At 47.6% G+C, this 230,686-nt stretch carries 169 protein-coding genes, 3 rRNA genes, 13 pseudogenes and 2 riboswitches (1 of these 187 cut by a window edge); of the genes and pseudogenes, 142 read left to right on the top strand and 43 right to left on the bottom strand.

The features are described 5' to 3' along the window. Positions 1 to 184: 184 nt before the first annotated feature. Positions 185 to 1,100 (bottom strand): annotated as a pseudogene (gene hprK / locus L0M14_RS24580) (HPr(Ser) kinase/phosphatase). Between the two features lie 243 nt (positions 1,101 to 1,343). Then, positions 1,344 to 1,514, bottom strand: a complete 171-nt coding sequence (locus tag L0M14_RS24575; protein ID WP_235119094.1) for a hypothetical protein — start codon at positions 1,512 to 1,514, stop codon at positions 1,344 to 1,346. Positions 1,515 to 1,775: 261 nt separating this feature from the next. On the opposite strand from L0M14_RS24575, the gene chvE reads away from it, so the two are divergent. The 7 genes from chvE to L0M14_RS31685 all read left to right on the top strand — a co-directional run bounded on the left by chvE (position 1,776) and on the right by L0M14_RS31685 (position 10,076). Then, a complete protein-coding gene (chvE, locus tag L0M14_RS24570; RefSeq protein WP_311198781.1) occupies positions 1,776 to 2,942 on the top strand; it encodes a multiple monosaccharide ABC transporter substrate-binding protein in 1,167 nt (388 codons plus the stop codon). Positions 2,943 to 3,049: 107 nt separating this feature from the next. Further along, complete coding sequence (gene mmsA, locus L0M14_RS24565) at positions 3,050 to 4,615, top strand: multiple monosaccharide ABC transporter ATP-binding protein (protein ID WP_235119093.1); 1,566 nt, start codon at positions 3,050 to 3,052, stop codon at positions 4,613 to 4,615. Next, positions 4,590 to 5,753 carry a multiple monosaccharide ABC transporter permease gene (gene mmsB, locus L0M14_RS24560; RefSeq protein ID WP_235119092.1) on the top strand — a complete coding sequence of 388 codons (1,164 nt, stop codon included), beginning with the start codon at positions 4,590 to 4,592 and terminating at the stop codon, positions 5,751 to 5,753. Before mmsA ends, mmsB begins: the two co-directional genes overlap by 26 nt. A gap of 214 nt (positions 5,754 to 5,967) precedes the next feature. Further along, positions 5,968 to 6,984 carry a substrate-binding domain-containing protein gene (locus tag L0M14_RS24555; protein WP_235119091.1) on the top strand — a complete coding sequence of 339 codons (1,017 nt, stop codon included), beginning with the start codon at positions 5,968 to 5,970 and terminating at the stop codon, positions 6,982 to 6,984. Beyond that, positions 6,974 to 8,872, top strand: coding sequence for a cache domain-containing sensor histidine kinase (locus L0M14_RS24550; protein ID WP_235119090.1), 1,899 nt, complete (start codon positions 6,974 to 6,976; stop codon positions 8,870 to 8,872). The genes L0M14_RS24555 and L0M14_RS24550 overlap by 11 nt, the downstream gene beginning before the upstream one ends. Beyond that, positions 8,869 to 9,423 (top strand): response regulator, encoded by a 555-nt coding sequence (locus L0M14_RS31690; RefSeq protein WP_311198780.1) that lies wholly within the window; start codon positions 8,869 to 8,871, stop codon positions 9,421 to 9,423. The genes L0M14_RS24550 and L0M14_RS31690 overlap by 4 nt, the downstream gene beginning before the upstream one ends. Positions 9,424 to 9,425: 2 nt before the next feature. After that, entirely contained in the window at positions 9,426 to 10,076 is a 651-nt protein-coding gene (locus L0M14_RS31685) for a helix-turn-helix transcriptional regulator (RefSeq protein ID WP_311198779.1), read from the top strand. A 145-nt stretch (positions 10,077 to 10,221) separates the two neighbouring features. Here L0M14_RS31685 and L0M14_RS24540 read toward each other — a convergent pair whose 3' ends face one another. Genes L0M14_RS24540 through L0M14_RS24530 form a run of 3 tightly spaced genes read right to left on the bottom strand, consistent with a single transcriptional unit; the run spans position 10,222 to position 13,652 of the window. After that, positions 10,222 to 11,574 carry a DUF4129 domain-containing protein gene (locus tag L0M14_RS24540; RefSeq protein ID WP_235119089.1) on the bottom strand — a complete coding sequence of 451 codons (1,353 nt, stop codon included), beginning with the start codon at positions 11,572 to 11,574 and terminating at the stop codon, positions 10,222 to 10,224. Next, positions 11,549 to 12,691, bottom strand: coding sequence for a DUF58 domain-containing protein (locus L0M14_RS24535; RefSeq protein WP_235119088.1), 1,143 nt, complete (start codon positions 12,689 to 12,691; stop codon positions 11,549 to 11,551). Before L0M14_RS24535 ends, L0M14_RS24540 begins: the two co-directional genes overlap by 26 nt. A gap of 4 nt (positions 12,692 to 12,695) precedes the next feature. Then, a complete protein-coding gene (locus L0M14_RS24530; protein WP_235119087.1) occupies positions 12,696 to 13,652 on the bottom strand; it encodes an AAA family ATPase in 957 nt (318 codons plus the stop codon). Positions 13,653 to 13,838: 186 nt separating this feature from the next. Between L0M14_RS24530 and L0M14_RS24525 the strand changes: the two genes are divergently transcribed. The 8 genes and pseudogenes from L0M14_RS24525 (at position 13,839) to L0M14_RS24490 (ending at position 24,041) form a co-directional block, all read left to right on the top strand. Then, the gene (locus L0M14_RS24525; RefSeq protein WP_235119086.1) at positions 13,839 to 14,471 is read left to right on the top strand and encodes a response regulator; all 633 of its coding nucleotides are present in this window, start codon (positions 13,839 to 13,841) and stop codon (positions 14,469 to 14,471) included. 88 nt (positions 14,472 to 14,559) lie between these two features. Then, positions 14,560 to 15,495, top strand: a complete 936-nt coding sequence (locus L0M14_RS24520; RefSeq protein WP_235119085.1) for a helix-turn-helix domain-containing protein — start codon at positions 14,560 to 14,562, stop codon at positions 15,493 to 15,495. Between the two features lie 13 nt (positions 15,496 to 15,508). Further along, on the top strand, positions 15,509 to 17,281 hold the full coding sequence (locus L0M14_RS24515; RefSeq protein ID WP_235123022.1) for a histidine kinase: 1,773 nt from the start codon (positions 15,509 to 15,511) through the stop codon (positions 17,279 to 17,281). A gap of 11 nt (positions 17,282 to 17,292) precedes the next feature. Next, complete coding sequence (locus L0M14_RS24510; protein ID WP_235119084.1) at positions 17,293 to 18,273, top strand: substrate-binding domain-containing protein; 981 nt, start codon at positions 17,293 to 17,295, stop codon at positions 18,271 to 18,273. A 109-nt stretch (positions 18,274 to 18,382) separates the two neighbouring features. Next, entirely contained in the window at positions 18,383 to 19,471 is a 1,089-nt protein-coding gene (locus tag L0M14_RS24505) for a galactose ABC transporter substrate-binding protein (RefSeq protein WP_405030804.1), read from the top strand. Positions 19,472 to 19,621: 150 nt separating this feature from the next. Continuing rightward, positions 19,622 to 21,129: pseudogene (locus tag L0M14_RS24500) on the top strand (sugar ABC transporter ATP-binding protein). Positions 21,130 to 21,157: 28 nt separating this feature from the next. Beyond that, positions 21,158 to 22,189, top strand: a complete 1,032-nt coding sequence (gene mglC / locus L0M14_RS24495) for a galactose/methyl galactoside ABC transporter permease MglC (RefSeq protein WP_235119083.1) — start codon at positions 21,158 to 21,160, stop codon at positions 22,187 to 22,189. Positions 22,190 to 22,310: 121 nt separating this feature from the next. Continuing rightward, the gene (locus L0M14_RS24490) at positions 22,311 to 24,041 is read left to right on the top strand and encodes a methyl-accepting chemotaxis protein (RefSeq protein ID WP_235119082.1); all 1,731 of its coding nucleotides are present in this window, start codon (positions 22,311 to 22,313) and stop codon (positions 24,039 to 24,041) included. Positions 24,042 to 24,181: 140 nt separating this feature from the next. Here L0M14_RS24490 and L0M14_RS24485 read toward each other — a convergent pair whose 3' ends face one another. Beyond that, complete coding sequence (locus L0M14_RS24485) at positions 24,182 to 24,976, bottom strand: Cof-type HAD-IIB family hydrolase (protein ID WP_235119081.1); 795 nt, start codon at positions 24,974 to 24,976, stop codon at positions 24,182 to 24,184. 136 nt (positions 24,977 to 25,112) lie between these two features. Between L0M14_RS24485 and L0M14_RS24480 the strand changes: the two genes are divergently transcribed. The 7 genes and pseudogenes from L0M14_RS24480 (at position 25,113) to L0M14_RS24445 (ending at position 32,480) form a co-directional block, all read left to right on the top strand. After that, positions 25,113 to 25,793 (top strand): DNA alkylation repair protein, encoded by a 681-nt coding sequence (locus L0M14_RS24480; protein WP_235119080.1) that lies wholly within the window; start codon positions 25,113 to 25,115, stop codon positions 25,791 to 25,793. A gap of 216 nt (positions 25,794 to 26,009) precedes the next feature. After that, positions 26,010 to 27,061, top strand: a pseudogene (gene add / locus L0M14_RS32070) (adenosine deaminase). A 213-nt stretch (positions 27,062 to 27,274) separates the two neighbouring features. Beyond that, positions 27,275 to 28,540 carry an MFS transporter gene (locus L0M14_RS24465; RefSeq protein WP_235119078.1) on the top strand — a complete coding sequence of 422 codons (1,266 nt, stop codon included), beginning with the start codon at positions 27,275 to 27,277 and terminating at the stop codon, positions 28,538 to 28,540. 171 nt (positions 28,541 to 28,711) lie between these two features. Then, a complete protein-coding gene (locus L0M14_RS24460; RefSeq protein WP_235119077.1) occupies positions 28,712 to 30,928 on the top strand; it encodes a heavy metal translocating P-type ATPase in 2,217 nt (738 codons plus the stop codon). A gap of 97 nt (positions 30,929 to 31,025) precedes the next feature. Beyond that, positions 31,026 to 31,364, top strand: a complete 339-nt coding sequence (locus tag L0M14_RS24455) for a metal-sensitive transcriptional regulator (RefSeq protein WP_235119076.1) — start codon at positions 31,026 to 31,028, stop codon at positions 31,362 to 31,364. Between the two features lie 79 nt (positions 31,365 to 31,443). Next, entirely contained in the window at positions 31,444 to 31,647 is a 204-nt protein-coding gene (locus L0M14_RS24450; RefSeq protein WP_235119075.1) for a copper ion binding protein, read from the top strand. Positions 31,648 to 31,697: 50 nt separating this feature from the next. Then, on the top strand, positions 31,698 to 32,480 hold the full coding sequence (locus L0M14_RS24445) for a (S)-benzoin forming benzil reductase (protein WP_235119074.1): 783 nt from the start codon (positions 31,698 to 31,700) through the stop codon (positions 32,478 to 32,480). A 132-nt stretch (positions 32,481 to 32,612) separates the two neighbouring features. Here L0M14_RS24445 and mscL read toward each other — a convergent pair whose 3' ends face one another. Beyond that, entirely contained in the window at positions 32,613 to 33,080 is a 468-nt protein-coding gene (gene mscL, locus L0M14_RS24440; protein WP_235119073.1) for a large-conductance mechanosensitive channel protein MscL, read from the bottom strand. A gap of 288 nt (positions 33,081 to 33,368) precedes the next feature. On the opposite strand from mscL, the gene L0M14_RS24435 reads away from it, so the two are divergent. The 7 genes from L0M14_RS24435 (at position 33,369) to L0M14_RS24410 (ending at position 40,965) form a co-directional block, all read left to right on the top strand. Then, complete coding sequence (locus L0M14_RS24435; protein WP_235119072.1) at positions 33,369 to 35,192, top strand: sensor histidine kinase; 1,824 nt, start codon at positions 33,369 to 33,371, stop codon at positions 35,190 to 35,192. Further along, positions 35,189 to 36,694: a response regulator transcription factor gene (locus tag L0M14_RS24430; protein ID WP_235119071.1), complete on the top strand. Its 1,506-nt coding sequence runs from the start codon at positions 35,189 to 35,191 to the stop codon at positions 36,692 to 36,694. The genes L0M14_RS24435 and L0M14_RS24430 overlap by 4 nt, the downstream gene beginning before the upstream one ends. A 147-nt stretch (positions 36,695 to 36,841) precedes the next feature. Then, entirely contained in the window at positions 36,842 to 38,146 is a 1,305-nt protein-coding gene (locus tag L0M14_RS24425; protein WP_235119070.1) for an ABC transporter substrate-binding protein, read from the top strand. A gap of 129 nt (positions 38,147 to 38,275) precedes the next feature. After that, entirely contained in the window at positions 38,276 to 38,851 is a 576-nt protein-coding gene (locus L0M14_RS24420) for a carbohydrate ABC transporter permease (RefSeq protein ID WP_311198778.1), read from the top strand. Then, complete coding sequence (locus L0M14_RS31680; protein ID WP_311198777.1) at positions 38,844 to 39,155, top strand: carbohydrate ABC transporter permease; 312 nt, start codon at positions 38,844 to 38,846, stop codon at positions 39,153 to 39,155. The genes L0M14_RS24420 and L0M14_RS31680 overlap by 8 nt, the downstream gene beginning before the upstream one ends. 6 nt (positions 39,156 to 39,161) lie before the next feature. Further along, positions 39,162 to 40,001: a carbohydrate ABC transporter permease gene (locus L0M14_RS24415; RefSeq protein WP_235119069.1), complete on the top strand. Its 840-nt coding sequence runs from the start codon at positions 39,162 to 39,164 to the stop codon at positions 39,999 to 40,001. Between the two features lie 31 nt (positions 40,002 to 40,032). Beyond that, complete coding sequence (locus L0M14_RS24410) at positions 40,033 to 40,965, top strand: glycoside hydrolase family 113 (protein WP_235119068.1); 933 nt, start codon at positions 40,033 to 40,035, stop codon at positions 40,963 to 40,965. 110 nt (positions 40,966 to 41,075) lie between these two features. Here L0M14_RS24410 and L0M14_RS24405 read toward each other — a convergent pair whose 3' ends face one another. Further along, complete coding sequence (locus L0M14_RS24405; RefSeq protein ID WP_235119067.1) at positions 41,076 to 42,299, bottom strand: AGE family epimerase/isomerase; 1,224 nt, start codon at positions 42,297 to 42,299, stop codon at positions 41,076 to 41,078. A 122-nt stretch (positions 42,300 to 42,421) separates the two neighbouring features. On the opposite strand from L0M14_RS24405, the gene L0M14_RS24400 reads away from it, so the two are divergent. Next, positions 42,422 to 42,610: a LacI family DNA-binding transcriptional regulator gene (locus L0M14_RS24400; protein WP_235119066.1), complete on the top strand. Its 189-nt coding sequence runs from the start codon at positions 42,422 to 42,424 to the stop codon at positions 42,608 to 42,610. Next, positions 42,600 to 43,535, top strand: a complete 936-nt coding sequence (locus L0M14_RS24395; RefSeq protein WP_235119065.1) for a substrate-binding domain-containing protein — start codon at positions 42,600 to 42,602, stop codon at positions 43,533 to 43,535. Before L0M14_RS24400 ends, L0M14_RS24395 begins: the two co-directional genes overlap by 11 nt. A 61-nt stretch (positions 43,536 to 43,596) precedes the next feature. Here L0M14_RS24395 and L0M14_RS24390 read toward each other — a convergent pair whose 3' ends face one another. The 3 genes from L0M14_RS24390 to hisC form a co-directional block, all read right to left on the bottom strand. Then, entirely contained in the window at positions 43,597 to 44,490 is an 894-nt protein-coding gene (locus tag L0M14_RS24390; RefSeq protein WP_235119064.1) for an IS3 family transposase, read from the bottom strand. After that, positions 44,439 to 44,759, bottom strand: coding sequence for a helix-turn-helix domain-containing protein (locus tag L0M14_RS24385; RefSeq protein ID WP_235119063.1), 321 nt, complete (start codon positions 44,757 to 44,759; stop codon positions 44,439 to 44,441). Before L0M14_RS24385 ends, L0M14_RS24390 begins: the two co-directional genes overlap by 52 nt. 226 nt (positions 44,760 to 44,985) lie before the next feature. Next, entirely contained in the window at positions 44,986 to 46,095 is a 1,110-nt protein-coding gene (hisC, locus tag L0M14_RS24380; protein WP_235119062.1) for a histidinol-phosphate transaminase, read from the bottom strand. A gap of 130 nt (positions 46,096 to 46,225) precedes the next feature. Here hisC and L0M14_RS24375 point away from each other — a divergent pair, with 130 nt between their 5' ends. Both L0M14_RS24375 and L0M14_RS24370 read left to right on the top strand, forming a co-directional pair. Further along, positions 46,226 to 48,970 carry a response regulator gene (locus L0M14_RS24375; protein WP_235119061.1) on the top strand — a complete coding sequence of 915 codons (2,745 nt, stop codon included), beginning with the start codon at positions 46,226 to 46,228 and terminating at the stop codon, positions 48,968 to 48,970. A gap of 18 nt (positions 48,971 to 48,988) precedes the next feature. Next, positions 48,989 to 49,852 (top strand): CheR family methyltransferase, encoded by an 864-nt coding sequence (locus tag L0M14_RS24370; protein ID WP_235119060.1) that lies wholly within the window; start codon positions 48,989 to 48,991, stop codon positions 49,850 to 49,852. A 192-nt stretch (positions 49,853 to 50,044) separates the two neighbouring features. Here the strand turns inward: L0M14_RS24370 and L0M14_RS24365 are convergent, their stop codons facing one another. After that, positions 50,045 to 50,380 carry a hypothetical protein gene (locus tag L0M14_RS24365; protein WP_235119059.1) on the bottom strand — a complete coding sequence of 112 codons (336 nt, stop codon included), beginning with the start codon at positions 50,378 to 50,380 and terminating at the stop codon, positions 50,045 to 50,047. A gap of 247 nt (positions 50,381 to 50,627) precedes the next feature. On the opposite strand from L0M14_RS24365, the gene L0M14_RS24360 reads away from it, so the two are divergent. From L0M14_RS24360 to purD, 43 genes and pseudogenes are all read left to right on the top strand, one after another. After that, the gene (locus L0M14_RS24360; protein ID WP_235119058.1) at positions 50,628 to 51,017 is read left to right on the top strand and encodes a VOC family protein; all 390 of its coding nucleotides are present in this window, start codon (positions 50,628 to 50,630) and stop codon (positions 51,015 to 51,017) included. A gap of 73 nt (positions 51,018 to 51,090) precedes the next feature. After that, entirely contained in the window at positions 51,091 to 51,843 is a 753-nt protein-coding gene (locus tag L0M14_RS24355) for a YwmB family TATA-box binding protein (RefSeq protein ID WP_235119057.1), read from the top strand. 375 nt (positions 51,844 to 52,218) lie between these two features. Then, positions 52,219 to 53,760 (top strand): 16S ribosomal RNA (locus L0M14_RS24350). 288 nt (positions 53,761 to 54,048) lie between these two features. After that, positions 54,049 to 56,967 (top strand): 23S ribosomal RNA (locus L0M14_RS24345). Positions 56,968 to 57,108: 141 nt separating this feature from the next. Beyond that, positions 57,109 to 57,224 (top strand): 5S ribosomal RNA (gene rrf / locus L0M14_RS24340). The 16S, 23S and 5S rRNA genes sit together here, the layout of an rRNA operon. 164 nt (positions 57,225 to 57,388) lie before the next feature. Then, positions 57,389 to 57,727, top strand: a complete 339-nt coding sequence (locus L0M14_RS24335) for a protein YmzB (protein ID WP_235119056.1) — start codon at positions 57,389 to 57,391, stop codon at positions 57,725 to 57,727. Positions 57,728 to 58,024: 297 nt separating this feature from the next. Then, positions 58,025 to 59,446, top strand: a complete 1,422-nt coding sequence (locus tag L0M14_RS24330; RefSeq protein ID WP_235119055.1) for a flavin-containing monooxygenase — start codon at positions 58,025 to 58,027, stop codon at positions 59,444 to 59,446. Between the two features lie 452 nt (positions 59,447 to 59,898). Further along, positions 59,899 to 60,213, top strand: a complete 315-nt coding sequence (uraD, locus tag L0M14_RS31245) for a 2-oxo-4-hydroxy-4-carboxy-5-ureidoimidazoline decarboxylase (RefSeq protein WP_260115392.1) — start codon at positions 59,899 to 59,901, stop codon at positions 60,211 to 60,213. Between the two features lie 38 nt (positions 60,214 to 60,251). Next, positions 60,252 to 60,422, top strand: a complete 171-nt coding sequence (locus tag L0M14_RS31240; RefSeq protein ID WP_260115391.1) for a 2-oxo-4-hydroxy-4-carboxy-5-ureidoimidazoline decarboxylase — start codon at positions 60,252 to 60,254, stop codon at positions 60,420 to 60,422. Next, the gene (locus L0M14_RS24320; protein WP_311198776.1) at positions 60,419 to 60,736 is read left to right on the top strand and encodes a hydroxyisourate hydrolase; all 318 of its coding nucleotides are present in this window, start codon (positions 60,419 to 60,421) and stop codon (positions 60,734 to 60,736) included. Before L0M14_RS31240 ends, L0M14_RS24320 begins: the two co-directional genes overlap by 4 nt. Next, complete coding sequence (locus tag L0M14_RS31675; protein ID WP_311198924.1) at positions 60,706 to 60,774, top strand: hydroxyisourate hydrolase; 69 nt, start codon at positions 60,706 to 60,708, stop codon at positions 60,772 to 60,774. Before L0M14_RS24320 ends, L0M14_RS31675 begins: the two co-directional genes overlap by 31 nt. A gap of 27 nt (positions 60,775 to 60,801) precedes the next feature. Next, entirely contained in the window at positions 60,802 to 62,229 is a 1,428-nt protein-coding gene (locus L0M14_RS24315) for an allantoinase (protein ID WP_235119054.1), read from the top strand. Then, complete coding sequence (gene allC, locus L0M14_RS24310) at positions 62,222 to 63,505, top strand: allantoate deiminase (RefSeq protein WP_235119053.1); 1,284 nt, start codon at positions 62,222 to 62,224, stop codon at positions 63,503 to 63,505. The genes L0M14_RS24315 and allC overlap by 8 nt, the downstream gene beginning before the upstream one ends. After that, positions 63,492 to 64,736: a pyridoxal-phosphate-dependent aminotransferase family protein gene (locus tag L0M14_RS24305; RefSeq protein ID WP_235119052.1), complete on the top strand. Its 1,245-nt coding sequence runs from the start codon at positions 63,492 to 63,494 to the stop codon at positions 64,734 to 64,736. The genes allC and L0M14_RS24305 overlap by 14 nt, the downstream gene beginning before the upstream one ends. Beyond that, a pseudogene (ggt, locus tag L0M14_RS24300) lies at positions 64,730 to 66,360 on the top strand (gamma-glutamyltransferase). Before L0M14_RS24305 ends, ggt begins: the two are co-directional and overlap by 7 nt. Positions 66,361 to 66,437: 77 nt before the next feature. Next, positions 66,438 to 66,722, top strand: coding sequence for an XdhC family protein (locus L0M14_RS24295; RefSeq protein WP_235119051.1), 285 nt, complete (start codon positions 66,438 to 66,440; stop codon positions 66,720 to 66,722). A gap of 20 nt (positions 66,723 to 66,742) precedes the next feature. Beyond that, complete coding sequence (locus L0M14_RS24290) at positions 66,743 to 67,426, top strand: XdhC family protein (protein WP_235119050.1); 684 nt, start codon at positions 66,743 to 66,745, stop codon at positions 67,424 to 67,426. Positions 67,427 to 67,432: 6 nt separating this feature from the next. Next, complete coding sequence (locus tag L0M14_RS24285) at positions 67,433 to 68,146, top strand: nucleotidyltransferase family protein (protein ID WP_235119049.1); 714 nt, start codon at positions 67,433 to 67,435, stop codon at positions 68,144 to 68,146. 152 nt (positions 68,147 to 68,298) lie between these two features. Next, positions 68,299 to 69,834, top strand: a complete 1,536-nt coding sequence (locus L0M14_RS24280; RefSeq protein ID WP_235119048.1) for an ABC transporter ATP-binding protein — start codon at positions 68,299 to 68,301, stop codon at positions 69,832 to 69,834. Further along, entirely contained in the window at positions 69,831 to 70,949 is a 1,119-nt protein-coding gene (locus tag L0M14_RS24275) for an ABC transporter permease (protein ID WP_235119047.1), read from the top strand. Before L0M14_RS24280 ends, L0M14_RS24275 begins: the two co-directional genes overlap by 4 nt. A gap of 22 nt (positions 70,950 to 70,971) precedes the next feature. Next, positions 70,972 to 71,220 carry a hypothetical protein gene (locus tag L0M14_RS24270; protein WP_235119046.1) on the top strand — a complete coding sequence of 83 codons (249 nt, stop codon included), beginning with the start codon at positions 70,972 to 70,974 and terminating at the stop codon, positions 71,218 to 71,220. Beyond that, the gene (locus tag L0M14_RS24265) at positions 71,178 to 71,948 is read left to right on the top strand and encodes an ABC transporter permease (protein ID WP_235119045.1); all 771 of its coding nucleotides are present in this window, start codon (positions 71,178 to 71,180) and stop codon (positions 71,946 to 71,948) included. The genes L0M14_RS24270 and L0M14_RS24265 overlap by 43 nt, the downstream gene beginning before the upstream one ends. Positions 71,949 to 72,026: 78 nt before the next feature. Continuing rightward, positions 72,027 to 72,860, top strand: coding sequence for an FAD binding domain-containing protein (locus tag L0M14_RS24260; RefSeq protein ID WP_235119044.1), 834 nt, complete (start codon positions 72,027 to 72,029; stop codon positions 72,858 to 72,860). Then, a complete protein-coding gene (locus tag L0M14_RS24255) occupies positions 72,857 to 73,159 on the top strand; it encodes an FAD binding domain-containing protein (RefSeq protein ID WP_235119043.1) in 303 nt (100 codons plus the stop codon). The genes L0M14_RS24260 and L0M14_RS24255 overlap by 4 nt, the downstream gene beginning before the upstream one ends. After that, positions 73,143 to 75,523, top strand: a pseudogene (gene pucD / locus L0M14_RS24250) (xanthine dehydrogenase subunit D). Before L0M14_RS24255 ends, pucD begins: the two are co-directional and overlap by 17 nt. After that, positions 75,520 to 75,858 carry a (2Fe-2S)-binding protein gene (locus L0M14_RS24245; RefSeq protein ID WP_311198773.1) on the top strand — a complete coding sequence of 113 codons (339 nt, stop codon included), beginning with the start codon at positions 75,520 to 75,522 and terminating at the stop codon, positions 75,856 to 75,858. Before pucD ends, L0M14_RS24245 begins: the two are co-directional and overlap by 4 nt. Further along, on the top strand, positions 75,852 to 76,022 hold the full coding sequence (locus L0M14_RS31665) for a 2Fe-2S iron-sulfur cluster-binding protein (RefSeq protein WP_311198772.1): 171 nt from the start codon (positions 75,852 to 75,854) through the stop codon (positions 76,020 to 76,022). The genes L0M14_RS24245 and L0M14_RS31665 overlap by 7 nt, the downstream gene beginning before the upstream one ends. Further along, positions 76,019 to 77,161, top strand: coding sequence for a BMP family ABC transporter substrate-binding protein (locus L0M14_RS24240; RefSeq protein WP_235119042.1), 1,143 nt, complete (start codon positions 76,019 to 76,021; stop codon positions 77,159 to 77,161). The genes L0M14_RS31665 and L0M14_RS24240 overlap by 4 nt, the downstream gene beginning before the upstream one ends. A gap of 22 nt (positions 77,162 to 77,183) precedes the next feature. Continuing rightward, complete coding sequence (locus L0M14_RS24235; protein WP_235119041.1) at positions 77,184 to 78,170, top strand: aromatic ring-hydroxylating oxygenase subunit alpha; 987 nt, start codon at positions 77,184 to 77,186, stop codon at positions 78,168 to 78,170. Positions 78,171 to 78,259: 89 nt separating this feature from the next. Continuing rightward, entirely contained in the window at positions 78,260 to 78,448 is a 189-nt protein-coding gene (locus L0M14_RS24230; RefSeq protein ID WP_235119040.1) for a hypothetical protein, read from the top strand. 220 nt (positions 78,449 to 78,668) lie between these two features. Next, positions 78,669 to 78,771: riboswitch (purine riboswitch) on the top strand. Positions 78,772 to 78,989: 218 nt separating this feature from the next. Continuing rightward, on the top strand, positions 78,990 to 80,480 hold the full coding sequence (locus tag L0M14_RS24225) for an IS5 family transposase (protein WP_235117997.1): 1,491 nt from the start codon (positions 78,990 to 78,992) through the stop codon (positions 80,478 to 80,480). 87 nt (positions 80,481 to 80,567) lie between these two features. Then, a complete protein-coding gene (gene purE / locus L0M14_RS24220; RefSeq protein WP_235119039.1) occupies positions 80,568 to 81,053 on the top strand; it encodes a 5-(carboxyamino)imidazole ribonucleotide mutase in 486 nt (161 codons plus the stop codon). Further along, positions 81,050 to 82,222, top strand: coding sequence for a 5-(carboxyamino)imidazole ribonucleotide synthase (purK, locus tag L0M14_RS24215; protein ID WP_235119038.1), 1,173 nt, complete (start codon positions 81,050 to 81,052; stop codon positions 82,220 to 82,222). The genes purE and purK overlap by 4 nt, the downstream gene beginning before the upstream one ends. A gap of 22 nt (positions 82,223 to 82,244) precedes the next feature. Then, positions 82,245 to 83,537: an adenylosuccinate lyase gene (gene purB / locus L0M14_RS24210; RefSeq protein ID WP_235119037.1), complete on the top strand. Its 1,293-nt coding sequence runs from the start codon at positions 82,245 to 82,247 to the stop codon at positions 83,535 to 83,537. A 179-nt stretch (positions 83,538 to 83,716) separates the two neighbouring features. Continuing rightward, the gene (locus L0M14_RS24205; protein ID WP_235119036.1) at positions 83,717 to 84,607 is read left to right on the top strand and encodes a phosphoribosylaminoimidazolesuccinocarboxamide synthase; all 891 of its coding nucleotides are present in this window, start codon (positions 83,717 to 83,719) and stop codon (positions 84,605 to 84,607) included. Positions 84,608 to 84,639: 32 nt separating this feature from the next. After that, positions 84,640 to 84,879: a phosphoribosylformylglycinamidine synthase subunit PurS gene (purS, locus tag L0M14_RS24200; RefSeq protein ID WP_079414612.1), complete on the top strand. Its 240-nt coding sequence runs from the start codon at positions 84,640 to 84,642 to the stop codon at positions 84,877 to 84,879. Between the two features lie 22 nt (positions 84,880 to 84,901). After that, positions 84,902 to 85,597, top strand: coding sequence for a phosphoribosylformylglycinamidine synthase subunit PurQ (gene purQ, locus L0M14_RS24195; protein WP_235119035.1), 696 nt, complete (start codon positions 84,902 to 84,904; stop codon positions 85,595 to 85,597). After that, the gene (gene purL, locus L0M14_RS24190) at positions 85,575 to 87,818 is read left to right on the top strand and encodes a phosphoribosylformylglycinamidine synthase subunit PurL (protein WP_235119034.1); all 2,244 of its coding nucleotides are present in this window, start codon (positions 85,575 to 85,577) and stop codon (positions 87,816 to 87,818) included. Before purQ ends, purL begins: the two co-directional genes overlap by 23 nt. Beyond that, positions 87,803 to 89,335: an amidophosphoribosyltransferase gene (purF, locus tag L0M14_RS24185; protein WP_235119033.1), complete on the top strand. Its 1,533-nt coding sequence runs from the start codon at positions 87,803 to 87,805 to the stop codon at positions 89,333 to 89,335. The genes purL and purF overlap by 16 nt, the downstream gene beginning before the upstream one ends. A gap of 315 nt (positions 89,336 to 89,650) precedes the next feature. Continuing rightward, entirely contained in the window at positions 89,651 to 90,685 is a 1,035-nt protein-coding gene (purM, locus tag L0M14_RS24180; protein WP_235119032.1) for a phosphoribosylformylglycinamidine cyclo-ligase, read from the top strand. After that, on the top strand, positions 90,685 to 91,296 hold the full coding sequence (purN, locus tag L0M14_RS24175; protein WP_235119031.1) for a phosphoribosylglycinamide formyltransferase: 612 nt from the start codon (positions 90,685 to 90,687) through the stop codon (positions 91,294 to 91,296). The genes purM and purN overlap by 1 nt, the downstream gene beginning before the upstream one ends. A gap of 42 nt (positions 91,297 to 91,338) precedes the next feature. After that, complete coding sequence (purH, locus tag L0M14_RS24170) at positions 91,339 to 92,886, top strand: bifunctional phosphoribosylaminoimidazolecarboxamide formyltransferase/IMP cyclohydrolase (RefSeq protein ID WP_235119030.1); 1,548 nt, start codon at positions 91,339 to 91,341, stop codon at positions 92,884 to 92,886. Between the two features lie 72 nt (positions 92,887 to 92,958). Continuing rightward, positions 92,959 to 94,227, top strand: a complete 1,269-nt coding sequence (purD, locus tag L0M14_RS24165; protein WP_235119029.1) for a phosphoribosylamine--glycine ligase — start codon at positions 92,959 to 92,961, stop codon at positions 94,225 to 94,227. A 118-nt stretch (positions 94,228 to 94,345) separates the two neighbouring features. On the opposite strand, the gene L0M14_RS31235 is transcribed toward purD, so the two are convergent. Continuing rightward, positions 94,346 to 94,471, bottom strand: coding sequence for a hypothetical protein (locus L0M14_RS31235; protein ID WP_260115390.1), 126 nt, complete (start codon positions 94,469 to 94,471; stop codon positions 94,346 to 94,348). 209 nt (positions 94,472 to 94,680) lie between these two features. Between L0M14_RS31235 and L0M14_RS24160 the strand changes: the two genes are divergently transcribed. Next, the gene (locus tag L0M14_RS24160; RefSeq protein WP_235119028.1) at positions 94,681 to 95,469 is read left to right on the top strand and encodes a dioxygenase family protein; all 789 of its coding nucleotides are present in this window, start codon (positions 94,681 to 94,683) and stop codon (positions 95,467 to 95,469) included. Positions 95,470 to 95,771: 302 nt separating this feature from the next. Here L0M14_RS24160 and L0M14_RS24155 read toward each other — a convergent pair whose 3' ends face one another. Further along, positions 95,772 to 96,182, bottom strand: coding sequence for a thiol-disulfide oxidoreductase DCC family protein (locus L0M14_RS24155; protein WP_235119027.1), 411 nt, complete (start codon positions 96,180 to 96,182; stop codon positions 95,772 to 95,774). Positions 96,183 to 96,377: 195 nt separating this feature from the next. On the opposite strand from L0M14_RS24155, the gene L0M14_RS24150 reads away from it, so the two are divergent. The 3 genes from L0M14_RS24150 to L0M14_RS24140 all read left to right on the top strand — a co-directional run bounded on the left by L0M14_RS24150 (position 96,378) and on the right by L0M14_RS24140 (position 98,752). Beyond that, entirely contained in the window at positions 96,378 to 97,445 is a 1,068-nt protein-coding gene (locus tag L0M14_RS24150) for a DUF3048 domain-containing protein (protein ID WP_235119026.1), read from the top strand. 194 nt (positions 97,446 to 97,639) lie between these two features. After that, positions 97,640 to 98,188, top strand: a complete 549-nt coding sequence (locus tag L0M14_RS24145; RefSeq protein WP_235119025.1) for a GNAT family N-acetyltransferase — start codon at positions 97,640 to 97,642, stop codon at positions 98,186 to 98,188. A gap of 75 nt (positions 98,189 to 98,263) precedes the next feature. Next, the gene (locus L0M14_RS24140) at positions 98,264 to 98,752 is read left to right on the top strand and encodes an SRPBCC family protein (protein ID WP_235119024.1); all 489 of its coding nucleotides are present in this window, start codon (positions 98,264 to 98,266) and stop codon (positions 98,750 to 98,752) included. Between the two features lie 54 nt (positions 98,753 to 98,806). Here L0M14_RS24140 and L0M14_RS24135 read toward each other — a convergent pair whose 3' ends face one another. Continuing rightward, positions 98,807 to 99,385 (bottom strand): aminotransferase, encoded by a 579-nt coding sequence (locus tag L0M14_RS24135; protein ID WP_235119023.1) that lies wholly within the window; start codon positions 99,383 to 99,385, stop codon positions 98,807 to 98,809. Between the two features lie 242 nt (positions 99,386 to 99,627). On the opposite strand from L0M14_RS24135, the gene L0M14_RS24130 reads away from it, so the two are divergent. The 4 genes and pseudogenes from L0M14_RS24130 to rlmD all read left to right on the top strand — a co-directional run bounded on the left by L0M14_RS24130 (position 99,628) and on the right by rlmD (position 103,727). Next, on the top strand, positions 99,628 to 99,918 hold the full coding sequence (locus tag L0M14_RS24130) for a YerC/YecD family TrpR-related protein (protein ID WP_235119022.1): 291 nt from the start codon (positions 99,628 to 99,630) through the stop codon (positions 99,916 to 99,918). A gap of 224 nt (positions 99,919 to 100,142) precedes the next feature. Continuing rightward, positions 100,143 to 100,919, top strand: coding sequence for a sirohydrochlorin chelatase (locus tag L0M14_RS24125; protein ID WP_235119021.1), 777 nt, complete (start codon positions 100,143 to 100,145; stop codon positions 100,917 to 100,919). Positions 100,920 to 100,929: 10 nt separating this feature from the next. Next, positions 100,930 to 101,925, top strand: coding sequence for a diacylglycerol kinase (locus tag L0M14_RS24120; protein WP_235119020.1), 996 nt, complete (start codon positions 100,930 to 100,932; stop codon positions 101,923 to 101,925). Between the two features lie 382 nt (positions 101,926 to 102,307). Next, positions 102,308 to 103,727, top strand: a pseudogene (gene rlmD / locus L0M14_RS24115) (23S rRNA (uracil(1939)-C(5))-methyltransferase RlmD). 155 nt (positions 103,728 to 103,882) lie between these two features. On the opposite strand, the gene tnpC reads toward rlmD, so the two are convergent. The 4 genes from tnpC to L0M14_RS24095 all read right to left on the bottom strand — a co-directional run bounded on the left by tnpC (position 103,883) and on the right by L0M14_RS24095 (position 107,090). Then, positions 103,883 to 105,418, bottom strand: a complete 1,536-nt coding sequence (gene tnpC / locus L0M14_RS24110) for an IS66 family transposase (RefSeq protein WP_235118520.1) — start codon at positions 105,416 to 105,418, stop codon at positions 103,883 to 103,885. A gap of 96 nt (positions 105,419 to 105,514) precedes the next feature. Next, on the bottom strand, positions 105,515 to 105,814 hold the full coding sequence (gene tnpB, locus L0M14_RS24105; protein WP_235118521.1) for an IS66 family insertion sequence element accessory protein TnpB: 300 nt from the start codon (positions 105,812 to 105,814) through the stop codon (positions 105,515 to 105,517). Between the two features lie 46 nt (positions 105,815 to 105,860). Beyond that, complete coding sequence (gene tnpA / locus L0M14_RS24100; protein ID WP_235118522.1) at positions 105,861 to 106,232, bottom strand: IS66 family insertion sequence element accessory protein TnpA; 372 nt, start codon at positions 106,230 to 106,232, stop codon at positions 105,861 to 105,863. 297 nt (positions 106,233 to 106,529) lie between these two features. Then, positions 106,530 to 107,090: a hypothetical protein gene (locus L0M14_RS24095; RefSeq protein WP_235119019.1), complete on the bottom strand. Its 561-nt coding sequence runs from the start codon at positions 107,088 to 107,090 to the stop codon at positions 106,530 to 106,532. 370 nt (positions 107,091 to 107,460) lie between these two features. On the opposite strand from L0M14_RS24095, the gene L0M14_RS24090 reads away from it, so the two are divergent. The 5 genes and pseudogenes from L0M14_RS24090 to L0M14_RS24070 all read left to right on the top strand — a co-directional run bounded on the left by L0M14_RS24090 (position 107,461) and on the right by L0M14_RS24070 (position 113,929). Continuing rightward, the gene (locus L0M14_RS24090) at positions 107,461 to 108,381 is read left to right on the top strand and encodes a DUF7638 domain-containing protein (RefSeq protein WP_235119018.1); all 921 of its coding nucleotides are present in this window, start codon (positions 107,461 to 107,463) and stop codon (positions 108,379 to 108,381) included. Positions 108,382 to 108,541: 160 nt separating this feature from the next. Continuing rightward, positions 108,542 to 109,806, top strand: a pseudogene (locus tag L0M14_RS24085) (class I SAM-dependent methyltransferase). A gap of 3 nt (positions 109,807 to 109,809) precedes the next feature. Continuing rightward, on the top strand, positions 109,810 to 112,395 hold the full coding sequence (locus L0M14_RS24080) for a metallophosphoesterase (RefSeq protein WP_235119017.1): 2,586 nt from the start codon (positions 109,810 to 109,812) through the stop codon (positions 112,393 to 112,395). Between the two features lie 174 nt (positions 112,396 to 112,569). After that, positions 112,570 to 113,163, top strand: a pseudogene (locus tag L0M14_RS24075) (RNA 2'-phosphotransferase). Next, positions 113,144 to 113,929: a TatD family hydrolase gene (locus L0M14_RS24070; protein ID WP_235119016.1), complete on the top strand. Its 786-nt coding sequence runs from the start codon at positions 113,144 to 113,146 to the stop codon at positions 113,927 to 113,929. The pseudogene L0M14_RS24075 and the gene L0M14_RS24070 overlap by 20 nt, the downstream one beginning before the upstream one ends. Positions 113,930 to 114,011: 82 nt before the next feature. Here the strand turns inward: L0M14_RS24070 and L0M14_RS24065 are convergent, their stop codons facing one another. Continuing rightward, positions 114,012 to 114,299, bottom strand: a complete 288-nt coding sequence (locus tag L0M14_RS24065; RefSeq protein ID WP_235119015.1) for a hypothetical protein — start codon at positions 114,297 to 114,299, stop codon at positions 114,012 to 114,014. Between the two features lie 1,184 nt (positions 114,300 to 115,483). Between L0M14_RS24065 and L0M14_RS24060 the strand changes: the two genes are divergently transcribed. From L0M14_RS24060 to dptH, 7 genes are all read left to right on the top strand, one after another. Next, positions 115,484 to 116,542, top strand: coding sequence for an AAA family ATPase (locus tag L0M14_RS24060; RefSeq protein ID WP_235119014.1), 1,059 nt, complete (start codon positions 115,484 to 115,486; stop codon positions 116,540 to 116,542). Positions 116,543 to 116,547: 5 nt separating this feature from the next. After that, the gene (locus L0M14_RS24055) at positions 116,548 to 116,892 is read left to right on the top strand and encodes a hypothetical protein (protein WP_235119013.1); all 345 of its coding nucleotides are present in this window, start codon (positions 116,548 to 116,550) and stop codon (positions 116,890 to 116,892) included. After that, the gene (locus tag L0M14_RS24050; RefSeq protein ID WP_235119012.1) at positions 116,889 to 118,403 is read left to right on the top strand and encodes a vWA domain-containing protein; all 1,515 of its coding nucleotides are present in this window, start codon (positions 116,889 to 116,891) and stop codon (positions 118,401 to 118,403) included. Before L0M14_RS24055 ends, L0M14_RS24050 begins: the two co-directional genes overlap by 4 nt. Positions 118,404 to 119,700: 1,297 nt before the next feature. After that, entirely contained in the window at positions 119,701 to 121,635 is a 1,935-nt protein-coding gene (gene dptF, locus L0M14_RS24045; RefSeq protein ID WP_260115389.1) for a DNA phosphorothioation-dependent restriction protein DptF, read from the top strand. Beyond that, positions 121,545 to 121,982, top strand: coding sequence for a DNA phosphorothioation-dependent restriction protein DptF (gene dptF, locus L0M14_RS31230; RefSeq protein WP_260115388.1), 438 nt, complete (start codon positions 121,545 to 121,547; stop codon positions 121,980 to 121,982). Before dptF (L0M14_RS24045) ends, dptF (L0M14_RS31230) begins: the two co-directional genes overlap by 91 nt. Then, positions 121,979 to 123,355 (top strand): DNA phosphorothioation-dependent restriction protein DptG, encoded by a 1,377-nt coding sequence (gene dptG, locus L0M14_RS24040; RefSeq protein WP_235119011.1) that lies wholly within the window; start codon positions 121,979 to 121,981, stop codon positions 123,353 to 123,355. The genes dptF (L0M14_RS31230) and dptG overlap by 4 nt, the downstream gene beginning before the upstream one ends. After that, positions 123,336 to 128,723, top strand: a complete 5,388-nt coding sequence (gene dptH, locus L0M14_RS24035; protein WP_235119010.1) for a DNA phosphorothioation-dependent restriction protein DptH — start codon at positions 123,336 to 123,338, stop codon at positions 128,721 to 128,723. Before dptG ends, dptH begins: the two co-directional genes overlap by 20 nt. 41 nt (positions 128,724 to 128,764) lie before the next feature. Here the strand turns inward: dptH and L0M14_RS24030 are convergent, their stop codons facing one another. The 10 genes from L0M14_RS24030 to dndB form a co-directional block, all read right to left on the bottom strand. Beyond that, positions 128,765 to 129,130, bottom strand: coding sequence for a hypothetical protein (locus tag L0M14_RS24030; protein ID WP_235119009.1), 366 nt, complete (start codon positions 129,128 to 129,130; stop codon positions 128,765 to 128,767). A 9-nt stretch (positions 129,131 to 129,139) separates the two neighbouring features. Then, positions 129,140 to 131,146 carry a DNA sulfur modification protein DndD gene (gene dndD / locus L0M14_RS24025; protein WP_235119008.1) on the bottom strand — a complete coding sequence of 669 codons (2,007 nt, stop codon included), beginning with the start codon at positions 131,144 to 131,146 and terminating at the stop codon, positions 129,140 to 129,142. A gap of 10 nt (positions 131,147 to 131,156) precedes the next feature. Then, positions 131,157 to 131,354, bottom strand: coding sequence for a DNA modification system-associated small protein (locus L0M14_RS24020; protein WP_235119007.1), 198 nt, complete (start codon positions 131,352 to 131,354; stop codon positions 131,157 to 131,159). Positions 131,355 to 131,489: 135 nt separating this feature from the next. Continuing rightward, positions 131,490 to 132,608 (bottom strand): cysteine desulfurase family protein, encoded by a 1,119-nt coding sequence (locus L0M14_RS24015; RefSeq protein WP_235119006.1) that lies wholly within the window; start codon positions 132,606 to 132,608, stop codon positions 131,490 to 131,492. A gap of 11 nt (positions 132,609 to 132,619) precedes the next feature. Next, positions 132,620 to 132,991, bottom strand: a complete 372-nt coding sequence (dndE, locus tag L0M14_RS24010; protein ID WP_235119005.1) for a DNA sulfur modification protein DndE — start codon at positions 132,989 to 132,991, stop codon at positions 132,620 to 132,622. After that, on the bottom strand, positions 132,992 to 134,050 hold the full coding sequence (locus L0M14_RS24005) for a hypothetical protein (RefSeq protein ID WP_235119004.1): 1,059 nt from the start codon (positions 134,048 to 134,050) through the stop codon (positions 132,992 to 132,994). Positions 134,051 to 134,460: 410 nt separating this feature from the next. Beyond that, positions 134,461 to 134,985: an ATP-binding protein gene (locus tag L0M14_RS24000; protein WP_235119003.1), complete on the bottom strand. Its 525-nt coding sequence runs from the start codon at positions 134,983 to 134,985 to the stop codon at positions 134,461 to 134,463. Positions 134,986 to 135,000: 15 nt separating this feature from the next. Then, positions 135,001 to 136,158: a DNA phosphorothioation system sulfurtransferase DndC gene (gene dndC / locus L0M14_RS23995; RefSeq protein ID WP_235119002.1), complete on the bottom strand. Its 1,158-nt coding sequence runs from the start codon at positions 136,156 to 136,158 to the stop codon at positions 135,001 to 135,003. Beyond that, a complete protein-coding gene (locus tag L0M14_RS23990) occupies positions 136,089 to 136,493 on the bottom strand; it encodes an adenine nucleotide alpha hydrolase family protein (protein WP_235119001.1) in 405 nt (134 codons plus the stop codon). The genes dndC and L0M14_RS23990 overlap by 70 nt, the downstream gene beginning before the upstream one ends. After that, a complete protein-coding gene (gene dndB, locus L0M14_RS23985) occupies positions 136,483 to 137,583 on the bottom strand; it encodes a DNA sulfur modification protein DndB (protein WP_235123019.1) in 1,101 nt (366 codons plus the stop codon). The genes L0M14_RS23990 and dndB overlap by 11 nt, the downstream gene beginning before the upstream one ends. A gap of 336 nt (positions 137,584 to 137,919) precedes the next feature. Between dndB and L0M14_RS23980 the strand changes: the two genes are divergently transcribed. Further along, positions 137,920 to 141,066, top strand: coding sequence for a DEAD/DEAH box helicase (locus L0M14_RS23980; RefSeq protein ID WP_235119000.1), 3,147 nt, complete (start codon positions 137,920 to 137,922; stop codon positions 141,064 to 141,066). Positions 141,067 to 141,079: 13 nt separating this feature from the next. After that, a complete protein-coding gene (locus tag L0M14_RS23975; RefSeq protein ID WP_235118999.1) occupies positions 141,080 to 141,466 on the top strand; it encodes a (deoxy)nucleoside triphosphate pyrophosphohydrolase in 387 nt (128 codons plus the stop codon). 229 nt (positions 141,467 to 141,695) lie between these two features. Here the strand turns inward: L0M14_RS23975 and L0M14_RS23970 are convergent, their stop codons facing one another. Next, on the bottom strand, positions 141,696 to 142,838 hold the full coding sequence (locus tag L0M14_RS23970; protein ID WP_235118998.1) for a Fic family protein: 1,143 nt from the start codon (positions 142,836 to 142,838) through the stop codon (positions 141,696 to 141,698). 569 nt (positions 142,839 to 143,407) lie between these two features. Here L0M14_RS23970 and L0M14_RS23965 point away from each other — a divergent pair. The 23 genes from L0M14_RS23965 to L0M14_RS23850 all read left to right on the top strand — a co-directional run bounded on the left by L0M14_RS23965 (position 143,408) and on the right by L0M14_RS23850 (position 189,344). Further along, entirely contained in the window at positions 143,408 to 143,884 is a 477-nt protein-coding gene (locus L0M14_RS23965) for a hypothetical protein (RefSeq protein WP_235118997.1), read from the top strand. Then, a complete protein-coding gene (locus L0M14_RS23960) occupies positions 143,848 to 149,325 on the top strand; it encodes a pectinesterase family protein (RefSeq protein WP_235118996.1) in 5,478 nt (1,825 codons plus the stop codon). Before L0M14_RS23965 ends, L0M14_RS23960 begins: the two co-directional genes overlap by 37 nt. An 82-nt stretch (positions 149,326 to 149,407) precedes the next feature. Then, positions 149,408 to 151,261, top strand: coding sequence for an S-layer homology domain-containing protein (locus tag L0M14_RS23955; RefSeq protein ID WP_235118995.1), 1,854 nt, complete (start codon positions 149,408 to 149,410; stop codon positions 151,259 to 151,261). A gap of 268 nt (positions 151,262 to 151,529) precedes the next feature. Further along, on the top strand, positions 151,530 to 152,093 hold the full coding sequence (locus tag L0M14_RS23950; RefSeq protein WP_235118994.1) for a DUF6155 family protein: 564 nt from the start codon (positions 151,530 to 151,532) through the stop codon (positions 152,091 to 152,093). Positions 152,094 to 152,556: 463 nt separating this feature from the next. Continuing rightward, positions 152,557 to 153,480, top strand: coding sequence for a sulfate adenylyltransferase subunit CysD (gene cysD, locus L0M14_RS23945; RefSeq protein ID WP_260115387.1), 924 nt, complete (start codon positions 152,557 to 152,559; stop codon positions 153,478 to 153,480). A gap of 1 nt (position 153,481) precedes the next feature. Beyond that, positions 153,482 to 155,131 (top strand): GTP-binding protein, encoded by a 1,650-nt coding sequence (locus L0M14_RS23940; protein WP_235118993.1) that lies wholly within the window; start codon positions 153,482 to 153,484, stop codon positions 155,129 to 155,131. A 444-nt stretch (positions 155,132 to 155,575) separates the two neighbouring features. Beyond that, complete coding sequence (locus L0M14_RS23935) at positions 155,576 to 159,970, top strand: AAA family ATPase (RefSeq protein ID WP_311198771.1); 4,395 nt, start codon at positions 155,576 to 155,578, stop codon at positions 159,968 to 159,970. Between the two features lie 257 nt (positions 159,971 to 160,227). Then, positions 160,228 to 161,487 carry an invasin domain 3-containing protein gene (locus tag L0M14_RS23925; protein WP_235118992.1) on the top strand — a complete coding sequence of 420 codons (1,260 nt, stop codon included), beginning with the start codon at positions 160,228 to 160,230 and terminating at the stop codon, positions 161,485 to 161,487. After that, positions 161,436 to 162,626 carry an S-layer homology domain-containing protein gene (locus tag L0M14_RS23920; protein ID WP_235118991.1) on the top strand — a complete coding sequence of 397 codons (1,191 nt, stop codon included), beginning with the start codon at positions 161,436 to 161,438 and terminating at the stop codon, positions 162,624 to 162,626. The genes L0M14_RS23925 and L0M14_RS23920 overlap by 52 nt, the downstream gene beginning before the upstream one ends. 24 nt (positions 162,627 to 162,650) lie before the next feature. Next, entirely contained in the window at positions 162,651 to 163,730 is a 1,080-nt protein-coding gene (locus L0M14_RS23915; protein WP_235118990.1) for a collagen-like protein, read from the top strand. Beyond that, positions 163,727 to 164,224: a hypothetical protein gene (locus tag L0M14_RS31225; protein ID WP_260115385.1), complete on the top strand. Its 498-nt coding sequence runs from the start codon at positions 163,727 to 163,729 to the stop codon at positions 164,222 to 164,224. Before L0M14_RS23915 ends, L0M14_RS31225 begins: the two co-directional genes overlap by 4 nt. A gap of 256 nt (positions 164,225 to 164,480) precedes the next feature. Continuing rightward, positions 164,481 to 165,206: a cache domain-containing protein gene (locus L0M14_RS23905; protein ID WP_235118989.1), complete on the top strand. Its 726-nt coding sequence runs from the start codon at positions 164,481 to 164,483 to the stop codon at positions 165,204 to 165,206. Further along, a complete protein-coding gene (locus L0M14_RS23900; protein WP_235118988.1) occupies positions 165,203 to 166,294 on the top strand; it encodes a sensor histidine kinase in 1,092 nt (363 codons plus the stop codon). The genes L0M14_RS23905 and L0M14_RS23900 overlap by 4 nt, the downstream gene beginning before the upstream one ends. A gap of 18 nt (positions 166,295 to 166,312) precedes the next feature. Further along, positions 166,313 to 167,899 (top strand): response regulator, encoded by a 1,587-nt coding sequence (locus tag L0M14_RS23895; RefSeq protein WP_235118987.1) that lies wholly within the window; start codon positions 166,313 to 166,315, stop codon positions 167,897 to 167,899. 194 nt (positions 167,900 to 168,093) lie between these two features. Next, positions 168,094 to 169,002 (top strand): carbohydrate ABC transporter permease, encoded by a 909-nt coding sequence (locus L0M14_RS23890; RefSeq protein WP_235118986.1) that lies wholly within the window; start codon positions 168,094 to 168,096, stop codon positions 169,000 to 169,002. Next, positions 168,999 to 169,838 carry a carbohydrate ABC transporter permease gene (locus tag L0M14_RS23885; protein ID WP_235118985.1) on the top strand — a complete coding sequence of 280 codons (840 nt, stop codon included), beginning with the start codon at positions 168,999 to 169,001 and terminating at the stop codon, positions 169,836 to 169,838. The genes L0M14_RS23890 and L0M14_RS23885 overlap by 4 nt, the downstream gene beginning before the upstream one ends. A 70-nt stretch (positions 169,839 to 169,908) precedes the next feature. Beyond that, positions 169,909 to 171,267, top strand: a complete 1,359-nt coding sequence (locus tag L0M14_RS23880; protein ID WP_235118984.1) for an ABC transporter substrate-binding protein — start codon at positions 169,909 to 169,911, stop codon at positions 171,265 to 171,267. 276 nt (positions 171,268 to 171,543) lie between these two features. Further along, positions 171,544 to 173,892, top strand: a complete 2,349-nt coding sequence (locus tag L0M14_RS23875; RefSeq protein WP_235118983.1) for a glycoside hydrolase family 36 protein — start codon at positions 171,544 to 171,546, stop codon at positions 173,890 to 173,892. 47 nt (positions 173,893 to 173,939) lie between these two features. Beyond that, the gene (locus L0M14_RS23870) at positions 173,940 to 174,920 is read left to right on the top strand and encodes an aldo/keto reductase (protein ID WP_235118982.1); all 981 of its coding nucleotides are present in this window, start codon (positions 173,940 to 173,942) and stop codon (positions 174,918 to 174,920) included. 401 nt (positions 174,921 to 175,321) lie between these two features. After that, positions 175,322 to 180,349: an S-layer homology domain-containing protein gene (locus tag L0M14_RS23865; RefSeq protein ID WP_235118981.1), complete on the top strand. Its 5,028-nt coding sequence runs from the start codon at positions 175,322 to 175,324 to the stop codon at positions 180,347 to 180,349. A 184-nt stretch (positions 180,350 to 180,533) separates the two neighbouring features. Next, complete coding sequence (locus tag L0M14_RS23860; protein WP_235118980.1) at positions 180,534 to 183,746, top strand: S8 family peptidase; 3,213 nt, start codon at positions 180,534 to 180,536, stop codon at positions 183,744 to 183,746. A 276-nt stretch (positions 183,747 to 184,022) separates the two neighbouring features. After that, on the top strand, positions 184,023 to 184,442 hold the full coding sequence (locus L0M14_RS23855) for a hypothetical protein (RefSeq protein WP_235118979.1): 420 nt from the start codon (positions 184,023 to 184,025) through the stop codon (positions 184,440 to 184,442). 15 nt (positions 184,443 to 184,457) lie between these two features. Beyond that, positions 184,458 to 189,344 carry a DUF4132 domain-containing protein gene (locus tag L0M14_RS23850; RefSeq protein WP_235118978.1) on the top strand — a complete coding sequence of 1,629 codons (4,887 nt, stop codon included), beginning with the start codon at positions 184,458 to 184,460 and terminating at the stop codon, positions 189,342 to 189,344. A gap of 270 nt (positions 189,345 to 189,614) precedes the next feature. Here L0M14_RS23850 and L0M14_RS23845 read toward each other — a convergent pair whose 3' ends face one another. After that, entirely contained in the window at positions 189,615 to 190,421 is an 807-nt protein-coding gene (locus L0M14_RS23845; protein ID WP_235118977.1) for a WYL domain-containing protein, read from the bottom strand. Next, a pseudogene (locus L0M14_RS23840) lies at positions 190,408 to 191,725 on the bottom strand (helix-turn-helix transcriptional regulator). The gene L0M14_RS23845 and the pseudogene L0M14_RS23840 overlap by 14 nt, the downstream one beginning before the upstream one ends. Before the next feature lie 272 nt (positions 191,726 to 191,997). Here L0M14_RS23840 and L0M14_RS23835 point away from each other — a divergent pair. Beyond that, positions 191,998 to 192,845 (top strand): annotated as a pseudogene (locus tag L0M14_RS23835) (RtcB family protein). A 286-nt stretch (positions 192,846 to 193,131) separates the two neighbouring features. Here the strand turns inward: L0M14_RS23835 and L0M14_RS23830 are convergent. Beyond that, a complete protein-coding gene (locus tag L0M14_RS23830) occupies positions 193,132 to 193,323 on the bottom strand; it encodes a hypothetical protein (protein ID WP_235118976.1) in 192 nt (63 codons plus the stop codon). A gap of 60 nt (positions 193,324 to 193,383) precedes the next feature. On the opposite strand from L0M14_RS23830, the gene L0M14_RS23825 reads away from it, so the two are divergent. The 4 genes from L0M14_RS23825 to L0M14_RS23810 all read left to right on the top strand — a co-directional run bounded on the left by L0M14_RS23825 (position 193,384) and on the right by L0M14_RS23810 (position 199,175). Then, the gene (locus L0M14_RS23825; protein ID WP_235118975.1) at positions 193,384 to 194,496 is read left to right on the top strand and encodes a slipin family protein; all 1,113 of its coding nucleotides are present in this window, start codon (positions 193,384 to 193,386) and stop codon (positions 194,494 to 194,496) included. Between the two features lie 83 nt (positions 194,497 to 194,579). Beyond that, a complete protein-coding gene (locus L0M14_RS23820; protein ID WP_235118974.1) occupies positions 194,580 to 194,813 on the top strand; it encodes a hypothetical protein in 234 nt (77 codons plus the stop codon). Next, entirely contained in the window at positions 194,810 to 195,205 is a 396-nt protein-coding gene (locus L0M14_RS23815) for a PIN domain-containing protein (RefSeq protein ID WP_235118973.1), read from the top strand. Before L0M14_RS23820 ends, L0M14_RS23815 begins: the two co-directional genes overlap by 4 nt. Positions 195,206 to 195,371: 166 nt before the next feature. After that, a complete protein-coding gene (locus L0M14_RS23810) occupies positions 195,372 to 199,175 on the top strand; it encodes a hypothetical protein (protein WP_235118972.1) in 3,804 nt (1,267 codons plus the stop codon). Between the two features lie 115 nt (positions 199,176 to 199,290). Here the strand turns inward: L0M14_RS23810 and L0M14_RS23805 are convergent. After that, positions 199,291 to 200,113, bottom strand: a pseudogene (locus L0M14_RS23805) (methyltransferase domain-containing protein). Positions 200,114 to 200,493: 380 nt separating this feature from the next. On the opposite strand from L0M14_RS23805, the pseudogene L0M14_RS23800 reads away from it, so the two are divergent. The 4 genes and pseudogenes from L0M14_RS23800 to L0M14_RS23785 all read left to right on the top strand — a co-directional run bounded on the left by L0M14_RS23800 (position 200,494) and on the right by L0M14_RS23785 (position 202,742). After that, positions 200,494 to 201,451 (top strand): annotated as a pseudogene (locus tag L0M14_RS23800) (RluA family pseudouridine synthase). Between the two features lie 124 nt (positions 201,452 to 201,575). After that, complete coding sequence (locus tag L0M14_RS23795; RefSeq protein WP_235118971.1) at positions 201,576 to 201,848, top strand: type II toxin-antitoxin system Phd/YefM family antitoxin; 273 nt, start codon at positions 201,576 to 201,578, stop codon at positions 201,846 to 201,848. A 228-nt stretch (positions 201,849 to 202,076) separates the two neighbouring features. Then, entirely contained in the window at positions 202,077 to 202,388 is a 312-nt protein-coding gene (locus tag L0M14_RS23790; RefSeq protein ID WP_235118970.1) for a type II toxin-antitoxin system RelE/ParE family toxin, read from the top strand. A 54-nt stretch (positions 202,389 to 202,442) separates the two neighbouring features. After that, on the top strand, positions 202,443 to 202,742 hold the full coding sequence (locus tag L0M14_RS23785) for a hypothetical protein (RefSeq protein WP_235118969.1): 300 nt from the start codon (positions 202,443 to 202,445) through the stop codon (positions 202,740 to 202,742). Between the two features lie 165 nt (positions 202,743 to 202,907). On the opposite strand, the gene L0M14_RS23780 is transcribed toward L0M14_RS23785, so the two are convergent. From L0M14_RS23780 to L0M14_RS23765, 4 genes are all read right to left on the bottom strand, one after another. Next, positions 202,908 to 204,284 (bottom strand): sulfatase family protein, encoded by a 1,377-nt coding sequence (locus L0M14_RS23780; RefSeq protein ID WP_235118968.1) that lies wholly within the window; start codon positions 204,282 to 204,284, stop codon positions 202,908 to 202,910. Between the two features lie 19 nt (positions 204,285 to 204,303). After that, the gene (locus L0M14_RS23775) at positions 204,304 to 205,206 is read right to left on the bottom strand and encodes a carbohydrate ABC transporter permease (protein WP_235118967.1); all 903 of its coding nucleotides are present in this window, start codon (positions 205,204 to 205,206) and stop codon (positions 204,304 to 204,306) included. Further along, positions 205,207 to 206,088 (bottom strand): carbohydrate ABC transporter permease, encoded by an 882-nt coding sequence (locus L0M14_RS23770; protein WP_311198923.1) that lies wholly within the window; start codon positions 206,086 to 206,088, stop codon positions 205,207 to 205,209. It abuts the gene before it with no gap. Between the two features lie 88 nt (positions 206,089 to 206,176). After that, entirely contained in the window at positions 206,177 to 207,547 is a 1,371-nt protein-coding gene (locus L0M14_RS23765) for an ABC transporter substrate-binding protein (protein WP_235118966.1), read from the bottom strand. Positions 207,548 to 207,771: 224 nt separating this feature from the next. Between L0M14_RS23765 and L0M14_RS23760 the strand changes: the two genes are divergently transcribed. The 10 genes and pseudogenes from L0M14_RS23760 to L0M14_RS23715 all read left to right on the top strand — a co-directional run bounded on the left by L0M14_RS23760 (position 207,772) and on the right by L0M14_RS23715 (position 222,484). Then, the gene (locus tag L0M14_RS23760) at positions 207,772 to 208,527 is read left to right on the top strand and encodes a response regulator transcription factor (protein ID WP_235118965.1); all 756 of its coding nucleotides are present in this window, start codon (positions 207,772 to 207,774) and stop codon (positions 208,525 to 208,527) included. Beyond that, on the top strand, positions 208,454 to 210,310 hold the full coding sequence (locus L0M14_RS23755) for a cache domain-containing sensor histidine kinase (RefSeq protein WP_235118964.1): 1,857 nt from the start codon (positions 208,454 to 208,456) through the stop codon (positions 210,308 to 210,310). Before L0M14_RS23760 ends, L0M14_RS23755 begins: the two co-directional genes overlap by 74 nt. 265 nt (positions 210,311 to 210,575) lie before the next feature. Then, positions 210,576 to 210,765, top strand: a riboswitch (cobalamin riboswitch). Between the two features lie 154 nt (positions 210,766 to 210,919). Next, the gene (locus L0M14_RS23750; RefSeq protein ID WP_235118963.1) at positions 210,920 to 215,449 is read left to right on the top strand and encodes an S-layer homology domain-containing protein; all 4,530 of its coding nucleotides are present in this window, start codon (positions 210,920 to 210,922) and stop codon (positions 215,447 to 215,449) included. An 83-nt stretch (positions 215,450 to 215,532) separates the two neighbouring features. Continuing rightward, positions 215,533 to 216,531, top strand: a complete 999-nt coding sequence (locus L0M14_RS23745; protein ID WP_235118962.1) for a DUF4430 domain-containing protein — start codon at positions 215,533 to 215,535, stop codon at positions 216,529 to 216,531. Beyond that, positions 216,528 to 217,367, top strand: coding sequence for an energy-coupling factor transporter transmembrane component T (locus L0M14_RS23740; RefSeq protein ID WP_235118961.1), 840 nt, complete (start codon positions 216,528 to 216,530; stop codon positions 217,365 to 217,367). Before L0M14_RS23745 ends, L0M14_RS23740 begins: the two co-directional genes overlap by 4 nt. Before the next feature lie 19 nt (positions 217,368 to 217,386). Then, a complete protein-coding gene (locus tag L0M14_RS23735) occupies positions 217,387 to 219,117 on the top strand; it encodes an ABC transporter ATP-binding protein (RefSeq protein ID WP_235118960.1) in 1,731 nt (576 codons plus the stop codon). A gap of 1 nt (position 219,118) precedes the next feature. Then, positions 219,119 to 219,813: pseudogene (locus L0M14_RS23730) on the top strand (ECF transporter S component). 213 nt (positions 219,814 to 220,026) lie between these two features. Further along, positions 220,027 to 220,863: a subclass B1 metallo-beta-lactamase gene (gene bla / locus L0M14_RS23725; RefSeq protein ID WP_235118959.1), complete on the top strand. Its 837-nt coding sequence runs from the start codon at positions 220,027 to 220,029 to the stop codon at positions 220,861 to 220,863. A gap of 329 nt (positions 220,864 to 221,192) precedes the next feature. Further along, positions 221,193 to 221,642 (top strand): CYTH domain-containing protein, encoded by a 450-nt coding sequence (locus L0M14_RS23720; RefSeq protein ID WP_235118958.1) that lies wholly within the window; start codon positions 221,193 to 221,195, stop codon positions 221,640 to 221,642. Positions 221,643 to 221,677: 35 nt separating this feature from the next. Then, positions 221,678 to 222,484 carry a PIG-L deacetylase family protein gene (locus L0M14_RS23715; RefSeq protein WP_235118957.1) on the top strand — a complete coding sequence of 269 codons (807 nt, stop codon included), beginning with the start codon at positions 221,678 to 221,680 and terminating at the stop codon, positions 222,482 to 222,484. 342 nt (positions 222,485 to 222,826) lie between these two features. Here the strand turns inward: L0M14_RS23715 and L0M14_RS23710 are convergent, their stop codons facing one another. Continuing rightward, positions 222,827 to 225,916: a DEAD/DEAH box helicase gene (locus L0M14_RS23710; protein WP_235118956.1), complete on the bottom strand. Its 3,090-nt coding sequence runs from the start codon at positions 225,914 to 225,916 to the stop codon at positions 222,827 to 222,829. Then, the gene (locus L0M14_RS23705; protein ID WP_235118955.1) at positions 225,913 to 227,472 is read right to left on the bottom strand and encodes an SWIM zinc finger family protein; all 1,560 of its coding nucleotides are present in this window, start codon (positions 227,470 to 227,472) and stop codon (positions 225,913 to 225,915) included. The genes L0M14_RS23710 and L0M14_RS23705 overlap by 4 nt, the downstream gene beginning before the upstream one ends. Positions 227,473 to 227,638: 166 nt before the next feature. Between L0M14_RS23705 and L0M14_RS23700 the strand changes: the two genes are divergently transcribed. Continuing rightward, complete coding sequence (locus L0M14_RS23700; RefSeq protein ID WP_235118954.1) at positions 227,639 to 228,280, top strand: spore coat protein; 642 nt, start codon at positions 227,639 to 227,641, stop codon at positions 228,278 to 228,280. Between the two features lie 59 nt (positions 228,281 to 228,339). Here L0M14_RS23700 and L0M14_RS23695 read toward each other — a convergent pair whose 3' ends face one another. Then, the gene (locus L0M14_RS23695) at positions 228,340 to 229,113 is read right to left on the bottom strand and encodes a YqcI/YcgG family protein (protein ID WP_235118953.1); all 774 of its coding nucleotides are present in this window, start codon (positions 229,111 to 229,113) and stop codon (positions 228,340 to 228,342) included. A 90-nt stretch (positions 229,114 to 229,203) separates the two neighbouring features. Next, a complete protein-coding gene (locus L0M14_RS23690) occupies positions 229,204 to 229,794 on the bottom strand; it encodes a DUF1989 domain-containing protein (RefSeq protein ID WP_235118952.1) in 591 nt (196 codons plus the stop codon). Between the two features lie 183 nt (positions 229,795 to 229,977). Here L0M14_RS23690 and L0M14_RS23685 point away from each other — a divergent pair, with 183 nt between their 5' ends. Further along, positions 229,978 to 230,686, top strand: partial view of a 3'-5' exoribonuclease YhaM family protein gene (locus tag L0M14_RS23685; protein ID WP_235118951.1) — the 5' portion only. It continues 248 nt past the right edge of the window; only the first 709 of its 957 coding nucleotides appear in the window; it begins with the start codon at positions 229,978 to 229,980; its stop codon lies off the right edge, out of view.

Genomic DNA, 230,686 nt, shown 5'->3' with positions numbered 1-230,686 from the left:
GAGACAGCTTTATTTTTTGAACAAAATTCGGTTGCTTTATTAGCCTGCGGTGGGCTTATCTAATTACTCCATGTCCATGTCTAAGAGATACAAGAATAAGTATGAGTAAACGAGATCGTCAACCCTCTTTTCCGAATTGCTGTGTGGGAGAGCGTTGAGCTTTTGAGCTGTGTTTCCCCCTGATTCAGTCTTCCTCGCTCTGCAGCCGCTTCATGAAGTCTTCGGCAGCGCTGTAACCCTGCTGGCGAAGATACCAGTTATTAGCGGCGGCTTCAACCAGTCCGGCTACATCGCGTCCGGGCTGCAGCTGAATTTCGATATGCGGGATTTTGATATCCATATATTCCGTAAACTTGGGATCCAGCTCGAGCTCATTGTTCAAAGCGTGATCCTGCCATTTCGTCAGCTCGATGTCCAGCACAATGCGGGTCTCGTCTTGAAACGCTTTGCGTCCGTACAAGCGGAGACGTTAATGAGACCGATGCTTCGCAGGGCGAGGAATTCTTTTGTTTTTCCGTTGTGTGTGCCTAGAATGGTCTCGGGGCTGATTTTTTCAGTACGACGACATCATCGGCAACGAGCCTGTGGCCGCGGCGGATCAAGGTATGAGCGGTTTCACTCTTACCTACGCCGGATTTGCCCCGAAGCAGGATGCCGATGCCCGATACATTGACGCAGACCCCATGTATGGCAATCTCCTGTGCAAGCGATTTGCTTAAGTAGATATCGACGAGCTCTTGAAATTTGGTAGTCGGTGCAGTGGTACGAAGCAGAGGAATCTGCTCCTCCTCGCAGTATTTGGTCAGGTATTTAAGACCTTCCTGATTCCTAGTCACGACAAAGCAGGGTGGGTGATATTTGACAATATTGCCGATATGCAAGTTTCGCTCTTGTTCGCTGAGCTTATGCAGATAGGTAATCTCCTTGCGTCCTAGAATCTGTACATGCTCTTGAGGAAAAAACTCAAAGTAGCCTACGAATTCAAGTCCAGGCCGATGAGCCCTCGTCCGGGTAATCGTCCGATGCAGCTCGTTGTGCCCTGCAAGCACTTCCAGGGAAAAGCGATCAACCAAATCCTTCACTGTGACGGGTTTTACCATGTGTTCCTCCTATAAGGTGTGCTGCTACCTATATTCGATAGTTGGCTGGTGCACTCCTTCTCATAGAAGCGTATGTCATGGAAGAATAGTGTTGGAAAGAAGAGTCTCATCGGCTTGGCTGGTGGTAGTCTAAAGAGACGGATTAAATGAGGAGGAAACTCTGACACTATGAAAAAACAAATACGCTCTGGGTCGTGTGACGCAGAGCGCAGGTATGGCTTTCTCCAGCATATGTAGAGAAGGCTATCTGTGAACGCCGCACTTTTTTGCCAGTGTCGGCCATGTGGAAACAAACATAGTTTCCCATTTGTCTTCAGGCAGAACTTTGATCCATCTTGCGATTTGATCAAGTCCCATGTCGCACAGTGTGTTCACGACTTCTTGCTTCTCACAAATCTCCCGTGTTGCCAACATCACGAAACCACCTCGGTCGTAGAGTATCAAACAAATTATGTATATGCGTAAGTGTGCTAAAGTGTGACAGTTTTTCAGAGGATTTTCAAAAATGAAAGGCTTCTGAACCCGCATGGGGCTCGGGAGCCTTTTCTCACATGCTCGCGATCTCCGCAATTTTTTATAAAAACAGGTTAATTCTTTGAAAAGACCCTCGTACCGGTTTCGTTCTATACTCAATTTGTAAGTGATTTCATTGCCAGTAAGAGAGGGGACAGGAAAGTGAAAAGAATCGTAACCGTATTCATGATGTTAGCGATGGTATTTGCCATTGCGGCCTGTGGTAACAGCGGAGGAGCAGCAAACGAGGGAGCCGGAGGGAAGTCTGGCGGAGAGAGCGCGACAGCAGCGCCTGAAGCTTCTAAAGCGGCAGCAGGTGATAAGACGGAAGCCAAAGCCCAAGGGATGGTTGGGATCTCTATGCCAACTAAATCCTCGGAACGATGGGTCAGCGACGGCGCCAACATGGTGAAGGAATTTGAGAAACTGGGATACAAAACGGATCTTCAATACGCAGAGGATGTTGTAGAAAATCAGGTTTCACAGATTGAAAACATGATTACAAAAGGTGTAAACGTGCTAGTTATTGCTCCGATCGACGGAGAATCACTAATCGATGTGCTGAAAAAAGCAAACGATGCCAAGGTCAAGGTCATCGCTTACGACCGTTTGATCAAGAAAAGTGATTATGTCAGCTACTACGCGACCTTCGATAACTTTAAGGTTGGGGTATTGCAGGCTTCCTACATCGAGCAAAAGCTGGGACTCAAGGATGGCAAAGGCCCGTTCAATATTGAGCTGTTCGGCGGTTCCCCCGATGATAACAACGCCTACTTCTTCTTCGATGGTGCTATGTCCGTACTGAAGCCTTACATCGATAGCGGCAAGCTTGTCGTACGCAGCAAGCAAACGACGATGGATCAGATTGCTACACTGCGCTGGGACGGCGCACTCGCGCAAACGCGTATGGATAACCTGCTGAGCAAAAACTATTCCACAGAGAAGGTCGATGCGGTGCTTTCCCCGTATGACGGCATCAGTATTGGTATCATTTCTTCCTTAAAAGGTGTAGGATACGGCAGTGCCGACAAACCAATGCCTGTGATCTCCGGGCAGGATGCCGAGCTTGCTTCCGTAAAATCGATCATCGCCGGCGAACAGACTCAGACAGTTTTCAAAGATACTCGTGAATTGGCGAAAAAAGCGGTTGCTATGGCGGATGCCCTGCTGAAAGGGAAAGAAGCCGAGGTTAACGATACGAAAACCTACAATAACGGCGTGAAAGTCGTTCCTGCTTATCTGCTCGAGCCAGTCTCCGTTGATAAGTCCAACTACGAATCCGTACTGGTCGGCAGCGGTTATTACAAGAAAGAACAGCTGGAAAAGTAAGCTCATAAACGATACCTGCACGGGGGCGGCAGTACATGGGAGACTGCCGCTTCCGCATAGGCTTTGGCTCGGATTCATCACGTTCTTAGGGAAAGTTTGGTGAGATCATGCACACATCGGATTTGATTCTAGAAATGCGAAATATCACAAAGACATTTCCCGGTGTTAAGGCGCTGGAAGATGTCAATCTGAAGGTTAAGCAGGGAGAGATTCATGCGCTGCTCGGCGAGAACGGTGCGGGGAAGTCCACCTTGATGAAGGTGCTCAGCGGCGTATACCCTCATGGCACTTATACAGGAGACATTTTGTTTGAAGGCAAGATCGTGGAATGTAAGGACATTAAGATGAGCGAACAATTAGGGATTGTCATCATTCATCAGGAATTGGCGCTAATTCCCTATTTATCTATAGCGGAGAATATTTTTCTGGGCAATGAACAGGCCCGGCGCGGAATCATCAACTGGAATGAGACGATCATCAAGACGAGAGAGTTGCTGCGTAAAGTAGGCCTCTCTGAAACACCCAGTACGCTGATTTCGAATATCGGTGTCGGCAAGCAGCAGCTAGTTGAAATTGCTAAAGCGTTGTCGAAAAAGGTGAAGCTGCTCATTCTCGATGAACCGACAGCTGCGTTAAATGAGGAAGACAGCGACAACTTGCTGAATTTGCTGCTGGAGTTCAAGCGGCAGGGAATTTCCTCCATTCTTATATCGCACAAACTGAATGAGATCTCACGAGTTGCCGATTCCATCACGATTCTAAGAGACGGGCAGACGATCGAAACGCTGGATGCGACGAGCAGCGAGGTGACGGAGGACCGCATTATCAAGGGTATGGTAGGGCGAGACTTGACACACCGCTATCCGCAGCGCGATCCGAAGATCGGAGCGCCGTTCTTTGAGGTGAAGCAGTGGAATGTGTATCACCCATCGCAGGAAGGGCGCAAGGTCATCGATGAGGTTGATTTTCATGTGAAGCGCGGTGAGATTGTTGGAATTGCCGGCATGATGGGAGCCGGTAGAACCGAGCTGGCCATGAGCTTGTTCGGCAAATCCTACGGTAAGAAGATTAGCGGTCGTATTTATAAAGAAGGTAAAGAAATAACGGTAAACACGATTAACCATGCAATAGATCATGGAATTGCCTATGTGACAGAAGACCGTAAGCACTACGGTTTAGTTTTGATTGACGATATTAAGCGGAACATTTCCCTGGCGAGTTTGAAGAAGCTGTCCAAGGGGCTGGTCGTGGATGAGAATCAGGAAATCGTCGAGGCGGAGAGATTTCGGCAGAAAATGAACATCAAGACGCCGAGCATTTTGCAAAAAACGGTAAATTTGAGCGGGGGCAATCAGCAGAAGGTTGTGCTCAGCAAGTGGATCTTAGCGGGACCGGATTTGCTTATCTTGGATGAGCCGACAAGAGGAATTGACGTCGGAGCCAAGTACGAAATCTATACAATTATTAATCAGCTTGCTTCTGAAGGGAAAGGGATTCTGCTCATATCCTCCGAGCTTCCGGAGATTCTTGGTATGTGTGACCGGATCTACGTCATGAGTGAGGGACGGTTCACGGGTGAAGTGCTGAAAGAGGAAGCGACGCAGGAAAAGCTGATGAGGTATATGACCAGATCAGGGGGAGACAGCCATGCAAACGTTAGTGGGACTGTTTAGAAATAACATCAGGCAGTACGGCATGATACTTGCCTTACTATTAATCACCATACTGTTTCAGATTTTGACTGACGGGATCTTGTTAAAGTCATTAAATATTACGAACTTGATCCTGCAAAATAGCTACATTCTGGTGCTGGCGATCGGCATGCTGCTCGTCATCATCACGGGAAATATTGATCTCTCGGTTGGTTCCGTAGCCGCTTTCGTCGGTGCCGTTTCGGCTATCATGATGGTGGATATGAAAATGGCATTTTTCCCAGCTTTGCTCATCTCCATTCTCATCGGCGCTTTCGTCGGCGCGTGGCAGGGCTTCTGGGTTGCTTATGTCAAAATCCCGTCCTTTATCGTTACGTTAGCTGGGATGCTGTTATTTCGCGGGTTAACGATGATCGTACTCAAAGGACAATCGATTGCGCCATTTCCCGCAACCTTTCAGAAGATCAGCTCCGGCTTCTTGCCTGATTTCCCCGGCGCGTCCAAGCTGCACATTCTTACACTGGTGCTCGGCATCGTGCTCTCTGCCGTATTTATTTGGAAGGAATGGAAGACGCGCAGTACGCAGAAAAGCTATAACTTCGACGTGCTACCTGGCGGACTGTTTGCGGCTAAGCTTGCTGCTATCGTAATTATCATCAATGTATTTACCTACGTCCTAGCTACTTATGAGGGAATTCCGAATATCCTTATATTGCTGTTCGTGTTAGTCGTCATTTACACATTCGTTATGAATCGTACCGTTATGGGCCGGCATATTTATGCGCTCGGCGGCAGCGAGAAGGCGGCCAAGCTCTCCGGTGTGAAAACGAAGCATGTCACGTTCTGGGTATTCGTGAATATGGGAGTGCTGGCAGCGCTCTCCGGATTAGTGTTTGCAGCTAGGCTTAATGCAGCAACACCGAAGGCCGGCGTTAACTTCGAGCTGGATGCGATCGCAGCCTGCTTTATTGGTGGCGCATCGGCAACAGGCGGTATCGGGACGGTGATCGGGGCGATCATCGGGGGCCTCGTCATGGGCGTCATGAATAACGGGATGTCCTTGGTGGGACTAGGCATTGATTGGCAGCAGGGTATTAAAGGGCTTGTGCTGCTCCTGGCGGTTGGCTTTGATATTTATAACAAGTCCAAGACAGCGTAGCTGGCGGCAAAATGCGAAATCACCTTGACAGGTGACTTTGAGACTGTTGATAAACTGGAATGAAGAGATCAGTAGTTTTCGGAGAAGCGCAGCGATCGGAGAAAAGCTACTGAAGTTCGGAATGGACCCTACTTTATCGGCATAACTCAAAAATCACCCTGACGGGTGATTTTCTGCTTGCTATAATGGAGAAAACGCTTACGAAGGTGACGACATGAAAAAACTCTTGATGGTTTATGCGGTGCTCATCGCAACCTTTATGCTCTTTCTCTATGTGTATGCATTCCGCGAGGATACAAATCGAACCGAGGATGCGATGTATGGGGGGTTGCATGGAGATATTGGGGAGAAGTACGTGATGGTTAATTTCCAGTCGGGCATTGACTACTGGAAGAGCTGCCTCAAAGGCTTTGAGGATGCGTCCGCAAGCCTGAATGTTTCGGTCGAATACCGAGGCGCTACGCAGTATGATGCCAATGAAGAACGGACGGTCCTGGAGCAGGTGATCGCCAAGAAGCCTGCGGGAATCGCCGTCTCTGCCATCAATCCGGACGCGCTCGTAGTCTCCATTAATAAGGCGGTAGAGGCGGGAATACCTGTGGTGCTGTTCGACTCGGGAGCACCGAAGAGTAAGGCTTACTCCTTCCTTGGAACAGATAATTATAACGCGGGTGTCAAAGCAGCTAACCAAATGGCTGAGCTGATGGGGGGAAGCGGGAAGGCAGCCGTCATTACACTGCCGGGACAGCTCAATCATCAGGAGCGGACCAGAGGCTTTCAGGATACGATTCGTACCCTATACCCCGACATACAGGTCATCGCAGTTGAAGACGGGAAGGGAGACCAGCTGGTGTCAGGAAGTGTAGCGAAGCGACTGCTCGGTGAGTACCCGGACTTGACCGGAATTTTTGCAACGGAGGCTAACGGAGGCGTCGGGGTTGGCAATGCCGTGAAAGAAGCAGGGCGTTTGCCGAAAGTGAAAATTATCGGCTTCGATACGGACAAAGGGACGCTGGATATGGTGAAAAGCGGCATTATTTCAGCCACGTTAGCCCAAGGAACGTGGAACATGGGATATTGGTCGCTCATGCAATTGTTTCATCTGAAGCATGGAATCGTGCAGCAAGTGGCCGATTGGCAGGGTTCTGGCATGCCTCTGGTTCCGACGTATGTGGATACGGGTATCACCGTAGTAACACGCCAGAATGTGGATAGCTATTATGCGAAATAACAAGAGCGGGGTTTATGGTATCTTGGACAAATTCCAACGGGCGGCCTGGTTCCAATTAAATAACTGGCCCATACGTTATAAGCTCATAATGCATTTCCTACTAATTAGCATTCTGCCGGCTATTTGTCTCGGAGTGTTGATTGCTTGGGCGACGGATAACATTATCGAAAAGCAGGTAAACGATCATACCTCGCAGCTGATCGGCAATGTGAATAAGTCTTTGGAGTTTTATGCCGGTAATTTACAGAACATGACGTATTTCATCTCCTTTAATCCGCAGATCAAGCGGTTCCTATCCAGTGACGTGAAGCAGCCTGAATCGGAAGTTTACGATATGAAGAAGTTCTTGCAGGGCTTCACGACTTTATATACGGAGGTAGCCGGCATTCTTGTTGTGAATGCCAAGGGCGAGTATCTCAGTAATGAAATGTATGCAAGATCAAGCCGAAGCCTGACGGAGGAGAATTGGTATAAGGAGGCTGTCGAGGAGAAGGGGATTTTCAAGCTCATCGGGCATCCGTCCAACCGGAATGTAACGACGCATGTTAATTACAAAGATGAGGATGTGGTTTCCGTAGTCCGAGCCATTCTTGATCCCGAGACGCAGAAGGTGGAGGGGGTGGTGCTGATCGACTTGAAGCTTCGGGTAATCGCTGAAACCGTTAAGGATGTACGGCTGGGCAAATCAGGCTATCTCACAGTCATTGACGATCAAGGAGACAGTATCTATACACCAGTGCATCCTATTGTAAGCAAGCTGGAGCGGGCTTGGATCGATGAGCATCCGAGCGGGGAATTCTCCAAGGACATCGGCGGCAAGCAGGTACAATTTATTTTCCGGAAGTCTCCCTTTACCAATTGGACGACAGTGGGCGTGTTCTCTACGAAAGAGACGGTTATGGAAGTAAGGGAAATTAGACTGTACATTATTTGCTTCATATTCGTCGTCTGTTTGCTGGGAATTGCAGCATCCACGTATCTGTCCTATACGATATCCAAGCCGATCTGGCAGCTGATGTCTTTCATGAGAAGAGCGGAGGATGGGAACCTGTCGATCCGGTTCAAGGATGTGCGGCAGGATGAAGTTGGCATGCTGGGCCGCAGCTTCAACGCGATGCTCCTGCAAATCACGAAGCTGATCGGGCTGGTCGAGGAAGAGCAGAGGAAGAAACGGGAGGCTGAACTGCGTAGTCTGCAAGCGCATATCAAGCCACACTTCTTGTATAATACGCTGGATACCATTCAATGGCTCTCTCGTAAGAGCGGCGCCCATGAGGTGACGGAGGTCGTTGAGTCGTTATCCAGGCTGTTCCGGATTGGTCTCAGCAAAGGGAATGAAATCATTCCTTTGGAAGAGGAAATCGCCCATATTGAAAGCTACTTGAAAATTCAAAAGACCCGTTACCGGGATAAGCTGCATTATAGTCTGGATATCGATCCCATGCTGGAAGGGCTCTATGTCTTGAAGGTTATTCTTCAACCTATCGTTGAGAATGCCATTTATCATGGGATTAAGGAACGCCGGGGACCTGGACATATTGCGATTCAAGCCTATCTGGCGGACGAGAGGATTCAACTTGAAATATCAGACAACGGAGTCGGAATGTCCACAGAGGTTTTGCATCAATTGAGAAAGTCTTTGGGTACGTATCCCCAGAAGTCGGGAATGCCATCATCGCAACAGCCTGCTCCATCACTTATTCTTCCAGGGGATAGCCAAGAAGAGCTTGATACCGCCAAAGGATATGGAATCAAGAATGTTCAGGAGCGAATTCAGCTCACATATGGGGCTTCCTATGGTGTACACATCGACAGCGAACCTGGAAAAGGAACAAAAGTGACCATCTATCATCCGGTTATAAAACGCAGAGAGGCGGGGCGAGCATGAACAAATCGTGGAACGTATTGATAGCCGACGATGAACCGAATATTCGTGAGGGAATTCGGGACGCGATTGACTGGCAGCGGCTTGGATTGGAAGTCGTGGCGGAGGCAGAGGATGGTGAAGAGGCGCTTGAGCTTGCATTGCTCCACCAAGTCCAGCTGCTGCTGGTAGATTTGAATATGCCCATCATGAACGGCATGACCTTGATCGGACGGATTCGAGAGCAGCTGCCTGCCTGCAAAATTATTATTATTACCGGGCATGATGAATTCACTTATGCGCAAGAGGCGATCAGACTGAACGTGGATGACTACATTTTAAAGCCCGTTAATCCCAAGCAGCTGTATCAGGTCCTCGAAGCTTTGACGAAACAAATGGACATTGCAGAGAAGAACCAGCAGCATCTTCTGCAAGCATCCAAACAGATAGAGAAGAATTTCTCGCTCCTTCGCGAGCGTTTCTGTATCGAATGGATTGAGGGGGAGCTAAGTGAGGTGAAATTGCAGAACAGCTCGGCTTCCTCAAGCTTCCCGATGCTGTACCTGCAACTGTAGGTGTGATTAGGTGGCCCGGAGCCTCTAGAGGCAAGGAGCTGCTCTCGGAGAAGGACCGTCAGTTATACCAGTTTGCAATGGAGAATATCGTGGAGGAGCTGCTTGTTCCTTACAGGAACGTCGTATTCCGCGATCCCATGGGGCTGCTTGTCATCCTCATATGGGAACCTGTGCCGGATTCTTTGTGGGAGCAGATGAACCAAGCTATTCTCATGTATCTGAAAATAGCTACGGTATTCTCTTATACGCCCGTCATCGGCAATCACTCTTCGATATCCTTGACGTATCATCAAGCGAAGTTCGAAGTCTACAAGGAGTCGAAGCTCTCGCCATTTATTCGCACGGCTAAAGAAATCATCGGCAGACGATTTCATGAATCCGCTCTTAGTCTGGAAGGGGTTGCGAGTGAGCTTAACGTATCCCCGGTCTATTTGAGCCGAACGTTCAAGCAGGAGACTGGTATTTCATTTGTCAGCCAACTGACGCAGACAAGAATTAAGCAGGCAATTCGTTTGATCACAACGACGGATCTGCCCATGGTGCTGATCGCCGAGCAGGTAGGTTATGATTCTCAGCACTACTTCAGCACAGCTTTTAAGAAAGTGGTAGGATTACCTCCCAACCAATACCGTAAGGAGGGGACAGGGGTTTAAGCCATCCTGTCGATAAACGATCGCTTTTGACATTATGTTACTGAGCCCTCCGCGTCCCTAGATCGACAGTCTGATAGATAGCCCAAGGGCTATCTATCTCTCTTTTCATCCTGTCCATAGATTAAGAAATTCTTCATGCCACACGTCACTTCGACGATCCGTGCTTCTTCCCTGAAAGAGCTTCCGCAACCTGCTGCACCCGCTGAACAGTTTCGTCGTTAACCTCCAAATCCCCATAACGCACTTGGTTATAGGCTTCAGTCATCGCAGCAGCGGCATCTTGTGGGACGATCCCCTTTTCGCTAAGCTGCTGACCTATTTCCTTCGGAGTCTGTGCAGTTTGAAACGAATACCCCCTGCTAACCGAATCGCGAATCCACCTTACGTACAAGTACTTCACCCGTTCCCGGTTGCTGGATAAGTCGGCCCAACTTGGCCCCGCATCTGTTCGTTTCCGAAATCGGTTGGTGAGCTGTGACAACCAAGTTCCAGGTATATTTTTCCATACCAATAGACTTTCCTGTTCATCCGTATAATGTTCACTTGTTATCTGTTGCTTCCCGTAACGAGTACGGCTTAGCAGCCGCTTGAACCAAGCCTGAAGGGAGGGCGCGAGTTTGCTGACAGCAAGATACAGGATGAATAGAACGAGCCCGGTGACGATCAGATAGCCGATGACGACCTGTACATATCCCCACAGTATATCCCACCAGGTGGGTCCGCTCGTCGGCTCTGAAGGAGGCGGCATAGGCATTTGCTGCTCTGGAGCGGGAGAAGGAGTCGCGGCAGGTGCACCCGAATGCATCATGCCCGCAAGCCATCTCATGATACCTCTTAGGGTATCGGACAATACCTGCCTGATTTGCTGAAAAAATGCAATAGCAGCGATGATGACAATCAGGATACTCAGCCAAATGCGATTGGAACGCTGCACAGCATTCGCCATAGACGCCTGCGCTTCAGCCGTGCCGGAAAGTGTAGCCCGTAAGAGCTGCAGTCGGTTCAGATGAAAGAGAAAAATCAAAAGCGAGATCATGCCAGTTCCGTTCATGTAGGGGACATAGGGGGCTGTGAGAGAAACCTGCCCCATGATCGGCACTCCGATCAAATACACGACAAACCCGAATAAATACGCTGAAGGAGGGAAAACGGAGCTCCAGGCGTATTTCACAAACTGAATTCCTCGATAGACCGCGAAGAATCCAATCACCGAGCTAGCCCACCCATGCCAGTCATTGCCTTGTACGGCAATGGCAATACCCGCACCTGCCAAGAGCGCGAAAAGGTATTCCAGACCACGCCGCATAAGGATTCTCGTCAACCCGCCCAGACAGCCCAACGCATAGCAGGCAAGCAGCATAAGAAGGGTTAACCCTAGCTTTGTTCCAGACACATATAAATGAGCGAGCAGGATCAGGGGAAAATAAACGATCAATTCTATGACCCCATGAATAACGGAGAAAACCAGTTCTTTACACCACAGCCTCACGGACTTCATGCTGAGTATCCACCTCCTCTGCAGCAGCATCGACAAGATGATGTTCTAAAGGAATGATGTACACAGAATGTCCTATCCACTCCAGCCTTTCGATTTGTTCCTCTATATGTGCGGACTGAAAAGCAGTGATGAGCACAATATCCAAAGCGGTGGAGCTGCCCAGGTTCATTCCATTTTCCAAATAATCATGAAACGTCCGGCTGCAGGCCATCGCCAGCTTGGCCATCGATTCCAGCAAATCATGAAGCTGCGGCAGCCCGCCTTGGGGAGCTAGAAAGACAGGAGTCCCCTGCTGATCCAGCAGATAGCTGTTACAGCCGAAGCCGACAGGCACACCCTGGCGAATGGCGTAGTCAGCCATAGTCGCTGCGTAGGCAAGAGCTTTTTCAACCAGTTCCGGATCGCTCACCGCATCCCACATCGTTTCGGTGATTTGCGTATTAACGAGGATTAGCAGCTTCGGATCAGCCGTATGCTCTTGGTTATACACCTGAAGCTTGCCGCTGCGAGCGGTTGCTTTCCAATGAATGCTGCTCATGGCGTCGCCGTAGCGGTACTCCCGAACACCAGAGGACAGGAACGGGTCCGGCAGCATCCAACGCTTGACTACGATATCGCCCTGCCAACTTGATGAAGGGAGAGGAATATCGGCAACCTCCAGCAGCTTCGGATAGACGAGCAGCTCCAGGCTGGTCTTCTGGGTCCGAACTGCAGCTTCCAATCCCACGATATCACCAATAGATACGGCTGCTGAATCTAGCTTGAACCAGCCCCGCTGCGCGCAAAGGATAGGATGGCTCCGCACGATCTTCGTATAGGGCATAAGACTGAACAAGCTTCGATGATTCTGAAGGAGTGCCCCTCTGTTGATCTCAAGATTCGTCTGTCTACCGAAGCGAAGTCCCGCAGGGATCATCGATTCCAAGCGGAGCCAGGGAAGCGGCAGGAGCTTGCTGTTGATGATCGTTTCCTTCATGAGGATCTCGTCCCCGACGTGGCAGTGTGTTTGGTTAAATTGCCGCTTAATACGCAGCCCATGAAAGCCGAATCGGCGAAACAACCGATGCTGCACGAAAATGACGACAACCGCTATAACAAGAAGCCAGCTGATTCCCATGTGCTTATACCAGCTTCGGTTCCGTCGGAACAGGGGTTTGCGCCAGGATGCTTCCAAGGATGGAGTGAGCCGGATGCTCCTGGCTTCGGGTGCGCGCCTTCAGCATAATGCGGTGCGCCCATACGGGTGCGGCAAGCGCCTTGATATCATCCGGCAGCACGTAATCCCTTCCGCGCAGCGCGGCATACACCTGGGCGGAGGTAAGCATGGCGCGCGCTCCCCTAGGGCTGACGCCAAGCGCGACATCCGGGTGCAGCCGGGTTTGCTCGATCAGCTTCACGATGTACTGAAGCAAATCATTACTGATGCGCACCTGCTGGTAGAGCTTCTGCGCTTCCAGCAGTTCCGCGCGCGTGACCACGGGCAGCAGCTGCTCAAACGGGTCGCTCTGCTGATACAGCTTCAGGATTCGCAGCTGCTCCTCTGCGGAAGGATAACCGATAGAAAGCTTCATCAGGAACCGGTCCAGCTGCGCTTCTGGAAGCGGGAAGGTCCCTTGATTCTCGACCGGGTTCTGGGTAGCGATCACAAGGAACGGCGCTTCCAGGACGCGGGTCTCGCCGTCGATACTGACCTGGCGCTCCTCCATGCTTTCCAGCAGGCTGGATTGTGTCCTTGGAGTCGCTCGGTTAATTTCATCAGCGAGTACGATGTGGGCAAAGAGCGGGCCCGGGCGGAATTCGAACTCGCTCAGCTTCTGATTGTAATAATTAATCCCGCTAATATCCGAGGGAAGCAGGTCGGGCGTAAACTGGATACGTTTGAACGAGCAATCGAGCGAGCGGGCCAGCGCCTTTGCCAATTGCGTTTTCCCCGTGCCCGGGACATCCTCCAGCAGAATATGTCCGGAGCCAATTAGGGCGATCAGCATAAGCTCAATCGTTTCGTCCTTGCCGATAATCACTTTTCCTACGTTTTCTTTCAGACGGGCGGCAGTCTGTGTGATGGCAGCCAAATTCATTGTAATCAATCACCTCTATTGAAAATAATTCCATTTTTCTAGTTTCTCATATTTGGGAATGAAAGAGTACGGAGCATGTTCCAGAAATCATTGTGAATCCAGAAGGTGTATATTGTGTAATTACTGGTCAATTAGTACAATGGGGGTGAATGTAGCGATGTTTCGACAAAGAAAGTGGGACCTTTTATGTATAGATTAATTTTGGTGGATGACGAAGAGGACGTAAGAGAAGGGGTCGTTCGCGAGGTAGATTGGACCTCTATCGGTTTCGAGGTCGTAGACAAGGCAGAGAACGGCCGTGAAGCACTGGAGCTGGTAGAACGATTGCAGCCTGATGTGGTTGTGACGGACATCCAGATGCCTTTCATGAACGGGCTTCAGTTTGCTGAAATCGTTAGAGAGCGCTTTCCTACGATAAAAATTATCATTTTAACGGGGCATGATGAATTTGAATATGCGCAGAGGGCAATCAAGCTGCATATCGACGAATATGTGCTGAAGCCGTTCTCCGCCCAGGAGATCGTGAACGCGCTGCTCAAGGTCAAAACGCAGATCGATGAAGAGGTAGCCCATCGCGAGGACGTGCAGTTGCTCAAAGAGCATTACCGAAAGAGCATGCCGGTGCTTCGCGAAAATTTTTTGAATGCTTTGATGAGCCGCAAGCTGCCGTTGGAGGAGATTCGGGAGAGGGCGACCAATTACGGTATAGATCTGGAGGGCGGATGCTTTGTTGCAGCCATCATCAGCATAGACGGTGTACGGATTACAGAAGACGAGGTCGTAGACCGGAGCGGCTTGGCCAGATCGGCTTCACTTTAAGTATTCCGAGGATCAGGCACTCAAATATTTCGCCCTGCTGAATATATCGGAGGAGATCGCGACAAAGCGCGGGCTTGGCCTTGTTTTTATGCATAACGATCAAGTTACGGTGCTTGCTATTCATGCAACGGAAGACCGTGCAGAGGCGATGCAGACAACACTTAAGGTGCTGGAAGAGATTCGCCAGAGCGTGGACAAATATTTGAAGTTCTCTGTGACGGTTGGTGTAGGAACGGTCATCAAGGACGTCGCGAAGCTGAGCTATTCCTATGATGACGCTGTACAAGCGCTGGATTACAGGCTCATCTTGGGCAGCAATCGGATGATCTGCATCGAGGATGTTGAGCAGCGAAACATGGAGAAGGTTCGATTTGATGACCTGAAGGAGCAGGCGCTGAACCGCTGCATCAAAGTGGGGACCGGTCAGGAAATCAAGGAGACCATCGATGAGCTGTTTCATGGCGTGGAAGCCGCGGTTTCGGTCAAGGATTATCAGATTTATTTGTTGGAAACCTTAACCTGCATTCTCAAAGCGGCCAAGGATTCCAGCTTGGACATCGATGAAGTTTTCGGGGAAAATTTTGCGCCGTTTACAGAGATCAGTAAATTCACTTCGCTCGATGAAGCCAAGCATTGGCTTGCTGAAATGTGCGTACGCATCATGGAGCATATCGCCAACGATCGGCAGTTTTCCTACAAGAATCTGGTCGAGATGGCGAAGGAATATACCAAGAATCACTATCACGAGGGTGACATTTCGATTAATAAAGTGTGCAGTCATCTGCACATCAGCGCGGGTTACTTCAGCAGTATTTTTAAGAAGGAAGCCAAGATGACGTTCGTCAATTATCTGAACAACATCCGGATGGAAGCCGCGAAAGAGCTACTGCGAACAACGGACATGAAGGCGTTGGAAATCGCCGAGAAGGTCGGCTATGCCGATGCGAATTATTTTAGCTTCAGCTTCCGCAAGATCGTCGGTGTATCTCCTAAAGAATACCGAAACAGCTCCAAAGGAGGCTAGAGCTTTGAATCGAATCAAATTGATCCTAAGGGCCTTGTATACCGTACTGCTTGACACCGTCAGGGTCAGGAGCATTCAGTTTACGATTACATTGTCCTTTATTTTTATTACGGTGCTCGTCATGCTGACGGTATCCTTGGTGCTGTATAACAAATTCTCAAGAACCGCCGAGGATAGCGCCTTTTTAAACACCCAGCAAATCGTCGACCAGGTTCAGATTAATCTGGAGAATTATATTAAGGGCATGGCCGATACGTTCCAAGCGGTCGATCAAAAAATTGCCCTCAGCAGCGGCATCCCGTCGGACAAGCTTCTGGAGCAGCTGGAGACGATCGCCAGCACTAGAGAAGATATTGTCTCTATCGACTTGTTCACCGCGGACGGAGAGCTTGTCACGGGAATTAATGCAACGGAGATGCGCAAGAACACGCGACTGACCGATCAAAGCTGGTTTAAATCGGCTGTAGAAAATCCCAACCATCTCACGTTCTCGCTTCCGCACATTCAGAACCTGTTCAAGGGTCCGTACAAATGGGTGGTGTCGATGAGTAAAGGGGTTACGATTCTCAAAAACGGGAGGATCACGGATGCGGTGATTCTGGTGGATGTTAACTTTAAAACGCTGGATGACGTCTTCCGTACGGTCAGTCTGGGAAAAAAAGGATACGTTTACATTATCGATGACTCTGCCGGCAACATCGTGTACCATCCCCAGCAGCAGCTGATTTATATTGGGCTGAAATACGAGAACGTGGAGCAGGCGCTTAAATTTTCCTACGGTAAGTACATGGATGAAGCGGACGGGGAGAAGCGTTTGAATGTCGTGCGCACCGTCAATAACATCGGTTGGAAAATTGTCGGGGTTTCTTACCTGGACGAAATGATCACGACGACCAAAGAGGTCAGCGCTTTTATGATATGGCTGCTCATTATTGTGCTCATCTTCGTACTGCTGATTTCCGCATTCATGTCAGCAAGGATTACGGAGCCGATTAAGCGGCTCAGACGTTCGATGGAAATGGTCGAGAAGGGAGACTTCGACACCTATATCCATGTCCGGGGAGCAGCAGAGGTGGAGCAGCTGTCACGGCGGTTCAATCTGATGGTCAGCCGGGTGCGCGAGCTGATGGAGCAGAACAACCTGGAGCAGGAGACCAAACGCAAGAACGAGCTGGAAGTGCTGCAATCTCAGATTAACCCGCACTTTTTATACAATACACTGAATTCGGTCGTACGTATGGTAGGGAGCGGCAAGAATGAGGAGGTTGTTAAGACGATCACATCCCTCTCCAAATTTTTCCGCATCAGCTTAAGCAAGGGGAAGCCTATCATTACGATTCAGGATGAAATTGAGCACATCCGCAACTATTTAATCATTCAGAAGATGCGGTATAAGGATAAATTTGAATATGAGATCGATGTAGAAGAAGAAGCGCTCCCGTATAAAACCTTAAAGCTGATTCTGCAGCCTATCGTGGAGAATGCACTGTATCACGGCATTGAATATATGGCGGATGAAGGATCGATACAAATTATTGTTAAAGTCGTTGATGAACGCATTCTGCTGCAAGTGAAGGATAACGGAGTCGGTATGTCGGAAGCGACGATGAAGGGCATTCTGAGCGGAGCTGCGAAGAGCGAGAAGGGTTCGGGTGTCGGTGTGCGCAATGTGCATGAGCGGATACAGCTCTATTTTGGCAGGGAATACGGGATTACGATGGAGAGCGAGCTGGAAGAAGGAACAACCGTGAGCGTATGGATCCCAAAGACGCTTAGCGATGAATAAAGGGGGGCAGCATGGAAAAAACAATAAAAATTGGTCGATTTGTGTTCTTGTTCCTGCTGGCCGTGGCCTCCCTTTCTTCCTGCAGCCGGGAGATCCAGATGGCACAAGCTCCGAAAAAAATGCATTTCGAAGTCGTTCTCCGCAGTCAGGATGGGGACTATTGGAAGACCGTCAAGATGGGAGCGGAGGTAGCGGCGAAGGAGTTTGAAGTCAGCCTTGATTTTCGCGGGCCGGCAGATGAGGCTGATGTACTGGGGCAGATCGCACTCATGGAGCAGTCGATTCAGTCCAAGCCGGATGCCATTGTACTTGCGGCTAACGATTACAACGCACTGGCGGATACAGCGGAAAAGGCTGTGAGCCTAGGTATTCCAGTCATCACTATCGATTCGGCTGTTCATTCTGATAGAGTTACAAGCTTTATTGGCGTTAATAATTACGACGCCGGTCAACTGGCTGGTGAACAGCTCGTCAAGCAGGTTGGGACTCATGGGAATGTTGCGATTGTCAGTTTTAAGCAAGGCGAGCATAACGCGGAGGAGCGAGAGAAGGGGCTCATGGATGAGATCTCCAAGTATCCGGCTCTCAAGGTTGTAAGCAAAGTATATGGTCTATCCAATCGAGATTTGGCAGGACAATTAACCCGGCAAATACTTAGCACCAATAATCATGTGGACGGTATAGTAGCCTTAAGTGAAAGTTCTTCCGTAGGCGCTGCTTCCGAGATTCAGCTGCAAGGTCTGCAGGGCACGGTGAAAACCATCACCTTCGGAAGTACGTCCGAGGAGCTGGAGCTGCTGCAGGAAGGTGTCATTCAATCGACGATCATCCAGAACCCTTTCAGCATCGGCTATCTGGGAGTGAAATATGCCGTAGAGGCGGCGGAGGGCAGGAAGGTTCCGACTCTCGTTTCTGCTGGCGTCAAAGCCATTGATCTGGACAACATGTTCTGGTCGGATAATCAAAAACTATTGTTTCCCTTTGTAAAGTGATGAGGATTTCGATAGAAAATATGAGGATTTTGCATTTGTTTTGGCTCTTTGATCCATTATAGTAAGGAATGTAAATAAATAAAACATACCTTTAAGGGAGGATCTTATCTTGAAAAAACTACTTACACTTGCCGTAGCCGGCGCGTTAGTTGCAACTGTAACAGGTTGCGGAAGCAAAGAAGCAGCTCCATCTCCAGCAGCAACTAGCGGTGCAGCAGCTACTAGTGGTGCAGCAGCAACTGCAGCTCCTAAAGCTGACACAGGCAAAAAACCAAACATCGGTGTTGCGATCTACAAATTTGACGATACATTTATGTCGAGCGTTCGTGCAGCGATCTCGGATGCTGCTAAAGATAAAGCTAACGTAGAAATCGTAGACAGCCAAAACTCCCAACCTACACAAAACGATAAAGTTGACCTCTTCATTACGAAGAAAGTAAACGCTCTTGCTATCAACGCGGTTGACCGTACAGCTGCAGGCGTTATCATCGATAAAGCAAAAACAGCTAACATTCCTGTTGTATTCTTGAACCGTGAGCCTCTGGCTGACGACATGAAAAAATGGGACAAAGTTTACTACGTAGGCGCGAAAGCTGAGCAATCCGGTACAATGGAAGGCCAACTGCTGGTTGACTACTTCAAAGCTCACCCTGAAGCTGACAAAAACAAAGACGGTAAAATCCAATACGTTATGCTTAAAGGCGAACCAGGTCACCAAGATGCTGAGCTTCGTACGAAGTTCTCCATCCAAGCGATCACAGATGCTGGTCTGGGTGTAGAAAAAGTAGCGGAAGATACAGCTATGTGGGATCGTGTTAAAGCAACTGAGAAAATGGCAGCATTCCTGGCTTCCGGCGGAGACAAAATCGAAGCGGTTCTTGCGAACAACGACGATATGGCTTTAGGCGCTATCGAAGCTCTGAAAGCAAAAGGCTACTTCACAGGCGACAAATTCATGCCGGTTGTAGGCGTTGACGCTACAGCTCCAGCTCTTCAAGCTCTTAGCGACGGCACATTGCTCGGTACAGTTCTGAACGATGCGAAAAACCAAGGTGCTGCAACTACAGCAGTAGCAACAGCTCTTGCTAACGGTCAAACACCTAGCAAAGAAACTACTGGTTACGACATCACTGATGGCAAATATGTTTGGATCAACTATAAGAAAATTACAAAAGAAAACATGAACGAAGCGAAGTAAGCTTCAGGAAGTGCGGGCAAGGGTTGCTAGCGTTGCGCCCTTGCTCTTCTTTTGGGAGTGACCGTGGCCCCCGCAAAGTTAGGGCACGCAGCTTCGAAGAATCGGCTTCACTTTGTGGGGACTATTTGTGAAATGGTAGGGGGAGTTACCATGACTGTGAATGAATACTTGCTCGAAATGATTGATATCTCCAAAGAATTTCCGGGTGTTAAAGCGCTCGATAACGTAACCTTGAAGGTTCGTCCGGGCAGTGTTCATGCATTGATGGGCGAGAACGGCGCAGGCAAATCTACGCTCATGAAATGCTTGTTCGGGATCTACAAACCGGAAAACGGAGAGATCAAGATCAACGGAGAGACCGTCTCCATTCAAAATTCAAAAGACGCGCTGAATAACGGCGTATCTATGATTCACCAAGAGCTTCATCCTGTACCGCATCGCAATGTAATGGAAAATATTTGGCTGGGCAGGTTCCCGACCAGAGGCATCGGACCTATTCAATTTATCGATCATTCGAAAATGCGCAAGGATACGATCGCGCTGTTTGAGCAATTGCAAATGGATATCAAGCCTGATACGCAAGTAGGAACGCTATCTGTTTCGAAAGTACAATCTCTGGAGATCGCCAAAGCGGTTTCGTTTCATTCTAAAGTTATTGTTATGGATGAGCCCACTTCTTCATTGACAGGAAACGAAGTAGAACAACTTTTCCGAATCATTCGCGATTTGAAAAGCCGAGGCTGCTCGATCATATATATTTCCCATAAGATGGAAGAAATTCTTACCATCTCTGATGAAGTTACGATTATGCGTGATGGAACCAAGATTGGTACATGGCCGGCAGCTGAACTGACGACAGATTTGATTATTTCCCGCATGGTAGGCCGTGACCTGAAGGAAAGATTCCCGGAGCGCTCCAACGTACCAAACGGGACGCTGATGAAGGTGGAAGGTCTTACTTCTCCCATCGCCAAATCGTTCAAGGATGTGTCTTTCGAGCTTCGTAAAGGTGAAATTCTTGGAATCGGGGGCCTTGTCGGTTCCCAGCGCACCGAGCTAATGGAAGCATTGTTTGGTCTTCGCGCTGTATCCTCTGGCACAATCTCGATGTACGGCAAAAAGGTGCAAATCAAATCACCGATTGACGCCATCAAGCATAAAATCGCTCTTCTGACAGAAGAACGTCGCGTTACCGGTATTTTCCCGGTGTTGTCGGTCAAGGAAAATACGGTTATTTCGAATCTATCGAGATATCAGAGCCGTGTCGGTTTAATCGACGATAAGAAAGTGAAAGTCGAAGTAAAAGCAAATATTGAAAAGCTTCGCGTGAAAACACCGCATATGTATACGCTCATCAAGAACTTGTCCGGTGGTAATCAGCAAAAGTGCTGCTGGCCAGATGGCTGCTCACGGAACCGGATGTCCTGCTGCTGGATGAGCCTACGCGCGGAATTGACGTTGGAGCGAAATTTGAGATTTATACAATCATCGCAGACCTCGCCAAGCAAGGAAAAAGTATTATCATGATCTCTTCTGAAATGCCCGAATTGCTTGGGATGTCAGACCGAATCATGGTCATGAGCGAAGGGCGCCTAAGAGGCATCGTAGATGGAAACAAGGCAACAGAACAAGAGATCATGCGCCTTGCTGCGCAGTAACATGCACTAATGGAGGAGGCTGGACTTAATGAGTTCATTAACTGAAACACAGAATAGCAAAAAAGTCTCAGAGTTTTTTACGAAATATGCGATTTACATCGTATTGGTTGTCTTGATTGCCGGTATTGCAGTCTATGACCCGCGCTTTTTGTCCGTAGATATTCTTCGTGACATTCTGCTTCAATCATCGACCCGTGTCATCATTGCTCTAGGTATCGCGTTCGTCTTAATTACAGGCGGTACGGACTTGTCAGCCGGTAGAATTGTCGGTATTACAGCGGTTATCTCCGCTTCTATGCTGCAAATGCCGGACTATGCCAGAAAATTCTTCCCTAACCTGCCTGAACTTCCGCTCATCGTACCGATTCTGATTGCTATTGCGGTGGGTCTGCTGTTCGGTTTGATTAATGGGATCATTGTTGCGAAATTTAATGTTCCGCCTTTTATTGCGACTCTCGGATCCATGGTCGCCGTATACGGGGCCAACTCCCTGTACTTCGACATGAAACCGAACCAATCCCAGCCAATCGGTGGTTTGCGTAAGGATTTTGGTCATCTGGGCACGGGGTATATCGGACCTAACTCGACGTATTCCATTCCTTACATCGTAATCATTGCGGTTGTTGTAGCTATCATTGTCTGGGTGGTCTTTAATAAGACAAAGCTTGGAAAGTACATGTACGCGATCGGTGGTAACATTCATGCCGCTACCGTATCGGGTATTAATGTAAGTCGTTACCTGATCTACTTGTATGCCATTGCAGGTGCTTTGTATGGTCTGGCTGGTGTGCTTGAAGCAGCAAGAACAGGTGGAGCTACGAATAACTATGGTAACATGTATGAGCTTGATGCGATTGCAGCTTGCGTGGTCGGCGGCGTATCAACCTCAGGCGGTATCGGTACGGTTCCTGGCGTACTCGTTGGGGTATTGATCTTCAGCGTAATCAACTACGGTTTGACGTTTATCGGAATCAGCCCATACTGGCAATTGATTGTAAAAGGCTTGATTATCGTAATCGCCGTTGCGTTCGATATGCGCAAATACATGAACTCCAAATAAAAATAACCGGTTTACACAAATTGGTTTTATAAAAAAGCAATAAGAGGGCTGTCGAAATTCGCGACAGCCCTTTATAATGATAGTGGGTGAGAACGATTACAAATAATAAGGGGGAACGAGCATGAAGACAAGCCCATCTAATCATAGTAGCGGCCGCGGCTTTTATGTTTCTTTGCGAGTAAAGATTATAGGTACATTTATTGTAGTTTCCTTGCTTGTCGGTCTTAGCAGTTTCTTGTCGTATACATACTTGAACAAGGTGGACAACTCGTACTCGAAGCTGCTGAGCGATAACGTGTCCATTCTGAAGAATGTTTCGGATATTAAAGAAAAGACGCAAATTCAGAACAGCATGCTCTTTAACTATGTGTTAGAGCCAAACCCGGACAAGGCGAAGAATCTAAACGAAATGAATGCCTCACTGGGAACGACTATTCAAGAAATGAGCGAGCTTTCTCAGAACGACGAAGAGAAGAGCGCGATTCAATCCATGATAGACTCTAATGCTACCTTCGAGCGTTTGGTGAAGAAAGTAATGGACTACGCAGATCGGAAAGAGCTGAATCTGGCCAAGGCTGAAGCTAATCAGTGGGCCATCCCGACGACCCAAACATTGACGGAATCCGCTGCCAAGCTGGAGCAGATCGAAAGAGCGAATCTCGATGAGGCTGCGGCAAAGAACCGTGAGGTCATCGCATCAACTATCCGAACCTCTATGTACGTCAGCATAGCGGCTTTTCTGTTTGCGATTGCGATCGGCATCCTGCTTTCACGAATGATCGTGAATCCTATGCGTTCGATGGTAAGGGCCGCCGAACGTATTGCTGCATGCGATCTTACAGTCGGGGATGTTCGTGTTAAGAATCGTGATGAAATTCGAGACTTAGCGTATGCATTTAATCAAATGAAGTCTAATTTGCACAGTGTCATTAGCCAAGTGGGAAACAATGCCAAACAAGTTGCTGCGGCATCTGAGGCGTTAAGTGCTTGCTCTGAGGAGGTAAGTGCATCTACCGAGGAGATTACCAATGTCGTGCAGGGGATCTCGGTAGGTACGAATTCGCAGGTAGGCTGTGTCCATTCCGGAGTTTCCATGATGGAGGAAATGTCCGTTGCTGTCACACAGATCGCAGGTGTGTCGGCATCGGCAAACAGTAAGTCCGTACATGCCCAGCAGGAAGCCGGAGTGGGTAACGGTGCAGTTGAAACGGCTATTACTCAAATGAACTCGATCTATTTGAAAATGAAAGAGCTCGCTGAATCTGTTCAGCGGCTTGGTCTGCGCTCCGAGCAAATTGTCAATGCGAACGGTATGATCGCCAACATTGCCAGACAGACCAATATGCTTGCTTTGAATGCATCGATTGAAGCTGCTAGAGCAGGGGCTTCAGGCAAGGGCTTTGCCGTCGTTGCAGATGAAATTCGCAAGCTGTCCCTGCAGACGGCCGATGCGGCTCAGGAAGTGGCGGGACTGGTGGAAAGCATCCAGAGTGAAACGATGGAGGTTGTCAGTTCCACGGAAGCAGGCTCGCGTGAGGTTGAGACGGGACTTGAGGTTGTCAGCGAAGCGCGTGAAGCGTTCAAGCGTATTCAGGCAGCGATGGATGACGTAGCCCGCCAGATCGAAGAAGTCACTGTACAATCGTCGGAGATTGCGCAGAAAACGAATCAAGCCGTGGAAGTGATCCGTACCATTAATGAAGTGGCGGAACAAACGGCAGCAGGGGCTAAGACGGTGTCCTCTAACGTGGAAGAGCAGCATTCCAGCATGGAGGAAATTGTTTCGTCCGCTACGCTGTTGAATAACATGGCTGAGGATCTGCAAACTTTGATCGGGAAATTTAAGGTATAAGGCAAACATGCAGTGAATTCCACAATTCCGTAGTGATCTCACTCTGAATCGCGGCATGAGCAAATCGGAAAAAAGGTACCCCATGGCGAACGAATTCGCTAAAAGGGTACCTTTTTCTATTTCACAGTTCTTCGTTAGACTTATACCAGTACAAACTTCTCGATGACATGTCTGACGCCGTCTTCATTGTTGCTGCGCGTTACATAGTTAGCGAGCTCTTTAAGCTCTGGCAACGCGTTGTCCATGGCTACGCCCATGCCTGCCACTTGCAGCATTTCGCGGTCGTTCCAGGCATCTCCAAGCGCGATGACCTGATCGAGTCCGCAGCCGATGTGCTGCGCAAGGAATTCAATGGCGTGCCCCTTGGTGCCTTCCTTGTGCATGAATTCCAAGTAGTGCGGTTTGGATTTTGTGATATGCAGCTGATCTCCTAGCAGCGGAAGCAGCTCCTCACGCAGCTGATCGCATACAGTCGGTTCATCCACGATCAGCATTTTGGGCTGCGGGATATCGATCCATTGGCGAAGATCGCCAATGAGATAAGGCGTCTTGGATAGACTGACATATTTCTTAATCTTATCGTTGTCTTCACCTGCATAGAGCTCATCCCCGTGGTATAGCTGCAAATGCAAGTTTCTTTTTTCGCTGAAGTCGAGTAAGAAGCGTGCGGCCTCGAGCGGGACGTTGCGCTCATACAGCACTTCTTCGTCCTGCAGGTTTTTGATCAAGGCGCCTTGATACGTAATGATCGGGACGTTAAGTCCGATGCGGTTAGCGATTTTAGCGGCTGATGGAAAGCTTCTTCCTGTAGCTATTGTGAACGTAACTCCTTTAGCAACAGCTTGATGAATGGCTTCCACCGTCTCCTGCGAAATCGTTAAATCGTCCCGCAGCAAAGTATCATCCAGGTCAGCGGCAATAAGCTTGTAAGTCATGCATATTCTCTCCGATCCATACTGTTTTCTCTAGTCATGCCTAATCTTTACTAAGCATACAAGAATCCAGGTGGGTTCGCATTACTTTTTTGTTACAATGATGATAAACCGATTTGAAAATAAGGGCGGTGCAGATATGGATCAAGCCTATGCGGACAAGCTGGAGGAGATATTTCGCCTTCATGCGAATATAGACAATGTGCAGCCGATGGAGGCTTATATGCGGAATCAATTTCCATTCTTGGGTATTCGAAATCCGGAGCGTGTTGCGCTTATGAAGCGATTTTACAAGGACAACGGGATTCCGGCAGGACAGGAGGCAGTAGAAACGGCGAAGGCTTGGTGGAGGCTTCCGGAAAGAGAATTTCATTATGCCGCAATGGACATGCTCTTGAAATCTAGAAAGGACATGCCGCCAAAGCATGTGGAACTATTGGAAGAATGGGTGCTAACCCACCCGTGGTGGGATACGGTAGATTTCATAGCCCCTAATCTAATAGGCTTTCACCTACAGCAATATCCTAAGCTTACCACCAACTATGTAGACAAGTGGCTCTCCTCTGAACAGATGTGGCTGCAAAGAACGGCTATTCTCTTCCAGCTGAAATATAAGCAGAATACCGATACGGAGCTGTTGTTTGCCGTGGTTCGACGAATGTCGGGGTCACGGGAGTTCTTCATTCGCAAGGCGATCGGCTGGGCGCTTAGAGAATATTCGAAGACCGACGCGGCAGCTGTGCAAGCTTTTGTGAAGTCCACGGAGCTTTCGCCGTTAAGCCAGAAAGAAGCGCTGAAGGTCATTCAGCGAAATGGGTGACAACAATACAGCAATCATGTAGTAAAGCTAGAGAATAAGGGGCTCGGGATGGTTTGAAAATAAACCGATTCGGGCTTTTTTTCATGGATCCAAACTCAGGTTATGTCATATAATTTAACACAAATAATAAAAAGAAAAATATGTGTTAGGTATATTTACATCGATTTCACTTTGTATTAAGATAATCAAAATATATGGAGGTGATGCAGGGTGGAGATGAATGTTGGTTTGGTAAGAAATGAAGATTTACTGTCCCTGATGCCCAAGGTTGACTTGCACCTTCATTTGGATGGCAGCTTGCAGCCTGAGACTGTTATCGATATTGCGCGCATGGAGAGTATCGAGCTCCCAACAACCGACCCTGCAAATCTTGTGTCGTACATGAGAGTGGCGGAAGAATGCAGGGACCTTCGGGATTACTTGAGCAAATTTGATTTCACAACCCGGTTCTTGCAGACTCCCGAAGCTCTCGAACGTGCCGCTTATGAGGTCATTCAGCAAAGTGCCCCGCATCATTGCAAATATGTAGAGGTTCGCTTCGCGCCGCAGCTTCATCGCAAGAATGGATTGTCTGTCGAGGAGGTCATACATTATGTAACGCAGGGGTTGAAGAGGGGGAGCGGCGATTCGGTATTAAGGCAAGGGGGATCGTGATCTGCATGCGAAACCACTCGCAAAAGCTGAATGCGGAAGCAATTGAGGGAGCAGCGCATTACATGGGTAAGGGAATTGCGGCTGTAGATTTAGCCGGTGATGAGGCTTCTTATCCACCCGAGTTTTTCCGGGATGTATTCGCTCTTTCGCACAAGCGCGGAATCCCGATTACCATTCATGCGGGGGAAGCTGCAGGGGCGGACAATATTTACGAAGCGATTCACAATTTAGGAGCTACCCGAATTGGTCACGGTGTGAGATTGAAGGAGAGCGACTCCATATTTGAAATGGTAGCCAGCCGCGGCGTGCCGCTCGAGATGTGCCCGGTCAGCAACATTCAAACCAAGGCGGTAAGCGGCTGGGATTCGTATCCCATTCGCGAATATTTCAATCAAGGCATTAAAGTAACGGTAAATACAGATAATCCAAGTGTTTCGGGAACGACCATTACAGAGGAATACCGGGTTCTGTCCAAGCGATTCGGCTTCACTCATAGGGAGCTGGCAGCTATTGTGATGAACGGGGTGGATGCGGCTTTCCTCGAACAAAGCGAAAAGATGGAGCTGAAGCGAAACATTTTCGATGAATTAGGCAGATTGGGCGTGTCATTGTGAATATTCTGATATGAGGGCTTGCTTGTCGACCTGACAGCAGGCTCTTTTTCGAAATATAAGCGAATTTATAAGTTTCACTCCATAATTCGGCTTACATTTTTTATAACGTACTCGTCATTAAGGACGAAGTCGTTTATCCTTGCGGATTGACGGAAATGTATGTATCGCATATAATTGCTATAGCAACTAAATAAGAGGGGCGACATACAACCTATGAATCAATCAAACGAAAGCTCTATCGAGAGTCAGAGCAAGCTCTGGAACCGCAGCTTTATTGCCGTGTGTTTGAGCAGCTTTTTTTTATTTATGACTTTTTATATGTTAGCCGTGACACTGCCGCTGTTTGTAACGGAATCCCTGGGCGGCAAGGAAAGTCAGGTCGGTCTTGTCATGACCTCCTTTATCGTCTCGGCGGTTATATTCAGGCCGCTAACGGGGAAATGGATGGATGAAATCAGCAGGAGGAAGCTAATCCTTACTGCCTTGCTGATATTCGCGGGGTGTACGGCTATGTATCCGTTCATCCATAGCTACCCGATGCTGCTTGGACTGCGTTTGCTTCACGGCATTGGTTTTGGGATGGCGTCCACGGCCACAGGAGCTGTTGCTGTCGAGATCGTTCCTGACCACCGCAAAGGTGAAGGAGTGGGATACTTTAGCCTGTTTATGAGTCTGGCGATGGTTGTAGGTCCTTTCTTGGGACTTTCCATTATGCAAACGCACAATAACATGCTGCTATTTGGCATATGTATTTTGTTCGCGGTGCTTTCACTGCTGTGCGGAGCCATTCTTCGTATTCCTGCGCGAAAGGAAACGATCGGGGTTACTTCCCAAAAAGGATGGAGAAAATTTGTGGAGCCGCGGGCATTACCGATTTCCCTTACCGGCAGCGTGCTGGCTTTTTCATACGGAGCCATTACAACGTTCCTTTCGGTATATGCCAAGGAGATGGGGCTGGGATCGTACTCCAGCTATTTCTTCATGGTGTTTGCTCTGATGATTGTCCTATCTAGACCGTTCACTGGAAAGCTATTCGATCGCTCAGGTCCTCACGTTTTAGTGTATCCTGGCGTGATTCTATTTACACTAGGCATGATTGCATTAAGTATGGCGCACTCGCCTATTGTATTCTTAGGGGCGGGGGGTATGTTAGGTCTTGGATTCGGCGCCATGCTGCCCAGCTATCAAACGATCGCGGTTCAATCTGCTCCGCCACATAGGAGGGGACTTGCAACCGGAACGTACTTTCTGCTGTTCGATTCCGGTTACGGCATAGGTTCATCCGTTCTTGGAGCCGTAGCAGCCGGGTCGAGCTTTCAGACGATGTATTTCATTGCAGGTATCGTAGTTGCGGGTTCAGCGATTTTATATTACACACTGTTTCACCGTCAACAATCTAAATCACGGAAGTCAGCTTCGGGTGCAGATGGAGTAAATGATGCTCATGAAGCAACCATTCCTCATGTAGCTTCTGAATAGAAAAGAAAAAAATGCCACTACTAAACGCAGGACTATGCGCGAGGTAGTGGCATTTTTTTTGTGTTTCTCATTTAGCCGGTAGAGCTGCAAAATTATGTTTGACAATATAGGGTAGGGGGGGTATACTATAAAGATAAGTAAGAGACAAACTAACATTGAGGTGTACCAGGTATGGATACTTCCCAAGACCTTAAACATGCTTCTTTTGAAATAACAGGAATGACTTGTGCGGCCTGCGCCAACCGAATCGAGAAGGGGCTTCAGAAGATGGATGGGGTGGGTGAAGTCAACGTGAACTTCGCCATGGAGACGGCCCATGTGGCCTACAACCCGACCGTTGTATCGTCTCAGGACATGCAGCAAAAGATTGCCAAGCTCGGCTATCAGGCAAGCGCAATGCGCGACACGGAAAATACAGCTGAGCGGCGCGAAGCGGAGATTCGGAAACAGAAGCAAAAGCTTTGGATTTCGGCTGTTCTCTCTTTTCCGCTGTTGTGGGCGATGGTGAGCCATTTTACATTCACATCGAGGATCTGGCTCCCGGCTATCCTTATGAATCCTTGGACGCAGCTGATCTTGGCAACACCGGTTCAGTTCTATATCGGCCGCCAATTCTATGTGGCCGCCTATAAGGCGCTAAGCAACAAGAGTGCAAACATGGATGTGCTCGTATCACTCGGGACTTCAGCGGCTTATTTCTATAGCCTGTACTTGACGCTGGATTGGGCGATGGGCAGCGGGATGCATATGCCGGAGCTTTATTTTGAAACAAGCGCTATTTTGATTACACTCGTTATTCTCGGCAAATTGTTCGAAGCGCTAGCCAAGGGGCGTACCTCGGAAGCGATTAAAACGCTAATGGGGCTCCAGGCAAAATCCGCCCGTGTTATCCGTGAAGATCAAGAACTGACCCTTCCGATCGATGAGGTCCTGGTAGGAGACATTGTGGTTGTAAGGCCAGGAGAGAAGGTACCTATAGACGGAGTTGTGCTCGAAGGAGCATCAGCTGTAGATGAGTCCATGCTAACCGGAGAGAGTCTGCCGGTATTGAAGGCTGCCGGCGACGGTGTAATTGGCGCTACGCTGAATAAGAACGGCATGTTGAAAATAAAGGCCGACAAAATAGGCCGGGATACGGCTTTGGCGCAAATTATTAAAGTAGTGGAGGAAGCGCAGGGCTCCAAAGCTCCCATTCAGCGGATTGCCGACGTCATTTCAGGTGTGTTTGTACCAATTGTAGTTGTCATTGCACTCGTTACTTTTGCAGTTTGGTACTTTGCAGTAATGCCAGGAGACTTCTCAGGAGCATTGGAAAAAGCAATCGCGATTCTGGTCATCGCTTGCCCCTGTGCGCTTGGCCTCGCTACGCCGACCTCCATTATGGCTGGTTCCGGCCGCGCGGCGGAGCTTGGCATCTTGTTCAAAGGTGGAGAACACTTGGAATCCACGCAACGGATCGACGCTGTCATTTTGGATAAAACCGGCACAGTGACCAAAGGGAAGCCGGAGCTTACGGATGTCCAAACTCAACTCAACGAGACGGAGTTCCTGAGCTTGGTTGGATCAGCGGAAAAGAACTCGGAGCATCCGCTTGCCGAAGCCATCGTGCAGGGAATCCGTGAAAGAGGCATTGAGCTGCCCGATACGCAGCATTTTGAGGCGATTCCAGGGTTCGGAATTCGTGCTGTCGTTAGTGGGAGGGAGGTGATGATCGGTACCCGAAAGCTTATGACGCAGCATACAATCACTGTGCAGCCAACTACTTATGAAGAAATGGCAGCCCTTGAGCGGGATGGCAAGACTGCTATGCTGGTGGCCATAGATGGAGGCTACGCAGGGATGGTAGCAGTAGCGGATACGATTAAAGAAACATCGCGGCAAGCCGTTTCCCGTCTTAAGGAGATGGGCATCCAAGTGATGATGATAACCGGCGACAATCAGAGAACCGCTGAAGCGATTGCCAGACAGGTTGGTATCGAGCGGGTGCTGGCTGAGGTGCTGCCTGAGGGGAAGGCTAATGAAGTCAAGAAACTGCAAGAGCAGGGCCTTCGGGTAGCCATGGTAGGGGACGGCATTAACGATGCACCGGCGTTAGCGATGGCGGACATCGGCATGGCGATTGGAACAGGTACGGATGTTGCCATGGAAGCAGCGGATGTGACCTTGATGAGAGGGGATTTGAACAGTATACCGGATGCTGTAACTATGAGCAGGAAGACAATGGCGAACATCAAGATGAACCTATTCTGGGCTCTGGGTTACAATGCGCTCGGAATTCCCATTGCGGCTATGGGATTGCTCGCTCCATGGGTGGCAGGTGCTGCAATGGCATTAAGCTCCGTATCCGTCGTGCTGAACGCTCTTCGGCTACAGAGAGCTAAGCTGTAAGGTGATGACGCATTAGCTGCCTTGACAAGATACCGACTGGGGGTATGATAAAGGTAGCCGTTACGTACGACAAATTCACCCTCGGGAGGAACCAGCCATGGAAATAGATCAGGATCAAGAAGTGCAGCTCGAAGGCGCTCATTGTCATAACGATCAAGAACGCAAGAGTCATCACTCGGATAAGCTGAAATCCGACTTGGTCAAACGTCTGAATCGCATTGAAGGTCAAGTGCGCGGCGTGAAAGGCTTGATCGAAAAGGACACGTATTGTGATGATGTCTTGCATCAAATCGCAGCCATCCATTCGGCGCTAAACGGGGTCGGCAAGCTGCTATTAGCAGGGCATCTGAAGAGCTGTGTCGTGGAACGTATTCAGGAAGGCGACATGGATGTCGTCGAGGAACTGCTAAAAACGATGAATACATTAATGAAGTAGAACAATGAATAACATAGATGTATGGGACAGCAAGAAGTGCCAACCCTATAAATAACACGTAATAGAGGAGAGATGACCCATGTCCAGCGTTATTTTAAAAGTAGACGGAATGTCCTGTAATCACTGTGTGAGTGCGATTGAAAAAGCAATGAGAGAGCTCGGTGCCGAAGGCTCTGTGAATTTGACGGCTAAAGAAGTGACTGTTCAATATGATGACAGCAAAGTAACGGTGAACGCTATTAAGGAAGCTATCGAAGAACAAGGCTACGACGTGGTTCAGTAAATGAGAACTTTATGCCCTCTGATTTGCGTTCCTTGTGAGGTGAATCTCCCATGAGCGAGCTCTACATTGTAACGGGAGGCTCCAAGGGCCTAGGCGAAGCGCTCGTCCGCGAGCTGCTTCGCCAGGGAGCGGACGTCTGCAGCGTCGCCCGCACCGAAAGCGAAGCCCTGCGGCGGGAGGCGCCGCATATGAAAGGCCGCTTGGCCTTTCATATGCACGACCTCGCGCAGGTCGAAAGCCTGGATTCGCTCATGGAGCGAATCCTTAGCTCTGCAGACCTCGATGCAGCGGATTCCATCACGCTCATCAGTAATGCCGGCATGCTGGAACCGATGACATCGGTTGGCAGCATGGACAGCGCGGACCTGCAGCGCAGCCTGCAGGTCAATGTCACGGCACCGATGATGCTGACGAGCAGCTTCATCCGGCTGACCGAGACGCTGCGGATTCCGCGCAGCGTCGTCCATATCTCCTCGGGTGCGGGCAAGAAGCCGTACCCGGGCTGGGCCGCTTACTGCAGCGCCAAGGCGGCGATTGACATGTTCACTCGCTGCGTAGCTGCGGAGCAGGAGGCCGCCGCCGGGCCGAATCCGGTGCGCATCTGCTCGGTAGCCCCCGGTGTCGTGGACACCGGGATGCAGGAGATGATCCGCGCGGCGACGAAGGAGCAGTTTCCGCAGGTGGACCGTTTTATCCAGCTGAAAGAGCAGGGACAGCTGCAGTCGGCGGAGGATACTGCGAAGCAGCTCCTGCTGCTATTTCGCAGCGGAGCGTTCGAGCAAGGAGAGATCGCCGATTTACGTACAAAAAAGCCCGAAACGCCAGGAGTTTAGTGCTCCTGAGCCTTTTCGGGCTTTTTATATGGGCTCCCCGCAAAGTACCTGAATCAGCTTCGATGCCACGGCCCTACTTTATGGGGGTGTTTCATTGTTTCATTGTTTCATTGTTTCATGCTCTTACAGATGCTATTGTATGCTGCCCGACACGCTGCCGCCGGAAGTCAGCTCGGAAGTGCAGAACTTGCAGCGGGAAGCGCGGACTGGAATGTCGGACAAGCAGTGCGGGCATTCCTTAGTCGTTGCAGCTTTTTCCTTAGGTTCTTCTTTTTTACGAAATTTTTGAATTTGTTTTACGACGATGAAGATAACAAATGCCACGATGAGGAAGTCTAGGAAGGTTGAAATAAACTGACCGTAATTGAGAGTTGGCGCGCTATCCTTGGCCGCATCCGCTAGTGTTGCGTAATGCTTGCCATTCAGCGAGATGAACAGGTCGTTAAATTTAACTTTACCAAGAAGAAGGCCGATCGGCGGCATGATCAGGTCATTGACGATCGAAGTAATGACTTTGCCAAAAGCTCCTCCAATGATAACCCCGACGGCCAAATCCACCATATTTCCTTTAAATGCGAATTTCTTAAATTCATTCAACATGAGCAAACCTCCGAATCCCACTTATTGAATAGCATTGTAGCACAAACCGGTCAGCCCTTCAAAACGGCAGCCCTCCCGTTTCCTATTTGTGCAGCATCTGACTATAATGATGGGTGAACGTATCACCAGTCGAGCTGTGTGGATAAGGTAGTGTTCATTACGAGCTTCAGTAGCTTTTCTCCGACCGCTACGCTTCTCCGAAAACTACTGAGCCCTCCATTGCCCCCTTATCAACAGTCTAATTGGTATACCCTCGCCAATCCGCCTTACAAGAAAGGGTGTTTCCCTGTGCGAACTCTCTATGCCCGATGGAAAGATTACGTGCTGCTTGCGAACATGTCGATGGAGAAGAAACTGATTGTGGTCTTTATTTTTCTCATCATTTTGCCTATAACACTGACCGGGTACATTTCCTATCAGAACTATTCCACCTCCATCAAGAAGAATACAAGCCTATACGGCTCTCAATTAGCTGACAATATCACCAAGAGGCTCGATGATTACATTGGAGATATGGAGCAGATTTCGCAGATTCCTTTATATTTGACGTCTTTTCAGCAGCTGCTGGAGGACAACGTGAAGACGTTGACGCAAAAGCAGGTGGAAATGGAAAGCTATATCCGTATCATGAACAACATCAAGCGGGGCACCAACTCCATCTATATTTTTGATAACCACAATAACAAATACTACAACATCATAACCGGCGGGATACGGACAGACCTGGACGAGCGGGCTGATGAGTGGAGAAGGCTTGCTCACGATGCCCAGGGTAGATCTGTTTTCTTAAGCACGCAGCAGCTGGCTAACTGGCAATCCGGCAAATTTGCTTTTACCGTGCTAAGGGATATTCGGGATTTCTATACGCAGGAATCCATCGGAACTATAGCTGTAGACGCCAACATTAGCGTCATTCAGAACGTAGTTAGCGACTTGGAGCATGCGTCAGGCGGCAAGGTCCTGATTGTGGATGCGGAAAGCAACGTGATTTATGACACGGAACAAAAGAGAATTACGGAGAAAATCGATGATGATCCGTTGGTACAGCTGGCCGCAGGAACGTCTGGGGACTTCATCCGAAAAATTGACGGCGTTAATTATTTATGTATCTATTCGCAGTCGCTGAAGACCGGTTGGAAAACGATTATCCGCATACCGCTTGCGCTTATCATGAAGGATGCGGTTCAAACGCAGAATATTACGCTGCTCGTAACATGTATCATTATGGCCTTCGCCTTGTTTATCTCCATTCTGATCTCTTATGCGCTGACCAAGCCGATGAAACGATTGATGCGGTTAATGAAAAGGGCGGAGCTTGGCGACCTGGATGTCAGCTTTCAAGTGCAAAGCCAAGACGAGGCTGGTCGGCTAGGCTTCCATTTTAACAGCATGCTGGAAAGGATTAAGGAATTGATTCAGCAGGTTTATGTCATCGAAGGGCGCAAGAAGGTGGCGGAGCTAGCCGCTCTGCAGAACCAGATTAATCCTCACTTTTTGTACAATACGCTGGAGACGATACGTATGACGGCCGAGATTAACGATGATGAAGAAGCGGCGGAAATGATTGCCGCACTTGGCAAGCTGTTTCGCTATAGCATCAATCCGTCGAAAGGAACGGTCTCCATGCAGCAGGAATTTGAACATTTGCAAATCTATATTCAGATCATTAATTATCGCTACCATGATAAATTCAAAATTACATTCGATGATGGATATGCCATTCGGCAGTATCCGATCGTGCCGCTGCTCCTGCAGCCCATTGTTGAAAATGCAATCGTACACGGGCAGTCCGAGGAGGATGACGCTCCGATCCATATTGAAATTACCCATGAGGTCAAAGGACATATGCTGACTTTGCGGATCTCGGATGATGGGAGCGGCATACCTGCGGACAAACTGGGCCGGCTGCAGGATAGGCTGAGGACGGGCTTGCATGGGGAGAATGAATCGCTCCAAAGCTCGGGTATCGGACTGCTAAATGTAGACGAACGGATTAAGCTTCATTACGGACCGTCATATGGGCTAACGCTGACCAGTGTATGGGCAGAGGGAACGACGGTGATCTTGACACTACCGTATAACTTGCAAGACAAGGGGGAACGATCCGCATGAATATTATGATTGTAGATGATGAAGAGAAGATTCGGCTGGGACTCTCCAAGCTAATTCATAAGGCTTCGCCTCATTACAGAATCGCTGGGATCTATGCCAGTGCATCCGAATGCTTGGCCGCTCTGGAAGGAATGAAACCGGATGTGGTCATTACGGATATCAAGATGCCGGGGATGACGGGACTGGAGCTGGCGAAGGCCATTAAGCAGATAGACTCGACGATCCAATGTGTGATCCTCAGCGGGTTTGGAGAATTTGAGTATGCGCGTTCAGCAATAGGCATAGGCGTGTCGGCTTACCTGCTCAAGCCTGTAGACAAGCAGGAACTCTATGACCTGCTGGATCGGCTCTATCAACAAGTTCAGGCTGCTGAGCCATCCTCCTCAGACCGGGATGAGAGCTTGCTCAAGCAGATTCTGCTTAGCGATGCCGGTAATCAAGCAGCAGAATCCCTATTCAAAGAGGTGTACGCCGATTTTATCCGTTTCCCATCCTACGCAATTACTGCTGTAGTTACGGACTCTCCAATGCCAGCAGCCAGTATTTCAAGCTGGGTGAGGCCGGCCTATGCTCCTGATTGCAAGGTGGTTCAGATCGATGAGCGAACGACGGTCTGCATTGTTGCGTTTGATAAGCAATATACCGATTTTCAAGTATGGGAAAAGACGCTTCATGACATATTAATACAGGAAAAGAAGATACAGGCTTCAATTGGCATCAGTAATCCTTGTACACAATTTAGCGGCTGGGGGAGATGCTTGAAAGAAGCGCTTGAGGCTTGTGAATACAATTATTACAGGGCGGGAAAGCCTGCAGTCACTTGGATCGAGAATGCTAACTTCGGTACCCTTCATGAGGTAGAAGCATATCGGAAAAAAGTGCTGGAGAGCATGGAAATCTTTGATCTCGACAATGTGGAGGTGCATCTTCATGAGATGCTGAAGGTGATCGCAGAAATCAAGCTTCGAATGCACCATCTTGTTGAGCTTATGGAAACATTATTTTATGCGCTTAATAAAGAAGCGGGAAAGCGGCAGACCACTCTCAAGCAGCAGGAGTTCTCTATGGACTTCGGCAAAGAGCTCAAGAACTGCTTCAGCTTTAGTCAGGCCAAGGCTTTCATTGAGCTGCGTTTAATGAGCGGACTTCATTCCCTGGCTAGCGAGAGAACGAGCCAAGGAAGCGTTACGATTTATCAAATTAAGAAGATCATCGAGCAGGAGTATGCCGACTCCCTCGATTTAAACCAGTTAGCCAAGCGCGTGTTCCTAACTCCAAGCTACGTAAGCAAGCTCTTCAAACAAGAGACGGGCACGACGATTATTGAATACATCATCTCGGTGCGTATGAATAAGGCCAAGGAGCTTTTGAAAGAGCAGATTCATCTGAAAACCTACCAGATTGGAGAAATGGTGGGCTACCGGGACCCGGCATATTTTAATAAACAGTTTAAGAAAGTGGTCGGACTAACACCTAAGGAATATCGAGATACAGTTTGTTAGTTATTTGTTAGCATAAAATATTAGCAACATGCAAAGAAAGTACAATAAAAACAAAAATAGTGCATATCTATGCATGCCTGAGAGAAATATAATAGGGATGTAAGCGATAACAATAACAGATCATTATTATTTCTAGGGGGTAATTTCATGAAGAAGTGGCTCACAACGGGTTTAGCGTTAGTATTAACGATGTCTGTAACAGCTGCATGCGGTAAGTCGACGTCGGATAACACAGCTACGAAAGCTCCGGCAGCTACGTCAAATGCGGCAGCAGGTGGAGCAGACGATAACATTCAAGGCAAAATAACGGTTATTACGCACCGTACAGACTTGGTTGATACCAAGTTCAAGGAGTGGGAAGCCGCTTTTAAAAAGAAATACCCGAAGGTAGAAGCAGTAGAAGTAGAAGCCATTAAAGACTACGGCCCTACGATGAAGGTCAGATTGTCTACCGGCGAGCTCGGTGATGTCAATATGATTCCAGATGGAGTGCCTAACGGTAAGCTGGGCGATTATTATGCACCGCTGAACGACCTTGGACTGAATGACAAAGTGTACTTCTCCGACATCAAAGCTGCAGACGGCAATACATACGGCTTGCCAAGCGGTGTAAATACGAACGGTGTTGCGTATAACAAGCAGGCGTTCGCCAAAGCAGGTATTACAAGCGTGCCGAAGACACTTGATGAATTGTACGCAGACGCTGAGAAGCTGAAAGCAGCAGGCATCACTCCGCTTGCAACGAACTTCAAAGACAAATGGCCTTTGAGCGAATGGGATGTCATTGCGTTTGAAATTTCCGGAGACCCTGAATTCCGTGGTTCCATGACGAAGACAGATACTCCTTTTGGTCCGGGCACACCTTACGAGAAGTCTCTGACGATTCTCAAAACGTTCGTTGAAAAAGGATACACAGAGAAGGATTTGATGTCTACGGACTGGGAATCCTCGAAGAAAGATGTAGCCAGTGGTAAAACAGCGATGTACTTCCTAGGTAACTGGGTCGTTCCGCAAATTATCGAAAACGGTGCGAAATCCGAAGATATCGGTTTCTTCCCTCTGCCTTATGACAACAGCGGCAAGTTCAACGCCAACATGGGTCCTGACTATATGTACGGTGTTGCTAAGAACAGCAAAAACATCGCAACAGCGAAAGCTTTCGTTAAATTTATGATCGAAGAGTCCGATTATGCGGATATCGCAGGTATGATTCCACCGGACAAATCTAAAGAAGCGAAGATGCCTCAGCTGAAAGAATTCATGGACTTGAAGCCTAACACATTGCAAGGCAAGCCGGATCCAGATGCATATGGCAACATTGCGAATAAGGCGCAAATTGACTTCATGGGCGGTTCTTACATCCAGAAGCTGATCCTGAGCAAGGATTTCAAAGCTGGTTTGGATGAGCTTAACAAAAAATGGACTGACGCTAGAAAAGCTGTAGGTCAATAATCAATAGTCTTCACCTTTGCGTGATATCTGAAAGGAACGAAAATAGATTATCATGTGAGCCATGGTAATCTATTTTTGTTCCATACTCTTTAAGGCGGCTTTTATCTCTCGGGTAAAGAAGGGATTGTTATGTTCAACTTCAATTATAAAACCCAGCGATTGATCATTTTGTTTTCCTTTTTGACCATTCCGCTGATTCTGCTCGCTACTTTCACGTTTTACCCGGCCCTAAGATTGATCCAGTTAAGCTTCACGGACTGGGATGGTTTTAGCTTGGATTACAAGTGGGTTGGTCTTGCTAATTATAAGGAAATCTTCTCGAACGAAGAAATTTTCGGTGTATTTAGCCACAACCTTTATTACTTTGTAGGCGGTATTATTCAGAATATTATTGCACTGTATTTTGCTATCATATTGAACAGCAAGGTAAAGGGCCGGAATCTATTCAGGGTGTTTTTATTTCTTCCGTATATTCTTAACAGCGTGGCAACAGCGTTTATGTTTCAATTTATTTTTAACTCCGATCACGGTACGCTGAACACACTGCTTGATTTGGTTGGTCTCGGCGCTTATAAGCAGAGCTGGCTAGGCAACACTTCACTCGTCAACATCTCTTTGGCCTCAATTTCCCTCTGGAAGTTCATGGGCTTTAACATGGTGATTTACTTGGGGGGTTCTTCAATCGATTCCAGGGGATTTGTATGAAGCCAGCAAAATCGACGGAGCCAATTCCTTCCAAACCTTGATCTATATTACGCTTCCCAACATTCGTAAAATCATCGAGCTCAACATGCTGCTTACCGTTTCCGGAGCGCTTGAGGTGTTCGATATTCCATACGTCATTACCGGAGCTGCGCCGGGCAGCGATACCTTCGTCACGAAAGTCAACGACGTAGCGTTTAAGTTTAATAACTTCGGCCTGGGCTCAGCGATGGCGATTGTTCTTTTAATCATCGTATTTGTCGTTATAACCGTTCAACGTAAATTCATTCTGCGTGGGGAGGAGTAGGAAGCCATGACATCAAGACTCTCTAATGCCGTGCTCAGCACGCTGAAATACGCATCTCTGCTGCTTGCTGTATTGTGCGTCATTACACCTCCCTACGTCATTGTAGTGAATGCTTTTAAAAGCGGTAAGGAATATGCGGAATCCAGTCCGTTCGCTTTTCCAGAAAGCTTCTTTCACTTTGCTAACTTCGCTAAGGTTATTGAAGCGGGTAAGCTGGGGCAGGCTTTTGCCAATACCGGTATTATTATCGTCTCGGCGCTGGTGATCAATATTATTCTGGGCACAATGGTGGCGTATGCACTTGGACGCTTCAATTTCAAAGGAAAAGGGCTCATCCTTGCAGCCTATCTGGTTGCTACGTTTATTCCACTGATTACAACACAGGTTGCGACCTTCAGCATCATTCAGGCACTGGATCTGTTTAATACGAAAAGAGCCGCTATTCTTCTCTATGCGAGCACCGATGCGGTTCAGATTTATTTGTATCTGCAATTTATCAGTAAAATCCCATATTCGCTCGACGAAAGCGCCATGATGGAAGGGGCATCGTTATTTCGGATTTACCGTACGATCATCTTTCCTTTGCTGGGGCCGGCTACCGCTACGGCAGTCATTCTCAAAACGATCAATATCTACAACGATATGTACATTCCTTGGCTTTACATGCCTTCTCAGAAGCTGGGAGTCGTCTCGACCTCGCTTATGAGGTTTGCAGGACCGAACTCGGCTCACTGGGAGCTGATTTGCGCAGCCATTCTTATTATCATGGTACCAACGATTATTATTTACTTGATTTTGCAGCGTTTTATTTTCTCCGGCATTGTAAGCGGCTCGGTGAAAGAATAACAACGACGACAATAGACAGGACGTGTGAAGCATGAAGCTGGATTATATCAAAGGGATGACCTGGGGATGGGTAGGCACCAGAGGTACATGGGCCACGAAAGAAGCGGACTTTTCGATGGAAGAAATGGCAAAGCTGGGCGTGAATTGGACGGCTATCGCTTTTGCAGCTCTTCAGGATCATCCGCAAGCAACGGAGATCAACTATAAAAATGCGCCTATCGTAACCGATGAGGAAGTCTTATGGGCGATTGAAAAAGCGAAGAAGCTTGGCCTCAAGGTGTGCCTGAAACCCGTTGTGAACTGTGCGAACGGTACTTGGCGTGCGCATATCAACTTCTTCGATGTTGATGTTCCATGTGAGCCCAAGTGGAGGGATTGGTTTGCCAGCTATACGGAATTCGTTCTCCACTATGCCAAGATTGCGCAGGAAACTGGATGCGAGATGTTCTGCGTAGGCTGTGAAATGGTGCAGACCGACCGCCGGGCCGATGAGTGGAGAGTGCTGATCGCCAAAGTAAGGGAAGTATACACGGGAATCATTACGTATAACTGTGACAAGTATCAAGAAACCAATGTAACCTGGTGGGATGCCGTTGACGTTATTTCCTCCAGCGGTTACTATCCGATCGACAGCTGGGATGAGCGAGTGGAAGTTCTGGAAGCCTTCGCTGCCAAGCATGATAAGCCGTTCTTCTTTATGGAAACCGGCTGTCCGAGTCGCACTGGCTCGTCTATGCTGCCGAATGACTGGGGGCTCGAAGGTGCTCCAAGCATGAAAGAGCAGGATGACTTCTACCGTGTCATGTTCGATAAGATCGGCAGTAAGCCGTGGTTTTATGGCTTTATGCTGTGGGACTGGCCAGCCAAGTTGTACAGCGAGGAAGAAGCAGCGGGCAATGACGACTACTGTATGTACAAAAAAACGGCAAGCGCAACCGTAGAGGCATTCTATCGCAGCAAATAGCAGCGTTCTATAAAGAAATACTCCCTATGCAGGAGAGCAGCCAGGATACGGCTCATCATCTGTATAGGGAGTGTTTTGTTTGTGGGGAGATGAAGCTCTCCCCCTATGATTTATTCGCTGTGACCCAATCGTTCTATTATCTCGAAGCAGGCACGGCCGTTATGATAAGGACATTTCCATGCGTTCGTTTTTTGGTAATCCGCGTAAGGAATGCCGTCCTTGGAAACCTTGCCGAACCATTCTCCATGCTCTTTATCGATCAGCGTATTCTCGATAAATTCCCAAGCCTTCACGGCAGCGTGTACAAACTTCTCATCCCCTGATGAGGTATAGGCATTGATGAAACCAACCACGGCTTCGGCTTGCGGCCACCAGTCTTTATCGCTGTCGATGATCTCGCCCTCGCCGTTGGCTTCATTCCAGAGCGCACCGTCGGTATCCAATCCGTGTTCATATACCGCTTCCGCCATTTCCAAAGCGATCTGCTTGACTCTGCTGATCAGGCCTTCGTCACCCAGCACATGGGCGGCTTCGTCAAGAAGCCAGCTTCCCTCAATATCGTGGCCGTAAGAGATCTCGTCGCTTTTTACCTGCCACTTCTCATCAAAATATAAGGCGAAAGCACCTTTTGGACGATCTACGATATGGTCAATCGTGACCTCGATCAGCTCTTTCAGCTTATTCCGTAAATGTGGGAAATCCCAGGCGCGAAGCAGGTTGGTGTAAGCTTCCATGATGTGTAAATGGGAATTCATGCTCTTGGCATCATCTTGTGTGTAAATATTCAATCGTTCTTCTGCGACAGGAAGAGACCAATTTCGAGAAAAGGCTTCAAAATACCCTTTGTTTACACTATCATAACAATAGGCTTCCATTTCGGCATACAGCTTCTGCGCGCGTTCAAGCGCCTCTGCAGAGCCGCAGGCCATGTGGTATTCGGAGAGGGCATATAGAGTAAATGCTTGGCCGTAGATATGCTTTCTGGTTTCTAGTGGCTGACCTTGGTAATCAACGGACCAGTAGTACCCTCCGTAAGTGGAATCGTAAAAATGTTTGGACAAATATTCATAGGCACGGCCGGCTATTTGCAAATATTCATCGTTTTTCAACAGGCGGTAACCTTTGGAGAACGTCCAGAGGATTCGGCTGTTCAGAACAAGTCCTTTGGGGCTTTTGCTTTGAACAGTCATGTCGCTGTCGATCGCACCGATGAAGCCTCCGTGTTCAAGGTCTTGTGTATGATTGGCCCAGAAAGCCAAAATCTGTTGCGCTTCCTTGTGCATGCTGTGAAGCAAGTCTGACTTGGTTTGAGATATGGTGTGGGAAGTAGTCATGATAACAGGACTCCAATCTTTTAGGGAAATATATAGTCATTAATTATCTTGTTATGATAATATTATGCTAACAGTTAGGTGGAGTCAACATGCTCCATAGGCGATTAACATAGGATGGGTGAATGAATGTGACTCAAAAAATTACGATGCAAGATATAGCCGACCGGCTCGGTGTCTCTAAATATGTTGTGTCCAAAGCGCTTTCCGGGAAGTCGGGAGTGAGCGCAGCAACTCGCCAGCGGGTACTGCTCATGGCGGGCCAGCTGGGCTATTTAACTCAGGAAGAAGCCTGCGGCGCTAGTGGATATTGATCCAGAGAAGCGTTTTGCTGGAATCGAAGAAGGGCGCAGCACGGTACTTGTTCTAATGCCCAATATTCGCCACCAGACCAGCGATTCCAGCTACTGGGGCAAAATTTTAGAGGGCATCTCCAGAGAATTGGGGCGCCGGGGCGCCGACATGCTTACCTTGACGCTGAATTCAGCGGAGGGCTTGAACGGAAGCTTGCGTCCGCAAAGCTTGGCCGGCGTCATCGGTGTAGGAGCGATTTCGCGTTCCTTGCTTTTGGAGGTGCATCGGCTTGGCTTGCCGCTGATACTCCTTGACCACGACGATCCCTTTATTTCGGCTGACCAGGTGTTCGCGGGCAATCGCGAGAGTGCCTATCGGATCGTACAATATTTGCTGGGACTGGACCACCGCAGCATTCATTTCGTCGGTAACACTAAATTTTCGAAGAGCTTTCTGGAGCGCTGGCAAGGATTTCGAGAAGCATTGGAAGAAGCGGGACTTGCCTATCGTCCCGAACCTTTCGAGAAGCTCTTGCACCTAGAGGAGCTGGACAGTCAAATTCAGGAAGAGCAAATTCGTGAAATTCTCAAGCCTCATATTGGACGCAACACCCTGCCTTCCGCACTAGTGTGTGCGAATGACCGCATCGCCTTCTCAGTCGTTCAAGCGCTAAGATCACTAGGACTCTCCGTGCCTGAGGATGTGTCGGTAACAGGATTCGACAACATAGATCCTGAATATCCGAATATGCCGGAGCTGACTACCGTCAATGTAACGAAGGAAACGCTCGGCAAACGGGGGGCGGATGTATTGTTTTGGCGCATGGCCAACCGTGACCTCCCGGCAGAAACTATTCTAATTCGGGGCGAGGTCTTAATTAGAAACTCCGCGGCAACTCCGCGTATTTATGATCTCCCGCAAGGACAGCCCGCATCCGATCACTAGCATAAAAACCCTTTCCGTCTATGATGGTCAAGACCCCATTTAGTAGACATTGAAAAAAGCCCTAGGCAACAAGCTGGCGCCGGTACTCAACCGGAGTCAGCTTGTTTAGTTTTTTCTGTGCTCTTTCCTCGTTATAAAATCGAATAAATTCCTCAATTCGCCTTTGTACTTCCTCGATACTTCGGATATCATAGGGATAGAGAGCTTCCACTTTCAAATGAGAGAAGAAACTTTCCATAGAGGCATTATCATAACAATTGCCTCGGCGGGACATGCTGATTCGGGCGCCAACCTTTGGCAGCATGTCGTGGTAAGCATGAGACGTGTACTGGCTTCCTTGATCGCTGTGAACGATCAATCCAGACACGTCTTTATGCGCTTTAAATGCTTTTCTAAACGTATCTAATACAAGCGGATTGTCGTTACGGTTACTGATGTGATAAGCCACAATTTCGCCGTTCCAGAGATCCTTTATGGCCGATAAGTAGACCCGATCATCGAACACACGATATTGCGTAACATCTGTAACCCACTTTTGATTTGGACCGTCGGCATGGAAGTTCCGCTTTAGCAAGTTCTCGGCCACTCTCCCGTCGGATATAGCTGCTTCATGACTCGTTTGATACTTATATTTGCGGCGGATAATTGACTTGATGCCAAGTTCTTGCATAAGGCGCAAAACCTTCTTATGATTGACGATAAGGTTATGCTGACGATACAACTCATCTTGAATACGGCGGTACCCTAGAATCTTCTTACGCTGCTCGTAGATCGCCAAGATTTTGAGCTTTAGTTCTCCATCAGGATCTGTTGTCCTACGCTTTACATAGGCGTAGTAACCACTTCTGCTTACTCCCAAATAAGAACATAACTCTTTCACGCTTTGCTGCTCCTTCAACTCATCTATGACGTAGTATTTATCTTGTGCACCTCCCGACTCAAGATTTGTAACCACTTTTTTAGCACATCTACCTCTAATTGCAACTGTCGAATTAGTCGCTCTTGCTCTGTCTCTGCTCGAAAGGGGCCTCCACGCTTGTCCTTAAAACTTTCTTCGCCGCACTCACGGTATTTACTCATCCACTTCTTGACCCGTCCCTTATCATATATCCCCAAATGTTCTGTGATTTCTCGGTAGCTCCAACCCTCCACCTCATGTAAACGAATAGCCTCTGTCTTGATGGATTCTGGATAATGTCTAAACGTTTGTCCTTTGATCGCCATAGAAATGCCCCCCTAATAATTCATCGGTTTACCCAGGGGTTTTTCCAATGTCTATTATAAGGGGGGCACTCCATGATGCGGAAAGGGTTTTTAACTGTGTTTACTCGGGGAGACTCCTAGCAGATGTGGTGAACTCGAAGCCAAGGGCCCAGGGCCCATATTACGGAGTGCTTTAGCTATGCTAATTTTCGCTAACGCCTACGGTTTTATGATCTGCTTTTTCGTCTTACAGCAGCGTCCGAAGCTCCTTGAGAAGCCGTTCATTCTCCTCGAAGCTGCCGACCGAAATCCTCACATGCTCAGGGTATCCCCAGTTGCCTCCATAGCGTACAATAACACCGCGCTGCATCAACTGGTTATAAAGCAGCCCGGCATCTGTTCCGAGCCTGACCCATAGGAAGTTGCTCATGCTTTCCTCACAGTGCATTCCTAGCTGAGAGAGACCTTCATACAGCTGTTTCCTTCCGCGACGGTTCGACTCCCGGGTTGCTTCCAGATGCTCATCATCCTCAAGGGCAGCGATGGCGCCTGCCTGTGCCAGGGCATTCACGTTGAACGGCTCTTTGACTTGGCGAATCGCATTCACGATGGAGCCATCGGCGATTCCATACCCCACGCGAATTCCCGCTAGTCCATATACTTTGGAAAAGGTTCGGATGATCAGAATGGGATAGCCCCGCCTCACCAATTCAAGCCCGTCGCTGTAATCCGCCGCATCGGCAAATTCGCTGTATGCTCCGTCGAAAACGGTAAGTACATGTCCGGGGAGAGTGTCCATCAGACGCTGAAGCTCTGGCTTACTCATATAAGTCCCAGTTGGATTGTTAGGGGAACAAATATATACGATTTTGGTCCGCTCGGTAACAGCTGCAAGGATACCATCCACGTCATACCTGTCCTTCGTAAGCAGTGGAACAGTGATGAGACGCGTCCCCATCAATGCAGCTCCAAACTCATATTCACTGAAGGTGGGAGAAGGAACAACAATTTCATCATTCGCTTCCAGGAACGCTTCTGAAATTAGAGTAATCAGCTCCCCCGCACCGTTTGTGACGATCAATTGTTCACTCGTGAATCCCAGCTTGGCTGCTATTGCTTCTTTTAACACGCTCGTGTCCGCATCGGGATATCGGTTTAAATCCGATAGGCAGGCTTGAATGGCTGCGGCTGCTTTGGGAGAAGGTCCGAGCGGATTTTCGTTTGAGGCAAGCTTGATAACTTTCTCAAGTCCCCATTCTTGCTGGACCTCCCAGATGGGCTTCCCAGGGGAATACGGCTTCATAACTTGCAGCGCCTCACGAGGCCGAATCGAACCGGTAACAGGATAATTTGACATAAGTAAGCTCCTTTCCAACACTATAACTTTAGTGCGATAATAAAATAATACATTAATGCGTCACTGTAGTAAAGTGACTTTGCGAAACTTTCATCTATTTTTTAAAAATAATATAATAGGAGAATTAACCATGAAAAAAGGAAGTGATTCAAGATTGTGGCAGAACCTTCGAATGGGGATAAGACTTAAGATTCTATTAGGTTATATTTTTATTATTATATGCACATCCATATCATTCATTTTAGTTAACAATCAGGTTGCATCCATGCAGAACGATCGCAATTATGTGATTCAACATGATTTTGAAGTACGTGATGAGACTAGCCGCCTAGAAAAATATGTCATAGGAATGGAAACGGAGCAGAGGGGCTACCTTCTTACCGGTATGGAGTCTTATTTAAGTGCCTACGAGGATAACCAGGTACATTGGCAGGAATCGTACAGCAAGCTGGTTAGACTCATATCAGATAATCCTGAGCAATTAAAAAACTTAGCGTCCGTTCGGTCATTAATTGAACATTGGCTGAACGAAACGGCCGTTCCCTTGATGGAATTGAAGCAAGCGGGCAAAGAAGGCCAGATTGCAAGTTTCTATAAAGACGATAAGGGTAGTGTCGATATGGCACAGATCCGTGAATGGCTTGATGCATTTCGGACAAAGGAAAAGGAGCTGACGGAGCTAAGAGCGAACCAGCTGGATGAGAGCAATCTAATTCTAACGAATACTATATATGGAATTATCCTATTTGTGGCTATATTTTCCATCGTCGTTGCCCTGATTATTTCAAAATCCATCGTAGGTACGATCATGCAGATTAACCGTACGATTGCTAGAATTGCCTCATCGCAGGGAATGCTCAGTCAAAGAATTCATGTCCATATTAACGACGAGATGAAGGACTTGGCTGAGTCCACCAATCAATTGCTGGAGAAACAGGAAGAGAGCCGCTGGCTTCAAGAACGCTTGACGGAAATCGTCACTCTGCTGCAAGGAGTCACCGAGACGAATATGATGGGGCAATTGTTTATGAACAAGATCGCCGAGATGATGGACGCAGCCTATGGCGTTTTTTACATTCGTTCGATGAAAGGCCCCAAGAAGCAATTAACGAAGCTCGCATCGTTTGCGGCCCAAGGAGACAGTGCTGCAGGAGAGCTGATCGAATGGGGCGAAGGTTTGGTCGGGCAATGCGCTCTGGAGAACCGTATCTTTCATCTGACGGAGGTTCCGAACGGATATATCTCGATTTCTTCGGGCTTAGGAGCGAGCAACCCCAGCAGTCTGCTTATAGCGCCTGTTGAATACAACAATCAAGTCGTTGCTGTCATCGAATTAGCATCCTTTCAGTTTTTTTCGCCTACACAATTGGAATTATTTCAGGAGATACTGCAATCCTTTGGAACAACCATTCACAGTGTCGAGAGCCGTGTAGAGGTAGAACGACTGCTTAGAGAATCGCAAGTACTGACCGAAGAGCTGCAGACGCAGGCAGAAGAATTGCAGACTCAGCAAGAAGAACTGAGAATTACTAATGAACAGCTGGAGGAGCAAATTCGTTATTCGGATGAGCGGACTACAGAACTGGAAATAATTAAGGTTGAATTAGAGGAATATGCCAAACAATTGAAGCAAGGCTCGCAGTACAAATCAGAATTTCTGGCCAATATGTCCCATGAGCTCCGCACCCCGCTGAATAGTATGCTGATTCTATCCCAAATGCTTGCTGACAATCAGGAGGGACGGCTCTCAAAGGATGAGCAGGAATATGCCCGTGTCATTCACTCTTCAGGTAGGGATTTGCTAGTACTCATTAACGATATATTGGATCTTTCCAAAGTAGAAGCGGGTGTGCTCGATATTCACATTGATGGGGTTCTCATGCCTGAATTGGCTGAACTCATTCAAACGGAGTTCACTCCACAAGCCGAGCACAGAAAACTTAGCTTTGAAGTTGTGGTGGATGCCAATGTTCCACAGCATGTTTACACAGACGGGCACAGAGTTCAGCAGATCGTTAAAAACCTGTTGGCTAACGCCTTTAAATTTACTCATGAGGGATCAGTTAGTCTTAAAATGTCTTTATGTGAACGTGAGCGTGTCATGCTGCTGCTGCCTAAAGCAGGGAACGCCGAGGTGTTGGCTATTTCAGTTACAGATACGGGAATAGGTATTCCTAAGGACAAGCATTCCCTCATCTTTGAAGCTTTTCAACAAGCGGATGGCACAACGAATCGAAAATACGGTGGAACAGGGCTGGGGCTGTCTATATCCCGTGAGCTCATCCAGCTGCTGGGGGGCTGCTTGACCTTGGAAAGTAAAGAAGGCCATGGCAGCACATTTACCGTCTACATCCCTTCTCTAATTCCGGAGCACAGTGACTCTCAAGGAGCTTGGAGAGAAGCTGCAGCCTCTCAAGCTGCACGTCCGGTACAAGTTAATCATGATTCCGTTATGGAGAAGGAATCCGGACTTGCGCCTGCGATGCCGGAAACCAGCACCTTCAAAGGAAAACGGGTATTAGTTGTCGATGATGACGTTCGGAACGTGTTTGCTCTGACTAACGCGCTTGAGAACGAAGGCATGATCGTAATCGTCGCTCACGATGGCGGGGAGTGTCTGGAACAGCTGGAGAAGGGAATGAAGGTAGATCTGGTTCTGATGGACATCATGATGCCGGTCATGGACGGCTATGAAGCGATGCGTGAGATCAGAAAACGAGCGCATTATGAGAATCTTCCGATTATCGCATTAACGGCTAAAGCGATGAAGCACGACCGCGAAATTTGCCTGGAGGCAGGAGCCTCTGATTACATCAGTAAACCGCTCCATTTGAATCAATTGTTTTCCCTGATGCGTGTATGGCTGACAAATTAGAAGCCGGGGGTGGCATGCATGGTATACGATGAATCGAATTTCGAGGATTGGGGAGAGCAGCATGAAGAGGAACGGGAATCCATAGAGATTGATCTGCTCCTTGAAGGGCTGCATCGCTACTATGGTTACGATTTTCGAAGCTATGTAAGAAGCTCCATCCGACGCAGAATTCAGAACCGCATTAAGCTGGAGAAATTGACAACGATAACTGCCTTACTGGAAAAAATATTGCACGACCGCTCCATGGGAGAACGGTTGATCAAGGACTTCTCTATTAATGTGACTGAGATGTTTCGCGACCCAAGCTTCTTTCGGGCGTTTCGCAGCAAGATAGCTCCTCAACTTAGGGAGCTCCCGGAAATCCGCATCTGGCACGCCGGCTGCTCTACAGGTGAGGAAGTCCTTTCCATGGCGATTCTTCTCGAAGAAGAGGGCTTGCTCAATAAGACGAGCATCTATGCGACGGACATGAACGGTGATGTTGTGAATAAAGCGCGCAGCAGAGCTTATCCGTTATCACGCATGCAAGGATATACCAAGAACTACCTTCAGTCCGGCGGTATTCGAGAGTTCTCATCGTACTACACAACGGACCATGAGTATGCGTACTTTGCTTCCCGTCTGATGCAGAGAATCACATTCTTTCAGCATAACTTGGTGACAGACCGTTCTTTTAATGAATTTCACGTCATCGTCTGCCGCAACGTCTTGATCTACTTTGATATGTCCTTGCAAAACCGCACGATGGATTTGTTTCATGAAAGTCTCTGCGCATCCGGGTTCTTGGGTCTAGGCAGCAAAGAGTCACTCCTTTATGCGGATAAAGTCGGGCATTATGAGCCTGTCGATAGCCTTGAAAAGCTGTACAAAAAGACGTATTGAGCCGAAAGGAAAGCCACGCTCGAATTACTCCTGCAGGTCGTGCTGGCAGGTTTCCATTTCTGATATTCAAGAGACAACAAAAGCCACTAACCGCGGCTGAACTTCACTCCAAAAGCTAGACAAGATCTATCATGGAGGTGCGGTTCACGTGGATTAAGTGGCTTTTTTGCAGGTAATGAAGGTAAATCTGTGTTACTTATGATTCTTATCAGCCTTGACTAACGCGTTTGTCCTTTGAGGACGATGGAGGAGTCGGTTATCCTGGTCCGTATGGATTTCAAAATGGTAGATGGTATTCCGGGTTAATACACGAAAGTCGGAGCCGTCCCGGTCGATGGCCTGCACTCTTGTCGTTTTAAACGGCGCATAAGTATGAACACCTGATAATACCATAGGTGAACCGATTTCGGTCGGTTTTATCTCTCTAAAGGTTTCCCCCTGAATCTCATCAAAATTAAAGCGGTCAGATCGATGTTTAGGTGTGATGCCATCAACCTCATAGATTTGCAGCAGCTTTAACAATCTCATTGCCCCTCGCCTCCTTGCCGATTCTTCTAGTATACAATCACTTTTCCGAAATGGCTAAAGGTACGCTGCAAACCGAAGCCAACACAAGCCTCACTTCTTTTCACACAATATAAGCAATTCTCTAAAAGCTTTTTCGTCATCAACTCCGATGCAAGGCGTTGAATATAGGCACGCTCCTTCACTGGTGATTCCATCTAAAATCCGATAAAATGAACAAAGCGCGTATTTTGAAATGGAGGTAATTTCAATGGCAGTGAAAAAAATGGAGCATGTCGGTATCATGGTCGCCAATTTAGAAGCATCTATTCGTTTTTATGAGGAAGTCATCGGTCTCAAGCATAAAGGAACTCTATTACATACCAATGGAGTCATTCGACTGGCGTTCTTGGGCTTTGACGTTCATGGAGAAACCGAAGTTGAACTGATCGAAGGCTACAATGCTAACCTTCCTCAGGAAGGGAAAGTTCATCATCTTGCTTTTACCGTGGATCACATTGATGAGGAGTACGCAAGGATCCAAGGTCTTGGTGTGGAGCAGCTGGACGAACAATTAACAACTTTGCCAAACGGCTCCAGATACTTCTTCTTTAACGGCCTAGACGGCGAACGAATCGAATTCTTTGAATCTACTCGATAATCGTTTAAATAGTACTAGATTCGGGCATCCTAATTACTAGAATCAAAGATTTTAGTAAAGAGGTGCCTTTTTTATGAAAAAACTATGGTTATTCTCCATGATCTGGCTGGCAATCACAAGCTTTATATTCGGTTGGGTTCGTCATGCTGATGCACAAGGGGAAAACGATTCGCAGTATCTGCTAGAAAGTATGAAACCATATATGTCCGAAACCGATCATATCACATTTAAATACACGGGATTTTATGGCTCCTGCGGGACTTCTAAAGATGAGCTGGTACGAGTCGGCAGCGAATTGTCAGAGGAGTTTGGTTTGCCAGTGAACCACGAACTCAGTGAATCTAACGGACATCCCGTATATTCGGCTGTAACCAATGCGCTGCAGAGCTCCTCGCTGACGCTCATTGTAGCTGAGCCTCAAAACAGCAGTGCTTGTTACGTAGTGCTTCGTCTAGATGCTTCTTCAGAGGAGCAGCTAGCTGAAATGCTAAAATGGCAGGAAGCTGCCGATCAGCACTGGGACAAGCTTTCTGTGGAAGGTCAGTGGAATGTCATGGTGCAAGGAATGGTTTCACAGCAGCAGTTAAGTCGAGACGAGGACCCAAGTCATTTCATGAATCAAATGGTACATACGTTTAAGGGACAAGTGGCAGAGTCATATACCGATCAAGGGACCATTAGTGTATCCCTGGTATCTGCAGGCTTTCATCATTTCATCAAGAGCGGAAGCAATCCAATTGAACTGCAAATCGCACTTCACCGTGAATCGGATACTGGAGTGTGGAGGCTAACAGCAGGTACGCCGGTTATTACAAGTGAGTACTGAATATAAAATCAATTCAACTATTTTATAAACAAAGGTTGCAATTGATTGCAGAACGTGGTACATTATTCCTCGTTGCTTTTAGCAGTGTTGGTCGTTGGTGACAACGAAAGCATGCTAAGGACAAGCAAAGAAGCTATCGTAACAAAGAAATCATCAGTTTCCGACAAAGTTTTAAAAAAAGCTTGCATTCATGTTTGGAACTGTGGTATATTACTTCTCGCTGCTCCGGTAACGCGGCAGTGAACGAAAGAAATTGTTCTTTGAAAACTGAACAACGAGTGAAGAAGTGAGTCGATTTTTCGACTTTAAACAAAGAGATTGTAAAATCTCGTCAGCTTTGAAAATGAGCTTATTCAGCTTAACAATAGGTTTACCTTATTGGAGAGTTTGATCCTGGCTCAGGACGAACGCTGGCGGCGTGCCTAATACATGCAAGTCGAGCGGGCTTGTCCCTTCGGGGACAAGCTAGCGGCGGACGGGTGAGTAACACGTAGGTAACCTGCCTGTAAGATCGGGATAACTATCGGAAACGATAGCTAAGACCGGATAGCTGGTTTCTCTGCATGGAGAGATCATGAAACACGGTGCAAGCTGTGGCTTACAGATGGGCCTGCGGCGCATTAGCTAGTTGGTGAGGTAACGGCTCACCAAGGCGACGATGCGTAGCCGACCTGAGAGGGTGAACGGCCACACTGGGACTGAGACACGGCCCAGACTCCTACGGGAGGCAGCAGTAGGGAATCTTCCGCAATGGACGAAAGTCTGACGGAGCAACGCCGCGTGAGTGATGAAGGTTTTCGGATCGTAAAGCTCTGTTGCCCTAGACGAACAGCAAGGCGAGTAACTGCGCTTTGTGTGACGGTATAGGAGAAGAAAGCCCCGGCTAACTACGTGCCAGCAGCCGCGGTAATACGTAGGGGGCAAGCGTTGTCCGGAATTATTGGGCGTAAAGCGCGCGCAGGCGGCTATTTAAGTTTGGTGTTTAAGCCCGGGGCTCAACCCCGGTTCGCATCGAAAACTGGATGGCTTGAGTGTAGGAGAGGAAAGTGGAATTCCACGTGTAGCGGTGAAATGCGTAGAGATGTGGAGGAACACCAGTGGCGAAGGCGACTTTCTGGCCTATAACTGACGCTGAGGCGCGAAAGCGTGGGGAGCAAACAGGATTAGATACCCTGGTAGTCCACGCCGTAAACGATGCATGCTAGGTGTCGGGGATTCGATTCCTCGGTGCCGAAGTAAACACAGTAAGCATGCCGCCTGGGGAGTACGCTCGCAAGAGTGAAACTCAAAGGAATTGACGGGGACCCGCACAAGCAGTGGAGTATGTGGTTTAATTCGAAGCAACGCGAAGAACCTTACCAGGTCTTGACATCCCTCTGACCGCTCTAGAGATAGGGCTTCCCTTCGGGGCAGAGGAGACAGGTGGTGCATGGTTGTCGTCAGCTCGTGTCGTGAGATGTTGGGTTAAGTCCCGCAACGAGCGCAACCCTTGATCTTAGTTGCCAGCACTTCGGGTGGGCACTCTAAGATGACTGCCGGTGACAAACCGGAGGAAGGTGGGGATGACGTCAAATCATCATGCCCCTTATGACCTGGGCTACACACGTACTACAATGGTCGTTACAACGGGAAGCGAAGGAGCGATCTGGAGCCAATCCTAAAAAGGCGATCTCAGTTCGGATTGCAGGCTGCAACTCGCCTGCATGAAGTCGGAATTGCTAGTAATCGCGGATCAGCATGCCGCGGTGAATACGTTCCCGGGTCTTGTACACACCGCCCGTCACACCACGAGAGTTTACAACACCCGAAGTCGGTGAGGTAACCGCAAGGGGCCAGCCGCCGAAGGTGGGGTAGATGATTGGGGTGAAGTCGTAACAAGGTAGCCGTATCGGAAGGTGCGGCTGGATCACCTCCTTTCTATGGAGACTCGGTTCTGAAACGAACCAGTCAAGTGCTCTAAGAGCACAAACAGCTTCTTCACTCGTGTTCAGTTTTGAAAGGTCAATCCTTTCAACTTGGTTGACAACTGACATCGCTTCGCGCATGTAACAGTTGCAACGTTGTTCCTTGAAAACTAGATAACGAAAACGAAACGTAAAGCGTGAAACTTAGAAATCCTTTTCGACATCTGGTCAAACAGATGAAGAAAGTTATTTTTAGCAAAGCTGATTCTTACGTAGCAATTATTGCTGCGCAATAATCTAAGGTTAAGCTAGAAAGAGCACACGGAGGATGCCTAGGCGCTAGGAGCCGAAGAAGGACGTGGCGAACGACGAAATGCCTCGGGGAGCCGTAAGCAGGCTTTGATCCGGGGATGTCCGAATGGGGGAACCCAACTGTGGTAATGCGCAGTTACTATGCAGTGAATACATAGCTGCATGAGAGGCATACCCAGGGAACTGAAACATCTAAGTACCTGGAGGAAAAGAAAACAAAATGTGATTCCGTCAGTAGCGGCGAGCGAACGCGGATTAGCCCAAACCAAGGAGCTTGCTCTTTGGGGTTGTAGGACCTCAACGTGGCAAAAGTTTGTTAGGCGAAGTAGTCTGGAAAGGCTCGGCAAAGAGGGTAAAAGCCCCGTAGCCAAAAACAAACGTATGCCTAGAGGGATCCTGAGTACGGCGGGACACGTGAAACCCCGTCGGAATCCGGCAGGACCATCTGCCAAGGCTAAATACTACCTAGCGACCGATAGTGAAGCAGTACCGTGAGGGAAAGGTGAAAAGCACCGCGGAAGCGGAGTGAAAAAGAACCTGAAACCGTGTGCTTACAAGAAGTCAGAGCCCTCTCTATGGGTGATGGCGTGCCTTTTGTAGAATGAACCGGCGAGTTACGTTCCCGTGCGAGGTTAAGTCGAAGAGACGGAGCCGCAGCGAAAGCGAGTCTGAATAGGGCGATTTAGTACGTGGACGTAGACCCGAAACCGTGTGATCTACCCCTGTCCAGGGTGAAGGTGAGGTAACACTCACTGGAGGCCCGAACCCACGAATGTTGAAAAATTCGGGGATGAGGTGGGGGTAGCGGAGAAATTCCAATCGAACTCGGAGATAGCTGGTTCTCCCCGAAATAGCTTTAGGGCTAGCCTCGGAATCAAGAGTTGTGGAGGTAAAGCACTGATTGGGTGCGGGGCCCGCCAAGGGTTACCAAGTCCAGTCAAACTCTGAATGCCACAAACTCATATCCGGGAGTCAGACAGTGAGTGCTAAGATCCATTGTCAAAAGGGAAACAGCCCAGACCATCAGCTAAGGTCCCCAAGTGTGTGTTAAGTGGGAAAGGATGTGGAGTTGCACAGACAACCAGGATGTTGGCTTAGAAGCAGCCACCATTGAAAGAGTGCGTAATAGCTCACTGGTCGAGTGACTCTGCGCCGAAAATGTAACGGGGCTAAACACGCCACCGAAGCTATGGCATGTACGTAAGTACTTGGGTAGGGGAGCGTTGTATGTACATTGAAGTCTGACCGTAAGGACAGGTGGAGCGCATACAAGTGAGAATGCCGGTATAAGTAACGAAAAGATCAGTGAGAATCTGATCCGCCGAAAGCCTAAGGGTTCCTGAGGAAGGTTCGTCCGCTCAGGGTCAGTCGGGACCTAAGGCGAGGCCGAAAGGCGTAGTCGATGGACAACAGGTTGATATTCCTGTACCACCGTAGCCGTTATGAGTGATGGAGTGACGCAGAAGGATAGTGACGCGAGCTGATGGATGCTCGTCCAAGCAGTGAGGCTGGTGTGTAGGCAAATCCGCACATCGTAAGGCTGGGCTGTGATGGGGAGGGAAATTTATAGTACCGAAGGTCATGATTTCACACTGCCAAGAAAAGCTTCTAGCCAGGCGAAGGTGCCCGTACCGCAAACCGACACAGGTGGGCGAGAAGAGAATTCTAAGGCGCGCGGAAGAACTCTCGTTAAGGAACTCGGCAAAATGACCCCGTAACTTCGGGAGAAGGGGTGCCTCGGTAGGGTGAATAGCCCGAGGGGGCCGCAGTGAAAAGGCCCAAGCGACTGTTTAGCAAAAACACAGGTCTGTGCGAAGCCGCAAGGCGAAGTATACGGGCTGACGCCTGCCCGGTGCTGGAAGGTTAAGGGGAGCGGTTAGGGAGTAATCCCGAAGCTGTGAACCGAAGCCCCAGTAAACGGCGGCCGTAACTATAACGGTCCTAAGGTAGCGAAATTCCTTGTCAGGTAAATTCTGACCCGCACGAATGGCGTAACGACTTGGGCGCTGTCTCAACGAGAGATCCGGTGAAATTTTAATACCTGTGAAGATGCAGGTTACCCGCGACAAGACGGAAAGACCCCATGGAGCTTTACTGCAGCTTGATATTGGACTTTGGTACGATCTGTACAGGATAGGTGGGAGCCGTTGAAACCTGAGCGCCAGCTTGGGTGGAGGCGCCGTTGGGATACCACCCTGATCGTATCGGAGTTCTAACCTGGTACCGTGAACCGGTATGGGGACAGTGTCAGGTGGGCAGTTTGACTGGGGCGGTCGCCTCCTAAAAAGTAACGGAGGCGTCTAAAGGTTCCCTCAGAATGGTTGGAAATCATTCGAAGAGTGCAAAGGCATAAGGGAGCTTGACTGCGAGACAAACAGGTCGAGCAGGGACGAAAGTCGGGCTTAGTGATCCGGTGGTACCGAATGGAAGGGCCATCGCTCAACGGATAAAAGCTACCCTGGGGATAACAGGCTTATCTCCCCCAAGAGTCCACATCGACGGGGAGGTTTGGCACCTCGATGTCGGCTCATCGCATCCTGGGGCTGAAGTAGGTCCCAAGGGTTGGGCTGTTCGCCCATTAAAGCGGTACGCGAGCTGGGTTCAGAACGTCGTGAGACAGTTCGGTCCCTATCTGTCGCGGGCGTAGGAAATTTGAGAGGAGCTGTCCTTAGTACGAGAGGACCGGGATGGACGTACCGCTGGTGTACCAGTTGTCTCGCCAGAGGCATAGCTGGGTAGCTATGTACGGAAGGGATAAGCGCTGAAAGCATCTAAGCGTGAAGCCCACCTCAAGATGAGATTTCCCAATTCGTAAGACCCCTTGTAGACGACGAGGTTGATAGGTTCGAGGTGGAAGTGCAGCAATGTATGGAGCTGACGAATACTAATCGGTCGAGGGCTTAACCTAAGAGCTTTCCGAAGGAAAGCTAGCTTCGGAAGCATCAACAAATACTCACACTTTACGTAAGTTTCGTATCTAGTTTTCAAGGAATAAACCTTGAACAAAGCTTATGTTTTCGTAGCCAGTTTTGCTAACGCAAAACAATCGTTTGGTGATGATGGCGGAGGGATCCACGCGTTCCCATCTCGAACACGACCGTTAAGCCCTCCAGCGTCAATGGTACTTGAACCGAAGGGTTCTGGGAGAGTAGAACGTTGCCAAGCAGAAGTAAGAGCCTTCTTAAGATAAAACTTAAGAGGGCTTTTTTTGTTATTCAAACAAATGTATCCAATTATTGATGTTCCGTGCAGCGCATAAGGATATAGGATGAGAGGAAAAACTACTTGTGATGTAGGAATTTTGGAGATAAAGGAGAGGTGTGCCGGCAATGGATGGATCTGCTCAAGATATTTGTACTTGGCTGGATGCTAACAGAGACAAACAGCTGACAATTGAGAAGACAGAGCAGCGAGACGTGGATCATATTGAGATGCAAATAGATGACATTGGGCTTCTGGATTACGCAGAAACGGCAGATGAGTACTTATATCCAATGGCAATCATTCTGAAAGGGGCAGGCTCTATAGCAACTCAGGATGGCCGTACGGAGCAGCTTCCGGAAGAGAGTTATGAAATACCGCTTAGCAAGGATTTTCAATGCGAACAGACCGAGAACGGAGTAGCGATCCGTACAGATCGAGCTCAGTATACCATTTCCGTACATTAAATGGAGTAAGTCCAGCGTAGTAAAGATTTCGCAGCAGATGCAACTCATAAAATAAACGAGAGCCTGAACAGATCAGGTTCTTTTTTATTTCAAAAATATAGCTGACATTTGTACGGTAGTCATTTTGAACAATTTGAGATAGAAATTTTAGATACAAAAACAAGAAACGTTTCATTACCTTCAAATGTCAAGTGAGAAAAGATAATATATGTGCAAGGAACTCATTATCTCACATTCATAGGACAATTGACATGAAAAAAAGGCGAGAACGAACGCCTTCGAAGGGTATGAAAAATCATGAGCATAGAAGCTTTAAATGATCGTGTAAAAACGGATCTTTCTTATCTGGCTTACGGGGGCGCTAACTGGGTTCGACCTCGGGAACACTCTGAAGGGCATGTTTATGATGTTGTTATTGTTGGCGCTGGGCAGAGCGGCTTGGGTATTGCTTTTGCATTACTGCGTGAGAGGGTCACAAATATTCTGCTTATCGATGAGAACCATGAAGGCTATGAAGGCCCCTGGGAAACGTACGCGCGAATGGTCACGCTCAGAACACCGAAGCATCTTACTTCTGTAGACTTAGGCATACCTTCACTTACGTTCCGTTCTTGGTGGGAAGCGCAGTTTGGTCCTGATGGTTGGGAGGCCGTTGGGAAAATTCCCCGAGTCGACTGGATGAACTACCTTCGCTGGTATCGCCAAGTATTAAATCTGCCTGTGAGGAATGAGGTAAAGCTGAAGCTGATCGAGCCTACGGATGATGGTATCCATCGTCTTCATATCCAAGGGACTGGAGCACCGAGTGAAAAGCTGTTGACTCGAAAGGTGGTCCTTGCGACGGGGATTCAGGGAGGCGGCGAGTGGCACGTTCCGTCTATGATCAAGGAAAAACTGCCGAGAACGACGTATGCACATACTTCGGAATCGATTAATTTTGAAAAGCTAAAAGGAAAGAAGATTGCTGTTCTTGGAGGAGGCGCATCAGCATTCGATAATGCCAATTTTGCCTTGACGGAAGGGGTGGCGGAAGCGCATATTTTTGTCCGGCGAAAAGAAATGCCGCGGATCAACCCGATTCGCCAGATGGAGTTTTCCGGTATGATCGAGCATTACGCGGCTCTACCGGATGCCGATAAGTATGCGGCGATGGTTCATTTTTTCAAGCATAATCAGCCTCCTACGAATGATACCTTTGAGAGGGCGGCATCATGGCCTGGTTTCCAACTGCATCTAGGAGCTCCATGGTTGGATGTAGAGCATGTAGGGGAAGGGGTTAGAGTAAGTACACCACAGGGAAAGTTTACTTTTGATTTCCTAATAATTAGTACAGGGCTGCTCACCGACCCGGCGCTGCGTCCCGAGCTTAGATTAGTGGTAGGGCATATTGAGAGATGGGGTGATCGCTACCAAGCTCCGGATGAACTGGCGAATCCCGTCATTGACGCTCATCCATATCTCAGTAGGGGCTTTGCTTTTCAGGGCCGCGATGCAGAAGGGAAAAAGTTACTCCACGGAATATTCAGCTTCAGCTATTCGGCATTAATCAGCTGTGGAATATCGGCTTCTGCACTATCGGGAATGAGATATGGAATTCCTAGACTTGTGTCGGCGATAACAGACCAACTGTTTCTAGATGATCGAGAGGAAATATTAAAGAACTTCTATGCTTATGATGAAGTAGAATTCGTCGGCAAATGGCCGAGAAATGCGCTGTAAAAGTTGGACCCGTTATCGCAGGATGGCGGGTTTTTGGGTTCTTAGGGTTCCTCACGGAACGGCATAGTGAAGTCAATTTCATGAGTCCCGTAGTGTATGGGATATCGAGTACCGAAGTTGGGTTAAACATCAAGACTATTGCACGTCAGAACTTCTCGCGGAGATGGGATCTCAAGTACGATGGTATCTCGGGTTTCGGCAATTATGTAATGATGGTATCCCCAAGTATCAAGGGTATCTACTAGTATCTGATAGAGAGGGGAGACTGAGCTCGTGTTCTGATCGGAATATTTTTAATGTGAAGGTGCAGGGAAACAAAAATAAAAGCTCACGTTATGTAGGATTACAAACTTACGTGATAGTTATTGAACGTTTCTTTATACGGATTTACAATGAAACAAATTATTGAGCTGAAGGCAGCAGAATAGCCGAATTTGAGGAGTGATGTTGGCGTGAAACTGACACTAAATGAGATTAATGGAATGAGTAAAAGTGAATTCATAGATGCTTTTGGCGGGATATTTGAGCATTCACCGTGGGTGGCGCGGCAAGCTTGGGAGGGGGCGCCTTTTTCGTCGATTGGGAGCCTAATCTCGGCTTTTGAACATGGGATATGGCAGGCGGATGAATCCATTCAGATCAAGCTCTTACGGTCGCATCCGGATCTTGGAACACGCGTACAAATGACGGACCACTCGGTGCGGGAGCAGGCGGGCGCTGGTTTGGATGCCCTGTCGGCGGAGGAATACGCGGAGCTTTTGAGCTGAATCGGCGGTATACGCAAAAGTTTGAGTTCCCTTTTATCATGGCGGTGAAGGGACAAACGAAGGAAAGCATTTTTGTGGCGATCCGGACTCGGGTTGAGGGAGTTTGGGAGGAAGAGAAGACGCGGGCGCTACAGGAGGTTTGTAAGATTGGACGCTTCCGATTGAGTGATGTGGTGCATGTAACTGAAGGTGAGGCTGCGGAGACATGAGCGGAGCGCTAACTACACATGTGCTGGATATTAGTCGAGGCATGCCGGCAGTTGGGGTCAAGATAGAGCTGTATGGATTAACGGATGGAACATCGCGTTTATTGAATACGGTTATGTCCAATGAAGATGGAAGAGTTGGCGGAGCTGTGTTGCCTTCAGAAGAGTTTGCTTCAGGCGTCTATGAACTGCTCTTTTATGTTGGTGATTATTTTCGCAGCTTGGGGATAACGACAGTGGAACCCTTTTTTTGGATCAGGTGCCGATTCGCTTCGGAATATCCCAGCTGGATACTCACTATCATGTTCCACTGTTGATTGCTCCATGGGGATATAACACTTACAGAGGCAGTTGATGTTGAGACCGTCAGGAGGGGAAGCGGATGGGGCAGTTTGAACAATCTGAACAATTTGAACAGTTTGAGTTGATCGTTCGCGGCGGTATGGTTGTGCTTTCAAATGAAGTGCGACCTGCAGATATTGGGATTAGAAACGGTAAAATTGCTGCAGTGGTAGATGATTTGACGAGCAGATCTCAAGCTGCTCAAGTCTATGATGCAAGTGGACTATATATTATGCCCGGGATGATCGATGCTCATGTTCACTTGAATGAGCCGGCACTCGGGCATTGGGAAGGATTTGAGACGGGGTCCGCTGCTCTGGCGGCAGGCGGATGCACAACCTATATCGATATGCCGCTGAACGGAGTTCCCCCGACTGTAAGGCTTGAGGCGCTAGAAAAGAAGCTAGCGTTGGCAGATGGGGTATCGGCTGTGGATTTTGCCCTGTGGGGAGGGCTGGTTCCGGGGAATGTGGAGCGACTGGCGGAGCTAGCGGAAGCCGGAGTCATCGGATTTAAAGCGTTCATGTCCTGCCCGGGAGGAGAAGGCGAGGATATCTTCGCTGAGGTTGACGAGCTGACGCTGTATGAGGGAATGAAGGAAATCGCGAGGCTCGGCAAGGTACTGGCGCTTCATGCAGAAAGCGAGCCGATCGTTTCCAAGCTGGCGAAGGAAGCTGTGGCTGCGGGCAAACGCGGTGCGATGGATTTTGTGAACTCACGGCCGGTGCTGGCAGAGCTGGAAGCGGTCAATAGAGCTTTATTCTTCGCAGAGCTTACAGGGTGTGCGCTCCATTTTGTCCACATCAGCAGCAGTGAAGCTGTCGAGCTGATCTCCAGCGCTAAAGCAAGGGGCATGAATGTAACGGTAGAAACGTGCCCGCATTACTTGACCCTGACATTGGAGGATGTCGTTCGGTTAGGGGCTGTAGCCAAATGTGCGCCGCCTTTGCGGAGCAGCGAAGAGCAGGAGCGTTTGTGGGCAGCGGTACGAGCGGGCAAGATCGACATCATTGCTTCTGACCACTCGCCGTGTCCGACCTCTATGAAAGACGGAGACATGTTTGAGGCATGGGGAGGCATATCCGGCGCTCAGAGCTCGCTAGAATTGATGCTGGATGAAGGCCATGTGCGTAGAGGCATTCCGCTGCCGGAGCTGTCGAAATGGCTGTCGCTCAATCCGGCCAAGCGGTTTGGGCTTTACCCCCGCAAGGGAGAAATCGCCATCGGGATGGAGGCGGATTTGGCCATCATTGATATGGGTGAATCCTACACGCTAGCTTCCAGCGATTTGCTCCAGAGGCATAAGCACAGTCCTTATATCGGCAGGTCCCTCGGATGCAGAGTGAAAGCTACGATGGTTCGCGGGAATGTGGTTTATGAGCAAAAGCCGGACGGCGTGAAATTGACTGCGAGAACCGGCAGATGGATTCGTTACGATGAAGGGAATGGAGGGAAATTGTATGGTTAAAATGGCCCCGGATTCGTTTCATCTGTTAACGCTGTATTCCGATAAGCTGCACAGTGTGATCGATTGGCTGGCGGGCTACGGCACAGACCCGGAAGGCGGAATCACCCGCCTATTATATACAAGACCCTGGCTGCAGGCGCAGCAGGCGCTTGCTGCGAAGATGCAGCAATTCGGACTTGAGGCTTCTTTCGACCCCGTTGGAAATTTATACGGCAGGTTGGAAGGCACGAATACAGACTTGAAACCGGTACTAACCGGATCACATATCGACACGGTCAAAAATGCCGGGAAGCTTGATGGTGCTTACGGCATTGTTGCCGGGCTGTTGGCGTTGGCGTTTTTAAAGTCGGCTTACGGTACGCCGAAGCGAACATTGGAAGTAGTCTCTCTGTGCGAGGAAGAAGGCAGCCGCTTTCCCTTAGCCTACTGGGGATCCGGGAACGTCACCGGAGTGATGTCACTAAGCGATGCAGAAGGCAAAGTAGACATCGACGGCGTCTCGCTCAAGGATGCGATGGAAGCGGTGGGATTTGGGGCGTCCTCGTTGGCCGGGTGTAAGCGTGAGGATTTGGAAGCTTACATCGAGCTTCATATTGAGCAGGGAGCTGTTCTGGAGCGCATGGGTAAGCAGATCGGCGTTGTAACGGGGATTGTCGGGCAGAAGCGATATACGATCCGCCTCGAAGGGACGGCCAATCATGCAGGGACGACACCGATGAAATGGCGTTACGACGCTTTGGTCGGAGCAGCGGAGATGGCGGTGCTGGTAGAAAGCATGGCGCTGCAGGAGGGTGAACCCCTCGTAGCAACCGTAGGCAGATTCGAGGTGAAGCCAGGCACACCGAATGTGGTGCCCGGTGAGGTGGACATGACACTGGATGTCCGTCATACCGATGAGGAGAAGATGAACACATTCTCGGCGGATGCCCTCGCGAGGATGAAGCAAATCGCGGAGAAGCGAGGCTTGTGCATCACGATTCAGGAACGGCTGCATGTCCCTCCGGTGGGGATGAACGAAGGAATTATGAAGGGCATCGAAGCGGTCTGCGAATCGTATGAGCTGGCTTCGATGCGGATCGCCAGCGGCGCAGGGCACGATGCACAGCTGTTCGCGGAATGCTGCAAGGCGGCGATGATTTTCGTGCCAAGTCGTTCGGGCATCAGTCATAATCCGCAGGAATATACGGCACCTGAGGATTTGGAAGCAGGATTTCAAACGCTGGTCCATCTACTATATGAATACGGCTACGGAGGAAAAGCGGATGAAAGCTTATAAGGATCTAGCCCCATCTTTACGTACGATTATGACGCCGGGACCTGTCGAGGTGGACCCTCGCGTGCTGCGCGCGATGTCCTATCCGATACTTGGTCAATTCGACCCGGAATTCACAGATATGATGAATGAGACCATGGAAATGCTGCGGGAGCTGTTTCAAACCGGGAACCGCTGGTGTTACCCGATCGACGGCACATCGCGCTCAGGCATTGAAGCGGTGCTGGTCAGTGTTATCGAGCCGGGGGATAAAGTACTCGTGCCGATCTACGGGCGGTTTGGGAATCTGCTCGTTGAAATTGCTGAACGCTGCGGCGCGGAGGTTGTCATCATCGAACGCGAATGGGGAGGCGTATTCAGCCAGGGGGAGATTGCCGAAGCTATTCGAAGAGAACGGCCGCAAATCGTAGCGATGGTTCATGGAGAAACTTCAACCGGTTGTATCCAGCCGCTGGAGGGAATTGGAGCGATATGCCGTGAATTAGATGCACTGCTGGTCATAGACGCTGTCGCCACCATCGGGGGCGTGCCCGTGGAGACGGACGCCTGGCAGCTGGATGCGGTGATTGGCGGCACACAGAAGTGCCTGTCGGTTCCCGCAGGGATGTCGCCCATCACCTACAATGAGCGCGTAGAAGCGAAGATATTGCAAAGGAAGTCCATCGAGAGAGGATTGCAGGATAAAAACACGCCAGCAAGCGCAAAGAGAAAGGTGCGCAGCAATTATTTTGACCTCGGCCAGCTGCAGGACTACTGGAGTCCGGCGAGGTTGAACCATCACACGGAAGCGACTTCGATGCTTTACGCGCTGCGCGAGGGGGTGCGATTGGTGCTGGAGGAGGGGCTTCAGCAGCGTTTTGCCAGACATAAGCTCCATGAAGCGGCACTTGTCTCAGGTTTATGCGCGATGGGGCTTACCTTGTATGGAGACGCCACGTGCAAGCTGCCGGTGGTCACCTGCATCCGCATTCCGGATCACGTGATGGGGGAATCTGTACGTTCCATGCTGCTGCAATACTTCGGCATCGAGATTGCCAGCTCCTTCGGTCCTTTGAAAGGGCAGATTTGGCGAATTGGAACGATGGGCTTCAGCTGCAACCAAAAGAACGTGCTGCACGTCCTCGGTGCGTTGGAGGCTGTTCTTATCTGGCATGGCGTTGATCTTCCCGCAGGCAAAGCCGTTCAAGCCGCACTCGCGTCCTATGCGGAAAAGAAGGAGGAATTCACATGCTGAACATAATGCCGCGCTCCGAGCGGGGAATGGTGACTTCTCCCCATTATTTGGCCAGTCATGTGGGCAGTCGGATTTTGCAGCTAGGCGGAAATGCGTTTGACGCTTCGATTGCAGTCAGCGCTGCGCTCGGCGTCGTGTATCCGCATATGACGGGACTAGGCGGTGATGCTTTCTTTCTCATTTATCATAGCGCATCCGGTAAATATATTGGTTTTAATGGAAGTGGACGATCTGCGGCCTTGGCACAGCCGGAATTTTATAAGAACCAGGGAATGGATTCCATTCCTCAGCGAGGAATTTTAAGCGCGATTACGGTTCCGGGCATGGTCGATGCATGGTGGAGCGTGTGGTCGGAGTACGGACGGCTTGCATGGGACCAGCTGTTGGAGCCTGCCATCCAATATGCGGAGCAGGGCTTTCCCATCTCGAGAAATCTCGTATTCTGGATGAAAAAAATGAAGCCTTGATTCGAGCCTCAGTGGCATTAAGCGACATGTATATCGCCGCAGGATCCTCAAACCGCTCTGGACGGAACATCAAAGATGGTGAATTGCTTCGGGAAGGAGAAAGGCTTATCCAGCCGAAGCTGGCCCAGACGCTCCGCAAGCTGCAAAGCGGCGGTAGAGATGCATTTTACCGAGGAGAAGTGATGGCTACTCTGACCAAAGCGATCGAGGAGGATGGGGGGCTGCTTCGGGAAGAGGATTTTCTCCGTCATGCGGGCGAGTGGGTGGAGCCTGTCTCTACAAGCTACCGGGACTACGATGTCTATCAAATGCCTCCCAACTCACAAGGCTTTACAGCACTGATGATGCTGAACATGCTGGAGCAGGTGGAGGTCGCTGCAATCCCCCGCGTTTCCGCTCACTTTTATCATGTGATGTGTGAAGTGGTGAAGAAGGCGTTCCGCGATCGAGACCGCTATTTGACTGACCCCGATTTCCGTGAAATTCCTCTAAATACATTGCTTTCGAAAAAATATGGACGCCGCCTCTGGAAAGAAATCCAGGCTTCGCAGCTGCAAGCAGCTCCGTATTTGTCGCCTGCCATTGGGCAGGACACCGCTTATGCGGCTGTCGCCGATGAGGAGGGCAATGCCGTGTCGTTCATTCAAAGCTTGTACTTTGATTTTGGCTCCGCTTATGTGCCTGGAGATACAGGTATCATTTTGCAAAATAGAGGATCTTTCTTCTCCTTGGATCCGCAGTGCGCGAACGCGCTCGAGCCTGGAAAGAGGTCGTTTCATACCCTAATGCCGGGAATGGTTGCAAAAGCAGGTAAGCCCTACATGCTAGTCGGCACGCAGGGCGGGGAGGGCCAGCCTCAGACGCAGCTGTCCGTTTTGACGGGAGTGCTGGACTACGGGCTGACGATTCAGGAAGCGATCAACTTACCCCGTTGGGTATATGGACGCACCTGGGGGGAAGACGGAGATACACTGAAGCTGGAGCATCGCTTGGATGCGGAAACGTATAAAAGTCTGCAGGGCTGGGGGCATAAGGTGGAGCCGGTGAACAGCTGGGACGGCATTATGGGCCAGGCGCAGGGAATTATCATCGACGAATCCGGCATGATGAGCGGTGCTGCTGATCCGAGAGGTGACGGCATGGCCATTGGCTGGTAGCAGGCAGTTGGGGCTTGCAGCGTAAGTGTTGGCGTACGCGTGACACATGAGGTTGCAGAGGAAAGGAGCGGGCGGGAATGGATGTCTATGATATTCTGTCGGAGGTGGCAAGGCATGATGAGCCTTCTGTGCTTGCTACGGTGATTTATGTAGAGGGCCATGCTTATCGGAAGGCTGGAGCCATGATGCTTCTTCGTCTGGACGGCACTTCATCCGGCAGCATCAGTCCGGGCTGTCTGGAGGCGGATTTATTCGAATATGTTCCAGCTGTGTGGGATTCGAAGCGAACGCAGGTTGTCGAGTATGACATGCGCCCTGCAGATGATTTCGGCTGGGGGAGACGATTGGCTGCGGGGGATTAATCCGGGTACTGCTGGAACCGATGACAGATGAGCTAAGAGCGAATCTGATTGCAGTAAAAGGTATATTGGAGCGCGGCGAATCCATCTATCTTCATAGAACCATTGCTGAGCAGGTGCGCTACAAGCTGCAAACAGCGGACCGAATGGATACCGTAACCCGCCACGATCCTCTCTCCGTGTATGCGTATTTGTTTACACCTCAGCCGAGGCTCATTATTTTTGGCGCTAATCAGGATGCGGGGCCGCTGGCTCAACTTGCTTACAGCACAGGCTTTCGAGTGATTGTGGCGGACTGGCGCCAAGGACTGTGCGAAAATGAATGGTTCGCAGGCATCGAGACCGTATGTGAGTTCCCTGACAAGCTGGGCGACGAGCTTCAGTTGACCGAAAGCGACTTTGTCATTGTCATGAGCCATCAGTTCCAGAGGGATCAAGAATTTCTCCGGGCCTTAGCGGGTGTACCGCTGAGGTACTTGGGCATTATGGGATCAACGGCAAGAACAGAAGCGCTGCTGGAAGGACTTTCGAAGCCGGAATGGCTTCACTACCCCGTTGGGGAGCGGATTGGCTCTGAAGGTCCGATGGAGAATGCGATTAGCATCATGGCCCAGTTGATCGCGATCAAGCGGGGCGTGCACAAGGGGAAGGCTAGGAGCAATTCTCTCCGTGAAAGCCGCGGTCTGGAATCGCTGGGCGGCTGGTGACCCGCCATGAAGCCTAAGCTGGTTGGTCTTTATATGGCGGCGGGAAGCAGCAGGCGGATGGGAGAACCCAAGCTGTCGCTGGACGTATTGAATGGAGCGAAGCTCGGCGGTATTGCTTTGATGACGGCGCTAAGGTCCGAACTGGATCATGTTATCGTCGTTGTAAGCGGGGAGAGAGAGGGTAAGGGCAAGGGCGAGGGAGAGGACAAGGACAAGGACAAGGACAAGGACACGAACAAGGACAAGGGCGGAAGGCCGGACTGGATTCCTGTGGCTGCCCTGCCTCACATCCGTTCCGGGCGCTGCCGGATTGAGGTAAGTGCGGATTCGCACTTGGGGATGGCTCATTCTTTACGTACGGGGTTAGAGGCTGCAGAGGGGCTGGCTGCTGATGGCGTCCTGATTCTGCTTGCGGATCAGCCGCTGGTCGACGCGGCGATGATCCATCGTCTTATCGAGAAATTTGTGTCGGAGCCTGGGCTGGATTATGCGGCATCATGTGATCAAGGGACTCCCAAGCCGCCGGTGCTGCTCGGCAAGAGGATGTTTGGCGCGATTGCTATGCTTCAGGGAGACATCGGAGCGAGAACTTTATTTCAAACGTCCTCGTATCGGGGTGTTCATATCGATAACTCTGTTGCGGAGCATTTTGTGGATATTGATACCCCAGAGGACTATGAAGCTTTTAAGAGGAATAGATGTATATGTAATGAAATATGACATAAAAAACGCGAAACAGTGCACTCATGACAATGATGCATTGTTTTTTTATATGAAAAAACAAAATGATGTTATGTTAATTGACGCAAAATAAGGATTTTATATATAGTAAGCTTAATTATTCAACGGAACATGGACTGCGGGGGATGGATATGGAGGCTGCCTATTCAGTTGAAATGAAACAAATTGTAAAACGATTCGGAGGGGTAACGGCTAACGACCATGTTGATTTTGCCGCCAAGAGCGGGGAGATTCATGCTCTATTAGGGGAGAACGGTGCAGGGAAAAGCACCATCATGAGCATTCTCTCCGGTCTCTATAAAGCGGATCAAGGCGAGATTCTGCTGCATGGGGCACCTGCCAAAATCGGTTCGCCCAAAGCTTCCATGGCACATGGAATCGCGATCGTGTATCAGCAGTTTCGTTTGGTGCAGAAGATGACGGCGCTCGAGAATATCATTCTTTCGGAAAGGGGAGCATTCTGGCACGGTAAGTCCTGGCGGCAAAAGAAACGCGAGCAGATTGATTATACGGCGAAAACCTATGGACTGGACGTGAATCTGGACCGCCCGGTTTGGCAGATGTCCGTTGGGGAGCAGCAGCGCATTGAAATTTTAAAAACACTGTATCGCGGGGCGGATATCATTCTTCTCGATGAACCTACGGCGGTACTAACGCCGGCGGAGGCCGAGAGACTGTACGAGACGCTGGGCCGCATGAAGGAGCAGGGCAAGACAATTGTGGTATCTACGCACAAGCTGAAGGAAGTCATGAGCGCAGCGGACCGCATTTCGGTGATGCGGAAGGGCAAGATGATTCGCACCATGCTGAGGGGTCAAACGAGCGCAGTCGAACTGGCCGGTCTCATGGTGGATAAATCGATGACGGCTGAGCCTTCTTCAGCAGAACGCAAATCACCGGGTGAGGCGCTGCTGCAAGTGAAAGGATTAACAGCTAACGGGGATCACGGCCACATGGCGCTGAAGACCGTTGAGTTTTCGGTCCGCAAGGGCGAGATCGTTGGAGTTGCCGGCGTTGCGGGTAACGGCCAAAAGGAACTCGCCGAGGTGCTGACCGGACTGCGGCCGCAAGTAAGCGGAACGATTGAGCTGCAAGGTGAACAGATCGAGCACAAATCAGTTCGTCAGAGAATTGATCGGGGGATGGCTCATGTGCCGGAAAACCGAATGAAGACAGGTCTGGCGGGCAGCTTGGGCGGCGTGGATAATCTGCTGCTCAAGTCGTACCGAACAGCGGAGAGAAGCCGATTCGGTATGATGCGCTCCGGCAACAATCAAGCCTGGGCCGCACAGCTGGTGGAACAATTTGATGTAAAAACGCCGGGCATTCATGCTCCCGTGCAGCAGCTATCCGGCGGCAATCAGCAGAAGCTGGTGTTCGCCAGAGAGGTTGCACAGAATCCGGCCTTCATGGTCGCGATGCATCCGACACAAGGACTTGATATCGGAGCTGCCGCAGCTGTGCAGCATCTCCTCCTGGATCTGCGCAGAAGGGGCAGCGGCGTACTGCTCATCTCCGAGGATTTGGATGAACTGCTGCATATATCGGATCGGATTCTTGTCATATACAGCGGTGAGATCCTTGGAAGCTTTACTAGAGAAGAAGCGGACCGGGAACGTATCGGATTATGCATGGCGGGCATTCTTACGGAGGAGGAAGTGGTATGAAGGAAAAGCTGCTGACAGCTCCGCCGGTCACAGGCGGTACGCACGTAAGTCAAGGACGCCTGCCCTTCCGACTGGTACGCCAGAGTACAGGACGCAGTCCTTGGTGGATTCCGATTGCCTCTGTTGTGCTCGCTCTGCTCTTTTGCGCTTTGTTTCTAGCATGGAACGGCATGAATCCTTTGATTGTATACAGCAAAATGTTTCAAGGAGCCTTCGGCTCTAAATATGGCTGGAGCGAAACGCTAGTCAAAGCCATACCGCTGCTGCTCTGTGGGATTGGAGTTGCGGTCGCTTACCGAATCCATGTATGGAATATCGGTGCGGAAGGACAGTTTGTAGCCGGCGCTATCGCAGCGACAGCTGTAACGGTGTATGCACCGGGGCTGCCTGGCTCGATTGCTATCCCTCTTATGCTAGTGGCTGGAATTGCAGCGGGAGCCCTGTGGGGACTTCTTACAGCGATCCCTAAGGTCTATTTTCAGGTGAACGAACTGATTACATCCTTGATGCTTAACTACATTGCGTTATCTGTCTTGGATTTCGTCGTATTCGGTCCTTGGAAAGATCCGAAAGGGTTTAATTTTCCGGGAACGCCCATGTTTACGCCGGGGGAACAGCTGCTTACTTTTTTCGGAACAAGGGTTCACTTGGGGCTCATATATGGTCTTCTAGCCGTGCTGCTGTTCGCATTTATCGTCTACCGCACAAAATGGGGCTATGAATGGAAGCTGCTCGGTTCCAATCCTCACGCTGCCGAATATGCGGGAATTCGAATCAAGAAGCATGTACTGTTGGTGATGCTGATCAGCGGCGGAGTGGCAGGACTTGCGGGCATGTGTGAAGTGTCCGGAGTGGCGCATCGGCTTCTGTATGGAATTTCACCTGGATATGGATATACGGCGATTATTGTTGCTTGCTTGGCCAAATTAAATCCATTCGGCATGATTCTCTCTTCCATTTTGTTCGGCGGGTTACTTGTAGGCGGGTACAGCGTGCAGTCGATTGGGCTGCCGCCTTCTATGTCCTTGATGCTCCAAGGTGCGATTCTATTCTTCGTCATTGGCGGCGAGCAGCTTAGTCGGTATCGATTGGTGACGAGAAAGAGGGACGGCTAGCGGTCGTGAGGGTGATTCAAATATGAACTTTACCACAACATTATTGATAGCAGCTATTACGGCAGGAACGCCGATTCTGTTTGCTGTGCTAGGCGGCATTCTATCTGAGAAGTCGGGCGTTATCCACTTGGGAGCCGAGGGCTTAATGCTGGTGGGGGCTGTGCTGGCCTGCTCGATCTATTTGCAAACCGGCAGCTTGCTGCTCGCTGTGCTGGCTGCTCGATCTATTTGCAAACCGGCAGCTTGCTGCTCGCTGTGCTGGCTGCTCTAGCTGTAAGCGGTGTGCTCGGTTTGCTGCATGCCTACTTGACCGTCACGCTGGGTGTCAACCAGGTTATTAGCGGTCTGGCGATGACCTTGTTTGGAACAGGGCTGAGTGCTTATATCGGTAAGCCGATTGCGGGACACCCGATTGCAGGCGCCGTCCCCAAATGGCATATCGCCTGGTTGGACTCCATTCCTTTGATTGGTCCGGTATTCGCCCATCTGGATGTGCTCATTTGGTGCAGCTTTGCTCTTGCGATTCTCATTTATCTGTTCATGTACAGAACGTCATGGGGACTTAAGCTCAAAGCCATCGGAGAGAGTCCAGGGACGGCGGATGCCATGGGGGTTTCGGTAGCGGGAGGTAGATACCTTTACGTGACACTAGGCTCCATGCTGATGGGAATGGCTGGTGCGTACTTGATCCTTGCGTATACCCCTAGCTGGATCGAAGGCATGACGGCGGGGCGGGGGTGGATTGCTGTAGCGCTTGTCATTTTTGCCAGATGGAATCCGCTGCGCGCGTTAATCTGCGCATATTTCTTTGGTGGCCTGGATGCGCTGGGATTCCGTATTCAATTACTGGATCATGCGATTCCTTCTTCGCTTTTAAAAATGCTGCCTTATATCATCACGATTGCGGTCTTGATGGTCGAAGGCTGGAGAAATAAAGATAAGCCGTCTGCAAGCCCGGCAGCGTTAGGAATTCCTTACGAGAGGGAAAAGCGGATGTAAGTATCTGAGACTATCGGTAAGGGGCTTCGAAAAACTGAACGGATGTAATCAGCTTATGCATATAAGGAGGTGCAGCCGATGTCGGTACAACCTAAGGAGATTCCGCAGCAGGAACCGATGGTGTGGCAGCCTGCCAGCGCGGAAGAAGCGGTTCTGTTAAAGCGCAAGCTGGGAGATCAAGCGGTTATCGTTGCAGGCGGGACCTGGCTTCGTGTCAGGTGGGAGAACGGGCTGCAAGCGATAGCCCCGCATCTGATCAGCTTGGGGAGCATCCCGTCATTATCCGCCGTGAGTATCGATCAGTCGGGTGGTGTGTCCGTCGGAGCTATGACGGTATTGTCGGATGTCTCCTCCCACAAGATGATCCAGCGTCAATTTCCTCTGCTTGTTAAAGCCTGCGGTGAAATTGCAGCGCCGTCTATTCGCAATCTGGCTTCCATTGGGGGCAATATCATGTCGCGAACCGGCGATATCATTCCGGCCCTGCTTGTTCTGAATGCCGGTGTTCGTGTGACGGATGGGAATGCGGAGCGAAGCGTACAGCTTGAGGAGTGGCTGGGAGCGGGTGCTGGGTCGGGGTCGGAATCAGGCACAAGCTCAGGCACAGGCTCAGGCACAAGCTCAAGTCCAAGCTCAGGCACGGGCTCAGGCACAAGCTCAAGTCCAAGCTCAGGCACGGGCTCAGGCACAAGCTCAAGTCCAAGCTCAGGCACAAGCTCAAACCCAAACCCAAACCCAAACCCAAACCCAAACCCAAACCCAAACCCAAACCCAAACCCAAACCCAAACCCAAACTCAGACCCAGGCGGGGGACTGCTCATGGGGATCTTGCTTCAACCTATGGGGGAAACCCAACCTATGACTTTTACATCAAAGTGGGGCGTCGAGAGGCATTTACACCTTCTGTCGTGACGATCGCAGGTCGGGTTCAACTAGAGGTTGATGGCCGAATCGTTGCAGCTGCTTTGGCCGCAGGCGGGGGTCCCACGTTACCAGTCAGACTTCATGCTGCCGAGCGGATGTTGGCGAATCAGCTGGTTACCAAATCACTGCTTAAAGAAGTACACAGCGTGGTTATGAACGAATTTCAAGCGATAGCGGATGATTATGCCAGTGTTCACTACCGGAAGATGACGGCGGCGAACCTCTTAGTCTCTGAAATCTATCAAGCATGGCGCAAGGGAGGTGACTGTCATGTTGGTCAACCGTGAGAATTATGCAGAACGTTGGATCGTCAGGCCCGATGGGGAAGATAAAGTAACGGGACGGCTCCAATATTTGACCGACATGACGGTGGACGGGAATTTGCATGGCAAGGTGCTGCGCAGCCGACATGCCCATGCCTGGATCCTGTCGATTGATACCTCGAAGGCAGAGGCACTTCCCGGTGTGCGGGCCGTGCTGACGGCAAAGGATATCCCGGGTATGAACCTGTTCGGTATCGCCTTCCCTCATCAGCCGGTATTATGCAGCGATAGGGTGCGGTATGTCGGCGATGCTGTAGCGGCCGTAGCGGCGGATACGGAAGAGATGGCCGAAGCTGCGTTGGAATTAATCGAAGTAGTATATGAACCTCTTCCTGTTGTAGATGATCCTGAAACGGCGCTGGATGAAAGCACACCAAAGCTTCATCCCGAAGGAAACCTGCTCCATGAAACGAGTATACAGCGGGGAGATGTGGAGACAGCCTTTGCGGCATGTGCTCATATCGTCGAAGAAACCTACTACACGCCGAGGCAGATGCACACGTACATGGAAACGGAAGGCGGACTCTTCGTCCCGGAAAAGGACGGCAGGCTCACTGTATATTCTCCGACACAGCATGGATACAAGGATCGTATGCAGCTATCGCGAATTCTGGCGATGCCGGAAGAGGCGATTCGGGTTATATCGAGTCCCATCGGAGGCTCGTTCGGCGGCAAGGATGAGCTCAATGTCCAGCCCTTTGGGGCGCTGCTAGCACTCAAGACGGGAGTCGCGGTGAAAATGCATAATTCTCGCCGGGAGTCGGTCATTGCCGGCATCAAGCGTCACCCGATGCGGATCGCCATGAAGACGGGGGCGGATGCGGAGGGGCGGATTCTGGCTCATCAAGTGCGCATCCTAGCGGATACAGGGGCCTATGCGACTTTAGGTCGTGAGGTGCTGAACTTCGCCACCGAGCATGCGGTGGGACCCTATCTCATCGCGAATGTGGATGTGCGGGGAACCAGCGTGTACACGAACAATGGCGTATCGGGAGAGTTTCGTGGATTCGGCGGAAATCAAGTCATATACGCTGTCGAAGGACAAATCGAGCGGTTAGCCGAGAAGCTCGGCCTCGATTCCTGGCAGCTGCGGAAGCTGAACCTGCGGCGCAAGGACGATCCGGGTCCTTTGGACCAACGGATCGTAGGGACAGATGGCGCGGAGCAGGTATGGGCGAAGCTGATGGAATCTCCGCTGTGGGTGAAGCGCTCATGCAGCTGGCAAGGTGAGACGCCATGGATCCGCAAGGGCGTCGGGTCCGCGATCGTGATGCACGGAGCGGGTCTCGGCTTCGGCATCCCGGATCATTCCGGGGGGCGGCTTGAGTTGACGCCGGATGGGAAGATTCAGGCGTCATTCGGCTTCGAAGAGTTCGGGCAGGGGCTGTACGCGGCATTGACGTTAATGCTGCGCGATTTTTTCGGATGCAGCGATGGGGATATCCGCATCGTGATCGGGGACACGGACCGCGTGCCGGTCTGCGGCTCCAGCACGGCTTCGCGGGCTACGACGATGATGTGGCGGGCGCTCATGCGGCTGAGGCCTGCTTTTGTCACCGCAATTGTGAACCGCGCTTCCTTAATTTGCGGCATTCCGGCGGAAGAGCTGGTAACCGGGCCGGGTGGTGTGTATCGGAAAGACGGTGTCTGTCGGAAAGAGAGTGTGTACCGGAAGGAGGGTGCCTATCGGAAAGAGAGTGTGTACCGGAAAGGTGCTATCGATGCTGTCTACAGGCATCCCAAGGATGCGCCTGTCATCACCTATCAGGCGCTTGCGGAAGCTGCTGTGGCGGCATCGCAACCGATACGATCAGAGACAAAATTCGATTATCCGACTACCCCGGATGCTCTGATCGGAGCCCATTATTTATATTCCTACGCCTCCGTCATAGTAGAAGTTGAAGTGAATCTGCTTTCGGGTCGAGTGAAGGTACTCCAGACGGATCATGTCATCGCTGCCGGACCGGTCGTGAACCCGATGGGCTATTTAGGCCAAATCGAGGGGGAAGCGTCATGGCGCTCGGGTACACACTGACCGAAGACGCCGTGATGAAGGGAGGCGAATATGTCCGGCGCAATCTGGACACGTATCTGATTCCGACCTTCAAGGATGCGCCGCCCATCATCAGAGTCGATGCCATCGAAGACCTCCCCGAAGGCGACGCATTCGGCCCGCGCGGGGTCGGTGAAATCGGCTCCGTAGGTTTAGCTGCTGCGGTTGCGGCGGCTGTGAGAAAGGCAACGGGAACTTGGGTCAGCAAGCTGCCGGTCGCTCCTGAGGAGATCGTGCAATCCATAGACTGGCTGGAGGGGGCGGAGTGTTTATGACACCTAGGACGCATACGTCTTTCGTGCTGAACTGCACAATAAATGGAAAGCCGGTTTCTCTACCGGTTACCGCATCCAAGAGGATGACGGACATTTTGCGGGATGATCTGGGGCTGACGGGAACCAAGGTGGCCTGTGAGGTCGGACGCTGCGGAGCCTGTATGGTGCTGATGGACAATAAACCGGTGAACGCCTGCCTGCTCATGGCTTACCAAGCTTCAGGCAAGAGCCTGGTTACGATAGAGGGGGTGTCCGGTAACGGACTTCACCCGATTCAAGAAGCGATGCTGGAGGAAGGGGGCTGCAATGCGGTTACTGCACAGCAGGTATGGTGATGAGCTTGACCGCGCTATGGAAGGTGAATGCATCTCCGACAAGAGAGCAAACGGAAGAAGCATTATGCGGCAATTTGTGCAGGTGCACGGGATATGAAGGGATATTACGGGCCGTAGAGAGATGTGGTTTGTCGATAAGCGGAGGGGAGAAAAGATCCATATGAAAAAAATGATGCTTTCCATAACAGCACTTATGCTCCTGTTAGTTACGGCATGTTCCCAGGAATCGGCACAGCCGAAAAGCGAGGCTTCGCCATCCGCAGCGCCTGCTGCATCGGCGGAGGCCTCGGCAGCCCCTCAAGCGGAGAAAAAGCTGCCTAGAGTTGCTTTCGTCTACATCGGGGTTCCCGGTGATGGCGGTTGGACGTATGAGCATGACCAAGGCAGATTGATGATGGAGAAAGAGCTCGGCATTAAGTCGACAACCGTAGAGAATGTGCCGGAAGGCGCGGATGCGGAGCGTGTGTTTGAGGAGCTGGCTCAGAAGAACGACGTCGTCATTGGTACCTCCTTTGGCTACATGGACCCGATGTACAATGTCGCGCAAAAATATCCGAACGTGAAATTTCTTCACGCCACCGGCTACAAAACCTTGCCGAATATGGGCACCTACATGGGCCGTGAATATCAAAGCGCCTACCTGGTTGGTATGGCTGCGGGCAAATTAACGAAAAACAACCATCTGGGCTACGTGGGCGCCTACCCGATTCCAGAAGTTATTTATACCATTAATGCATTCACCTTAGGCGCGCAGAGCACAAATCCGAACATTGACGTATCGGTGGTCTGGAGCAACACGTGGTTTGATCCGGCAACAGAGAAGCAGGCTGCGACGAGTCTTTTGGATAAAGGTGTAGACGTATTGGCTGCGTATCAGGATTCCCCGGCAAGCATCCAAGCAGCGGCAGAACGCGGCGTCTGGGGGATCGGCAACGACTCCGATATGGGGAAATATGCGCCGGACACGTACATCTCCAATCCAAAATGGAACTGGGGACCTTACTATACGCAAACCATAAAGGCCATTATGGACGGCACTTGGAAATCCGAATCTTACTTGGGCAGCATGAAGGACGGCATCACGACAACTGCTCCTTTTGGCAAAAATGTTCCGCAAGACGTCAAAGATCTGGTAGAGAAGAAGAAGCAAGAAATTATCGACGGCACCTTCGATGTATTCCAAGGCCCGATTACCGACCAGGACGGCAAAATACGTCTAGAGGCGGGCAAGAAAATGACGGATGAAGAGATTTTGAATACGAATTGGTTCGTAAAAGGGATTGTGGGTACGATTCCTAAATAAAGCCCGAAAGGAAGTGCAGACGATGACGACAGCGATACAAGACTCCGCTTTGATCGACCAGTGGCATCCGGTGCTGTTATCGTCAGCTTTGCTGGAGAGGCCGGTATCCACTCGCGTTCTTGCCGAAAGGGTGGTTGTATTCCGCACTTCCCAAGGCGTTCACGCCTTCAAAGATCTGTGCATTCACCGCGGAGTTCCGCTTTCGCTGGGCAAAGTGGCGGGCGACGAGCTTGTCTGCGCTTACCACGGCTGGTCCTACAGCGGCTGCGGTGCCTGCACGCGCATACCTTCACTGCCACAGGACCAGCCGATACCTTCCAAGGCCAAGGCTCTGGTTTTTCGATGCATCGAAGCTCATGGATTGATATGGGTGTGTCTTGGCACCCCTTCTACGCCGGAGCCTCCCATCAGCAGCCGACTGGAAGAAGGATATGCTGAAGTGATTATGGGTCCTTACCAGCTCAGAGCAGCTGCTCCCCGCTTGATTGAGAATTTCCTCGATGTATCCCATCTCATGTTCGTGCATGAAGGACTGCTGGGAGACAGCCAATTCGCGGAGATTGGCGATTATCACGTTCATCAGCTTGAAGGCGCTCTGCGCTCCGATGAAATTACCGTCTACCAGCCCAATCCCGACGGGACGGGAAGAGGAGTCCACAGCCGGTACGTATACGAAGTGCTCGCCCCCTTATGCGCAGCATTTACGAAGCGGAGCGACGAGGAGCCGGGCCATATTTTCAGGCTGTTCCTCATGGTCCTCCCGGTTACGGAGACGGAGAGCGTCGCCTTCATGATCAAACAGCGTAATTATGCGCTGGAGGAACCGGATGAAATCTTCATCCTTTTTCAGGATACGCTGATTGAGCAGGACCGGGAAATGGTGGAAAACCAAACTCCCGAGCTGCTGCCGCTCGATTTGCAGATGGAGCTGCACTTGAAGTCGGACCGTATGAGCATTGCGTACAGGAAGCTGCTTCGCGAGCAAGGCGTGACGTTTGGCACGGCTTGATGAGGACAGATGCTGTACTAAGCTGTTCTACCCAGAATAAGAAGGAAGTTTCCTTCAGTTGCTGATAAAGGTAAATGGAGGACTCAGTAGTGATCGAAGAAAATCTACTGAAGTTCGGAATGGCCCCTGCTTTATCAACAATTCTAGAAGGAAGCTTCCTCCACCAAATTCGAGGTTTTCCCAAGCCTGAAATTTCACGGCTCACGGGAAAGCCTCTTCTTTTTATACTGATGTCGAATGATATGGCTTGCTCAGAGAAGTTCATGATGCTGGGATGAGATGAATTAGCATTTTTCTACGAAAGGGCTTTCAAACTGAAAGTTGCTGAAAAATCCAGAGAGTGAAGCATAAACACGGGGCAGTTTTCCTCTATCATCCAAAATAGAGCCAAAACGCGAACTTTTTAAAGAAACCTACTGAAAAATGTTCGTTTTTTCAAATTGACACATGACATGACTTGGTAGTAAACTAGGAAAGCGGGAACGAACTTCCCACCCAATTGAAAATGTCGAAATAACTCGTATAATGTCGGGAATATGGCCCGAAAGTTTCTACCCAAGAACCTTAAATTTTTTGGACTACGAGGACACGAATGAGGGGAACCATAGGATGATGATGGTCTTTTTGCATTCGGTTCTTTTGCTGTCCAGCGTATAGAATGGTGCATTCTAGCTCTGGGCATTTTTTATATCTAATTAGGGCTTGCTGAACGAAAAAAAACCTAGAAATAACAAGGGTTTAACCGTCCTTTTGTCGAAATAGGATGCAAGGAAACCGGTAGGTAGTCCGGTAAAAACCGTGCATCTGGAGGGCAAAATCATGTTTCAGCGAAGTGAAGGTCAGCTCATTCTGCCAGGCGACTTCTTCCTGCCGTTTGGTGGAAAATTAAGCGAAGATAACCGCTGGGTGCTTCTCGCGGCGATGATCCCATGGGCAAAGGTTGAGGAGAAGTACGCCAAATCCTTCAAAAGGAGCCAAAAGGGTCAAAAAGCGGTACCCGTCCGTGTCGCGCTCGGGGCGCTCATCATTCAAGAGCGGCTCGGGACCGATGACCGAGAAACACTTCAGCAGATTCTGGAGAACCCGTATCTGCAGTACTTCCTGGGGTTGCCTGGTTATCAGAATCGACGTCCGTTTCACGCATCACTTATGACTCACTTCCGTAAGCGACTTGGCAGCGACGTCCTTCAAGAAGTGAATGAATGGATTGCCCTCGAAGAGGTCCAGAAACAGACAGACGAGCAAGGCTCGGATGATGACGACTCCAGTGGAGGCAACGCTGCAGGAAGCGCAAGCGGGAGTCTCACGCATCAAAACGCCGAAGCGCCTCTTCATCAAGGAAAGCTGCTCCTTGATGCCACCTGCGCTCCCGCCGACATGGCGTATCCAACCGACCTGTCGCTGCTGAATGATGCGCGCGAAAAACTGGAAATCATCATTGACCTGCTTCATCAGCCGCACCGTGGAAAGACCGCAAAACCGCGAACCTATCGGCAAAAAGCCAGGAAGGCGTACCTTGCTGTGTCCAAGCAGCGGCGCGTAAAGCCCCGCACGATGCGCAAAGCGATCGGAAAGCAACTGCGGTTCGTTGCGCGCAACTTACGAACGGTTGCTGCTTTAGCTGAAACTAGTCATCTGTCGGCACTGCCTAGGAGCCTGTACAAAAAACTGTTGGTCATTCAGGAGCTGTACCGCCAGCAACGGCAGATGTTCGATGAACGCTCGCACAGCATCCCGGATCGGATCGTCAGCATCTCGCAACCGCACGTTCGTCCCATTGTGCGCGGCAAGGCAAAGGCCAGCGTAGAGTTTGGCGCGAAAGTCGCCATCAGCTTGGTGAACGGCTTTGCGTTTGAAGAGAAACGGGATTGGGACAATTTCAACGAAGGTCTCACGCTGAAGGCCTCAGTCGAAGCCTACTACAAACGATTTGGCTTCTACCCCGAAGCGGTGCTTGCGGATCAGATCTACCGTAACCGTGAAAACCTGCGGTATTGCAAGGGTTTGGGCATCCGCCTCAGCGGACCGCAACTTGGGCGACCATCCGCTAATCAAGAGGAAGCCAAGCGCCTCTCCAAGGTCGACGCATCGGAACGTAACGCAATCGAAGGCAAATTCGGCGAGGGCAAGCGTTGCTATGGGCTTGGTCGTATTCGAGCACGCCTTCAGGCGACGAGCGAGACGGTCATCAGCATGCAGTTCCTCGTGATGAATCTGGAGCGAAGACTACGGCTTTTCTTTCTGTCTTTTTTCGCGGGGTTGCAAACGGTTCGGCTATGCGTGAACGTGAGGCTTTTGAAACTAAATTGATTCGTTCAGCAAGCCCTAATTAGTAGTTATAAACAACAAACATTTAGTTATGTAAACCATCTCTATAATGAAGAAAGTAGGTTTGTCATGACAGTACGTGTTGGTGTCATAATGGGAAGCCAGTCGGATTGGGAAACGATGAAGCATGCATGTGAGATTCTGGAGGAGCTTGGAGTGCCTTATGAGAAAAAGGTTGTCTCCGCGCATAGAACGCCGGATCTTATGTTTGACTATGCTGCATCCGCCGCAAGCCGCGGCATCCAAGTGATTATAGCCGGAGCAGGCGGTGCGGCGCATTTACCAGGAATGGTAGCGTCCAAGACGGAGCTTCCGGTTATTGGTGTTCCGGTAAAAACGTCCACGCTGAACGGCTTGGACTCGCTGCTCTCGATCGTGCAAATGCCGGGCGGTATTCCGGTTGCAACGGTGGCGATCGGTCATGCCGGAGCTACGAATGCAGGTCTTCTGGCTGCACAAATCCTCGGAGCATTCGAACCTGAGCTGCAGGCGAAGGTGAAAGCACGCCGCGAGCGGATCGCGCAGACGGTGATGGAAAGCAGTGAGCAGCTATGACAGCAGCAAACGGTAAGGTGATCAAGCCTGGCGGAACGATTGGCGTTCTGGGCGGCGGCCAACTAGGCCGAATGCTCGCGCTGGCGGGCCGTAACATAGGGTACAGGTTTGTGACGCTCGACCCGACGGAAGATGCTCCATGCGGTCAGGTTGCCGACGAGCAAATCCAGGCATCCTACGATGATGTCGATGCGGCGCGCCGTTTAGCGGCTGTGTCCGATGTGATCACGTATGAGTTTGAAAACGTCGACGCACACGTCACAGACATTCTAATGAAGGAATCGTATGTTCCGCAGGGAAGCAAGCTGCTGTACACGACACAGCACAGGCTTCGTGAAAAGAAAGCGATTGAGGCAGCCGGAGTTCCCGTCGCTCCTTACGCTGAAATCACAAGCGCGGAGCAGCTTCGGGAAGCTGTAGAGCGATTTGGCACACCTTGCGTGCTGAAGACGGCGACAGGCGGCTATGACGGCAAGGGCCAGTGGGTCATCCGTTCTTTGGATGAAGTGAACGAAGCATACGAAACGTTAAGCCGCGCCAAAACGGAACTGGTACTTGAACAGTTCATTCATTTTGATAAGGAATTATCCGTCATTGCGGCCAGAAGCCCTCGCGGCGAAGTGAAGGCCTTCCCCGCAGCGGAAAACATACATGTACATAACATTCTCCATCTCTCGATCGTTCCGGCTCGCATCTCAGCCGAGATTCAGAAGGAAGCCGAGAAGCTGGCGATGCGCATTGCGGATTCGCTTGGCGTCATCGGGTTGATCGCGGTGGAGCTGTTCCTGACCAAGGACGGTCAGCTCTATGTCAACGAGCTTGCCCCGCGCCCGCACAACTCCGGGCACTACACGATGGAAGCTTGCCGCACCTCGCAATTTGAGCAGCATGTTCGCGCGATTTGCAATCTGCCGCTAGGTTCGACGGAGCTGATGTCGCCGGTGGTGATGGTGAATTTGCTGGGTGAACACGTAGATCCACTTTTGGAGCAGATCGACCAACCTGGATTTTTGGAGGATGAAGAGCTTGGCGTTAGTGCTAAGGTTCATCTGTACGGCAAGAAGGAAGCGAAGGAAAAACGCAAAATGGGCCATATCAACGTACTTGCCAGTGATGTGGAACAGGCGCTTGCATGGATAGAACGCAAAGGCATTTGGGAAAGTAAGTAAATGAATAAATGGAGGAACGGCAATGATTGAACGTTATACACGCCCCGAAATGGCGCGCATTTGGACAGAAGAGAACAAATTTAAGGCATGGCTAGAGGTTGAGATTCTTTCATGTGAAGCGTGGTCGGAGCTAGGTGTGATCCCGAAGGAAGATGTAGCGGTACTTCGCGAGAAAGCAAGCTTCAACATTGATCGGATCTATGAAATCGAGCAGGAGACCCGCCATGATGTGATCGCTTTTACCAGAGCGGTTTCCGAGACGCTTGGACCTGAGCGCAAATGGGTGCATTACGGTTTGACTTCCACAGACGTTGTAGATACAGCGCTGGGTTACCTGCTTAGACAGGCGAACGAAATTTTGGAGAAGGACATCCAGAACTTCATCGAGATTTTGAAAGAAAAAGCACAGCAATACAAGCATACGGCCATGATGGGCAGAACGCATGGGGTACATGCAGAGCCGACGACATTCGGTTTGAAAATGGCTTTGTGGTACGAGGAAATGAAGCGTAACCTGGAGCGTTTCCGCTATGCGGCTGACGGCGTGCAGTACGGTAAAATCTCCGGCGCAGTTGGTACTTACGCGAACATCGACCCATTCGTTGAGCAATATGTTTGCGGCAAATTGGGCACGAAAGCAGCTCCGATTTCCACACAAACGCTGCAGCGTGACCGTCACGCTGAATACATGGCGACGCTAGCTCTGGTAGCTACGTCACTGGATAAATTCGCAACTGAAATCCGCGCACTGCAAAAGAGTGAGTTCCGTGAAGTTGAAGAACCGTTTGCTAAAGGTCAAAAAGGTTCCTCCGCTATGCCGCACAAGCGTAATCCGATCGGCTGCGAAAGCATTTCCGGCCTGTCCCGCGTGATCCGCGGTCACATGGTTTCCGCTTACGAGAACGTGACGCTGTGGCACGAGCGCGATATTTCGCACTCCTCCGTAGAGCGCATCATTCTTCCGGACGCTACGCAGCTGCTGAACTACATGCTGAACCGCCTGGGCAACATCATCAAGAACTTGACGGTATTCCCTGAAAATATGAAGCGCAACATGCGCAGCACGTACGATGTTCCTTTCTCCGGCCGCGTGATGACGAAGCTGATCGACAAGGGCTTCAGCCGCGAGCAAGCCTACGACACCGTACAGCCAAGAGCCATGCAGGCTTGGGAAGAGCAGCGCTCCTTCCGCGAGATCGTGGAGAACGCGTCTGTCATTACAGAAGTGCTAAGCGCAGAAGAGATCGCCGATTGCTTCGATCCAAGCTGGCATTTGAAGCATGTGGACACGATTTTTGACCGACTGGGGCTGTAAGAGGCAGGAGAAATCTTCTGTCGGCAAGGTGGAACGGAGAGCATTACCTCCTTGCCTGGTGGTAAACGGAGTTTTGCGATAAAGAGGAATGGAGAGCTCAGTAGTAATGGCCCTCACTTTATCGACAGACTGATCTTCCTGCCCAGCAGGAAGCTATATATAGAAGGGACGTGTTGGTCTTGGCAGGCAATATTCTGGATACGGCCACGAATCTGGTTAAGGCGCCTTTGGTTCATAAAGGCAAGGTTCGCGAGCTGTATGATTTGGGCGAGAACTTTTTGATCGTCGTCACCGACCGGATTTCGGCGTTTGACTATATTTTAAAGCCGGGCGTTCCTGATAAAGGTTATGTGCTGAACGCGCTCAGCAAGTACTGGTTCGGCATCACAAGCGGTTATATGAAGAATCACATCGTGCATACGGATGTGGAACAGCTGCAGGATATCATTCCTGATGCAGAGGCGAGAGAGCTGCTGAAGGAGCGCATTATCGTAGCGAAAAAAGCGGACCGCATCTCCATCGAGTGCGTCGTTCGCGGATACATCACAGGCAACGGTTGGAGACAGTACGAGAAAACCGGAGAGATCAACGGTAAAAAGCTTCCGGAAGGCCTACGCAAGAACCAACGTCTGGAAAACCCGATCTTCACACCTGCGGCAAAGAACGATGTCGGTCATGATGAAGACATTTCACTGGAGCAGATGATCGAACTAGTCGGCGAGAAGCTGACCTACGAGCTTCAAGAAAAAAGCATCATGCTCTACACACTGGCTCATGCGATCTGTGAGCGCAAAGGTATTATTTTAGCAGATACGAAGTTTGAGTTCGGTTTCTATGCCGGAGAGCTGATCCTGATTGATGAAGTGTTCACGCCGGATTCCTCCCGCTATTGGGCGGAGGACAAGTATGCGCTGGATATCGAGATCGATTCCATGGACAAAGAGCCGGTGCGGACGTACCTCGCAAGCTCCGGTTGGGACAAGAACAGCGAGCCGGATGAGCTTCCAGCTGAGGTCGTTGAAGAAATATCCCGCAGATACAAAGAAATCCTTCACCGTCTGGTGGATTAAATAAGCAGTCAACTCGAGGAGGAGTTAGGGAAATGAAAGCAACCGTTTATGTAACGATCAAACAAAACGTATTGGACGTGCAAGGAACTGCCGTTCAAGGAGCTCTTCATTCGATGGGCTTTGAAGAAGTAGGCAAGGTTCGCATTGGTAAATACCTGGAGCTTGAACTGGGTACAACGGACAAAGCGGAGGCAGAAGCACGCGTAAAAGCAATGTGCGAAAAGCTGCTGGCTAATACGGTTATCGAAGACTATCGCTACGAGTTGGCGTAGGACGATGAAGGAGGAGAACGACATGAATTTTGCGGTTCTTGTGTTTCCGGGATCGAACTGCGACATCGACTGCTACAAAGCTATCGAAGATACGATTGGACAGCCTGTTGACTACGTCTGGCATACGGCTGACGACCTTTCCAAGTATGACTGCATTCTAGTACCAGGTGGATTCTCCTACGGAGACTATCTGCGCTGCGGCGCTATCGCTCAATTTACGAATGTGATGAAGGCTGTTGTCAAAGCGGCTGAAGAGGGCAAATACATCTTAGGTATTTGTAACGGATTCCAGGTGTTGACGGAAGCTAGACTGCTTCCAGGCGCACTGCTTCGCAACAACGGCATGAAATTCCGCTGCCACCAGGCAGTTTTGAAAGTTGAAAATAATACAACTCCGTTCACTCGCGACTACGCAGAGGGCGAACTGATCAACATTCCGATTGCTCACGGTGAAGGCAACTACTACTGTGACGATGCTACACTGAAAGAATTGCAAGAAAACAACCAGATCGTATTCCGTTATGAAGCGGGTAACAACCCGAACGGATCCGTTGACGATATCGCCGGTATTTGCAACAAGGCCGGTAACGTAGTAGGTATGATGCCCCATCCGGAGCGCGCCATTCATGAGCTGCTCGGGTCCGCGGACGGCAAGAAAATGTTTACATCGATTCTAAGCACTTGGAGGGAGAAACATGGCGCAGCAGCTATCCGCTAAGGAACCAACTGCCGAGCAAATCGCAGAGCAGAAAATATACAAGCAAATGGGCGTAACCGACGATGAGTATGCTAAAATCTGCGGCTTCCTCGGACGTAATCCAAACTATGTCGAGATCGGCGTATTCAGCGTAATGTGGTCGGAGCATTGCTCTTACAAAAACTCCAAGCCAGTCCTTCGCAAGTTCCCGGTTACAGGCCCTCGCGTTCTGATGGGTCCAGGCGAAGGTGCAGGGATCGTAGACATCGGAGACAACCAAGCGGTTGTATTCAAAATCGAAAGCCATAACCACCCTTCAGCGATTGAACCTTATCAAGGCGCAGCAACAGGTGTGGGCGGTATTATCCGTGATATTTTCTCGATGGGTGCGCGTCCGATTGCGCTGCTGAACTCTCTGCGGTTCGGTAAACTGCAAAATGACCGTGTAAAATATTTGTTCGAGCACGTCGTATCCGGTATCGCTGGATATGGGAACTGTATCGGCATTCCAACGGTTGGCGGCGAAGTCATGTTCGACGAAAGCTATGAGGGGAATCCGCTTGTTAACGCGATGTGCGTAGGGCTTATCGACCATGATAAAATCCAACGCGGTGTCGCCAAAGGTGTAGGCAACCCTGTGTTCTACGTCGGTCCTGCAACAGGACGCGACGGTATCCACGGCGCGACATTCGCGTCCGAGGAGCTGACAGCGGAATCCGAAGCGAAGCGTCCTGCGGTGCAAGTAGGCGATCCGTTCATGGAGAAGCTGGTTCTGGAAGCATGCTTAGAGCTTATCGATTCCGGCATCGTGCTTGGAATTCAAGATATGGGCGCTGCGGGGCTTACCTGCTCCAGCGCTGAGATGGCAAGTAAAGCCGGTAACGGTATGGAGCTTTACCTTGATGAGGTTCCGCAGCGCGAAGAAGGCATGACAGCGTATGAAATGATGCTGTCCGAGTCGCAAGAGCGCATGCTGTTCGTCGTGGAGCCGAAGCATGAGGCGCAAGCGAAGGGCATTTTTGAGCGCTGGGGCTTGCACTGCGCGAAGGTCGGCAAGGTGACCGATGACGGTCGCCTGCGTTTGATCCACCACGGTGAAGTCGTGGGGGATATGCCGGTAGGGGCACTGGTTGACGAGTGCCCGGTTTACAATAAGCCGAACCAAGTTCCGGCTTATTATGAGACGCACGCATCCATCGATACGACTCGTTACCCTGAGGTAACGGAGTTGACGGATGCGCTGAAGGCAGTGCTCGCGTCCCCGACGGTAGCGAGCAAAGAGTGGGTGTACAACCAGTATGATTACATGGTTCGTACGGAAACTGCGGTGCGCCCGGGTTCGGACGCAGCAGTCGTAACCATTCGCGGCACGCGCAAGGGACTTGCGATGACAACCGACTGCAACGGGCGCTACGTGTATCTCGATCCGGAAGTAGGCGGACGGATCGCGGTGAGCGAAGCGGCGCGTAACATTGTTTGCTCCGGCGCTGAACCACTTGCGGTAACGGATAACCTGAACTTCGGTTCTCCGGATAAGCCGGAAATTTTCTGGCAGATTGAGAAAGCAACGGACGGTATGGCGGAAGCTTGCCGTGAGTTGAACACTCCGGTCATCGGCGGTAACGTGTCTCTCTACAACGAGAACGCCAAAGGAGCAATCTACCCGACACCGGTTATCGGTATGGTGGGTCTTGTCCACGACGTTGACCACATCACGACGCAAAGCTTCAAAAACGAAGGCGACATCATCATCCTGCTCGGCGAGACGAAGGCAGAGCTCGGCGGCAGTGAATTCCAATATGTACTTCACAGCGTAACCGAAGGCCGTCCTCCTGTACTGGACTTGGCAGTAGAGAAACGCTTGCAGGAAACCGTTCTAAAAGCGATCCAAGAAGGCTATGTCGCTTCTGCGCATGACTTATCCGAGGGCGGTCTTGCTGTAGCTCTTGCTGAGAGTGCAATCAGCGGCGGTATCGGCGCTCAAGTAGCGATCAACTCCGAGCTTCGCACAGATATTGCACTGTTCAGCGAAAGCCAATCCCGCATTCTGTTGACGGCTTCGCCTGACAAAGCGGATGCATTAAAGCACTGGGTCGCTTCCCAAGGCGTACCTTATCAAGAAATCGGAACAGTCACAGGAACAGAGCTGAGCGTTGCCGTGAACGGCAAGCAGCAAATCCAGTCTCCGGTCAGCGAGCTGGAAAAGGTCTGGAAGGATGCGATTCCATGTCTAATGGCGTGAAACAAACCGGGGCCCTGAAGCTTCCTGCGGCGCCCAGCGATGAGCTGAGCGGGCAGCAGCATGAGCTTTGGACAGGTGAGTATTACAACGAAGGTATTGGCGGCCATGGCGGTTTGTTTGACAAATTGAACGAAGAATGCGGCGTGTTCGGGGTGTATGGTCACCCCGACGCTTCTTCTCTCTGCTACTACGGGCTTCATGCTTTGCAGCACAGAGGGCAGGAAAGCGCCGGTATCTGCACGGTTGATGAAGGTAAGTTTAACTACTACCGGGGCATGGGACTTGCCAAAGAAGTATTCACCGGAGAGACACTCTCTCCCTTGACTGGCTCTACCGCGATCGCCCATGTCCGTTATTCAACGGCAGGCGAAAGCAAGCTGGCGAATGCACAGCCGCTGGTGTTCAAATACCGTGAGGGTGATTTGGCGCTTGCAACCAACGGCAACCTGGACAATGCGAACATCATCAAGCGTGATCTGGAGCGTAAAGGCTCGATCTTCCAAACGACGAGCGATACGGAAGTTATGGCGCATCTGATTGCCCGTTCGGAGCATGATAACATCGAGGATGCGGTGAAGGATGCTTTGAAACAGGTCGTTGGTGGATTTGCGTTCCTGATCATCACCAAGGACAAGCTGATCGCTGCCCTTGATCCGAACGGTCTGCGCCCGTTTATGATTGGACGTCTTGGAGATGCTTACTTGTTCGCGTCTGAGAGCTGTGCTTTCGACGCCGTGGGCGCGACATATTTCCGTGACGTACAGCCAGGTGAGCTCATTGTCCTGGATCGCGACGGCTTCCGCTCGGAGCAGTTTACTCCAGGCGGCAAACGCGCCATCTGCGCAATGGAGTATATTTACTTCGCGCGTCCTGACAGTGACATCGATGCCATCAACATCCACTCCGCTCGTAAGCGGATGGGGAAGCGACTGGCGATGGAAGCGTTCGTTGATGCGGACGTCGTGACCGGCGTGCCGGATTCGAGTATCTCAGCTGCGATCGGTTTTGCCGAGCAGACGGGCATTCCTTACGAGCTGGGCTTGATCAAGAACCGCTACACAGGCCGGACCTTTATCCAGCCAAGCCAAGAGCTGCGCGAGCAGGGCGTGAAGATGAAACTGAGCGCCGTTCGTAAAGTCGTTGAAGGCAAGCGTGTCGTCATGATCGACGATTCGATCGTCCGTGGAACGACCTCGCTGCGTATCGTGAACTTGCTTCGTGAAGCGGGAGCTACGGAAGTCCATGTACGGATCAGCTCTCCGCCGTTTATGAATCCTTGCTATTACGGCATCGATACGCCGTCCCGCAAGGAGCTGATCGCTGCGATGAATTCCATCGAAGAGATTCGCAAAGCGATCAATGCGGATTCGCTGCATTTTCTCACCCAGGAGGGACTGGTTGATTCCATCGGCCAGGGCTCAGCGGGCAAAGAGAGCGGCTACTGCATGGCGTGCTTCAACAACAATTACCCGACGGAAATCGTGGATACGACGAAGGTCGGCTGCGCCTGCGACTAGGCACGGCGTCATAGATTACGGACTTATACCATCATAACGGAAAGAGCTTAGTCAGCTCTTTCCCAAGATAGCCGATAAAGAGGAATGAAGAGCTCAGTAGTTTTCGGAGAAGCGTAGCGGTCGCCTTTGACAGGTTGTTAGTACCTTTAGAATTCTTTTATTTAAATGAGATAACAACATGTCAACAGCGATCGGAGAAAAGCTGCTGAAGCTTGTAATGGGCCTGTTTTATCGCCAATCATAACGGAAAGAGCTGAGTCAGCTCTTTCCCCCTACATATATAGACAAATTAAAGGAGTGGAAGCGAAGTGTCGGATGCTTATAAAAAAGGCTGGAGTCGATATCGCGGCGGGGAACGAAGCTGTAGAACGGATGAAGAAGCATGTGAAGCGGACGTTTCGTCCTGAGGTTTTGACGGATCTGGGCGGCTTCGGCGGACTGTTCGGCCTGAACAAAGACAAGTACGAGGAGCCTGTGCTTGTATCCGGTACGGACGGCGTAGGTACGAAGCTGAAGATTGCTTTTGCTATGGATAAGCATGATACGATCGGTATCGACGCTGTTGCGATGTGCGTGAACGACATTATCGTTCAAGGCGCGGAGCCGCTCTTCTTCTTGGACTACCTCGCTTGCGATAAAGTCATTCCGGAAAAAATCGAAGCGATCATCAAAGGGATCTCTGACGGCTGCGAGCAGTCCGGCTGCGCACTGATCGGCGGAGAAACGGCGGAAATGCCGGGCATGTATGCCTCGGGGGAGTATGACATTGCCGGCTTTACCGTAGGAATCGTTGACAAGAAAAAAATCATCGACGGCTCCACGATCCGTCCTGGAGATGTGGTTCTAGGTCTGGCATCCAGCGGTGTGCACAGCAACGGGTTTTCACTTGTGCGCAAACTTTTGCTGGAAGACAAAGGCTACTCACTGCATGATCACATTGAAGAGCTGGGAGATAAGCTGGGCAGTGTGCTGCTCGAGCCAACCAAGCTTTATGTGAAGCCGGTTTTGGGCATGCTGGAGGAAGTGGCGATCAAAGGTATGGCGCACATTACAGGCGGCGGTTTCATCGAGAATATCCCGCGTGTGCTGCCGGATAACGTAAATGTGGACATCCAATACGGTTCCTGGCCGATTCTGCCGATTTTCCAGCTCATGCAGCGTGAAGGAGCAATCAGCAACAACGATATGTTCCGCACATTCAATATGGGGATCGGTATGGTCATTATCGTCAGCGCGGATGATGCGGAGAAAGCGATCAAAGCTGCTGAAGCGCAAGGCGAGAAGCCTTACCGTCTGGGCGTTGTGACCGAAGGAAGCCGAGTGGTTACCTTCCAAGGAGCTGACGTGTAATGCAGCCTTACCGCATTGCCGTATTTGCTTCGGGCAGCGGCTCGAACTTTCAGGCGATCGTCGATCAGGTTCAGAAAGGGAAGCTTGATGTCAGCATCGAGCTTCTTGTTTGTGACCGTCCGGGTGCGTATGTGGTAGAGCGTGCTAAAGAAGCGAAGGTGCCTGTCTTTACATTCCGCCCGAAAGATTACGAAAGCAGGGAAGCTTACGAGGCTTTAATCCTCAAGGAGCTGCAGGACCGCCAGATCGATTTGGTTGTCATGGCCGGCTACATGCGGATTATTACCAATGTGCTGGTTGAGCCTTTTTACGGCCGGATGATCAATATTCATCCTTCGTTGCTGCCTTCGTTTCCGGGTGTTAATGCAATTCAGCAGGCAGTGGATTACGGCGTTAAGGTGACCGGAGTTACGGTGCATTTTGTGGATGGGGGCTTAGACTCAGGTCCGATCATTGCGCAGCGTGCCGTTGAAATTCACGAGCATGAAACAGCGGAGTCTTTGGCAGAGCGCATTCATGCTGCTGAGCATATGGTGCTTCCGCAGGCCATTCGTTTGCTTCGTGAGGGCAAAGTTTCTATTGATGGAAGAAGAGTTCTGATACGTTCGTAGATCATGTTTATAAAAATAGAAGGATAATGGGGAGGAAGCATCGTGGCAATCAGAAGAGCGCTGATCAGCGTATCCGATAAAACAGGGATCGTTGAATTCGCAAGCGAGCTAACAAAATTGGGTGTGCAAATCATTTCCACAGGCGGTACGCAAAGCTTATTGAAGGATAAGGGAGTTCCGGTTATCGGCATATCCGAGGTAACAGGCTTCCCTGAGATCATGGATGGACGTGTAAAAACCTTGCATCCAGCTGTTCACAGCGGTCTCCTTGCTGTTCGCGACAATGAAGAGCATCAAGCAAGCATGAAAGAGCTGGGACTGGATTACATCGATTTAGTTGTCGTGAATCTGTATCCTTTCGCTGAAACCATTGCAAAGCCGGATGTCACTTATGAAGACGCGATCGAAAATATCGATATCGGCGGTCCTACGATGCTGCGTTCGGCAGCCAAGAACCATGCGTTCGTTACCGTTGTTGTGGATGCTGCGGATTACAACGGCGTCCTTGAAGAAGTGCGCGCCGGCGGCGATACGACACTTGATACACGCAAGCGCCTCGCTGCGAAGGTGTTCCGTCACACAGGCTCTTACGATGCCCTGATCTCCGACTACTTGTCCAAGCAAGTGGGCGAGACTTATCCAGAGCGTTACACGGTTACGTATGAAAAAGTACAGGATCTCCGCTACGGCGAAAATCCGCACCAAAGCGCAGCCTTCTACCGCAAGCCTAATGCAGCTGCGGGAAGCATTACAACGGCTGAACAATTACATGGTAAAGAATTATCCTACAATAATATTAACGACGCTAATAGTGCGCTTCTGATCGTGAAGGAATTCAGCGAGCCTGCTGTTGTAGCTGTTAAGCATATGAATCCTTGCGGCGTAGGTATTGGCACGAACGTACTAGAAGCTTACCAAAAAGCGTACGCAGCAGATCCAACTTCCATCTTTGGCGGTATCGTAGCGGCGAACCGTACAATTGATGAAGCAACGGCGCAACTGCTGCACGAAATCTTCCTGGAAATCGTCATCGCTCCTGACTTCTCGCCAGAGGCGCTTGAGATTCTTTCCAAGAAGAAAAACATTCGTCTGTTGAAGGTTAGCGGTCTGGATCAAGCCGGAGAACGCAAGCCTGAGCCGGTGATCACGACGGTTGAAGGCGGTATGCTGGTGCAGGATATCGACGTTCACCAAATCACAGAAGCGGATTTGACGGTTGTAACTGAACGCAAGCCGACGGAAGCTGAACTGAAGCAGCTGCTTTTCGGTTGGAAAGTAGTTAAGCACGTTAAATCTAATGCGATTGTACTTGCTGCAGATGATATGACGGTTGGCGTAGGAGCTGGACAAATGAATCGTGTAGGATCCGCGAAGATTGCGATTGAGCAAGCTGGCGAAAAAGCCAAAGGCTCCGTCATGGCATCCGACGCGTACTTCCCGAAAGGTGACACGCTGGAGCTGGCTGCTAAAGCAGGCATAACAGCGGTTATTCACCCAGGGGGCTCCATCAATGACGCGCTGTCCATTCAAGTTGCTAACGAGAACGGCATCGCGATCGTTACGACAGGTATTCGTCATTTTAGACACTAAAACATTAATCGGAAATGCTCACGATCGATCCTGTGACCGTGGGCTTTCCTTATGAGAGGGGAATATGATCCGATGCGTATTCTAGTTATTGGCCGCGGCGGACGCGAGCACGCCATTGTGTGGTCACTGAGCAAAAGCCCGAAAGTAAGCAAGCTGTACTGCGCACCTGGTAACGGCGGCATTGCCGAGCTGGCCGAGTGTGTGCCGATTACCGAGCTGCAATTCGAGGAAATCAGTACCTTTGCCAAAGAGCAGCAAATTGATTTGGTTATGGTCGCGCCTGACGATCCGCTCGCTGCAGGTCTAGTCGACCATTTGGAAGAGAAGGGCATTCCGGCCTTCGGACCACGTGCGAATGCGGCCATCATTGAAGGTAGTAAAGTATTTATGAAGCAGCTGCTCAAGAAATACAACATTCCGACAGCGGCTTACGAATCATTTGACACCTACGAGGCAGCGCTTGCTTATCTGCATACGCAGAAAGCGCCTATCGTCATCAAAGCGGACGGGCTTGCAGCAGGTAAAGGCGTAACCGTCGCGCAAACGATGGAGGAAGCGGAAGCTGCGCTGAAGGACATTATGGTCGGTCAAGTATTCGGCGCATCGGGCGCTAAAGTCGTAATCGAAGAATTCCTTACAGGGCAAGAAATGTCCTTGCTAGCATTCGTAGACGGTTCTACGGTTCGTCCGATGGTTCCGTCGCAGGACCATAAGCCTGTTTTTGATGGAGATAAAGGACCGAATACAGGCGGCATGGGTACCTATTCTCCGCTGCCTCATATCCCGCAAAGCCTTGTGCAAGAAGCGATCGACAACATCGTACAGCCTACGGCTGACGCGATGGTGAAGGAAGGCCGCCCGTTCAAAGGTGTACTTTATGCGGGTCTTATCCTGACACCAGACGGTGTAAAGACGATCGAGTTCAACGCTCGTTTTGGGGATCCTGAGACGCAGGTCATTTTGCCTCGCCTCAAGACCGATCTGCTTGATATCTTTCTTGCCATTAACAATGGAACGCTGGCCGATCAGCCGATTGAGTGGAGCGACGAAGCCGCTGTGTGCGTAATCGTAGCTTCCGAGGGCTACCCTGGCAACTATCCGAAGGGTCTGCCGATCAGCGGTCTCAATCAAGTTCAGGATGCCATCGTGTTCCATGCCGGAACTGCTTTGAAAGACGGACAAGTCGTTACAAACGGCGGACGCGTTCTGGGGATTACAGGACTCGGCAAAGACATTGTGGAAGCTAGAGAGAAGGCCTACGCGAATGCGGATCGGATTCATTTTGACGGTAAGCATTACCGGACGGATATTGCGATGAAGGCTTTGAAGCCGCAAGTATAGTAGTAGGGCTTAGGTTCTAAGCCACAAGAAGATCTGAATAAATAAGCAGCCCTTCGTTTGCATAAACTGTATGTACAGGAATATGCAGGTGAAGGGCTATTTTATTTTACTCGTACCATTAATTATCTTCGTCCGCGAGCAGCTTCTCTTTATTCTTATACACGTAGAGAACGGCCAAGAGGGAGCCAATAATGGAAGCGATAGATATCCAATGATGAGTGAGGAATTGCCATAATGGTTGCATACGTCTACCACCTCGAATCTGCTTTTTCCATAGTGTAGGCAGATCTGAGTGCATTCATGCGGCGATTTGTGTGATGTTGCGTGGTTTGTGTGGTTAGCGCGTTGATCGTATCGAAGGTACCGAGCCGTGCCATGCTATATCGAGCCGTACCATACCGTACAGGCTGGCTTTATGCTTATCGATGATTGTAAAGATAGGAGGATTCAAGCATGCTGCCTTCATTTTATATGGCCCATGGGGCGCCGAGTCTGGCGATCGAGGAACACGCGTATACGGATTTTTTGAAAATACTTGCCTCGCAGCTGCCCAAGCCGGAAGCTATTGTCGTCTTCAGCGCACATTGGGAAAGCGCGATTCAGCAAATCGGGGCAGCGGTTCGTCCTGAGACTATTTACGACTTTTCCGGTTTTTCCAAAGAGCTCTATGAAATTACGTACCCTGCTAAAGGGAGTTTGCCTCTAAGTCTTCATATCAAGAGTCTGTTCGAGGCGGAGGGCATCGCCTGTGAAATCAATGACCAGAGAGGATTGGACCATGGTGTGTGGGCGCTGCTGCATATCCTGTACCCGGATGCTGACATCCCGGTTGTGCCTCTATCTGTGAACCCAAATCTGGCCATGGAGGAGCACTACAGAATCGGCTCGGCCGTAGCAAAGTTAAAGGAGCACAACGTGCTGATCGTGGGGAGCGGCGGCACCGTTCACAATCTGCGGAAGCTTGACCGAAGCGCTATCAAACCGCAGCGTTGGGCGGTTCAGTTCGATGAATGGCTGGCGGAGCAGCTCGAGACATGGAATTTGGAAGCATTGTTCGATTATATGAACAGAGCGCCTTTTGCCAAGGAAGCTGTGCCGACTCGGGAACACTTAGTCCCCTTGCTGCTGGCCATGGGAGCGGCGGAGCCGAACGACCGGGCTAAGCTGCTTCATCGCAGCTATCAGATGGGAACGCTCAGCTTGAGCTGTTGGATGTTTGGAGCGGAGGAAGAGAAAGGCTGATAGATGTTGAAAACAGCGGAGGAAATCTGAACAGGTAAAAGAAGATGAGGAAAGATTAGTGAAGGTAAGGTCAGGAGTGGCAAGAAGATAAGAAAGCTTAAGATAGAATAAGTAAAGTAAAGATAGAAGGGCAAGGTCGATGGGGACTGAGAAGAACCGAGGAGAGTTGGCAAAAGTCGAGGAAATAAGAGATTGCGCCTGGGATTCGCACACGTTAGGCGTCAACTGAAATTCCTCCTTACAGGCATGATAAAAACCGGAACGGGCATCTTAAAGAAGGTGCTGCTTCCGGTTTTTGCTGTTTAGTCCAGAAAACGGTTCCTGTATTCGGGCTTGGGCAGCATACACTGCTCGGACTTACCGAACCAACGATAGCGATTGCGAGCGATCCATCTATATACGATGTTGCGTACTGCTGGTGGTACGAGGATCGCCGAATAAGTGAGCGGCCATACACCCCGCAGGCGCTTGGCAATGCGCAGAGCTGCTGTGGATTGCGTGTAGGCGCGGCCTTGCTCAAGCAGCACAATCGTGCTGATATCCTCCGGAAGTCCGAACTGCCGCAGCGATTCACGACCGTAGGCGGACTGCAGGGATGCGAATCGGAACCTTCCCTTCGGGTCGTTACGAAGAATGAATTGTACAGCGCCGCTGCACAAATTGCAGACGCCGTCGAACAAGATGACCGGTAGGTCATGGGTGAGCGTGTTCATCGGACAGACCTCCCCTGAGAATTGTTCTTTCTATTACTATAGCAAACAACCGGCCAAATCTATATGAAAAAAAGGATATCTTTCGCTTAAAAGCGAATTAGTAAATCATGTCAAAGATGTATGGAAGTCTTCTAAAATCTCTCTCGGAAGCATACCCATGAATGACTAGAGAACGAATAGAAGAGGTGCAGCTCTATGAAACTATTAAAAGTTAATCGAAGCCACATTCGCGCATGGCTGGCCCTTGGTTGCACGGCAGCGGTATTAACCGGATGCGGAGGAACGGAAGTAACGCCTGTGACGAGCATGGTGCCCGTGGAAACGACAGCAGTAGCAACGTCGACTCCGCAGCCAACCGCTACGCCGGAAGCCGTGTCATTGCCTTACAAATTCCCGTTAACCGGCCTACCGAGCGAAAAGGAATTGAAGACCAGACCTTACATGGTCATGGTCGAAAACTCCCCGCAAGCAAGGCCGCAGACCGGTTTGGATCAGGCTGATATTGTGTATGAAATTTTGGCGGAGGGTGAGATCACCCGATTCGTATCGGTGTTTCAAAGCCATGAGGCCAAAACAATCGGACCTGTCCGAAGCATTCGTCCGTATTTCGTTGAAATCGGCGACATGATGGATGCCGTGATCGTACACGCAGGCTGGAGTCAGGATGCGATGAACATTTTAGCAGGAAGAAAGCTTTCTCACTTGGATGAAGTTTACGGTGACGGCGCCTACTATTGGAGAGCCACGGATCGTAAGCCACCGCATAACCTGTATACATCTGTAGAAAAAATCCAAAAAGGCGCCGATGCGCACAAATTTCGCAGCAGCTGGAATGGTCCGGTGCTTACTTTTGCCAAGGATGGACAAAGCGCAGCAGCGGGAACAACAGCGAATAACATTCAAATTCCTTACATACAAGGATACGTCGTATCCTATGATTATAATGCTGCAGATGGTGTATACATGCGAAGCATGGACGGTAAGCCGCACTTGGACCGGGAAACGGGTAAGCAGCTGCAAACCAAGAATCTGCTCGTCTTGGAAAGCAAGCACAAAATCCTCGACAAAGAAGGACGCCGAAGCGTCGACGTATTTGGACCGGGCAAAGGCTACATTCTCCAGCAGGGCAAGTCGCAGGCGATTACCTGGGAACGCAAGAACGGCATGATCCGCGCTTATGCGGATAACAAGGAAGTGCCGCTATTGCCGGGGAACACGTGGATCCAGATCGTACCGGAAGGCTCGGATATTAAGATTCAGTAGCGGTGGGGGAGGGAGCGGGGCTGCGGATAGTAAGTGCATCGTTTCAAGAAAAGCGTCATGCGACGCCACACCGCACGAAACTCCGAAACTCCACGAAGTATGTTAAACCATAGGCTGTAGGTCGTATAAGAGATACGGCTTGCGGTCTTTTTTTCATGAATCTCTGGTGTGCTATAATTCTAGCAGGTGATGATATGGAGCATAAACGTGTTTATTTAAGACAGCTTCATGAGCAGGATGCGGATGAGCTTCTGCAGCTCAGAATTCGCAATCGTGATTATTTTCAAGCGTTCGAACCGATTCGTTCGGATGCTCATTACACCTTGGAGGGGCAGCGAAGCGACATCCAGCAGGCTGCACAGGCTTTTGAACAGGGTCAGTCTTACATATTCGGGATCTTCTTAGAAGAGTCCCATACACTTGTTGGGCGGATTGCGTTGACTGCTGTGGCAAGAGGGCCTTTTCAAAACGCTTCATTAGGCTACTATTTGGACCAAGCCCATCAGGGGCAGGGATATATGGCGGAAGCGGTATCCCAGTGTGTACGCTATGCTTTTGAGACAGCAGGCCTTCATCGCATTCAAGCGGGGGTCATGCCGAACAATGAACCGTCCATTCGCGTATTGCAAAGGTGCGGCTTTCGATATGAGGGGCTGGCGAAGAGATATTTGCAGATTCATGGAAAATGGGAAGACCATCAGCTATACGCTTTGACCGTGGAAGATGGTTGGCAAAGGTCATGAGACGCCACACCGTGTGCTGGTAGCTTCGCGCGGTAGCGGAAAATGTGAGTTAGTAACATAAGGAGGAGCACAATCATGTTGGCAGTTATTGAACCGATACATGGCGGCTATGTGGCCCGATTTGAAAGAATCTGGAAGCACCCTGTGGCGGAGGTATGGGCTTTTTTGACGAATAACGAGAAGCTTGTGAAGTGGTTTCCAGAGCTTAAGGCGCGAGACCTGCGCGAAGGCGGATTTATGCAGTTTGATATGCCCAATGGTATGCAAATCGATATGAAAATCACGGATTTTCAAGCGGAGGCTGTGCTTGCCTATGAATGGGCGGAGGATCATGTTCGTTTTGAGCTGCAGGCAGCGCCGGATGGGGAGGGGTGTCAACTTGTCCTTATAGAGACACTTAGCAAACTGACCGATCATACGCCCAGGGATCTCGCCGGGTGGCACGTCTGCCTAGATGTCATTGAGGCTTTGCTCGATGGACGAACGATCGAACGTAAAGAAGAGTGGAACAAGCGTTATCCCGAGTATGTGGAGGCTCTTGCAAAAATAAACCGCCCGACATGACGGAGCATGGCTCGAGCGGCTGTAGGAATTGATGTTTGATGCTAGCTCATCTGCTTATCTGCGTGTGCGCTTCTTGCTGGATTTGCCGGTCTTACGGCGGACTGAGGATGATTTTCTCCGGCGTTTACGCTTGCGTTTGCGTTTCGTCAGGCTTTCGAAATCAAAATCGTCATCAGAATCTGAATCTTTTGATTTAACTTTTCCAAAGGAATTGAACAAGAGCTTCATCATCGGAGCCATTTGCTGAAAGCCGCCAATGACCTTTTGAACCTTGCCCATCGTGCCGATGATTCCGTCAATGCCGCCCATCCTTTCGACGAAGCCGGAGATTTGCTTCAGATTCAGACCGCTCAGCGGGTTGGAGGATGCACCTGCACCTGCGCCACCGCCTAGCCCGAGAAAGCCTCCACCGGCACCTCCTCCAGGTGCACCACCGCCGAAGAATCCACCTCCGCCGCCTCCCTCAAATGGGACCGGGAGACCTCCTCCTTGTGCAAAGTCTGCGAACGGAGCACCTCCGCCAAGACCTGGATATTGACCAAAACCTCCTACAGGAGGTGCGCCCGTAAAGCTTCGAGTGTGAACTTGCTGAACTTGACCGCCATTGCCAATTACATGTTTGTGTGTATTCACGTAGTTTCACGACCCTTTGTATAAGATTTATCTTTTACAGGATATGTCACATGCCTACCGTTGGTATGGACGTTTGTCACGGGTAGCAGTAAAAATGTCACGATTTACCTCATTAACGCATAGAAATTTTAACGTTTTGCTAACCTAAAGGAAGGAATTACTGGGGACGTGTCGAAACATACAACAGAGCTTACAAAAATACTCATGAGCTACAGAGAAGTTCTACCGGGAGTTGATGACGGGTGCAACTGAAGAAATTGAATGATAAAGCGATCGACCAGCTGTTCGAAGCGATATTGACGCTCAAAGATATGGAAGAGTGCTACGTTTTTTTTGACGATTTGTGCACGGTGAATGAAATCCAATCACTGTCCCAACGTCTGGAAGTGGCGCGTATGCTGCGCAAAGGATGTACGTATAATCAGATTGAAGCGGAAACAGGGGCGAGCACAGCGACGATCTCTAGAGTTAAGCGCTGCTTGAACTATGGCAATGACGGATACGTGCTGACACTGGATCGTTTAGGACGGTAACGTGTTAAGCTGCGGTGATGATTGCGAGCCGTTATACGAATGTTTGACTAATTCCTGCTTTGCCGAGTGCTGAGCAGGTTTTTCATGTTCGGGGAGGCTTTTTTATAGGAAAGGGAAGGTTCCACTTCGGCATTGTGGGGCTCCTTCGCATGTCCAATTGACACAGAGGGGCCATTTCGTTAGCATAGGAATACATGGTAATGATGTGAACGGGTGGGAAGCATATGACACGTGAATATGGTGTGCTTGTAATTAGCCATGGGTCCAGGGATGAAGGCTGGGTACGCCTCGTCGATGAAGCCGTGAGCGCAGTTGAATTGCCGGGTAACATGCCAATTTATGCATCTTACCTAGAGTTGGTAGAAGGGCGTCTGATTCAAGATGGGATATACAGCCTGGAGGCCCAAGGTGTCACAGATATCATCGTGATTCCTCTGTTCGTATCGTCCGGCAGCACGCATATTGATGAGATTAGCTACGCACTCGGGGTTATCCCTGAACCGCTGCTGGAGACCGATATGACGCCATTTGATATCCAGGCAAATATCCATTTTGCTGCGCCGATCGACGATGATCCGGTTATAGCGGAGATCCTTTATGAAAATATCGCTGAGCTCGCAACAGAGCCTCAGAACCAGATCGTGCTTCTGATCGGACACGGCAGTGTGGAAAAAGGCTTTCATCTGAAGTGGCGCAGAGGGCTCGAAAAGCTTGCCGAGAGGCTCAAGGCTATCGGCGGTTTTGACGAAGCGGACGTCGCCATGCTGCTCCCGGATCAGGTACAGCGGAAAATGAAAACCTGGGCAAAGAACAAGCCCGAACACAAAATCGTGGTTGCTCCGCTTTTTTTAAGTGAAGGTTATTTCACAAGACAAGTCATTCCTTCCCGGCTGGAGGGGGATGCATATTTATATAATGGACGGGCGCTGCTGCCAAGTCCGCTTATTTCCAAATGGATGGAGAGGCAAATCGCTTCCCGCCTAACAATCGCGAACGGGTGATGAGTACGTAATGGTGAAACGTGCAAGACTGATTTATAATCCGACCTCAGGTCGGGAGGAAATGAGAAAGAGACTGCCCGAAATTCTCCAGCGGCTGGAGCGAGGGGGACTAGAAACCTCCACCCACGCCACCATCGGAGAAGGGGATGCTACACTGGCAGCAGCAGAAGCTGTAGAGAGAGGCTTCGATATCATCATTGCCGCAGGCGGCGACGGCACCTTGTGCGAGGTCGTGAACGGCATGGCCGAAAGACCGAACCGACCGGCCCTGGGTATCCTGCCTTTGGGCACCACCAATGATTTTGCAAGAGCACTGAACATTCCAAAAAATTGGGAGCAAGCCTGCGAGCTCATTGTTCGCCAGTACACAAGAGACATCGATGTAGGCAAAATCAACAACCGCTACTTCATCAACATTGCAGGTGGAGGCTCCATGACGGAGCTGACCTACGAAGTGCCGAGCAAGCTTAAGACCATGATCGGTCAGCTTGCCTATTATATGAAAGGCATCGAGAAGCTGCCTAGACTGCGGCCTATCGAGCTGCACGTCAAAGCGGGCGAAGCGGAATTCGTCGAAGAAGCCATGATGTTCCTCGTGGCCAACAGTAACTCCGTAGCCGGCTTCGAGAAGCTGTCACCGGATGCCAGCCTGAATGACGGCCTGTTCGATGTACTTATCCTGCGAAAATGCAACCTCGCCGAATTCATTCGCGTCATCACCTTGGCGCTGCGCGGCGAACATTTGACCGACCCCAACGTCATCTACTTCCAGACCGACCATATCGAAATCAACTCGCCGGACTACGTCCAGCTTAACCTCGACGGCGAATTCGGCGGCACCCTGCCGTGTGTCATGACGAACTTGCGAAGCCATTTGCGGATCATCGTCGATGAATCCGGGCAGTCGATTTATAAAAAGACACTGCTGGATACGTTGACGGCGCCTTTTCAGCTGAAGGGGATTGTGCAGGATGATGAGGTTGATGTGGTGGAGAGGAAGGAGTAGAGGGGAGACGGAATTTGACCCCATCTCGGGAGATGTGGTTTTGGGGAGATAGGTCCAAGTAATAGTTATAAAAGCAAAGTATTTGCTTACTAAGCAGCGGAGGCTGCTAGTGTAACTCAACGCACGACTGACATTCAGCAGCGTTGAGTTTTATTTTTAGCATTGATTTGCAGCATCAAACCCAGATAGCATCATAGTCGAGCGTGTAGGTTATCTTGGGATTGCTAAAGTGAAGTGAGGGAATATGACAGTGAAAAAGCATTCTGGCGCTTCGCCAGGTAAACATAGAAACGGTAAAAAGGGAGAAGCGGGCAGCAGTTCAAGACGTGGGACTGTTCGTTCGCATGCCGCGGCGGCAGTCGCTCCAGCTTAGGAAGCCAGCCTGCCCGTCAAAAAAGGCAGCGAGTACGAAGCCGAAATCATCGGCATCAATCATGATGGAGAAGGGGTAGGCCGTGTGAACGGCTTTACCCTTTTTATCGGAGGCGCACTTCCAGGGGAGCGGGCCCTTGTACGGGTGGAGCATTTGAAGAAGCAGTACGGTTATGCTTCGCTTTTGAAAGTATTGCAAGCGAGCCCGGACCGTGTGGCTCCGCCATGCAGTATTTATGATCAATGCGGCGGCTGCCAGCTGCAGCATTTGAGCTACGAAGCGCAGCTTCGCGTGAAGCGGCAGCAGGTCGTGGACAACCTGATGCGAATTGGGAAGCTGCAGGTTGTTGGTGAGGCGGGGGTGGTTGAAACAAATGAAGGGATTGTAGTCCATCCGACGTTGGGTATGGACGAGCCGTGGAGATACCGGAACAAGGCACAGGTTCCTTTTGGAGAAGAGAGGGGCGGGCTGATCGGCGGTTTCTACGCGCAGGGAAGCCACCGCATCATCGACATGGATGAATGCTTGATCCAACATGGATCGAACGACGAGGTCGTTGCTCGGGTAAAGAAATTGGCGCGCGACTGGGCATTCGCGCTTATCGTGAAGAGTCACACACTGGATTGCTTCGGCATGTCGTAGTCAAAGTCGGCTTCCGCACGGGGGAAATCATGGTCGTTTTGGTGACCAATGGTGACGTCATTCCTCGCGTCGAAGAGTGGGTGGCTGGCATTCGCGAGGCTCTGCCTACGGTGAAGAGCATTTGCCATAACATTAATGTGAAACTGACGAATGTTATTTTTGGGGATGAGACCCGCGTCCTGTGGGGCAGCGAGGTCATCTACGACTACATCGGCGATGTGAAATTCGCTATTTCCGCGCGATCATTCTTTCAAGTGAACCCCGTACAAACGGAAGTGCTGTACGGGAAAGCTTTGAATACGCCGCGCTCACCGGCGGCGAGACGGTTGTCGATGCCTACTGCGGCATCGGCACGATCTCCCTGTTCCTGGCGCAGCGCGCGGGACAGGTGTACGGCGTCGAGATCGTCGAAGAGGCGATCTCCGATGCACGTAAGAATGCCGCGTTAAACGGCATGTCGAACGTGCACTTCGAGGCAGGACCGGCGGAGGTCGTCCTGCCCGAGTGGACACGTCAGGGCGTCCGGCCTGACGTGATCGTCGTTGACCCGCCGCGCAAAGGGTGCGACCCCGCGCTGCTGGCGACCATCCTCGAGCTGCGCCCGCAGCGAGTAGTTTACGTGTCGTGCAGCGCATCGACACTCGCGCGCGACCTGCGCGTGCTCGCCGACGGCGGATACCGCGTCGCCGAGGTGACGCCGGTGGATATGTTTCCGCATACGGTGCATGTGGAATCAGTCGTGTTGCTTGTACAAATGAATGTAGATTTTAATACAATCTCCCACTGAGCAAAATAAGTTCGTCGCTGAGCCGGTCGGAAGCAGGCAATTTGCCCTGACTTTCGCTCGGCTTTTCGCTTTTCTCAATTTTCTGTAAGCGTCTAATAACCAGGTGTATGGCAAAAGAAAAACCCATGGTTCATGAATAACCACAGGCTCTGCGTTTATGTACAATGTCTTTGAACTTCCGTACTCCATGGAAGGCACGCATCAAGTAGCTCTGGCTGTTGACGAAATGCATTCCCTGGCAGCTGCTGCAACAAATATACTAGATATTTGTACGGGTTCAATCCATTTGCCTTTGCGGTCTCTACGATGCTGTAGATCGCTGCACTTGCGGTTGCCCCCCGTGGACTGCCGCTGAATAACCAATTTTTTCGGCCGACCGTAAAGGGACGAATGCTGTTTTCTGCTAAATTGTTCGAGATCACACAGTTCCCATCTTGTAAGTAATTCATCAACTCTTGCTTATGGTTACGCGCATACTTCAGCGCTTCGCCTAGCTTGGATTTAGGAAGCACCTTGCTTTTGGCCGTTTCTACCCATGACCAAAAAGCATCGAGTACAGGTTTTTCCTGCACCAGACGTTGCTCCTTTCGATCTTCAGTAGTATGTGACTTAAACTGTGACTCCAGCTCGAAAAGCTTGTTGCAATAAGCTACTCCTTCACTAGCAAGCGACTCTTCCGACTGCTTCGCCTCTGGTGGCAACGCCTCAACAAACTTACGTCTAAGATGCGCCCAGCACAGGCAGGATGTCGTCCCTGTTAGATTCGCATAGCCCGAGTAGGCGTCGCTATGTAGATATCCCTTGAATCCTTTCAGGAACGCTTGCGGGTACTTCGCCCCTCGCCCTGGTTGGTACTCAAAGATTCGTATGGGATGCTCACTATGCTGCCCACTGCTGTAGATCCACATGTAAGAGTCAGTCGTGTTCTTCCGTCCCTTCTCATTCATCACCTGCAAGGGCGTTTCATCCGCATGAAGATATCGCTCCCCTACAAGCAACTCATGCAGTCGATTCACCAATGGCTTTAGCCAGTCTCTTGAGGCTGCGATCATCCAATTCGCCATAGTTGCCCGACTCAGATCAAGACCGATGCTCTTCCATTCCTTCTCCTGACGGTACAGGGGCATGCTGTTCACAAACTTCTGGTACATGACCCATGCCACAGAGGAAGCGGAGGCCATTGAATGCTGGATGACCGGCGTAGGCGTCACTGCCTTTTTCATTTGAGGCATGTCCTCTTTCCGACAGGTCCGGCACTCCAAGGTTTCTCTGTAGATATCAATCGCTCGCACGCGGGCAGGGATAAACTCCACTTCCGTGCGCACGAACTCTTCGCCCACCAAGACAAGCTCGCTTTGGCATACGTCACAACAACGGTCCTGTACCTGAAATAGCTGCTTTTCATGCGGAAGATCCTGGAGCAGCTCCGCTCGTTCACCTACATGCTTCTTCCGCTGGTAGCTTTGGATCTGCTCGATGCTTGGCTCCTGTGCAGTGCGTGAAGCTGCTGTCTCTGCCTCATCAAATAAAGACAGCTGCTCCACTCCTATTGGGAGGGAAGCTGTTTTCTCGGAGCTTTTGCCGTACAGCTTCTGCGTTAGAAATTGCACGGTTTCTTGTAGCCGCTTATTCTCTTTTTCCAGGTCGCCGATGCGATGTTCCATTTTTTGGAGCTGTTCCGAGGGGCTCATGAGCTACCGTTCCTTCACTGTTTTCTATGTCTACCATTATACCATAGAAGCAGGTATAAACCCAGATTTCACAAGGGTTTTCGGCACTTTTTTGACTTAGATGGAAGGAGTGAAATCCAGCTTTCTGACAGCTTTCGGCTGATGGATAGATAGCCCCTCCAGCAACCACCGAAACTCCTGTGGCGTAATCGAGCGTACGGCTTCCGCATCCATGGGCCACTGGTATTGACCTGATTCCAGTCGCTTGTATAACAGGACGAAGCCATCACCTTCCCAGTACAAGGCTTTCATTCGATCGCGCTTGCGACCGCAGAACAAAAACAAATGATTCTGAAACGGGTTTAATTGTAGCTGATGTTGCACCACGAGAATAAGACCATCAATGGATTTTCGCATATCCGTATAACCACAAGCAATATACAGTTGATCGGCCTTCGAGATGTCACCGAACATACTGCAGGATGCGAAGCGTCTGTTCGAGAAGTAAGGTAGACGCATGCTGATGAATTTCGATCGTAACGGCATCCGTACGAAGGATGATCGCCGCTTGTTCATGACTTGCTTCGGAACGCGGAGGGTTCGCCCGCAAAGATGGAGGGACTGAAACCAGTGTTGGTTCATTCGGAGATGAGGAGGCAGGAAGGGATTCACAAGCAGCTTCACGGATCTTTCGAAGCCAGTAATAGTAGCTTTTCACGCTGACATCGTGCTCGGCACACCATCGAACCACGGTCTGACCACTGGAACGGCAGTCACGAACAATCTCGGTCCACTGCTGAAGCCGATAGCGATTCCTCATTTCTAGAGTTTGCAATTGGACACACTCCCATTAGAGTTTTTCGAGTAGAGTCGAAAAACTCCAACGACTTACTCTAAAGGAATTGTCTCAAAATCTAGACTGCCTTGGAATACACCTTCTTGTTAGACGCTTACAATTTTCTCATGAATCTCCCAGGTTACAATGCGGAAGATAGTAGGGAAGGCGGCCCCCGCTTCTTCATTTGGTTCACGGATGCTCCCAACCTAGTGGCTACAAAACTTGAAGGTAGCTAATCACTCATAATTCCCTCATTATTTGTTCGATGTATGTTTTTTACAATAAGCTTCAACCTTATCGGCAAAAGCACCAGGGATTTTCTCTCCAGTAGGGGATGGACCTTTTCAAAGAAAGGATAGCTTTCTGGTACTTGGATTCTCCCAATTGGGTCTTGATGTTGCCCATTAAAAATTCTAAATCTTTATATTTCAAAACTCGCGTGTTGGGCTCACCATTAACTAGGTTAGCTAAAACCATTAAATAAATAAATGCGCTACCACGGCTCATTCCAGTTGTCTCTGCAACCTCAGTACTCAGCCTATTGATTTCGCCAGTGCCCGCAACGTATCTTAGGAACGCACGCCATAGGTCCTCAACCATTGCTGGCGTAATCTTGATATTGCTGCGTGAAAACGGCTTTGTCTCATATACGGAAGTTTCACCAATATCTTCAAAATCACTGAAATCTATTAGGTTTGGTGTTGAAGCGGCCATGGTCATCGGGAATCCTTTTTCTAAAGAGACTCTTCTTAAAAAGATATTCAGAGCAATCTCAACATTCATCCCAAGGGAAAGTAGAATCTTTTCGGCCTCGAGTAAGGTATCATCATCAATATTAATTTCAATATTTGCCATATGTACGACCTCCCATAAATTTACTAGTGATTTCTTGAAAATACTATATCAATATTTTATTTTTATGTATATAGTATTTTGTTTTATTTTTTCTTGGTGCAAGAAATCGTTAGTATTTCGTGGATCCACATACAATAAGGAGTGAAGATAATTGAAGGCATTCGACCGAAGACGATCAATATGGCTTTCACTGTTGTTAAGTTAATTCATTAGATGTAGGTTATTTATAATGAAGGACTTAATAATATTTTGAAGAATTGTACTTTAAAGGGATAATTTGTGTTTAATAGACTTGTCTGATCATATATATACTTCTACAAGTATGCCAATTTTACAGGAATAAATCGTAATCAACGGGGTGACAGTCAACATGCAAAAAATCAGCAGACAAAAAGAAATAGAAGGAACAAGAGTGCCTGGAATCATTCATAATATGCAGTACCACTATGTTAATGTAGATGTTTATGAAGATGGAATGGTGAACTGTTGGGAACTGGTGGACTTAGCTGGTTTTAATGACAAAATGAATAGCCATTGGTTAGTTCCACAGGTTCCGGCTGGTGAAATCTTTTCGATCCATGAGCTCGGGGCTTATAAGATACATTCAGCCAAGTGGAAATTCAATAAAACCAGCTATGTAAGGCACATAGAAAACATGATTAGAATTCTTAATCCCAACATGGAGAATATCTACACGATATCGAGTTCTGAGAAACAACTAAAAAGTAATAGAAAGGTAGTACATGCTCCAGTAGCAAAAGAGTTTTATGTGAAAAATGAAATGTTTTATCAGACCTCAGAAGGTGAAGGATCTACGATATTTCTCAAGCACCAGGATAAGAACTATATAGCTAATTTGGTTATTTACAAAGACGGGCGTGTAACTTGTTATACATCGAAATTTGAATTGAATTTTGAAATTGAAGGCATTGAAGAATACTTTCAGAATGGAACCTTATTTACTAACTTTACTAGACCCACTGCTGTTTGTTTTGAAGACTTGGGTGAAATTACGTTTGATGCAGTGTTGTATAGCACTGACATAAATGAAAAGTATAAACAGCTTGTAGATACTTATCAAAAGTTAAACGGAAGCGAAACGTCTCTAGAGAAATGCAGAAAGGCATATTATGAGTATCTCGAATATCCTTCTGAGTTCGCGAGAGCCAGGCTAAAAGAGCTTTATGAATTAATACCGAAGCATGAACGAAAGTATCTTGGTGATATGGATAGTCGAGATAGAGACTACATTAGAATTATCTACCATCCGGAACGTAAAAGAGAGGTTTAGTAATTCCCTCACAAGATATGAGTCTGACACCAGACTCCGCTGGACGAATTGTTTTCCCTTTTTATGGATTTTTAGGTTTGCTTCGTAATACTTTTACCATGTTCGTGTGCAATTATCTGAGCTAAGATAGTTTCAAATGTAGATATAGGAGTAGATTACGATGGCAATCATTCAAGTCAGATCCACCAATCCGCAGCTTTCATTTTTAATCAAGAAAAATCCGAATTCCGGCATGATGCTTCGCTCGGTTCGCAGAGGCATTGCGTACGGCTGGTACACCGATCAGCAGACTTTTAATGTGTATTTTAAAGATGCGGACAATGAAATTTCCTATAAGCAGCACGAAAATGAGAACTTCGAGTATCTGAATGTATCGAGATACAACACTCCCTTATTTCCGCTAAATGCGATTAACGAATTCTTCTCTGCGCCGCTTAAGGCGCAAGATGAGCGGGACGTTGAAGGCTACGAGCATACGTTTTTCATTAATATGATACATATCGAGCTGGTCCGGTATATTGAGTTTTTCGAGAAGCATTTAAAGGGTTTTTCTTTCGAAATCACTCATCAAGCTCATAAGAGCTATTCTCTTACCATTACGACACAAAAGAGCTTGTATCAGCTGCTCCATGCCGTAAGTGTGCTGTGCTTGTTCCTCTCGATGTTCGGAAACGAATATATCGATATTTCGGAGAGCATTTTGGAAAAGTACATCAAGAGCATGAATGTGATTGATGCACCGTTTTATATTCGCAGCCTCTTTGTGCGGAATTTCCTGTCTTCGAGGGAGCGTTTTCAAAAGTACAAAGCGGAGCTTGAAAAAACAGACCGTTACGATATTAAATTTGCCTACGGTGGGACGGCCTTTCAGCGAAGAAATTATATCGGGAACGCACTCTCTTTCGATAAGTCGATTTTGGATGTGGGCTGTGGGGAAGGGTTTTATGCACTTCCTTTTGCCGGAAAAATTGAAGGCAGCTACTATGCAGTCGACATCAATGAGGAGCTGTTGGAGAAAGTAGAGCGTAAAGCGAAAGCAAGAGATATCGATAATATTGTCACTTTTAACTCCATAGGTAAGTTCCTGAAAGCTACAACGGGGAGCAGGTTGATGTAATTTTGACAGAGGTCATTGAACATATGAGTCAGGACGAGGCTAAGCAGTTGATTCATCAAATCTGTGCACATGTTGATTTTGACAGCTTCATCATTACGACGCCTAACGCTGATTTTAACCACTACTATGAGTTGAGCGATTTCCGGCATGACGATCACAAGTGGGAGATGGGTGAAGAAGCTTTTCAACAGTGGATGCGTGATGTGATAAAAGAAACGAATCTGCATGCTGAATTTGTTGCTGTCGGAGATGGAGTCAACAATATTCAAACTACACAGGGTGTTATTCTCAAGAAAAGGGGGGCCTGACATATGGAGATTCAAACGAGGGTTCACACGATATTCATGCTGGTCGGGTCTACGGAATGCGGGAAAACGACATTTGCCAGGGAAGTGCTGATTCCGGGGCTGCGTTTTGAGGATGCTAGCCGGAATGTTAGGGCCAACGTTCAATATCTATCCTCCGACCAGATTCGCCAGGAGGTACTTGGTTATGAATACGACAAGTATGATCAGGTGATGCTTGAGTCCAGTGAGCAAGCGTTTCACCTGCTGTTTGAAAGACTGAAGATGGTGACGACTTTTCCGGTCAATGCGGAGTTTGTGGTCGTGGATACAACCGGTTTGTCTGAGGATTTTCGGGCAAAGGTGAAAGAGATTGCGTTTCAAAGCAACTACAACCTCGAGGTCATCGTATTCGATTACCGGAAGCGGGAAGATTACTACGCTTCGGAACGTTCGAAGAAACTGATCACGAACCACATCAATCGGCTGAAAAAAGAGGTTCTCGGTTCGCTGCCTCGCGAGGGATATGGCAAGATCCATAAAGTGCGTGCTAAAGACTTTTATGTAGCCGAAGAGGGAAGGGCGAATCCCGAATATAAAATCATCGTTGAGGATGTGGATACATATTTGGCAACCGTTCTTCCACAGGGTCAGCAGTACATCACGATCGGGGATGTCCACGAATGTGTAGATGATCTGAAGGGGCTGCTGCTCGATCACGGATATAAAATCGAAGCGGGCAAGCTAGTTGTGACCGATAAGCTAAAGCAAATCAAGATCATTTTGGTCGGAGACTGGATTGACAAAGGTAAGCAAACGAAGGACATCGTTGAGTTTCTGTACGATAACCGGGAGCATTTTTACTTCGTGCTCGGGAACCACGAAAATTTCGTTGATAAGTACATCAAGGGTGAAATTGGTGGTGTGGATCAAGATCTGCTGCAGACGTATTTTGATTCTACACAGGTATTACTGAATGACCCGGAACTGCTGGAGAAATTTCAGCACCTAGTCTCGATTTCGAAGCCATTTTATCGATACGTGGGGACTAAGGGGCCGTCCTTCTATGTCACTCACGCCCCGTGCCGGAATAAATACATTGGCAAGCTGGACACGAATTCTGTCCGACATCAAAGGAATTTTCGGATCGACCGGGAAGCTCCTCTGGAGGGCCAGCTTGCTTTTCTGCGGGAGGAAGCGGTCAAAAATCATCCATATCATGTGTTCGGGCACATCGCAGCTAAGCAGTCTTTCCGGATCAGTAATAAGATTCATATCGATACGGGCAGCGTACATGGTAACCTGTTGACCTCCGTCAGTATCTCGTATAAACCGTTTATGAAGTCCCGGAAGTCTCGCCAAGCGGTGATCACTGAGGAACTGCAAACCTTATTCAAGGTGGAACGAAAGGTATCTGTCCAAGACCTTGATGAGGATGACATCCGCAGACTCCACTACTGCTCGCGAAATAAAATCAACTTCATCTCAGGTACGATGTCACCGGCGGACAAGAATGAGGAGACGAATGAACTGGAATCGTTAAAACGCGGCCTCGATTATTTCAGGGAACGCGGCGTTCAGGAAGTTGTTCTGCAGCCTAAATATATGGGCTCGAGATGTAACGTTTATTTAAACAAAGATTTGGAGCGATGCTTTGCGGTCAGCCGTAACGGCTACAAGATTAATCATGTGGATTTAACGGAGATTTACGGCAAGCTGCTGCAGAAATTCAGCGGCTTTATGGAGGAGCGAAAGATCGCCATGCTGATTTTGGATGGAGAGCTGCTCCCGTGGAAGGCGCTGGGCGAAGGGCTAATTGAAAGGCAGTTCAAGCCTATTGAAAAAGCTCTTGAGACAGAGCTTACGTTCCTGCAGCAAAACGGTTTTGAGGAAGCCTTGAGCAAGCTCTTTACCGACTATGAAGCGAGCGGCTTTGAAAAAGACCAGCATCATACCGCGAAGTCCGCTTTAAGTGAAAAGTATGGTTCCAGTGTGTACCAAAATTACAAGTACGTCCATGAAATCAGGGGAATGTATGTTCCGCTAACAGAACACATGGAGGCTTATCAAACGTACAGAAGGCAACTGGAGCTGTATGCGGAAGACGAAGCCATGGAGTATAAGCCGTTTGCCGTTCTGAAGATTGTTTATGAAGATGGTAAGGAAGAAATCCCGAAATGGAAGACCTCCGAGATGTACGATTTTCTGTCGGAGGACGAGGCGCTCACGCTGGAATTATCCGAGTCGGACTCCCTGGAGAAAGCGGAACGTTACTTTTCTGAGCTTACGATGGAGAACCATATGGAGGGCATTGTGATCAAGCCCGAGCTGTGGAACGGAAACACGGTTCCTTATATGAAGGTGCGGAATCCCGAGTATTTGTCCATCATCTACGGGTATGATTACAAGTTCCCGCATAAATACCGTAAGCTGATGAGACAAAAGAATGTGAATCAAAAGCTTCGCACTTCGCTTAATGAGTATCAGTGGGGGCTGCGAATGCTGGCGGTGCCATTTGAAGAGATTGCCCCTGAGCATGAGGCTTACAGAGGGATTGCTGCCAATGTGCTGTTCGAAGTTGCGAAGGAGCGGGAGATTGATCCGCGCTTATAATCATAATAGGGTGCCTGAATCGTTAAGTGGATTCGGGCCCTTTTCTTATTAAAAATCTAGGAACGTTTAATTTTAACCATATAATCCCGTTTCCTGAGCGTTTGGAAAGGATATAATGCGATTAATGGAAAATAGACAGTAGTTATAGTTATTTTAGGAAGAGAAGTGTTAAAGATGTTAAATCAAGCAATGGAAAAAAGTTTAAGCAAATTCATAACCAAGCTGCTTCGGCACACGCCTGAGGATTTTGGTGTTGTCTTAGATCCTGAAGATGGTTCGTGTCCAGTTATCACATTGTTGGAGGCTATTTAGAAGCAGCACAAATGGGCCTGGGTGAAGCGGGAAGATATCGAGCAAGTGGTCCGGAAGTCAGATAAACAGCGTTTTGCAATCGAAGGTGGCCGGATCAGAGCAAGGTACGGTCATAGTCATGATAAAGTTCAATATACTCCGGGCGAACCTCCAACCATTCTATACCACGGGACGAACAAGAAGGTTCTCCCGTCGATCTTGAGGGAAGGCTTAAGTCCGATGAGCCGGCAGTATGTTCATTTGTCGGAAGGCACTCATTTTGCAACGCTCGCGGGAAGCCGTAGAGGAGAACTGGCAATTCTTAAAGTGGATACGTTGCGTGCGAAACAGCACGGAATCACGTTTTATTACGCGGGTAACGAAGTATGGTTAGCTGATCGTGTACCACCTGAATGCTGTTCGGTGTTGGAATCCATGGAAAAGGAGCAATCGAATCATGAATCATCCAATCGTTGATATCGGCGTCAATCTGATGCATCGTTCCTTTCACCAAGATCGCGAGCAAGTCGTTAAAAGGGCGGCGGCAAACCACGTTTCACCCTTGATCCTTACAGGAACTAGTCTGAAAAACAGTATAGAAACAGCCCGCTATGCCGGTCGTTATTCAGGGGAGCTGTACGCTACTGCAGGAGTACACCCCCATGATGCGAAGAGCTGCAATCAAGAGACCATTGTGAAGCTAAAAGAACTAGCGGTACTGCCGCAGGTCGTAGCCATTGGGGAATGCGGTCTGGACTATAACCGGGATTTCTCACCGCGGGACGTTCAGCGGAAATGGTTCGCCGAGCAAATTCGCTTGGCGCTTGAGTTAGATATGCCGCTGTTTCTGCATGAACGTGAGGCATGTAAAGATTTCATTGCGCTGCTTAAGGAACATTCGGTTCAAAAAGCGGTGGTCCATTGTTTTACAGGCACTCAGTCTGAGCTTAAGGCCTACCTTGAAATGGGCTTCTATATCGGGATCACCGGGTGGATTTGTGATGAACGGAGAGGAAAGCATCTAAGGGACCTTGTCCGAATAATTCCGACTGATCGGCTTATGATTGAAACGGACGCACCGTTTTTGACTCCACGTGACTTAAAAGAAAAGCCAACGGATGGACGGAACGAGCCCGCATTCCTGCCGCATATCCTGCAAGCCGTGGCGCGATATATGGGGAGACCGGTAGAAGAAGTTGCTAGGGCAACGACAGCGACTGCGAAAGAGTTTTTTGGTATTTGATTTGAAAGGAAACAGCAACGGTTGGTAGCAACAATCGCTTACAAAAGCTCAAGCGCCGGGCTCCCCTGACCGACGCTTGAGCTTATTTCCTTCTATAGAACTTTTCCCAATCTTTAATGATTTCTGCCTGAGTCAATAATCGCTCTCTCAGCCAACGGGATGTTTCCCATTCATGTATTGCTTGCTGCTTTGTTTTGTAAAAGCGGTAGTCGCAAATATTCCAGGAACAGAACAGCTTTCGGTACCATTTGCCGTTGTTAACGTCACCTGTGAAGCGGCGAACGGCCTTGCTTGCCTGCCGTTTGTTCCAGCAAGTACCGGGTGTGCGGTGGTCTGTCCATACAGGTGATTTTTTTACGCTATTACTCATGGGCTCTCTAACCTCCTTAGGGGGAAGCTAGAGGCCGTCTAATTTCTTCATAATTCACCTCATCTGAATTTGTTAGTTTCTGTATATATAAACGCTGTTGGTAAAAATATGTTTCTTAGAGGTTTGAAATTAAAGAAGCAGCATCACGTACAATAGCAGAAAATGCCGTTCTGATCAATTCTCCTACGGAATAGAATTGGGCACTATTTTCCTTATTCTTATTAAGCCATTTAAAAGGCAACCTCGCGGAGTATTTGGCACGGAATTGAAGAGCTTAAATGGTTTCGACGTTCTCTTAGAGAAGATGTGCATTTTTAAAAACAAACCGGTTATGGTTAAGGATTACGTAAAGTCTAGAAAGCGTGAATGGGAAAAAGCTTGCTATATATCAGATGCTTCCGATCAGCAAAGAGCCCAAGTGGTTCTATGAAACGTCATTGACCGTCAAGGATTGGAGCTTAATGGCGGTATTGTGATTCGTGAGTTTAATCAATCGGAGCAATCATCCTAAAAGCGGTATTCCTTAATAAAAGTCTATCAACAAGAAGCTCCTAATCTCGACTCATTTATAGAATTAGCAATGGGCGTGGCAAGTCAGTTTTTTACGATGGATATTGCCAGAACGACTTGCGGAGAATGAATGGTTATTGAGATAGGGGGTGGGCAGGTCTCTGGACTTCCGAGTCATGCGGACCTGGAACAATTTTATAAAACGATATTAGATTTTGAGGTTAGACCTTAGAAACCATAGGACGGCCGCAACGAGCCCAAGTATCTTCGCATATCGCTAGCGCGGTTGCGACATGTCTGAGTAAGACAGCTAAGGAGTAGCTGATGAGACTACAGAGAATGTTTAAATCGATTTTTCAGGTTGATTTAAGGACCTCCAATATTTGTTGGAGATTAGCTTGAGTCGTAATACTTTCACCCTGTCCGTATCTTCTAGAATGTGGGATGATGATATTCATGAAGCCGAACAACAAATTATACATTGGAGCCTCATAAGATTCGTTTTCTTGATCACTTCAGGCTTTTGCCAACCTTCCTTCTACTAATCATTGGCGAACTTAGATATATGTATTTATAAATGATTGGTTATGAGTACGGGTAAAGTTCTGAACCAATTTAAAGTAAGATAAAGGGCGACCATATTATTATCTGAATACTAAGGGGGATAAATAACGATGAATCTTGGCATAAGTGTAAGTCCTAAAGAATTAATGAATATATTGCTAAATGTTGCTGTCGTAAGACCAGTTTTTATTTGGGGGCCTCCGGGGATTGGGAAATCATCACTAGTTGAAAAGTTTGCAGCAGATCTGGGCCTCCCTTGTGTCTCATTACTTGGAAGCCAACTAGCTCCGGAGGATATCATTGGTGTTCCCCAAATAATAAACGGAGTCAGCCAATTTTGTCCGCCGAAAATGATTGCTCGTAACGAACCATATTGTCTATTCTTAGATGAACTAAATGCATGTTCTCAGGAAGTGCAAAAGGCGTTTTATAGCTTAATCCACGAACGACGAATTGGTGAATATCACCTGCCGGAAGGGTCTATCGTGATTGGAGCGGGGAACCGGGCACAGGATAGTGCAATTGTGAAACCGATGTCTTCCGCATTAATTAATCGGATGTTTCATTTACAACTGAAGGTATCAGCCAGAGAGTGGTTTGAGTGGGCATATGAAACGGGTATACATCCCTATGTTATTGAATATTTACAGGCAAGACCCGATCATCTGTGGACACAACCACCCAAAACGGAAGAACCATTTTCAACACCTCGTTCGTGGCATATGTTCAGTGACGCTATCCATGAATTCAATGGGGAAATTTCAAACCAACTCATCGAAGTATTGGCTAGGGGCTCATTAACACCTGACCATGCCCTGCAGTTTAAAGCGTTTCATAAGAACTTGAATGGGAAATACCAACTTAACCGTATATTCTCTGGTGAAGCTAAATTTCCACATGAAGCCGAACATCGCGATCTACTTTATTTTTTAACCTTGTCGTTTCGTGCGCAAATTATTAAGGAGCTTCCTGAGAAAAAGGATTCACTTAAAGAGGGACAAAGGATATTTTCTCTTCGTGCAAAAGAACTAGTTAAGGAATTAAGTGCTATTAGCCTTGAAATGGCTCAAATGCTTGTTGCTGACCATGGAGATAGAAGTTCACTTCCAGAATGGTTTATAGTTGAAATTATTCGCGATTTGCCAAAACTGGTTGCAAAGGACAAGTAATATAGATGAGCAAAAAACGAACTGAAAGCATCGATGTTGCTACTAAAAATTATATAGAAGCCCAAGAATACATTAACAAACACCCCATGTTTTCACCACTTGCCGCGCATGCTTATTTCTATCGCCAGGAGGGAAGCGATAATCTTTGTCCGGATGGAGGCTGGGCAGTTGTCACCATAGAAGGTTCCATTCACGTCCACCCAAAGAGGCGTGCAGAGGTGGATGAGTGGATTTATGTGATTGCGCATTGCCTGCTTCATTTGGGTTTTGGACATTTCAAAAAAAAGAAAATAAAGTGTACTGGAATTTGGCTTGTGACGTGTATGTTTCAAAGTTTCTATATGACATGAAGCTGGGGAAACAACCTCAAGAATTTGGATTTCATGTGGACATCCCAGTGAAAACTGAGGAACAACTCTATGAACAATTCCTTGAAAGAGGGATTCCGGATAGCCTAAAGTATCATGGAACAGCGGGCGAAGGCACTTTAGATATGGTGTTTCATGCGAACGAAAGAAGACGGTACCGAAAAATCAATTGGGAAGAATGTTTTGGAAAAGGATTATCACTGGCTGTAACACAAGCGGTAAAAATCGCTGCAGGTCAAGCAGAGTCTCTCCTTGGACATCATGAAGTGAAGTCACCTGCGCAAAAAGCGAGAAATTGGTTCATTGACCACTACCCCTTACTTGGGGCATTGGCATCTGGTTTTAAATTAATAGAGGAACCGATTATTTGTCAGCGGATGGATATTTCTATTGCAGCTATCGATGTTATCGATAAAGAAATTTACTTAAACCCGGCAGCAGGACTCAGTGAGGAGGAATGCAAATTTGTTATCGCTCACGAACTCCTCCACGCCGGACTTCGACACCACGAACGCTGCCAAGGGAGAGATCATTATTTATGGAATGTTGCTTGTGATTATGTGATTAATCATTGGCTGGTCGAAATGCATGTTGGTGATTTTCCGCAGGTGGGAATTCTACTCGATGATGATATGAAGGGACGGTCGGCAGAGTCGATCTATGATCAAATCGTGACCGACATTCGCACGTATCGAAAACTACAAACGCTTCGTGGGTCTGGAGGCGGGGATATTTTAGATAAAGGGCGAGGTCAATATTGGGACCCAAGAGACGGTACCAATATTGACGAGTTTTGTAAAAACGCACTACAACAAGGACTGATCTATCATCAGGAACTGGGTAGAGGGTTTATTCCAGCAGGACTTATCGAGGAAATCAAGGCGCTGGGCCAACCTCCAATTTCGTGGGACGTAGAACTAGCAAAGTGGTTTGACCAACATTTTTCTCCGATTGAAAAAGTGCGTACTTATGCGAGGGTTAGTCGAAGACAATCGGCTACACCTGATATAGCAAGACCTAAATGGGTTGATCATGGCGGAGAAGAGGACGGGAGAACGTTTGGTGTGGTCTTGGATACATCCGGCTCTATGGATAAAAAGATGCTTGCCAAAGCTCTTGGAGCCATTGCTAGCTATGCATTAGCAAGAGATGTCCCTGCCGCAAGGGTGATTTTTTGTGATGCCGCTGCCTACGACCAAGGTTACATGAAGCCTGAAGATATTGCAGAAAGTATCAAGATAAAAGGCAGAGGCGGAACGGTACTTCAACCGGGAATCGACCTGCTTCAGCGAGCAGAAGATTTTCCCAATAACGGACCTATACTAATGATTACAGACGGTTACTGCGATAAGGTGTATGTAAAAGGGAGCATGCTTATATTCTTCCTAAGGGTCATCATCTGCCGTTTGTGCCGAAAGGGCCTGTTTTTAGATTTGAATAATGTTAAAGAACTAGGATTGTTGATCATGAAACCTTACCAAAGGGAGGTTTAAGTTATGATAAAGAGACTTACTGATTGGAAATTTTACGTGTTGTTTGTATTAATAATGGCATGTAATCAGCTATCAACAAAAATAAATATGATTAGTAACTTTTCCATGTTTATGTTACTTACTGTTATGGGGTTATGTTGTTTTGTATTTGCGATTTATTATGCGTACTCGAAAGGCTTTGAAGATGCATACACAGTGAAACACGGAAGATAGTATTATTAATATTACTTTCAACTTCCCGCCCTGTTCCAAAGCAGGGAAATAGACCTATTTGTCGAATTTATTTGTTTGTAACAATAACTATGATAGATAATAATATCTTCATTTTTAAGCATTCTTAACATAATTAATGTTGTATTAGCAAATCAACAGCTGACTTAGTATTTAAATGTGATGTAGATGTCCAAACGGATCTACAGGAACCGAATTCATATCGTGAATCTATGATGGAACAGTTACAGGCATGATTGGATTTATATTAGTGATTAATAGGAAGTGACCATTCTAACGTAAGTAAGGAATGGTTTTTTCGTCTAAAGTGTTTATTCACTGCAAATGTACGATTGTCGTATTAATATGATCAGAATAGAGGAAGATTGAGTTGAAGGAATTATATCAATGTCATCCACAATCTTTCTTAGTTTGCATGAAAAGTTTTAACAAGTTCTCCTAACTAAAGAAGTACTTGTGGCACCGCGGTTATCTGTAGACAGAAGTGGCTTCATCAAGTTTGCAAATAATAAGGATATGTATGGAAGTTGATGTTCAAAGCATTGAGAGCCTAGCGATCAAGTAATCTGCAATCAAGTTTTTTTAGCAAGGAAAAAATATTCCATCAGGGCAGTCATTTTGACTAATGTAACAAATCATGTCGGAGGAAGGCAGTAGTTACTTAACCCAAGCGATGCTATCTCCTGCTATGGTGACATGTTTTCATCGCGCTATTGAGGACTGAGGCAGAGAATCGTTCGAGAATATGAATTAGATCCAAGCCAATTTGTTGCTTCCTCAAAGGGAGAGTACGTAAGTGAACTTCTAAGTCACTGACACTAGGCTAAAGAACGGGAATTTTGTATACGAAACATTCGCTTAACGGGAAGTATGTGGAGTTATCCGCTCGAATTATGTTTTATTCATATTTTTGTTTGTGCTTTGGTTACTTACGAAAGGAGGGGGAAACTACAGATTTGTCGAATATTATCAAATTAACTAATAATCAAGAGACTAGATATTATTGGATTATATTAATTATCAAGCCAAAATATTTAATTGATTGTATGACTCGGAGGGGAATCAATTGAACAAGACATTTCTTCAGTTTATAGAGAGCCTGTCACCTTCTGCTTATCATCATGCCAGTGTCATGGAACAAGTAATATTCCAGGACCCCGGGCTAGCATTGGTGAAATCTAGAAATTTCTTGGAGGAGATTATTAAGTCGATTTTTTCGTTCGAACAACTGAATGAACGAGAGAGTTATGGTAAAACTTTATTTGATCAAGTTTCATACTTGTCGAGTGAAGGATATTTAACAAAAGAATTGCAATATGCAATACATAGTTTAAGGAAACTTGGCAATAGAGGTGCTCATGAGACCGTGGTTGAATTGGAAGAGCCTCTTAAAGCACATAAGCTTATGTATGAAATTGCAGTATGGTTTTATGAATTATATTCTTCGGAAGAAGACGAAAAACTAGCTTACAACCAGCCAAAGCCTCATGATTATTTAGATGAAAGAATAAACCAACAAATCAATAAGCTACTGGGGCAGTTAAATTTAAGTGGGAATAGTGATCAAGTAATAAAACAAGAAGGAACAATAGACATAACTGAGAAGTCTCCATCAATTGTTCTGGATTTGAATAAGGGGGAAAGCTATCTAATTCGAGAATTGAGACGGTTGCAAGACTCGTCTCGGGAAGCCATCGAGAGTGCGAATGAGTTCTCTTCATTTAAGAATTATTTACACGTTGATAGAAAAGTTCAGCGGGATTTAGTAAGTATTTTGAAAAAAAAGCAGGAAAGTACGGAATCAAATCTCGTGTTGATTTGTGGAAGTGTTGGTGATGGAAAGTCTCATTTGTTGGCATACCTTAAATCTAGTCATCCGGAGTTAGTGCAGAATTATTCAATTATTAACGATGCGACGGAGAGTTACTCCCCTACAATGAATGCTTTAGAAACGTTAAAGCAGTCGTTAAGTGGTTTTTCTGATGAGCAACTGGAAGGTTCATGTCAAAGAACATTGCTAGCAATTAATATGGGCGTATTGCATAACTTCATTCAAGCGGATGAAAATAATAAATTTTATTTATTGAAGAAGTTTATAGATGAAAGTGGCGTTTTTTCTCACAAGAGAATCCAACATATTTCTGGACAACATTTTGATTTAATTTGCATTGGAGATTATCATCCATATGAACTTACAGCGAATGGGGTGCAATCTGAGTTTTATTCAGGTTTAGTTAATAAGGTTTTTGAAAACCAACCAGAAAATCCTTTTATTCAAGCCTATGAAGTAGATAAAAAAAATAATATTTATACCGCGACTCACTTTAACTTTGAATTCATGAGAGAACTACAAGTTCAGCAAACAGTAATTAAGTTATTGATTGAATGCATTATTAAATTTAAACTCGTAGTTTCGGCCAGATCATTTTTGAATTTCCTGGTTGATATCTTAGTTGTTGATGATAACTCGCCATATGAATTACTTGATGAATTTTATAAGTTAGATCATTCCATACCAATGTTATTATTTAATCGTCCAGAACGTTCATTTATTTTAAGACATATGGCACTTCTGAATCCTTATACTACTAAGCGTCTAAAAGAAATCGATCAATTGACGATTAACCTTAATATGCTTAGCGATAGTGAAGAAGTTGTTAAGGCTCATGTATTGTATCCTAAGGGAAGAGAACTTCTTTCTGTGTTAATGAAAGACACGGAGCTTGAGCACGAACCGTTTTTGAAGTTCGCAGAAGCAGTGATACTTACGTCATATATAACCAATACGGATTTTTACTATAGCATTAGTATTAGTGACCCAATGTATGAGCAATATTTATGGCGCTTATATGGCTTCAATACGTATAATCCAGAGACAGTGAAAGGATCTATACGGAAGTTAAAGACAGTGTGTTTAAATGGAAGGGGTCCCCAAGAAAGGATTATATTTACTTATCTGATGAACATACGAAATTTAGGCTTGCACAGAAGTTGGATTTAAAACCTGAGCTAAAACATATTCAAGATGAAAAACAAAATGGAACAAAACTTGAGAATTTTAGTGATAAATTAATAGTCGCATACAAATTAGCTGATTCAAATTCAACTGCAAATCTTGAAATTGATTATTCATTGTTCGAGCTTTTAACGAGAATTAAGAATGGTTATGTTCCTAATAAGGAGGACCAAGAAGATGCATTGAAATTTTTGGATTTTGTAGAGAAGCTAATGGGAAGCGGCATGAAAAACAAAGAACTACTTATTCATCTGGAGAGTGAGAATAAGTTATTTTCATTATCAAAGGATGATTTCCATGGATATGTATTTGAGAAGGAGAGAACGATATGAACTACGCACTGATGGTTGAAGATCTACAGATGTTGAATAAAAGCTCTCATCAGACTGGGAAGGATATCGATAGTTTGCTACCATTTACAACGCATACATTCAAGGAGTTGCGTAAAAATTTCTACAAGCTAACAGGCGATATCGTGCGTAACATATGTCAAGTGAAATGGCGAGATGTTCAAGTCAAGGATGAGTTTGAAGTTAACCCATTAATCAAATCGCTTAAACAAGAGATGCGTTTTGAATTTGAACTAGAAACGGAAATTGAACGGTTTTTACAGGACTACCTATATGGGGCTTCTGGAGAAATTATCATAACACATCCATATCTCTTTAATTATTCGGAGTCCCCAGACAAAAAGGAGTACAGAAAGATTTCTAAGTTTACAGCTGAAATATTAGTTGGGGACAATGAAGAAGTGCGTAATATTTTTTTGAATAAGAAAACAGATAATATTTTAGATGAGCTTGTGCTAGATAAGTTGAATCTATCGTTTAATAGTGAAGATAATGACTATACTAATAAGTTACCTGTCATCAGTGAGTTGTATTGTGATGATTTATTATATCTTAGTAAGCATAAGGATTATTTTCTTAATGCATTTCCAATGATAACGAGATTTTATATATTTATGTATGTATGCCAGTTAATACTGAAATTTGATAGGTTCTATGAAGCAGATTATGAAAAATTAACCGCTATCTACTTTGCGCTAGATTGGGAAGTTGGAGTGGGAAAACGTAGAGAAGCAACCAATGAATTAGAAGGGTATAAACGAATTAAGGATAAGGCAAAGTATCTGTTTGTACATATGAATACATTGGCACAATTGAACAGATTTGAAGCAAATAAGTATGAGGGAAAATATAGATTCCTGCACTATAAAGAAATTTTAGAGCAGATTAACGAGCTTGAGATAGAGAAAAAAACAGAGTATCTAGCAAGCTTGCAAAGATGGATTCAGGAATATCAAACGATTTTCAGTACAAAAGTATCTGAGAAAGATATTCCAAAGACTATTGAAGAAGCTATTAAAACATTGTTTAAAAGCAATACTGAAGGAATCGTAGAAGGTGCGGCGAAGAAATTCGGTGATTATATTGAAGACTTGGGAGGAAATGAATTTCTTAAGTTCAGAGGAAAAGTAGGAACGACGATGAACTTGACTAAAGAGATGTTGTTAATGCTGGCGGGTGTGTGTATCAGAGATACCAGAATTCCGCTAAATCAACTCTTTGAAGAATTTAATAAGAGAGGTATAAAATTAGATCGGATCTCTAAGAAAATTGTAATTGAGTTGCTAGATAGTCTTAATTTTATTGATAAAAAAAGTGATAGTGGGGATGCGCAATATGTCAAACCAATTTTATAGCTATATTACGGACTTATTGCTGGACTTCTTTAAATATTCGAGTATAAAGCAAGGAGACAGATTCTATCTACAAGTCGATAAGGATGAGGATGTTAACCATCTCGTTAGAAGATTTAATGATATGGTAGGAGTTCAGCCATTTACTTATACTCATGAGCAAGGAACTGCATATTCAACTATATGCTTTGAATTGCAAAATGTAAAACTTGTTATTGCGAACACTTCAAATGAGGTTAATCCCGATTTTCTTGTAACGCTTCGTAACCAGGTAGGCGAACAGCAGGGAGAATGGTCAGGGGCTGCCTTATTTAGCATTGTGTCTAGGCCGCTAGACTCCATATCAGGTGGTAGTAGTGATTTACAAAAAGATGGTATGCCGCTGCATCCAAAGATGTTCGTAGGCAAATTAAAACAGGAAATCGAACAGAAGATTAACTCTAAAGTTGATCAAATAATATTAAATGAACGGATGGTTCAGATTATGTCGGAACTATCTTTTCAACAAGTAACATTTTTTGATTTTGAGGAGATTTTCTCAGCAATTTCTAAAGGTGGGATTGAAAAGAACGATTACCCTGATTTCGGTTTGTTTTACGATTCTGATTTAAGCAGTTACAAAGGAACGCAAATTAAAAATAGACTGGATCTTAACCGTGAATTATTTGATTTCGTTCAAAAGTACCACGACTTGAACTATGAAGAAGAAATATTGGAGAAGAAGATTTCGTTAAAACATCTTAAGGACTTGAAAGAGCCCGAACTATGGAAGATAACTGACTTTACTGACGTCAAAAAAGGTTTACAAGCAGCAGAAGAAGAAAGTAAAAATTCTAAGGTTGAGCTTGCAGAATTAAAAACAGGGAATAATTTACTCTTCTGGAATCGACCTCAGAAAGATTCCACAGCTGGTAATCGAAAAAGACAGATCATAGTCTTTAATCCAGATAACCTTGAAGAAGTTAGCTTGATTGCAAATTTCGACTTAGGTGGAAAGATCAAATCACTTAACGACAATTTCGTTTCAGTTGATAAAAAAACTAAAACATTCGTCACTACTCGATCTGGAAAAGTTAATTTGACCATTAACATAAACACTATTCCAAATGAGCCATTATTCACTAGGGTCAATTATAAACATGATAATAAAGTGGCTTTAGGATGTGAGCTGTTTATTGCGGTTCTACCTATGAGTCCAGAAGATTTTAAAGATTTTGAAACTAATTTTAGTGTTGATCCTGCTAGAGGTTCAATTATTACTAATATGGAAAGTGATTACAAAAAAATTGGCGATGGTAGTTTTTCAGAGGAAATCGTTGAAGTAAATGAAATGAACCAAGTTATTCATATTAACAAAGAGAAAGCGTATAAATTACAGTTGCAGAGTGATTCTTATAATGATGAGAATGAGATGGATGTTAAGCTTGTATATGGAAATTCAAATGTGACGGTTCCCATTACGTTCCGTAATGAATTTCCTGAAACGGTTCCAATTCATTCATTCCGAGTCTGGAAGTTGAAACGAGAAGAAGAACGTTCGTTTCAACGAGTACAAAATAGCAGCAAACTAATATTCGGGAATAGAGAATTTTATGCGAATCATGAATATTGTACGTATTTAGATTGGGAACAAGAATGGGTGGAACAGGGACTGCTTTCTGCAAGAATAGATTCCGACATATTGATTCCAAATGAAATAAAAATAAGTGTAGAGCTTCGAGAGGCATATAACAGATTTGTTAATCGTTTTAGAATAATAAATAATATTCCAAGCCTTACTTTCTATGACGAGTCTATTTATCACTGGGCAGTAGAATATATAAAGGCATATGTGAATGAGATCGAAAGTTTCACTAACGGAGTTGCCGCGGGCCGAAAAGGGACAGATCTGTTTAAGCTCGGTGTATTATATACGCTTGATGAAATACTATTCAGCCCATTCCACCCAATTAATGTGGCTTATCAGCTTGAACTTATAAATTCTTTAGGAGCAGAACATATAGAGAATGCTGTACTATCGCGTTTACGTCCAGAAAGCTTGGTTCCTTTCATATACGTGAACACTGGGGTGGATCGACTTTATAAATCAGATGTCCAGGCAATTGCTACAGAATGGATGGCTTACAAGCCAGTACAGAAAGTTAGCGTCACGGACGCAAATAAATACTTGTCTAATATCGTTAAAGATAAGTTGCAGCAATTTGAAGAGCATTTCGCATACTTGTTTAACTCGAAGAATAAGTCCCCGGTCAAAATAAATGTTATTAGTATTGAGAATGACCTTGAGGTTGTTCGAGGTATATTGTCATGGATGATTGATCAATTAAACAAAAAATCGAGAAAAGAAATAAAACCGATCGAGGTAACGATATACAGGGATAATAATTTTATTAGTGCATTTGATTTACTAAGTAAAGCACATGATACAGAAGAGTTTAATAGGTTGTTCAATCTTAAGATCGATAATGTAGAAGATATAAACTCAATTGATGTATTACGTATGATCCACCGGTCAGTGGTCTTTTATAAGAAAGAATTAAGTAATGAGTTTGAATATGCTCATATTTCATACTATAGAATGAATATGCAAGAGAAATTTGCGATTCAACCTATGAAGGATATGACTACAGGGATCGCATTGAAGGGGTTATATTCCTCAGTTCCTTCGATGAAAGGCTCGGAAAACTTCAGAAGTGGGTTTGGAATGAGAAATATCGAAGAAACGCACCAGGAGTTATTAATAAAAGTGGCGACTTCGGTAAATGAACTCGCAGCTAACTTGAAGAATGAAGGCAACGATTCATATCACAAAGGGGAGGCTATCTATTCACGAACTACTGCAGCAGAGGAAGTTTATTTAAATGAAATTTTCTCAGCCTCCCATTGGGTTACATTTATAGATTCTAATCTTGATTTGGAGTATTTCAATAACCTCAGTGAAAACCTGGTAGTGATTCACTATAATGATCAATACTCTTCGTCTAATAAGTACGATGCGATTACTGTAACCAATAAGTCAGAGCAGTATTTCGCTGTAATTAAAGAGTTTTTAAAGAGTAAAGAAGTAGAATCTACTGATGCAACCGCTATTAATACAATAAAAGCTTTCAACACATTTAATGGAGAGTGGCTTTTACGAATTGTAGGAAGTAAGGGACATTATTCGCGGGAAAAATTGAGTATCCTTTCTGCTATCAAATTCGCGCTGGCCTATTTTGATCACCCTAATATCAAATGGGTCCCTATATCCCTAGAAGAAATACTTAGGGTGGCTGGAAGTGTAAGTTTGAATAAATCGGAAGGTATATTCACAACCAAAAATCTGGGATTCAAAGGCTCCCATAGTGATGATCTGTTATTGATGGGGATCGAAGAACGGGAAGAAAAATTGTTGGTACATATTTTTCCTATTGAAGTGAAAATTGGGGTGAATTCTAAGCCGGTAATGGATAAGGCTAAAATTCAAGTTACGAAAACGAAGAAGTTATTTCGAGAGGCTTTATGTAATAAGGAGAAGCCTTTTACATCGAAATTTTATCGATACTTTTTTGCCCAGCTCTATTTAGTTAATGCGGCCAAGTTGCATTCTAGTGGGTTTTGGCCCCAAAAGGATTACAGGATAAGCGACTCCATTATTAGTAAATTAATAAGTAATAAGATGGTGATATCCTTTAAAACGGATCGGCTATTGGGAGATGGAGCAGTACTTTCATTCCAAACTAATGCACATATTCGTGAATCTGAATTATCCGAAGGGGTAACCTATGTAAACTTGCCTGAATCCGATGGTTATAACGGACTAACTAAATCAATGAATGAAATGTATGAGTGGATTCAAACAAAACCTAATGACTTCGTGAAAGAGTCAATGCTATCGTATAGTTATCATGCTGATGGAGAATGTGACATTGACTGTCTAGAGGGAGTGAATACGATTGCTTTGAACAAAGCCCTCATAGCTTCTGAGCCTCCTGAACAAAGGGAGGTTTTAACGGATGCGAGTTCAAAGTACTTGGTCAATGAATATTATTTTGAAGAGCTTAAAGGTAAAGGAAAACAAAATGAATGTCCTAAGAATGATCAGACTCTTCTGGTTAAAGATGACCTAAATTTGCTTGTAGAGCCAAAATCGTTGATAGTAACTGAAGAGCAAGCATCTTTGGATGAATTTAATGGCCAACATGGTAACAATGAGAAATCGAATGGTGAAACTGACATTACACAAGTAATGACAAATAATGGGGCGTCTATTGAGAAAATAAGGGTGTTAATTGGAAAGGCTGAGAACAGTAATAGAGATATTTACTGGGAATACGGAAATATAGGGTTAGCAAATAGGCATTTGCTAATATCAGGAAAATCTGGCCAAGGCAAAACCTATTTCATGCAATGTTTGTTATTAGAACTAGCTAAGCAACAAGTCTCCAGTATTGTGGTTGACTACACAGAAGGATTCCTGCCAAATCAGCTGGAACCGGAATTTGTTGACCACTTAGGGTCTAAACTGAAGCAGAGAATCGTATATACTGATAAGTTTCCGATTAATCCATTCAGACGTAATGTAAGGGATATTGGAGGATTAACACTTCCAGAATCTGATACCGATGTTGCAGAAAGAGTTAAAAGTGTATTCTCAAGCGTATATCGAACCTTAGGTATCCAGCAACAGAATGTAATCTATGATGCAGTATTACGAGGTATGCAAACATATGATCGAGAGATGAATCTGGATCACTTAAGACATTTGCTTGAAGAAGAAGGAAGTAACTACGCTAAGACAGCTCTATCCCAAATTCGTCCTTTTATCGATCGCCAGGTGTTTTCTAAGGATACATTAATGAACTGGGGGGATATTTTATCGGATAGAGGAACAGTATATATAATTCAGTTGACAGGATACCCAAGGGAAATCCAACTGATGATTACTGAATTTATATTATGGGATCTGTGGAACTTTACACTCAGGTTCGGAGAAAAGACGACTCCAATTCCAGTTATTCTAGATGAGGCTCAGAATCTGGATCATACGGAACAGTCACCCTCATCCAAAATTTTGACTGAAGGTAGGAAGTTTGGGTGGTCAGGGTGGTATGCTACTCAATTCTTAAAATCGCAGCTTAGCAGCGATGAATTGGCCAGATTACAGAACGCTTCCCAAAAGATATACTTTGCTCAACCTGAGCAAGAATTAAGTTATATTGCCTCTAATCTATCGAGTGATTCGGCTGAGAGAAAACGGTATGAAACAAAGATATCTAGTCTGAGAAAAGGGCAATGCTTAGTTCACGGACCTATACTCACTGATAGTGGAGAACTAACTGGTCAAACCGTCACTACAGTTAATATTACGCCTTTAAAAGAACGTATTTAATTAAATGAAGGTGGCACATCTAAATCGATGTGCCACTTTTTTTAACTTAAAAGTAGCATCTTTAGGTCGTCTAGAGAATTTCGTTCATTGTATAATTTTTCGAACATCAATAATCCGCTTTCAATTGATTTTAACATTTCTTGTGACAATTCAGAGGAGTCTATATCTTTTTTACATTTGTTAATTATTAGGTGTTTGAAAAGTAATAGATCTTCCTCACTGAATACATCTGGAATTTCCCACCCCTTTTCTGTAAGAGTGCCTATTGGATGGGTATCATAATCAGACGTAAATCCTCTAGCAAAGGCAAGCTTGAGGACTTGGGGACGGGACATTGACAAGTACGCGGCAAAATTATCGAGTATCTGTTTTCCGTAAGCGCTGAGTACCATTCTTTTACCTGACATGAAGCTCTATCACCTCTTTAAATCAAAATAACCATCTCGAATAAGTGTATACTTAAGTTTATCGTTATACTCAAGAACATATTGTCTAAATGAATTCTGTGTAATCGAATCAATATAATCCTTAGTAATTTCGGTATCAGTCGATAATATAATAACTTGATCACTTAATTCCTTATAATACTTATTAATTAAATGATTTCGATGATAGCTATCTAATCGACCAAGTGGTGTATCAATTAGCATTGGTAAGGAGAACTTGCTTGATTTAGTAAGTGCCCAAATTAATGCAGATGAGATGATTTGCATTTCACCAGCTGATCGATCATGAACACTGATTTCTTGATTTCGATCATTAAATAATCGAATCGTATATGTATTCACGTCAAATTCAATCCGACCAAACTCATCTTGCTTTCGAATCAATTCAGATAACATCAGCTTGAACTCGTTATGAATAAAAACAGCCTTTAACTTTGTAACTTCCGCTACATACTGATTTAAAAATATAATAGTTGAATTTACTTGTTCAATCTGGGCTCTAAGATCTTCTGTATTGGAATCATTTGATGTTGAACGCGTTAGTAAATTTTCATATTTTGTTTTATCTTCTCGCAATGCAGTAGTTTTATTCTTGAAACTTCTAGCTCTTAGTTCTACCTCCCCTAGCATTTTTGTTAAATTATCGATTTTAGTATTCTCATCCTCTATATCAACAGACTCTGGAGCGTTGCGAATTTCTTCTTCGAACTGATTAATATCGAACTGTAGTTGGGAGATTCGTTGATGAATTCCTTTTAGGTCACTCAAAGGCTTTATAGTAATATTTTTAAGAATATTAAACTGATGTTTATTTAGATCATGAATGATGGTTATTTTCTCTCTGTTTAATTCATCCGCCTTAGAATTCCATATTTCTTCGCCATTCTTCAATAATTGAATCCGTTGTGATTCAGTTAATTGTGGTGATATATCACCATCAAACAGCTTAATTAAAAACTCTTTATATGGAGAGTAAGATGAATTAATAGAATGAAGTCGCTCTCGTTCCTTCTCCTCAAGAGTAATTCGCCCTTTTAATTCCTGAATTGGTTGTGTTAACAAGTGAATGTAAGCTTGCTCATTGAATTTATCATTAAACTCTTTTTGAGCTTGACTCAGATTCACTTCGCATGCGGTCAATTTTTTTAGGATGCTTTCCCTGGATTTAGAATTAAGCTGAATTTTTTCTGCACGAATCTTCTTTAGTTCTTTAATTTCTTCCTCGAGGCCTATTTTTCTTTGATTTACTGCTTTAAGTTTCTGATTTAATTCAACGAGTTCAATTGAAACCCGATTTAGTTCCTGAGTATAGTTTGTAGTTTTCGAACTACCTATAGAGTTCATTAATTTCTTATCCAGGTAGAATTTTGTTTCTTTTAAATCATCAAGTAATGTTTTATATGTTTCAAGACCACTCAGCTTTTGAATTGCAATTTTCAATTCTTCACTGTTTTGACGAAGAATTATTTCCTTTATTTCCTCACCATCAAATATGAAAAATGGAGCAACATGGTAAGGGATTTTACGATCAATGAATCGATTAAAGGTATCGATATTGTTAACCGCAGAACGTTTCCCTACGCTTGACCCAGGTTTGCGGATTGCAATTTCTCTATTCTCATGAACAACCTTTTTGTTATGATCAAAAATCCACTTGACCTTTAATTCCCATTCCTCTAAATTATCATTTTCAACAATCAAAGAAATGTAACATTCACGGCCACCTTCATCAAAAAAGTGATTGTTTATGACATTAGAAAATATCCGTTTATATTCCATTTCGCTAATTCCCCGTTTTCCGAATAGAGCGTAGTGAACGGCCTTTAATATCGTAGTTTTGCCAGCTCCGTTAAGGCCGCCAATAAGAATAATATTTTTATTCTTATCGCTTCTAACTTGGGGAGGGATATCCAAGTTTAACTCTTGATGTCCATAGTAAGTTTTGTAGTTATTTAAAATTAATTTTTTGAGTATCAATTTGTTTCACCTATTGCCCAGATTTTTTGTTATAAAAATTAATTAAGTTAATATAGTCCGTTCTTCTCTCGTTCATTGATTTATTAGAATAATTATTTTCCTCGGCAGAGGCAAGTAATTTACTTATAAGCTCTGTGGATATACCGTGCTGCAAGCAAAGATTTTTAAGTAGTAATTGTTCTTGTTCTTTTAATGAGGAGGAAGTCATATTCAGCCACCTTAAATAATTTGATGATATGTGTAAGTTCAAAAGAGTTTACCTTTTATGTGGGTTCAGCGGAATAATTATCAATAGAACGGAACCATGTTAGTTAATACGATCATTGAGTATTCTAACTTCACACTATAAATTGTTAAAAAAGGATATATCCTCAGTTGTGTTTATAGCTGAAAGTGAAATTCTTAGAGTTTGTCTAATCTCACTTACTGGTAAGCCCATTTCTTGCAAAACATGACTCGGCTTGCTTGAACTACACGCAGAACCTGTAGAGATTGCCAGATAAGGGGCAAGTTTTTTAATAAGTAGCTCATTATTTAATCCTATGAATTGAATACTTAAAATACCTGGAATCTTATTGGAATGATCGTTATTAAATTTTATTTTATCATGAAACTTCTCTTTAAGAAGAATCGTTAACTGCTTTTCAAGGTTCAGCAAATGCTGTACAGTGTTTTTTTGTTTTAGTTTCGCTACTTCTGCTGCTTTGCCTAATCCCACAATATTATGGACAGCTAAGGTACCACTGCGATAATTATTCTCTTGTCCACCCCCATGTAACAAAGGCGTTATCTTTGAATAAATTTCCTTGGTTTGCTTTTTAATGTACGCTACACCAATGCCCTTAGGAGCATGGAGTTTGTGTCCAGATAATGATAAAAAGCGGATACCAGGTATTTTGCTCAATTGAAATTCGACCTTTCCTACGACTTGAGTCGCATCTGTATGAAATAGAATTCCATTCTTGTCGCAATCGGAGGCTATTGTTTCAATAGGATTAAGGCTTCCAACTTCGTTGTTTCCCCAAATGACACTTAATAGAGTTGGCTGTTTTTTTATGGCTAAAATGATATCATCAAGGCTGACTCTGCCCATATTATCAACAGCTAAATACGTTACAGAAATACCTTTCGATTGAAGATAGTTGCAGGTTTCTAAAACGGAAGGATGTTCAACTGAGGAAGTAACAATACTACCGTTATTTTTGTTGTAATAATCTAGGACACCTTTAATAATCATGTTATTGCTTTCTGTCGCACCACTTGTAAACACAATTTCGTCATGTTCACAACCAAGTAAATAGGCAACCTTTTGTCGGGCTTCTTCGACAGCTAATTTGGAATTTGAGGCTAAAGTATAGTATTTGCTCGATGGATTTCCATATTCTTCACGTAAATAAGGCATCATAGCATCTAGTACCTCAGGGTAAATCGCAGTTGTAGCGCTGTTATCCATATAAATCATTTGATTTCCCCCTAGATACTCATCAAGGTTTTAAAGAAGCGTTCACTATTAGTAGCTGTTTTGTACTCCGCATTTAATAAACGAATTCCTCTTTCCAAATGTGCATTAAACAAACCGGGGAAGTATTCGGTGTCTGTAATTTCTCGACGACAGTGTTGAGCGATAAGTGCAAAGTAGACATTGTCATAATTCCCGGTGACAGTTGAACGGTGTAATGTAAGACCGTCGGAATGTTCCTTAGTATTTACCTCAACTTGTTCAGGCTTTCTAAGAGAGAGAGAGACTGCAAATCTTATCAACAAGTTTGGAGTAATACTAGTGGCAGCGTGTAATTGCCTTAGACTTTCGGCTGCATATTTTGAAGTACGTAGATTAAAGTTCAATTAGACCAACTCCAACTCATAAATATCAAAATAATGATCCTGGTTAATATTAATGGACTCCGAGGAAACATTAAACTCTAATGTATAAGATCGTGATAAAAATCTTTTTAAGTCTTTAAATTGGGAGGTGGATATCTCTGAATCAGTAGCTAATACTATGACCTGATCCCCACATCTTGGGAGATAGCTGGTAAGTAGCTCTCTCTTATGATCTTGGTCAAGTCTACCTAGCAATGTGTCAAAGACTAAAGGTAATTTCCAACCTGTTGTTTTAAACATTGCCCAGATAATGGAAAGCATTAGCATTTCTTTTTCGCCTGCAGATAATCGTTCTTTACTCAGTAACTCATGATGATGGAATAATTGCAAATCAAATGTTTCATGAGAGATATATAAACGAGTAATATATTTTTTCTTTCGAAAGAGATTCTGAATCATTTTAATGGCTTCATTTTGTACTTGATCTAATTTCTTACGCATTTGAATCTCTTGGAACCTTTTACTAACCGACAGAATTTTATCAGCAAGTATTAATGAAGTAGCTGACTTACGAAATTGAGAGAGTTTGTTGTTTTCAATTTCAAGTGCGTCGCGGGTCATTTTTAATTGTTCTGTTTTTAGAAGTTCTTCCATTTGTTTTTTTTCAATAATAGCTCTTGTATGTTCAATTTTTTGAGACAAATATTCGATTTCTTGCAGTAAGATTTTAAACTCACTTGAATTATCATTTGTATCTAGTTGTCGTTTTAGTTCTTGAATGCGTTCCAATAAAGCAGCATTCTCTTCATACATATTTATATATGTTTGAATACTTATTTTTTCGAGTAAAAGACGTAATGATTGTAACTCTGTCTTTTGGGCAAAAGATGCTCTGTGTATGATTTGTTTATTGTCTGGTTTAAATTTAGAGATGAGTTTTTCATGCAACTTGGAACTGTTATCATAACCAATATTTATATTAGATTCACTGGATAACTGAGCTAATATTTCCAAAATTGTTTCTTGCGTAATTACCTTTTGAATTTGCTCATATGTTTCAACATTTTGTTCACTGTTCATTTGCAAACAGGCTTCCTGTATAAGCTCACGAACGATGAATAATGGTAATTGGTCAGTAATAAATCCTCTGATTTGATCCTGGTTTTTTTTCGTATGTTTTCAATTCGACTTTGTTCAAGTATCATTTTTTCTCTTGCTTCTTTTTGAATTCCACCATGCATTTCAAAATCATGCTTTTTTAAAATGAGCAGCTCTTGATAATGATTTATTTCTTGGTAATGTTCATTTATTTGCTGACTTAATGATGTAACATCATTTTGATGTGCTAACGCGTTCTTCTTCAAGTCGTTCTTTTGTTGAAGTGTCAATTTGAATTTCTGAGATATTACTATGGTTATTTTTGAATTGAAATAAATCTTTGTCTAGATTGAAAAACAAATCCAAATTAAATAATATTTTTGATGCTTCACTCAGATATTCAGATATACGTCCATCGGAAACAAGGCGTGAGATTTCTTCGCCATCAAATAGACATAACTCAAATAAGCGAGGGGGATCTCTTCACGGAGTCTATTTTGATAATTATCTGTTTCGCGTTCATCTAGAAGGCGACCATCTCTTTTAACAGAAAAAGTCTCATTGATTTTAGTTCCCTTTAAATTCCAAACTCTACTAATTGTATAATGCACGGGTAGAAAATTTTCTACACTTTCATAATCTAAAATAATTTGGTAGTGGCTGTTGTGTTCTTTTCTGGCTTTACGATTAAATAATGATTGAATTTTATTGAAGTAAGCCTCATTTTCAGTCATGAATCCATATGAAATACAACCAAATAAGGCTACACGAATGGATTCAAGTAATGTAGTCTTACCTGCTCCATTTTTCCCACCTATTAAAATAACATTTTGTTCGGAAGAAGTTGAGAAATCAAGCTCATTATTTTGCCCATAATAAGCACCAATATTTCGTAAAAGAATTTTTTTAAATTTCATCTTAAGAACTCCTTGCTATAGATGTAAAAAGTCTTGTTTTAATGCCTTTTCAAGCTCTTTATGTAAACCACGACGAATTTTGTAGCCAGAATAGTTTTTCTCTATGCTAAGTAGCCTTTTAAATACAGATAGGTTTACGTTTTCTTCTAAACACAAACGTTCTAAGTCCGTCATTTGGTCTTCAGCGAAAGTAGGGCGATCGTTTTCCTCCCAGTTAATCTTAAGACCAGTTTCTTCCTCATATATGTTAGGTACGCGGTTATCCCAGTCCAAATCTTCCTCCCAATATTGTCTAATTATTTTAAGTTCCTCAATTGAAATTAGCTCAATACTAGGATCATGTAATTGCTGCACTTTCTTTTGGGTTTGTAACAGCCTACGTAGTATTTCTTCACGTGCTTTAAGCGTAAATGGTCCAGGACCAAGTTGCTTTAATTGTCCATCATGATCAACAATAATGAGATTTAAATCTTCTGCATTTGCTAGATCAATGTTGTTCGCATCCAGAAAATTACCAAGATCATTAATATGAACTTGTTGTGCAGAATCCAGGTCAATTCCGTCAAGATGGGAGAGTAAGTAAACTTGACCATTCATGCGTTGCTTTTGGCGAGCGTTGCGATCATTACGAATGTGATATAAGAAATTACGGAATTCATAGAGTGGTTCAAGCCAACTCACTCCATTATTTATAAATCCACTAAGTGCCTTATCTTCGGATACGACTGTACATGTCCAGCAACCAAAGCGACTATTCCCACAGGAACCAGCAGATTCTTTGATTTCTTTATCTACTACTAACGGGCATTCGCTGTTGGAATCTTGATACAGTCGAAGAAGTTCATTGTTGTCTTCTCCCCATGGCGACAAGTTGGATTGCAAAAGGTAATCCCAGACGTCATCTGTTGAGAAGTCTCGAATAGGTGCAAACACAAATGCATTTGTGAGAGTAGAATGCCGCATTAGGTTCTTACCTTCAATGGTATGCTGTTGCATAACGTTAGCTCGAGTGGCACTTTCAGTATCTCGAACGCCGAGTACCATAATAACCTCTCCGAATTGCGAAACTTTATCTAATATGAAACGATTTGCAGGCTCTATCTTTAAACGGTCTGTGCACCATCTGAATTTTTGGCGAGGGAGGGGTAGCCTTTCCCGATTAGTGATGCCCAAAATGTTTGTTCAATCGCTGGGCGGATTTTATGAGTCTCAATGGGTAAGCCAACTTGTAAAGCATAGTCCTGCATTTTTCCAAGTGCTGTTGTTATTTTATTAATAATTAATGGGGTTTCTACCAACGTATCTGATGAAATAATATATACCTTTTTAGTTAACTGCTCTTGTTGAAGATCGAGCAATGCATTAAAGATCGCTTGAACAACAGCAGTAGAGTCTTTACCTCCACTATAGCCAACTACCCATGGACGTTCATCAGCTAAATATACTTCTTGTATTCGTTTTTGCGCTTCTTGAAACTTGGTATTTGTATTAAAGATGTCAAACTTCAATTTTTTGTCCCTCCAAAAATCGAATCTCTATCTCACGTTCGCTTTCTGTCAAATCTAGTCCGAGTTTACACTTAATAAGATTGGATGTTAGATGTATAGTCTCATTGGTTTTATTAATGCGACCAGTAGGGCCATAAGCCCTCCCTAGCCAATCAATTTTATTGTCGCGGTTCCAGTCAATTTTGTGAAACTTCTTGATGAAATCTCGCCAAGTTGTGGGCATATTTACATATAAATAATGACCAACTATTCCAACAGCTTCTAAAAAAACCCCATGAGCTGCGATACAATTTTGTCTTAGTTCACGAGGGGAAATTTCCTTGTTTAGAACTAGTTTCCATTCTGGTATTGATTCGACTAATACTGTCCAGAATTCCAAAATAAATGAGCGCTCTTGCTCTGAGAGAAGCTCGCCTTTTTTCTTTCCAATTAATCTGCAATTAGTATTAAATATGTGGTTTAATGCAAAAAGCTTAGGAGAGTTTTTGGAAAGTGAAACCTTTTCTTTGTCGGTATATCGCTCAAGAAGAGGTATGCTACTTATAATGTCCTTCGTCAGCAAAGCAAATTGGTCGCGATGATCGTAAAGAATTCCTATACTGGATGTTGTGTTGACCGCATGACGATTTAGATCGGAAAATATTTGTTGTGATCTTTTTAATCCACGATCATGAAAGAAAACGACCGATATTGACTCATTACCTAAGTCAGGAGAAATCTTGAGTGCTTCCTCGATCGCAGCGCGTCGATGTTGACCATCGTTGATAAGAAATTTTGAATCTAATGAAATTGTTAAATTGCCTATATCACTATTTTCTTCAGAGATTGATTGAAAGTTAAGCTCACCATCGACTGAAGCGGTTAATGATGAGAATACGTACTCTTTTGGATTTTCCAAAATGTAGTTTGCAATCTCTGGTATACGAGACTTGTTCATTAATCGTTGAGCGCGGTGCTCTGGAGGGATCTCCTCTTCATCAAATAAAAATATTTTTGGGATTAGGCGCAAAGGGCAAATGACGGTATAAAATTCTTTATTAGCTTGTATGCCGCGCAAAGCAGGGAAGCTATAAGAAAAATTCAATGTAATCCTCCTTGTTTACGTACGTAATTTAAGTTTTATAATATCATTGATCCTAGTAATATACAATTATTATTAGAAATTTTAAATTTTTAATAAAAGATTAGGCAAGTAATTCTCATATTATTGAATAGAAGAAAATTAATTAAATGTGACATCGAACCGGCCTGATTTAAATCAAAACAGATATAATGTTCGAGCGGATTCATATTGAATGACAATAGTGCAGGTAATGATGAGATAATTGTCTGGGTAGACATGCTTGGACGAAAGAGATTTGCTTGTATCGATTGCATGCGCATTTTGAACGGCGTGGTTCGAATTAATTCCCTTAGAGGTGCCCCTATGAAACAAGGACTCTACGAACAAATCGTTAATAATATCACGAGGAAGCAGCTCGCAGCCTTGGATCCTGCTTTGTATGATATAGGCAAGGAAGCTCTTGATGCTGAGGAAGCCAGAAAGCTGCTGTCGAATTACTTAGCTGCGGTAACACGTAGAGCGTTAAAAGCAGTGCGGGAACAAAGTAGTGACGAAGAAGCGGTGCTTGCCCAGGTTCGAACCTGCAATGAGATTATCGCTACGTTAAAGGATGCTCTGGGGCAAGAGGAATATCGGGAGCTGCAGCTTGACGAGCAGGGTGAAGTCTTAACTTATGTTTATTCCAAGCTGAATCATATCCGCGGTGTGAAAAGTGAGAAGGTGATTCGCCCAGCGACACCGTTATCGCAAAGCTCTTTATTTACAGGCTCGCATTCCGAACCCAATATGATGAATGAGCTAAAGCATGAGATTGTAACGGCAGACCGCATAGATCTCTTGGTATCTTTTATCAAATGGAGTGGTCTTCGGTGTCTCATGGAACAGCTCGAGCAGTTTACATCCAGCGGCGGGAAGCTTCGTGTGATCACGACGACTTACATGGAAGCGACGGATTACAAGGCCGTTATGGAGCTGTGCAAGCTTTCCAACACCCAGATTAAAATTTCCTATGATACAGATCGGACCCGATTACACGCGAAGGCCTACGTATTTATGCGCGACACAGGTTTTACAACGGCTTATGTGGGTTCATCGAATCTTTCTAATCCTGCACTAACCAGTGGCCTTGAATGGAATTTGAAGGTGACGGAGAAAGACTCCTACGATGTTCTGAAAAAAATCGAAGCTACTTTTGAGAGTTATTGGAATGACAGAGAATTTAAAATGTTTACTGCAGAGAATGCAGAGCACGAGCTTCAACTTAAGGAAGCCTTAGGGGGAAAGAAGCTGCATGAGCAGGAGACGCTTCATTTCCATTTTGATCTGACGCCTTACGATTATCAAAAGGAAGTGTTGGAGAAGCTTGAAGCTCAGCGAACTTTATTTGGAAGAATGAAAAACCTGGTAGTCGCGGCTACAGGTGTCGGGAAGACCGTGATCTCAGCTTTTGATTTCAAGCGATATCGGGCCCATCATCCAGGAGCAAAGCTTCTTTTTGTAGCACACCGTGAAGAGATCTTAAAGCAGAGCCGGGATACCTTCCGGTTTATTTTGAAGGATTTGAACTTCGGAGAATTGCATGTCGGCAGCAATCAGGCACAGGCGTTAGATCACCTTTTTATTAGTATTCAAAGCTTTAACTCTATGAAGTTAGCAGAAACCACGACAAGGGACTTCTATGATTTTATGATTGTGGATGAGTTTCATCATGCTGCGGCGCCATCCTATCAAAAGCTTTTGAATCACTATCAACCGGAGATTTTACTGGGCTTAACGGCAACACCTGAACGCATGGACGGCAAAGATATACTTGCGTATTTTGACCATACGATTGCTGCGGAGATTCGCTTAACTGACGCGATAGACCGAAAGCTGCTTTCCCCCTTTCATTATTTTGGAGTAACGGATAACGTGGATTTGTCACAAGTGAAATGGTCGCGACGGGGCTATGATCTTCGAGAGCTGGAAACCCTCTACACGAGTAACAAAATTCGTGCTACTCAAATTATGAATAGTCTCAAAAAGTATGTAACCGACCTGGAGGAAATCAAAGGTTTGGGGTTCTGCGTAAGCGTTGATCATGCTTTATATATGGCCAAAATATTTGCTGAAGCGGGTATCCCATCCATCGCCTTACACGGAGAATCCAAAGAACTAGAACGAAGCCAGGCTAAGGACCGCCTTGTTAGCGGTGAGATCAAGTTTATTTTTGTAGTGGATCTCTATAATGAAGGGGTAGATATTCCGGAGGTCAACACCATTCTGTTTTTGCGTCCTACGGAGAGCTTGACGGTGTTCCTGCAGCAGCTTGGTCGGGGATTGCGCCTATCAGATCGGAAAGAATGCTTAACGGTGTTGGATTTCATTGGGCAAGCCCATAAGGAGTATAATTTTCAGGACAAGTTCTGCTCTTTGCTGGGTAAGACTAAGCATTCCGTGCAGCATTATGTCGAGAATGGTTTTTCTAATTTGCCTAGGGGAAGCTTTATTCAACTTGAAAAGCAAGCGAAGGACTATATACTAAGGAATTTGAAACAGGCCACGACAAACCGTCGGAGTTTGATTAACAAGATGAAATATTTTGAAGGGGATACAGGACTCCCATTAACCTTAAAAAATTTTACCGAATATCATGGGATCTCTATCTATGAGCTGTATGGTGGACGCAATGGCAACAGATTCTTAAGGGGATTAATGGTCGAGGCAGGCGTTCTGGAGCCTTTCGAGTTTCCGACAGCAGAGTTAGTGAAACGTATTCCAGCACTGTTAAATCTGAATTCGAGAAGACTTCTGAAGTTTCTAATCTCGTATATAGAGGGGCAGAAGCAACCAGACACAGAAGAAGAGCATCTCATGCTGAAAATGTTCTATTACACCTTTTATCGTGCGGAGCCTAAGAAACAGGGATTTGCTTCGATAGAGGACGGAGTTAAGTTTATTATAGCTAGTTCGGTATTTCGGGATGAGATTATTGACATTTTAAAATATAACTATGAACACATCGATTTTGTTGATAAGAAACATGACTATCCTTTCGCTTGTCCAATCGATATTCATTGTAAGTATTCTACGGATCAAATTTTAGCTGCATTTGGGCTTTGGAATGAAGAGAAGGCCCCTGCATTTAGAGAGGGCGTTAAATACTTCGAGGACAAGAAGACAGATATTTTCTTTATCACGTTAAATAAGTCGGATAAGGACTTCTCCCCCTCTACTTTGTATGAAGACTATGCCATTAATGAACGTTTGTTTCACTGGCAGACCCAGAGTCGGATCTCGGAGAATACGAAAACAGCCCAGCGATACATCCGTCACCGTGAGACCGGCAACAGAATCGCTTTATTCGTTCGTGAATATAAAGAAGAGAATGATTATACGTCCCCTTTTGTGTATTTAGGAGAAGCTGAGTATGTGAAACATGAGGGCAGCAAACCAATGAGTATCGTGTGGCGATTAAAAGAAGAGATGCCGCCAGTCATGGTACCGGCTGCGAACAAGTGCATCGTATAGGAAGAGTGATGAAATGATTCGAGTAGCTGCAGCGATTATTGAGGATGGACAAGGTAAACTGCTCATCGCGAGGCGAGGACCTGAGAAGTCTCAGGGAGGGCTGTGGGAATTCCCTGGTGGTAAGCTAGAGGAAGGCGAGTCACCGGAGGCTTGTCTGGTAAGAGAGCTGAGGGAAGAGATGAACATTGATATTGAGCCGTATGAATTTTTCGGAGTGAATGATCATTGGTATGGTGAGATTCATATTCAGTTGATTGCTTACAGGGCGAGACTTGTGAGTGGTGAGATTACGCTGGTTGATCATGATGAGTGTCGGTGGGTTCGGAAAGAAGAGTTGAATGAATTTCAATTTGCTCCGGCGGATGTGAAGTTTGTTGATATGCTTTGCAGTTTGATTTGAAATTGAGCTTACGAAGAGGCTGACACATTGTCTGGCTCTTATGAGAAGACGTAAACACTTTATGAGTGGTTTACACTAAATATAAATAGCTATGGCAATATCATACGGGTGGGTATCATTGGGGATTTCAGTAGACTAAGAGAAAGACCCAGAGGTGGATGAACCTGAACGCAGTAGAGCACTGTTCCTTTAGGGGGACAGTGCTCATAATTTACTATCCCGGGACCGGCTAATCCAGAATCGAAACGAAATATTCTCCTCGATGGTCTCCTGACTTGATAACGCCTAATTCTTTAAGTCTTGAAAGACTTTTTGCAATACTCGACGAGGAGGCATCCAAAGTATCGTCAAATAATTGTCTATGGAAAGTTTCTCCGTCTTCCATTCTACTTATTAATTCGAACATGGTTTTCGCATGCCCTCTACCTAATATTTCACGAATATGTTTGATTCTATCGTAACGTTGCAGCTCTTTGAGTACCTTGGTAAGGGATGCATTAACGCATTCGAGATAAAAAACGATGAATGGCTTTAAGTTGCCTTGGGTTGCAGCCATTAGCGTGTCATAGTAATCCTCTATTCTTTTATCAAAGAATTCTTCTACGCTAAATGCATCTTTAATTGTGGCAAGGTCGTCGTGGATTAAACCAACTAATGTAGAAAATGCCCGGGCTGTTCTCCCATTACCATCAGGAAACGGATGGATGTATCCTATTAAATGATGTGTGATCCGGGAAATGATCAGTGGATGTACCTTTTTTTCGAGATTAACATTTGTAGTCTCATAAGGATTCATGTATCCCGTTACACTCGTATAGAGCCAAGAAAAATACGCTCGCATGAGACGCGGAACATCGTTACATGCTGGAGGCTGGTAACTGATATGCCCATCACCATCTTGAAGAGCTACTGAAATACTCCTATACCCCTCTGGATAGCCGGTTAAGTTATTCATTAAAGTCTGCTGGATTTGTTTAAGTATGGGTTCATCCATGTCTGAAAAATCTTTATTTGGGTGTAAACGATAAATCAATTCGTAGGTCTCGAAGACGTTTTTAACTTCTATTTGTGCTTTTTGTTTTATAGATAGTGGATTTTTTTTGAAGCTTTGATAGACTTGCTCAACTTCTTTGAACTCCAGCTTGTTTTGTTCAATTTTGGTTGTGAAATGTGCGGTTCTAACTAATGAGTTACGTAAAATTGTGGGTTTTAGGGGGTGGCTTTTCAAACCAAGTCTAGCTAATGCCCCAATATTCCGCTCTGCCTCTAAAATTAATTGTTGTATGTCGTAATCGAAGTAATTTACTTTCGGTTGAAAAACTAACGTATCTCCCTGGTTATCGAAGTGCTCATAAGCAAAGAAGTATGTCATTTTTACACCACCTTTTACACTTAAAAATCCAATGAAATCAAAGGTTATTTTGTGTTTTTATTATATTCCATTACACGTAGTATGTACATCTTTCTTTACAACTAGACTAGCCTGAATTTTTATTAAATGCCGAGGCTGTTGGAAGGGGATATATGATATAAAATGGTCTGAATTTCGAAGCCATTATCATAGATCCAGGTTCTCAAGCCTGTTTACCCTCGGCTTTCTTCTTTTCTCGATAAAGCCTCAAACGCCCTCTCCTATGCAGCAGCTTGAACTTCTAGCAGACTTTTCAACTTCCCGTTCCATCTCATAGCATTTCCTCGGCATCCCAACCCCAAAAACCCCCTACAACGCAACATCTGTTCAGATGATTATAGACGTAATCGGTCGAAATACGGTTAAATACTGTTTGTTGACTGTACAAAATTTTCCAAGTAAAGGAGAGAAGTTCCTATGAGTTAGTCAGAGGAGAGCCCGGGCAGGACTGGTCAGCCTTAGAAGCAAGTAACGGGTTTGGTTCGATTGCATATTGAACGAGTACAATCCACTAGGAGGGAAGAGGGAAAATGATGAAAAGGTCGAGGGATGGCTTGCACAAGCTGTTAATCATGATGTTGCTTCTCTCAATGGTATTCAGCAATTTTGCTTTTGTAAGCGCTGTATATGCCAGTGATACGTCCAGCAGCAGACAAGTGGATGTATGGGATTTCGGCGGGGTTAAGGTTCCAAGTACGGATCCACTATACAATTTGTCCACGAATCATATCACATCCAGTCTTCTTGATGCCTCACCTAGCTTGTTTACCACCTACAACACGAATTGGGTGTTGGCGAACAGCCAGACGATTCCTTTTGGCGATTTATCGATCATAACAGGGTCCAATGACAGACTCTATTATTATGAAGAGGGTACGACGAACGTAGGAACTTACAATTACGGTGCTTCTTTATGGGGAAATGCCTCCAAAAGTTATGATGACGCTTACAATGCGAGCGGAGCGTACTATTGCAATGGAACGGGGGGACATCAAGAAGATATATAACGATCGACAATGTTGCGGCCGGGGATAAGGTTACGGTTTACGGCGGATTAAGCGCCGGAAGCACGGAGCAGATTCATCTTGTTTATGAGGGTCCGGATGGCGGTACCCAAGATGATCAGCTGGATTTTGCAACAACGCCGGCCAGATATGATTTTATTGCAAAGTATACGGGTAAATACCAGATCTACGTGTCAGCTTCAGCCAGTGGAAAGCCTTATTTCCACCGTGTTGTCAGAACACCAGGGGTTCATCTTAGCGGAATTGTTAACGTGAACAATCATTCGCTGCCTACTGGTTACAGTCTCAATTTCACCAATCAGTCAACCAACGACACAACGAATGTAAGCGTGAATGGTGACAATTCCTTTGATGCTGTTCTCGCTCCAGGCTACACGTACGTTGCCACGCTGAAGGATATGACGGAATACGCGATTTCGGATTCAACGAAGGTGATCCAAGTATCTGCTTCCGATATTACGGCAGGAATTCAAGATATCGGTTTCGATGTGGTCACGAACAGCCTCGCTACCATCAGCGGACATATCGTTGGTGTTGACAACGGTTACGATGTCAGTGGGCTCCAGATCCAATTGAACCCTCCGACGGGCAGTCTCGCCGCATCGGTTACGGCTGTTGTGGATACGGCGGCGATGACTTTTACAGCTGGTGTTCAACAAGGGGTTTCCTACACGGCTGAATTGTTGGGGGCAAACGATTATGAGATTTCCTCCGGCGGCAGTGTGTATATCATTCATGATACGAATCAAGATATGAACGTTGTTAAGAAAATGATGTATCCAGCGACTGGAGCCTTTCAAGGCTTGTCCCCTACCGCCCAAATTCAAAGCATCACATTTACGAATGAGGATGATGGATACACCTATACAGGTACAGTGGCTAACGGCGGATATTCGGTCAGTCTCCGAGACGGTGCTTACCGTATATCCGCGGTTTGTACGGAGGATTACAGCACCATCGGTCATGTTGTTGTGAGCGGTCAAGCTGTAAGCAAGGACATTTTGTTCGAGCCGGTAAATCCAACTGTCGAGCCGCTTGCGTGGGTTCCTGATCTCTACGTAGGGGACAGCTCCCATTCAGGCAGCTTTGATACGGTGAAGGATGCCCTGGATGCGGCCGCTCGGATGAATCCGACGGATGAGGCGCATCGCATTACCATTCATATCGCGCCAGGTGTATACAGAGCGCAGCTGAAAATAGCCACTCCTTATATCACTCTCGCAAGCCTAGACCCTACTCAGGAGGTCAAAATCACCTGGTATTACGGCATTGGCTACAAATATTACAGCCTTGGCACCGATGGTTGGTACAATTCGGCTCTTGCTTTTGATCAATATGACAAGCACACTGCTGATAAGTGGGGCGCTACCGTTTACCTGACCAGTGCCGCTACAGCCTTCAGAGCCGAACATATTGTATTTGAAAATTCATTCAGCAAATACGTCACCCAGGAAGAACTGGATGACGGTGTTCAGCTTGGTAACGTCGCTGGCAGTACAATCGCTGTAGAGCGAACGGCATCTCTGGATGTTACTTCGAGAGCGGCTCAAGAAAGAGCTGCGGCTATGGCGATCGATGCGGACAACGTGGAGTTTAACGACTGCAGCTTTATTGGCGGGCAGGATACGCTTTATACGGGCGGAGACGGTACCCACAGCATGTACGTTAAGGACAGCTACATAGAGGGAAATACAGATTTCATTTATGGCGATGGCAATGTTGTGTTTGATCATGCTAGGCTGAATTTTTCCGGGTATAGTGACTCCACGCAAGCTGGTTATTTAACAGCAGCTAAAGATTCGGCGGCCTATGGATATGTATTTGTAAATAGCACAATAACGGCTACGCACAGCGATCAGTCCAGCTTCTTTGGAAGACCTTGGGGAGCAGGAGCGAGGGTTACTTTTATGAATACCCAGCTTCAAAGCAGTACGGTCATTGATCCCGCAGGCTGGACCTCAATGAGCGGTGCTCAGCCACAAAACGCACACTTTGCTGAGTACAACACGACTTATAACGGTGCGCCGGTTGACACGTCGGGTCGAGTGGTTCCTGCATTGTTGGACCCAACGTCCGTTCCAAGTATAACGACTTATTTCGGACCCGACTGGACTCCTCATTATTACACGCCAGCAATCACAGCGGTCCTTTCAGCGACTGCAGGGGATCGTGAGGCCAATCTTTACTGGAATACGGTAACAGGTGCAACCTATTACGATGTGAAGCGTGGAACAACAAGCGGCGTGTACGATACGGTGTTGAGCCATCTGACAGGCACAAGCTACAAGGACACCGGTTTGACCAACGGTACAGCATATTATTATGTGGTAACGGCTGCTAACGATTCCGGTGTGCTTTCGACCTCGAATGAGGTCAGTGTGGTACCGGAGGTGGCAAGGCCTGCAGCGCCAACAGGTGTCTCGGTGATTGCCGGCGATTCGAAAGCCCAGTTGAGCTGGAATACGGTAACGGGTGCAACCTATTACAATGTGAAGCGCGGAACCACAAGCGGCACTTACATTACGGTCGCAAGCCATCTTACAGACACCGCCTATACAGACTTCGGGCTGACCAACGGAATCACGTATTACTATGTTGTGACGGCTTCGAATTCAGGCAGCGAGAGTGTGGAATCTGACGAGGTGCATGTGACACCGGCCGTACCTCCGGCCAATGACGACAATACAGCCTTTACAAGCCAAGACATCGGCCCAGTCGGTGCACAGGGAGGCGCGTCCTATGACCGTTCTGCCAATGAATTTACCGTTACAGGCGCCGGTGCGATCGCTTCCGGTTATACCGCGGCAGATTTGGATGGCTTACAATTTGTCGGACTAAGCTCCAAGCTTAGCGGCGACGGTACGATCATCGCAAAGGTGAAAAGCTTTGATATAGGCGGTGCTTCTGCTCCGTTTATTGGATTGCAGGCTAGAACCAGCCTGGATGCCAACAGCAACAATGCAAGTGTGATTATCAAACCAACCGCCTCAAGTAATGGAAGATCAGCTTCCTACATTCCTTATTATGAATATAGAGATGTCACCCAGGGGAAAAACACGACCAGCACCACAGCATCGGCTGTCAGTAGCGCGGCGGACGGAAGCTTTTATTTGAAGCTGGCGTATCAAGGCTCTAAGCTAGCAGACGGGGATACGACAACCTCCACGTATTACCGTTCCTATATCGGTCAAGTGGATTCATCGGGAACCATTCAATGGACGCCTGCCAAATCAACAAGCACAAAATCGGCGGTGTCGAATTCCTACTATATAGGTATGTATGTGGTTTCTAATGACCCGACGAATGCCGTTACCGTTAACTTCGAAAACGTTACGATCGAGAACAGCTACGATACGGCAGAAAGCACACCACTAACCGATTTGGATGGACTGGCAGCTCCAACTTGGGCTGGAACGGGCAGTGTAACACCAGCAGTAGCAGCAAACGGTGACCTTACGTTAACCTGGAACCCAGCTTATGATAACGCAGGTGTAGCGAAATACAACATCTATGAAGGCAGCAATCTGGTGGGCAGTACGGCGGATGGAAAGGCGACTTCATTCACGGTGACAAAAGCCATGATGACGAGCTTTGATGCAGCGTTCGACCCGACGACGAAGGCTTATAGGTTCACGGTGCAAGCTGTAGATACAGCCGGTAAAGAGTCAACGGATGGTCCTTCGACATCCAGTGATATCGTGCCTCCAGCGTGGACATCAGGTAATCTGCATGCAACCTCCGTCACGCAGAACAAAGTAAATCTTACATGGACGGGTGCATCCGACTCTACGGGTGTAACGGGCTATAAAGTGTACGATATTACGGATTCGGCAAATCCTGTTATGATCGCAGCGGTCGACGGCCATACAACCAGTTATTCGGTTACAAGGCTGAATTCCAGTACAAATTATGTATTTAAAATAGAAGCCGGTGATTCATCGGAAAATTGGTCCAGCGACGGCCCAAGCCTGCCGGTATCGACAACAGCTCCAATCGATGATCATGAAGTGCCGACTTGGCCCTCAGGGCAAGTTACTAGCTCTAACGAAACGCAAACCGGATTAACACTTACATGGACTCACGCAGATGATAATGTAGGTGTAGAGAAATATAAGATCTATCAAGGAGACAGCGCGGTGCCTGTGGCAACGGTGGACGGTGCTGTGACCACCAGCGATTTGACGAGTTTGACTCCTTCAACCAGTTATACCTTTACTGTAGAGGCTGTGGATGAAGCGGGTAATAGCTCGACTGACGGCCCCTCTGTACAGGTAGTCACACCAGCGGCGCCGTCCTGGCAAGCTGCTTCATTGACGGCGTCGAATACGATTTCTGCTCAGCCTAACCAGGCGGGACCGGTGTATACAGCCACCCTCCATGATTCCGTAACTTTGACATGGAGCGGCGCAACGGATCCAATAGGCGTAACCGGCTATGCGATCTTCCAGCAAGGCGTATCGGCTCCGATTGCAACTGTGGATGCAAGCAGCGATATGTATACGGTTGTAGGCCTGACTGCAGGTGCTTCCTATGCCTTTAAAGTGGAGGCGCTTGACGATGCAGGATGTATGTCAACGGATGGGCCAAGTGTAGAGGTTACGCTTCCGTCTACAGATGCAGCCTTACTGCCGCCTCAGCATGTATCCGTACCAACTCTAGCGTATGATGACACCAGTATTACCTTAGTGTGGACGAAGCCTGACAACTATGCGGAGGCCGATATTGCGGATTACAACGTTTACATGGACGGAGTTAAAATAGGAAGCGCGAACCAAAATACAGCGTCTCCTGCGAAATCTTTTATCGACAGCTTCTATGCGGATTCCAGTAACAGCGAGGCTGTTCGCATTAGCAATCACACGTATACCGTGACAGGGCTTACTCCGAATACGACACACACCTTTGTAGTCCGATCGGTGGACAGCAGCGGTAATGAATCTGCTGACAGCAATTCCGTTACACAAGCAACGGCCGCGACTCCACAAGTTTTTGATGTTACCGATTATGGTGCTGTCGGTGACGGAGCAACTGTTGATACAGCAGCGATTCAGGCAGCGATTGACGCGACTCCGGAAGGAGGTAAAGTGGTCATCCCTGCAGGACAAACATTTGTATCCGGTTCACTTTGGATCAATAAGAGCAACATCACCTTTGAAGTCAATGGAACACTGAAGGCTTCGGAGAATGCGGCGGATTTCCCTTATCCGGATCCTACTCATCAATCCGCAGTTAAGACTTATTCGTTAATCAATGCTATTTCTACAGATACGGTTCTGGAGAACATCCGTTTTACCGGAACAGGCACTATCGACGGCAATGGGTGGAAGCAGGATACCCCGGATGCAGACGGATTCCCAGTCTCCCTAAAAAAGCAGCTCCGGCACCGTTGCGACCAACGGTATTCTTGCAGCGGCGCAGTATAATCTGGCATTAAGCTGGGGCTTTAGCGCGGAGGACGCTTATAAGACAAGATCCAACCTGATCACCGCAAAAGATGTCACCAACGTGTACTTTGGGGGCGGGCTTTCGATCGTGAATCCTTCCATGCACACGCTGTCTGTGGGCAGTACCAATGTTACGCTGAACGGGGTCAAAATAATGACCTTCGATTGCAACAACGGCGACGGTATCGATATGAGCGGAACGGGGCTTACGGTCATTAACAGTGTCTTTGACACCGGAGATGACGATGTTAACTTTGCCGCAGGTGTCGGTGCAGCAGCTGAAAAGAATCATCCTGTAGAAAATATCTGGATCTTTAACAACTACTTCCGTCACGGTCATGGAGCCGTAGTGGCAGGCAGCAATACCGCTGCATGGATTCAAAATATCATTGCGGAAGACAATGTCATGAACGGAATCGGCGTTGGACTTCGTGCCAAGACAGGAGCGGGTATCGGCGGCGGAGCCCGAAATATTGTGTTCCGGGATTCGGCCATGAAGGATGTCTCAGATGGGGATGAATACCCGTTCGAATTCACTTCCGCTTATCCGTCCAGCACGAATGATCCGGCACCGGATATGGGCCGCTTCAAGCACATCTTTGTTTATAACGTATCCGTAGACTCTTCTACGAAGAGTGCGATCTTTGTATCGGGAACCGGCGATGCGCCGCATGAGGATATCCATTTTAACAAAGTTTCCTTCAATAACACGCCGGCAACCAGCATTAGTTACTTGAAAAATAGTTCCTTTACAAATGTAAGCTTTACAAATGTTGTGAAAGGCGCAGAACCATGGGCATTCACCAACACCATGAATACCTCTGTGGTCAATGATACAACTGCGCCAAGCTGGACCTCAGGAGCGTTGAGTGCGCCTAGTATCTCCAAAGACAGTGTGAGCCTTTCGTGGAACGGTGCCAGCGATAATGTAAGCGTAACGGCTTACCGCTTGTACCAAGATTCCAAACTGATCGCTACAGTAACTGGAAGCACCTATCCATATAGCGTATCAGGTCTTAGTCATAACACGACGTATACGTTCACCGTTCAGGCAGGAGATGCAGCAGGGAATTGGTCAATCAATGGGCCAAGTGTCGAAGTAACAACTAAAAAACACAAATCCTCCGACTCCTCGAACGGTAGTGGAGGAACAACAAGCCCTGCGGACAGCAACGAACCGGCAGAGTCATCGCAGGATGATGGTACAGATGCGAATCTGCCGGAACAGAGTCACAAGCCTGCACCTGTTGTAGCTGTCACTCCCGGTCGACCGGTCTTCGATCTGTCGGATTCCAAATCGGTTGCCGTATTAAAGGAAGTGTTAACTGATAAGCTCAAATCCTCGAATGCTCCAACAGCCTTCAACGATGTATCTGATCATTGGGCAGCTGAAGGCATCAAGGTTTTCTCCAAGCTTGGGGTCGTCGATGGGTATGAGGACGGTTCCTTTAAGCCGGACGCCAACATTTCCCGAGGCGAGTTCGCAGCCATCGTTGCCAAAGCCTTCAACATAGGCACAGGTACGGTTTATACCGGTACATTCAGCGACATCAGCGGAAATTGGGCGAAGGCTTCCATCATGGCTCTTGCCTCCAACGGTATCCTTAACGGCTACGAAGATGGCACATTCCGCGCGGATCAAGACATTACTCGAGCAGAGATGGTGGCAATCATGTCCAGAATCATCGACTTGAGCCATGTTCAAGAGAGCGGCAGTACGGTCTTCCGCGATATCGGCGATTCTTGGAACAAAGATCAGATTGAGGCTGCTGCTGAAGCGGGTATCATCAACGGCGAAGACGAGGGCTCCTTTGCTCCGGACAAGAGCACGACTCGTGCCGAGGCATTGACCGTCTTACTGCGCTCTCTCCAATTGAGCCCGGAAATCGCAGCGCTGATCGACTCGATGAAATAAGGACAACAGAATAGTACTGCTGGGAATGAGGGCGTGTGTTGGTCGTTGGACCATTTGCACGCTCTTTTTTATTAGATGTTGTTGTTCTCGGTTAAAATCCCCCTATGATAAACTACACTTAGAGATTGGACAATTGCTGGAGAAACCACAAACGGACACATCCCAGAGCTACAGCGAATCAAATAGCTCACTATAGGCTATCGTACAATGGGATCTACCGGCATGAAGCTGAAGAGGTGACAAGAAATAACGAGGGGAAGCAAATCATATGACCAAGATATCGATTCCAGATCTTAAAAAGCAATTAAAAACCTACAAAGCTGAGGAACTTGTCTCCATTATTATCGACTGTTATAAATCAAATAACGATGTGAAAAAGTACATCCACATGATGCTGGACCCTGAAAGTACGGAAAATCAGTTATTTGATGAGGCTAAGGACAAAATTCTGCACCAGTTTTACCCAAAACGGGGTGAACCCAAGCTTAAGCTGGCAGAAGCCAAGAAAGCCATTACCGAGTTTGGTAAACTAAGCAATAATCTTGCTAAAACAATAGATTTAATGATCTACTATGTTGAGTTAGGTGTGGAGTTTACCAACGATTACGGAGATATGTATGAATCGTATTATTCCAGTATGGTATCTATGTACCAGAATGCATTAAATAAAATCAGCGCGGATAACGGGATAGGACTGTATCTTAGGTTTCAAGGAAGGTTAAAGGCGATTGTTCGCAATACAGACGGAATCGGTTGGGGGTTTCATGATGGGTTAGCTGATCTGTTTTACGATTTTGCCGTAGACTATGAGGACGAACCAGAGGCGGAGTAACTTAAACGGAAGAGGGCTTCTAACTTGCTCAGCTTCAGTCTGAACGATTGTATAGTAAAATCCACTGATCATCTTGGGAACCATTTGTTCAGCTAATGGCTACATTCGTTGAGGGAAGTAATTGCCGCGGTAAAATAGCAGGTACAGTGTAGTGGCTACAGCAACGCACCGTAATCAAATGACCGTATACCTCCCCGTATACAGGTCATTTTTTCTTTAATATTTTTGTAAGTGCTTTCCCCAAGCTTCCCTATTCAAGCATGAAAAGGTAAACATTAAAGGCCGCGAAGTGGTATGATAGGAACGGGATCGACGAATTTCGACAATGGCGCTGATGCGCTTCGACAAAACCGATAAAAATCTAAAGAAATTTACTTTCTTCCACTTTGCATAAAAGCTAGAATCTGTTAGAATATAAGAAATACTATAAACTTAGTGGGGATTAAAAAGGAGGCACCTTTGCATGCAAAAGCAAATGCTTGATTCCATAGATGAAATGACGCATCTGGATCAACTCGAGGCTGAAGCGATTTATATTATTCGAGAGGTTGCGGCGGAATGTGAAAATCCAGTGATGCTGTATTCGATCGGGAAGGACAGCTCCGTGATGCTGCATTTGGCGCTGAAGGCATTCTATCCGGAGAAGCCGCCGTTTCCTTTCATGCATATCGATACGACCTGGAAGTTCAAAGAAATGATCGAGTTCCGCGATCGCAAGGCGAAAGAATTCGGCATTCAAATGATTGTTCATTCCAATCAAGAAGGAATTGAACAAGGAATCAATCCCTTTGATCATGGTTCGGCGTATACCGATATTATGAAAACCCAAGCGTTGAAGCAGGGATTGGACAAGTACGGATTTACAGCTGCGTTTGGCGGCGGAAGACGTGACGAGGAGAAATCGCGCGCGAAAGAGCGGATTTTCTCATTCCGTAACAAGAATCATGCTTGGGATCCGAAGAACCAACGCCCGGAAATGTGGAAGCTTTTCAACACAAGAATTAATAAAGGCGAGAGCATCCGCGTGTTCCCGATTTCCAACTGGACGGAAAAAGATATCTGGCAGTACATTCGCAGAGAAAACATTGACATTGTGCCTCTTTATTTCGCGAAAGAAAGACCTGTCGTTGAACGTGATGGACATCTCATCATGGTGGATGATGACCGGATGAAGCTCGAGCCTCATGAGAAGGTTGAAATGAAGAAAATGCGGTTCCGCACACTAGGCTGCTACCCGCTTACAGGCGGTGCTGAGTCGGAGGCCGACACGCTGGATACCATTATCGAGGAGACGCTTGGCGCAGTTTCATCCGAACGGACAACTCGCGTGATTGACCAAGAAGCGGCTGGAAGTATGGAAAGACGGAAACGGGAGGGCTATTTCTAAAATGAAAAGTCTGCTTAAATTTATTACCTGCGGAAGTGTGGACGATGGGAAATCCACGTTAATTGGACATATGCTTTATGATGCAAAGCTGTTGTTCGCTGACCAAGAGAGAGCATTGGAATTGGACAGTAGACTAGGCAGCCGCGGCGGCAAGATCGACTATTCCTTGCTGCTTGACGGACTGCTCGCTGAGCGTGAACAAGGGATTACGATTGATGTAGCTTACCGGTACTTTACGACGGATCACCGTTCCTTCATTGTAGCGGATACTCCGGGGCATGAAGAATATACACGTAACATGGCAGTAGGTGCCTCTTTTGCGGATCTAGCGGTTATCCTTGTAGATGCAACGAAGGGCGTTATTACTCAAACCAAGCGCCACACTCGGATTTGTGCACTCATGGGGATCAAGCATCTCGTTCTAGCTGTGAACAAAATGGATTTGGTGGGCTTTGATCCGAAAATCTTTAATGACATTAAAGAAGACTTCGCCCGCATGTCCTCCGAGTTCAGCCTTGAAAGCATCCAGGTCATCCCTGTTTCTGCAACAGAAGGGGATAACATCACGAAAAAATCAGACAATACCCCATGGTACGAAGGCCTTGCTTTGCTGCCATACTTAGAGAATGTGGATGTTCATCGCTCCGATGACTCGAAAGAATTTATGATGCCGATTCAGCGCGTATGCCGTCCTGACCACACGTTCCGCGGCTTCCAAGGCCAGATTGAGGCGGGGACCATCGCGGTAGGTGATGAATTGACGACACTGCCTAGCCGTGAAAAAGCGAAAGTCAAACGCATCTTAGTCACAGACCAAGACCGGAATGTAGCTCACGCCGGACAGCCTGTAACCATTCAATTGGACCGGGAAGTGGACGTTTCACGTGGCTGTGTATTCACGAAGGATAATCAATTACAAGAAGCCGATAGCTTTGCCGCTACGATTCTTTGGATGGATGATTCCGTACTGACTCCAGGCAAAAATTATCTGGTTAAAGTAGGCACGAAAATACTGCCGGGTACCGTGACGGCTATTAAACATAAGATCGACATCAATACAGGAAATACCGTTTCTGCAAATCAGATCGTCAAGAATGAATTGGCAAAATGTGAATTCTCCTTAGCGGACGACATCGTATTTGATTCCTTCGAAGAAAATAAAAGCATCGGCGGATTTATTCTGATCGACCGTGTAACCAATATGACATCCGCATGTGGAGTCATTGACGAAGCCCTTCAAAGTTCGGACCGATTTGCAGGACTCGATACGGAAATCACTAGAGATGTTCGTGCGGAGCAAAAAGGACAGCGTCCTTTGACCTTGTGGTTCACGGGTTCAGCCTCAGATCAACTGACTCTTGCGAAGGAAGTTGAAAAACGTTTGGTATCCACAGGCTACCATACGATGCTGCTCGGAAACGATGCTGGCGAATCGTCGCAGCGCATCGCGGAAGTTGCCAAACTGATGAACGACGCGGGATTGATTGCCTTGGTAGCAAATGGCTCCACGCAAGTAGGCGACCAAGCAACCGCGCGTGACGTCCTTGGCACAGAGTATTTGGAAATCGAAGTCGATGCAAGCAAGTCTTCTACCCAAGAAGCTGCAAATGATGTCGTGAAACGAGTTACGAAATATCTCATTAATCAGTAGTAAAGTGTCCAGACATCATAAGCATCTTTCATAAAAAATGTCCCTACATGACGACGAATCGTGATGTGGGGACATTTTTCTTTTGTTCAAATAGGGATGAAGTTTAGAGGGCCAGCTTCAATAGCCGTGAATAAGGAAATAAACACCTGTGATAAGGGCAGCTATAAAGAAAAATAGCGCATACCACTTCGTAAACTTTAGGGTGAGGTTATTGCCTTGCCACCAAACGCTGAAGTAAATAACCCCGCCAAAGCAAAGAATGCCGATGAATGGGATGAAAAACGACTCCATTTCTAGTATCTACCTTTCCTGTTTTCTAGTATGATCTTTGTATGTAAGATAAAGCATAGATGGGTAAGAATCCATACCACCTAAGTGGTATTTTGATGACTTAAAGAAAATAAAGTCATACGATCAAGGCAACATGTGGACGGGGTGTCGGAAGTGAGAGAGATTCAGGAAGATGTGGTAACGCTTCGGCATTATATGCAAGACCAGCTTCAGCCAATGGACATCGATGTTTTTTTGCTTATAGCCAGGTCCATCGCAGTTCAGGTTGAACAGCTTCACCGGCAATTGCTGCTTCATTTGGACTTACGGCCGGAACGGATCGGTCTAAGGCTGGAGGAGAAGGAAGCTTTTTTGATGGATGATGGTTACGCCCTCCCTTTTTCGCCTAATGGCCAGAAGCTGCCGTATTTCCGCGCTAGGCTGGATGAAGGGATGGCCTACTGCGCCCCGGAGAGCTCCGGAAGGATGCACCGTACGGTCGATGAGCGGAGTGATCTGTATTCACTCGGTATCCTTTTCTTCGAAATGCTTGCGGGGCATTTGCCCTTTGAAGCGAATCATCCTTTGGAATGGGTGTACCTTCATTTGACGCAGAGCCCTCCTTTGATAAGTAGAGGGGAGTTTCATCAACCTGATGCGATTCAGGCGATTGTTCAGACGCTTCTGCACAAAGATCCAGACAAGCGATATCAACGTGCAGCTCAGGTGATATCGGATCTGGAGAAGGCAGGAGACTCCAGTAGCGGCTACGATTTGGAGCTTTATACGGAAGGTCGTGAACAGGAAGCTTTGGTTCTCTCGGAAGCTTTTGTCTCCTCCTGCCTTGGAGGAACAGAAATTGTATATGTATCCGGCGAGGCGGGCATCGGCAAAACCACGTTGATCCACGAAGTGTTTCGAAAGAAATTAGAGAAACGCAGCTTTAACTATCTCACGGGGAAGTTCGAACAATTCTCGCAGGAAAGTCCACTCGCGCCGATTATCCAAGCGTTTCGGGGGTTAATCCGCCATCTGCTGGGAGGCAGAAAAGAAGATACGGATAGGTGGAGAAAAAAGCTGATTGCCGCACTCGGTGTGAATGCCGGCGTTATTACGGAAATCATTCCCGAAGTCTCACACTTGCTTGGTGATGTTGCCGTCGTGGAGAGTTTGATGGCGCAGGAGTCCAAGAAGCGGTTTATTTATGTGTTTTGCCAGTTTGTGCAAGCACTTGTCTCCAAGGATCATCCTCTTGTGCTGGTGATGGATGATCTTCAGTGGGCGAATGCTTCTTCGCTTGAGCTACTCCGTGCTCTGGTATGCGACCCCCAAAGCCAATATCTGCTCCTGGTTTGCGCCCATCGTCCGTTGGAGGCCGATTTCAAATCAGGCATGCTACCCGGAGTCAGACATGATGGAGGGGCAGATGAACAGGCTTCCGTGCATCGGATTCACTTGTCCCCCCTGGAGCTGGACCAGACCAATTCGATGCTCGCCTCAGCGCTACATACTTCAGGGAAGAGTGTGATGCCCTTAGCAGAGGTGCTGCAGCATCTCTCCCGCGGAAACCCTTTTCACTTAAAGCAAATCATAGACCGTCTGCAGGCGGAACGCCTGTTGTTCTACAGTGCGGAACAGAAGAGATGGAAGTGGGACTTGGGAAGGATTATGGACAGAGAGTCCATCTTTGTTTTGCAGGATCTTGTGAGGCATAAGCTGAATCGGTTGTCCGAGCTAGCGCAAGAGATGCTTTGGGCCGCTTCATGTATGGGGAGCACTTTTTCATCTGGACTTCTGCTTGTCTGCATGCATAACACCTCTGAACATGAGCAGCTATCCGCCTGGGATGTGATGGAGGCCGAAGGGCTGATTCGTACCGTGCATGGGGGAACCAAGCAGTTTGTCCATGACCAAATCCAGCAGCTGATTTACGATTCGATACCGGCTGCCCGGAAGCAGCTCCTCCACTTTCAAATCGGAAAACAGCTTACCGCCCTCCAGGAGGAGGATTTATTCGAACGGATTCATCACTTAAACCTTGGAGCTGCTCTGATCCAGGAGGAAGCGGAGCTTCTCGGTCTTGTTCGGCTTAACGTGGAGGCGGGGAGCCGAGCTAAAGCTTCATCGGCTTACGATGCTGCCCTAGGGTATTTACGCCGGGGCGCAGCACTATTATCATCCGATAATTGGGAACGGCATCATGAACTTCTATTCGAGCTGTATATACAGAAGGCCGAAAGCGAGTATCTTTGCGGGAACGAACAGGAGTCAGAGCAGGACATCTTGCTTTTGCTGCAAAAGGCTCTGGATCCGGTTGAGCGGAGCAGGGTACAGATGCTTCGAATTATGCAGGCGATTAATCAGGGGCGTTATATAGAAGGCACAGCTATAGGCTTGGAAAGCCTCCGGGAGCTGAAGATGGAAATCCCGCATAATCCCGGCCGATTCCAGCTGCTGCTGGAGGGAATGCGGATCGAAGGGATGCTGCGGAGGCGGCATGAGCAGTTTGAGAGTCTTCCCGATATGTCCGATCCCGTTAGGATTAGTGCTATGAATCTTATTTTTGCGATCGTACCTTCAACATTTTTTACGAATAAAAAGGTCTTCTTTCTGATCATTTGCCGGGCGGTTCATCTTTCGCTGCAATATGGAAACACCATGGTATCAGCTGCCGTATATTCCGCATTTGGTATGCTGCTTGGAAGTCTGATGGGGAAGTTCGACAAGGGGCTGGCTATTGCCCGGATTGGAGTTAAACTCTCTGAGCGCTATCAGGTCGCCTCAATCCAGAGCTATACCTACACCATGTATGGGGGCGTGCTCTGCCAGTTTGCCGGGTACGCCCGCGAAGGGGATGAATATTTGAAGCGGGCCCTGAAGCATGGTTTGAGTGCCGGGGAATATGTCTTTGCCAGTTATGCGATGGGAGCTCATGTCAATTCATTATATGCCAGGGCCTCTCTGGATGAATTAGCCCGGACGATTGCAGGCTATATGACGGTACTCGATATAACGAAGGATGAATTTGTTCGGATGAATTTCCACCTGTACCAGCAGTATATAGCTGCTTTGCAGGGAGGTACTGTATCGGCGGATTCGTTCGACAGTCCTGGGTTCGACGAAGAGGGATTTCTCAGCCGCGCTCGGCAGGAGGAGACTTCCACCACCACCTTGTTTCAGTACTATACCTATAAAGCCCAAATGGCTTTTTTGTGCGGCCATTATGAGGCTGCATCGGGCTGGACCCATCAGGCGGAGTCTTACAAAGCATATGCAACGCATCTGCCTCACTTACCGGAATGTCTGTTTTATGGCAGTTTGGCAAGCCTTGCGGTTCATCCGGTGAATGTACCTCTGCCGAAGCGATGCAAGTCCGTATTGCGGTACTTCCGGAGATTGTCCCTGTGGAGCCCGCAGAACTTCGGAGCCAGATGCCTCTTGCTTGAGGCGGAAGCAGCGCGTGCTCTCGGGAAGCGGACCCAGGCGGAGGAACTGTATGACCGGGCGATCCGAGAGGCGAGAGAGCATGAGGATCTGCATGCGGCTGCTTTGGGGGCCGAGTTTGCTTTTCGTTACTATAAGGCACGTGGGAAAAATCAGACGGCGCAGTTTTATTTGCATATCGCGCTGGACCATTACCGGAGCTGGGGCCTCCTGGCTAAGGTCTCTCAATTGGAGGAGCTGCTGTACGATGATGCTAGTCAGCATCTGCCAACTGTGCAGAAAGGGACTGCGACTACGCTTGAACAAACGCATAATCGTGCGGCTCATATCCTGAATGAGCCCGGTACAGATACCGCCGATCTTACCGCAATCCTGCAAACAGCGCAGGCGATCCACGATCGAAAGGATATGAAAGCGGCGCTTGCAGAAATTTTACAGACCATTTTACGGGATGCCGGAGCAGGGAAGGGTGCGTTGTTGACGAGCCAAGGGGATGCACTGTACCTTCAAGCCTATGCAGAGACCTTGGGAGCGGAACTGCAGCTTCCTCAGAATCTGGACGGCAGCGGGCTGCTGCCGGAGGGAATGATCCGGTACGTCTACCGAACGCGAGAGACAGTCCGATACACTGCGGGTGAGGAGAGTTGGGTGATTCATAACCCGTATATGGCAGCACATAAGCCGAAGTCCATCCTTTGTCTGCCGATTGCCGTTCACGATACTATGCTGGGCGTTCTTTATTTGGAGAATCGGTTGGCTCACGTAGTATTCTCGGAAGAACGAACGATGGTGCTGCAGGCGATGGCGACTTTAGGCGTTTTTATCTGTGTGCTGCAGGGAACCGCAGAGCCGCCGATTCAGGAGGAAGCGCCGACGCCGGAAGGACATTCTTCCGCGGCTGTCCTGGAGGAGCCTCTTACTGACCGAGAGCTTGAGGTTCTTGCCCTTCTGGCGGCTGGAATGTCCAACAAGGAAATTGCCGACCGCCTTGTTATTGCACTGGGCACGGTGAAGGTTCATGTGAAGAACATATTTGCGAAGCTAAAAGTGAAGAGGAGGACTAGCGCCATCGCGCAGGCGAAGGAGCTGAATTTGCTGCACTCGGGGCGGGCGGCTAAACGTTGAACACAGGCAAATGCACCTGGTAGGTGTACTTGCACGTGAAATAGCAGACGAAAAGTTTTGATATACAACCCGGACTAGAAGCTAGTCCGGGTTATTTGTCGATCAAGATTAAATGAAGGGCTGAGCAACATCGAAATATGTGTTTTTTTATGAAAAACACGATAAATACCACTTTCGGATAATATCAGATAGCAGCTATTTTCATTAAGATAGATGTGGTTCATTATTTGCTTTCTTTTAAGGAAAGAGGGGAATTTATGGGAATACGGCGATATGGATATGCTCAGACGTGGTGCAAGCGCATATGCGGCTTGGCGGTTATCTTGCTGGCTGCAAGATTATTGCTGCCGCCCTTGCATACCTATGCATCGTCATGGACGGAGCTCAAAGGAACGCTTTACACAGATGATGTAGCGGTTCCTGCAGATGGAACAAGCGGGGTGAAGGTATTCCTTGTTCTCAGGGACCAAGACGGCCATGCGGTTGATTTATCGCCGGAACAAATTCGATGGCATGCCACACTTGGTACATGGGCGGGGACGCCAACCTCCGAAGGGAACGGGACCTATGCCGCTACTCTGACGGCTACAACAATCGCAGGGGTCAGCTACGTCAGCGCTGAAGCGGCTGGTGTGACTCTGACGGATCTGGCACGGGTATATTTTAAACCGGGTGCGCCTTCGCCGGAGCGCTCCGTCATGACAGTCAGCCGCCAAAGCTTGCCGGCGGACGACAGCAGCCAGACTGTGATTTCGCTGCAGCTAAAAGATGCGCACGGCAACGATATTGCAGAGCCGTCGGAGGGGCTGCAATTCTTTACGTCGAGCGGCCAGCTTAGCAGTGTGACACATGTCACGTACGGACACTATGAGGCGAGCCTGGTATCGGCGATATATGGACGATTAGGCACTTTGAAAGAATCCGCAGGTTCGGCGCTTCAGTCAGAGACCGACTGGCAAGAGGGAGCAATTCCATCGGAAACACCGAATATAGAGCCGCTTCCGATATCGCTCTCATTCAGCTATGAAAGCTATGGAACCTATCAGGCCGTATTAACCGCACCGAGTGCGGAGGGTACCGCTGCGGTGACAGCCAGCCTGAATGGCGTAACGGTGACGTCGAATGTATATGTGACATTTAGCCATAGTGCTGTTTCTATTGAACCGGTGTCGCTCAGCTTCGGCCAAGCTTCATATGTAGTGAATGTCGGCCAGCAAGTGTCAGTCGGTCTCAGCGCGCTCTGGAGTGATCAGTCAGAGAGCAGCGTAACGCCGTTTGCCACATATAGCGTGACCGATGCTTCCATTGCTGCTGTGGATAACGGAGGGATCGTGCACGGTTTAAAAGCCGGTCAGACGGTGCTTACGGCGACCTATGGCGGTCAATCGAAGGATACGTCGATTGTGGTCACTACGCCTGTGGTAGATCCGACCCCTCCTCCAAATCGAGTAATTCAGGGTCGTCCGTGCAGGTTGTACCGCAGACACCTAATACGAACATCAAAATTGACATTGTGACGGAGAAGGGAATAACGGATTCGCAGATCGTTACACTGGAGGATGTTCAACGGGGTGTCGTGCCGCTCCATATGCCGGCGAATGGAGGAGAGATCCGAATTTCTGGAGCCAGCCTTAGGCAGATCGAAAAGATGAATCCGCAGACCGTGCTGGTGCTGCAGTCTGATGGAGCCACGATGTCCGTTCCGATTACAGAGCTTTCCGCGAAAGTTTATAGTCAACAGTTTAACGTTACGGAAGATGACATACGTTTTCATTTTATTGTTCATTCACCTGATGCTTCCATTGAGTCGGCTGTCGAGCAAGCTGTTAACCGGATCGAAGCACAGAAGCTGGGGCCTGCCATCGTCTTTGAAATCCAAGTGACGGGTGAAAACGGCAGGACTGCGTTTATCAGTACGTTTAATCGCTACGTGACACGTACGCTTACTCTTCCGGGAGACACCGTGCCGGCAACTGCAACGGGCGTTTGGTGGGTTACGGAGAGCAACGAGTTTCACTATGTGCCGACCTACTTTGAAAAGAAGAACGGAAAATGGGTTGCTGTCATGAAGCGGCAGGGGGCTAGCCTATATACGGTGATCAACCGGCCTGTTACTTTTGACGATGTGCACAATCATTGGGGGAAAGCGCCGATTGAGTTGCTCGCTTCTAAGCTAATTATTGAGGGGCGCAGCAAGAACGCTTTTGCACCGGATGCGCCGATCACACGCGCGGAAGTCGCGTCACTGCTGGTCAGAGCATTAGGACTTGCGCCAAGCGAGACGAAAAGCCCATTCACGGATATTTCCGGGGGCTGGTACGAACAGGCGGTGAATATGGCATACCGGGCAGGTCTTGTCTCCGGCTACGAAGACGGAACGTTCCGTGCCGACCAGTCCGTTACCCGGGAAGAACTCGTTCAAATGATCGTCGGCGCCATGAATTATACAGAGGTCAAGCCGGAAGGAAAAGATCGGAACACCGTCTTTACTGATGCGGGAATGATTGCCGAGTGGGCGCATCAAGCCGTGAATAAGGCTTCCGAAACAGGGATTATTGATGGAGAAGGCATGTTCCGTCCGACAAGCTTATCGACACGGGCGGAGACCGCCGCCATGCTGGAGAGGATGCTGAAGCTCGTAAAGTTTATTCAGTGAAGTAAGAGAGGGGCCATTATAAATATGAATACATTAAAAGGAAAAATCGCCGTGGCAGTGAGTGTGTTACTGTTAGGCACACAAATCCCAGGGGCGTGGGCGAATTCCACACTGTTGGATACCATCGAAATTTGTGTCGGCAGTAACGGGCAGATCCATTTGCTTGCTCCCGGCAGCAGTTGTGAGGCGAACCAAACGGAGTACACACTTAATGTGAAGGGGGATCAAGGTCCTATGGGCCCGGTGGGCGAGCAAGGTCTTGCAGGAGAAGCGGGTCCTCAGGGAATAAAGGGGGACAAGGGTGATACCGGCGAGCAGGGTCCTGCCGGTCCGATGGGTCCTGCGGGCCCTCAAGGAGAGAAGGGAGACATGGGCGATTCAGGTGCACAGGGTCCGGCAGGCGCAGCGGGTGCACCCGGTCCTCAGGGAGTCCAAGGGGACAAAGGTGACACCGGCGAGCAGGGTCCTGCCGGTCCGATGGGTCCTGCGGGCCCTCAAGGAGAGAAGGGAGACAAGGGCGATCCGGGTGCACAGGGGCCGGCAGGTGCAGCTGGTCCCCAGGGGATCAAAGGAGACAAAGGTGATACAGGTGAGCAAGGCCCTGCTGGCCCCGCTGGTCCGGCTGGTCCTGCAGGGCCTCAGGGCATACAAGGTATCCAAGGACCAGTAGGAGCAGTAGGTCCGCAGGGTCTCTCGGGCGACAACGGCATTTACGGAGACGGATCGGCTGGAGCTTTAAGCGTGTCCATAGGTCAAACCCTTGACTTAACCTCCCTCACTTCGGGAAGCCCATATTATGGTGGAAACCTGCAATTCACCAGTATTTCGATTGCAGGTACGTTGAAGGTACCTAGCGGTACGATCCTTCGTTCAACAGGAAGCATTACCGTTTCAGGCGCCATACAGGTGATGCCGGGAGCCATGAATACGAATCCTTATAGCCCGCATCCCGGCATATCTCTATCTGCAGCGGCACCCGGCATCGGGGGCAAAGGCATTTCTTATCTCACCGCTGCAAGTATCGCCTTGCCCGATGCGGCAGCAGGGGGGCCGGCAGCCGTGATCTTTCGGCAACAGGTGGAGAAGGCGGCGGCTCTATCGTGATGATTGCCAAAGATAATCTGACTGTAACAAGTGGAGCATCAATCTGGGCCAATGGAGCCAATGGAACAAATCCGAATACGGCAGGTTTGGGTATTCCAGGAGCCGGCGGCGGCGCTGGCGGTATCATCGTTCTTGCCGCCAAAGGAGCCATGAGCATTATGGGATCCATACAGGCGAACGGCGGCAGCGGAAGTGCCGGATTTGACGGCAATGGCGGCAGCTCCGAAGGTGGCGGTGGCGGCGGTGGCGGCGGGATCGTGCATTTGATTTCGACTAGCGCAGCTTCGATCACAGGTACGGTACAGGTTAACGGCGGAGCTTACGGATCAACATCGGGAGGATCGGCAACGATTAACAGCGGTGGCGGAGGCGGAGCCAGTGGCGGCAACGGCGGCGCTGGCGCCACTACAAGCGACTCAATGGCTCAAAACGGCAGCGCAGGCTATATCATTCAAACGGTCGTCCCGCTGCCGGAGAATATGCTTTTGAGGTAGTGCTTCACCAACAAACCCAAGCTTAATAAGCAAGTTGATGACCTCTGAATGTCAGGGGTCTTTTTTCATATTCACTTGTCACTACGAACCTCATCCATTTTAAAGAGCGCTGTTTGACAGGAATTCGACACGATATGTCGAATCATCATGTATACAAGCTTCCTTAAATATTCCGATAAAGGATGATCACATCAACCATGATGCGGTCATCCTCTCTTTTACTCAGCCCGAATTTACCTAAATGGGGATGTTCCTGATGCCGACATTATTTCATGGCGTATTGCAAAAGATCAAAAACAGGTGGATGAACACCATGTTCCCCCTGAAATCCATGATCATCTACTTGTTTATCCCTTCCATTATGATGATTGTGATCATCATGGGGTATTTTTCCTACTTAATCTCGGTTAGGCAAGTCCAGAGCAGTGCCAGTGTGAACATCATGGATACGGTCACGCAGACGAGAGATTATTTGGATAACCGGTTAAGTGATGTGTTTCAACAGTTGGTTATACTGGCGGAAGAATCGAATACAAATGCCATAGTGAACCAGTTAGGCTACTACTCGGACGTAGAGACGGAGAATTATCTAAGTCTAAATCAAAGCGTGGATCGGATTTACAACACCTACTATTCCATGCTGGATTCTATTTTTGTCATTTTGAATGATGGCAAGGTCCTCGTACAGAAGAAAGATTTCAACGTCAATAACATCAAGTTTAATTTTAATGAATTTTATGATCGATACGGCGGCAGGAATGACGGTTATGTATGGTTGAATTTGCAAAATAACATTATAGCAGACCGGAATCCGCCTGACGATAAAACCGTAAGTCTGCAAAGAATAATAGGCGATAAGGATTCTCTGGTAAAAGGGATTCTATCTTTTCAGCTGCGGGAAAGCTGGTTCGTGGACATTCTGGCGAATCCCCAAATCAGTGAACACGGCTATTTAGCGCTGGTGGGGGAGGTGGAGTCATGAACTTCAAATCTGTTGAACCGAATGAGCAGCTGGATGACAAGGTTATTGATTATCTAACTCATACCTCGGAGTCCTCGGGGACCTTTAGCTTCATTAAACCGCATGGTAAAAGAGTGTTTGTGGTCTTCGATACTCTGAAAGTGAATCAGTGGAAGGTTGTGGCGGTTTATCCGGAGAGCGATCTGCTAAATAAGCTGAGCAGCACGAAGTACTTGTTTCTGGCCATTACGCTGCTTGTCATTCTGATTGCGGTACTACTCTCCAACCTGCTGGCTAAGGTGCTGACGAAGCCGCTAGCTACTCTCACGCGGAAGGTCTATAAAGTTGAAAGCGGAAATCTGGATGTGGATTTTGATGTGGATGTGCATAACGAGATCGGCGTGCTAAACCGCAGTATCGGTCGTCTAGTGAAAAGTGTAAGCCGATTGCTCGAAGAAATTAAAGTGGAGCAGGAGCACAAGCGTGTGGCCGAATTTGATGCCATGCAGGCCCAAATCAAGCCGCATTTTTTGTACAATACACTGTTTGCCATTAAACAGCTGGTGGACCTCAAGGATAATGAGGCTGCTAGCGACATGGTACTGGCGCTGTCCAACTTCTACCGGACGAGTCTGAGCAGCGGGCAAGAGGTTATTACGGTGGAGGAAGAGATTGATCTCATTCGAAATTACTTTGTGATATTGAGTATGCGTTACGGTGATTCCTTCCACTATGAAATTTCAATTGACCCGGAGATCGCACCAAGCAAAGTAATCAAGCTGATCCTGCAGCCGGTCGTGGAGAACGCGATCTATCATGGTGTCAAGGAAACCGAAGATTGGAGCTTGATCCAAATTACAGGGTATCGGGATCTGCAAGATATTGTGTTTGAGATCTCGGATGACGGAGCGGGCATTCCTGCGGACAAACTGGCTGAGATCAAAGCGAAGCTGAATAAAACGGATATCGTGAAGGGAAGGCATGGTTTCGGTATGTTTAACGTTCACAATCGTCTGCAGACCCATTATGGAAGCAGATATGGCCTAGACATCGAGAGTGAATGGGGAAAAGGAACCGTCGTGCGAATTCGAGTTCCGATAGTCCTGTAGAGGGGAAGGAGGCCGCAGATGTATAAAGTAGCTATTATTGATGACGACATGATTATCAGAAAGGGGCTAACCCACACCATCCCCTGGGCGGAGCTTGGCTGCAGGGTGGTTGGGACCGCGAGCAATGGAAATAAAGGATTGGAATTAATCGCCGCAGAGAGGCCGCAGATCATCATTACGGATATTCGGATGCCTTTTATGGACGGCTTGCAGATGAGCCAGATCGTACGGGAACAGTATCCCGAATCGAAAGTAATTTTTCTGACAGGGTACGGGGAGTTTGAATACGTTCAGGAAGCGCTGAAGCTGAGGGTATTTGATTATATTTTAAAGCCGGTTGACAGCAAACATCTATGCGAGAAGATTACCGAGATCAAACGGGAATTGGAAAAAGAGTACACGCTGCAGCGGCAAATCAAAGAAGGACTGCCCTACCTGCGGGGAACGTATTTGAAAAAACTGCTTATCGGAGAGGCGTCGGCTGTTGGAACGGAAGGCGAAAGGGAAAGTCTTGGCATCCATCTGGAAGACTCGCAAGTTGCGGTTTTGATCGTTAAGATAGACGATTACCACAGTGGGGCTATCCTTACCCGGTATAAGGAAAAAGAGCTGTACCATTTTTGCATGCTGAACATTTGTGAGGAGCTGCTTCGACAGTATTTTCACGGATATATTTATTTTGAAAACGATGACCGGATGGTTATGTTCATTAATCACGATGTGCCGAAGAGTGAGCTGCAAGCGAAGGTGGGCAGTTTCGCAGAAAAGCTGCGTACAACGATCGAATTATACTTGAAATCCACGGTCACGGTAGGTCAGGGCAATGTGTACCAAGGGCTGGAGAGCTTGTCCGAAGCTTACGCGGATGCCGATTCTGTTTTGAATTTAAGGCTGGTTCGTGGGAAAAACCGCGTACTGACGACGCATGACCGTTTAGAAGGCTCTGAGGAAACTGTGAATACGACGGAAATCAGAGAGAGGCAGGACTTACTGGTAGCTAAGGCCAAAATGGGGCTGCTCGAGGAGACGTACGAGGTTATCTTCGAAATCGAGCAGGAGCTGGTGCATAGCGGAATCGACTCGCTCGAGCAGGCACAGTTTATCGGCGTGGAGACGATAGCCTTTCTTTTTCAGGAAATGAAGGAGTGGCGGGAGCATTACGAGGAACGGATTTCGGAGGCGTATAAGAGCATCTTCAAAGCGGAAATCATTGAGGATATCTTCGAGGTTCTGCGCGGTTTGTTCGGTGATTTGATTGGCTTCATGAAGAGCAAGAAGATGAACACAAGGAAAAAGACAGTGGAGCTGGCTGTCGAATATATGAACGGGCGTTATTCCGATCATGAATTGACGCTGAACGAAGTGGCCAAAGAGGTCTTTGTAAGCGCGACTTATTTGAGTCTGCTGTTCAAGAGGGAGCTCAAAACGAACTTTAATAAAGTGCTCCTCGACATCCGTATGACGAAGGCCATTGAGCTATTTACTCAAGAGGACTATAAAAGCTTTGAAATCTCAGAGAAGGTTGGGTTCAACAATCCCCAGTACTTTAGTGTTTGTTTCAAGAAATACACGGGCTATTCGCCGTCTGAATACAGAAAACGATGACTACGAGCCCTTCATTGCCTCTTATCAACAACAGTCTACCTCCTTTTAGCAAGGGGGTTTTTTACTATATAAACAGGTTTCTCCCTCTCATCTCTTTGTTAAAAAAAGTGTACAAATCGAATAAAAATTTGGATTCGAATATGACCGCTCTTCACTTAAACTTTGTGTAAGAACAAAAAGGTGAGGGTAAAAACATGAACAAAAAAACCACAGTCAACAGATGGAGTACCGCCAGTTTACCTTATTTATTCATCACTCCCGCACTGCTGATGATCGCCAGCTTTCTGTTCTACCCGATAGCGAACGTTTTTTACTACAGCTTTCAGACCTATAATATGTCCAAGCCGTACTATAACGGATTTGCCGGGTTGCAGAATTTCGTCAAGGTATTCACCGACGATCCGATGTTCTATTCGAGCTTGTGGATCTCAGTCAAATGGGTGTTCGTGCAGGTTTGTCTGCAGCTGGTTTTTGGCCTGCTAGTCGCACTGCTGCTCAATCAATCCTTCAGAGTTCGCTGGTTGTTTAGAACGGCCGCGTTCCTCCCATGGGCCATCTCCGGGGTCATCGCCTCGCTGATTTGGTCGAACATGCTGAACGAAAATATCGGGATCATCAACCACCTTCTGATGGCGGCGGGTTTGATTCATAATAAGATCGCCTGGACGGCTAATGTACATACCGTTTTCGGGTCCGTGGTTATCGCCGAGTTTTGGCGGGGGCTGCCTTTCTTCTCAATCACGCTGCTAGCCTCCTTGCAGACGATACCCGGGGAATTGTACGAATCGGCTAAGGTTGACGGGGCAGGGCGCTGGAAGTCTTTCACCCATGTCACGCTTCCATATCTGAAAAACACGATTATCTTAACAACGCTGCTGCGTACCGCATGGGAGTTCAATAACATCGATCTGATCTTCAACTTGACCGGCGGAGGTCCAGCACATGCAACGACTACGCTGACGCTGTACGTGGCACAATTAGCCGTGAAGAGCGGAGATTTCGGATACGGATCGGCCATTACGGTCGTGACCTTCTGCCTGCTGCTGATATTCTCAGTCGTTTATCTGAAAATATCCCGATTTGGAAAGGATGACAGTCAATGAGCAAGCTTCGTTTTGTTGGGGAGCGGACCTTGACCCTATATGTGCCGCTTTGTGTATGCACCTTGTTTATCCTGTTTCCAATTTATTGGACATTATCGACCTCACTGAAACGAGAAACTGATATTTATACCGCGCCGTTCAAGCTGCTACCGAGCCCTGCAACATTCAGCAATTTTGCTTTTGCATGGGAAAGCGTAGGCTTCTCTACTTTTTTTAAAAACAGTATCATTGTGGCTTCAGCAACGGTTGTATGTGTCTTGGTCATTTCCTTGTTGTCGGGCTACGCGCTCAGCAGGTTCAGCTTTAAAGGGAAGGCTGCTTTCATGATCCTGCTACTGTGTACCCAATTTATTCCGGCAGCTATGCTGATCATCCCGTTGTTCCTTATATTCAAGAGCATGTCGCTCATCAGCAGCCCGCTTTCGCTTGTGATCACGTACACAACGATACAGCTTCCGTTTAATACGATTCTGATGAGCGGATTTATTGCTAACGTCCCAATCCAGTTAGAGGAGGCCGCGATGATTGATGGCTGCAGCCGTTTCAAGTCGATCCTCTATGTGGTCCTGCCAGTGCTTATGCCTGGGATTATCGCTGTAGGCGCCTTCACATTTATCGGAGCTTGGAATGAATTCTTGTTCGCTCTGATGTTTATCAGCAATAATGCCCACTTCACGATTCCTGTCGGTTTAAGTTTTATGCAGGGCGAGTACAAGATTAATTATGGCGCTTCCGCCGCGGGAAGCATGATCGCCCTATTGCCGACGGTGTTATTGTTCTCCTATGTGCAAAAATACCTGGTTCAAGGTATGAGTGCAGGTGCAGTCAAGGGCTAGACCAGATGGCTTGGTTTCAATTCCACTTTAGGATTTATATACAAACACAACTTATTAGGAGGGTTCTCACATGAAAAAGAAAATGGCCCAGATTCTGCTAGTTAGCTGTGCTTCCATTATGGCGCTTGCCGGATGCGGAACAACGAACAATGGAAAGGAAACCGTCATTGAATCAGGCAAAAGCAATGCAGCCGCATCAACCAAACCGGGAGAAAAAGTGACCATTACGTTCTGGAACGAGAACGGCGGAGCCAATACCACTCCTTTTTACAAAGAGTTGATTACCAAGTTTGAACAAGAAAATCCGGATATCAAAATCAACTATGTCGATTTCCCGGTTTCTTCCGCTAAGGAAAAGTTTGACGCAGCGATTGCTGCAAATGACGTTCCCGATGTAGCGGAGGCGCCAAAAACGTGGGTAACAGACTTTGTATTTAAAGGAGCCTTGCTCCCTCTGGACAGTTATTTTGATAGCTGGAGCGATAAGGACAAGATATCCCCAGCCGTAATCCAGTCTTACCGTAATCTTGTGCAGGACAAAAAGCTTTACCAGATTGCCAACACGATGACGCCGACCTTGATTTGGTACCGCAGTGATTGGTTCAAGGATAAGGGGCTTCAGGCAACAGACAGCTGGGATGATTTCTTTAACAACGTGAACAAGCTTACGGACAAGAACAATAACCAGTACGGTTTCAGCCTACGCGGAGGTCCTGGGGGCAGCCAGCAGCTGCTCGACATGATGTACGGTTACTCCGGTATCACGTCCATGTTTGATGCTAACGGCAAAAGTACCTTAAACGATCCAAAGCATGTGGAGTTTTTAGAGAAATACCTGGGTATGTATAAGAAAAATACCCCGGAGAGTGATATTACGAATGGCTACAAGGAGATGGTTGCAGCTTTCGATTCGGGACAAGCGGCGATGATCGAGCATAATATCGGCTCCTACGGTCAGCACAGGGACACGCTGGGAGCAGGTAAATTTGCAGCTATGCCGATCATGAAGGCGATCACAGGCAAAAGAATTCTGATTGGTGGCACAGAGGTAGGCCATGTCATCTTTAAAGGGAGTAAACATCCTGACCAAGCATGGAAATTCGTCAGCTTCTTGAATACGGCAGAGAATCAAAGCTATTGGAATGAAAAGATTGGCGCAATTCCCACCAACTCGGATGTCATGAATGCCGACTGGGTGAAGAACGCCCAGCACTTTAGTGTCAGCGTTCAGATGTTAAACGATAAAGATTCCGTCATCGTAGACCGGCCGCTTTATTTGCCGGATTACACTAACATTTTGAATAACCAAGAGGACCCAGCGCTGCAGAAGGTACTGGCAGGCAAAATGACGGTCAAGGAATTCCTCGACGGATGGGCAGCGGCTTTCGAGAAATCATTGGCTGAATATAATGCGCATGTAAAAAAATAACTGAATGAAACTGCCATAATAGCCGGATGAGTGCTCTCCTCTGGCTATTATGGTGTTTAGCGGCTTGAATCCTCGGGAAGTGATCAGCGGAACGATAGCAGCATACTCAATGAGCGATGATCATCGAGATGAAAGCAGTGTATTCAATGAGCGGGAATCATCGAGGTAAAAGCAGCGTACTCAATGAGCGGTGATTAATGAGAAGAAAGCAGTGTATTCAATGAGTGGAGATCAACGGAACGAAAGCAGCATACTCAAGAGGGAGAGATCAGTGAAATGAATACAGCATACCCAACATGGAGTTTGGCCTGGGATCCGCAGACGCATGACCTCCAGTGGAAGGGACCGGATTTGAATTTGCGTGCTGCCTTTGATGTGGATTGGGAAGGAGCGGGACCAACGAATTGGAGCTTGGTGGAACGAACTGTTTCTGAATCAGCAGAAGGCGGGGAGTGCGTTACGATCAGTTCCGAACGGTTTTCCTGCGGTCCGCTTGAAGTCATTCGTGAGGTTCGGTACCGGGCAGATGAGCCTACAAGCATGGATGTTCGTCTTGTTGTTTGCAATCATGGGGAATCAGCGCTGAAACTGATTCGACTGGTCCCCTTGTTGGTGAAAGGGAGTGAGGGGCTGACGCTGGGGAATAAGAGAGCGGGAGATTGGGTCTTCTACCGCAACGGACGGCAGAAGAATGACCTTCCTTCCGTCTGTGTGCTGGGGCGCAATGACCTTGCTTATATGGATGCGCTCACGGGGCTTAGCGAGACTGGTAAATATGCCGCTGCAGCGGAAAAGCTCTCCAATGAAATTATCAGCGACGAGCTTAGCGTCATTGTCGGAAGCACGGACAGCGGGCCCGTTTCCCTGCTTGTAGGCTTCATTGATGCCGTTCGGCATTTGTCGGAGTTCAGGATTCGTACGGATGAATCCCGGGCATTGGACTTCTTGGAAGCTTCCTGCCTGTTCGATCACGTTGAACTAGCACCGGGGGAAAGCCGCGAGGGAGGCTGGCTCCGGCTGGATGCAGGGGAACCGTTCACAGCTGTCGAGCGCTATGTAGAGGCTAAGAGAAGAGCGACCGGCTCTGTGGCCATGCACAATCCTCCGTCGGTATTCTGCACTTGGTATTACTATGGGGATACCGTCAGCCAAGAGGACGTATATACCAATCTGGAAGTTTTGAAGCAGAAGGATTTTCCGGTGGATGTCGTTCAAGTTGATGAGGGCTGGGAACAGCGCTTCGGCAACTGGGATGCAAATCACCGTTTTCCTGATGGCATGCAGCAAGTGGCGCAGCGAATCCGAAATGCGGGCTACCGTCCGGGAATCTGGACGGCTCCGTTCCTGGTCGAACCGCGCAGCGATATGAGATTTTATCATGACGATTGGCTGCTCAAGGATGCCAATGGCGACCCCGTGCTGTTCTATATGAACAACACCGATAATATGGTCTGGGATGTGACTCACCCAGAGGTTCAGGCTTGGATAGAGGGCTTGTACCGTAAGCTGACGGGCTGGGGTTATACGTACCATAAGCTTGATTTTACTCGAGCTGTCGCTTTGGATGGGGATTATCAGTACTATAATCCGAAAGCAACTCGCGCAGAGGCTTACCGGATGGGGATTGAAGCGGTTCGCCGTGGGATCGGAGAGGACGGTTACCTGCTCATCTGCGGTGGCATGTTCAGCGCGCCCTCCGGTTTAGTGGATGCGCACCGCACAAGCTCGGACGTGCTCAGCATGTGGTCCGAGTGGAGAGGGAAGCAGGGTGGCAAGGTGGCCCCGTTTACGATCAAGCAGAACGTGCTTCGCTATTGGATGAATCCTTTATGGCACAATGACCCCGATGCGCTAATGGTTCGCAGGCGGGAAACGAAGTTTCGCTCACTCGACCTGAGCTTAGGGTTGCTGACAGAGGATGAAGCGCGGGTTACAGCTTTGAATCAATACTGGGGCGGTGGGCTCAACTGCTTTACCGAGCCGATGGCTGAAATTGACGCAGACCGGATTGGACTGATGCGCCATCTGATCCCGTCAACGGGAATCGCAGCCCTGCCTAGGGACATGTACGAAGGCAATCAGTATCCCGCTATATTTGATACCCAGGTAGACCGCCAAGCAGTGGATCTTGGAACCTGGCACACGGTTAGCATCGTCAACTGGGAAGATCAGGCGGTTCCGGTATCGGTTCGCCTGGATGAGCTGCTGGTAGGTCCGTTTGCCGGACAGCATGCGTCGTTTACAGTTGCAGAATTTTGGACCGGTAAAGTGGTGCAGGGTGTGGGCTACGGGGACTCTCTCGATCTAGGACAGCTTCCGCCTCACGCGTCGTTCCACCTGCGAATTACTCCTGAAGTGGATGACGTTCCGATGATCGTCTCTTCGGATGGGCATTTCTCGATGGGAGGTACTGAAATTACTCAGTTTACCATTCTAGAGAAAGAGGTAGAAGTAGGAATCCAGTGGCCTTGGGATGAGCCATTAACCCTGCATTTGTCCACGCCGGATGGTGCAGTTTGGGAAGAAGGGCAATCCGACGAGTCCGTGTGGACGCAGGAAGGCAGCCTTCTCCGACTGACTGTACAGGGTAAGTTCACTGGAGTAGTGAAGCTGAAGCTTCAATGATCAACGTTCGTAATGGTAGAAACCTTAGGAGGTAGGAGGGAAACAACATGAGTAGGACTATTCCATTGAATCGGAGGGGGATCGGGGCCAGTCAGCTTGTGCTCGGCTGCATGGGACTGGGAGGCGGCTGGACCCATGATCCGCTGACGGCTGAGCATCTGAAGGAAGCCCACAAAGTTGTAGATACGGCATTATCCTGCGGGATCAACATGTTTGATCACGCTGACATTTATGCCTACGGCAAGGCGGAGACCGTATTCGGTCAGATGCTGAAGGAAAGACCAGGGCTTAGAGATCAAATCCTGATCCAATCCAAATGCGGTATCCGACCCTTGGACAGCTCAAGCGGTCTTCCGAAACGGTTCGACTTCTCCAAAGAACATATACTGGCCAGTGTGGATGGTATCTTGAACCGTTTAGGCACGGAGTACATTGATATCTTGCTGCTGCACCGGCCCGATCCGCTCGTGGAGCCGGAGGAGGTGGCCGAGGCCTTCGCCGCTTTGAGGCAAGCTGGCAAGGTGAAAGGCTTTGGCGTTTCCAACATGAGCGCGGCTCAGATGGCCTTTATTCAGGCGAGCCTGCCTGAACCGCTCCTCGTCAACCAGTTGGAGCTAAGCTTCGCCAAGCTGGACTGGCTCGATGCCAGCATTCACCACAACCAGAAGGAAGGCGCTGCGGTTCCATTTCCAGAGGGCACGCTCGAATATTGCCAGATGAAGAACGTGCAAATTCAAGCATGGGGTCCTCTTGCGAAAGGAATCTTTACGGGCGCGAGCCTGGAAGGCCAGCCCGAATCGGTCAAGCAAACGGCTGACCTGGTCGCCTCCTTGGCCTCATCCAAGGGAGTTTCCCGCGAAGCCGTCGCACTGGGGTGGCTGTTGCGCCATCCGGCCGGCATTCAGCCCGTGATCGGCACGACGAATCCGGAACGGATTCGGGCTTCGGCGCAGGCGCTGAGCGTGGAGCTTACCCGTGACGAATGGTATCAGCTGTACGTCTGTGCCAGAGGGAGGGCTATGCCTTAGGCGGAAGTGCGATTTGTGGAAAAGAGTTTTCCTTAAAAGAGAATATTGGTTATAAACGGCTACTCTCTAAGTCTTTCAGATTGGAGAGTGGTTTTTTTAATTGAGGGGGATTTATCTTTTTATATGATTATTGTATGGAATTATGTAAACTTCTAATTTTAGGGCAATACGTAAATTTTTCTCTGGGTCATTGATGCTATAAGTAGACTAAGATATAGTAGTAGAGTGCTGTAATATCCAAATTACTAGGGGGATTTTCATCTATGTTTATCAGAATGTACCGAAATGTTAGGTTTCGACGAAGATTTATCATTTTACTGACAATTTTGACATTGCTTTCATCATCTATGCTGCTAGGGACTAACGTAAAACAAGCATATGCAACAGGAGCGTCCCCCTCTTTGACTTTGCAAAAACCAATCAGGGAATGGATCATGGACGAAACGAATGGATATATTTACGCAGTCTCCCAAGAAGCTAACAGTCTACTCTTCATTCGTCTTAGTGACCTTCAGCTAGAGAAGCAAGTGAGTCTCGGTACTTCACCGTCAGATTTAGTACAATCCGGTAATAAATTATATGTAGCTTTGTCTGGAACAACAGCCATTGCCATTGTTGATATCGCGCAGAAGGAAGTAGTTGGCTCGATCACGACTACGATAAAGCCATATGAATTAGCGATAGACGGTAACAAGCTCTTTTATGCCGAATATGACCAATGGTGTCAAGTGGCGTCCTACGATGTAACAACTCATACGGAAACCTATTTGGGATCTAAGTGGGACTTTTCCGAACCAGACCTGGCTGTTGACGAAGTAAACCATATTTTGTATATAGGTGAGTCGGGGTCTAGCGGTTCTAATATATTCTCATACAGCACTTCCACGCTGCAGCTCCTTTCCCAAAGTACCTACGATCATAACTATGGATTCGGGTATCCAGCTAGAAAAGTAATTGTTAATGGAGATCAGGTTTTTTATGCGGGCTATCGTCTTAAAAATACGGACCTGGCTTCCATTCAAGGCACTTATCAGCATGGTGTTATTTATGTAGCAGATAACAATGTTTTTACCAACGATGCAGCTAACGGAGGCTATTACAAACCATCTCATACCTACGTTCTTGACCGAGATGGATTTACACAAATTGCGGAACTCTCTATAGCAGCTAGATTGGTACTGGTGGATAGTCAGAATCATATCTATTCCTATACCGGGGCAGATGGATGGAACTCTAATTTACCCAATGTCATACAAATGACTAGTCTCAATACTACGACCTCCACTCCGCCAGTATCAGATGGTCAAAAACTAGTATTCGACAAATCTGTAACCGACCTCGTATACAGCAGTGACGGTTCGAATCTGTTTGCAATATCCTCTGAAACTAATCAGCTAATGAGAATTCGAACTAGTGATATGACCGTTCAAGAAACTCGAGCGATTGGTTCTAATCCGAACTCAATTTTTCTCGATAATGGCAAGCTTTATCTCAGTTTTTCATCCTCGACACAGATCAAGCGAGTAGATACACTTTCCGAATCTAGTGTTAGTGGGGCGGTATATTCCTGGGATGTAGATAGTTTTGTCAAGCAAATTGTATACAGCAATGAGAAGCTCTACTACACCGCTTCAAATATGGGGAGTTTCGGTTATCCGGGGATTCATGTCATCGATACAACCCTGGGATCAAAGGCTACTTTCGCTGCAGACCTTATGGATCAAGGTCGTATGATTCTTAGTACAGAGGACAATGCCTTATATTACGGAATGCTAGCAACCAATTCAACGGGTGAGACTATCAAATTCAACCTTACGGATTTCTCACAGCAGGCCGTTTCCCAAGCATACAACAATCCATTAGGCGTACTCACATTAAGTGGAAATGATCTGTATTACGCAAGTAATCTGCTAGATAAAAATACGCTTCTTGCGATCCCCGCATGGAAGGGCTATTTTGGGGCTAGTATTATTGCTGCTAAAGGAGCGGATATTTTTGCAACCGACTCTGTCTGGAATCGAGATACGTATTTGTTGCAGTATCACCTGCCATTTGTCACAAAGAAAGTGCTGGCTTTGCCGAACGGGCAAATCATTATGGTTTCTGAAGATGGAAAAACTCTACAAAGGTTTTCATCTATGCAGACTCTACACGATCTTGCGCCGGAATTTAATCCGCCAAAGCTTCAGGTTTCGAATGTGAACTTCAGTGACAATGATGCTAACGCAGGAAAAATAAGCGGCAGCATTTATTGGTATACAACGCCTAGTACATCCATCATAACGGCTTATACTATCTACTTCTTAGATCAGAATAAAAGTAAAATGGGAAGTCCAATTGCAGAAACTCCATACTCATCCAATAGCTCTTACTACAACTACAATATTCAGCAAACGAACATTCCGACAGGAGCAAAATATCTAGGGATTTATGCGAAAAATTCCAACGGGGAAAGCTCTTCCGCTGCAACTGTAGAGCTAGTGGATAATGATTCTTATACTTCTAATCCGACACCAGGGGGAGGAAGTGGGGGTGGAGATTCAAATCCGTACATCAACTATACATTTGAGGATCAAGATGCAACTCGTGGGAACATACATCCATTGGTATCCTGGTATACTCCATTTGAAACGAATTACTCTGGATATCGGCTGACTTTTGCAGATGCTTCTGGAAACGTGATGGGAAGCGCACATGATGTTTCCAAGCATGTACCATCATCGGATATACCTTATCAAGTAGATATTGATGAGAACGTCATTCCTGCCGGAGCTATTTATCTCGACCTGCGCCCGAAAGATTTAAACGGGAACACAGGAACAGAGCTGTACCGTATGCAAATTTTTGACAACACTTCTGGTGATGGTCAAATTACAGGGGTGAACTCGGCAATTCCAGCTCCACAAGTGCAAGTTATTCAAGCCGATGACAATGACTTCTCGCGTCGAAGCTTTGGCGGTTCGATCAGTTGGTATGACTTAACTTCAGATAACAGCGCAACGAGCTACGACCTCTATTTTGTTGACGGACACAATGTGAAACTGCAACCTCTAGCCGAAATTACTCGAAGTAATTTGATTCGCCCTAACCAAGGGTCAAACATTCCTACGTATGAGCTTACTTTCCCTAATGGTACTCCTATTCCTGCTGGAGCCCAGAGGATAGGGATCTTCGAAAAGAACGCCCAGGGTGAAGGTACAAACGGATTTTATTTTGGATTATGGGACCGTATGGACTTTGATCCAGGCAGTGTGTATTTTGAAGACCGAGATTCGCGTGCTCAGAAAATGAATGGGGTGTTGCATTGGGTTCCTGTCTATGATGAAACCAACGTGAAGAATTATGTGATTCGTTTTGTTGATTCAAATCAACATATAATCGGAAATTCATTTGCAACAATCAGTGCTGGGCAGAAGCAATATCAAACAACTTTTCAAGAGTCTCAGATTCCGGTAGGTGCCGCGGGCTTGTTGCTCATGGCAGTAAGTCCAACAAATGAAGAGAGGGGAATCGCAGTTTTCAGTTTATCGGATCATATAGGGAGCGAACCTGTTTCTGCATTACCTCTTAATAATAATCAAACTCCTATCGATTACGTAGAACCATTTGATGATTATGACAGCGATACGGGTGAAGTAGGAGGCAACCTACTATTTTATACAAATACTTATCTAAGTAATAATTCTTCTAATGATATAAACAGCTATGAAGTTTACTTTGTGAACGATCAATTACAAAGGCTAAAGCCTATTATGAGCGTTCCAGTTAATCAATTTGGGTATTGCATGGTAAGTATTCCGATGAATACAAAGATTCCTACAGGAGCAACGAAAATTGCTGTATCCACAGTTTCCTCACAGGGATTGAGTGTTCCGCTTACGAGAGATTTAGTTGATCGGACTTATAGCTCTTCACTGACTTCTAATCAAATTCAAATTACCAATAACAAGTCGGGGACCCCTGATACAATTGCAGTTTCTGGTTTGCAGCCTGGGGATATAGTTCGAGTATACAATGATTCGAATTCAGGTAATTCTATCTTACTTCGTGAAGTTCAGGAAAATGCTACGTCGGTTGCCTTTAGTGTTCCTCAATTGGGAACTAGTTCTGGCAAGCTCTACCTATCCGTGCAACGTAATGATGGAATTCCAAGCTTAAAGGTTGAAAAAGTGTATGCTGCTGAAGCAGCTGATCCTGCCCCTGCCCCTGCGCCAGCAGCAATTGGTGGTGGAGGCGGCGGAGGCGGAGGCGGTGGTGGTGGCACAAGCCTGCCGGTGCCTAATGCTGATGGTAAAATGACGTATGACGTGCAGCCGGGTCACGTCGACATGTTGGTTGAACTCGCCAAGGATGCAAAGAAGGAACTTACACTAGACGCATCGGCTAAGCAGCATATTGACATTACAACTGTTAGCTTCGGGGCCGACATTGTGCAGAAAGCAGCAGATAAAGGGAAGCCGATCGTCATCAAAGCCAACGATGTACAGCTCACATTCCCAGTGAATGCATTACCTGTGGCAAACAAGAATGACACCGTTAAGCTCAAGGTCACATCGGAAGCTGAATCTGCACCGAAAAATTTTAAGGCTGTATCTCCAGTATTGGATTTCTCACTTAGCGAGAAGGATACACCGATTACAAGTTTTAATACGCCTATTGAGGTAACTTTCCAATATGATTCATCCAAGGTGAAGGATGCTAGCAAACTTGGTGTTTACTGGTTGGATGAAGCCAAAAACGTTTGGACCTATATGGGAGGTAAGATTAATGGTGACGGCACCATTACTGCTTCATTGCCTCACTTCTCGAAGTATGCAGTGTTGGAGAAATCTCAGTCGTCTACCGGCACACCGACAGGTGTAAAGACATTCACGGACATCCAAGGACATTGGGCACAAAAAGACATCGAACAGCTTGTCAGCAAGCAGATTCTAGATGGCATGAATGAGCAGTCCTTCCTGCCGGATAGCCAAATGACCAGAGCGCAGCTTGTTACGATTCTCAAAAAAGCCCTGAATTTACGGGCTGAGTCGACTAAGAAATCATTTGTAGATGTGGCTGATGATTCTTGGTATAAGGAAGCTGTGTATGCCGCGTTTGCTGCAAATATCGTAGGCGGCACAAGCGACAGCACCTTTTCACCGGAAGATAATGTTACGCGTGAACAGCTAGCTGTCATGATGGTTAATGCTTATCTGAACGCTACAGGAAAGAAACTTGAAGATGTTGCTGCATCTGCTCGATCGGCCAATTATGAAGATGCGAGCAATATCAACGATTGGGCTAAGCAATATGTGTCCGTTGCAACAGCAATGGGACTCCTGAACGGTGTAGATGATACTCATTTTGCTCCTGCTCAAAATAGTACTCGTGCACAGGTAGCCACTGTTGTTGTGCGCTTGCTGGAACAAATCAAAGCAGCTAAATAAACTAACAAAAAATATCCCTACGTTCATGTGACGTAGGGATATTTTTTTGAGATATAGTGGCGGTTATCAAGCTCTCTGTTTATTCATTTAGGAGAAAATGTATATTTTTGTAGAATTTAATATACATCATACATTACCTCTATTATAATAGATCTAGTTTTCTATCATTATTAGGAGGTTTCATGTGAAGACTAGTAGACCATCAAGCAAGTTTAAGAATGGGATGATAGCTGTCTTAATGTTTGGCCTGTTAGTGGGCGGCAACTTACCTCAGGCTTATGCAGCAAATCAGCCTATAACCTTAGAATCATTCAATACGGAACACTATGATCAATCCATCATTGTACCGGGTCAAGTAATTGTAAAGTACAAGCCAAGTGCCAAGAAAAACAAGTCGTACTCAGGAAATGAGCAACTGATTTCATCCGTAGGTTCTGATCCGTTATATAACCTTCATTTCTCAGAAGATATCAGTATCGCTGATAAACTGAATGCTCTACAGAACGACCCGGAAGTCGAATACGCTGAACCCGTATTTAAAGTTAACATGATAGAGCCTGTTGCGAGCTCCGTTATACAATCCGTTTATTCCTCTAGTGATCAAGCCTATATGAAGAATTGGGGCAAAACAGTTACAGAACTCACCTATGCTACCGAACAGACTACTCCGCTTCAGAATTCAGCTGTAACCGTTGCTGTCATTGACACCGGAGTGGACCTTACGCATCCCGATCTGATTCAGTCGCTTGTACCGGGGTATGACTTTGTTAATAACCGTCCGGAGGCGCAGGATGACCATGGGCATGGCACTAATGTAGCTGGAATTATCGCAGCTCAAGCTCATGATGCAACTGGATATACAGGGGTAGCCCCTGGTGTGAAGCTGATGCCGATTAAAGTTCTGGACAAAGATGGTGGGGGAACTACAGCTGCGATTGTTCAGGGTATCCAATTCGCCATTGATCATCATGCAGACATAATTAACTTAAGCCTCGGTTGGGATATACCAAGCAAGGCGTTGCAAGATATGGTGCGAAAGGCAGCCGCCAATAATGTTCTGGTTGTTGCGGCAGCAGGGAACGATAGTAATCACTGGATCAATAATGAGGTTGGACAGCTAGATAGCGATTTTGCCCATGATACACATCGGTATGCTTATTATTCTTCCTATCCGGCGGCTTATCAGGAAGTTGTAAGTGTTGGTGCAGTTGAGCAGCTAACAGACAGTCGCCTGACGATCGCTGACTTTTCCAATATAGGTAAAATTGATGTGGTTGCACCAGGTGTAAACATCTACAGCACATATCTGAACGGAGACTACACATACATGTCAGGGACGTCACAGGCCAGCCCTTTTGTAGCCGGTTACGCTGCCCTTCTAAAAGCGTATAACAATAATTTGACCAACGAGGACCTGCGGGCGATTCTCTCTTCTATGACAAAGGGGAATTTGGTTGATACAAATCATACCTACGATTATGAAAACTTCAATAGTTATGCAGATGAAGCCGTTACTTTTCAGATGGATTATGGTCAAGGTCTTATAAACGGTAAGTTGGCTTATGAGATTCCTAGGGCTAAACTGGCAGTCGTACAAGATAATATTGCTCAAAGCCGCAGTATTACGTTTAATGCGACCTTCGAGGATCTAGGTGGAAATATCGTACCTTATGCTCGACCGGCGAATATAGATACTAGATGGTACAGAGAAGGCATCGAATCAAGAGAATTCGATTTTCTCGAAGGTCATTTTGAAAATGTGGATTTGAGTGATGGGCAGGGCACAGTAACGGTAACCCTGGATCCATCCAGTCCTACTGATGTTTATCATTACTATTTTTATGTGGACCTGCTCGATTCTAACAATTATGAAAGACGTTCGAATTATATTCATGAGGTTAGCCGACCTGCTGCACCGGTCCCAAGTCTGGCTAGCGGAACTTACACAGGAACAAAAAACATCACTTTATCTTCTTCGGTGTCTGGTGCTGATATGTATGCGCTGCTGATTGAAGGAGATCAGATTAAAGGGGCGGGCAAAGTGCTGCCTACAACCCAAATTGAGATGGATGGTCCGAACGATTTTCTTTCGGTATATTCCATGAAAAATTATGTTCAGAGTGATTATGCAGAGTACTCCTACGTTATTAATCCTGTACCTACCCCTGCTCCAGTTGCGATTGGTGGCGGCGGAGGAGGAGGAGGTGGTGGCGGTGGCAGCACAAGCCTGCCTGTGCCTGACGCTAATGGTAAGATGACGTACGATGTACAGCCGGGTCATGTCGACATGCTAGTCGAACTTGCCAAGGATGCGAAGAAGGAACTTACGTTGGATGCTACAGCCAAGCAGCATATTGATATTACAACTGTTAGCTTTGGTGCCGACATTGTGCAGAAAGCAGCAGATAAAGGGAAGCCGATCGTCATCAAAGCCAACGATGTACAGCTCATATTCCCAGTGAATGCATTACCTGTGGCAAACAAGAATGACACCGTTAAGCTCAAGGTCACATCGGAAGCTGAATCTGCACCGAAAAATTTTAAGGCTGTATCTCCAGTATTGGATTTCTCACTTAGTGAGAAGGATATACCGATTACAAGCTTTAGTACGCCGATCGAGGCTACATTCCACTATGACTCATCGAAAGTAAAAGATACTAGTAAACTTGGTGTTTACTGGTTGGATGAAAGTACTAAGACCTGGACCTACATGGGAGGTAAGGTTAATGGCGACGGCACCATTACCGTTTCATTACCTCACTTCTCAAAATATGCAGTGATGGAGAAATCTCAGGAGGCCTCTGGGACTTCGACAGGCACGGCCGACATCCAAACATTCGCCGACATCCAAGGACACTGGGCACAAAAAGACATCGAGAAGCTTGTCAGCAAGCAGATCCTCGATGGTATGAACGAGCAGTTCTTCCAGCCGGATAACCAAATGACCAGAGCACAGCTTGTTACGATCCTCAAGAAGGCTCTTCATCTCCAGGCAGCAGCCGCTGAGAAATCTTTCGAAGATGTGGCTGATGATTCTTGGTATAAGGAAGCTGTATATGCCGCATTTGCTGCAAAGATCGTAGGCGGCACAAGCGACAGTACCTTCTCACCGAAAGATAATGTTACACGTGAACAGCTAGCTATCATGATGGTTAATGCCTATTTAAACGCCACTGGAAAGAAACTTGAAGATGTTGCTGCATCTGCTCAATTGGTTAATTACGAAGATGCAAGCAATATCAACGATTGGGCCAAGCAATATGTGTCCGTAGCTACGACACTTGGTCTCCTGAACGGAGTAGATGATACTCATTTTGCACCTGCTCAAAATAGTACTCGGGCACAGGTGGCCACTGTTGTTGTGCGTTTGCTGGAGCAAGTCAAAGCAGCTAAATAGTCTTTACAAAGTATCCCTACGTCATTGTGATGTGGGGATATTTGTTTACCAACACAACTTCCAAAAAATTCTACCCAAGTAAACTTAAGGGATGATATCATGAAGTTGCAGCGTACGTTTTACAGCTGTCCAACTGCTTCACATCGAAGCTCTACGAACGAGCTCCACGACCAAACTCCATGACCAAGCTCCATAATCAAGCTCCATAATCAAGCTCCATAACCAAACCCCACAACCAATCTATACAACCAAACTCCACACAGCAAAGGAGTAGCCATGAACATTTACGCGACGGTAAAAAGTATCGGTAAACGAAAACCTTCCTTAATGAAAAAAGAATACAATCTCGCGTCAAAACCTAACACGCTAAAAGAATTACTTACTGAAGTCGTTGTTGCGCAGGTAAAGCTGTACAACGAGCGTGCTGAAGAAAGTCAGCTGATTCCTTTTCTAACGAAGGAGGATATTGAAGCTCGAGGAACCGAGGGTAAGGTAGCTTTCGGTACCCGGTATGACGAACGTCAGGCCGACGAAGCAGCGGCCGTGCATACGGCTTTGTTAGCGTTCGAAGACGGCCTGTATCGGGTGTTTATTGGCGATGAGGAGGTTACGGGGCTGGAGACCGAAATCGACATTTTGGATGGCGCAGACATTACGTTTATCAAATTTACGATGTTAGCCGGCCGACTATGGTAGAGGAGGAGTTCGAACATGCTATTCTTTCAGCGCAAAGATGAAGCGACCAAGAAGTTGGAGCAACTCATACAGGAGAATTTAGAGAAAAAACCGTACGAGCGACGTTTGGCTTACAAGGAGATCGAAACGCTTCTCAACGAGATTGATGCGAAGGGGAAGCAGGAGTCATATTTTGCCCCTCTTATCTCTATCGTGAAACAAAAGGCAGGGGATTACGAGGCGCAGGTCATGAGCTATTTAGCCACGCACATAACTGACTACCCCTACAGTATCGGATATTCGCGCCGGCCGTTTCGGACCAAGAATTTGCGTGTTCATGTGGAAGGCATGGTTCGCAAGCTTTACGCCCTCTACGATCTCACCAAGTCGGAATTTTCTCTCCTAGACTATCTCACGACGACCAGACCAGCCAATCTGGCTGACAGCTCCATGGTTTCCTATATACTTGCCTATGAACTGGATCAAAATAACCGGCAGGTCTTTGATGCCCTGAAGGACATTTTGTTTGGAGACAACAATACCGCTCTCCTCAATCGGGCGATGATTCGCGGCATTGTCTTCAGTCACCAAGCAGAAGCCCACCAGATGCTAGGACAAATGCTGATCGCAGCGCGGCTGCAGGAGGGACTTCGCCAAAGCATCGTAGAGTCTATGGATGAAGGTACCCTGGAAGCATTTACATTCATGCTCAAGATCATTATCGATCATGACTTTATTCGGTATAGCTCTGTCATCCGTGCGCTGGATGTATGGACGGGTTTAGCACTGGAGGCAGCCAACACGAGAGTGGTTAAGCAGTGCGTCGAGTATGCATACGAGTGTTTATGTGATGAGGAGCGGTGCAAGGAATGGGCCAAAGATCCGAATGTGCATAAGCTTTATTTTTCCCTTTGGGCGACTGCTGTCAGGGAAGAGAATCATCTTCCAGAACCGATGCGCCACATCATGGAGCAGGGAGACACGTACCAAAAAATCGCGGCGCAATATTTCCTGTTGCAAAGCCAAAATGATGCACTAAGGTTTGCGCTTGCTTTTCCCTATATCGAGCAGACCGAACTTGAGCTGCAGTCGCTTGTTATTCGAAACTATGTGTACAAATGGTCGAGTGTCTGGCGCTCGCATCCGGACTATGAGGTCCTTAAGCATAAACCGACCTTGGATCGGGTCCAAACGCTAGAGGATAAAGAGCTGCGAATTCGTCAATTTCATCAATTTAGAACGATGCTGTTGAACATGCCTAAGCAGGAAGTGACCGAACAATCGAAGGTTTTTGATTGGATGGCATACTCGCACACCACGGACGCTATAGCGAACAAAATGCTTTATCTCGCGGCTTATGATCTGGATGCGGAAATGATCGCTCAGGTCATTGCCCTCAAGGATCGGGTTAGCCCGGACCTGCGCAACGCATTGATCCAAACATTTACCAGCGATGCAGACAATCCTGTGCAGAGGCAGTTCCTTTTTGATTCCTTATCGGATAAAAGTATGACCAATCGCGAGGCAGCATTGAAGCGTATTCATAACATGCGCCTTACCCCACAGGACACCGTAACCGTTCAAGGTCTGTTGAAGCTGAAGACCGGCGCGCTGCGTCAAAGCGCTATGAAGATCCTTTTGAAGCAAGACCACGAGCTGTTAGATCAATCTCTTGAGACGCTGCTGGATAGTCCGCTTGAATTACAGCGGTTAGGTGCGCTCGAAATGCTCTGTGTGCTGAAGGAAGATGAGGAAAGGCATGCACAGTTTGAGCAGGTTAGTCATCATTTAGCAGCTATTCAAGAACCCTCCGATAAAGAACGACCGCTGGTAGAACGACTACGCCAGAAGGAACAATTGGGGCTGCATAGCGGGTTCGGTTTATACGATCCGCATAAGAAGCAGGAGCTTTATAAGCTGCACGATTATGCTGAGATTCAAGTCAAGGATTTCTTTGACCTGTCAGCCGACAAGATCAAGGCGTTTTTACAAGGCTTGTCGGAGCTGGTTCATAAGCACAGAGATTATGAATACAAATGTGAAAGATACAGCGGGAGCAAGGAAAGCTTGTTGCTGGGAGCACGGCTTGATCGGCTAAAGGGTTTCCAGAAGCAGGATCACGAAGCATCGCACTTGGAAGGGTATCCATTGGCGGAGGTATGGGACCAATACTTAAGAGAAAGCGGCTTTACAGCCAAAGAGCTGATTCAAATCGTCTTTTATCTTAGCTCCGATTCCTTGTATAAATACGATGCAGATAAGCTGACAGGCTGGGAAGTAAACCGCTATAAGCCCCTTGGAGAATGGGGGAAGAAGGTTTTATCTAAGCTATATCCGATGAAAACGATCCATACTTTCTTCGACTTTAGCGCCAATCTCGAGTATATGCAGCAGGTTCACTCTCTCGTATTCGCCTATTTTCATGACAGTGATATCCAAGAACGCTTCACTATATCAAGCAGGATCTTAAATAAAATCATCAATGCTCTACAGAAGCAGGATGTTAAGGACAGTTCGAAAGCATGGGGCTTCTTTTATTCGCCGTGGATCTCTTGGGCAGGCAATGCCGTTTATGACGATCGCTCGTTTTTGGAGTATTATGCTATGAAGCTCAATCTCGATATCCTAACAGACTACGAAGAGTTTCGTCTTGAGCTAAAGGACCTTGTCAGGGCACTTGAGTTGGGGCTTATCAACGATAACACGATGTATCAGGAACTTATGATTCGTGAGCGAAGAAGCCAATGGCATATGAGAACCATCACAGAAAAAAGGGAGGATTTTGCCAACAAGTTTCCCGCGATCCAGCGATTTAAGGAACGTATCCTTTCCGTCATACTGGAGCTGGAGCTCAACCGGGGCGACCTGCCAACGGATGTATCCCATCTGGCCATGGGAATCTCCTATTATGAGGGTATGGAGTATTTCGTCGCGATTTTAACTGCCCTGAGCCAGGAAACGTTTGTGCGCGGGTACATTTACGGTAATCGAAGTAAAAAAGAAGCTCTCAGCCATCTTCTTCGCGTCTGTCATCCGAAAGAAGGGGATGATGTACAGAAGCTTACGGAGATGCTGCGAGGAAGAAATATTTCAGAGAAAAGGCTGTTGGAAGCAGCTATGTATGCCCCCCAATGGATCGAGCTTATTTCGGAGTATTTACAATGGGAGGGGCTGCGAAGTGCCGCCTGGTATTTCCATGCTCACGTGAATGAAAACTTTTCTGCGGAGAAAGAGACGATCGTTGCTCATTATTCCTCGATCTCGCCAACGGAGTTTAACGATGGAGCTTTTGATATCCGCTGGTTTATGGAAGCGTACCGGGAACTGGGGGAGAAACGTTTCCATATGCTGTACCAGTGTGCGAAATACATATCCGCAGGAGCCAATCATCGCAGGTCCCAGCTGTTCGCAGACGCTGTCCTGGGCAAGCTGGATGCAGCTGAAATTCGAACTTCTGTGGAGTTCAAGCGGAATAAAGATCATTTACTCAGCTATAGTCTAATTCCGATCGGTGAAAGCGGCGACAGGGAGGTGCTGGAGAGATATGAATACATTCAGCAGTTTCTCAAAGAGAGCAAAACATTCGGTGCACAGCGCAGCGCGAGTGAAGCGAAGGCTGCAGCTATTGCTCTTGATAATCTATCCCGCAATGCCGGCTATTCGGATGTGATTCGACTTAAATGGGACATGGAAGCCAGAAAAATGGAAGATGTCCTTCATTTGTTGGAACCGACAGCCGTTGATGAGCTGCAGGTGAGGATCGTGATTGATGAGATCGGGTGGGCGGACCTGGAGGCAAGCAAACAAGGTAAGACGTTGAAAGCTGTGCCATCGAAATATAACAAGCATCCCTACGTGATATCTCTAAAAGAAACCATAAGCAGCCTCAGGGAACAAAACAAACGAGCCAAACGGGAATTTGAGAAATCCATGGAGTCAGAAAGCATGTTTACCCATCATGAGCTCTCCAATTTGATGAACAATCCGACGATCGCGCCTATTCTTCGTACGCTTGTATTTAAAACTGGTGAAGCACTTGGCTTTTATGCAGAGGGGTGTTTGGAAAGCCCGGACGGTGAAACCTATCGATTAAACGCGGAAGATACGCTATGCATCGCTCACCCTTTGCATTTGTACCAAAGCGGCCAGTGGAGCAAGTATCAGAAATTCTTATTCGACAAGCAGTTGAAGCAGCCGTTCAAGCAGGTGTTCAGAGAGCTGTATCTGCCTAACCAAGATGAGCTCGAGAGCGGCTCGGTTTCAAGACGATACGCGGGTCATCAAATTCAGCCTAAACGGGCTGTGGCCCTCTTGAAAAACAGACTCTGGACGGTCAGCTATGAAGAAGGACTGCAGAAGGTGTATCACAAGGAGAATATCATCGCGCAGGTGTATGCCTTGGCGGATTGGTTCGCTCCATCGGATATTGAAGCGCCAACGCTCGAAACCGTCTCCTTTATCGACCGGAAGACTTATAAGCCTCTGGAGCTGAGTGCGATACCAGGCATCATCTTCTCTGAAATTATGCGCGATGTAGACTTGGTAGTAAGCACGGCGCACGCAGGTGGAGTCGATCCTGAAGCAAGTCTGACCACCATCGAGCTTCGCAAAGTTATCGTCACTGAATCTTTAAGGCTGATGAAAATTGGCAATGTACGTCTGGATGGGAATTTTGCCCGTATTACAGGATCTCTCGGAGAATACGGTGTTCACTTAGGAAGCGGCACTGTCCAAAAGCAAGCAGCCGGCAGCTTATATATCTTGCCGGTCCACTCCCAGCATCGAGGTAAGCTGTTCCTGCCCTTCATCGACGAAGACCCGAAAACATCGGAGATATTGTCCAAGATTGTGATGCTGGCGCAAGATACGAAGATCAAGGATCCGCAAATTCTAGAGCAGCTTAGAGGACCACAGTACGTGTAACAACGCTTATCATTTTAAAAAATGCCTCTGCAGCATCAATCTGCAGAGGCTTGAGTTTGTTGATAAAGCAGGTGTCATTCCGAGCTTCAGTAGCTTTTCTCCGAGCGCTGTTGACATTTTGTTATTCGATTGAAATAAGATCCTTATAAGGAGATAACAAAACTGTCAAAGGCGCCCGCTACCGCTTCTCCGAAAACTACTGAGCCCTCCATTTCCCTTTATCAACGGTTTGAAGCCTCTGCAGCATCAATCTGCAGAGGCTTCTCATTTTCACTCAGCCAATTCCCCATATCGCGCCAAAGCCTTCATCGAAGCCTCCAGCATCCGTTTTCTCAAATACCAGCCTTCGATGACCCGCACCCGCTTGCCGAGAAAGCGGATTTTAGACAGCAAATATTCCATCTCATCTCCCATCAAACGAATGCGGATTCGGTAAGTATCCGTCTTCTCCTCATAATCAACCGCCTTGTCGAAGCAGGAGAAAGCATACAAAATCCGTGATAATTCCCGGTTATACTCTCGGTCTACCTCGACAGTCACTTCCGTTTTTCTAGCTTCTAGCGTTTGCTTAATCCATGCAAAAAGATCGGAGGCAGTAGCCGGGTCGATGGACTCGTAGCTGACGGAATCGATCTTGTTCAGTCTGGTGCTCATGAAGGCACGATGGCGGAGATGATACCAGAGCAGATACCATTCCCGTTTGACCATGGAATATTCTAAATGGTAAGGAAGTCCGCTTACTTCGGAGCAAATCGTCCCATTCTTTAACCGGTATGAAATTCGCATGCCTGATCGATTCATAATTAGGCGCCGAAGCGGGCGCAAGAGCGGATGGTATACCGGCTGCTCGGAGACATTCGCCTTTTCAACCAGATGCCCCGATACATCGAGCTGCGAGTCTCCATCCAGCATGGCAGCAAGCTTCTGCAGCGTATCCGGCGCGAAAGCTTCGGCGGCAGCAGGATGCTGAAGCATCAGCCGCAGCCAGGCCCGTTCCTGTGAGGTGACCACGAAGGTGCCGGAGTCCTCTAAGCGCGACAGAATTTGATAGTTGAAAATCTTTTCAAATAGATTCATAGTAAGCGCGGATCTCCTTCCATTCGGCAATCATCTCGCGGCGTAGATGCGCCGGCTCCAGCACTTCGCAGCTCGAACCGAAGCTTCGCAGCCAGGGCTTGATTTCCAAGACCCCATTCACCTCGATTTCGAAAATAAACGAGTGCTCATCTTCCTGAGTGATTTGCCCCCACTGCCCTTGGAGGAGAACCCGCTCTTTAATAAAATCCTGGTCTGACGGACCGGGTTTAAAGAATCGGGCTTTCACGGTAACGGTTCGTCCCGTATCAATGAGCCAGCTGTATTGTATACTTCTTTCTAAAGCGGCGAGCTGGCTTTGAAAGGTCTGTTCATCGACAGCATCCTTCTCCTCAATTTGGGTCATGCCCTCCACACGGAATTTGGTAATCCCCGTTCGGCCTACACCGAGCAAATACCACCGGCCATATTGATGGTCGTAGACGATTTTCAGCGGTGTAGCCACAACTTGATTGCCCTCCCCCTCCGATTCACGTTCAAATAAGGGGTTCGTATTTTTGGCTCTGTAGCTTTTCTTTGTTTTGGGCGAGAAATAGAGAAAGGTTACTCTTCTCCGGTTACGTATGGCAGCAAGTAACGGATAGAGATGGGCCTCATCCAGGATGCGGGAGGGATAGTGATACTTGTACTGAAATGGCTCCATGACATGCTTCGCTGCATCATTTCGAAGAAAATGATTTTTTTAAGCCCTCCCGAAGCAGGTAGCCCTGTACGGAAGGAATTTGGGTATTGGACATGATATCTACAAAATCATACAGATCCAGGAGTTCTTCATTCGTTAAATCCTGAAGGAAGTCGTTCCGAATACCGAAGCGGTATGGTCGGGTTTGAGATTCCCGCTGAATGACGCCGACTTCTTCCAAATATTTGAGATCGCTTCGAATCGTCTTTTCGTCCGGCAGGGATGACTCGGGAGGCATTTCACCAGAGCATAGATCCATGAGCTCCGCAGCGGTAAGCGCTTGTTCCTTAAGGGCGCTCAAGATCAGCGAGAGGCGCATGCTTTCCGATTCTTTTACGGATTTGGCCCGGAAAACAAACAGGAGCATCGGATCGGTTGAGTCCCGATATTTGAACTGAAGCGTATCTTCCCATTCTTTGCTGTGCTCTTCGGGCAGACGTTGGTAGAGGGTAGTTACGACATCTTTAAGCTTGCGGATGGTTTTATCAAAGGTATGGACAGAAATGCCCAGCCGCTCCGCGAATTGCTGCCTGCTGTAGGCTCCGCTTGTCAGCGCCAGCATACGCAGGAATTGAATCTCTTTATCAAAGCTTTCCTTGGCCATGGCAGTTCCTCCGACTCTATCCCAATTCTTTCCTAATTGTAACAGGGGAGAAAGAGAAGGTGAATTGGAAATAATTCCTTATGGTCGTAATACTTTCGCCATGTTCATTACCGTTCATTTCGGCGAAGATAGTAACAGATGATTCTCCTTGAAGGAATAAGGAGGCAGTAAGGTTGATGCAACATGGAAGGCAGCGGCACAATGGGATATATATGTTAGCGGATGGTTATTTAATAGCATGAAAGATTGATGTGATAAAGGAGCAGATGATCATGGCTTATCAGTCGATAGATGGCGTGAGAGTATGGGGCAAGGCGGATGAAAGCGCACTGGCCCAAGCCAAAATGTGTGCGAGCACCGGACGCGTGGCACAAGCTCTGCTGATGGCGGACCATCACAAAGGGTACAGTCAGCCGATTGGCGGTGTGATCGCCTATGAGGGGCAAATTTCACCCTCGGGTGTCGGCTATGATATTGCCTGCGGGAACAAGGCGGTTCGGACGAATATCCACATTCAAGAGGCAATGCCTCACTTGAGCCGCTGGATGGATGAGATTGCACGTAAAGTTTCGTTTGGTATAGGGCGGGCTAATAGTGAGAAGGTCGATCATGAGCTGTTCGATGATCCGCGGAAGCGGAATTCGAGGTGCACAATCATCATAATTTTGCCTGGATGGAGGAGCACGAAGGTAAGCAGACGGTAGTGGTTCGCAAGGGGGCAACGCCTTCGGCGCCAGGACAATTGGGCTTTATTGGTGGAAGTATGGGGGACATATCGGTCATCGTACAGGGGAAGGATTCCGCGGAGAACAGGGACGCTTATTACAGCACCGTACATGGAGCCGGTAGAATTATGAGCCGTACCCAAGCTGCCGGCAAAATGAATTGGAAAACGAAGTCCCGCAGCGGCGGTCAAATCTCCATAGAACAAATGCTGGAAGCCGTCCGTAAGTACGGCGTAGAGCTCCGCGGCGCGGGGACGGATGAGAGTCCTTTTGTGTACCGGAAGCTGCAAGAGGTCCTGGATGCTCACTCGGAAACCATCGAAATTCTTCATGTGTTGAAGCCGATCGGGGTATGCATGGCGGGAGCCGACGAATTTGATCCTTACAAGGATTGATAATTAACTTTTCAAACCTTACCTTCAGGTACTACAGCAATCATGCTGTTTACTATACATTTTGGGTGTTGTGAGGAAGCTCGTTACCCAGGTCAGGATCTCCACATGATCCGGCAGTACTTGTCACTCTGTGAACAGGTATTCTGTAACGCCGCTTTCGGCAGCACTCTCACAAGTTGAATGGGTTCAATTCCCATATCGCCTGTCAAGCGATTCGCTCAGTGGTAGAGCACTCGACTTTTCATCGAGCAGAAGAACAATCTATGAGACCTCTTATCGGGAGCCCTCAGCCTACCTTCGGGCGGGCACTGAGAATGATGCTTTGCAGCCATGCGGATACCGGATCAGAACAAAGTGCGACCCCGCCAGATAGCAGGATGAGCGTATGCGAGCTGAAGGTGAGTTCACATCGAGATCCCCACATTTTGCGGTCAAGCACAGGCATGATGATCCTTAAGATCGGCTCCGCATCGGACACAGGAGGATTCCCTTTAAATAAGGTCAAATCACACACATTCCGTGTAGCGGGAGGTCTATTATGTTGAAAAGATACATCGTCAAATCCGACGAACGAGGTTTACTCTTTAAAAAAGGCAGCTACATGAAGCGTCTGCAGCCGGGCGTTTACCGTCCTGCGCCATTTTCCGATGATGAAATCGTGCTATTGAATGTAACCAAGCCTTTTCATGTGCAAGGGAAAGACTTGAACCTATTTTTACAAGACCAGCGGCTGCTTGACGAGCTTACGGTCATCCATGTTCAGGATCATGAGTACGCGCTTCATTATGAAGATGGGAAGTTCGTATCGCTTTTGACAGCAGGCAAATATGCATTCTGGAATGTGCTGAAGCGCCATGAATTTACTCGGGTCGATATCCGTCAGCCTGAGATTGGACCTGAGATAGATCGAGCGATCCTGGCGAAGGTCGCAGGCTATTTCTATACGTCTGAAGTGGCCAACTACGAGACAGGGATGCTTTTTTACAACAATGTGATGCAAAAGCAGCTCACCCCGGGGAAGTATTACTTCTGGAAGGGACCCGTCCTAGCATCGGTCAATACCGTAGATTTGCGGCGGCAGCAGCTGGATATGACCGGGCAGGAAATCATGACGGAAGACAAAGTGACGCTTCGCCTGAACTTCGTCTGCCAGTACCAAATCACGGATCCGCTGCGTGCGCTGGAGATCAAATCCTTTGAGGAACAAATCTATGTGCTGCTGCAGCTGATTCTCCGTGAGTATGTAGGAACCTTGAAGCTTGACGATCTGCTGCGGATGAAGCAGGAGATTGCGGCCTTTGTGCTATCCCGTCTGAACGACAAAAGCGAGGAGTACGGAATCAAATTCCTTTCCGCAGGCGTCAAGGACATCATCCTTCCGGGAGATATCAAAGAGATCTTGAACACTGTGCTTCTAGCGGAAAAGAAAGCCCAAGCGAACCTGATCACCCGCCGTGAAGAAACAGCCTCCACCCGCAGCCTGCTGAATACAGCGAAGCTGATGGACGAGAACCAGACCTTGTTCCGCTTGAAGGAGCTCGAATTCCTTGAGAAAATTTGCGAGAAAATCGGCACCATTTCACTTACAGGCGGAGGCAATCTGCTGGAGCAGCTGAATTCGCTGTTAGGTGGGGGTAAGCAGGCAGGATAAGGGGGAGCCATGAGCGTATTGGTGTCTGTGGCATGAAAGCATGTGGTATAATGAATATATAAAAAGGGATTGGAGGGATACCGTTGATCCCCAAAAAGATTGATCTTCAAACTGCAAATGCTATTAAAGTTATGCTTCAAAAATTTCAGATAACTCACTCCCGGGTGACCATTGATCTTGAAAGACAAACCGTTGAAGCCGAAGATGATGAGTATTCCATCGATGATCTTCTTGAGGCTGCGGGGACTTTAACACCGGACAGAGGCAAAGAACTACTTGATGAAGTGAAACGCTCACGTGAGGAATGGGATTCATGAGTCGAGGTTATTTACTTGACACAAATATCGCGATAGCCATATTGATTAACGAGAAAAACGTAATCGATTTTATCAAGCAAGCTGCGAGAGATAAAATGTCTATCTACTTTTCTACGATTACAGAATGTGAAGTATTCGCGGGTTTAAAACCAGAGGAACAACTGCGTGCAGAAAAGCTATTTACCTCAAGGAGATGTTTAGAGGTGACTTCGGAGAGTGCAAAGCTAGCCGGGATCATTCGTAGGGAGCAGAAAGCAAAAAGGCGTAAGCTTAAAACACCTGATGCTATCATTATTGCAACTGCTATGGTTAATGAATTAACTTTATTGTCTCGAGATTCCGATATGAATTTTGTCCAAAACGAGCTTGGTGTTTCTTTAATAAAAATATAAATCCGGTTTTAATTTTACCGTCTATCACGAGATAAGTGAAAGGACGGTTTATTCTTGTTCTAGTAAACAATTTTCATAAATGGAGAATAAGAATTTTGATAAATAACATGAGCCTAGTATTGAAAAAAGAGAATTTAGTCGTTTGAAATAGGGGTGACAGCTGATCATGCTTGAAATTTCTGGAGAAGATATAAAACACTTAAGTGATGTTGATCTTCGGGCACTTATCGGACTTTTATGTGAGGCTGAATTGTATTCTATAGGATTACCAACATCGGGTGTAACTTGGGGTGGACATCATAATGCCAAAGATGGGGGATTAGATGTTAGGGTTGAACTGAACTCAACATTTCATAATGATAGTTACATACCACGGTCAAATACTGGATTTCAAGTAAAGAAACCTGATATGCCATCCGCGAAAATAAAAGAAGAAATGCGCCCAGATGGAGAATTGCGCGAAGTAATTAATGAATTAGCTGCTGCTAATGGTGCATATATCATTGTAAGTAGTCAAGGCTCTACATCAGATTTAGCACTTATGAAGAGAAGAAGGGCGATGCAGGAAGCAATCTCAGACAGTCCGTATGCAGCAACGATAAAACTCGATTTTTATGACCGGGATAGAGTAGCTGCCTGGGTGAGATGTCATCCTTCACTTATTCTTTGGGTTAGAGGTAAGATAGGTCGTCCGATTCAAGGTTGGAGGCCTTTTGAGAATTGGTCTAATCCCTTAGGAGAATTGAACGAAGAGTATCTTACAGATGGTCACATTCGTCTGTATAGTAGTACAACACGTCTATCCGAAGGGCTATCTGTTAAAGATGGTATAAACAATCTTCGTGTAACTCTAAATAAGCCTGGATCTGTAGTACGTTTAGTTGGCCTGTCTGGAGTTGGTAAAACGCGGTTATTGCAAGCGCTATTTGATGAAAGGATCGGAGAAAACGCCTTAGACAAGACCAAAGTTTTTTATTGCGATATCGCTAATCGTCCTATCCCGGATCCGCAGAATTTTGCTGAACAATTAGTAGCTACTCGAAAATATTCTTTATTGGCAATCGATAATTGTCCACCGAGTTTGCATAAGCCACTAACAACAATATGTTTGGCAAATGGTAGTCAAGTAAGTTTGATTACTATTGAATATGATGTAAGAGAAGATCAACCGGAAGAAACAGAGGTTTTTCGATTAGAACCTGCTTCTAAGGAAATAGTGGAAAAGGTTATTCAGATTCGCTTTCCGCATATTAATGAAGTTTGTACTAGAATTGTTGCTAATTTTTCAGGAGGAAATGCACGTATTGCTATCGCACTATGTAAAACGATTTCTCACGGTGATGATGTTTCTCATCTAAAGGATGAGGATCTATTCACGAGATTATTTTTACAGCGAAATGAGCCTAGTGATGATCTATTTAGTGTTGCTAAGGTTTGTTCACTTGTTTATTCTTTTAACTGCCAAATTGATCAAGGTAAAGATGGTGAATTAGAAATCCTAAGCTCTATTATAGGAATCCCCGTGCTGAAACTATATCAATTTGTTAAGGAATTACAACGCCGCGAGTTAGTTCAGCAACGTGGCATATGGAGAGCAGTGTTGCCACATGCTGTTGCTAACAGGTTGGCAAAACGTGCACTTGAAGATATTCCTGTTGAGTTTATCTTGAATATTTTTGGAAATCGGGCATCAGAAAGACTTATGAGATCATTCTCCCGACGTCTTAGATACCTTCATGATTGCAAAGCGGCAAGGGAAATAAGTAGAATGTGGTTAGTTGAAGAAGGACTTTTGGGGGATGTTTTGAGTTTAGACTCATTAGGGATAGATTTATTAATTAATGTTGCGCCTATTGATCCTGAAAAAACACTAGAAGCAATTGAAAGAGCAGCTAATAAAAAAGGAAGCGAGTGGTTTTTTAGTCGCGAGAACCATCATTATTTACAAATTACGAGACTTTTGAGGTCTTTAGCATATGAAAAAGAAATGTTTATCCGATCAACTGATTTACTTTGCCACTTTGCGTTATCAGAAAGACAGAATGAAAATCAGAACTCTATAAGAAAATCGCTCCAATCGCTGTTTTATATAAAGCTTTCGGGTACTCATGCTACGGCCGTTCAGAGGCTAAGTGTCATTGAGAGGTTGTTGTATTCAAAGCAAAACGAAAAGATTGAGTTAGGATTCTCTTTGTTAAGTGCTTCTCTCCAAGCATGGAGTATTAGTTCATATAATGATTTCGAATTTGGTGCACATTCAAGGGACTATGGTTATTTCCCTCAAACAAATGATGGAGTAATTCGATGGTTCAAGTTGTTTATTGACTATGCTGTTAACGTTAGTATCTCAGATTTGGGGTTCTCGAACAAAGCAATGAATCTATTAGCTGAAAGGTTTAGGGAACTCTGGGTAGGTGTTGGTATGTTCGACGAATTATATTCGGCTGCTATCACTATCTCGAAGAAATTTGTATGGAAAGAGGGATGGATAGCTGTAAAGTCCATCCTCAGGTATGATAACAAGGAAATGAGTACTGAAATAATAAAACAATTAGAAGAATTGGAACGTATACTAATACCATCAACGTTAATTGAGCGAGCAAGATTGTACGCTTTTTCAAAAGGTCATCCATACGATTTAATTGATGTACTTGAAGATGACGACGAAGATCCCGAAAAAAGTTATGAAATGGTAGATAAAATAACACGATCAATAGGTAAGGAAGTAGGCCTGAACGAGGAAATTTATATAGAATTGCTTCCAGAGCTCTTATCTGAATCAGGGAATAGATTATTTTATTTCGGTCAAGGTCTCGCTGAAGGGTGTAGTAACCCTAAAATGGTATGGGAGATCTTAAGAATCTATTTGCAAAAAATTGATGAATCAAAACGTAACTATCAAGCTGTTGGAGGATTTTTAGATGAGCTGTCTCTTAGAGATACACAATTATGTAACGATCTTTTGAATACAGCAGTTGTCGATCCAGTATGGAGTGCAGCTTTTCCTTTATTACAGAGTAGCACGCAGTTAGATTCAAAAGGTGTTGAAAGACTTAAGCAATCACTAGTAGTTGGGAAAGCACCTATGTGGATGTATAGACAATTAGCTTATGCAAGAAGGCATGAAATTAGTGATTTTGAGCTTTCAGAACTACTAACATTAATTTCTAATAATGAAGAAGGGATAACTGTATCTATTGAACTTCTATATATGAGAATTCACCGACAGAATGTTGATCAAATAAGTAAAATTATCAAGGAGTCTGCTTATGAGCTTATTTCTCGTTATCTTTTTTTACGAAAAGATAACTCTATTCATAGTTTGGATTCAAAGCTGTCGACAATCATAAAAATTTGTATGAAAGATAGAGGTTCAACGGAACTGGTTCGATTTTTATGCTCGAGACTTCTTAAAGCATTCATAGAGCACGACATTTATTCCACGGATTATGACGATGTGCTCGTGGCACTTGCAGCTACCCAACCAATTGTTTTCATGGATACGTTTCTGAACGAGGAAACAATAGACGATATGTATTGGATCTTCCATAGTATTAGACCTAAAAATCCATTAGCACATATTGATGATGAAATACTTCTCGATTGGTGTAAAGAAGAACCTACACAAAGGTTCATAACAGCTGCTTCAATACTTATGCCTTATAAATCGATGGAAGATAATGGGGTAGTTTGTTGGACAAAATTAGCAAAACAATTTATTATACAAGCGCCAAGCCCTGTAGAAGTACTTAATCATTTCAAAGAATCTTTTAGACCACCATCATGGAGTGGATCCCTAGCTAATATTTTACAGACTCGTCTAGCTTTACTAACTGAACTTAAAGGCCATGAAAACGTCATGGTAGCTGAGTGGGCAATAAAAGAAGAAGTTAATTTTGAGCAAAGCATTCGAAAAGTGAGAGAATGGGAACAGACACGGGACAGTAATAGAAATGAGGCGTTTGAATAGTCAATTGTCAGGTGCGTCAATAGAGCAATTTACAAGGTTCATTCTTTCTTTAATCATAGCTATAGGGGAACAAGCTGATTTTCATATCATAATACGAAGATCAGCCTCCACCCAACTAAACAACCTTCTTCGCCATGATTTTCGTCATCGCATGTTGATGAGGAATACCCGATGAATGACAGTCGAATATAACCTCTGAACTATCCCCAATCCTCCAATCATGATAATGAGCCAGCAGTTCTCCCGAGTGCCAAGGGAACGCATTGGGTTCCTTTTCCGGCGGCGGAGCAATAAAAGGCTTTGTAACAAAAACATTCAGAGCATGCAACCCATTCGGATTCGTAAACTGCTTGTAGTTCGTGAATATTTCCCCGCGAAGCTCCGGTTTGATGTAGTGCAGCACGCCGCTTGAAAACAGGATATCGAACGAAGTGTCCAAACGATAGTCGGCAAGATCCGCTTTAAACACATGAACATGAACTCGGGCCGCATCGGCTAGTCGTTTCGTCTTTTCAATCCCCGCATCGGAAATATCAAAGGCAGTCACCTCATAGCCATTTCTAGCAAAAAAACACGGCATCCTTTCCCTCACCGCAGCCAATATCTAATAATTTCAGACGCTTCGTTGGCGGCATGGTCTGAAAAACCTGAAAGCAAGCCGAATTAGGCTCGGTTCCCCAGTAATAGTCCTGCGTTTTATATTCTTCCTCGTAGATCGTAATGGACTTATCTTGCGACACATATCCCAGAAGCTTGTCGATGCTTACCTCTAAAATTTGGGATAGCTGCGGCAGCAGCGTGATATCAGGCATGGTCTGGGCATTCTCCCATTTGGACACCGCTTGAAAAGAAAGTCCAAGTACCCGGGCCAGCTCATCTTGGGTAAGGCCTTTGTCTTTGCGGTACCTGCTAATATTTCTAGCTAACGTTTCTCTCATTGAAATCAGCTCCTTATGTATGCAATTGTAGGGGGAGCTACCCGCGAACGAACAATAACTTTATACGTGACTTTTTGGAAAATTCAACTGTAGGTTGAGCCCTGCCATAAGCCGGTAAAGGGGAGAGCTAATATCCTGAATCCGCCCCCCATGCCGTTGGGAAAAGCCTGCCGCTGTGATATGATGAAAGAAACTACAGCAAGAACGGAGCGAAAATCAGCATGACGCAAGGATCAAAAAAGTCACAGCCGCTAACGCGTGGAGCTAGCAGCGGCTCACGGAAAACATCACATGGAGCGGGACCAGGAAAAGCAAGGCAGGAGAAGGGAAATATGAACGCTGTAAAAGGCGCACCGGCAAGCTCAAATAGGAAGAAACAGATGGGGAATTCGAAGTTCGGTGGCAATTCGAGCAGCAAGGGAGGCAAGCAGGAGGCTCCCAATCGTCCCAATATCAGTCAATATACCGTTGAAGAGCCAACGGAACTGCTGCTTTTTTTATTGCATAAACAATCCAAACTCGGTCGGAACTCTGTCAAAGCCTTACTGGCTCGTGGACAAGTAACCGTTAACGATCGGGTCGAGACAGCATACAATTATCCCCTTGAACCTGGACAAACGGTAACTATTAGTAAGGATAAAGTTGTTGAGGAACCGATGCTGGTCGGGCTAAAGATCCTGCATGAGGACGAGGATATTATCGTCATTCACAAAGAAGCCGGTCTACTGTCGATCGCTTCTCCTCAAGAAACCGAAGTGACGGCTTACCGACAGCTCATGGCTCATGTTCGAATGAAAGATCCTGGAAGCAGGGTTTTTGTTGTTCATCGTCTAGATCGAGATACTTCCGGTGTGATGATGTTCGCCAAGAGCGAAAGGGTCCAACAATTGCTTCAGAACTCCTGGCAGGACATCGTTAAGGAGCGTACGTACGTTGCATTGGTTGAAGGCAGAGTGAAGAAACCGGAAGGTACGATTTCGTCTTGGTTGAAAGAAAGCAGCACACTAAAGATGTATTCCAGTCATCGTCCTAACGACGGCCAACACGCCGTGACACATTACAAAACTGTGCAGTCCAATAGTAACTTTAGCTTACTGGAAGTCCAACTCGAAACAGGGCGAAAAAAATCAAATTCGCGTCCACATGCAAGACATTGGGCATCCCATTGTGGGAGATAAAAAATATGGCTCCAAGTCAAAGGAATTGAGACGATTGGGCCTCCACGCTCGAGTGTTAGCTTTCACACATCCCGTACAAGGCCACCTCTTGCGGTTTGAAACAGATATCCCTAAGCCGTTTCTTAGGCCGTTTCGGGAAACTTCTTCTGAATCCAGATAATTGTTGCCGAAAAGAGGCATGTGGTGCGCTGTGCGCCGGTATATGATTGGTATTGCAAGGCACCTATAATGTTGGTTATTTTATCATAATCATGATAAAAAAAGTGTGAAAAGGAGGCGATCGCATGCCGCAAATCAGACCTGTCTCTGACCTAAGAAACAATTTTGCTGAAATTTCTAAGATAGTCCACGAAAGCCGTGAACCCGTTTTTCTTACTAAAAATGGGCATGGTGATATGGTGGTTATGAGCATAGAACAATATGAGAGCATTCAGTCCGGAAATGAGATTTATATAAAACTGAAAGAAGCAGAATTAGAAGCAAAGAATTCCAAAGTACGGTACAGCCATGCTGTAGTGTTCGATCAGTTGAAAAGACAACTCAAACAAGGTGAATGAGCTAAAGTAACAAGAAACTCGTGGAAACGGCTTTACATGAGAACCATTGAGCTCTTTCACGCAATAAACTGATCTAGAACTGGTAGGTGGCGTGCAACCTGCTAGTTCTTTTTTAATTCCTTAATAACCGCAATCAAGCTGATTGGCTTCTCTAGAATGGAACAACTTGAATTCAGCTCTTTTTGATTGAGCAATTAGTTTCAATATTTCAAGCTAAAGGGAGCGCAGATGGAAAATAAGTATACATTATGTTATATCGAACTGGCTCGTTCAGATTTAAGAGGAATTGTTGATTACGTTAGCAATCAGCTTTTTGCAAGACAAGCAGCAATGGATCTTGTCGATAAGCTGGATAAGGCCATTTCCAATTTGGAGAAATTCCTATTATCTGGACACCTATATCGAAATAATCACAGGCTTGAGGATGAATACCGGGTACTGGTAGTTGAAAATTATCTTGTATTCTACGTCGTATATGACAATATCGTGGAAATTAGGAGAGTTTTATATGGAAAACGAAACTTTGAAGAATTAATTTAGCTGGGGTTAAAAGTCCCCGTAATTACATATTGCTGACCCAGATAGGTTGGTTTTTTGAGTGGTAAATTTTATATAACCGCCAATGGTTACAATTCATATGAGTTACTGGATGCTGACGCGTCATTTATTTTTAAGATAGCTAAGATAGTCACAGAAAAGTTCCACTTTACTCATGCTAACCCAGCCGTAGGAATTGAACAAGCGTTCATGGACTTTGTTAAGGATGGAATTAGGATCACTCTTGGATGGGATACTTGGAGCGGCTGTTTTGTTATGGCTCATGACCATTTAGGTAATAAGTATATTGAGGAAATAGGTAACTATCTAGACGAACATCCTATCCTGGACAAATGATGGGGATAAAAAATAGACTGTCGAGAAAACCTCAACAGTCTATTTTTTATGTCATGGAAACCTATCGACGACGACTCCTACGGCAACAATCCATTCGCATACCGAATGAATCTGCATATTCTTTCCCCAAAGAGGGGCCAGCCCTCAAACCGCCCCCCTCCACACTCACTCATAAATCTCAGCCCGCGACACCTTCAGCTGCCCCGAAGCCCGGGTAGGCAGCGCATGAATCACTGGCGCAGCTTCTCCAGCTGCGACCATTCTTCCAATAAGCAGCTCCCGCAGATGCGCCCGCACTTCCGCGTGCGACTCTTTATCCACGAGGTTGTTCAGCTCATAAGGATCCGCCTCCAGGTCGTACAGGAAGGACTCGACATAGTCGGAGGCTCCGCTGTCGCGGATCGGATCCCCTGAGGGTGCGGTCACCGCATATTTCCAGCGCCGGGTACGGATGGCCCGCCCGACCTCGGACTCGCTGATCTGGACGAAGACCTCCTGCGGCCATGCGTTTCGCGCCGCCCGGTTACCGCCAACCAGCGGCAGGATGGAGCGGCCCTGCATATGCCGCGGAACCTCGATGCCGGCCGCATCAAGCAGCGTTGGCGGCAGATCGAGCAGGCTGACCAGCTCGCGCATCGTGCCGCCGCCATTAAAGCCGGGCCCGCTGAACGCAAGCGGTACCCGGATGGAGCTTTCGTGGCAGGAACGCTTGTATTCGCCGTTGCGCGTTTTGAAGTGGCAGCCGTGATCGGAGGTAAAAGCCATCACGGTGTTGTCGGTCATGCCAAGGCTCTTGAGCGCGTCGTTCAACCGGCCTAGCGCCTCATCAAGCCTTTTGACCATGCCGTAGTAACCGTCCAAATGCTGATGAGCGGTTCCGCTGAGCGCAGCGAGGTCCGGCGGTACATAGCGGGACGAATACCTCCCGCGGTATATGTCCGGCGAAGGATAATCGTCGCGATGATTTTGATGGTGGGGCTCCAGGTACGAGAGAAACAGATAAAAGGGCTTCTCGTCGTTCCGCCGATCCGCAATATAACGGATGGCCGCATCCGTTAGAGCGTCTACGCGATACCCGGGCAGCTCAACAGGCTCGTTGTCCTCGTTGTAGAGCAGGGTCCGATAAGCATCGGACGTATGCTCAAGGGAATCGGCGGCGAGCCAGTAGTCGTAGCCGCCTCTTTTCTCGACAGGCACCGGCTGAGTACGCGTCCCCGCCAGGTGCCATTTGCCAATGTAGCCCGTATCATAGCCGGCTTCCTTAAAATAATGCGCAACGGTCTGTGTACCTTCCGGCAGCGGGATGCTGTTCGTGAAGCAGCCGGATGCCGTCGCGTAGAGTCCGGTTTGCAGGCAGGAGCGGGACGGCCCGCAGACGGGCTGGCTCGTAAAAGCATAGGCGGCATGCGTGCCGTTGGCAGCCATCCGGTCATAATTCGGCGTCAGCTCCAAAGGGTTTCCATGTGCGCCGGTCGTATCCCAGCGCTGCTGATCGGTAAAAAATACGATAACATTAGGCCGCTTGTCTGCGGTTTGAGTCATGGTTGAAGCGCCTCCTTGATTAACCCTTGATACCTGTCGTCGCAATACCTTCTACAAAGTACTTCTGTGAGAAGAAGAAAACCAACACAGGCGGCAAAATAGCCAGCACCGCCATCGCCATAATCTGGTTCCACTCGATCGTACCGCCGGTTGAATCGATGGTCATGCGCAGCGCCAGGGAGATCGGGAATTTTTTCACACTATTAATGAAGATAAGCGGATTGAAGAAATCGTTCCAGGTCCAGATAAATTGGAAGATGGAAGCCGAAATCATGGCAGGCATACATAGCGGCAGCAGGATGCGGAATAGAATCGTCGGCGGATTGCAGCCGTCCATGACCGCTGATTCATCCAGCTCCTTAGGCAGTCCCCGGAAAAACTGAACCAGCATAAAGATGAAGAACGGAAAGCAGCCGAAGGCCGCAGGTACAATGAAAGGCAGGTAGCTGTCCAGCCATCCCAAATTCCGGAAAATGAGATACCGCGGAATGATAATGACGGTATGCGGCAGCATTAAGGTAGAGATCATCAGCACGAACAACAGATTGCGAAGCGGGAATTTGAAACGGGCAAAGCCATAAGCGACCAACACACTGGACAGCACAGTGAGGACCACTGTAGGAATCACCAGCACGAAAGTATTATAGAAAAACGTCGTATAGCTGTACTGGCCTGTGCCCGCCCATCCCTTCACGTAGGAATCCCATACAAACTGGCTGGGCCAGAGGCTGAGCGTACCGAATAAGTCGGCGTTGGTCTTAAAAGAGCTTAAGAACAGCCAAATCAGCGGATAAATCATCAGCCAGCCAAGAAGCAGGAGGGCGATGTGTTTCACGGCAGTACGCAGCTTGGCGCTTTGCGCTCTGGAGGCTGCGCTTCTAGGTTGAGCAGCGGATGTTGCTGTGGTTGTTGAATTCGGCATTTATTTCCCTCCGTCTTCATAATGGACCCAAGATCTAGCCGAACGGAAGATGAAAAGGGTCAAGATGAGAATCATGGCGAACAGGAACCAGGACAGCGCGGACGCATAGCCCATCTTCATATTGGAAAACGCCTCGTCATAGATTTTCAGACCGAACAAATAGGTCGATTTCACCGGTCCGCCGTTGGTAACGACGAAGGCCGCTGTAAACTCCTGAAGGGCATTAATGGCCTGCATGACTAGATTAAAGAAAATGATCGGCGTAAGCAGCGGGATGGTAATCGTCCAGAGCATACGCACCCGTCCGGCACCGTCAACCATCGCAGCTTCGTACAGCTCAGATGGAATTTGCTTGAGACCTGCGAGGAACAGGACCATGGAGGAGCCGAACTGCCAGACTACGAGTAAACTAATTGTTCCAAGAGCTACATGAGGACTGCCCAGCCAGTTAACAGCCGGAATATGGAGATAGGACAGGGCTTGATTCACAACGCCCTCCTTCATAAACAGAAACCGCCACAGAATGGAGATCGCAACGCTGCCGCCCAGGATGGAAGGCAAATAATAAACCGTGCGGTACCAATTGACTGCTTTTCCTTTCATATTCAGGATCAAAGCAATGAACAGGGCAAAAGCCAGCTTGGCCGGAACGGCAATCAGCGTATATATAATCGTGACCTTGATGGAGGGGAAGAAATCCTTGTCGACCGTCAACATTTTCACGTAATTATCCAATCCAATGAACTTGCCCGGTTTGACAACCGTAGAGTCTGTGAAGGAGTAATAGAACGATAAGAGCAGCGGATAAAGCTGAAACCAAAGAAACCCGATCACCCAGGGCGATACGAATAACAGGCCCCAGAGGACGTTGCGCATACGCATGCTTTTCAAGTCAGATGTTCCTTTCCGTATACGGGCTAAGTGTTAAGAAGGGTGCTGCCCTGATGGACAGCACTCCTTCGCGCATCCCTTATTTTGCTTTCATTTCTTGGAGTTTGGCAGTAAAGCCTTCGTAAATTTCATCCGCTGCTTGCTGCGGTGTGAGCTGGTTGTAGATCAGCTTTTGGATGGAGTCCTTGACGACTTGAGCAAGCTCTGCATTCGTGCTGATGACGTTCGGTGAAGTTGTTTTCTTGGCGGAAGCAAGCTCTAATCCCTTGGAAATGCTAGGGTTCAGCTTACCGGATTCCTCAAGCGCCTTACGGGCAACGTTTGATGCCGGAATCCCGCGCTGTGTGGTCAGCAGCAGTGCAGCATCTTTGTCATTAATCAGATAATTGATAAATTTGGCTGCTTCCTCTTTGTTAGGTGAGTCTTGAGCAATAGCAAAGCCTGTGCCTGCAACAGTAGGGTTACCCGATTGGACGGCGCCCGGATTCTCAGGGAATGCGCTGACACCGATTTTGGCATTTTGAATAGCTTGCTTATACTTGTCGATGGCTTGAACGTAGTCGAGCAGGAGGCCAATTTCGCCTTTTACCCATTTTGGATTTTGCTCCATCTTGCCGACGAATGCTGTACTATCGCCGAACGGCTCAATAGCGCCGCTTTTATACAGATTAGATAAGTAGGCCAGGCCGTCGGTTAGCTGTGCTTTATCGAAGCCAGGAGTGAAATCGTCGTTCACCCAGCCCTTGCCTGTTTTTTGCATGATATACGGCTGAAGAATCAGCTTGTTAATCACGTCGATATCAGCAGTAAGCAGGTAAGCATCTTTATCCGCTTCATGGACCTTTTTACCTTCCTCGATCAGCTTATCCCACGTCCACACGGTATCGGCGGGAATTCCATGTTTTTGCATAAACTCTTCATTAACGATGGTAGTAGCCGCAAACATCCCCGACGGAACCATGATTTGCTTGCCTTTATAAGCACCGTAATCCTTCAGTGCGGACTCCGGAATTTGCTTCATATCAATGAGGCTGCTGACGGAATTCAGATCCAGCATGAAGTCGCTCATATCCACGGACCATTCATACGTGAACTGAAATAAGTCGGGAGCGGTTTTGCCGGCGAATTGCGTAGCGAGCTTTTTGTTAAAACCATCAAAGCCCATATATTCCGCTTCGATTTTTACATTCGGATGCTGCTTTGTATAAGCGTCGATGGCAGCTAGCGTTGCCTTATGTCTGGAGTCGTTGCCCCACCAAGCAAAGCGCAGTGATACGGGCTTACCGTCGGTAGAAGCACCGCCTGAACCGGTATCGGCAGAAGCGCTGGGAGCAGTGGAGGCTTGACCGGAGCCTGCGCCTGAGCCGGAGCTGCAAGCGGATAATATAGTTAATGAGCTAAGCAATACGACACACATTTTGGATAGACTAGTTAGGTTTCGGTTAAACAAAGTTACGTCCCCCTGTCTTGTAGTGAATTTCGGGCCCAAACTCAAGGTAACATGAATCCGTTTTCATAAAAAGGGCTTTCATTTTGGAACATGGCGGTTTCATTGCTCGATTTCTTTGGAAAAGGTATCATATCTTTAGATTATTCGCTTCCATTGAGCCAATTTATACCGTCATTCCTTTTTATATGTACGAGGGGCTATAATGAAGAGAGGAGGCTTGAATCATGTACAAATTAGCGTTTGTTGATGATGAGACGACGACTCGAGACACGCTTTGCAGCTGTTTTCCATGGGAGCAGGCCGGATTCGAAATTGTGGCTCAGCTTGGAAATGGAATGGAAGCGCTTAAATATTTGCTCCAGCATGAGCTGGATGCGATCCTTTGCGATATCAAAATGCCCGTCATGAGCGGGATTGAGCTGGCAAGGGAAATCCATGAACGTAAACTGCCGGTGGAGGTAATTCTGCTCAGCGGGCTGCGGGATTTTGAGCTGGCACGCCAGGCGATCAGCTACGGCGTTCGGCATTACATGGTGAAGCCGGCTAAATTCAAAGATTTGCACGATGTTCTCATGCAGCTCAAGCGGGAATTGGATGAACAAAAGGGAGGGGCAGCTGAGCCTGACTCCGACATCCCCACGCAGGTGGAAGTGAACGAACAATCCCTCGATCCTGTCATACAGCGCATGCTTCACTTTATTGAAGTCGAATACCGAACCGTAACCCTGGAGGATGTGGCGCAGTTTGTACACATGAATCCCAGCTATGTGAGCTCCTATTTTCGCAAGCTTACGGGTCAAAAGTTCTCCGATTATGTGCTTGGGATTCGGATGAAAAAAGCGGCTGAGCTTTTGCGGGAGCATCGCTGGAAGGCGCTTGAGGTCAGCGAAATGGTGGGATATGCGAATGCGAAAAATTTTATACGCGCTTTTAAGCAGTATTACGGGAAAACGCCAGGGCAGTTCAAGCACGAGCATTAAATATGTCAAGCAGAGTGATGCAGCTTTAGCGCGAAAATTTTTCGCAGACAACCTGAGACGAGTGATCGTGCTGTCGCTCATTCCTCTGACCATACTAGGCTCCTTGTCCATCTTTATTACAGTTTGGTACATCCGCGGCTCTGTGGAACAGAACAGTGAAAACCGGCTGAATCAAATTAATCAGCTTACGGAGGTCATTCCTGCAGAGCTTGATTCTTTAAGTCTTTCCTTTGACAAGGATCCAAAGATCAAACTTCGGTTGAAAAATATACTCAATACGACTTCGTTTTCCTTTGAAGAGGTAGAGGCACTGTTTTATTTGCGCAACGTCATTGATGTTCCGGCTAATTCCAAATCTTACATCCATTCCATTTATATTTATTATGAGAATTCGCAAGGGCGGTTTTTAAGTTCGCGTGACGGCATTGCCCAGATGGATTCGGTGCTGGATACGAGCTGGTACACCTTTTACCAGTCCAAGGTATTCAGTGGAGAAGAAGAACTGGTTACACAGCCTCGCGAGCTAGTGGCCAGCTCTGACCCTAATGGCACCACGCAGGTGCTAACCGTGTATCAGCCGTTCGGGGGACTTAATGAGGACGGGCATCCCCGCGGCGTGATTGTGATGAATGTCCTGCCTTCCTATTTCGCCAAATCATTGAATTTGTTTAACGACTGGCAGGGCAGCTATTCGTATATCGCAGACCCAAGCGGCGATCCGCTGATTACCTCTGACAGCTTCGGAGGCAGCATCCCGCTGCCAGAGTCTGAGCAGCTAGCAGAAGGGCATTTGATCCGCTCTTCCTTAGGCGGCGCTTTAGTTACAATGAAGCAATCCCCGCGCCTGGCTTGGATAGCCGTATCCGTCATCCCGACCAAAGCGTTGTACAGCCTTCCGAGGATGATCGTGTACATTACCTTGGCGCTATCCGTGTTCTCCTTGCTGCTGAGTATCATCTACGCTCTCTGGATCACTAGGAAAAATTACCGACAAGTTACGCAAATCGTCCATGTGCTGGAGCATGCCGATCGCCATGATGACACCGTCCCTGCCATGCCGGACAAGATTCAAGACGTGTACGAGCTAATCGTCAAAAATATTCTTGATACGTTCCTGGAGCAAAAATATTTGCGCATCCAGCTCTCCGAGCGGCAGGCAAAGATGGAACTTTTGGAGCTTAAAGCGCTTCAGTCGCAGATGAACCCTCATTTTATGTCCAACACTTTGCACTCGATTTACTGGAAAGCCTTCCAACTGACGCGTTCACCGAATGATGCGTGCGTCATGATCGAACAGCTCAGCGACCTGCTGGAATATGCGCTGCGGGGAACGGATGATGCGGTAACGCTGCACGATGAGCTTGCCAATGTGAGAGGCTATATCGAGCTGCAGAAGACCCGATTCTCGGATCGCTTGCAGGTGATCTGGGACACGAGGGCGGAGATGAAGGACTGCCGTGTCGTGAAAATCAGCATGCAGCCGCTAGTCGAGAACAGCATTCATATCGGTCTTGCTGCACAAGACCAACTGGCTGTTAAGGTCAAGTGCCGCATGAATGGTGCAAATTTGCATGTTACCATCATCGACAATGGACCGGGAATACCGCTTGAACGGCTGAAGCGCATTCGCGCGTCGTTTGAGTCAGACTCTATGCAAGGCAAGCATGTAGGACTCTTTAATACAAGCAAAAGGCTAACGCTGCATTACGGCGCAGGCAAGTGGATGCGCGTTCTTAGCAAGGAAGGGAAGGGTACGGCCATTACGCTGATTTTTCCGCAGTAACTACTAGAGGCGAGATCAAAGTGCTAGTTCTGCAACTCTGTGTAAAATCAGCGAAGTAACGCAGGATAACAAAACCAAAGAGCTGCCCACCTAAACCAGGGCTAGCTCCTTTTTGCATGTGCATCAATTTCATTGAAAGTGTCCTGTTGAATCTTCTGAGTGCTCGGTCATTTGAAAATCCTCTCGATTTTTGTCAAAAATTCACGAAAAAACCTTGGACGCCAATCCAAGCGCATGGTATTCTTTTTAGTGATTAAAAGTGAACCGTATGCTAAGGCCTTTCAGTCCGCATTCGGTAACCAAACAGGGAAGTCCGGTGAGAATCCGGCACGGTCGCGCCACTGTAAGCGGGGAGCTGCTTTCAAGATGTCACTATCCTTTTTAAGAAGGATGGGAAGACGGGAGATTAGCTACGATCCGCAAGTCAGGATATCTGTTGAATGTCAGTACCATCGCCTACGCGGGAATAGGAGAGGGGGAAACGGCTGCATGAGTGTACTTCCTTTTGTACATCTATCTGGCCAGCTAATCTATGCGTAAAGCGTAATCAGCAGCCCTTCTTCATGTTGGGGTGCTTTTTTATTTCACGGAGAGAGGACGAAACAACGGATGGAAAGAAAGCAAGTCGTACAAAAAGTAAGCATGATCCTGCTGATCTGGTGTTTGCTCATTTCCGCTTTTAGCGGAGCTGTGCCGGTGTATGCGGATCAAGGAGATCAAGGGACTGTAACCGTCCCGCAAGCGATAGAGGATGCAGCTGGCTATCTATTAGCAGCGAACGGAGACAACATTACCGATTGGGATGCCTATGCGCTAGCGAAAGCAGGTAAGTCGGTACCGGCATCGTATTTATCCTCGGTCAGCAGTCAGGTCGGACTAAAAAACGGCCAATACAACAACGTCACCGATTACGCAAGGATAGCACTGGCCGTGAAGGCTGCAGGCGGTAATCCCGAGCAGGTTGTAACGGGAACCGGGACGTACAATCTGATTCAGAGCATCTATAACAGCGATGTACTGACGGCGCAAGGCAGCAACGGTGCGATTTATGCCCTGCAAGCCTTAAGCAGCGGAGCGTACAATATTCCGTTAACAGCGAAGTGGAAACCGGATAAAATCGCAGCGTGGCTGCTCACGCAAAAGAACGCCGACGGCGGCTTCCCGCTCTCGTCAGGTGGCGATAGCAGCATCGATATCACGGCTTCGGCAATTAAAGCCCTTTCCGTGTATAAAGACTTGCCAGTTGTCCAGCAAGCGATTGAAGGCGGCGTTCAATGGCTCTCTTCGAAGCAATTAGACAACGGAGGATTTACCGAGTACGGGGAAAATTCCGAGAGTACCGCACAGGTGATTATTGGACTTTCCGCAGCAGGTGTAGACGCGCGCAGCGCCAGCTTTACCAAAGCTAACGGAAATCCGCTCAGCTATCTGTTTACCTACCGCAGAAGTGACGGCGGCTTCGTCCATCTTACAAGTAGCAGTGCTTCGGATACAGGTGCAACTGGTCAGGCTTTAATGGCATTAGTGGATTATGATGCGTTTACCGGGGGCAACAGCGGGTCGTATGTATCTGTACCCGTCATCGGCGGTGGGTCATCTTCGGATGCGAGTGTGACGGTTCACGTCGCAGGTCCGGCAGGTATTTTGGCCGAAGGAGCGGTGACGGCGAGTAATGCGTTTGATGCGGCTGTGCAGGTTTTGCAGGCTTCGGGCGTATCATTTGATGCAGATGGAAGTCATTATTTCCATGCCGTTAACGGCATAAGTGGAACCGGTAACACATGGTGGTATTACAACGTTAAGCGTCAAGGATCATGGGATTACGCAACCGTTGGTGCCACCAACATGCACGATTACCAACTGCGTGCTGGCGATGACGTGTATTTGTACTACACAGGGTATAGTACAGCACTCGTTCAGTCGATCACGATAGACCCTGCCTTGCCCGTTGCAGGTGAGGCGGTTACAGTAACGGTTTATCAATCCGTGTATGATTATCAAAACCATCAAGAAAATATCAAAGAGGCTGAGAACGTCTCTGTGGAGATAAACGGGCAAACCGTGCAGACAGACACCTACGGTGTCGCTCAATTCCCCGCCGGTTTTTCCGGTGGAACCTATCAAGCAGTAGTGTCAGGTTATCAGACAGGGACTGCACCTAAGATCGCTGCTGCTTCCAAGTCTTTTGAAGTGGGCACAGCTATGATTCAAATTGAGGGTTCATCCCAAACTTTTGCTGTGGATGCGGCGAACTCGCCTAATTTGTTGGATAGTATCGAAAACATCCTGGTAGAGCATCAGATTCATAAGCACATAGATAACGGGTATCTGCAATCCATCGAATCCGATGCCGATGCATGGAGCTACGCGATCTACAGCCAAGGCAAATGGACCATTCCTATGGTAGGGATGGCAGACTATACGCTTCACCCAGGTGAACGAGCGGTCGTTTACTTCAGCGGATTTGATACTGACTGGAACTCGACCACTTTCCTGGTCAATTCCATAACACTAAACCCTTCGCAGCCGAAAGCGAACGAATCTTTCACCGTAAATATTCTAAAAACATCCGGCTTCGACACGCCTTCACCAGCGGAAGGCGTCCAAGTAAAAGTCGGCGGACTAACAGCGGTAACGGACAGCCAGGGCACAGTTACATTCGCGGGTCTGCCTGCTGGATCGTATGATATGGACATCTCAGGGTACAAGGCGAACAGCACTCCGATCATTGTCCATATGTCGCAGCCGATTACCATTCAGCCCCGAGTAGACGGAGGCACGAATACGGGAGGAAGCCCAATCGTCTACCTCTCCGTGACAGGTGATAGTAATAAGGGAACCATCCTTTCCACAAGGTCGGTTGCCTTACAGAGCGGCGACACACCATACTCTTTGTTGATTCGCACGTTGGGAGCAAACCGTGTTCAATCATCGGGCTCGGGCTCAACCGCATATGTGCAGGGCATAGACGGTTTAAGAGAATTCGACGAGGGGCCGCTAAGCGGATGGATGTACGCAGTTAACGGCAGCTACTTGAGTACAGGCGCAGACTCGGTACTACTGAAGTCCGGCGACTCCGTATCTTGGCGTTATACGAAAGACGGTGGCAATGATTTGAACGCACCTTCCCCAGTAGGCGGTGGAGCGACTACAGCAACAGGAACATCTACCTCTGAAGTCGCAGATAAAGTGAAAAATCTGGAGCTGGCTTACGACAACAAGAAACCAATTCAACAAATTTCCAAGCCTGCAGTGATTGTCAATGCGGATAAGAAAATGTCCGCTTCCGCTGCGGAAGCGCTCAAGAAAGAATTGGCAGGCAATGCGGTTGCATTGGAAAAGACAGCACAAGCGAAGACGGCAACTGAAATTACTGACGCCAAATCAGAAGTGAAGCTGCAAATCCCAGAGAATGCGCTAGCTGAAAGCAAAATCATTACCGTCAACAAGCTTTCATCACAAGAACGCGAAGAGCTCGTTTCACCCATTTTTGAATTCGGCCCCAAAGGTCTGACCTACGCCAAGCCCGTTCAAATCTCGATCAAAACACCACTCGCAGCCGAGGACTTAAGTCAATTGGCGCTAGTCTGGCTAAACGAGGAGACCGGTGAATGGATTCCAATCCCGGCTGTCATTGATGCGGAGACTGGAACAGTCACAGGGTTAGTCAACCATTTTACGAAATTTGCTGTTATTAATAGATCCAAACTGGAGCAAAAGCCAACAACTGGCACCTCTGTAGATGTTGGACCTGCCATCGATCGTGCTTCCAAGTGGCTGAAGAACGGAGTCGAGCTCAGTGACTGGTCGGCGTATGCCCTCCATACAGCAGGTGTGCCGGTAAGCGCGAACTATCTAGATAGTGTGATAGCCATGCTGAAGGAAAAGAACGGTACATTCCGCAAAGTGACGGATTATGAACGGTTAGCTTTAAGCGTTCAGGCTGCCGGAGGCAATCCTCAGTCGATAGGCGGCTTTAACCTGATCGAACGCATCTACAATAACGAACAAATGGAAATTCAGGGCACCAATGGCCCGATCTATGGGCTGCTTGCATTACACGGAGGTTCCTATGACCTCCCGGCAGAAGCGAAATGGACACCAGAAAAGCTGCTGCAATGGATCCTTGATGCGCAAAACCAAGACGGCAGCTGGCCGCTGGCGAAGGGCGAGAAGGGTGAGCCCGATTTGACCGCAGCAGCGTTGGCGGCACTCACACCTTACAAGGAACAGTCGACCGTAATAACGGCCATGGAGAAAGCCGTGAAATGGCTTAGCGCGCAGCAAGCCGACGATGGCGGTTTCACACTGAAGGGTGTGGAAAATGCCGAAAGCACTGCGCAGGTCATCTGGGGCCTTTCTGTCAGCGGTATTGATCCTGTCAACAACCCGCAATTCCATTCCGGTGACAAAAGCATGCTGGCCTACTTGCTAGGCTTGCAGCTGAGCGACGGCTCTTTCCCTCATACGAAGGACGGTCAATCGGAGGTTATCGCTACAGAGCAATCGTTGATGGCACTTGGTGCATACCAGAATTACCTGAAGTCCACGAGCCACGTGAGCCAGCCAGCTCAGCCGGAAACAGCTCCAGTGTTCGCAGACCAAACAGATATAGCAGCGTGGGCACTCCCTTCCGTGAAGAAGGCCGCTGCCTATCATATAATTGAGGGAACAGGCGGAGAAAAATCATCCTTTGAACCTAAAAAACAAATCACTCGAATTCAATTCGCTGCGATCCTCCTGAGAATCCTGGGTGAAGCTCCTTCTGCCGATGTAAATACTGGCTTTACTGATGTAGCGCCGGACTCCTGGTATGCAGGATACGTGGCGAAGGCAGTAGCTAAGGGTATCGCCACAGGCGTAAGCAACGACCGCTTCGCGCCGGATGCGGCGATCTCTCGCCAAGAAATGGCGATCATGCTTTCCAGAGCGCTGCATTTGGAAACTGCTGATGCTGCGACCGATTCATTCTCGGATTTAGATCAAGCATTTGAAGGCGCTGCACCATACATCCAAACTGTTCAACAGCAAGGACTCATGGAAGGCGACGAGTCCGGCAGATTCCTGCCGCAGGATTCGGCAACTCGAGAGATGGCTGCTGTCGTAGCTGTTAGAGCTTATGAATTGACAAAAAAGTAAGAATCGCTGAGGATAAGAAGAGCCCTTTCTTGTAAGGGGCTCCTTCTTGCCTTTTTGAGAGAAATGACGATAGGAGATTCATCATGAATAAATGGTATATCCTGCTTGGAGTAGCATGCATGCTTGTTACTTCAGGCTGCGGTTCACACATCAAGCAGGAAGCTGGCTCATCTGACCTGGCAGCCGCAAATGGAAGCGATGCGAAGGCAGGCAGTCTCCATGTAAGCAGCACAAACAACTCTGGCCCGAAACCTGCTGATCAATCGGCACAGCAGGATACGGACCCAACTATGTCCTCCAACGGAGGTCAACCGGGCAGCTCTGCCTCTGCAGCAGGCAGCTCGAGCCTGCTTAGTGGCGGTACGGAGTCGGCTGCCGCAGGTACAAGTGCAGCTCAAGCATCCGTAAGTACGAATGCCACGCTACAAGGAGGAGCCCAATCCTCTTCCAATGCAAATCCAACCGTGCAAGGAGAAGCACAAACCTTCGATGCCAATGCATCATCACAAGGAGCCCCCCAGCGGTCTACTAGTGCCAATACATCTGAACAAGGAGACACTCTGCAGTCTAGTGCCGATACATCTGCATCGGGCGGGTCCCAGACGGCCTCTAGCACCTCTTCATCAATGCTAGGGTCAGTCGAGCCCTCCTCCAATGCAGACTCAGCGAATCAGCCATCTGCAAGTGGCGGAGGAACGGCAGAGCCGTCTTCCCAGCAAGCGCCTTCTCCAGCCACAACCGCTATTAGTATCAGCATTACAGGCGATGATAAGCTTGGCTCTATTTTGCAGGAGACATCCGTACCTGTTCAGGAAGGCATGACCGTGCTGGATGCGCTCAAGCAGGTGACCAAAGCAAATAAAATCCAAATGGAATACCAAGGCAGGGGTACATTTGCTTATGTCCAAGGCATCGATAATTTGTACGAATTTGACCGCGGACCTAAGAGCGGTTGGGTGTACAAAGTGAACGGAAAGGCTCCGGGCGAAGGAGCAGGTTCCTATAAAGCAGCTCCAGGAGATAAAATCGAATGGCTGTACACGCTGGATTTGGGCGAAGACGTCGGAGCGAAAATGCCATGAAAAGCGGCTTTCGCTCCTTTCATCCGTTCGTATGCTTTTTCTACTACATCGGCGCTATGCTGCTCGGAATGCTCGTTACGCATCCTGTCTATCTACTGACTCTCCTGATGACCGGTGTGCTGCTTACGATGTTAAACCGCGAGAGCAGGGCGCTGCTCAGCATGCTGAAGTTCTATCTTCCTATCAGTTTGCTGTACGCTCTTCTCAATCCGCTGTTTTCTCATCGGGGGCGGCATATCTTGTTTTATTTTTGGGATCAGCCGGTGACGCTTGAGTCCCTTGCATATGGAGGATATTCCACGGTCAACCTGCTCAACATCCTGGTGCTGTTCATTTCCTTCAACGCGGTGCTGCCGCCTTCGAGGTTTTTGTATATCTTTGGTTCCTATTTTCCGAAAATAGGGCTGCTCGTCGTCATGTCCATGCGATTTGTACCGCTATTAAAGCGCAGACTAACCGACATCGCTTCGGTCCAACGAATGAAAGGAATTAATATCGCGCACGGCAGCTTACGCAAACGGATGACCGACGGCATGAAGCTGCTGCAAATCCTGCTGACACTCAGCCTGGAGGAAGCGCTGCAAACGGCGGATGCTATGAAAGCAAAAGGCTATGGCTCGGGAACGCGCAGCCGGTATGAGGCGTATGCGCTGATGCCCCGGGACATTCGTCTGCTGGGGCTGCTTTCCGTTTTATTTATAAGCAGTATCGTGTTTCATATGTTAGGTTACGGCGAGTACAAGATCTTCCCGTCACTTGGAGAAGTATCCATACAGGAGTGGAACTGCTGGCATACGGGTGCTTTACGCTATTTGCTGCAGTGCCGGTCATCGTAGAGGCAAAGGAGGTGTGGACATGGCGATCTTGGACATTCAAGAACTAAGCTTCTGTTACCCGGCAAGTGAACGTACCATTCTTGATCAAATCAACCTCACCGTTCAGCCCGGCGAATTTGTGCTCTTGTGCGGGACATCCGGCTGCGGCAAGACAACGCTTTTACGGCATATCAAAAGAGAGCTTTCGCCCGTCGGCACAAGTAGCGGGGAAGTGCTTTTTGAAGGTAAACCGCTTTCCGCATATGATGACAGCTTCATGGCTAGACACATCGGCATGGTGCAGCAAAGCCCGGAGAATCAGACGGTAACGGACCGAGTGCTGTCCGAGCTTGTTTTTACAATGGAGAACGTCGGCTTTGAATCTGAGCTGATGAGACGAAGAGTGGCGGAGTTGTCCCACTATTTTGGACTGGATGCTTGGCTGAGCAAGCCAGTATTTGAACTCTCAGGCGGGCAAAAACAGCTCGTGCAGCTGGCATCTGTCCTTGCTCTGCAGCCGCGTCTGCTGCTGCTTGACGAACCTACGGCTCAGCTCGATCCTCTCGCAGCCAGAGAACTGATTCAATTGCTGCATCGAATCAATCAAGACCTTGGACTCACCATCATCATCGCTGAGCATCGTTTTGACGAGCTGCTGCCGATCGTGGATCGGGTGGTGTTTATGGAAGACGGCTCAGTGAAGCATTCAGGGACACCGCGCGAAGTGACCGAGGCGCTATGGTCGAACGAAGTGGGACATTCTAGAGATTTTGTCCCGCCGATACCAAGGTTGTTTCTGCAAGCGGGTGTGAGTAGGGAAGTCCCCTTGACCGTCAAGGAAGGTCGTAAGCATGCATGGCTTGCAGCCTTGCGATATCAGGCTACACAGTCCGCACAGTCTGCTCGGACCACCCAGACCACCCAGACCACCCAGACAAGCCAGACTGCTCAATCACCACAAACAACTGAGCGAAGCTCAATGAGTCTATTAAATAGGTTCCGACTAGGAGATTCGACAAGTAAACCGAGCAGCAACGACCGCCAGCCTATCCTCTTGGAATGCCGCGAAGTGTACCTGCAGTACACGCCTCAGGATATCGCGCCGGTTCTGAAGAATGCTTCCCTGAGCGTGGCTGCTGGGGAATGCTTAGCTATTCTCGGAGCGAATGGTTCCGGCAAAACCACCCTTCTCAAGGTCCTGGCGGGAATCATGAAGCCGCAAAAGGGAAAAGTGCTATTGGAAGGCAATCACCTTGGCAAAATGAAGGCCCATGAACGGGCTGCGCGGGTCGGATTTCTCCATCAGAATCCTTTGACCTATTTTCTCGAAGAGACCGTGGAGCAGGAGCTTAGTCTAGCAATGGCAAGGGCGGGCTCGCAAGGGAGCCTGACTTTGGAACAAACTGCGGAGACCTTCGGTCTTCTCCATCTGCTGAAGCAGCATCCCTATGATCTCAGCGAAGGTGAGAGACAGCTTGCCGCATTGGCGGGAATTCTGCTTGCCGGAGCCAGCCTGCTGCTGCTGGATGAACCGACCAAGGGGCTGGACCCCGCGGCCAAGCGGCAGTGGGGGGAGAGGCTCCGTGAGCTAAAGCGGATCGGCAAAACAATTGTCATGGTCACGCATGATATAGAATTTGCCGCCGAGTATGCGACAAGGTGCACCATGATGTTCGATGGCACGCTGACGGCAGCGCAGGACCCGAAGCTATTTTTTAGCGATAATTTGTACTATACGACGGCAATGAACCAGCTAATGAGGTGGAACTAACATGGCTCGAACACGAGTTTCTTTCCTCATCGTACTTCTCTTATTCTTAGGCGGGCTAGCGTTCATGACCTGGATGAATGACGAGCAATATTTACTACTATCGTTGTTCTTGGTCTGCGCTTCCATCGTGCCCTTCTTTCTTCGCTTCGAGCAGCGCTCCCTGCAAGCTCGCGAAATCGTGCTGATCGCAGTGATGGCCGCTATAGCCGCGGTAGGACGCGTTCCCTTTGCCGCATTGCCAAGTGTGCAGCCGACCTCCTTTGTTATCATCGTATGCGCGGTCGTCTTTGGCCCGAAACCGGATTTATGGTCGGCGCAGTCGCTGCCTTGGTCTCGAACATGTTCCTTGGTCAAGGTCCGTGGACTCCGTGGCAAATGTTCGGCTGGGGCATGATCGGCTGGACGGCCGGACAATTGTACCGTTGGGGCTGGCTGAGGGGCCGCATCACACTAGCCATCTTCGGGTTTGTCTGGGGATTTGTATTCGGATGGATCATGAATATTTGGTTTTTGGCCAGCATGGGGCAAAACCTCACATGGGCCTCGTTCCTGGCAGCCTATGCTTCCAGCTTTTATTTCGACCTCGCACATGCGCTTAGCAACGTGTTCTTCTTGTCACTCTTAGGACCGGCTTGGATGAGAATTATGGAGCGGTATAAGCGGAAATATGGACTTTTGGACTTGCAACTTAAATAGAGGAAGCAGCCTGCTTGGGTCGTGTTTGACCTGGGCGGGCTTTTTTCAGTATATAAAAATTTACAAGTTTTGAGGTGAGTGGAGGTTACCGTTTATTGGAAATTTTACCGAACGTTATTCCCCATGTCATAGAACGAAAACCCAAATATTTCCGTCAATTTCATAGTGAGGCTAAAAAAATGTTTCACAACATCGAAATGGAGGAGAATGATGATGAAACCGTTACAGGGAATGACGCTCGGAGCAATAATTCGTTTTTTAAGTGCAGGATTCATGATAAGTGCTCTTATAAGTATTGGGATTTTTAACAGAGCACAGGCATCCCATTCGACAGTAGTACAAGTAAATAGCGACAAGGGAACGAGTGAATCCAAAATTTCCAACTCTGATGGATCGGTCACACTAACAAAACTAAACGATGAACTCTGGGTTCATACGACCACCATGAACATAAACGGGAATGAAGTTCCAGCAAATGGACTTCTTGTCAATACTTCGCAAGGGCTTATTCTTATTGATGCGACATGGAATGATCAACTGGCAGAAGAACTGCTAACATTAATACATGATCATTTTCATAAACGAGTAAAAAAAGCGATTATCACCCACCATAAAATCGATCGAATCGGTGGTATAGGCACGTTATTGAAACATAAAATCCCCGTTGAAAGTACAGCATTGATTGCACATATGGCTAAAGAGGCAGGGTACCCTGTACCTGATCCTGCTCTGGACGATCATCCGTTAATGAAGTATGGCAAAACGATCATCGAAGCCTATTACCCCGGAGAAGCACATACGAAGGACAATATTACGATTTGGTTTCCTCAATATAAGATATTGTTTGGGGATATGATTTTTTCTTTAGAACAGCAAAACGTTGGGATTATTGATGAAGCCACCATGGATGCTTGGCCGTTTACCATTCAAAATCTGATAAATAAATACCCGGACGCCCAAATTGTTATTCCTGGCCATAAAAGTTGGGGCGATTTTTCGCTGCTTTCACATACGAAAGAAAATTTACATAACTATCAAATGTCACAATGAATAGTAGCATTTTCAATTGATTTGTATATATCCCAAATGAGATAGTCACCGTATCGCTTGACTTCAGTGCGGTGTGACCGACTTTTATAACAAGAAATGGTACAATATCAGCCATCCGCAAAAGAATGATTGAAAATTTCTTCGGTCAGGTATCCTAAGGCTGTATTTTTAGGTATGATGAAACATGCAAGCTAACGCCAAAATGAATTTTGCTGTCAACATATATACCGAATAACTCTAAGAAGGGATGTCTCCATGAATAACATTGAAATTGAAAAAAATATTTGTTAACCGCATTTCCATCTCAACAGCTTGAATCCGGCGAAATTATGCTGACTGACAAAGAGCATTTGTTTCAAACTTACCTGGCCTTTACGGAGGATCAGGAAATTCGAGTAAGAAAATCCGTGAACCTGCAGGGGCATACAAGCTGCACACATACGTATAAAACAGGACAAGGACTCGTAAGGCAGGAAATTGAATATGAGATTTCGATGAATATCTATCATCAGCTTTTATCAAATACGGACTTAGTTCCTCTTGAAAAAATACGTACAACCGTACAGCACCAGGGCAGGGAGTACCAGATTGACGAATATCCGCATTTGGACCTTAGAGTCGTGGAAGTTGAATTTCCAAGTGTAGAAGATGCTGAAGCCTTTGTTGCCCCTAATTGGTTCGGGAAAGAGCTTGGCAAGGAAGAAGAGTATCGAAATAAACAGCTATGGGTTGGACTTCAACATCCGAGCGTTGCAAACAGGCATTTGAAATCAAACTAGCGGATATGAATTCGGCTCCCCCGGAGGATACAAAAATGGCAAACCCCGTAGCTTTTATTTTTGCTCATCCTGACGATGAGACATTTTTGTGCTCAGCCTTTATACGCAAATTAGCCGATGAAGGCAATCACCCTTTACTGCTGCTGGCAACCAAAGGCGACGCTGGCAATAAGAACGGCTCCTACCTTCATGCAAGCAGGGAAGAACTGGCTGCAGTACGGGTACGGGAAATGGAAGAGGCCGCCGCGATTCTCGGCTTGCATTCCATTACGCACCTGGGCTATCCCGATGGTCTGCTCGATACCGTGAATGAGCCGGAATGTGTGGAACGGATTGCAGATTTTCTTAATCTGCATAAATGTCCCGTCGTAGTGACCTTTCCGGAAAACGGAGGCAACGGTCACCGGGATCATATGGCAATATCCAAATTGACGACCATGGCCGTCACATCGGGACGGTGCCCTTATGTGCAGAGGCTGTATTACATAGCAGCCTCTGCTACTCCAACCGCTGCACCCGCACCTGCGGCGGTACCTGAAGCCGCGTCTGCCGTCGCATCTGCCGCTGCACCTGAAGCAGCGTCAGCTGCCACACCCGCAGCAGCAGGTCAACATGCACAGCCCATCGGGCCGCAACTGGACACAAGGCCGATGTGGAATATCAAAGCTGCCGCCTTACGCGCTCACAACTCCCAAATCCTTGCCATAAAGCGATATTTTGGAGACTTAAACGAGTGCCCGGAAATTCGCCGCTTTGAGACGCTCCAGCTGGTATGGGAGAGAGGGAGTACGCAGCCGCAATCTCATGTGCTTTGGTTAACGGAAGGCTTGGAAAAGGAATAGCCGAGATGAGAAGGAGAATTTCATGAAACTCATAGAACTCCTGGAGCAATTCACTTTGAAGAACTTCTTCTTAGTTGCTGTGAAGCTAGATTCACAAAGGGAAGGGTTATTCTAATCCAACATGCTCGACATGCTCTCACGGTTGACAGACGACTAGGAAACTTCTCTATAAATAAAAAAAGGAGCCTCAGGTGACCTTATAGTCCACCTGAGGCTCTCCGTTTATCATCTGTGATGCGAACCGCCATAACCTAACGTTTACCATCCCTATAACTTGACGCTATGAATTATCACTCGCGGAACACGGCTTACTAACCCTACTCATATATCCATCGATCATCCCTACCAACTCTGCCGCAAGGCAAACAACTCGCGCAGCTCGTCGTTCGAAAGCTCCGTGACCCAGCCTTCGGAAGTGGAAATCACGTTCTCGCTGAGGCTCATCTTACTCTCGAGCATCTCGTCGATCTTCTCCTCCAGAGTGCCCAGAGAGATGAATTTATGCACCTGCACATTCCGTTTCTGCCCCATCCGGTAGGCCCGGTCTGTAGCCTGGTTCTCGACCGCCGGGTTCCACCAGCGATCGTAGTGGAACACATGATTCGCCGCCGTCAGATTGAGGCCCACACCGCCGGCCTTCAAGGACAAAATAAAGATCCCCGGTCCGCCCTCAGACTGGAACGTATCAATCATGCGGTCGCGCTCAAGCTTCGGCGTGCTCCCGTTCAAATACAGCACGCGCTCTCCGAGCTGCGCCTGCAGCACATCCGCCAGCATGCGGCCCATGCCGACGTACTGCGTAAAGATCAGGCAGGAATCGCCTTCGTCCCGAAGCTCTCCTACCATGGCGACAAGCCGCTCCAGCTTTGCGGAGCGGGAGATAAACCCCTCACGCAGCTCGTCGGAGCGCAGCGTTTCCTCGGACAGCTCCGCCTCCTTCGTCAGCAGAACCGGATGGTCGCACAACTGCTTTAACTGGGTTAAAGCAGCCAGGATCGCTCCCTTCCGCTCCATGCCTTCCAGCCGCTGCATGCGCTCCATAAGATCCTTCACGGCCTGTTCATAATAGGCCGCCTGCTCAGCCGTGAGATTCATATAAACCTTCATCTCCTGCTTATCTGGCAAGTCCAACTGAATAGCGGGGTCCTTCTTCTTACGGCGCAGCATGAAGGGCTTAACGAGCTTTTGCAGCTCCAGCGTCCGCTCCTCGTCATGATGCTTCTCGATGGGATTAGCGAACCGGTGTTGAAATCCGCTTGAATTCCCCAAGTAACCCGGATTCAAAAAATCGTAAATCGACCAAAGCTCGGACAATCGGTTCTCGATCGGCGTACCCGTCAAAGCAATTCGATGCCGGGCTCGGAGAGAACGAACGGCGGCGGATTGCTTATTTTGCGCGTTTTTGATGTTTTGCGCTTCGTCCAGACAGAGGGAGCTCCAGATAATGTCTTGCAGCAGCTCTTGATCCAGCAAAGCTGTTGTATAAGAGGTAATGACAACATCCGTATGAGCTAATTGCTCGGCCAGTTGTTCACCGTTCAATCTGCTCTTGCCGTAATGAAGCATCACGTTCAAAGTGGGAGCAAATCTAGCCAGCTCCCTCTGCCAATTGCCCAGAACAGACGTAGGGCAGATCAGCAGGGCAGGGGAATCCGATTCGTGCTGATGCTCCAGCAAATAGGTAATGAATTGAATCGTTTTGCCGAGTCCCATGTCATCGGCCAGACAGGCGCCCAGTCCGAACTTGCGAAGGAAGCTCAGCCAGGTGAAGCCTTCGCGTTGGTAGCTGCGCAGCTCGGCTTGCAATCCGGCGGGGACATCCAGCAGCGTCAGCTCGGAAGGCTGACCCAGCTGGCGTACAAGCGCAAGCAGATGCTTATTCAGCTCGACCTCCATCTCAACACGGGCTGCTGCTTCTTCCTCATTGATGGCATCCTTATCGCCACTGCCGTTCGCAGATTGCGGTCCGTCAGCTTCATTCAAAAGATGAAGCTGAAGAACATCCTGCAGCGACAGCCCTTCTTCGGGGCTTACGCTGGACATGATCCGGCGAATCTGCTCGAGCAGCGCCGGGTCTAGGTACACCCATTCGCCGCGAAAACGGACAAACCGCTGTTTCCGGCTCAGCAGCTCAGCGAATTCGGCTTCGCTGAGATCCGCGCCGCCGATGGCGATGCGCCAGTCGAAGTCGACGAGAGCGCTCAGCCCGAACAGCGATTTGCCGCGTCCGCCGGCGCCCGCGGCAACCTTGGCGCGAAGCCGCGGCTTGCGCTTCGACGCGGCTTCCCACCAGCTGGGCAGCATGACGTTCCAGCCGTCATCCAGCAGCTCGCGGCTGCCCGCCGTCAAGAACTGCCAGGCCGCCTCGTCGCTCAGCGGCTCGGCAAACAGCACGCCGCCTCCCGTGCCGGGGAGTGAGGCGGACAACCGCGCTGCCCATCCGGTCGAACGCTCCCGGATGTAAGGTTCCCACTGGACAGGCCATTTGCCCTTGGCCTGTCCGTCAACCGTTAAGCGGATGGGCACCAGCATGGCGCCTTCGTTCTTGTCCTGCAGCACCAGCCGCAGGCGCCATTCATCCGCTTCCTCATCAGGCTCCATCAGCTGCAGCGCAGGGCGGAAGGGAGCCGTGTCGGGCTTCCAACCCAGCCGCACGAGCCACTCCTCTTCCGTGTAGTTCTCCGCGCTCGCAGCGGCCCCTTCGGCAAGCTCCCGCCCCCTGAACAAGGCGGGATAGCTGCGGCGCAGCTCCAATACGGAAGCCTCATCGGCATAGTGGATTCCCCATACAGCGGCGGAGAACGCGGCTCGAAGTCCCGGTACCTCTTCGTCTAGGCCGCTTAGTATCCTCGCTCTAACCATGCTATCCGTGTCATGGTTTCCCGGCTCCACAAGAGTGTCCTCTGCATCCTCGTCAATTACATCCAATCCGAGGCGGCCATTACCGTCATCGGCAGAGGATATTCCATCACTAGCCTCAGTAATCGCCCCCGATTCCGAACCTGATCCCATTTCCAACTCAAGCCCTGATTCTTCCGGCTTTTCTTCCCAGATCCATTGTAACTGACCTGACCGGTAAGCTTTGTAGCTGGGAATAAAGCGTCCTTCGCGGGCTTCTCTGTATAAGAGCGGAGCAGCCTCCAGCAGCTTGATAACGAGCTCATCCTCATGCTTCCACCTCAGCATATCCATAAATGCAGGCTCTGCGAAGAAGGGGAGCACCATCTCGGCAGGAAGGATCGTTACGGATACATCACCGGCTTGCTGCAGCTCCAGCTTTGTTCCGTAGCAGGATGGCTCGTGCCAGGCGAAAAGAAGCTTCCGTAGCGTGTGACCGGACATTTCCCGTCCATCCTGCAAGCCCCAAAGCAGTGCATCTCCGCTGTCCGTCAAGACGGCATGGAGCGTGATGTCATACAATTTTGCGCTCATTCTAACAGTTTTCCTTTCCTTAGTTCTTCCAACAGTGCCCTCAGCCGGCTGTTCCGTTCCACGAAATCGGCAAAAAAGCTCTCCCAGACCCCGATCTGTTTCATCTTTTTGTAAACCTTCTCCAAACGCTTGAGCAGCTTGACGGCTTGCTTGTAATCGTATCTGTTCTTCAATCCTACATAGTAAGCTATAGCTTGATGATAGTAGGGCAGCAGCAGACTAGGCATTTCTTTCTCAATAGGCTGCAAAACGCTGACTCTATGAGAGAGAGGATCCACGCCTTGAATGATCTGCATTTCGATCCATACTTTCCATTTCCGCTGCTCATACAACAAGTCCTCCAGAACGGGAAGCGAGCTCGGTAGCATCTGCTCGAGAACCGTCCACATCTGTTGTTCAGCTTGCGGGATATGTCTGAGTACTTCTTGCCAATAACGAATATACAGATCGATCTGAACACGGGGCTTCCCATCAAAAACAGAGAAGGACTGCCTCAGCCATTGCAGTAAACTATCCCACTTGCTCTTTTCGATCAAATGGTCCATGAAAGGCTGTAAGAAATCCCCTGACGCATGCTTCAGCAAACCGCTGTTTTCTATGGCTGCCCACGCATCAAGCTCCCGATCATCTTGCATGTACAAAAATGCCAATACGGCAGATAAAGAAGGAGAAGGAGGAGACCCTGCTTTTGCCAAGGCCTCCGTTTCGAGGAGCTCCTGAGACACGAGCTTAGCCGTTTTTTCATTCTTTTTGACCCACTGCTTCCATATCTCTGTGTATAACTTGTACTCCAGCAGTTTATGGCCGGTTTCCTCCGTCAGGAGGCCCCTGACATATTGCAGGGTTTGTACAAGTCGTTCATGAGAATCAGTGCCTATAAGGCCGCTATCCTGACTTCGAATCCAATCAAAAATATCATCGTAGACTCTATACACGGCAAAAGAGGTGTAATAATTCACGCTTCCAGAAGCGTTTTGTTGTTTAATTTTACGGAGGATAAAAAGTCGTTGATGCAGCTCAAAATAGATCCGGTCCGTATCCGTCAATGGACTAGACTCTTTCCACAAGCCCCGCAGCTGCTGCCTGATCATCTCCACGTAAATTCCTTGATCATAAGCGGGCTTAATGTGCGCGGTGGCCCGTTCCATGAGGTCATGCCAGCCCCATACATCCATACCGGGCAGTTGCTCAAGCAGTAATGCAGGGGTGGCGACAGCCCGTTTTTGAAAATGTTTGGCGTTAACCATCTGCGAGGCGGGATACCCGTACCGGTCACCCAGCTCCATCATGACAGCCGCGAGGTGCTTGCATGCAGATTGGACAGGACATGTACAGCTGCTAATCTTTGGCTTGTCCATGTTTAGTGTAACTTTATATGACCCAGTTCCTGTTACTTTTGCTTTCACGATCGGATAATCGGAAAGGCTAAGAGTCTCAATGCGCAGCTGCTTAAAGTAGTTGAATCCCCTGCTAAGTGTGACTTCATTAAAGGACTTTGCTGCAAACTCCAACAGCCTGGTCCAGTGTTCATCATTGATTGTTATGACAGCACCCATACAAATTCTCCTAGCTCTAGAGAGAAAGATTTAGTATGCATTCATTATAATCCCAGGGGCGATGAAATAGGAACCTTTCAGCTTTTTTCCAGACATAATAACAATCAAACTCACTCAAATTACTATAGTTCGCCCATTCCGCAATCCAAAGGAGAGATCTCAGAGAATGCAACAGCAAACACAAGCAAACAACCAGACGCCAGGTATAGCTAACATGAATCACGGTGGTCATGAACTTTTTGATCTGCACGAGGTGCTTTCCTGCACCATCAATGTGCTTGATCAATTCATGATCTTTAGACAATATGTACAAGACCCTGAGCTGCTTGATATCTTGGACCGTCAATACAATTTTACGCTGAGTCAATATAATATAACGGCGGAATGCTTTACGACCGGGCAAAAGCCAAGTCAAGAAACATCGACCTATATGATCAAAGAGATGAGACAGCCGGTGTACGGTATCAAGCCAACACAGCCAAAGAAGCCGAACCAATCACTCTCCGACGTCAAGGATGCGGGAATCAGCGGACACATGCTGGGCCTCATCAAAGCACACGCATCGACTCTTACCATGACATCTGTAGAAGTGACGAACCCGGTAGTTCGCCGTGTACTTGCATCCCAAGTACAAAATTTTATTGAAATGGCCTATGAAATTTTCCTTTACCAAAACAAACATGCCTACTACCAAGTACCACAATTGGAAGCATCCGATATGCAAAAAATGCTGACTTCCTACGTTCCAGCAACCGGGACGCCTCAAATGCCTGCTAACAACAATGCAGGTGCTTCAACCGTTCATTAAAAAACAAAGCCCGACATTGGTTACTTTAAACCGGTGCCGGGTTTTTCATGTTTACATGTTTACTTATGGAATCGGATGCCTAACGCTTTGAATTTATTTTTCATAAAAGTGAAAGGGCATTTCGACGGAACGCTATCGTCATCTCGCAGAAAATACTGCTTCCACTCATAATTGTCTTCCTGTCCATACCAGTTAAGAGAGGGATGTGCAGGAATCCCGTCATAGTCGTGCAGCTTGTGCCGAATCAATTTTTTCATATTGCGTCCGAATGGAGTAGAGTCATTCATGTTTTCAAATACCCATCTAGGTTGGAAAGCGATCAGGAAATGAGTGAAGTGTCTGCTTTTGCGAATTTTGTGCGCGGGTGTGCTGCAGAATGTGAAGTAGGGTTGACCGTCAAAGCAAAACTCCCATGTATGGTGCTGCGGATCCTGGCTTATATGCTCTGGCCATGCTTTAGGATCCTTTTCAGTTATTCTGCTTAGCACTGACCAGAACAAACGCTCGTAGTCTTCTACCGTATATTGTGCATGAAGCTCTTTTGAGGTTTGAAAAAAAACGACAAGGGATGCGTATTTTCCAGTATTCCGAGACTCAGGCCCGTACATCTTCAGAAGCTGCGCCACCTGTTCGATGGCTTCATCGCTTCTCGGGTCCTGGACAAAACCAAAACGCAAATTGTTTGAAAGAAAACCCTGACGTCCGGGTACGCAAGGGTATGTATGTTCAGCATCAGCAATCATATTTCGAAACTCAAGAAAGGCATTCTGCTCCCATTCAGGCAAAGTGGACACCTGCTCTTCTATCCAATCCTTCGTTCGTAATACTGCCATCTCAGCCCCTCCTCTTCGCTACACAAAGCATCGTATGCAAAAGCGGAGGGATGGGTGAATGCCCAGGGCAGTAGGATCTAGTTCGATCTATTATATGATCTCTATTTCAATGGGACCGCAGGAATAGCCGTTACAGGCGCTCTCGGAACAAGGGCAGGCGGAAATTGCCACAATTAGATCTTCCTCTGCTCGAAACTCGATATAGTCACCTGGCTTGGACAAAGGACGCTCGACAGAAGTACTACCTGTGGGAGAAATGACCGTATTCATAAAGAGGTTCAATGCGTAGTGCTGATCCGGAGCAGCTATGCCGAATGCTGCAAGCGCTGTGTTTAAGTTATGATAGCAGCTGGCATGGTTTTGTTTGTTATACAGGGCTTCGTACATTTCGGAGCGGCAGGATGAATTGATCAAATCATGCTTACCAACTGTATCGGAAACGACCGTTAGTAGAGGTTTATAGGTCTGTGAGTATATCGTGTCGCCAGGCTTTATGTTCAAGGAGCGCAGCGCATCTATTGTTACGCTTGGATCTAACCTTTCCCCGGATTCATCGGCACGGTATGCAATAAAATCTGCGACCTGCTCGCCCTCCACATCCGTAATACGAACCACCTGATCTTTATCGAGTTTAAATCCAAGCCCCTCTGTGGCAGGAATTAACCATTTTTGAGTGATCATCTCATTCCTCCTGATTTATGGTCAAAGGTAACTGTATGTAACTTTAACAGTATGGCTTATGCGGGTAGTCATCATGCAACCGCTTATCTTATTGAAGCTCCATACTTTATCCCGAATAAAGAGTCATCGAACTGCCTAGTTTCGTTGTATAATGTTTCCTAAGCATGTTAGGGGGAAGCATATATGACATTGATGAAGCATTTACAAGCATCCGATGAATTTGTCGGCTTTTATTTAATTAAAGAGCTAGAAGTGAAACAAACGAACGCCACACCGCCCAAAGAATATTTTGACATCGTCCTTTGCGACTCATCCGGGCAGCTGCCTGCCAAGCTATGGGATGCTTCGTCGGTTGATAAGGAAACATTTTTTCCTATGATGCTCGTTAAAGTTCAGGGTCTTGTACAGCTGTACCGCGAAAGACCGCAAATCAAGATTACGCGCATTCGCAAAGCAATACCTGAGGATGGCGTCCAAGTAAGCGACTATATTCGTTCTGCGCCGATTAGCCCTGCGGATCTTATTCATACAATCCAACAAGTGATAGATTCCATTGAAAATTCGGATATAAAAACAATCGTCTCTTACTGCGTGGCCAAGGTCGATGACAAGCTTGCTCATTATCCTGCCGCCAAAACCCATCATCACGCCTACTTTGCGGGCCTAGCGTACCATATTGTTCGAATGCTTGAGCTTGGGGAGTTTATCTGTAAGCAGAGGCCTTTTCTTAACCCGGGTCTTATTAAAGCGGGCATTATTCTGCATGACATCGCCAAGCCGGAAGAAATGACCGCGCAGTTGGGAATTGTATCGGAGTACAGCATACAAGGGAAGCTAATCGGGCATATTTCTATGGTATCCAATTGGATTACAGAAGCGGCGATTAAATGTG

It is taken from the genome of Paenibacillus hexagrammi (assembly GCF_021513275.1).
GTDB classification, from domain to species: domain Bacteria; phylum Bacillota; class Bacilli; order Paenibacillales; family NBRC-103111; genus Paenibacillus_E; species Paenibacillus_E hexagrammi.
Note: the sequence above shows the minus strand (reverse complement) of the source record. Positions and strands in the feature narration are given on the sequence as shown.

Excerpts from the sequence above, each read along its gene's own strand:
- purQ (WP_235119035.1), top strand. The coding sequence starts at position 84,902 with ATGAATTTTGCGGTTCTTGTGTTTCCGGGATCGAACTGCGACATCGAC.
- mmsB (WP_235119092.1), top strand. The coding sequence starts at position 4,590 with ATGCAAACGTTAGTGGGACTGTTTAGAAATAACATCAGGCAGTACGGC.
- L0M14_RS24030 (WP_235119009.1), bottom strand. The coding sequence starts at position 129,130 with ATGTCAGGTAAAAGAATGGTACTCAGCGCTTACGGAAAACAGATACTC.
- L0M14_RS24245 (WP_311198773.1), top strand. The coding sequence starts at position 75,520 with ATGACACCTAGGACGCATACGTCTTTCGTGCTGAACTGCACAATAAAT.
- L0M14_RS23900 (WP_235118988.1), top strand. The coding sequence starts at position 165,203 with ATGAACTTCAAATCTGTTGAACCGAATGAGCAGCTGGATGACAAGGTT.
- tnpB (WP_235118521.1), bottom strand. The coding sequence starts at position 105,814 with ATGCGAAAATCCATTGATGGTCTTATTCTCGTGGTGCAACATCAGCTA.
- L0M14_RS24450 (WP_235119075.1), top strand. The coding sequence starts at position 31,444 with ATGTCCAGCGTTATTTTAAAAGTAGACGGAATGTCCTGTAATCACTGT.
- L0M14_RS23940 (WP_235118993.1), top strand. The coding sequence starts at position 153,482 with ATGAAAAGTCTGCTTAAATTTATTACCTGCGGAAGTGTGGACGATGGG.
- L0M14_RS24280 (WP_235119048.1), top strand. The coding sequence starts at position 68,299 with ATGGAGGCTGCCTATTCAGTTGAAATGAAACAAATTGTAAAACGATTC.
- L0M14_RS23880 (WP_235118984.1), top strand. The coding sequence starts at position 169,909 with ATGAAAAAGAAAATGGCCCAGATTCTGCTAGTTAGCTGTGCTTCCATT.
- L0M14_RS23870 (WP_235118982.1), top strand. The coding sequence starts at position 173,940 with ATGAGTAGGACTATTCCATTGAATCGGAGGGGGATCGGGGCCAGTCAG.
- L0M14_RS24330 (WP_235119055.1), top strand. The coding sequence starts at position 58,025 with ATGAGCATAGAAGCTTTAAATGATCGTGTAAAAACGGATCTTTCTTAT.
- L0M14_RS24540 (WP_235119089.1), bottom strand. The coding sequence starts at position 11,574 with ATGAAGTCCGTGAGGCTGTGGTGTAAAGAACTGGTTTTCTCCGTTATT.
- L0M14_RS24140 (WP_235119024.1), top strand. The coding sequence starts at position 98,264 with ATGTTGGCAGTTATTGAACCGATACATGGCGGCTATGTGGCCCGATTT.
- purL (WP_235119034.1), top strand. The coding sequence starts at position 85,575 with ATGGCGCAGCAGCTATCCGCTAAGGAACCAACTGCCGAGCAAATCGCA.
- L0M14_RS24550 (WP_235119090.1), top strand. The coding sequence starts at position 6,974 with ATGCGAAATAACAAGAGCGGGGTTTATGGTATCTTGGACAAATTCCAA.
- L0M14_RS23795 (WP_235118971.1), top strand. The coding sequence starts at position 201,576 with ATGCCGCAAATCAGACCTGTCTCTGACCTAAGAAACAATTTTGCTGAA.
- L0M14_RS23980 (WP_235119000.1), top strand. The coding sequence starts at position 137,920 with ATGAAACAAGGACTCTACGAACAAATCGTTAATAATATCACGAGGAAG.
- L0M14_RS24355 (WP_235119057.1), top strand. The coding sequence starts at position 51,091 with ATGAAAAAACTATGGTTATTCTCCATGATCTGGCTGGCAATCACAAGC.
- L0M14_RS24090 (WP_235119018.1), top strand. The coding sequence starts at position 107,461 with ATGCAAAAAATCAGCAGACAAAAAGAAATAGAAGGAACAAGAGTGCCT.
- L0M14_RS31665 (WP_311198772.1), top strand. The coding sequence starts at position 75,852 with ATGGTGATGAGCTTGACCGCGCTATGGAAGGTGAATGCATCTCCGACA.
- purM (WP_235119032.1), top strand. The coding sequence starts at position 89,651 with ATGCTTATAAAAAAGGCTGGAGTCGATATCGCGGCGGGGAACGAAGCT.
- purD (WP_235119029.1), top strand. The coding sequence starts at position 92,959 with ATGCGTATTCTAGTTATTGGCCGCGGCGGACGCGAGCACGCCATTGTG.
- L0M14_RS23890 (WP_235118986.1), top strand. The coding sequence starts at position 168,094 with ATGAACAAAAAAACCACAGTCAACAGATGGAGTACCGCCAGTTTACCT.
- L0M14_RS23740 (WP_235118961.1), top strand. The coding sequence starts at position 216,528 with ATGAAAAGCGGCTTTCGCTCCTTTCATCCGTTCGTATGCTTTTTCTAC.
- L0M14_RS23700 (WP_235118954.1), top strand. The coding sequence starts at position 227,639 with ATGCAACAGCAAACACAAGCAAACAACCAGACGCCAGGTATAGCTAAC.
- hisC (WP_235119062.1), bottom strand. The coding sequence starts at position 46,095 with ATGTCAAATTATCCTGTTACCGGTTCGATTCGGCCTCGTGAGGCGCTG.
- L0M14_RS24415 (WP_235119069.1), top strand. The coding sequence starts at position 39,162 with ATGACATCAAGACTCTCTAATGCCGTGCTCAGCACGCTGAAATACGCA.
- L0M14_RS23850 (WP_235118978.1), top strand. The coding sequence starts at position 184,458 with ATGCTATTCTTTCAGCGCAAAGATGAAGCGACCAAGAAGTTGGAGCAA.
- L0M14_RS23710 (WP_235118956.1), bottom strand. The coding sequence starts at position 225,916 with ATGAGCGCAAAATTGTATGACATCACGCTCCATGCCGTCTTGACGGAC.
- L0M14_RS23745 (WP_235118962.1), top strand. The coding sequence starts at position 215,533 with ATGAATAAATGGTATATCCTGCTTGGAGTAGCATGCATGCTTGTTACT.
- L0M14_RS24155 (WP_235119027.1), bottom strand. The coding sequence starts at position 96,182 with ATGAACACGCTCACCCATGACCTACCGGTCATCTTGTTCGACGGCGTC.
- purF (WP_235119033.1), top strand. The coding sequence starts at position 87,803 with ATGTCTAATGGCGTGAAACAAACCGGGGCCCTGAAGCTTCCTGCGGCG.
- L0M14_RS23965 (WP_235118997.1), top strand. The coding sequence starts at position 143,408 with ATGATGAAAAGGTCGAGGGATGGCTTGCACAAGCTGTTAATCATGATG.
- L0M14_RS24235 (WP_235119041.1), top strand. The coding sequence starts at position 77,184 with ATGACGACAGCGATACAAGACTCCGCTTTGATCGACCAGTGGCATCCG.
- L0M14_RS24150 (WP_235119026.1), top strand. The coding sequence starts at position 96,378 with ATGAAACTATTAAAAGTTAATCGAAGCCACATTCGCGCATGGCTGGCC.
- L0M14_RS23720 (WP_235118958.1), top strand. The coding sequence starts at position 221,193 with ATGCTGACTGACAAAGAGCATTTGTTTCAAACTTACCTGGCCTTTACG.
- L0M14_RS23770 (WP_311198923.1), bottom strand. The coding sequence starts at position 206,088 with ATGCGTATGCGCAACGTCCTCTGGGGCCTGTTATTCGTATCGCCCTGG.
- purK (WP_235119038.1), top strand. The coding sequence starts at position 81,050 with ATGACAGCAGCAAACGGTAAGGTGATCAAGCCTGGCGGAACGATTGGC.
- L0M14_RS23970 (WP_235118998.1), bottom strand. The coding sequence starts at position 142,838 with ATGACATACTTCTTTGCTTATGAGCACTTCGATAACCAGGGAGATACG.
- L0M14_RS23925 (WP_235118992.1), top strand. The coding sequence starts at position 160,228 with ATGGGAATACGGCGATATGGATATGCTCAGACGTGGTGCAAGCGCATA.
- L0M14_RS23705 (WP_235118955.1), bottom strand. The coding sequence starts at position 227,472 with ATGGGTGCTGTCATAACAATCAATGATGAACACTGGACCAGGCTGTTG.
- L0M14_RS24405 (WP_235119067.1), bottom strand. The coding sequence starts at position 42,299 with ATGACTACTTCCCACACCATATCTCAAACCAAGTCAGACTTGCTTCAC.
- L0M14_RS23695 (WP_235118953.1), bottom strand. The coding sequence starts at position 229,113 with ATGGCAGTATTACGAACGAAGGATTGGATAGAAGAGCAGGTGTCCACT.
- L0M14_RS24480 (WP_235119080.1), top strand. The coding sequence starts at position 25,113 with ATGGATCAAGCCTATGCGGACAAGCTGGAGGAGATATTTCGCCTTCAT.
- L0M14_RS24455 (WP_235119076.1), top strand. The coding sequence starts at position 31,026 with ATGGAAATAGATCAGGATCAAGAAGTGCAGCTCGAAGGCGCTCATTGT.
- L0M14_RS23845 (WP_235118977.1), bottom strand. The coding sequence starts at position 190,421 with ATGAATCTATTTGAAAAGATTTTCAACTATCAAATTCTGTCGCGCTTA.
- dptG (WP_235119011.1), top strand. The coding sequence starts at position 121,979 with ATGAACTACGCACTGATGGTTGAAGATCTACAGATGTTGAATAAAAGC.
- L0M14_RS24520 (WP_235119085.1), top strand. The coding sequence starts at position 14,560 with ATGCATAACGATCAAGTTACGGTGCTTGCTATTCATGCAACGGAAGAC.
- L0M14_RS24015 (WP_235119006.1), bottom strand. The coding sequence starts at position 132,608 with ATGATTTATATGGATAACAGCGCTACAACTGCGATTTACCCTGAGGTA.
- L0M14_RS23815 (WP_235118973.1), top strand. The coding sequence starts at position 194,810 with ATGAGTCGAGGTTATTTACTTGACACAAATATCGCGATAGCCATATTG.
- L0M14_RS24370 (WP_235119060.1), top strand. The coding sequence starts at position 48,989 with ATGGTATACGATGAATCGAATTTCGAGGATTGGGGAGAGCAGCATGAA.
- L0M14_RS24360 (WP_235119058.1), top strand. The coding sequence starts at position 50,628 with ATGGCAGTGAAAAAAATGGAGCATGTCGGTATCATGGTCGCCAATTTA.
- L0M14_RS24240 (WP_235119042.1), top strand. The coding sequence starts at position 76,019 with ATGAAAAAAATGATGCTTTCCATAACAGCACTTATGCTCCTGTTAGTT.
- L0M14_RS24465 (WP_235119078.1), top strand. The coding sequence starts at position 27,275 with ATGAATCAATCAAACGAAAGCTCTATCGAGAGTCAGAGCAAGCTCTGG.
- L0M14_RS24000 (WP_235119003.1), bottom strand. The coding sequence starts at position 134,985 with ATGAAATTTAAAAAAATTCTTTTACGAAATATTGGTGCTTATTATGGG.
- L0M14_RS23895 (WP_235118987.1), top strand. The coding sequence starts at position 166,313 with ATGTATAAAGTAGCTATTATTGATGACGACATGATTATCAGAAAGGGG.
- L0M14_RS23905 (WP_235118989.1), top strand. The coding sequence starts at position 164,481 with ATGCCGACATTATTTCATGGCGTATTGCAAAAGATCAAAAACAGGTGG.
- L0M14_RS31690 (WP_311198780.1), top strand. The coding sequence starts at position 8,869 with ATGAACAAATCGTGGAACGTATTGATAGCCGACGATGAACCGAATATT.
- L0M14_RS23750 (WP_235118963.1), top strand. The coding sequence starts at position 210,920 with ATGGAAAGAAAGCAAGTCGTACAAAAAGTAAGCATGATCCTGCTGATC.
- L0M14_RS24060 (WP_235119014.1), top strand. The coding sequence starts at position 115,484 with ATGAATCTTGGCATAAGTGTAAGTCCTAAAGAATTAATGAATATATTG.
- L0M14_RS23755 (WP_235118964.1), top strand. The coding sequence starts at position 208,454 with ATGCGAAAAATTTTATACGCGCTTTTAAGCAGTATTACGGGAAAACGC.
- L0M14_RS24315 (WP_235119054.1), top strand. The coding sequence starts at position 60,802 with ATGGGGCAGTTTGAACAATCTGAACAATTTGAACAGTTTGAGTTGATC.
- L0M14_RS24080 (WP_235119017.1), top strand. The coding sequence starts at position 109,810 with ATGGAGATTCAAACGAGGGTTCACACGATATTCATGCTGGTCGGGTCT.
- L0M14_RS24065 (WP_235119015.1), bottom strand. The coding sequence starts at position 114,299 with ATGAGTAATAGCGTAAAAAAATCACCTGTATGGACAGACCACCGCACA.
- L0M14_RS24535 (WP_235119088.1), bottom strand. The coding sequence starts at position 12,691 with ATGGGAATCAGCTGGCTTCTTGTTATAGCGGTTGTCGTCATTTTCGTG.
- cysD (WP_260115387.1), top strand. The coding sequence starts at position 152,557 with ATGCAAAAGCAAATGCTTGATTCCATAGATGAAATGACGCATCTGGAT.
- L0M14_RS24125 (WP_235119021.1), top strand. The coding sequence starts at position 100,143 with ATGACACGTGAATATGGTGTGCTTGTAATTAGCCATGGGTCCAGGGAT.
- L0M14_RS24285 (WP_235119049.1), top strand. The coding sequence starts at position 67,433 with ATGAAGCCTAAGCTGGTTGGTCTTTATATGGCGGCGGGAAGCAGCAGG.
- L0M14_RS24120 (WP_235119020.1), top strand. The coding sequence starts at position 100,930 with ATGGTGAAACGTGCAAGACTGATTTATAATCCGACCTCAGGTCGGGAG.
- L0M14_RS24430 (WP_235119071.1), top strand. The coding sequence starts at position 35,189 with ATGAATATTATGATTGTAGATGATGAAGAGAAGATTCGGCTGGGACTC.
- L0M14_RS24070 (WP_235119016.1), top strand. The coding sequence starts at position 113,144 with ATGAATCATCCAATCGTTGATATCGGCGTCAATCTGATGCATCGTTCC.
- L0M14_RS24050 (WP_235119012.1), top strand. The coding sequence starts at position 116,889 with ATGAAGCTGGGGAAACAACCTCAAGAATTTGGATTTCATGTGGACATC.
- allC (WP_235119053.1), top strand. The coding sequence starts at position 62,222 with ATGGTTAAAATGGCCCCGGATTCGTTTCATCTGTTAACGCTGTATTCC.
- L0M14_RS24055 (WP_235119013.1), top strand. The coding sequence starts at position 116,548 with ATGAGCAAAAAACGAACTGAAAGCATCGATGTTGCTACTAAAAATTAT.
- L0M14_RS24510 (WP_235119084.1), top strand. The coding sequence starts at position 17,293 with ATGGAAAAAACAATAAAAATTGGTCGATTTGTGTTCTTGTTCCTGCTG.
- L0M14_RS31240 (WP_260115391.1), top strand. The coding sequence starts at position 60,252 with ATGGCGGTGAAGGGACAAACGAAGGAAAGCATTTTTGTGGCGATCCGG.
- L0M14_RS24490 (WP_235119082.1), top strand. The coding sequence starts at position 22,311 with ATGAAGACAAGCCCATCTAATCATAGTAGCGGCCGCGGCTTTTATGTT.
- L0M14_RS24095 (WP_235119019.1), bottom strand. The coding sequence starts at position 107,090 with ATGGCAAATATTGAAATTAATATTGATGATGATACCTTACTCGAGGCC.
- L0M14_RS24410 (WP_235119068.1), top strand. The coding sequence starts at position 40,033 with ATGAAGCTGGATTATATCAAAGGGATGACCTGGGGATGGGTAGGCACC.
- L0M14_RS24575 (WP_235119094.1), bottom strand. The coding sequence starts at position 1,514 with ATGTTGGCAACACGGGAGATTTGTGAGAAGCAAGAAGTCGTGAACACA.
- L0M14_RS24290 (WP_235119050.1), top strand. The coding sequence starts at position 66,743 with ATGACAGATGAGCTAAGAGCGAATCTGATTGCAGTAAAAGGTATATTG.
- mscL (WP_235119073.1), bottom strand. The coding sequence starts at position 33,080 with ATGTTGAATGAATTTAAGAAATTCGCATTTAAAGGAAATATGGTGGAT.
- L0M14_RS31235 (WP_260115390.1), bottom strand. The coding sequence starts at position 94,471 with ATGCAACCATTATGGCAATTCCTCACTCATCATTGGATATCTATCGCT.
- L0M14_RS24530 (WP_235119087.1), bottom strand. The coding sequence starts at position 13,652 with ATGAATTTGGCTGCCATCACACAGACTGCCGCCCGTCTGAAAGAAAAC.
- L0M14_RS24555 (WP_235119091.1), top strand. The coding sequence starts at position 5,968 with ATGAAAAAACTCTTGATGGTTTATGCGGTGCTCATCGCAACCTTTATG.
- L0M14_RS23715 (WP_235118957.1), top strand. The coding sequence starts at position 221,678 with ATGGCAAACCCCGTAGCTTTTATTTTTGCTCATCCTGACGATGAGACA.
- L0M14_RS23885 (WP_235118985.1), top strand. The coding sequence starts at position 168,999 with ATGAGCAAGCTTCGTTTTGTTGGGGAGCGGACCTTGACCCTATATGTG.
- L0M14_RS23760 (WP_235118965.1), top strand. The coding sequence starts at position 207,772 with ATGTACAAATTAGCGTTTGTTGATGATGAGACGACGACTCGAGACACG.
- L0M14_RS24445 (WP_235119074.1), top strand. The coding sequence starts at position 31,698 with ATGAGCGAGCTCTACATTGTAACGGGAGGCTCCAAGGGCCTAGGCGAA.
- L0M14_RS23825 (WP_235118975.1), top strand. The coding sequence starts at position 193,384 with ATGTTGAAAAGATACATCGTCAAATCCGACGAACGAGGTTTACTCTTT.
- L0M14_RS24425 (WP_235119070.1), top strand. The coding sequence starts at position 36,842 with ATGAAGAAGTGGCTCACAACGGGTTTAGCGTTAGTATTAACGATGTCT.
- purN (WP_235119031.1), top strand. The coding sequence starts at position 90,685 with ATGCAGCCTTACCGCATTGCCGTATTTGCTTCGGGCAGCGGCTCGAAC.
- L0M14_RS23735 (WP_235118960.1), top strand. The coding sequence starts at position 217,387 with ATGGCGATCTTGGACATTCAAGAACTAAGCTTCTGTTACCCGGCAAGT.
- dptH (WP_235119010.1), top strand. The coding sequence starts at position 123,336 with ATGTCAAACCAATTTTATAGCTATATTACGGACTTATTGCTGGACTTC.
- L0M14_RS24385 (WP_235119063.1), bottom strand. The coding sequence starts at position 44,759 with ATGGCGATCAAAGGACAAACGTTTAGACATTATCCAGAATCCATCAAG.
- L0M14_RS24005 (WP_235119004.1), bottom strand. The coding sequence starts at position 134,050 with ATGAACAGTGAACAAAATGTTGAAACATATGAGCAAATTCAAAAGGTA.
- L0M14_RS23975 (WP_235118999.1), top strand. The coding sequence starts at position 141,080 with ATGATTCGAGTAGCTGCAGCGATTATTGAGGATGGACAAGGTAAACTG.
- L0M14_RS24420 (WP_311198778.1), top strand. The coding sequence starts at position 38,276 with ATGTTCAACTTCAATTATAAAACCCAGCGATTGATCATTTTGTTTTCC.
- mglC (WP_235119083.1), top strand. The coding sequence starts at position 21,158 with ATGAGTTCATTAACTGAAACACAGAATAGCAAAAAAGTCTCAGAGTTT.
- L0M14_RS24320 (WP_311198776.1), top strand. The coding sequence starts at position 60,419 with ATGAGCGGAGCGCTAACTACACATGTGCTGGATATTAGTCGAGGCATG.
- L0M14_RS24305 (WP_235119052.1), top strand. The coding sequence starts at position 63,492 with ATGAAAGCTTATAAGGATCTAGCCCCATCTTTACGTACGATTATGACG.
- L0M14_RS24375 (WP_235119061.1), top strand. The coding sequence starts at position 46,226 with ATGAAAAAAGGAAGTGATTCAAGATTGTGGCAGAACCTTCGAATGGGG.
- L0M14_RS23855 (WP_235118979.1), top strand. The coding sequence starts at position 184,023 with ATGAACATTTACGCGACGGTAAAAAGTATCGGTAAACGAAAACCTTCC.
- L0M14_RS23915 (WP_235118990.1), top strand. The coding sequence starts at position 162,651 with ATGAATACATTAAAAGGAAAAATCGCCGTGGCAGTGAGTGTGTTACTG.
- L0M14_RS23810 (WP_235118972.1), top strand. The coding sequence starts at position 195,372 with ATGCTTGAAATTTCTGGAGAAGATATAAAACACTTAAGTGATGTTGAT.
- bla (WP_235118959.1), top strand. The coding sequence starts at position 220,027 with ATGAAACCGTTACAGGGAATGACGCTCGGAGCAATAATTCGTTTTTTA.
- purB (WP_235119037.1), top strand. The coding sequence starts at position 82,245 with ATGATTGAACGTTATACACGCCCCGAAATGGCGCGCATTTGGACAGAA.
- L0M14_RS23780 (WP_235118968.1), bottom strand. The coding sequence starts at position 204,284 with ATGACTCAAACCGCAGACAAGCGGCCTAATGTTATCGTATTTTTTACC.
- L0M14_RS23875 (WP_235118983.1), top strand. The coding sequence starts at position 171,544 with ATGAATACAGCATACCCAACATGGAGTTTGGCCTGGGATCCGCAGACG.
- tnpC (WP_235118520.1), bottom strand. The coding sequence starts at position 105,418 with ATGAGCCCCTCGGAACAGCTCCAAAAAATGGAACATCGCATCGGCGAC.
- L0M14_RS24525 (WP_235119086.1), top strand. The coding sequence starts at position 13,839 with ATGTATAGATTAATTTTGGTGGATGACGAAGAGGACGTAAGAGAAGGG.
- L0M14_RS24020 (WP_235119007.1), bottom strand. The coding sequence starts at position 131,354 with ATGACTTCCTCCTCATTAAAAGAACAAGAACAATTACTACTTAAAAAT.
- L0M14_RS24260 (WP_235119044.1), top strand. The coding sequence starts at position 72,027 with ATGTCGGTACAACCTAAGGAGATTCCGCAGCAGGAACCGATGGTGTGG.
- L0M14_RS24400 (WP_235119066.1), top strand. The coding sequence starts at position 42,422 with ATGAATGTGACTCAAAAAATTACGATGCAAGATATAGCCGACCGGCTC.
- purE (WP_235119039.1), top strand. The coding sequence starts at position 80,568 with ATGACAGTACGTGTTGGTGTCATAATGGGAAGCCAGTCGGATTGGGAA.
- L0M14_RS23775 (WP_235118967.1), bottom strand. The coding sequence starts at position 205,206 with ATGCCGAATTCAACAACCACAGCAACATCCGCTGCTCAACCTAGAAGC.
- L0M14_RS23690 (WP_235118952.1), bottom strand. The coding sequence starts at position 229,794 with ATGATCACTCAAAAATGGTTAATTCCTGCCACAGAGGGGCTTGGATTT.
- L0M14_RS24295 (WP_235119051.1), top strand. The coding sequence starts at position 66,438 with ATGGATGTCTATGATATTCTGTCGGAGGTGGCAAGGCATGATGAGCCT.
- L0M14_RS24225 (WP_235117997.1), top strand. The coding sequence starts at position 78,990 with ATGTTTCAGCGAAGTGAAGGTCAGCTCATTCTGCCAGGCGACTTCTTC.
- purS (WP_079414612.1), top strand. The coding sequence starts at position 84,640 with ATGAAAGCAACCGTTTATGTAACGATCAAACAAAACGTATTGGACGTG.
- L0M14_RS24335 (WP_235119056.1), top strand. The coding sequence starts at position 57,389 with ATGGATGGATCTGCTCAAGATATTTGTACTTGGCTGGATGCTAACAGA.
- L0M14_RS24275 (WP_235119047.1), top strand. The coding sequence starts at position 69,831 with ATGAAGGAAAAGCTGCTGACAGCTCCGCCGGTCACAGGCGGTACGCAC.
- L0M14_RS24460 (WP_235119077.1), top strand. The coding sequence starts at position 28,712 with ATGGATACTTCCCAAGACCTTAAACATGCTTCTTTTGAAATAACAGGA.
- L0M14_RS23790 (WP_235118970.1), top strand. The coding sequence starts at position 202,077 with ATGGAAAATAAGTATACATTATGTTATATCGAACTGGCTCGTTCAGAT.
- mmsA (WP_235119093.1), top strand. The coding sequence starts at position 3,050 with ATGCACACATCGGATTTGATTCTAGAAATGCGAAATATCACAAAGACA.
- L0M14_RS24270 (WP_235119046.1), top strand. The coding sequence starts at position 70,972 with ATGAACTTTACCACAACATTATTGATAGCAGCTATTACGGCAGGAACG.
- L0M14_RS23950 (WP_235118994.1), top strand. The coding sequence starts at position 151,530 with ATGACCAAGATATCGATTCCAGATCTTAAAAAGCAATTAAAAACCTAC.
- L0M14_RS24365 (WP_235119059.1), bottom strand. The coding sequence starts at position 50,380 with ATGAGATTGTTAAAGCTGCTGCAAATCTATGAGGTTGATGGCATCACA.
- L0M14_RS24160 (WP_235119028.1), top strand. The coding sequence starts at position 94,681 with ATGCTGCCTTCATTTTATATGGCCCATGGGGCGCCGAGTCTGGCGATC.
- L0M14_RS24145 (WP_235119025.1), top strand. The coding sequence starts at position 97,640 with ATGGAGCATAAACGTGTTTATTTAAGACAGCTTCATGAGCAGGATGCG.
- L0M14_RS24485 (WP_235119081.1), bottom strand. The coding sequence starts at position 24,976 with ATGACTTACAAGCTTATTGCCGCTGACCTGGATGATACTTTGCTGCGG.